At 48.2% G+C, this 230686-nt stretch carries 221 protein-coding genes, 1 pseudogene and 2 riboswitches (2 of these 224 running past the window's edge); of the genes and pseudogenes, 135 read left to right on the forward strand and 87 right to left on the reverse strand.

From position 1 onward, the window contains the following. Positions 1-140, forward strand: partial view of an NAD(P)/FAD-dependent oxidoreductase gene (locus DN730_RS05020; protein WP_115467019.1) — the 3' end only. Its footprint begins 1144 nt before the window's first position; only the last 140 of its 1284 coding nucleotides appear in the window; its start codon lies off the left edge, out of view; the stop codon is at positions 138-140. Between the two features lie 83 nt (positions 141-223). Here the strand turns inward: DN730_RS05020 and DN730_RS05025 are convergent, their stop codons facing one another. After that, positions 224-1039, reverse strand: coding sequence for a helix-turn-helix transcriptional regulator (locus tag DN730_RS05025; protein ID WP_115467020.1), 816 nt, complete (start codon positions 1037-1039; stop codon positions 224-226). A gap of 566 nt (positions 1040-1605) precedes the next feature. Here DN730_RS05025 and DN730_RS05030 point away from each other — a divergent pair. The 8 genes from DN730_RS05030 (at position 1606) to DN730_RS05065 (ending at position 8915) form a co-directional block, all read left to right on the forward strand. Beyond that, positions 1606-2940 carry a glutamine synthetase family protein gene (locus DN730_RS05030; RefSeq protein WP_115467021.1) on the forward strand — a complete coding sequence of 445 codons (1335 nt, stop codon included), beginning with the start codon at positions 1606-1608 and terminating at the stop codon, positions 2938-2940. A gap of 115 nt (positions 2941-3055) precedes the next feature. Next, complete coding sequence (locus DN730_RS05035) at positions 3056-4147, forward strand: polyamine ABC transporter substrate-binding protein (protein WP_115467022.1); 1092 nt, start codon at positions 3056-3058, stop codon at positions 4145-4147. Between the two features lie 70 nt (positions 4148-4217). Continuing rightward, positions 4218-5372, forward strand: coding sequence for an ABC transporter ATP-binding protein (locus DN730_RS05040; protein WP_115467023.1), 1155 nt, complete (start codon positions 4218-4220; stop codon positions 5370-5372). Further along, a complete protein-coding gene (locus DN730_RS05045) occupies positions 5372-6307 on the forward strand; it encodes an ABC transporter permease subunit (protein WP_115467484.1) in 936 nt (311 codons plus the stop codon). The genes DN730_RS05040 and DN730_RS05045 overlap by 1 nt, the downstream gene beginning before the upstream one ends. Then, the gene (locus DN730_RS05050; protein ID WP_115467024.1) at positions 6304-7116 is read left to right on the forward strand and encodes an ABC transporter permease subunit; all 813 of its coding nucleotides are present in this window, start codon (positions 6304-6306) and stop codon (positions 7114-7116) included. The genes DN730_RS05045 and DN730_RS05050 overlap by 4 nt, the downstream gene beginning before the upstream one ends. Before the next feature lie 28 nt (positions 7117-7144). Beyond that, entirely contained in the window at positions 7145-7855 is a 711-nt protein-coding gene (locus tag DN730_RS05055) for a glutamine amidotransferase-related protein (protein ID WP_115467025.1), read from the forward strand. 146 nt (positions 7856-8001) lie between these two features. Continuing rightward, a complete protein-coding gene (locus tag DN730_RS05060) occupies positions 8002-8439 on the forward strand; it encodes a helix-turn-helix domain-containing protein (protein ID WP_115467026.1) in 438 nt (145 codons plus the stop codon). A gap of 62 nt (positions 8440-8501) precedes the next feature. After that, a complete protein-coding gene (locus tag DN730_RS05065; protein WP_115467027.1) occupies positions 8502-8915 on the forward strand; it encodes a VOC family protein in 414 nt (137 codons plus the stop codon). Between the two features lie 135 nt (positions 8916-9050). On the opposite strand, the gene DN730_RS05070 is transcribed toward DN730_RS05065, so the two are convergent. After that, the gene (locus tag DN730_RS05070; RefSeq protein ID WP_115467028.1) at positions 9051-9653 is read right to left on the reverse strand and encodes a nitroreductase family protein; all 603 of its coding nucleotides are present in this window, start codon (positions 9651-9653) and stop codon (positions 9051-9053) included. A gap of 169 nt (positions 9654-9822) precedes the next feature. On the opposite strand from DN730_RS05070, the gene DN730_RS05075 reads away from it, so the two are divergent. The 3 genes from DN730_RS05075 (at position 9823) to DN730_RS05085 (ending at position 12933) form a co-directional block, all read left to right on the forward strand. After that, positions 9823-10713, forward strand: a complete 891-nt coding sequence (locus tag DN730_RS05075) for a LysR family transcriptional regulator (protein ID WP_115467029.1) — start codon at positions 9823-9825, stop codon at positions 10711-10713. 157 nt (positions 10714-10870) lie between these two features. Next, complete coding sequence (locus DN730_RS05080) at positions 10871-11947, forward strand: GGDEF domain-containing protein (RefSeq protein ID WP_115467030.1); 1077 nt, start codon at positions 10871-10873, stop codon at positions 11945-11947. Between the two features lie 230 nt (positions 11948-12177). Further along, positions 12178-12933 carry an SDR family NAD(P)-dependent oxidoreductase gene (locus tag DN730_RS05085; protein WP_115467031.1) on the forward strand — a complete coding sequence of 252 codons (756 nt, stop codon included), beginning with the start codon at positions 12178-12180 and terminating at the stop codon, positions 12931-12933. A 108-nt stretch (positions 12934-13041) separates the two neighbouring features. Here DN730_RS05085 and DN730_RS05090 read toward each other — a convergent pair whose 3' ends face one another. Next, positions 13042-15420 (reverse strand): aminotransferase class III-fold pyridoxal phosphate-dependent enzyme, encoded by a 2379-nt coding sequence (locus DN730_RS05090; protein WP_115467032.1) that lies wholly within the window; start codon positions 15418-15420, stop codon positions 13042-13044. 278 nt (positions 15421-15698) lie between these two features. On the opposite strand from DN730_RS05090, the gene DN730_RS05095 reads away from it, so the two are divergent. The 5 genes from DN730_RS05095 to DN730_RS05120 all read left to right on the forward strand — a co-directional run bounded on the left by DN730_RS05095 (position 15699) and on the right by DN730_RS05120 (position 19831). Then, a complete protein-coding gene (locus DN730_RS05095; RefSeq protein ID WP_115467033.1) occupies positions 15699-17207 on the forward strand; it encodes an aldehyde dehydrogenase family protein in 1509 nt (502 codons plus the stop codon). A gap of 75 nt (positions 17208-17282) precedes the next feature. Beyond that, the gene (locus tag DN730_RS05100) at positions 17283-18113 is read left to right on the forward strand and encodes a helix-turn-helix domain-containing protein (protein WP_115467034.1); all 831 of its coding nucleotides are present in this window, start codon (positions 17283-17285) and stop codon (positions 18111-18113) included. A gap of 307 nt (positions 18114-18420) precedes the next feature. Continuing rightward, on the forward strand, positions 18421-18678 hold the full coding sequence (locus DN730_RS05105; RefSeq protein ID WP_115467035.1) for a type II toxin-antitoxin system Phd/YefM family antitoxin: 258 nt from the start codon (positions 18421-18423) through the stop codon (positions 18676-18678). Further along, positions 18666-18968, forward strand: coding sequence for a type II toxin-antitoxin system RelE/ParE family toxin (locus DN730_RS05110; RefSeq protein WP_115467036.1), 303 nt, complete (start codon positions 18666-18668; stop codon positions 18966-18968). Before DN730_RS05105 ends, DN730_RS05110 begins: the two co-directional genes overlap by 13 nt. Positions 18969-19129: 161 nt before the next feature. Further along, entirely contained in the window at positions 19130-19831 is a 702-nt protein-coding gene (locus DN730_RS05120) for a helix-turn-helix transcriptional regulator (protein ID WP_115467037.1), read from the forward strand. On the opposite strand, the gene DN730_RS05125 is transcribed toward DN730_RS05120, so the two are convergent. Beyond that, complete coding sequence (locus DN730_RS05125; protein WP_115467038.1) at positions 19828-20232, reverse strand: VOC family protein; 405 nt, start codon at positions 20230-20232, stop codon at positions 19828-19830. The genes DN730_RS05120 and DN730_RS05125 overlap by 4 nt on opposite strands. Before the next feature lie 675 nt (positions 20233-20907). Between DN730_RS05125 and DN730_RS05135 the strand changes: the two genes are divergently transcribed. Beyond that, positions 20908-21567, forward strand: coding sequence for a hypothetical protein (locus DN730_RS05135; protein ID WP_115467040.1), 660 nt, complete (start codon positions 20908-20910; stop codon positions 21565-21567). A 33-nt stretch (positions 21568-21600) separates the two neighbouring features. After that, a complete protein-coding gene (locus DN730_RS05140; RefSeq protein WP_115467041.1) occupies positions 21601-22590 on the forward strand; it encodes a ParA family protein in 990 nt (329 codons plus the stop codon). A gap of 119 nt (positions 22591-22709) precedes the next feature. Here DN730_RS05140 and DN730_RS05145 read toward each other — a convergent pair whose 3' ends face one another. Together DN730_RS05145 and DN730_RS05150 are read right to left on the reverse strand one after the other, a co-directional pair. Next, complete coding sequence (locus DN730_RS05145; RefSeq protein ID WP_115467042.1) at positions 22710-22928, reverse strand: hypothetical protein; 219 nt, start codon at positions 22926-22928, stop codon at positions 22710-22712. Positions 22929-23003: 75 nt separating this feature from the next. After that, positions 23004-23372: a Rossmann-fold NAD(P)-binding domain-containing protein gene (locus DN730_RS05150; protein WP_245957892.1), complete on the reverse strand. Its 369-nt coding sequence runs from the start codon at positions 23370-23372 to the stop codon at positions 23004-23006. Between the two features lie 104 nt (positions 23373-23476). On the opposite strand from DN730_RS05150, the gene DN730_RS05155 reads away from it, so the two are divergent. Both DN730_RS05155 and DN730_RS05160 read left to right on the forward strand, forming a co-directional pair. After that, positions 23477-23722 carry a hypothetical protein gene (locus DN730_RS05155; RefSeq protein ID WP_115467043.1) on the forward strand — a complete coding sequence of 82 codons (246 nt, stop codon included), beginning with the start codon at positions 23477-23479 and terminating at the stop codon, positions 23720-23722. After that, positions 23719-24171: a GNAT family N-acetyltransferase gene (locus DN730_RS05160; protein WP_115467044.1), complete on the forward strand. Its 453-nt coding sequence runs from the start codon at positions 23719-23721 to the stop codon at positions 24169-24171. The genes DN730_RS05155 and DN730_RS05160 overlap by 4 nt, the downstream gene beginning before the upstream one ends. Positions 24172-24220: 49 nt before the next feature. On the opposite strand, the gene cynS is transcribed toward DN730_RS05160, so the two are convergent. Beyond that, on the reverse strand, positions 24221-24661 hold the full coding sequence (gene cynS, locus DN730_RS05165) for a cyanase (RefSeq protein WP_115467045.1): 441 nt from the start codon (positions 24659-24661) through the stop codon (positions 24221-24223). Positions 24662-24916: 255 nt separating this feature from the next. Here cynS and DN730_RS05170 point away from each other — a divergent pair, with 255 nt between their 5' ends. Next, entirely contained in the window at positions 24917-26773 is a 1857-nt protein-coding gene (locus DN730_RS05170) for a sigma 54-interacting transcriptional regulator (RefSeq protein ID WP_115467046.1), read from the forward strand. A 31-nt stretch (positions 26774-26804) separates the two neighbouring features. Here DN730_RS05170 and DN730_RS05175 read toward each other — a convergent pair whose 3' ends face one another. After that, positions 26805-27422, reverse strand: coding sequence for a TetR/AcrR family transcriptional regulator (locus DN730_RS05175; protein WP_245957893.1), 618 nt, complete (start codon positions 27420-27422; stop codon positions 26805-26807). Between the two features lie 49 nt (positions 27423-27471). Here DN730_RS05175 and DN730_RS05180 point away from each other — a divergent pair, with 49 nt between their 5' ends. The 5 genes from DN730_RS05180 to DN730_RS05200 all read left to right on the forward strand — a co-directional run bounded on the left by DN730_RS05180 (position 27472) and on the right by DN730_RS05200 (position 32038). Continuing rightward, positions 27472-27879 carry a GFA family protein gene (locus tag DN730_RS05180; RefSeq protein WP_158541178.1) on the forward strand — a complete coding sequence of 136 codons (408 nt, stop codon included), beginning with the start codon at positions 27472-27474 and terminating at the stop codon, positions 27877-27879. A 52-nt stretch (positions 27880-27931) separates the two neighbouring features. Next, entirely contained in the window at positions 27932-28321 is a 390-nt protein-coding gene (locus DN730_RS05185; RefSeq protein ID WP_115467049.1) for an MAPEG family protein, read from the forward strand. 213 nt (positions 28322-28534) lie between these two features. Then, positions 28535-28981, forward strand: a complete 447-nt coding sequence (locus tag DN730_RS05190) for a GNAT family N-acetyltransferase (RefSeq protein ID WP_115467050.1) — start codon at positions 28535-28537, stop codon at positions 28979-28981. 360 nt (positions 28982-29341) lie between these two features. Further along, positions 29342-30001 (forward strand): RDD family protein, encoded by a 660-nt coding sequence (locus DN730_RS05195; protein ID WP_115467051.1) that lies wholly within the window; start codon positions 29342-29344, stop codon positions 29999-30001. A gap of 213 nt (positions 30002-30214) precedes the next feature. Further along, positions 30215-32038, forward strand: coding sequence for an amidohydrolase (locus DN730_RS05200; RefSeq protein WP_115467052.1), 1824 nt, complete (start codon positions 30215-30217; stop codon positions 32036-32038). An 84-nt stretch (positions 32039-32122) separates the two neighbouring features. Here the strand turns inward: DN730_RS05200 and DN730_RS05205 are convergent, their stop codons facing one another. Next, entirely contained in the window at positions 32123-33034 is a 912-nt protein-coding gene (locus tag DN730_RS05205; RefSeq protein WP_115467053.1) for a LysR substrate-binding domain-containing protein, read from the reverse strand. 769 nt (positions 33035-33803) lie between these two features. Here DN730_RS05205 and DN730_RS05210 point away from each other — a divergent pair. From DN730_RS05210 to DN730_RS05235, 6 genes are all read left to right on the forward strand, one after another. Continuing rightward, positions 33804-34991: an aromatic ring-hydroxylating oxygenase subunit alpha gene (locus DN730_RS05210; RefSeq protein ID WP_115467054.1), complete on the forward strand. Its 1188-nt coding sequence runs from the start codon at positions 33804-33806 to the stop codon at positions 34989-34991. 65 nt (positions 34992-35056) lie between these two features. Further along, a complete protein-coding gene (locus tag DN730_RS05215; RefSeq protein WP_115467055.1) occupies positions 35057-36499 on the forward strand; it encodes an aldehyde dehydrogenase family protein in 1443 nt (480 codons plus the stop codon). 49 nt (positions 36500-36548) lie between these two features. Then, positions 36549-37928, forward strand: a complete 1380-nt coding sequence (locus DN730_RS05220; RefSeq protein ID WP_115467056.1) for an FAD-dependent oxidoreductase — start codon at positions 36549-36551, stop codon at positions 37926-37928. A 105-nt stretch (positions 37929-38033) separates the two neighbouring features. Next, positions 38034-39365: an NAD(P)/FAD-dependent oxidoreductase gene (locus DN730_RS05225; protein WP_115467057.1), complete on the forward strand. Its 1332-nt coding sequence runs from the start codon at positions 38034-38036 to the stop codon at positions 39363-39365. 44 nt (positions 39366-39409) lie between these two features. Further along, positions 39410-39760: an ethanolamine utilization protein EutQ gene (locus DN730_RS05230; protein WP_115467058.1), complete on the forward strand. Its 351-nt coding sequence runs from the start codon at positions 39410-39412 to the stop codon at positions 39758-39760. Positions 39761-39900: 140 nt separating this feature from the next. Further along, positions 39901-41529: a BCCT family transporter gene (locus DN730_RS05235; protein WP_115467059.1), complete on the forward strand. Its 1629-nt coding sequence runs from the start codon at positions 39901-39903 to the stop codon at positions 41527-41529. A gap of 140 nt (positions 41530-41669) precedes the next feature. Here the strand turns inward: DN730_RS05235 and DN730_RS05240 are convergent, their stop codons facing one another. Both DN730_RS05240 and DN730_RS05245 read right to left on the reverse strand, forming a co-directional pair. After that, on the reverse strand, positions 41670-42248 hold the full coding sequence (locus DN730_RS05240) for a dimethylsulfonioproprionate lyase family protein (RefSeq protein WP_115467060.1): 579 nt from the start codon (positions 42246-42248) through the stop codon (positions 41670-41672). A 168-nt stretch (positions 42249-42416) separates the two neighbouring features. Then, positions 42417-43904 (reverse strand): Na+/H+ antiporter NhaC family protein, encoded by a 1488-nt coding sequence (locus DN730_RS05245; protein ID WP_115467061.1) that lies wholly within the window; start codon positions 43902-43904, stop codon positions 42417-42419. A gap of 264 nt (positions 43905-44168) precedes the next feature. Here DN730_RS05245 and DN730_RS05250 point away from each other — a divergent pair, with 264 nt between their 5' ends. Further along, positions 44169-44387: a hypothetical protein gene (locus DN730_RS05250; protein WP_115467062.1), complete on the forward strand. Its 219-nt coding sequence runs from the start codon at positions 44169-44171 to the stop codon at positions 44385-44387. An 84-nt stretch (positions 44388-44471) separates the two neighbouring features. On the opposite strand, the gene DN730_RS05255 is transcribed toward DN730_RS05250, so the two are convergent. Both DN730_RS05255 and DN730_RS05260 read right to left on the reverse strand, forming a co-directional pair. After that, the gene (locus DN730_RS05255; protein ID WP_115467063.1) at positions 44472-45638 is read right to left on the reverse strand and encodes a DUF1501 domain-containing protein; all 1167 of its coding nucleotides are present in this window, start codon (positions 45636-45638) and stop codon (positions 44472-44474) included. Positions 45639-45644: 6 nt separating this feature from the next. Continuing rightward, on the reverse strand, positions 45645-46991 hold the full coding sequence (locus tag DN730_RS05260; protein WP_115467064.1) for a hypothetical protein: 1347 nt from the start codon (positions 46989-46991) through the stop codon (positions 45645-45647). A 512-nt stretch (positions 46992-47503) separates the two neighbouring features. Between DN730_RS05260 and DN730_RS05265 the strand changes: the two genes are divergently transcribed. Further along, complete coding sequence (locus DN730_RS05265; protein ID WP_115467065.1) at positions 47504-47767, forward strand: hypothetical protein; 264 nt, start codon at positions 47504-47506, stop codon at positions 47765-47767. A 595-nt stretch (positions 47768-48362) separates the two neighbouring features. After that, a complete protein-coding gene (locus DN730_RS05270; RefSeq protein ID WP_115467066.1) occupies positions 48363-48626 on the forward strand; it encodes a hypothetical protein in 264 nt (87 codons plus the stop codon). 219 nt (positions 48627-48845) lie between these two features. Here the strand turns inward: DN730_RS05270 and ilvY are convergent, their stop codons facing one another. Beyond that, positions 48846-49721, reverse strand: coding sequence for an HTH-type transcriptional activator IlvY (ilvY, locus tag DN730_RS05275; protein ID WP_115467067.1), 876 nt, complete (start codon positions 49719-49721; stop codon positions 48846-48848). A gap of 202 nt (positions 49722-49923) precedes the next feature. Between ilvY and ilvC the strand changes: the two genes are divergently transcribed. The 3 genes from ilvC (at position 49924) to DN730_RS05290 (ending at position 55072) form a co-directional block, all read left to right on the forward strand. Beyond that, complete coding sequence (gene ilvC, locus DN730_RS05280) at positions 49924-51396, forward strand: ketol-acid reductoisomerase (protein WP_115467068.1); 1473 nt, start codon at positions 49924-49926, stop codon at positions 51394-51396. A gap of 160 nt (positions 51397-51556) precedes the next feature. Further along, positions 51557-52999: a molybdate ABC transporter ATP-binding protein ModF gene (gene modF / locus DN730_RS05285; RefSeq protein ID WP_115467069.1), complete on the forward strand. Its 1443-nt coding sequence runs from the start codon at positions 51557-51559 to the stop codon at positions 52997-52999. A gap of 165 nt (positions 53000-53164) precedes the next feature. After that, entirely contained in the window at positions 53165-55072 is a 1908-nt protein-coding gene (locus DN730_RS05290; RefSeq protein ID WP_115467070.1) for a methyl-accepting chemotaxis protein, read from the forward strand. Between the two features lie 75 nt (positions 55073-55147). Here DN730_RS05290 and DN730_RS05295 read toward each other — a convergent pair whose 3' ends face one another. After that, positions 55148-55801 carry a TetR/AcrR family transcriptional regulator gene (locus DN730_RS05295; protein ID WP_115467071.1) on the reverse strand — a complete coding sequence of 218 codons (654 nt, stop codon included), beginning with the start codon at positions 55799-55801 and terminating at the stop codon, positions 55148-55150. Between the two features lie 108 nt (positions 55802-55909). Continuing rightward, positions 55910-57187, reverse strand: a complete 1278-nt coding sequence (locus DN730_RS05300; protein ID WP_115467072.1) for an NAD(P)/FAD-dependent oxidoreductase — start codon at positions 57185-57187, stop codon at positions 55910-55912. Between the two features lie 239 nt (positions 57188-57426). On the opposite strand from DN730_RS05300, the gene DN730_RS05305 reads away from it, so the two are divergent. The 5 genes from DN730_RS05305 to DN730_RS05335 all read left to right on the forward strand — a co-directional run bounded on the left by DN730_RS05305 (position 57427) and on the right by DN730_RS05335 (position 64188). Then, positions 57427-58770, forward strand: coding sequence for a glutamine synthetase family protein (locus DN730_RS05305; protein WP_115467073.1), 1344 nt, complete (start codon positions 57427-57429; stop codon positions 58768-58770). A gap of 46 nt (positions 58771-58816) precedes the next feature. Continuing rightward, positions 58817-59938 (forward strand): extracellular solute-binding protein, encoded by a 1122-nt coding sequence (locus tag DN730_RS05310; protein WP_115467074.1) that lies wholly within the window; start codon positions 58817-58819, stop codon positions 59936-59938. 786 nt (positions 59939-60724) lie between these two features. Then, on the forward strand, positions 60725-61234 hold the full coding sequence (locus tag DN730_RS05315) for a hypothetical protein (RefSeq protein ID WP_147290560.1): 510 nt from the start codon (positions 60725-60727) through the stop codon (positions 61232-61234). Between the two features lie 266 nt (positions 61235-61500). After that, on the forward strand, positions 61501-63126 hold the full coding sequence (locus DN730_RS05325; RefSeq protein ID WP_115467077.1) for a hypothetical protein: 1626 nt from the start codon (positions 61501-61503) through the stop codon (positions 63124-63126). 588 nt (positions 63127-63714) lie between these two features. Next, positions 63715-64188 (forward strand): DUF6998 domain-containing protein, encoded by a 474-nt coding sequence (locus DN730_RS05335; RefSeq protein WP_115467079.1) that lies wholly within the window; start codon positions 63715-63717, stop codon positions 64186-64188. 142 nt (positions 64189-64330) lie between these two features. On the opposite strand, the gene DN730_RS05340 is transcribed toward DN730_RS05335, so the two are convergent. Together DN730_RS05340 and DN730_RS05345 are read right to left on the reverse strand one after the other, a co-directional pair. Next, positions 64331-64867 carry an alanine:cation symporter family protein gene (locus DN730_RS05340; protein WP_245957894.1) on the reverse strand — a complete coding sequence of 179 codons (537 nt, stop codon included), beginning with the start codon at positions 64865-64867 and terminating at the stop codon, positions 64331-64333. A 72-nt stretch (positions 64868-64939) separates the two neighbouring features. Next, positions 64940-65209, reverse strand: a complete 270-nt coding sequence (locus DN730_RS05345) for a hypothetical protein (RefSeq protein WP_115467080.1) — start codon at positions 65207-65209, stop codon at positions 64940-64942. A 171-nt stretch (positions 65210-65380) separates the two neighbouring features. On the opposite strand from DN730_RS05345, the gene DN730_RS05350 reads away from it, so the two are divergent. Further along, positions 65381-65782, forward strand: a complete 402-nt coding sequence (locus DN730_RS05350) for a GFA family protein (protein ID WP_115467081.1) — start codon at positions 65381-65383, stop codon at positions 65780-65782. Positions 65783-65885: 103 nt separating this feature from the next. Beyond that, positions 65886-66818 carry an SEC-C metal-binding domain-containing protein gene (locus tag DN730_RS05355; protein ID WP_115467082.1) on the forward strand — a complete coding sequence of 311 codons (933 nt, stop codon included), beginning with the start codon at positions 65886-65888 and terminating at the stop codon, positions 66816-66818. A gap of 798 nt (positions 66819-67616) precedes the next feature. Here the strand turns inward: DN730_RS05355 and DN730_RS05370 are convergent. After that, complete coding sequence (locus DN730_RS05370; RefSeq protein ID WP_115467084.1) at positions 67617-69026, reverse strand: alanine/glycine:cation symporter family protein; 1410 nt, start codon at positions 69024-69026, stop codon at positions 67617-67619. A 204-nt stretch (positions 69027-69230) separates the two neighbouring features. Beyond that, entirely contained in the window at positions 69231-70964 is a 1734-nt protein-coding gene (locus DN730_RS05375; protein ID WP_115467085.1) for a potassium/proton antiporter, read from the reverse strand. Positions 70965-71267: 303 nt separating this feature from the next. On the opposite strand from DN730_RS05375, the gene DN730_RS05380 reads away from it, so the two are divergent. Continuing rightward, positions 71268-71804, forward strand: coding sequence for a DUF3237 family protein (locus DN730_RS05380; protein ID WP_115467086.1), 537 nt, complete (start codon positions 71268-71270; stop codon positions 71802-71804). Between the two features lie 65 nt (positions 71805-71869). Here DN730_RS05380 and DN730_RS05385 read toward each other — a convergent pair whose 3' ends face one another. The 3 genes from DN730_RS05385 to betC all read right to left on the reverse strand — a co-directional run bounded on the left by DN730_RS05385 (position 71870) and on the right by betC (position 75231). Next, positions 71870-72517 (reverse strand): pyridoxamine 5'-phosphate oxidase family protein, encoded by a 648-nt coding sequence (locus DN730_RS05385; RefSeq protein ID WP_115467087.1) that lies wholly within the window; start codon positions 72515-72517, stop codon positions 71870-71872. Between the two features lie 191 nt (positions 72518-72708). Then, entirely contained in the window at positions 72709-73647 is a 939-nt protein-coding gene (choX, locus tag DN730_RS05390; protein ID WP_115467088.1) for a choline ABC transporter substrate-binding protein, read from the reverse strand. A 57-nt stretch (positions 73648-73704) separates the two neighbouring features. Beyond that, entirely contained in the window at positions 73705-75231 is a 1527-nt protein-coding gene (gene betC, locus DN730_RS05395) for a choline-sulfatase (protein ID WP_115467089.1), read from the reverse strand. Positions 75232-75373: 142 nt separating this feature from the next. Here betC and DN730_RS05400 point away from each other — a divergent pair, with 142 nt between their 5' ends. The 7 genes from DN730_RS05400 (at position 75374) to DN730_RS05430 (ending at position 82209) form a co-directional block, all read left to right on the forward strand. Next, the gene (locus DN730_RS05400) at positions 75374-76273 is read left to right on the forward strand and encodes a choline sulfate utilization transcriptional regulator (protein ID WP_115467090.1); all 900 of its coding nucleotides are present in this window, start codon (positions 75374-75376) and stop codon (positions 76271-76273) included. Between the two features lie 17 nt (positions 76274-76290). Further along, on the forward strand, positions 76291-77715 hold the full coding sequence (pdxR, locus tag DN730_RS05405; protein ID WP_115467091.1) for a MocR-like pyridoxine biosynthesis transcription factor PdxR: 1425 nt from the start codon (positions 76291-76293) through the stop codon (positions 77713-77715). Positions 77716-77759: 44 nt separating this feature from the next. Then, positions 77760-78152 carry a hypothetical protein gene (locus tag DN730_RS05410; RefSeq protein ID WP_115467092.1) on the forward strand — a complete coding sequence of 131 codons (393 nt, stop codon included), beginning with the start codon at positions 77760-77762 and terminating at the stop codon, positions 78150-78152. A gap of 146 nt (positions 78153-78298) precedes the next feature. After that, the gene (locus DN730_RS05415; RefSeq protein ID WP_115467093.1) at positions 78299-78811 is read left to right on the forward strand and encodes a lipocalin family protein; all 513 of its coding nucleotides are present in this window, start codon (positions 78299-78301) and stop codon (positions 78809-78811) included. Between the two features lie 254 nt (positions 78812-79065). Next, on the forward strand, positions 79066-80316 hold the full coding sequence (locus DN730_RS05420) for a serine hydrolase domain-containing protein (protein WP_115467094.1): 1251 nt from the start codon (positions 79066-79068) through the stop codon (positions 80314-80316). Between the two features lie 29 nt (positions 80317-80345). After that, positions 80346-80897 carry a DUF3237 family protein gene (locus DN730_RS05425; RefSeq protein ID WP_115467095.1) on the forward strand — a complete coding sequence of 184 codons (552 nt, stop codon included), beginning with the start codon at positions 80346-80348 and terminating at the stop codon, positions 80895-80897. Between the two features lie 202 nt (positions 80898-81099). Continuing rightward, entirely contained in the window at positions 81100-82209 is a 1110-nt protein-coding gene (locus tag DN730_RS05430; RefSeq protein ID WP_115467096.1) for a helix-turn-helix domain-containing protein, read from the forward strand. Between the two features lie 46 nt (positions 82210-82255). Here DN730_RS05430 and DN730_RS05435 read toward each other — a convergent pair whose 3' ends face one another. Next, positions 82256-83689 (reverse strand): aminotransferase-like domain-containing protein, encoded by a 1434-nt coding sequence (locus tag DN730_RS05435; protein WP_115467097.1) that lies wholly within the window; start codon positions 83687-83689, stop codon positions 82256-82258. A 117-nt stretch (positions 83690-83806) separates the two neighbouring features. Here DN730_RS05435 and DN730_RS05440 point away from each other — a divergent pair, with 117 nt between their 5' ends. Beyond that, entirely contained in the window at positions 83807-84691 is an 885-nt protein-coding gene (locus DN730_RS05440; protein WP_115467098.1) for an EamA family transporter, read from the forward strand. An 80-nt stretch (positions 84692-84771) separates the two neighbouring features. Here DN730_RS05440 and DN730_RS05445 read toward each other — a convergent pair whose 3' ends face one another. Further along, positions 84772-85740, reverse strand: a complete 969-nt coding sequence (locus DN730_RS05445; protein WP_115467099.1) for a nucleotidyl transferase AbiEii/AbiGii toxin family protein — start codon at positions 85738-85740, stop codon at positions 84772-84774. After that, complete coding sequence (locus DN730_RS05450) at positions 85721-86125, reverse strand: DUF6088 family protein (RefSeq protein WP_115467100.1); 405 nt, start codon at positions 86123-86125, stop codon at positions 85721-85723. Before DN730_RS05450 ends, DN730_RS05445 begins: the two co-directional genes overlap by 20 nt. Positions 86126-86398: 273 nt before the next feature. Here DN730_RS05450 and DN730_RS05455 point away from each other — a divergent pair, with 273 nt between their 5' ends. Continuing rightward, positions 86399-86995 carry a hypothetical protein gene (locus DN730_RS05455; protein WP_115467101.1) on the forward strand — a complete coding sequence of 199 codons (597 nt, stop codon included), beginning with the start codon at positions 86399-86401 and terminating at the stop codon, positions 86993-86995. Between the two features lie 58 nt (positions 86996-87053). Here DN730_RS05455 and DN730_RS05460 read toward each other — a convergent pair whose 3' ends face one another. The 5 genes from DN730_RS05460 to DN730_RS05480 all read right to left on the reverse strand — a co-directional run bounded on the left by DN730_RS05460 (position 87054) and on the right by DN730_RS05480 (position 91618). After that, entirely contained in the window at positions 87054-88085 is a 1032-nt protein-coding gene (locus tag DN730_RS05460; protein ID WP_115467102.1) for a CobW family GTP-binding protein, read from the reverse strand. Positions 88086-88172: 87 nt separating this feature from the next. After that, positions 88173-88952, reverse strand: a complete 780-nt coding sequence (gene map / locus DN730_RS05465) for a type I methionyl aminopeptidase (RefSeq protein ID WP_115467103.1) — start codon at positions 88950-88952, stop codon at positions 88173-88175. Further along, positions 88949-89167 (reverse strand): ParD-like family protein, encoded by a 219-nt coding sequence (locus DN730_RS05470; RefSeq protein ID WP_115467104.1) that lies wholly within the window; start codon positions 89165-89167, stop codon positions 88949-88951. The genes map and DN730_RS05470 overlap by 4 nt, the downstream gene beginning before the upstream one ends. 103 nt (positions 89168-89270) lie before the next feature. Continuing rightward, positions 89271-89972, reverse strand: coding sequence for a response regulator (locus DN730_RS05475; protein ID WP_115467105.1), 702 nt, complete (start codon positions 89970-89972; stop codon positions 89271-89273). After that, positions 89969-91618: an ATP-binding protein gene (locus DN730_RS05480; RefSeq protein WP_115467106.1), complete on the reverse strand. Its 1650-nt coding sequence runs from the start codon at positions 91616-91618 to the stop codon at positions 89969-89971. Before DN730_RS05480 ends, DN730_RS05475 begins: the two co-directional genes overlap by 4 nt. Before the next feature lie 203 nt (positions 91619-91821). Here DN730_RS05480 and DN730_RS05485 point away from each other — a divergent pair, with 203 nt between their 5' ends. From DN730_RS05485 to DN730_RS05495, 3 genes are all read left to right on the forward strand, one after another. After that, positions 91822-92805 (forward strand): tripartite tricarboxylate transporter substrate binding protein, encoded by a 984-nt coding sequence (locus DN730_RS05485; RefSeq protein ID WP_115467107.1) that lies wholly within the window; start codon positions 91822-91824, stop codon positions 92803-92805. Positions 92806-92921: 116 nt separating this feature from the next. Continuing rightward, the gene (locus tag DN730_RS05490; RefSeq protein ID WP_115467108.1) at positions 92922-93395 is read left to right on the forward strand and encodes a tripartite tricarboxylate transporter TctB family protein; all 474 of its coding nucleotides are present in this window, start codon (positions 92922-92924) and stop codon (positions 93393-93395) included. Between the two features lie 4 nt (positions 93396-93399). Then, positions 93400-94941, forward strand: a complete 1542-nt coding sequence (locus tag DN730_RS05495) for a tripartite tricarboxylate transporter permease (protein ID WP_115467109.1) — start codon at positions 93400-93402, stop codon at positions 94939-94941. 101 nt (positions 94942-95042) lie between these two features. On the opposite strand, the gene DN730_RS05500 is transcribed toward DN730_RS05495, so the two are convergent. Next, positions 95043-95231: a hypothetical protein gene (locus DN730_RS05500; protein ID WP_115467110.1), complete on the reverse strand. Its 189-nt coding sequence runs from the start codon at positions 95229-95231 to the stop codon at positions 95043-95045. Between the two features lie 288 nt (positions 95232-95519). Next, the gene (gene thiD, locus DN730_RS05505) at positions 95520-96332 is read right to left on the reverse strand and encodes a bifunctional hydroxymethylpyrimidine kinase/phosphomethylpyrimidine kinase (RefSeq protein ID WP_115467486.1); all 813 of its coding nucleotides are present in this window, start codon (positions 96330-96332) and stop codon (positions 95520-95522) included. A 72-nt stretch (positions 96333-96404) separates the two neighbouring features. Further along, positions 96405-96503: riboswitch (TPP riboswitch) on the reverse strand. A 220-nt stretch (positions 96504-96723) separates the two neighbouring features. Here thiD and DN730_RS05510 point away from each other — a divergent pair. After that, the gene (locus DN730_RS05510; protein ID WP_115467111.1) at positions 96724-97695 is read left to right on the forward strand and encodes an NAD(P)-dependent alcohol dehydrogenase; all 972 of its coding nucleotides are present in this window, start codon (positions 96724-96726) and stop codon (positions 97693-97695) included. A gap of 45 nt (positions 97696-97740) precedes the next feature. Then, positions 97741-98379, forward strand: a complete 639-nt coding sequence (locus DN730_RS05515; RefSeq protein ID WP_115467112.1) for a hypothetical protein — start codon at positions 97741-97743, stop codon at positions 98377-98379. A 158-nt stretch (positions 98380-98537) separates the two neighbouring features. Here the strand turns inward: DN730_RS05515 and DN730_RS05520 are convergent, their stop codons facing one another. Together DN730_RS05520 and DN730_RS05525 are read right to left on the reverse strand one after the other, a co-directional pair. Then, positions 98538-99908, reverse strand: a complete 1371-nt coding sequence (locus DN730_RS05520; protein WP_115467113.1) for an MFS transporter — start codon at positions 99906-99908, stop codon at positions 98538-98540. Positions 99909-99972: 64 nt separating this feature from the next. Continuing rightward, a complete protein-coding gene (locus DN730_RS05525) occupies positions 99973-102237 on the reverse strand; it encodes a glycoside hydrolase family 3 C-terminal domain-containing protein (protein ID WP_115467114.1) in 2265 nt (754 codons plus the stop codon). A 233-nt stretch (positions 102238-102470) separates the two neighbouring features. On the opposite strand from DN730_RS05525, the gene DN730_RS05530 reads away from it, so the two are divergent. After that, positions 102471-103526 (forward strand): helix-turn-helix transcriptional regulator, encoded by a 1056-nt coding sequence (locus DN730_RS05530; RefSeq protein WP_115467115.1) that lies wholly within the window; start codon positions 102471-102473, stop codon positions 103524-103526. Positions 103527-103529: 3 nt separating this feature from the next. Here the strand turns inward: DN730_RS05530 and DN730_RS05535 are convergent, their stop codons facing one another. Next, entirely contained in the window at positions 103530-104570 is a 1041-nt protein-coding gene (locus tag DN730_RS05535; RefSeq protein WP_115467116.1) for a helix-turn-helix domain-containing protein, read from the reverse strand. A gap of 426 nt (positions 104571-104996) precedes the next feature. On the opposite strand from DN730_RS05535, the gene DN730_RS05540 reads away from it, so the two are divergent. Then, positions 104997-106034, forward strand: a complete 1038-nt coding sequence (locus DN730_RS05540; RefSeq protein WP_115467117.1) for a carbon-nitrogen hydrolase family protein — start codon at positions 104997-104999, stop codon at positions 106032-106034. Between the two features lie 79 nt (positions 106035-106113). On the opposite strand, the gene DN730_RS05545 is transcribed toward DN730_RS05540, so the two are convergent. From DN730_RS05545 to DN730_RS05580, 8 genes are read right to left on the reverse strand one after another with little or no spacing between them, the layout of a single operon-like run. Continuing rightward, positions 106114-107559: an aldehyde dehydrogenase gene (locus DN730_RS05545; protein WP_115467118.1), complete on the reverse strand. Its 1446-nt coding sequence runs from the start codon at positions 107557-107559 to the stop codon at positions 106114-106116. Positions 107560-107576: 17 nt separating this feature from the next. Beyond that, entirely contained in the window at positions 107577-108362 is a 786-nt protein-coding gene (locus tag DN730_RS05550; protein ID WP_115467119.1) for a coniferyl-alcohol dehydrogenase, read from the reverse strand. A 10-nt stretch (positions 108363-108372) separates the two neighbouring features. Continuing rightward, positions 108373-109374 (reverse strand): branched-chain amino acid ABC transporter permease, encoded by a 1002-nt coding sequence (locus DN730_RS05555; RefSeq protein WP_115467120.1) that lies wholly within the window; start codon positions 109372-109374, stop codon positions 108373-108375. Beyond that, positions 109371-110279, reverse strand: a complete 909-nt coding sequence (locus DN730_RS05560; RefSeq protein WP_245957895.1) for a branched-chain amino acid ABC transporter permease — start codon at positions 110277-110279, stop codon at positions 109371-109373. Before DN730_RS05560 ends, DN730_RS05555 begins: the two co-directional genes overlap by 4 nt. Beyond that, a complete protein-coding gene (locus DN730_RS05565) occupies positions 110276-110995 on the reverse strand; it encodes an ABC transporter ATP-binding protein (RefSeq protein WP_115467121.1) in 720 nt (239 codons plus the stop codon). The genes DN730_RS05560 and DN730_RS05565 overlap by 4 nt, the downstream gene beginning before the upstream one ends. Then, complete coding sequence (locus DN730_RS05570) at positions 110979-111722, reverse strand: ABC transporter ATP-binding protein (RefSeq protein WP_115467488.1); 744 nt, start codon at positions 111720-111722, stop codon at positions 110979-110981. The genes DN730_RS05565 and DN730_RS05570 overlap by 17 nt, the downstream gene beginning before the upstream one ends. A 16-nt stretch (positions 111723-111738) precedes the next feature. Beyond that, positions 111739-113031, reverse strand: a complete 1293-nt coding sequence (locus tag DN730_RS05575) for an ABC transporter substrate-binding protein (RefSeq protein ID WP_115467122.1) — start codon at positions 113029-113031, stop codon at positions 111739-111741. A 59-nt stretch (positions 113032-113090) separates the two neighbouring features. Further along, positions 113091-114554 carry an aldehyde dehydrogenase gene (locus DN730_RS05580; protein WP_211313831.1) on the reverse strand — a complete coding sequence of 488 codons (1464 nt, stop codon included), beginning with the start codon at positions 114552-114554 and terminating at the stop codon, positions 113091-113093. 147 nt (positions 114555-114701) lie between these two features. Here DN730_RS05580 and DN730_RS05585 point away from each other — a divergent pair, with 147 nt between their 5' ends. Beyond that, positions 114702-115592 (forward strand): AraC family transcriptional regulator, encoded by an 891-nt coding sequence (locus tag DN730_RS05585; protein WP_115467123.1) that lies wholly within the window; start codon positions 114702-114704, stop codon positions 115590-115592. A 9-nt stretch (positions 115593-115601) separates the two neighbouring features. On the opposite strand, the gene DN730_RS05590 is transcribed toward DN730_RS05585, so the two are convergent. Next, positions 115602-116498, reverse strand: a complete 897-nt coding sequence (locus DN730_RS05590; RefSeq protein ID WP_158541179.1) for a LysR family transcriptional regulator — start codon at positions 116496-116498, stop codon at positions 115602-115604. Between the two features lie 102 nt (positions 116499-116600). Here DN730_RS05590 and mdlC point away from each other — a divergent pair, with 102 nt between their 5' ends. The 17 genes from mdlC to DN730_RS05675 all read left to right on the forward strand — a co-directional run bounded on the left by mdlC (position 116601) and on the right by DN730_RS05675 (position 135641). After that, positions 116601-118187 carry a benzoylformate decarboxylase gene (mdlC, locus tag DN730_RS05595; RefSeq protein WP_115467125.1) on the forward strand — a complete coding sequence of 529 codons (1587 nt, stop codon included), beginning with the start codon at positions 116601-116603 and terminating at the stop codon, positions 118185-118187. Positions 118188-118260: 73 nt separating this feature from the next. Next, a complete protein-coding gene (locus tag DN730_RS05600) occupies positions 118261-119226 on the forward strand; it encodes a ketopantoate reductase family protein (RefSeq protein WP_115467126.1) in 966 nt (321 codons plus the stop codon). 269 nt (positions 119227-119495) lie between these two features. Next, positions 119496-120779, forward strand: coding sequence for an urea ABC transporter substrate-binding protein (gene urtA / locus DN730_RS05605; protein WP_115467490.1), 1284 nt, complete (start codon positions 119496-119498; stop codon positions 120777-120779). Positions 120780-120864: 85 nt separating this feature from the next. After that, on the forward strand, positions 120865-122466 hold the full coding sequence (gene urtB / locus DN730_RS05610; RefSeq protein WP_115467127.1) for an urea ABC transporter permease subunit UrtB: 1602 nt from the start codon (positions 120865-120867) through the stop codon (positions 122464-122466). Continuing rightward, positions 122463-123596 carry an urea ABC transporter permease subunit UrtC gene (urtC, locus tag DN730_RS05615; RefSeq protein WP_115467128.1) on the forward strand — a complete coding sequence of 378 codons (1134 nt, stop codon included), beginning with the start codon at positions 122463-122465 and terminating at the stop codon, positions 123594-123596. Before urtB ends, urtC begins: the two co-directional genes overlap by 4 nt. Next, positions 123593-124447 carry an urea ABC transporter ATP-binding protein UrtD gene (gene urtD, locus DN730_RS05620; RefSeq protein ID WP_211313832.1) on the forward strand — a complete coding sequence of 285 codons (855 nt, stop codon included), beginning with the start codon at positions 123593-123595 and terminating at the stop codon, positions 124445-124447. The genes urtC and urtD overlap by 4 nt, the downstream gene beginning before the upstream one ends. A 2-nt stretch (positions 124448-124449) precedes the next feature. Beyond that, positions 124450-125139 carry an urea ABC transporter ATP-binding subunit UrtE gene (urtE, locus tag DN730_RS05625; protein ID WP_115467129.1) on the forward strand — a complete coding sequence of 230 codons (690 nt, stop codon included), beginning with the start codon at positions 124450-124452 and terminating at the stop codon, positions 125137-125139. A gap of 24 nt (positions 125140-125163) precedes the next feature. Beyond that, on the forward strand, positions 125164-126042 hold the full coding sequence (locus DN730_RS05630) for an urease accessory protein UreD (RefSeq protein ID WP_115467130.1): 879 nt from the start codon (positions 125164-125166) through the stop codon (positions 126040-126042). A 57-nt stretch (positions 126043-126099) separates the two neighbouring features. Continuing rightward, positions 126100-126402 carry an urease subunit gamma gene (locus tag DN730_RS05635; protein WP_067220370.1) on the forward strand — a complete coding sequence of 101 codons (303 nt, stop codon included), beginning with the start codon at positions 126100-126102 and terminating at the stop codon, positions 126400-126402. A gap of 13 nt (positions 126403-126415) precedes the next feature. Further along, positions 126416-126736, forward strand: coding sequence for an urease subunit beta (locus tag DN730_RS05640; protein ID WP_067220374.1), 321 nt, complete (start codon positions 126416-126418; stop codon positions 126734-126736). Further along, a complete protein-coding gene (ureC, locus tag DN730_RS05645) occupies positions 126736-128442 on the forward strand; it encodes an urease subunit alpha (RefSeq protein WP_115467131.1) in 1707 nt (568 codons plus the stop codon). Before DN730_RS05640 ends, ureC begins: the two co-directional genes overlap by 1 nt. Before the next feature lie 32 nt (positions 128443-128474). Beyond that, the gene (locus DN730_RS05650) at positions 128475-128918 is read left to right on the forward strand and encodes an urease accessory protein UreE (protein ID WP_115467132.1); all 444 of its coding nucleotides are present in this window, start codon (positions 128475-128477) and stop codon (positions 128916-128918) included. Further along, positions 128899-129576 carry an urease accessory protein UreF gene (locus DN730_RS05655; RefSeq protein ID WP_115467133.1) on the forward strand — a complete coding sequence of 226 codons (678 nt, stop codon included), beginning with the start codon at positions 128899-128901 and terminating at the stop codon, positions 129574-129576. The genes DN730_RS05650 and DN730_RS05655 overlap by 20 nt, the downstream gene beginning before the upstream one ends. Positions 129577-129899: 323 nt before the next feature. Then, positions 129900-130547 (forward strand): urease accessory protein UreG, encoded by a 648-nt coding sequence (ureG, locus tag DN730_RS05660; protein WP_067035055.1) that lies wholly within the window; start codon positions 129900-129902, stop codon positions 130545-130547. A gap of 29 nt (positions 130548-130576) precedes the next feature. Then, positions 130577-131161, forward strand: a complete 585-nt coding sequence (locus tag DN730_RS05665) for a HupE/UreJ family protein (RefSeq protein WP_115467134.1) — start codon at positions 130577-130579, stop codon at positions 131159-131161. Positions 131162-131260: 99 nt separating this feature from the next. Beyond that, positions 131261-134725, forward strand: coding sequence for a hybrid sensor histidine kinase/response regulator (locus tag DN730_RS05670; RefSeq protein ID WP_115467135.1), 3465 nt, complete (start codon positions 131261-131263; stop codon positions 134723-134725). A 1-nt stretch (position 134726) separates the two neighbouring features. Further along, positions 134727-135641 (forward strand): response regulator, encoded by a 915-nt coding sequence (locus DN730_RS05675; protein WP_115467136.1) that lies wholly within the window; start codon positions 134727-134729, stop codon positions 135639-135641. Positions 135642-135654: 13 nt separating this feature from the next. On the opposite strand, the gene DN730_RS05680 is transcribed toward DN730_RS05675, so the two are convergent. After that, positions 135655-135972, reverse strand: coding sequence for a DUF2834 domain-containing protein (locus DN730_RS05680; protein WP_115467137.1), 318 nt, complete (start codon positions 135970-135972; stop codon positions 135655-135657). A 154-nt stretch (positions 135973-136126) separates the two neighbouring features. Here DN730_RS05680 and DN730_RS05685 point away from each other — a divergent pair, with 154 nt between their 5' ends. Further along, positions 136127-136462, forward strand: a complete 336-nt coding sequence (locus DN730_RS05685) for a zinc ribbon domain-containing protein YjdM (RefSeq protein WP_115467138.1) — start codon at positions 136127-136129, stop codon at positions 136460-136462. Between the two features lie 48 nt (positions 136463-136510). Here DN730_RS05685 and DN730_RS05690 read toward each other — a convergent pair whose 3' ends face one another. Continuing rightward, the gene (locus DN730_RS05690) at positions 136511-137866 is read right to left on the reverse strand and encodes an aminotransferase-like domain-containing protein (RefSeq protein WP_245957896.1); all 1356 of its coding nucleotides are present in this window, start codon (positions 137864-137866) and stop codon (positions 136511-136513) included. A 162-nt stretch (positions 137867-138028) separates the two neighbouring features. Here DN730_RS05690 and DN730_RS05695 point away from each other — a divergent pair, with 162 nt between their 5' ends. Then, positions 138029-138889, forward strand: coding sequence for a DMT family transporter (locus tag DN730_RS05695; protein ID WP_115467140.1), 861 nt, complete (start codon positions 138029-138031; stop codon positions 138887-138889). A gap of 238 nt (positions 138890-139127) precedes the next feature. Here DN730_RS05695 and DN730_RS05700 read toward each other — a convergent pair whose 3' ends face one another. The 5 genes from DN730_RS05700 to DN730_RS05720 form a co-directional block, all read right to left on the reverse strand. Then, on the reverse strand, positions 139128-139670 hold the full coding sequence (locus DN730_RS05700) for an NADPH-dependent FMN reductase (RefSeq protein WP_115467141.1): 543 nt from the start codon (positions 139668-139670) through the stop codon (positions 139128-139130). A gap of 13 nt (positions 139671-139683) precedes the next feature. After that, entirely contained in the window at positions 139684-140901 is a 1218-nt protein-coding gene (arsJ, locus tag DN730_RS05705; protein WP_115467142.1) for an organoarsenical effux MFS transporter ArsJ, read from the reverse strand. A 788-nt stretch (positions 140902-141689) separates the two neighbouring features. After that, a complete protein-coding gene (locus tag DN730_RS05710) occupies positions 141690-142700 on the reverse strand; it encodes an ArsJ-associated glyceraldehyde-3-phosphate dehydrogenase (protein ID WP_115467143.1) in 1011 nt (336 codons plus the stop codon). A gap of 39 nt (positions 142701-142739) precedes the next feature. After that, entirely contained in the window at positions 142740-143114 is a 375-nt protein-coding gene (locus tag DN730_RS05715) for a metalloregulator ArsR/SmtB family transcription factor (protein ID WP_115467144.1), read from the reverse strand. Between the two features lie 88 nt (positions 143115-143202). After that, the gene (locus DN730_RS05720; RefSeq protein WP_115467145.1) at positions 143203-144219 is read right to left on the reverse strand and encodes an aldose epimerase family protein; all 1017 of its coding nucleotides are present in this window, start codon (positions 144217-144219) and stop codon (positions 143203-143205) included. A gap of 145 nt (positions 144220-144364) precedes the next feature. On the opposite strand from DN730_RS05720, the gene DN730_RS05725 reads away from it, so the two are divergent. The 9 genes from DN730_RS05725 (at position 144365) to DN730_RS05765 (ending at position 155307) form a co-directional block, all read left to right on the forward strand. Further along, positions 144365-145297 carry a LysR family transcriptional regulator gene (locus DN730_RS05725; RefSeq protein ID WP_115467146.1) on the forward strand — a complete coding sequence of 311 codons (933 nt, stop codon included), beginning with the start codon at positions 144365-144367 and terminating at the stop codon, positions 145295-145297. 175 nt (positions 145298-145472) lie between these two features. Continuing rightward, positions 145473-146537, forward strand: coding sequence for a multiple monosaccharide ABC transporter substrate-binding protein (gene chvE, locus DN730_RS05730; protein ID WP_115467147.1), 1065 nt, complete (start codon positions 145473-145475; stop codon positions 146535-146537). Positions 146538-146601: 64 nt separating this feature from the next. Continuing rightward, positions 146602-148125, forward strand: a complete 1524-nt coding sequence (mmsA, locus tag DN730_RS05735; protein WP_115467148.1) for a multiple monosaccharide ABC transporter ATP-binding protein — start codon at positions 146602-146604, stop codon at positions 148123-148125. A gap of 12 nt (positions 148126-148137) precedes the next feature. Continuing rightward, the gene (gene mmsB, locus DN730_RS05740) at positions 148138-149349 is read left to right on the forward strand and encodes a multiple monosaccharide ABC transporter permease (protein ID WP_115467149.1); all 1212 of its coding nucleotides are present in this window, start codon (positions 148138-148140) and stop codon (positions 149347-149349) included. Between the two features lie 15 nt (positions 149350-149364). Beyond that, complete coding sequence (araD1, locus tag DN730_RS05745; RefSeq protein WP_115467150.1) at positions 149365-150330, forward strand: AraD1 family protein; 966 nt, start codon at positions 149365-149367, stop codon at positions 150328-150330. Then, on the forward strand, positions 150327-151091 hold the full coding sequence (locus tag DN730_RS05750) for an SDR family NAD(P)-dependent oxidoreductase (RefSeq protein WP_115467151.1): 765 nt from the start codon (positions 150327-150329) through the stop codon (positions 151089-151091). Before araD1 ends, DN730_RS05750 begins: the two co-directional genes overlap by 4 nt. Then, positions 151088-152833 (forward strand): L-arabinonate dehydratase, encoded by a 1746-nt coding sequence (gene araD / locus DN730_RS05755; RefSeq protein WP_115467152.1) that lies wholly within the window; start codon positions 151088-151090, stop codon positions 152831-152833. The genes DN730_RS05750 and araD overlap by 4 nt, the downstream gene beginning before the upstream one ends. 17 nt (positions 152834-152850) lie before the next feature. Further along, positions 152851-154365, forward strand: a complete 1515-nt coding sequence (locus DN730_RS05760) for an aldehyde dehydrogenase (NADP(+)) (RefSeq protein WP_115467153.1) — start codon at positions 152851-152853, stop codon at positions 154363-154365. A gap of 60 nt (positions 154366-154425) precedes the next feature. Beyond that, positions 154426-155307: an SMP-30/gluconolactonase/LRE family protein gene (locus DN730_RS05765; RefSeq protein WP_115467154.1), complete on the forward strand. Its 882-nt coding sequence runs from the start codon at positions 154426-154428 to the stop codon at positions 155305-155307. Positions 155308-155374: 67 nt separating this feature from the next. Here the strand turns inward: DN730_RS05765 and DN730_RS05770 are convergent, their stop codons facing one another. Both DN730_RS05770 and DN730_RS05775 read right to left on the reverse strand, forming a co-directional pair. Beyond that, a complete protein-coding gene (locus DN730_RS05770; protein WP_115467155.1) occupies positions 155375-155797 on the reverse strand; it encodes an organic hydroperoxide resistance protein in 423 nt (140 codons plus the stop codon). A gap of 122 nt (positions 155798-155919) precedes the next feature. Further along, the gene (locus DN730_RS05775; RefSeq protein ID WP_245957897.1) at positions 155920-156399 is read right to left on the reverse strand and encodes a MarR family winged helix-turn-helix transcriptional regulator; all 480 of its coding nucleotides are present in this window, start codon (positions 156397-156399) and stop codon (positions 155920-155922) included. A gap of 63 nt (positions 156400-156462) precedes the next feature. Between DN730_RS05775 and DN730_RS05780 the strand changes: the two genes are divergently transcribed. The 9 genes from DN730_RS05780 to cyoE all read left to right on the forward strand — a co-directional run bounded on the left by DN730_RS05780 (position 156463) and on the right by cyoE (position 163307). Beyond that, positions 156463-156795, forward strand: coding sequence for a DMT family transporter (locus DN730_RS05780; protein WP_115467156.1), 333 nt, complete (start codon positions 156463-156465; stop codon positions 156793-156795). An 81-nt stretch (positions 156796-156876) separates the two neighbouring features. Then, positions 156877-157221: a DUF6404 family protein gene (locus DN730_RS05785; RefSeq protein WP_115467157.1), complete on the forward strand. Its 345-nt coding sequence runs from the start codon at positions 156877-156879 to the stop codon at positions 157219-157221. Positions 157222-157240: 19 nt separating this feature from the next. Further along, positions 157241-157591, forward strand: coding sequence for a putative quinol monooxygenase (locus DN730_RS05790; protein WP_115467158.1), 351 nt, complete (start codon positions 157241-157243; stop codon positions 157589-157591). 346 nt (positions 157592-157937) lie between these two features. Beyond that, positions 157938-158327 (forward strand): hypothetical protein, encoded by a 390-nt coding sequence (locus DN730_RS05795; RefSeq protein ID WP_115467159.1) that lies wholly within the window; start codon positions 157938-157940, stop codon positions 158325-158327. A gap of 158 nt (positions 158328-158485) precedes the next feature. Then, a complete protein-coding gene (cyoA, locus tag DN730_RS05800) occupies positions 158486-159448 on the forward strand; it encodes a ubiquinol oxidase subunit II (RefSeq protein WP_170139008.1) in 963 nt (320 codons plus the stop codon). Further along, a complete protein-coding gene (gene cyoB / locus DN730_RS05805; protein ID WP_115467160.1) occupies positions 159448-161424 on the forward strand; it encodes a cytochrome o ubiquinol oxidase subunit I in 1977 nt (658 codons plus the stop codon). The genes cyoA and cyoB overlap by 1 nt, the downstream gene beginning before the upstream one ends. Positions 161425-161426: 2 nt before the next feature. After that, positions 161427-162035 (forward strand): cytochrome o ubiquinol oxidase subunit III, encoded by a 609-nt coding sequence (gene cyoC / locus DN730_RS05810; RefSeq protein ID WP_115467161.1) that lies wholly within the window; start codon positions 161427-161429, stop codon positions 162033-162035. Continuing rightward, positions 162036-162359 (forward strand): cytochrome o ubiquinol oxidase subunit IV, encoded by a 324-nt coding sequence (gene cyoD / locus DN730_RS05815; protein WP_115467162.1) that lies wholly within the window; start codon positions 162036-162038, stop codon positions 162357-162359. It abuts the gene before it with no gap. Between the two features lie 12 nt (positions 162360-162371). Beyond that, positions 162372-163307, forward strand: a complete 936-nt coding sequence (cyoE, locus tag DN730_RS05820; protein ID WP_115467163.1) for a heme o synthase — start codon at positions 162372-162374, stop codon at positions 163305-163307. A gap of 82 nt (positions 163308-163389) precedes the next feature. Here cyoE and DN730_RS05825 read toward each other — a convergent pair whose 3' ends face one another. Beyond that, complete coding sequence (locus DN730_RS05825; protein WP_115467164.1) at positions 163390-164382, reverse strand: NADP-dependent oxidoreductase; 993 nt, start codon at positions 164380-164382, stop codon at positions 163390-163392. A 202-nt stretch (positions 164383-164584) separates the two neighbouring features. Continuing rightward, the gene (locus DN730_RS05830) at positions 164585-166024 is read right to left on the reverse strand and encodes an NCS1 family nucleobase:cation symporter-1 (RefSeq protein ID WP_115467165.1); all 1440 of its coding nucleotides are present in this window, start codon (positions 166022-166024) and stop codon (positions 164585-164587) included. 276 nt (positions 166025-166300) lie between these two features. Here DN730_RS05830 and DN730_RS05835 point away from each other — a divergent pair, with 276 nt between their 5' ends. The 3 genes from DN730_RS05835 (at position 166301) to DN730_RS19155 (ending at position 169417) form a co-directional block, all read left to right on the forward strand. After that, entirely contained in the window at positions 166301-166966 is a 666-nt protein-coding gene (locus DN730_RS05835) for a GntR family transcriptional regulator (protein ID WP_115467166.1), read from the forward strand. 170 nt (positions 166967-167136) lie between these two features. Then, positions 167137-168072: an allantoinase PuuE gene (gene puuE / locus DN730_RS05840; protein WP_115467167.1), complete on the forward strand. Its 936-nt coding sequence runs from the start codon at positions 167137-167139 to the stop codon at positions 168070-168072. Between the two features lie 505 nt (positions 168073-168577). Beyond that, positions 168578-169417, forward strand: coding sequence for a methyl-accepting chemotaxis protein (locus tag DN730_RS19155; protein ID WP_245957920.1), 840 nt, complete (start codon positions 168578-168580; stop codon positions 169415-169417). Positions 169418-169541: 124 nt separating this feature from the next. On the opposite strand, the gene DN730_RS05850 is transcribed toward DN730_RS19155, so the two are convergent. After that, on the reverse strand, positions 169542-170375 hold the full coding sequence (locus DN730_RS05850; protein ID WP_115467169.1) for a helix-turn-helix domain-containing protein: 834 nt from the start codon (positions 170373-170375) through the stop codon (positions 169542-169544). A 174-nt stretch (positions 170376-170549) separates the two neighbouring features. Between DN730_RS05850 and DN730_RS05855 the strand changes: the two genes are divergently transcribed. Genes DN730_RS05855 through DN730_RS05870 form a run of 4 tightly spaced genes read left to right on the forward strand, consistent with a single transcriptional unit; the run spans position 170550 to position 174886 of the window. Further along, positions 170550-171689, forward strand: coding sequence for an ornithine cyclodeaminase family protein (locus tag DN730_RS05855; RefSeq protein ID WP_115467170.1), 1140 nt, complete (start codon positions 170550-170552; stop codon positions 171687-171689). 12 nt (positions 171690-171701) lie between these two features. Beyond that, positions 171702-172124 carry a Rid family hydrolase gene (locus DN730_RS05860; protein ID WP_115467171.1) on the forward strand — a complete coding sequence of 141 codons (423 nt, stop codon included), beginning with the start codon at positions 171702-171704 and terminating at the stop codon, positions 172122-172124. A gap of 18 nt (positions 172125-172142) precedes the next feature. After that, entirely contained in the window at positions 172143-173435 is a 1293-nt protein-coding gene (locus tag DN730_RS05865; RefSeq protein WP_115467172.1) for an NAD(P)/FAD-dependent oxidoreductase, read from the forward strand. A 56-nt stretch (positions 173436-173491) separates the two neighbouring features. After that, positions 173492-174886, forward strand: coding sequence for an APC family permease (locus tag DN730_RS05870; RefSeq protein ID WP_245957898.1), 1395 nt, complete (start codon positions 173492-173494; stop codon positions 174884-174886). Positions 174887-174973: 87 nt separating this feature from the next. Here the strand turns inward: DN730_RS05870 and DN730_RS05875 are convergent, their stop codons facing one another. Together DN730_RS05875 and DN730_RS05880 are read right to left on the reverse strand one after the other, a co-directional pair. Then, positions 174974-175468, reverse strand: a complete 495-nt coding sequence (locus DN730_RS05875; RefSeq protein WP_115467173.1) for a hypothetical protein — start codon at positions 175466-175468, stop codon at positions 174974-174976. After that, the gene (locus tag DN730_RS05880) at positions 175465-175794 is read right to left on the reverse strand and encodes a DUF805 domain-containing protein (protein ID WP_115467174.1); all 330 of its coding nucleotides are present in this window, start codon (positions 175792-175794) and stop codon (positions 175465-175467) included. Before DN730_RS05880 ends, DN730_RS05875 begins: the two co-directional genes overlap by 4 nt. A 142-nt stretch (positions 175795-175936) precedes the next feature. Between DN730_RS05880 and DN730_RS05885 the strand changes: the two genes are divergently transcribed. Next, positions 175937-176953 (forward strand): helix-turn-helix domain-containing protein, encoded by a 1017-nt coding sequence (locus DN730_RS05885; RefSeq protein WP_115467175.1) that lies wholly within the window; start codon positions 175937-175939, stop codon positions 176951-176953. A gap of 1 nt (position 176954) precedes the next feature. Here the strand turns inward: DN730_RS05885 and DN730_RS19415 are convergent, their stop codons facing one another. The 7 genes and pseudogenes from DN730_RS19415 to DN730_RS05915 all read right to left on the reverse strand — a co-directional run bounded on the left by DN730_RS19415 (position 176955) and on the right by DN730_RS05915 (position 184088). Continuing rightward, complete coding sequence (locus DN730_RS19415; protein WP_425452715.1) at positions 176955-177611, reverse strand: delta-60 repeat domain-containing protein; 657 nt, start codon at positions 177609-177611, stop codon at positions 176955-176957. A gap of 252 nt (positions 177612-177863) precedes the next feature. Next, positions 177864-178478: pseudogene (locus tag DN730_RS19420) on the reverse strand (NHL repeat-containing protein); the annotation flags it as partial. 63 nt (positions 178479-178541) lie between these two features. Further along, positions 178542-179558 carry a hypothetical protein gene (locus DN730_RS05895; RefSeq protein WP_115467177.1) on the reverse strand — a complete coding sequence of 339 codons (1017 nt, stop codon included), beginning with the start codon at positions 179556-179558 and terminating at the stop codon, positions 178542-178544. A gap of 64 nt (positions 179559-179622) precedes the next feature. After that, positions 179623-180273, reverse strand: a complete 651-nt coding sequence (locus tag DN730_RS05900; RefSeq protein WP_115467178.1) for a response regulator — start codon at positions 180271-180273, stop codon at positions 179623-179625. 65 nt (positions 180274-180338) lie between these two features. After that, positions 180339-182402: a sensor histidine kinase gene (locus tag DN730_RS05905; protein WP_115467179.1), complete on the reverse strand. Its 2064-nt coding sequence runs from the start codon at positions 182400-182402 to the stop codon at positions 180339-180341. 205 nt (positions 182403-182607) lie between these two features. After that, entirely contained in the window at positions 182608-183078 is a 471-nt protein-coding gene (locus DN730_RS05910) for a YehS family protein (protein WP_115467180.1), read from the reverse strand. A 125-nt stretch (positions 183079-183203) separates the two neighbouring features. After that, positions 183204-184088 (reverse strand): LysR family transcriptional regulator, encoded by an 885-nt coding sequence (locus tag DN730_RS05915; protein WP_115467181.1) that lies wholly within the window; start codon positions 184086-184088, stop codon positions 183204-183206. Between the two features lie 73 nt (positions 184089-184161). Here DN730_RS05915 and DN730_RS05920 point away from each other — a divergent pair, with 73 nt between their 5' ends. Continuing rightward, positions 184162-185424, forward strand: coding sequence for an MFS transporter (locus tag DN730_RS05920; protein WP_245957899.1), 1263 nt, complete (start codon positions 184162-184164; stop codon positions 185422-185424). A 91-nt stretch (positions 185425-185515) separates the two neighbouring features. Here the strand turns inward: DN730_RS05920 and DN730_RS05925 are convergent, their stop codons facing one another. Continuing rightward, positions 185516-185992 (reverse strand): anthrone oxygenase family protein, encoded by a 477-nt coding sequence (locus DN730_RS05925; RefSeq protein ID WP_115467183.1) that lies wholly within the window; start codon positions 185990-185992, stop codon positions 185516-185518. Positions 185993-186063: 71 nt separating this feature from the next. After that, positions 186064-186633 carry a Crp/Fnr family transcriptional regulator gene (locus tag DN730_RS05930; protein WP_115467184.1) on the reverse strand — a complete coding sequence of 190 codons (570 nt, stop codon included), beginning with the start codon at positions 186631-186633 and terminating at the stop codon, positions 186064-186066. Between the two features lie 449 nt (positions 186634-187082). On the opposite strand from DN730_RS05930, the gene DN730_RS05935 reads away from it, so the two are divergent. The 4 genes from DN730_RS05935 to DN730_RS05950 all read left to right on the forward strand — a co-directional run bounded on the left by DN730_RS05935 (position 187083) and on the right by DN730_RS05950 (position 191888). Continuing rightward, positions 187083-188216 (forward strand): ABC transporter ATP-binding protein, encoded by a 1134-nt coding sequence (locus tag DN730_RS05935; RefSeq protein ID WP_115467185.1) that lies wholly within the window; start codon positions 187083-187085, stop codon positions 188214-188216. A 91-nt stretch (positions 188217-188307) separates the two neighbouring features. After that, positions 188308-189402, forward strand: a complete 1095-nt coding sequence (locus DN730_RS05940) for an extracellular solute-binding protein (RefSeq protein WP_115467186.1) — start codon at positions 188308-188310, stop codon at positions 189400-189402. Between the two features lie 77 nt (positions 189403-189479). Beyond that, complete coding sequence (locus DN730_RS05945; RefSeq protein ID WP_115467187.1) at positions 189480-191036, forward strand: ABC transporter permease; 1557 nt, start codon at positions 189480-189482, stop codon at positions 191034-191036. 3 nt (positions 191037-191039) lie between these two features. Beyond that, positions 191040-191888, forward strand: a complete 849-nt coding sequence (locus tag DN730_RS05950) for an ABC transporter permease (protein WP_211313833.1) — start codon at positions 191040-191042, stop codon at positions 191886-191888. 274 nt (positions 191889-192162) lie between these two features. Here DN730_RS05950 and hepT read toward each other — a convergent pair whose 3' ends face one another. The 9 genes from hepT to uraD form a co-directional block, all read right to left on the reverse strand. After that, positions 192163-192585: a type VII toxin-antitoxin system HepT family RNase toxin gene (gene hepT / locus DN730_RS05955; RefSeq protein ID WP_115467188.1), complete on the reverse strand. Its 423-nt coding sequence runs from the start codon at positions 192583-192585 to the stop codon at positions 192163-192165. Between the two features lie 3 nt (positions 192586-192588). After that, positions 192589-192984 carry a type VII toxin-antitoxin system MntA family adenylyltransferase antitoxin gene (gene mntA / locus DN730_RS05960; protein ID WP_115467189.1) on the reverse strand — a complete coding sequence of 132 codons (396 nt, stop codon included), beginning with the start codon at positions 192982-192984 and terminating at the stop codon, positions 192589-192591. Positions 192985-193346: 362 nt separating this feature from the next. After that, positions 193347-193712, reverse strand: coding sequence for a cupin domain-containing protein (locus tag DN730_RS05965; protein WP_115467190.1), 366 nt, complete (start codon positions 193710-193712; stop codon positions 193347-193349). Positions 193713-193882: 170 nt separating this feature from the next. Then, complete coding sequence (locus DN730_RS05970; RefSeq protein WP_115467191.1) at positions 193883-195109, reverse strand: allantoate amidohydrolase; 1227 nt, start codon at positions 195107-195109, stop codon at positions 193883-193885. After that, positions 195106-196347: a pyridoxal-phosphate-dependent aminotransferase family protein gene (locus DN730_RS05975; RefSeq protein ID WP_115467192.1), complete on the reverse strand. Its 1242-nt coding sequence runs from the start codon at positions 196345-196347 to the stop codon at positions 195106-195108. The genes DN730_RS05970 and DN730_RS05975 overlap by 4 nt, the downstream gene beginning before the upstream one ends. 9 nt (positions 196348-196356) lie before the next feature. Then, positions 196357-197175 carry a sulfite exporter TauE/SafE family protein gene (locus DN730_RS05980; protein ID WP_115467193.1) on the reverse strand — a complete coding sequence of 273 codons (819 nt, stop codon included), beginning with the start codon at positions 197173-197175 and terminating at the stop codon, positions 196357-196359. 99 nt (positions 197176-197274) lie between these two features. Continuing rightward, complete coding sequence (locus DN730_RS05985; RefSeq protein WP_115467194.1) at positions 197275-198840, reverse strand: gamma-glutamyltransferase family protein; 1566 nt, start codon at positions 198838-198840, stop codon at positions 197275-197277. A 4-nt stretch (positions 198841-198844) separates the two neighbouring features. Beyond that, on the reverse strand, positions 198845-200032 hold the full coding sequence (locus DN730_RS05990; RefSeq protein WP_115467195.1) for an amidase: 1188 nt from the start codon (positions 200030-200032) through the stop codon (positions 198845-198847). Positions 200033-200127: 95 nt separating this feature from the next. Next, a complete protein-coding gene (uraD, locus tag DN730_RS05995; protein ID WP_115467196.1) occupies positions 200128-200670 on the reverse strand; it encodes a 2-oxo-4-hydroxy-4-carboxy-5-ureidoimidazoline decarboxylase in 543 nt (180 codons plus the stop codon). Between the two features lie 133 nt (positions 200671-200803). On the opposite strand from uraD, the gene uraH reads away from it, so the two are divergent. The 9 genes from uraH to DN730_RS06040 all read left to right on the forward strand — a co-directional run bounded on the left by uraH (position 200804) and on the right by DN730_RS06040 (position 208354). Further along, positions 200804-201160, forward strand: coding sequence for a hydroxyisourate hydrolase (uraH, locus tag DN730_RS06000; RefSeq protein WP_115467197.1), 357 nt, complete (start codon positions 200804-200806; stop codon positions 201158-201160). A gap of 35 nt (positions 201161-201195) precedes the next feature. Further along, complete coding sequence (locus DN730_RS06005) at positions 201196-201504, forward strand: hypothetical protein (RefSeq protein ID WP_245957901.1); 309 nt, start codon at positions 201196-201198, stop codon at positions 201502-201504. 13 nt (positions 201505-201517) lie between these two features. Beyond that, complete coding sequence (locus tag DN730_RS06010; protein WP_115467198.1) at positions 201518-201994, forward strand: nucleoside deaminase; 477 nt, start codon at positions 201518-201520, stop codon at positions 201992-201994. An 87-nt stretch (positions 201995-202081) separates the two neighbouring features. Continuing rightward, positions 202082-203074, forward strand: coding sequence for an isopenicillin N synthase family dioxygenase (locus tag DN730_RS06015; RefSeq protein ID WP_115467199.1), 993 nt, complete (start codon positions 202082-202084; stop codon positions 203072-203074). A gap of 78 nt (positions 203075-203152) precedes the next feature. After that, positions 203153-203352, forward strand: a riboswitch (cobalamin riboswitch). Positions 203353-203424: 72 nt separating this feature from the next. Then, a complete protein-coding gene (locus tag DN730_RS06020; RefSeq protein ID WP_115467200.1) occupies positions 203425-205251 on the forward strand; it encodes a TonB-dependent receptor domain-containing protein in 1827 nt (608 codons plus the stop codon). Positions 205252-205263: 12 nt separating this feature from the next. Beyond that, positions 205264-206151, forward strand: coding sequence for a cobalamin-binding protein (locus tag DN730_RS06025; protein ID WP_115467201.1), 888 nt, complete (start codon positions 205264-205266; stop codon positions 206149-206151). Positions 206152-206221: 70 nt separating this feature from the next. Beyond that, positions 206222-207139, forward strand: coding sequence for a FecCD family ABC transporter permease (locus DN730_RS06030; RefSeq protein ID WP_115467202.1), 918 nt, complete (start codon positions 206222-206224; stop codon positions 207137-207139). Further along, on the forward strand, positions 207136-207906 hold the full coding sequence (locus DN730_RS06035) for an ABC transporter ATP-binding protein (protein WP_115467203.1): 771 nt from the start codon (positions 207136-207138) through the stop codon (positions 207904-207906). Before DN730_RS06030 ends, DN730_RS06035 begins: the two co-directional genes overlap by 4 nt. A gap of 97 nt (positions 207907-208003) precedes the next feature. Further along, complete coding sequence (locus tag DN730_RS06040; RefSeq protein WP_115467204.1) at positions 208004-208354, forward strand: DOPA 4,5-dioxygenase family protein; 351 nt, start codon at positions 208004-208006, stop codon at positions 208352-208354. 12 nt (positions 208355-208366) lie between these two features. On the opposite strand, the gene DN730_RS06045 is transcribed toward DN730_RS06040, so the two are convergent. Further along, a complete protein-coding gene (locus DN730_RS06045) occupies positions 208367-209179 on the reverse strand; it encodes a MurR/RpiR family transcriptional regulator (RefSeq protein WP_115467205.1) in 813 nt (270 codons plus the stop codon). A gap of 238 nt (positions 209180-209417) precedes the next feature. Here DN730_RS06045 and DN730_RS06050 point away from each other — a divergent pair, with 238 nt between their 5' ends. The 5 genes from DN730_RS06050 (at position 209418) to DN730_RS06070 (ending at position 215215) form a co-directional block, all read left to right on the forward strand. Then, the gene (locus tag DN730_RS06050) at positions 209418-210257 is read left to right on the forward strand and encodes an ATP-binding cassette domain-containing protein (protein ID WP_115467206.1); all 840 of its coding nucleotides are present in this window, start codon (positions 209418-209420) and stop codon (positions 210255-210257) included. Then, positions 210254-211048: an ABC transporter ATP-binding protein gene (locus DN730_RS06055; RefSeq protein ID WP_115467207.1), complete on the forward strand. Its 795-nt coding sequence runs from the start codon at positions 210254-210256 to the stop codon at positions 211046-211048. The genes DN730_RS06050 and DN730_RS06055 overlap by 4 nt, the downstream gene beginning before the upstream one ends. Positions 211049-211068: 20 nt before the next feature. Beyond that, a complete protein-coding gene (locus DN730_RS06060) occupies positions 211069-212601 on the forward strand; it encodes an ABC transporter substrate-binding protein (RefSeq protein WP_245957902.1) in 1533 nt (510 codons plus the stop codon). Positions 212602-212616: 15 nt separating this feature from the next. After that, positions 212617-214389, forward strand: a complete 1773-nt coding sequence (locus DN730_RS06065; protein WP_115467208.1) for an ABC transporter permease subunit — start codon at positions 212617-212619, stop codon at positions 214387-214389. A gap of 97 nt (positions 214390-214486) precedes the next feature. Then, a complete protein-coding gene (locus DN730_RS06070; protein WP_115467209.1) occupies positions 214487-215215 on the forward strand; it encodes a spermidine synthase in 729 nt (242 codons plus the stop codon). Positions 215216-215326: 111 nt separating this feature from the next. Here DN730_RS06070 and DN730_RS06075 read toward each other — a convergent pair whose 3' ends face one another. Beyond that, positions 215327-215716, reverse strand: coding sequence for a tautomerase family protein (locus tag DN730_RS06075; RefSeq protein WP_115467210.1), 390 nt, complete (start codon positions 215714-215716; stop codon positions 215327-215329). 219 nt (positions 215717-215935) lie between these two features. On the opposite strand from DN730_RS06075, the gene DN730_RS06080 reads away from it, so the two are divergent. Further along, positions 215936-216340 (forward strand): DUF1801 domain-containing protein, encoded by a 405-nt coding sequence (locus DN730_RS06080; RefSeq protein WP_115467211.1) that lies wholly within the window; start codon positions 215936-215938, stop codon positions 216338-216340. Between the two features lie 68 nt (positions 216341-216408). Beyond that, positions 216409-216780, forward strand: coding sequence for a VOC family protein (locus DN730_RS06085; protein WP_115467212.1), 372 nt, complete (start codon positions 216409-216411; stop codon positions 216778-216780). A 75-nt stretch (positions 216781-216855) separates the two neighbouring features. On the opposite strand, the gene DN730_RS06090 is transcribed toward DN730_RS06085, so the two are convergent. After that, the gene (locus DN730_RS06090) at positions 216856-219324 is read right to left on the reverse strand and encodes an EAL domain-containing protein (RefSeq protein WP_158541180.1); all 2469 of its coding nucleotides are present in this window, start codon (positions 219322-219324) and stop codon (positions 216856-216858) included. Continuing rightward, positions 219321-220448, reverse strand: a complete 1128-nt coding sequence (locus DN730_RS06095) for a substrate-binding domain-containing protein (RefSeq protein WP_211313834.1) — start codon at positions 220446-220448, stop codon at positions 219321-219323. The genes DN730_RS06090 and DN730_RS06095 overlap by 4 nt, the downstream gene beginning before the upstream one ends. Positions 220449-220547: 99 nt before the next feature. On the opposite strand from DN730_RS06095, the gene DN730_RS06100 reads away from it, so the two are divergent. Next, a complete protein-coding gene (locus DN730_RS06100; protein ID WP_115467214.1) occupies positions 220548-221672 on the forward strand; it encodes a substrate-binding domain-containing protein in 1125 nt (374 codons plus the stop codon). Positions 221673-221726: 54 nt separating this feature from the next. On the opposite strand, the gene DN730_RS06105 is transcribed toward DN730_RS06100, so the two are convergent. The 5 genes from DN730_RS06105 to DN730_RS06125 all read right to left on the reverse strand — a co-directional run bounded on the left by DN730_RS06105 (position 221727) and on the right by DN730_RS06125 (position 226876). After that, complete coding sequence (locus tag DN730_RS06105; RefSeq protein ID WP_115467215.1) at positions 221727-223397, reverse strand: formate--tetrahydrofolate ligase; 1671 nt, start codon at positions 223395-223397, stop codon at positions 221727-221729. A gap of 150 nt (positions 223398-223547) precedes the next feature. Beyond that, entirely contained in the window at positions 223548-224009 is a 462-nt protein-coding gene (locus DN730_RS06110) for an NfeD family protein (RefSeq protein WP_115467216.1), read from the reverse strand. Further along, a complete protein-coding gene (locus DN730_RS06115) occupies positions 224009-224956 on the reverse strand; it encodes an SPFH domain-containing protein (RefSeq protein WP_115467217.1) in 948 nt (315 codons plus the stop codon). The genes DN730_RS06110 and DN730_RS06115 overlap by 1 nt, the downstream gene beginning before the upstream one ends. Before the next feature lie 144 nt (positions 224957-225100). Then, positions 225101-225943 carry a TauD/TfdA dioxygenase family protein gene (locus DN730_RS06120; protein WP_115467218.1) on the reverse strand — a complete coding sequence of 281 codons (843 nt, stop codon included), beginning with the start codon at positions 225941-225943 and terminating at the stop codon, positions 225101-225103. A gap of 36 nt (positions 225944-225979) precedes the next feature. Further along, entirely contained in the window at positions 225980-226876 is an 897-nt protein-coding gene (locus DN730_RS06125) for a pirin family protein (RefSeq protein WP_115467219.1), read from the reverse strand. A gap of 318 nt (positions 226877-227194) precedes the next feature. Here DN730_RS06125 and DN730_RS06130 point away from each other — a divergent pair, with 318 nt between their 5' ends. Genes DN730_RS06130 through DN730_RS06145 form a run of 4 tightly spaced genes read left to right on the forward strand, consistent with a single transcriptional unit; the run spans position 227195 to position 230024 of the window. Continuing rightward, positions 227195-227989 carry a transporter substrate-binding domain-containing protein gene (locus DN730_RS06130; RefSeq protein WP_115467498.1) on the forward strand — a complete coding sequence of 265 codons (795 nt, stop codon included), beginning with the start codon at positions 227195-227197 and terminating at the stop codon, positions 227987-227989. Positions 227990-227999: 10 nt separating this feature from the next. Further along, the gene (locus DN730_RS06135) at positions 228000-228662 is read left to right on the forward strand and encodes an amino acid ABC transporter permease (RefSeq protein ID WP_115467220.1); all 663 of its coding nucleotides are present in this window, start codon (positions 228000-228002) and stop codon (positions 228660-228662) included. Further along, entirely contained in the window at positions 228659-229309 is a 651-nt protein-coding gene (locus tag DN730_RS06140) for an amino acid ABC transporter permease (RefSeq protein ID WP_115467221.1), read from the forward strand. The genes DN730_RS06135 and DN730_RS06140 overlap by 4 nt, the downstream gene beginning before the upstream one ends. Next, the gene (locus DN730_RS06145) at positions 229296-230024 is read left to right on the forward strand and encodes an amino acid ABC transporter ATP-binding protein (protein WP_115467222.1); all 729 of its coding nucleotides are present in this window, start codon (positions 229296-229298) and stop codon (positions 230022-230024) included. Before DN730_RS06140 ends, DN730_RS06145 begins: the two co-directional genes overlap by 14 nt. A gap of 99 nt (positions 230025-230123) precedes the next feature. Here the strand turns inward: DN730_RS06145 and DN730_RS06150 are convergent, their stop codons facing one another. Beyond that, on the reverse strand, positions 230124-230686 hold the 3' portion of the coding sequence (locus tag DN730_RS06150; protein ID WP_115467223.1) for a LysE/ArgO family amino acid transporter. It continues 49 nt past the right edge of the window; only the last 563 of its 612 coding nucleotides appear in the window; its start codon lies beyond the right edge, outside the window — the gene reads right to left on this strand; its stop codon occupies positions 230124-230126.

Raw genomic sequence — 230686 nt, forward strand, 5'->3', positions numbered from 1 at the left:
CGATTGATGGTGATACCGAGCGCTTCGACGTGTTCGCTAGCATGCCGCAGTATCAGTTCCCTGGCGGCCGCTTGTTGCGCATCCCGTACACTGTCGCGGGTGCAGCGTACTACAACATGCGTGATCGTTTCGGTATCTAAGCGCCGAGAGTGTTTAGAGATGCTAAAAAGCCGCTTTCGAGCGGCTTTTTTGGTTGAGTACGATCAGTGTCTATACGTAGAGCTTAACTTGCCCTGTCCAGCGCGTCTAAGTGGCTGAGAAACAGCGTGAAGATCTCAGACTGGGTTGAGGTATCAAGTCGCGCATGGATGTTCTTACGATGCACCTTGACGGTCCCTGCACTGATGCCAAGCTCGTTGGCGATGGACTTCGAAGAGTGCCCCTTGAGTAATAAGCCCAGTATTTCCTGCTCGCGGGTGGTGAGCACGCCTTGAGCAAAGGTTTTGAGTGCGTGTTTCAACGGGCCTGTAGAGGGCGGGCGCTCAACAAACTCCCCTGCTTGCGCCATCCAAAATTGGCTGATCAAGGCCTCAATCATGGGAAACACCGTTCTCAGGTTGTTCAGCTCTGATCGACGTATCGAGCCAACGGCTTTCTTGCGCCCCAGAGACACCGCGCAGGTCGTGGTGGCGTCTAGGTCTACCAAAATATTGATCTCATCGACCAAGTCAAAGTTGCGATAGCAGGTTTGGTAATACTCGGTTTCTTCGAAGGAATCCGGGGCCATGTCCACTAACCGATACACGCCAGGAGTAATCCCCTGTTGAATGGAGTTAAACACGGGATCGAGTAAATACGCTTGATACAAATAGATGCGCAGCGTCTGGCTTTGCTCAGCGGGGTCAGTTGGGTGGATCAGAAGTGGTTTCAGCGCCTTTTTGTAGGTCACGATGAGAAGGGTGTCGAAGTAGCATAGGTTACGCAAAAAGCCTTCTAATACGCTTGGGAAGCTGGGCACTCGTACGTGGCAGGTCAAATTACTTAAATCTTTCATCAGCTCAGAAAGATCTAGCTGCCCTCGTAAGGTGTTTTTTTGCATGACGTTTACGCCTCTCTTTTTACTTTGAATCAATGACTGCGTGACAGCAAAACGCTGTTACCTAAAGATAGTAGCGGGGATAAAAGCAAATCTCGCGCCAACTATCTAGGGTTAGGCCTGTCACCATTAAGTCGATTTAAATGTCGGTTTTGGAAATCCCTTTGTAGCCGAAGGATTTCTTTGTCCTAGACAAAAATTTCATCGACTTCTTATCCCTCCTTGTAGTACTAATAAGCTCATAACCCGAATAATGTTTCGGCTTATGCTGTGCGAATCTATTTCCTTTAGGTGCGTGTTTCGCTAAAACGCCCGAATATCGGCCTTTTTAGCAAGGCACAGATAAATCAGTGTAATACCTCCAGTATAGTTTTTATACAAAGACGACCCTTCTTGCATATACCTAATCGGGGATAGTTACTCGCATCATTTGCTCGGGTTAAAGTGATTTATATCGAGAGAACCTGACCTGAATTAACATTCTTAATGCTTAACTCGAAATAAAGTTCGGCTATTCAGGCGCTAAGAGAGTCTCCCGCAGTAAGACTAATTTCATAAGAGTATTTTTTATGTCGGATATTTACGAAGGGAACAATGAGTTTGATCTGTTTATCACAGATTTAAACGGAAACTTACGCGGTAAGCGTATGCCCTCAAGTGGTTTAAAAAGCGTGATGAAGCAGGGTGTAAAATTGCCTCATTCCGTGATCGGCTTCGACCATTGGGGCGATGATGTGCTCGACAATGGCATGGTGTTCGAAACAGGTGATAGTGACGGTATTTGTCTACCCGTTCACGATGAACCGATTCCGGTACCATGGGCAGAGTCCGCTCGCGATCAGATTTTAGCCATGATGTACAATGCCGACGGCACACCTTTTTACCCAGACCCTCGCCAAATCCTGACGCGCATCGTGAAGCGCTTCAAAGATTTAGGGTATACCCCTGTCGTAGCGACGGAGCTGGAATTCTACCTATTGGACGGCACGTCTGAAGCGAAGCGCGTTCCGTCTCCGCCAGTGATTGTTGATGGTAATGGCTGTCGTTTAAGCAAAACCGATTGTTATTCCATTGAAGAAATGGATGGATTGGAAGGCTTCTTTGCAGAAGTACGTGCCGCGTGTGAAGCACAAGGCATCCCAGCCGACACCATTATTTCTGAATTAGGCCCTGGCCAGTTCGAAATTAATATGAAGCACACCGATGATGCGGTGCTCGCTGCGGATCATGCGATCATGTTCAAACGTTTGATCAAAGGCGTTGCGCGTCAGCATGACTTTGGTGCAACCTTTATGGCGAAACCTTACGCAGATAAAAGCGGTAACGGCTTCCACGTCCATTTCAGCTTGCTGGATGAAAAAGGTAACAACGTCTTTAACAATGGAACAGAGGAAGGTTCTGGCTTGCTTCAACAAGCGGTTGCTGGTTTGCTGAATCACATGTCGGACTCTATGCTGGTGTTTGCGCCGCATTTGAACTCTTACCGTCGCTTCCAAACGGGCGCTCACGCTCCGACGTTCGCGAGCTGGGGCTATGAAAACCGTACGGTGGCAGTCCGAATTCCAGAAAGTGAAAATATTGCTCGTCGTATTGAGCATCGCGTTGCGGGTGCCGATGCGAACCCTTACCTTGTCTTAGCGGCGGTGTTGGGTGCAGCGTTGCACGGCATCGAAGCGAAAATGTCGCCGCCAGAGCCAATTGAAGGCGATGCTTACGCGATGTCTGAGCGTTTTGAACCGCTGCCGAATCGTTGGGAGTTAGCGACCGAATCGTTTATGGACAGTGCTTTCTTGCGCGATTATCTCGGACCTGAATTTGTTCGAGTGTTTGGCTCTGCCAAAGAGCAAGAACAGCTAAAAATCTACGGCCGCATATCTAATGTGGAATATGAAGCGTACTTATAAGCGCGCTACCCTAGATGAACAATAAGAGAGTTAAGAAGAAGCTCCAAAGAACTGAGAAACAAACTAACAACTGGAACAGGCTAACGTGAGTTGGCCTACAATGGGAGAACCCAATATGAAACGTAACGCTTTAAATGTACTGATCGCAGGCGCAATCTCGACTTTTACCGCAAGCAGCTACGCGGAAGATGTCCTCAATATCTATAACTGGTCGGACTATATGGCGCCTGGCGCATTGGAACAGTTCTCCAAAGAGACGGGTATCAAAGTTAACTACGATGTGTACGACAGCAACGAAGTGCTTGAAGCTAAGTTAATGGCGGGTGGCTCTGGCTACGATGTCGTGATGCCTTCGAACTCGTTCTTCGAGCGTCAATTGCAAGCAGGCGTGTATCAAAAGATCGATAAAAGCAAGCTAAGCAACTACCCTAACCTCGATCAAACGTTGGCAAAAACCATTGAAAAACATGATGCGGGTAACCAATACAACATCCCTTACGCATGGGGAACCATTGGTATTGGCTACAACACTAAGATGATTGAAGAGCGTCTTGGTACCTCTGAGATTGATTCTTGGGACGTGCTATTTGACCCAGAGATCGCTGCGAAACTACAAGACTGTGGTATCTCAGTTCTCGACTCACCTGCTGAAATGATGTCTGTTGTGCATAATTACCGTGGCGTCGATCCGAACTCTGAAGACACAGGTGAGTTGGATGCGTCTAAGCAGCTGATGTCTGGTGTGCGTGATGACATTAAGTACTTCCATTCTAGTAAGTACATTTCTGACCTAGCGAACGGTGATATCTGTGTTGCTGTTGGTTACAACGGTGATGTTTTGCAATCGAAAAGCCGTGCTGACGAAGCAGGTCAAGGTGTAGACATCAAATTCGTGATTCCGAAAGAAGGCACAGTCGTTTGGTTTGACCTAATGGCGATTCCAGCGGATGCACCACATCCAGAAGCGGCGCATAAATTCATCGACTTCGTTCTACGTCCTGAAATTGCAGCGGCGATTTCTAACTACGTTTACTTCGCAGTGCCAAACACGGCTGCGGAACCGTTGCTAAATGATGATGTAGTAAACAATAAAGGCATCTACCCAACAGAAGCTGTAAAAGAGAAACTGTACGTACAAGTTGCCCATACAGCGCGCTTTGACCGTTCGTTGACTCGTGCTTGGACTAATATCAAGTTAGGTCGCTAAGCACTTGTGACGATGCTAGGCGATTCCCTAAATCGCCTAGCTTGCTTTCTTTCTTTGCTACAGGTGGGTTATGTCTGTTTCATCCGTAATGCCTCAAACAACGTCACAAGCTAAGCCTAGTTGGCGTCAAACCGATGCGGAGCCTTTTGTCCGAATCGAACAAATCACTAAACAGTTCGGCGATTTTACTGCCGTAAACAATGTGTCTCTCGACATTTACCAAAATGAGCTGTTTTGCCTGTTAGGTGGCTCAGGCTCTGGCAAAAGTACATTGCTACGTATGCTTGCTGGATTTGAAGCGCCGACCTCAGGCCGCATCATCATTGATGGTGTGGACATGTCTCATACGCCCCCTTGGGAGCGTCCTGTAAACATGATGTTTCAGTCCTACGCCTTGTTTCCACATCTGAGCGTCGAAGCCAATGTTGCCTTCGGTCTGAAACGTGAAGGGCTGCCAAATGCAGAAGTGAAGAAACGTGTGGCAGACATCCTCGACATGGTGCAACTGGGTCATTTAGCCCGTCGTAAACCGCACATGTTGTCAGGTGGTCAGCGTCAACGTGTCGCTTTAGCACGTTCATTAGTTAAGCAGCCGAAGCTGTTGCTACTGGATGAGCCGCTTGGCGCGCTGGATAAAAAGCTGCGTGAAGAAACCCAATTTGAGCTGATGCGCTTGCAAGAAGAGCTCGGCATCACCTTCATCGTGGTAACCCACGACCAAGAAGAAGCGATGACTTTAGCGACGCGCATTGGTGTCATGAATCACGGCGTGATCGTACAAACCGCCGAGCCTCATGACATGTATGAGTACCCGAGCAATCGGTTCGTGGCGGAGTTCATCGGTAACGTTAACATGTTCGAAGGTACGGTTGTCACCGATGAGCGCGACAGCGCAACCGTGCATTGCAACGATTTACAAGGTCTGGTGTATCTGGATCACGGCATTAGCTGTGCGTCGAATCAAAGTGTCAGCGTTGCGATTCGTCCTGAGAAATTACGCATCACACGCGATGCACCGAATACGCCACACAATCGCTGTGAAGGCGTGATTACAGAAGTGGCGTACATGGGCAGTCAGTCGATTTATAAGGTACGTTTAGCGTCTGGCTGTGAAGTCCGTGTGACACAACCCAACGCGCAGCGTGATTCGGGTGATCGTTTGACTTGGGATGACCATGTACACCTGTCATGGGATCCAGATAGCAGCGTGGTACTCACATCATGATGGCGACTTCAGCACCCTCCGACTCTACTCGCTTGAGTTTAATGCAGCGATTTCGCGCGCTTGGTTTAGGTCGCTGGCTCGTGATCATGATGCCGATGCTTTGGCTGGCAGCATTTTTCTTTATCCCTTTTTTAGTGGTGTTCAAGATCTCCCTTGCGGAGGCGATGATTTCGGTACCGCCCTACTCACCACTGATTGAATGGGATCCGAACAACGCTTACGCCACGCTCAAAGTGACGTTTGGCAACTACTTATTTTTGTTCGAATCGCGATTCTACCTTGATGCGTACCTAAGCTCGTTGCGTATTGCCGGGATCTCGACGTTTTTTGCTTTACTGATTGGCTTTCCGATTGCGTATTTGATCGCTCGCAGCGGCCCAACGGCGCGTACCGTGTTGCTGTCGCTGGTCATTTTACCGTTTTGGACGTCTTTCTTATTGCGTGTTTACGCGTGGATGGCGCTGCTGAAAAAGAATGGCTTGGTCAACGATGTCATGATGTCGATTGGCTTAATCGATCAGCCGTTGCAGATCCTGCAAACTGACTTCGCGGTATACCTCGGCATTGTTTACACCTATTTGCCGTTTATGATTTTACCGCTCTACACCACCTTGGAAAAAATGGACTTGAGCTTGATCGAAGCGGCGCAAGACCTAGGAGCTAAGCCTTGGCGTGCATTTTGTTTGGTGACCTTGCCTTTGGCGAAGCCAGGTATTATCGCGGGTTGTATGTTGGTGTTTATCCCTGCAGTGGGTGAATACGTTATCCCTGCTTTGTTAGGCGGTTCCGATACGCTCATGATTGGTCGTGTGTTGTGGGACGAATTCTTCCTCAACCGAGATTGGCCGCTTGCGTCAGCCGTCGCCATCGTCATGCTCATTGTGTTGGTTGGTCCAATTATGTTTATGCGTAATGGCAACAAGGAGGCATTATGATCAAGGGCAACTCTTGGGCACTGAAACTCAGTGCTGGCTTTGGTTTTGTGTTTCTTTATGCACCGATCATCGCGCTGATTCTGTACAGCTTCAACGAATCCAAACTGGTAACGGTTTGGGGCGGTTGGTCGCTGAAATGGTACGGTGAATTGTTCCGCAACGAACAAATCATGAATGCGGCGTGGATCAGCTTAAAGATCGCTCTTATCAGTGCCACCTTAGCGGCTGTGTTAGGCACGCTTGCAGGCTTTGTTTTGAGTCGTATGCGTAAGTTCCGTGGTAAGACTATTTTGTCGGGTTGGGTGACGGCACCTCTTGTGATGCCTGAAGTCATCACAGGTCTGTCGTTGCTACTGTTGTTCGTTGCTATGGAAAGTATGTTTGGTTGGCCGGCGGGTCGTGGTACCACCACGATCGTCATCGCTCACACGACGTTTTGTTTGGCGTACGTCGCGGTGGTGGTGCAATCCCGTTTGGCATCATTGGATGAAACGCTGGAAGAAGCAGCGATGGATTTGGGTGCTAAGCCTGTATCCTTGTTCTTCTTGATCACACTGCCATTAATTTCACCGGCGATCTTGTCTGGTTGGCTGTTGTCCTTTACGTTATCGCTGGATGACTTAGTGATCGCGAGCTTTGTTTCTGGGCCAGGTAACTCGACGTTACCGATGGTGATTTTCTCCAAAGTTCGTCTTGGGGTAACGCCAGAGATCAACGCCTTAGCAACCTTGATGATTCTCGCTGTATCTGTGGCAGTGGTAGCGGCCATTGTGATCATGCGTCGTCAAAATCGATTCCAAGGGCCTTAAGCGCTGTTTGTTAGAGGAAAAGTAGTACATGAAAATAGGTATTCTCGCAGCGGGCGTTACGCCCGATGTGTTGTTGTCTCAGTATCCGACGTATGCACAGATGTTTGCTCAGCAGCTCGAAGCGCATGAACCTGAGCTGACGTTTGAGATCTTCGACGTACGCTTAGATGAGTTCCCAGCGAGCACAGACTCGTGCGATGGCTGGCTGATCACGGGCTCTAAGTCGGATGCTTACGGCGACGATCCTTGGATCCTTCAGCTGTGTGAGTTTATCCGTGAGGTCGACGCAAAAGGCCAAGTATTGGTCGGCATTTGCTTTGGGCATCAAGTCATTGCGCGTGCGCTGGGTGGCCGTGTGGCGAAGTTTGATGGTGGTTGGGGTGTCGGCGTTCATCATTACCAAGTGGTTGATGGATTTGAGACTCCATTGGGCCAAAAGGACATCGCGTTCTGTGCCTTCCATCAAGACCAAGTGCTTGAAAAGCCAGAAAAAATGGCTACTTTTCTGACCAGCAATTTCTGTCAACATGCGGGGTTGATCTACCAAGATCGTATTTTGACTTTCCAAGGTCATCCAGAGTTTTCAAAGCAATATGAAAACGAACTGGTGGATATGTATGACGGCGTTACCCTCACCCCTGAGGTGGCTAACAAAGCCCGTCAGAGCATTGAGCAAGACGACATTCAAAACCACCAACTGATGGCTTGGATCGGACAATTCCTAAAAGCCAGAGCGTAAACTCAACGCCTACTCGCTACGTCGAGTAGGCGTTACCTCCCTGAAAATGACTCCCCCGCAGCGATTGACTCGGATCCAAAGGTCTAAAATTATTAGCTTTGTGGTAGCGTTAGTGACAACGTAAGCAAATATTATGTTGGATATGCATGACGGTTAACCACACGCAATATAAAAAAGTTTGCCTTGGTCGAGACTATCTCACCCAGCACTACGCGCTCGCTTTTGATCTAGCGGACGTCGCAACCTATTCGTGTATGTCTAAATATCACTTTTGCCGCGTCTTCTCTGAAGTGTTTGGAGAATCACCATACCAGTACATTTCGAAAATTAGGATTGAGCGAGCAAAGGAACTCTTGGTAACAAGTCAACGCAGCATCAATGACATTTGTGAGTTGGTTGGCTACACCAGTATTGGCAGCTTTTCTGCGTTATTTCGCAAAAAGACGGGGTTGTCGCCGACGCAATATCGCACAAAATTACAGGCGTTAGCGAGCGACCCGCTCACTCACCCCATTCAGTCCATTCCTATGTGTTACGCGCACCGTTTGTTTGGCGCCAAGCTTGAAAAGAGCAATATTGAATAAGGTATCTTCGCTTCCTTTGGCTATGATCAGTAGCTCTACTTACTTTGTTGCCGGAGATGCCAATGATTCAGTCAATCGCTCATGTTACCGTTTACGTTCTTAACCAAGATGAAGCGCTCGATTTCTACCAAAATAAGTTAGGTTTTGAGGTCGGAACCGACATGACCGTAGACGGAGGTTTCCGTTGGCTAACCGTCTTTGCAAAAGCGCAGCCAGATCTTGAGCTTGTCTTAGCCGAGCCAAAAGAAGGGCCAATGTTTACCAAGGATGCCGCAGACAAGATTCGAGCCCTCGTCGCAGATGGCGCGTTTGGTGCCGGGGTTTTCGAAACAGCGAACTGTCAAAAGACCTACGAAGAGCTTTTCGCGAAAGGCGTTGAGTTTATACAACCGCCTACCGAGCAGTTTTACGGGGTCGAAGCCTTAGGCGTCGATAACTCGGGAAATTGGTTCAGCCTAACGCAACGAGCGAAGTAACGACCTAACGCGTGTTCGATGGATCGTAAGATCGAAAATCTCCCCGATCAGGCCGCGAATTGAGCCAGATGAAAAGGCACCCTGCTTTTCACCTGGCTTTGGCTGATCTCAGCGAAACGCCGCCGTCACCGCTATTTAAAATGTATTCTCAATAACGATCTCCGACAGCGGTAGCTGGCCGCCCCGTGGGTAGGCTTGCGTGGTGCCTTTGCCAATGGCGATCATCATGACAATCACGTGGCTTTCGGGCAGGTTAATAATCTCGCCGACTTTATCGATATCAAAGCCGATCATGGGGCTGGTCTGGTAACCCAGTGCTTCGGCGCAGAGCATAATATTTTGTGCCGCCATGGCCCCAGAGCGGATGGCTTCGTCCCGTTGTAGCCATTCTCGGCCACGGTAAAAGTCCTGCAACATGTTGACCAAGGTTTCCTGAGTGGTTTGATCGACATTTTCCCAGTAGCGTTCTGGTGTTTCTTGCCATGATTGAGTATTCGCGGTAACCACCAGCAGAGTCGACGCATCGGTCACCTGTGTTTGATCCCATGCTGCGCTACGCAGCTGTTGGCGAATGTTCATGTCTTTGACATGGACAAAACGCCAATGTTGAATATTGAACGAGGTTGGCGCGAGGCTCGCGGCTTCGAGCAGGGTGTTTACATCCTCTTGAGGCATAACATGGTTAGGGTCGTATTGCTTAATGGAACGACGATGATGAATGGCTTCGATGGTGTTCATTTGGAGCTCCTATAAAGGGTCAGTGACGATAGAAACCATTGTGTTTTGATATGCTCTTTGCGTAAATTATTGATATCACCGTTTCGGTTTTGCGTACTATGCAAAAGTGAGTGCTTTACTTTGTGAGTGATGGTGGTATTTAGTTCAGGTTTGGCTAAGGGAGCAGAACATGCTTGAAGCGATGGAGCAGTTTGTCAAAGTGGTGGAGCTGGGTTCGTTCAGTGCCGCGGCGTCCGCATTAGGGAAAACGCCCAGTACCATTACGCGTCGGCTGGACCAATTGGAGCACGAGCTAGGGGTCAAATTACTGGTGCGCTCAACACGGCACCTAGAAGTAACGCCAGATGGAAAACAGTTCTACAGTCAGTGCCAAGAGGTTTTGCAGTCGGTTAACCAAATCAAAGAGAGCTTTGGCAAGCCAAGCGAGCGGGTAGAAGGGCTGATCCAGATAACGACTTTTGACACGATTGGACGGGAAACGTTGACACCGCTCGTGGCAGAGTTTCGTAAGCGATATCCAGACGCCCGCGTAGCAATTCATTTGACAAATCAACTGGTTAACCTCTATGACAGCCCTTTCGATTTAGCCATTCGCTATGGTCGCCCAGAAGACTCCAACTTGATTTATCGCCCATTACTGGATATGTCTGCGGTCTTGGTCGCGGGAGCAGACTATGTCGCCAAACACCCACCTTTAACCACCCCTGAGGATTTACACAAACATGCGTGTTTGACGTTTTTCCGACCCCGTCAATTTACTTGGTGGTATTTTCAAAAGGGCAACGACACTCGCAAAGTGCGCATTGATCCTGTGCTGGCGTCAGACGGTGGTGCGCCTTTGCTAATGTGGGCGCGCGCGAATCAAGGTGTCACATTGGTGAGCCGCACATTTGTTGAAGACGACTTGCGCTCTGGGCGCCTAGTAGAGTTATTACCAGACTGGCAACCCTCGTTAACTGAGAGTGGTGAGGCCATGATTTATCTTAATTGGAAAGCCAGCAGCGCTAAGCGCCCCGTTGTAAGAGCCATGGTCGATTTTCTCATTGAGCAGATTCGCTAGTGCCCCCCTTCATGCGCTGCGTTACCTCCCTAATATCGTCGCTATTAACTTAATCCATACAAAAGTTGTGACTATCGATACCGTTCTTTTCAATTTCGGGCTCGTTTGTACAAAGCGTAACCACTATGATAAGTAGGTGAAGATATGGATAGACACTATGCGCAAACGATACCGAGATACAACATTAGAGTGGTTGCTTGGCGATAAAGATAAGCCATTCGAATATACGCATCACGCAGTATTGCTGTTTACTGTGTTTCTCTATGTGTTAGCCGCATCCGTCAACTATTACTTCGACTTAGCCAACATATACAACATCGGCCTGCAGATGTTTATTTCGCTGATGGTAGTCGTTATTTGGTATCTATCACGCTGGAAAAACCAATTTCAAACAATGCGATTTCTGTTTATCTTAGTCATCGTATTGGTATCCATCCCTGCCAATTGGGTGGGTAATGGGGGCTCTGATGGCCCGACCTATCTGCTGATTTTTGGTTCACTCATCTACATTTCTGTCTCATTCAAAGATTTAGGGATATTCCGCCGCTTAGGGCAGCTCTTTTGTATCATTATTCCTATTCCACTGATGGTGCTGGAAAAACTGCATCCAGAGTTGATTTTCAAGTATGGGGATCCAGAGCTGAAACAGCTCGACTTGCTCATCACATTTATCATCATGGCTGTTTTTTCGATCGTGATGATGGGAAGTCTATCGACTCGATTTAAGCTAGAACGACACAAAGCCGAGAGACTGGCGGAAAAGCTACGGTCATTGTCGGAGAAAGATTATCTCACTGGGCTGTACAACCGCAGAATCCTAGATAAAGAATACATGGCCTGGACGCAGCAAAATCAGGTGTTTAGCTTAGCCTTGCTCGATTTAGACCACTTCAAACATCAAAATGATCAATGGGGTCATAACTATGGCGATGAGATTCTAAAAAGCTTCTCGGCGTTGTTACAAGAGACCGCGTCGCGTAATAAGGGCTTAGCGATCCGCCAAGGGGGAGAGGAGTTTGTACTCCTATTACCGTTGTCATTAGATGACACCTATCGAGAGTTGAAATACCTTGCAGAGTCATTTCGCACGACGGATTTGGCGCACGGCCCCGTCACGTTTAGCGCAGGTATTGCTGAAAATACCGCCACGGATAATCAAAATGACCTACTGAAACGTGCGGATAAATTAATGTATCAGGCGAAAGACGCAGGCCGAAACCGCATTTGTCGATAACACCTCTGTTGGTCAATGTGGCTCGAACGCTGGCCGTATCGCGAGTCAGAACGAAAAGCCCCGTCATGTTGATGGGGCTTTTTTTGTCGGTTTACAAAGGAGAACTACGCTCTGTTGGGTATTTTAGCGATGCTCGTAACTGACCTATGCTCAATGATCGATGCGCTAATGTGCGCGCTATCTACTCACCATAGGCACGTATGACGGTGCCATAAATCTCAGAGGTCTCTATGTTTTCTCTCGAAGGAATGAATGCACTTATTACGGGCGGTACGTCGGGTATTGGACTGGCAGCGGCCAGACGGTTTGCGGCTGCGGGGGCGCGGGTAGCGATTGTGGGTCGTCGGGATGCCACGAGTCTTGCAGAAGAGCTAAATGGAATATTTTTGCAGGCAGATGTGACCAATGAAGATCAGTTGCGCGCGTGTTTTGAGGAAGCCGAAGCGCGTCTAGGTAAGCTCGATATTATTATGAACAACGCGGGCATTGAGAATTCAGGGCCGACTATTGCCGAGCAAAGCGCGGATGAGTTTCAGCGTATTCTGGACATCAATGTTAAGGCGGTCTACAACGGCTTGCGCTTCGCGCCCCAGTATATGAACGACGGCGGCTCCATTATCAATACATCATCGGATGTATCAAAAGTCGGCTACCCGGGTTACGGTCAATACTCGGCCACCAAATCAGCGGTGTGCAGCCTAACACGCGTCGCGGCGATGGAGTTGGTACCCAGAAAGATTCGAGTCAACGCCATTTGCCCAGCGTCGGTATGGACTGAAATGTTGCCACCCGATCACCCGGAAGTGATTATGACCGAGCGCACTAGCCCGTTGGGGCGAGTGGGGCACCCAGAGGAAGTGGCGGCACTGTGCCATTTTCTCGCTGCGCCGGATTGCAGTTACCTGACAGGGCAATCCATCAGTGTGGACGGCGGATTGTCGGCGGGGATGGCGGAGCATACCTTTGAGCGACTCATAAAAGACTAGAAGCATTGAAGCTTATTAGTTATTGAGAGAAATATAAAAAGCCTGGCGAGTCGACCAGGCTTTTTTGTGAGCGTGACGTGTTGAATGAGGTCAACAGGGCGCTGGGTGTTAACCCAGCGCTGTGAGGCTTTCGTCCATCGCGTTGATGAAGAAGTCGACTTCTGCTTCGCCCCACGCCAACGAAGGGCGGATCTTGAGGGTGCCGGGGAGGGATTTGCCGATCATGACGTGGCGTTTAATCATTTCTGTGATCAACTGCTCGGTCTCGGCTTCTGCACGGGTGCGTTGCTCACGGCAATTCACCAGCTCGATGCCGACCAACATACCACGGCCGCGAACGTCCCCGATCAACGGGTGTTTCTCTGCCAACTGGCGCAGTCTTGCGCGGAGTAAGTCACCGATGTCGTTGGATTTTTTCACCAATTGCTCACGTTCGATGACATCCAACACCGCCATGCCCGCGGCGCAGGCAACGGTATTGCCGCCAAATGTACTGAACAGCAACGGATGGGTGCCACCAATAAACTGCTTCATCATCTTGCTAGAGAGAATCACCACACCTAGCGGATGACCGTTGGCAACGGGTTTACCCATGGTAACGAAATCAACTTTGTCTGGGTTGAGTCCTGCACCCATGAACCCCCAAAACGACCCCATGCGGCCAAGACCTGCTTGCACTTCATCGGCGATGACATAGCCGCCCGCCGCACGTGTTTTATCTGCGATCAGATCAAAGTAGTGGTCTGGCGGCGTGATCACACCATGAGCGCAGAGCGCGGTATCCAGCATCAGCGCAGCAGGCTTCATACCACGATGAGCCAAGGCGTCGATGGCGCGGTCTGCGTCTTCAGCGTAGCGGTCCGCCGCATCGGCGTGGCCCGCGTATGGGCCGTTGTACATATCCGGCTCGATCAGGCGCTCAATCTGCTTTGGATGCAACGCCTCAGGCAGGTGTTGCCACGATTCTGGCGAGTACTTGGTCGTGAGTTCGGTACAGCCGTGATAAGCGTTATGCAGCACCAAACCGCCTTGATGACCGCTTAACGATTGCGCGATCTGAACCGCCAAATCGTTGGCTTCACTGCCTGAGTTGACAAAAATGCAGGTGTCCAAATGGTCGGGGAGGTCTTTGGTCAATCGGGCTGCATAATCGGCAACGATGTCACACATATAGCGCGTGTTGGTATTCAAGGCTTCAGCCTGACGGGCGATGGCTTTAACAATGTGCGGGTGGCAATGGCCCATCTGAGGGACGTTGTTGTACGCGTCAAGGTAAGCCGTGCCATCTGCACTGTACATCCAGCCGCCTTGAGCACGAGTGATGTGCAAAGGCTGATCATAGAAGTGCCAAATCTTGCCAAGGTGCTGTTCACGGTGCTGCACCAATTCGTCTTGATCGGTGGCAAACGGCTGACCCTCGTTGTCAATGGGGCTGTAGACCGGGAAGCGTAACGCCTCGCGCAAGCGGCGAGTCACCGTCTCTTGGCCCATGTCGTTCAGCTTGAACAGCATCTTAGTAAAGAAGCGATCTTCTAAATGCGTACCAGCTTCGGGGTCGTTGAGCTTGCGGAAGTTGATAATAAGAGACGCCATCGCCAAGCGCAGACGCATGACATCAAACAGCAAATCGACTTCTTGCCCTGTCAATGGGTAAGCGCTGTCGAACCCTTGCGCCACATGCAGTAAAGGGCGGATTGGATCTTCTTCGCCTTCGCCGTAAGTCTCTGAAATAGTAACGATTTCTGCCAAAATACTGTTGAAACCCACATCACCAAAATCCAGAATCGCGGCGATTTCCGTCGGATCATCATGGCGCACCATCACATTGGCGTCGTTTGCGTCTTGGTGGACTAATTGGCAGCGCGTTTTCTTCAACGCGGGGAGGGTGTGCTGTTCTGCAAGCGTGAAAACAGAGGTCAACAAATCACGCAGTTCACCCTCAGGAATACCGGAAATCATGTCACGTAATTGCAGACAGTGGCCCAAGTCCCATAAGTGCTTGTTGCTGCCCGCATAAGGGTGGTAGAAGCTTTGCAACGCGGCGTTCATGCGCCCCATGGTCGCGCCAATATTGTAGTAGTACGCATCGCAATAGGCTTCGGGGGTGTCTTCCACCACGCGCCCATCCATAAACGCAATCAGGCGGATCATGTGGCGCTCACCACTGATATCAGACGTAATCCAGTCGTACGCTTTGCCTTGGCGAGTCGTGATGACAGGCGGAACCACTAGCGTGGGCTCCTGCTCTAAAATGTGGTCCACCGCCTTGATTTGCAGATCGACGATGCCTTCTGGCTCCTGCGCATTGGAGATTTTGATGACACCCTGTGGACCATCGTCATTACGAATCAACCAAGCTAAATCCCGTTCGCTGTTTAGGGCAGTAAAGCTACCTTCCAGACCATACAGTTCCTGCACCAATGATTTGATTTGGGACAGTTCAAACTGAGGCGGATTACGGTTAGCCAAAGATGAATGATTCGTCATGTTTTTATCCTTTCAAGAATAGAGAGTCGCTAAGTGTTTGGTTGGTATATGACCATGGAGCCTAGTGTGAGAGGCGTATCAAAAGAAGGCTATATCCCCTGTGGTGTAATTTGCGCAATGTTATCGGGAAAAATACCTTGCGCAGGGTATACCGCTTTGACACACGGCGATTCAGACTTTCTGAAGTGCATGGAAGGTTTGTGTTGAGTGGTGAGTTAAAACGCTCGTCCAACCGCCCCCTCCGTTTGATTTCCACCAAGACAATTACGAGATCTGTTATGAATAAGACGATTGAAGCAATGCTGGAAAAATACAATGTCACCCCCGAGACGCGTGCTTTCCTTGAAGCCGGCCATCAAAAAATGTTTATTGATGGACAGTTCGTTGACAGTGAGGGCGGGCAAACACTGAACATCGAAGACCCTTCCAACGGCGAACATTTACTGACTGTCCCGAGAGCAACCGTGGCTGATTTGGATAAAGCCGTCGCAGCGGCCAATCGTGCTTTTCGTAGTGGCCCTTGGGTAGACATGAAACCGAATGAGCGTCAGGCGCTACTATTCCGTATGGCCGATGTGATGGAAGAACACGCCCAGACATTGGCTGAGCTAGAAGCCATCGACGCCGGCAAAGCCATCAGCGGTTGCCAAGAAGTGGACATCGCAGGTTCCATCGACTTCTTGCGTTACATGGCCGGTTGGACCACGAAGCTGCAAGGCAACACGCGTAATGTCTCCTGCCCAGGGGAAGCGTTTGGTTTTACCTTGAAAGAGCCAATCGGCGTGGTAGGGGCGATTGTGCCTTGGAACTGGCCACTGAACATGGCAATGTGGAAAATGTGCGCGCCGCTTGTCGTCGGTTGTACGATTGTACTGAAACCCGCTGAAATCACGCCTATGAGCATGATTTATCTAATGAAAATCTGGCAAGAAGCGGGCCTACCAGACGGTGTCGTAAACATCGTGATCGGTACGGGTGTTGAGATTGGTAGCCCATTGGCAGGCCACCCTGGGATCGATAAGGTTTCCTTCACAGGTTCAACGCCGGTCGGTAAGCTCGTGGGTAAAGCCGCGATGGAAAACCTGAACCCCGCTACGCTAGAGCTAGGTGGCAAATCTGCGATGGTTGCGTTTGACGATGCCAAGCTGGATGACATCGTGACGGGTACACTGCAATCCGTCTTCTTTAACTCGGGCCAAACCTGTTCTGCTGGTTCGCGCTTGTATGTTCAGCGCGGCTTATACGAAAAAGCGGTAGACGCGGTGGCGAAAGCGGCCAACGAGATGGTAACAGGCGATCCGCTTGATCCGAGCATTACTCAGGGGCCACAGATTAGTCAAGCGCAACTGGACAAAATACTGAACTACATCGAATCGGGCAAAGCCGACGGTGCACGATTAGTGTGCGGTGGTACGCAGCCTGATCGCCCAGGGTACTACGTAGAGGCCACAGTATTTGCGGACTGTACCAATGATATGAAGATCGTTCGCGAAGAGATCTTTGGTCCTGTCTTGGCGGTGATCCCATTTGATACCGAAGAAGAAGCAGTACGTCTTGCTAACGACTCGGATTATGGCCTAACGGCGTCGATCTTCACCCAAGATGTCAGCCGCGCGCACCGATTGCTTAAAAAAATGGAAGCAGGTACTGTCTTTGTGAACACCCATGATGCGATGGATTCGTCGTTGCCATTCGGTGGTTACAAGCAGTCTGGTATCGGGCGCGATCTAGGCCCAGAGCAGTTAGATCACTTCCTACAAGTCAAAACGGTGATCATGCAGCTATAATGAAGAATTCGTTGCTAGGGGGAATGGTCTATATCCTGCAACAATTCGTCGCAGGTATATAACATTGAGGTACGTATGAGTCGAACAATATCTTCAACCGCCCTAGCAATGGTCGATCGGTTGTCAAAAGGCTTGGTTGATCTCGTCCCTCAAATCGGTAGCGAGGACTTTCCTCGCTTACTGGCTGAGGTGATCAAAGAGTTTGTGCCATCAGACGAGCTCACACTGATCCTGTTTGAAGATAAGCCCGTCTTTCTTGTGTCGGAAAAGACGGAGCTTATTGGCAGCCAGTCCGTTGATATGTATCTGGCAGGTGCTTACTTGCTGGATCCTTTCTACCGCGCCAGCGTTGACCTCAAGAAAAGCCAATTCTTTACCTACGATGAGCTGGTGCCAGATGGCTTTCGTCAGAGCGAATTCTACAAGCAATATCTGGTGAAAATCGGGCTCGAAGATGAATGTGGTTATTTGATTATCTTCCCCGGTGGGCAATTCTTGCACCTAAGTGTCGGTCATGGAAAGGGCAGCGAGGCTCGCTTAAACCCTTCCGAACTGCAACTGCTGGAATCCCTCACCCCGCTGATCGACATGCTGTGCCAACAACACTGGGGCGAACAACTCTCTAACCCATTGAATCGACAGCTAGACCAAGCCCTCGCCAACTTTGGCTCATCGAAACTGACCGAGCGCGAAGGCACCGTGATCCGCATGGTACTACAGGGGTATTCCACCTCCGCCATCGCCGACAAACTGTTCATCTCCCCCGGCACGGTGCGCGTGCACCTGCGTAACAGCTACAAAAAGCTCGATATTGGCTCCCAAGTAGACCTACACAACCTCTTCATGGGCGCGCTAATGCAGTTTGAAAACTACGAAGGCGGCGACCCACTAGAAGGCTTCTTCTAACCCGCCCCGACACCTCAGAAGATCAGCCTCCATGCAATTCAATTCACTTGCGCAACTTCTTCGCTTCGTTTCTCAGCTTCGAAACGTCAGCGCGAATTGAACGCATGGACGCCTATAAACGCCTCATTATTGTAGGTCGTGATTTATCGCGACAAGGAAGACGAGATCCCGCATACACTCCCTCCCTGACAGTACGGTTTATTGTGTAAACGAGCGTGCGCATTAACAAAATGTTAGCCGTCATGGAGCTTGTTATACTCAAAGTGATAGAATAGTATCACTTTAGTATTCCTCTGGAGCAGCTCGCATGAAAGTAGAACTCGTTACATCACTTAAACGTCAAGCAACTAAAATCCTCGCTGACCTCCACGAGACCAAAGAACCAGTGTTAATTACTGAGCATGGCAAGCCATCTGCCTATCTAGTTGACGTTGATGACTACGAATTTATACAAAATCGTTTAGCTATTCTTGAGGGTATAGCGCGTGGTGAGCGTGCGCTAGCTGACGGTAAAGTAGTAAGTCATGATGAAGCCAAGGACAAAATGTCAAAATGGCTGAAGTAATCTGGACCGACCCCGCGTTATCTGACCTGAATGATATCGCTGAATACATCGCACTTGAAAATATTGCAGCGGCAAAGCAGCTCGTGCAAACAATCTTCTCCAACGTCGAACGTCTACAAACTTTCCCAGAGTCAGGTCGTATTCCACCCGAACTAGAACATTTAAGTTATCGTGAAGTTGTCGTTAATCCATGTCGTGTTTTCTATAAACAAGACAGTGACAAAGTGTTTATTCTGTTTGTTATGCGTGTAGAGAGAGATTTGCGTAAGTTCTTGTTGAGTAAGCAATAGCCTTGGGAATGAGCGGCTAACAAACTGTTCAAGAGAGATTCGCAACGCGTGGCATTTTCACTATGCGTTGATTTTAGTGTTTAAGGTGGCTGCGGCGGCCTTGCGTAGTGCGTTGCTCACCCCTTAACAGGGCGTTAGGTAGCTTGCAGCACGGAGAGTTTATGGACTTGATGGTATGTACTTGGAGCGCAAAATTACCTGAAGGGCGTTTTGCTGTCTGGCCTGATGGTTGTCGTGACCTGATAGTGGTTGCTTCAAAAAATGATCCAGCCACCATTGTTTGCAGCGGCTTGGATGCTGGCCCTCGGCAAGTAGCCTGTGACGAAGGCACTTGTTTCGTTGGCGTCCGATTGGCAGTCGGGGTGACCTTTCCGTGGGAAAAGGAAAACCCGTGCTCAAAACGCGGTGACCAGATTCTTTCACAAGCTCCGCTTCTTGGTTGCCACGAATGGGGATCAGAAAATGATAGCGATGGAACGCTTGAAAAGCTGGTGAGTGTGGTCAATCACTTTGCGAGTCCCGCGCCTTCTTGGGTCTCGGAGTATCTTCAGGATGTACGGGATGGAGAAGTGCCACGGGCGATGCCGCTGAGTGAACGCAGTATAAGAAGAAAGCTCGCAGAGGCTAGCGGAGCGCCGCCAAGGTATTGGAAGTCTCTGGCTCGCGTTCGTCAGGCTGCGTTGGAAGTGGCGCGGTCAGAGGCGTCACTGGTATCAGTTGCGATGAAACATGGGTTTTCGGATCAGGCACATATGAGTCGTGAAATTCGGCGTTGGTTCGGAGTCACGCCCGCGACACTGCGAAACAATCGGAAGCAGTACATTGAGCGGTTATCTGCTCCCGATGCGTTCCTGAGTGTTTAGCTTTGTTCAATAATGTACTCTTCGAACCCGGCGCTCGGAGCAATAGGATGGTAGCAATAGACGATGACGCCAGAAGGATCCAGCAAACCGAATCCTCTATCGCCCCACGGGTGATCTTCCAGCGGCATCATCGGAGTGAGACCTGCTTCAGTTAGCTCAGAGTGAAGCTCATCGGCATCTTCCACAAGCAGGTTAAGAAAAGCGCCACCGGTGAACGCTTGCATGCCCTCTTGTGGGCTCATTAAACAAATTTCTGGCTCTTGATAAGGCGTGGTCAACCTAAGCACCACGTACCACCCGCAATCAAAAACGGGGCGCGCATTGAAGTGCTCTTCGTAGAACTTCCGAGTATCAGCGAGGTTTGGTGTAACGATGGTTAGGCTGGCAGATTTTATCGACATAAGTTTCTCCAAGCTATGTGGCGTGGTCGAAGGTGAATAAGAGCAATGAGCTTAACCAAGGTAGGTGGGCATTGTTTTGAATAAATCGGTCAAATTCGAGGTCATAATGCCCAAAGAATTCTTGCACCTGACTCTTCTCATCCCTGCTCCGCTTCCGGCCTGTAGGTCGGACTTTAGTCCGACAAAGCGCAACCAATCCGCTTCGATATTCGCTGGCTGGCGAATCCATGCCATTCAATTCGCTTGCGCCTGTCTCTTCTCGTCCCTCGAATCCGACGCGTCAGCGCGAATTTAATGCATGGAGTCTCTTAGTAAGGCTTTAGTCTGACAAAGCACAACACTACCACTCAGTCCCGACCCTGTTCGAATGAAAGAGCGCGTGAACTAAACGCATGGAAGCCTATAAACACCGCATTATTGTAGGTCGTGATTTATCGCGACAAGCCCAACAGCCCAGATGACAAAACGCAGGAACCCGTAAAATATCTGACCACTACAATTGGCACTCATTCGAAAATAGATTAGTGTGTCAACATGGCGTCAAGGAAGACGAGATCCCGCACACACTCTTCCTCCCTGACAGCACAGTTATTTAGAAGAACGCGCACACACGGTTTATTGCGTAAACGAGCGTGCGCATTGATAAAATGTTAGCCACCAAAAGGAGATCTTAAGTTGCCTCAAGAATTATACGTCGTTAGCCTGATTTTTTCTTGCTTGGCTTTGGTGGTATCAGGGATTACAGCGTGGTTAACGCTATTCCATAAAGGAAGTCTAAAAGCTACTCAGCCAACTACAATATTTTTTGGACCTGATGGGCCAAATTATGAAATACCCAGCAACAAGGTCTATTTGAGGACGCTTCTCTATAGTACAGCGAAGAAAGGACAGGTTTTAGAAAGTCTGTATGTATCACTAAAAAGAAATGAGTCAAATCAAAACTTTAGTATCTGGGTGTATGGGGACAAAAATGATTTAAAAAGAGGATCTGGACTTTTTATTCCACAGGATGGAGTTACTTTTGATCACCATTTTTTAATGCCGTCTGATGGTGCAGAGTTCAAATTCATTTCCGGTGATTATCAGCTCAAATTGTATGCTAGGTTGGTTGGTGAAAGAGAAGTACAGTTGCTTTACGAGGTTAACTTATACATAAGTGAACAGCAGGCTAAAGAGCTTTCTACTCCTAACACAGGCATTCATTTTGATTGGGGAGCAGATCAGAGAAAATATCACGCACATATTCGGAGCAATCCGGCCCAACAAACCGAATTAATCGCTGAGTTGTTGGCTAACAAGCTAATGCAGCCGACCGCTAAAGCGTCGGCTGATTAGAGCGTTATACGGCAAAGATGATACGGAGTAATCATGAAGATAATTAGTGTTTTTAATAATAAAGGTGGCGTGGGAAAGACAACCTACATGTATCACATTGCCCACCTGCTAGAAAAACAAGGAAAAACCGTTCTTCTTGTTGATCTCGATAGTCAATGTAATTTGTCGTCCTACTCACTGTCAGATAGCGAATTAAAGAGGAGCTGGAACACTGAACGAGGAAATAGTATCTGGAATGTTATTGAACCAGTATATGAAGGCTTGGGAGATGTTAGACAAAGGCAACCAACCTTAGTTAAAACAGATTATCCGAATCTTTACATTGTGCCGGGTGATGTTTTATTGAGCAACTTTGAAGATTCTTTGGGTGATACGTGGAGTAGCGCTAAGGGTGGTGCCACACCGGCGTTACGTGTTCAATCTGCTATATATCGTTATATCAAATGGGCTGCAGAGAAAGTCAATGCCGACGTAGTGATGTTGGATTTAGGGCCAAATCTTGGTGCGTTAAATCGATCAGTGTTAGCCGCAAGTGATTATTTTATTGTTCCAATGTCTCCTGATCTATTCTCTATTCGGGGCACTAGAAACCTGGGGGAAAAATTAGCTGTTTGGAGAAAAGACTGGGATCAATGTAATGGCGCATCGACATCCTCTATTGATCTTCCGAAAGGTTCCCCGACATTTCTTGGTTATGTTATGCAGCAGCATAATGTTCGTAGAAATTCAGAAGGGATGACAAGAGGTTGGTCTATTTTCGGAAGTCAAATAGAAAATGCAGTAAAAGAAAATATTATCGATGTTCTTGGGCCTCTAAAGCAGGTTCATGACTGGGGAGATAACAATTGGAACATTGGTCAAATTCCAAATTTACATAGCTTAGTACCATATTCTCTTGAAGCTAAAAAGCCAGTATTTGACTGTACATCGAAAGATGGCCTGAACGGGGCGCATATCACAACTGCAAGAAACTCGTCCCAGCATTTTCAGCCAATCGTGAATAAACTGATGAGCGTGATATAGCCGTATAACAATTGCATTCAGCCGACCCATTTCCGCGGCGTTTCGTTTGTGGCGAGTGCCACAAGCCTCACGCCGCTACAATGGTCGGCTGATGCTAGGCGTAAAAAAACATAACTAGGCTAAGCTAAATCAAATCTAACAAAACCTACGCCTGTTTCTTTCCCATACAGGCGTAGTTTAGGAAAGACACTTACTAATATCACAGCGAAGCAAAACGTCGAAAGGCCGATCAAGGAGCATTTTGGTTTGGCGCTGTGAGTGACGTTAGCCCCATCGTGTTTATCAATACGCCCGCTTGCCCAGTCTTGTGCGGTAATTGAGGCCGTCTCCTGACCCATTACCCCCTTTGCTCCTGTTCCTAACGCTTTGTCTGTCAATTGATGAAAGGAGTAGAGGGGGTAAGCCATATTCGTCTAGTTTGTGGTGGCAGCAGATGCCGCATAAGGTGGGGTTGCTTCACGATGTTGGAAGGACAAGATCAATGGGTTTTTAATAATTCCTTGATCAATATTGATGGCTCGACGAATGGTTTCGCTTTCCTGCCAATGGTCGCGTCCTCCTAGTACGTGTTCTAAATAGACGATCAAAGCCGCTGAAATAGACCTCGTTGCGCTCTCCCAAAGGTAACATGGCGTGTGATCAACGGCGTAATAATCGGTTGTATTGTACTGAAACATAGGTTTTTGAAAGCTGGTGGGTTTGGCGAAAAAGAACCCCATACCTTCGTCACAGCTCACATCAATAATTAGGCTGCCAGCGTTTTCTCTGAAAGCCTTTGGCATCGACTGATTGAGGCGTTATAAGTAAGCTAACTAGGTTCAGTAACGACAAACCTAACAAAACCTACCCCTGTTTATTCCCACGCAGGCGTAGTTAAGGAAAGAATGTGAGCAGTATCAAAGCGAAGCAAAGCGTCGAAAGGTCGATCAAGAAGCATTTTGGTCTGGCGCTGTTAGTGACGTTGACCCCCATCGTGTTTATCAAGGCGATCAGTTATTTTGCTCAAAGTGCGAGTTTAGACGCGTTGCTCATTGTCGTCGCGCCGCTTTCGGTATTGAGCGGTTGTGCTGTGCTACTTAAGCGCGTGTTAGAAGACCTGTACGATTCTGATGAGGCGAGGCCACCACGATGATTACTTGGCAGTTGAAGTCGTTTTCCCAGCTTACGACGAAGCAGTTGTATGCGTTGCTTAAGCTGCGGGTGGATGTGTTTGTGGTGGAGCAAAACTGCCCGTATCCAGAGTTGGATGATAAGGATCATCACGACGGGGTGTATCACTTATTGGGGTATCAAGGCAGTACGCTGGTTGCGTGCGCGCGGTTGTTACCGAAAGGCGTGAGCTACCCTTCGGTAAGTATTGGGCGTGTGGCGATTGCTGAGAACCATCGTGGCGGTGGCGCAGGGCATCAGTTGCTCGAAGAAGCGCTGAAGGTGTGTGAAGAGCGTTGGCCGAGTGAGTCGATCGAGATCGGTGCCCAACATCATTTGTCTGCTTTTTATCAACGCCACGGTTTTAGACCCTCTTCAGAGATGTATCTCGAAGACGGTATTCCGCACATCGATATGACGCTGGAAAAATAAAGGGGAGCGAACGCCGTTGTCCGCCCCCCTTCAAATCGAGTGGTAGTGGTTACCACGATTTATACGGTAGGAACTTCCCGTTTAAGGTCAAGATGACGCGATCCCCTTTAGGGTTTTCTTCTTTATCGACTTTCATTGAGAAGTCGATCGCACTCATGATGCCGTCACCGAATTTTTCTTGGATGACTTCTTTCAGCGTTGGGCCGTATACGCCAACCACTTCATACAAACGGTAAATCAATGGATCTTGTGGAATCGCTTCGTCCCAAGTTTTGGTTGGGTATTCCATCAGGACGGATTTAGCTTCAGCGGGTAAGCCCAAGAATGCAACGAGCTTGTCTGCAACCTCTTCGGTGCAGCTGTTCATGCCTAAGCATGCTGAGGTGACCCAAACATCGGTCATGCCAACGGCTTCGGCAATGGCTTCCCAAGTTAGGTTCTTCTCTTTCTTGATCGCAAAAATCGCTTCTGTCACATCAATCTTTTTCATGTGGATACCTCTTCACTCAATGCGGTGGTGTTCAAAATTGTCTGTGTCATACCTATAGCGATAAGCGTGCCAATACCATAAAAACTCTAAGTGTTTGATTTTAATGGTTTTAATTTTATATCTCGCTCAATGAAAACCACGATATCTCGTGATTAACGAAATATCGTGGCACCGATAACGATATTTCGTGGTTTGGCCTGAAAGATGCTTACTCAGTAGCGAATTCAAATTAAGTGAGAACGAAGGCGAGAAGTAATGCAGCAAGATTTATTTACCTATGCGCCGACGGCGATGCTGTTAATCGATCCTGTCGATAATAAAATTTTGCAGGCAAATCAATTAGCTGCGCGAATGTTTCAGTTTGATCGCGACGATTTATCTCGCTATACCGTGAGCCAGTTTTTCCCGACTTGTCTGGAAAAGCTCCACAATTTTACGCTGCAAGTGATGGAAGACGATCAAGCATGGTGCAGTGAGCTGTGTATTCAAGTAGGGCAGCAGACGGTTCATTTGGAGATCAACGCACGATATGTCGCGCCGCATATGTTGTTGAGTTGTGAAGACAGTAAAGTCGGCTTTGCACTGCGTCATAAGTCCGCGGCTGAACTGCATTATCAAGAAGGCTATTCAAAGTGGAACGATAAAGAGACCGTGTTTGAAGAGATGGAGCGGCACAATCAATTGCTGCTGTCGGCGGTTGGGGATGGCATCTATGGCGTTGATACCAATGGCTGTACGACGTTTTTTAATTCGGCGGCAGAGCAAATCTTAGGCTGGCAAAAAAGCGAGCTTACGGGGCTGAAGATACATGAAATCATCCATCATAAGCATGATGATGGGCGTGATTATCCTGACCACGAGTGCCCGATTTATGCGGCGTTCAATGATGGTGTGATTCACAGCGTGGACAATGAAGTCTTCTGGTCTAAAGATGGCCGTGCGATCCCTGTTGAATACACCAGTACGCCGATTACAGACGAAGGGCGGCTGGTGGGTGCGGTGGTGATTTTTAGGGACATTACCGAGCGAAAACGCACACAAGAAAAGCTGCTGAATGCGATGAATGAAGTGGCATCGTTAAAGCAGAAGTTGGAAATTGAAAACGCCTACTTACTGGAAGAACTCAACGCCGATTTTAACCATCATCAGATCATCGGCCAAAGTGCAGCGGTACAACGCTTGGTGAATCAAATCGATCTTGTTGGGCCGACCAATGCCAACGTGTTAATCATGGGAGAATCAGGAACGGGCAAAGAGCTGATTGCCAGAGCCATTCATGAAGTGAGTGAGCGTAAGTCACGCCCTTTGATTCGTGTGAACTGCGCTGCGATTCCTGCGGAATTATTCGAGAGTGAGTTCTTTGGTCATGTAAAAGGCGCCTTTTCGGGGGCCATCGCCGATCGAGTGGGGCGTTTTGAGTTGGCCGATGGCGGGACGTTGTTTCTCGATGAGATTGGAGAAATCCCCTTACATCTACAAGGCAAGCTGCTGCGTGTCTTACAAGAGCGGCAGTTTGAACGAGTGGGTGATTCCGCCACCCGCAAGGTGGATGTTCGCGTCATTGCGGCCACCAACCGCGATTTAACACAGTTAATCTTGGAACAAAAATTCCGCGAAGATCTGTATTTCCGCTTAAATGTCTTCCCGATTCACTCGCCGCCTTTGCGTGAGCGGTTGGACGATATTCCGCTGTTGCTGAATCATCTTATAACGAAGTTGTGCCAACGCTTTAACCAGCCAAAGCCGACGGTCTCGGTGCAACAAATTGAGCAGTTACAAGCGTATGATTGGCCTGGAAATATTCGCGAATTAGAGAACATCATCGAGCGGCAGGTGATCCTCGCAAAAGGCGGTAGATTGCAGTTTGAGTTAAAAGCCAATTCACCCGTCACAAGAGCGAATCCCATCACTCATCGCCCTAAGACCGCCGTGTTGACGCAGCACGAACAGCAAGAGTTGGACATTCGTAACATCCAACAAGCGCTCATGCAGTGTCAGGGTAAAATTTATGGCGAAGAGGGCGCAGCGAATTTATTGGGGTTAAAGCCCACGACCTTGGCCTCTCGGATCAAGAAGTACGGCATCGATAAATCCCATTTCGCTGGGGCGTAACAACTCGATTAGAGAAGGTTGGTAGTGACGCTTATATTCCTCCGAGTTTTAAACCGGCTTCTCGTCGACACGCGGTTAAAAGCGCCATGATGGACTCTTGATCTGGAAGGGTTCGGGCGATCGCCACTGCGCCGATAATCATGGTGGTGACGGATAAAATATCGTGCTGGTCGCAGTCGGTATAGCTGGTCGCATACTTCATAATGGTTGAATTCATGCCGTAGTAGACATCGCTGTACGCGGATTTGATCTCGTCATCTTGCATGTTGATGTCGGTGGCTAAGAAAGCCAATGGGCAGGTGATGGTGTGCTCGCCTCGTACGTGCTCCAAGCTCAGGTATTCATCGAGCAGTAACGCCAGCCATTTTTTACTGGGGATGTCCTCTGGCTTGAAACTCGCCAGCTTAGTGCCGCTCGCCGCGAACTTTAACGATTCGCTGTATAGCTCCGCTTTACTCGAAAAGTGGGCGTAGAATGCCCCTCGTGTCAGGCCACAGTTTTTCATCAGCTCGTTGACGGTGACGCCTTCAAAGCCTTTTAGCGCAAAGAGCTTGAAAGAGCTTTCAAGGATTTTTTCACGCGTTTTGTTTTTGTGGTCTTTGGTGTATGGCATGGTAACGGCTTCATTATTTAATATGATGTTTATCATATATTATATCTTGCTTAAGATGAAACTCTTCATCAACGGAGGGTTTTCTATGTCTCGTTATCAAACATCTTGTCTTTGTGGAAAGGTTCAGTGTTCTTTTACGTTGCCTGCGGCTGCGGTGGTGCAGTGCCATTGTGAGCATTGTCGAAGAATGCAGGGCAGTGATTACAGCACGTGGGTCGCGGTGAATGCGGATCAATTCTCGATCGATGCTGGGGCCGAGCACATTCGCGACTATCACTTCAACGATCGCTCAAGTAAGAGCTTTTGCTCCTGCTGCGGTACCAGTGTTTTCGGGGTCAACGGTAAACATTTTGCCCACCACAAGGTGCTGCCGTTAGGTGTCGTTAAAAACTATTCATCGGAGCTTAAACCGATGGTACAGGTCTATACAGAAGACAAGGCAGAGTGGGTTCACTTGCATGAAGACGTACCCATCTATAACCCTGAAAAGTGAATCGTTGGCTAAGCGTTATATTCTCGATCTTTGATATGAATGGGAGAAGTAAATGGAATATTTAGAATTAGTCGGCGCACTGGCGGTGCTGCAATTTGTCTTTTTTGGATTCCTGACTGGTCAAGCGCGAAAACGGTCAGGCTTGAAGGCACCTGCAGTGACGGGAGACGTAGGGTTTGAGTGTATTTATCGTGTGCAGATGAATACGCTAGAGACCTTGGTTGCGTTTTTACCGGGCTTGTTTATCGCAGGGCAGTACTGGTCGCCGGTGTGGGTTGCTTGCATTGGGGTGATCTACTTAGTCGGTCGTTTGATTTACTGGCGAGCGTATATGAATAACCCTGACACGCGGGCGTTTGGTTTCATTCTTTCTCTTTCCCCCACGCTGGTATTGGTTATTTTGGCGGTGATTGGTCCGTTTGTTCATATCATCCATTCATAGTTGATATAGAGACCTGTTGATCAGGAAATCGTCAACTGTTCACGAGGGCTGAGTTTTCCTTTCGATGCTGCTAGGCTAGTTATGGTTAGGAATATCTATCTCATGTAGGAAGGTAAGCAGCGAGTGCGAGTCACCCGCTGCTTACCAGCCTTTGCGAATGACGACATTCAAGTGCAATATAGGGTTAACTATGTCAATGAATTGGAGGAATAAATGGACGTTCGAGATGTGAAACGTGAAGAGATTCCGGTGTGGGCTGAGATGCGAACCGTACTTTGGCCGCAGTATGATGAAGATCACACGCCCGAGCTGGAGAAGTATTTTGCTGGGACATCGAACGATGTGGTGCAAACGTTTGTCGCCGAAGTGGAGGGAAGCATTGCTGGTTTCATTGAAATCAATATCAGAAACTTCGCGGAAGGTAGCGTAGAATCAGCCGTGCCGTTTGTCGAAGCATGGTTCGTAAAGCCAGAGTTTCGAGGTCGTGGTGTAGGCAGTGCCCTAATGAAAAGTGCCGAAGCGTGGGCTGTTGCGCAAGGGTATTCAGAGTTAGCCAGTGACGCCGATGAAACGAATTTAGACTCCATTGACCTGCATTACCGCTTAAACTTTAAAGAAACTGCTCGAGTGGTGTGCTTCCTTAAAAAGCTTAACACCTAGCGATGCGTCCTATATCGCCTGAATATCTCCTGCTTCGGCGACTGATATTCAGGCGATATACGATGCCCGTGTTGCCTACCCTCTCCATAGATTATATTGGTTTTGTAGGTCGTAATTCATTGCGACAAGGTGGTGAAAATACACATATCCTAGAGATGTTTAATAATAAACAGGAGAACGAAATGAAAAGGATTTTTATGGGTGTGCTGCTTATGTAACCAACTTCGGTCGGTTTTGAAGGGGTTATAATAGAAAATTTAAACGGATTTAAATCAGTTGGCTCGATTGAAGCAAATCTCAATCGAGCCAACTGCAACTCGACGCCTAGGTGGCGTCCTATACTCAAGGAGAGTCAGGAAAATGGAATTTAGCCCTAATTACGATCATTACAGATTGGAGGAGCTGTTAGAGGCTCGTGATCAGATAAACAAAGAGTTGTACCCTGAAAGAACGAAAGCAATAGAACTCGCTATTGCAAATAAAATGAACGATCCCGCCGTAAAAGAAGCGCTAAAAAAGCAACAAGAAGCTAAGAAATACTTAACATTCTGGCGTCGGTTTTGGGCTTTTATGATCGACTACATCGGCTTGTCAATCATATGGTATGTCGAAGACTTGCTCTTTGGTGTCGAGAGCGGCGATCAACATCTAATCGTTCAATTTCTAGTCGGATTTCAATTCATACTATACACCGTCGTTATGCATGGCTGTTTTGGTCAAACGCTTGGAAAGATGGTTATGGGGATTAAAGTCCTCAATCATGGCACGGAGACGACTATAAATGTTAAACAAGCTTCCCGTAGAGCATCAGTCATCATAGCGTTTAACATTGTGTGGTTTCTAATCCCCCTTGTCTCTGGGAGTTCATTGGGGACGCTTGACATTAATTCTATAGCTGTCCGCGTTCTCTTCATTTTATTGATGGTGTGGTGGGCTGTAGACATTATTACCATGCGATTTAACGACAAGCGTCGAGCAGCTCATGATTATATAGGGAAGACCGTCGTCGTTCGTCTATAACAAGTGATACAAGGGGGCCGGATGTCCGTCTCCCTTGTGTTTTAATCGTGCTGTCAGCAGAACCTCGCTCAAAGTTATGCCCCCTGCTTTTCTGATCGTCACCTCTGTCTTTTGGGTGACCATAGTTCCTTATACCCAAAGAGGGGTATTTATCTTGGATTTTTATTGTCTGTATTCTGAATAAGCATATAACGATACAAAAGGAACGAAAGAATGGCATTTGCTCTAAAAAAATTAGCGGCATCGGTCGCTGTTACGAGCAGTATCCTGTTGCTGGCAGGTTGTAGCTCGATGGGTCAGTCTGGTGCAAGCCAAACGGCGGATACGGTGTTTATGGGAGGCCCCATTTACACGCTCGATAGTACGAACCGCGTAGTCGAAGCGTTGGCCATTAAAAATGGTGCCATCATTGGCGTTGGCTCCGAACAAGATTTAGCCAAATTGATCGACTCTGAGACGAGTGTGGTCGATTTGGATGGCAAAACACTCATGCCTGGTTTAGTAGATGCGCACATGCACCCGATGGCGGGTGGCGAACAACTGAATACGTGTTCTTTGAATTATGCGCCACTGTCTGTCGATCAAGTCATCGCAAAAATCACCGCTTGTGTGGAAGAAAGCAATGAGCAAGATCCAACACGCTGGTTAAAAGTAGGGGGTTGGTATCGTCAAGCGATGACGCCTGCAGGTGCTGACTTAAATGCAGACATCCTTGATCGAATTCCAACAGATCGTCCGATCTATGTGTTCGGTAGTGATTTCCACTCATTGGTGACCAATACCGCGGCGCTGAAAGCCGCTGGGATTGATAGCGCGACGCCGTCTCCCGAAGGCGGTCTGATTGAGAAAGACGCTCAAGGCAACCCAACTGGTATCTTTTTAGACAGTGCCATGTGGGCGTTGACCGCTCATGTACCGCCACTGCCTGACGCCGAAGAAAAGCAGAAAAACCTGAACGACATGCACATGGCGGTCAATGCGATTTCGGCGCAAGGTGTCACCACCATTCTAGATGCTGCGGCGCGCGAAGCCACGGTTGAGGCGTTCAGTCAGTTGGCCGAGCAAGGTCAATTAACCGTCCGTGCGCACTTGGCTCCAAACTTTGGTCCTGAACGTTTAGACGACCCTGCTAGCATCATTGCAGAAGTGAAAGGCTTGGCAGATACATACAATTTGCAGAACACTGCCTCGCAGCCTGGTATTCAAGTGAATACGGTCAAAGTGTTTATGGACGGTGTGATTCAGGCACCGGCGCAAACCGCCGCAATGATGGCGCCTTACCTGCATAACACGGGAACCAGTGATCACCCAGAATGGAGTGACAGTGACAATCACGGCAAGCTGTATGTCAGCGAAGACACGCTGTCTAATGCCATGATGGCGTTCTCAGATGCGGGCTTCAATGTCCATATGCATACCGATGGTGATAGAGCTGTGCATACCGCTCTGAACTCGCTAGAAACGTTAAAAGCGAATCGCCCTGACTCAACGTTACGTCCAGCCTTGGCGCATTGTGAAGTGATGGTGCCAGAGGATTACGCACGTTTTGCTGAGCTAAACGCATTGCCTGTTATTTCGTTCCAGTGGGGTAAACCTGCGCAAGATACGATTGATACGGTAAAAGACTACATGGGCGAAGAGCGCTTTAACTACGTCGAAACAGCGGGTAAATTCGCCGAAGAAGATGTGAAAATCGTTTATGGCAGTGACTGGCCAGTGGACGCTCTGAATGAATGGTTTGCGATGGAAGTTGCGTTAACTCGTATGAATGAAAATGCGACAGAACCAAAATACCAAGGACGCCTTGGGGATGACCCAGGTCTTGATATCCAAACCGTGTTGCGTGCGTTTACCATCAATGCGGCTTATTCCTTGAATATGGACGATAAAGTGGGCTCGTTAGAAGTAGGCAAGTTTGCGGACATGATCATCATTGATAGAGATCTGTTGAACACGCCATCAGACCAAGTGAGCGAAACGAAAGTATTGAAAACTTACTTAGGTGGCCGTGAGGTGTATACCGCAGCGTCAATGTAATCGTAGAACATTGCATTACGATAATAAAAAACGCAGGCAGCCGCCTGCGTTTTTTTTGCCTTGTTCGCCTCCAAGCAGGGTCAATTACAGAGCTGGTATTTGTTCCGCATGGGACAGCAGCCAATGTCGCACATGTTGGACGGCAGACCTTTTTGGTTCCTGCTGTAGTGGCTCTAATAAATAGTATTGCGAGTTGGTCACTAACGCTTTATCGAGTGGTTTGACGAGTAAGCCGCTTTTCAAATATTCATCAACAAGGTTAGACCAGCCTAATGCGACGCCTTGATTATTTAATGCAGCCTGCATCAGCAGTAGGTAGCTGTTGATCTTAATCTGACGTGGGGTAGAGGGTTGTAGTGACAAACCCGAATCCAGCAGCCAATCTTCCCAGTTGAACCAATCTTCACTGACATCAAGGGACAATAAGGTATTGTTCAGAATGTCTTTTGGCTCGTTTATGGGGTTCTGCGCCAAATAGCTAGGGCTGCATACTGGGAATATCACTTCGTTAAACAGTGGGGTTGCCTGAAAGTCCTCTGGCGGATGACGACAGTAGAACAGGGCAATGTCGAACTCACTTTGATGCATCGCTTTAAGGGAGTCTACTGCGGTAATTCGTAAGTCGACGTAAGGGTAAAGGTGCTGAAATTCTCTAAAACGAGGCAGTAGCCAATAGGAGGCCATCGCATTACTGGTTGCAATCGTCACCTGAAAGTCATCTTCTTTCTGCAAGATTTCTTCGGTGGTTGTGGACAAGATAAGCAGTGATTTACGAACGTTATTGTAGAATTTTTCACCGACACTGGTGAGCCTGAGGGACCGCTTTTCTCTGATGAAGAGCTCTTTGCCTAAAAACTCTTCAAGCAGTCGAACTTGGCGACTGACCGCCCCTTGGGTAACAAACAGTTCTTCGGCGGTTCGAGTAAAGTTTAGATGGCGTGCGGCCGCTTCAAAGACGACTAAACTATGCAAGGGCGGCAAAGACTTAATAGACATTTTAATACACCACTGTAAGAGGGTTTCAGAAAAGTGCCGTACAGGCTCTGTGACAGATAGAATAAAGGGTTCATACCCATCTATACACAAAAAATTAACGAGCCTTTGTACAAAACTGAGCTCTATTCCTGGGTCTCAATTCAGTTTAGCATTACCAAGTTGACAACTTCTTACCTGAGTCGATCTGTTTTCAAAAATAAATCATCGAATAATAGCCGAAATCATTTTTAAGCAAGAAGATAAAAAGTACTTCACTATTATGGATCGATTTTATTGTGTCGTTCAGCGTCCTTTATAAAATTCAATAAATTCGGTTTTATCTACTATTTTAACTCATCTTGGTTTACTTCAAAAATTAATACATCTTCATCGATAATATATCAAACGATTTTTTTGGTGTAATAACGATGAGTTTTTGTAATGGTTAGTTTGATCAAGGTTTTAAATATACAAGCTATTGATTTTAAATAATATTTTAATTATTTCTTGGCAGTGCCCTGCTCACTATTTGTGTTTCAACCTCTTTTTTGAAGTGCTTTTCTATAAAAAATCGTTGACCGTTCTTGGTTTGATTTGAATCTTTTGCTGTTGTCTATATTCGGTTACAGAGATTAATTATGAGTTTTTGTCATGAACTTTGTCGATAATAAATCGTTATAAAAGTTTATTTTTAGGTTGTACCATTCTCTGAATATCTTGATGCAGATCATTATAAATAAGGTTGATTAATGGTTGTGCTTTTAATGACTGTTAGTAGGAGAAAATGTCAATGACAACAAAAATAGACACCCATCGTATTCCTCTTGTTGCACTAGATGCTGTCCGTCAGCCCATTGCGAACGCTAAAGGCATGCCGAATGCCGTTTATGAAGATCCTGAATTATTTGAATTTGAGCGTGATCACGTCATTGGTAAGTCTTGGGCAGGCTTGGCGTTTGACGGTGAATTACCCAAAAATGGTTTTGCAAAGCCTGTGGACTTTATGGGGCTGCCGTTGGCGATCATGCGTAATCGAGAGGGCGAAGTAAAAGTCTTCCATAATATTTGCAGCCATCGCGGCATGATATTGATCAGTGAAGAGGTTGAAGTAGAGGGAATGGTTCGCTGCCCATACCACTCGTGGACTTATGATCTCAACGGTAACCTAAAAGGTACGCCCCACATCGGCGGAATAGGCAAACATAAAACGGAAGGTTTCGCGTGCGAAGATCATGGGCTTAAGGAGATTCGTTCCGTCATTTGGATGGGGATTATTTTTATTAACCTGTCCGGTGATGCCGTCGATTTTGATCATTTCATTCAGCCACTGCTTGAGCGCTGGGAAGAGTTTACAGGTAAGGACGGTCTGGAGAAAGTTCGCCTTGCTCACAGTGGCAGCAGTGTGGAGCTGGACCTTAAGACGAACTGGAAGCTACCTGTGGAAAACTTTTGTGAGGCCTACCATTTACCGTGGGTTCACCCAGGCTTGAACAGTTATTCGCCGCTGGATCAGCACTATAACATTACCATTAATGAGTACATGTCAGGTCAGGGGAGTTACACCTATAACCTTGCTGATGTGGCCGGTATCAGCCTGCCGCAGTTTGCGGATTGGCCAGAAGATAAGATTCGCCAAGCAGAGTATGTTGCGATTTATCCTAACGTCATGGTGGGCGTTCAAGCCGATCACTTCTTTGCTTTTATTCTAATGCCGCAGGCCAGTGACAGAACCCTCGAGAAAATTCAGCTTACCTATGTCGGCGAAGAAGCCATTGGCGATAAGTACGAAGCCTGTCGTTCAGCGGTGGCGGATAGTTGGAAAGTCGTGTTTGGTGAAGATATTTTTGCGGTCGAAGGCATGCAGAAAGGCAGAAAATCACCAGCATTCGAAGGCGGCGTGTTTTCCCCAGTACACGATGAGCCATCCCATAACTTCCATCAATGGGTTGCGAACCAGTACGCCAAAGCCTTGGGTTAATTGACTCAAGCACTTTGGCGTTACCTTAGCCCTTTTTGGCTCAATTAAAATTATGGTGTGGAAATATGACGAATTCAACAAATCACTGGCTGAACTTTATTGACGGTCAATGGTGTGACGCGCAGCGTACCACTGATGTATATGACCCCGCGACGGGTGAAGTGTTCGCGACCATTGCATCCGCTAATGTAGACGATGTGAACACCGCAGTTACTGCGGCAAGAGCCTGTGTTAACTCTGGCGTAATGAGCGATTGTCGCCCCGCGAAGCGCGCGCAATTGTTGCAACGTATTTCACTTGAGATTCATAAGATCGTCGATGAGGCGGCTCCGCTGCTAAGCCGAGAAAATGGCAAGACGATCAATGAAGCGAAAGACGAATTTTTGATGGCGGCTCGATACTTCGAATACTACGCGGGCATCACCGACAAGATTGAAGGCCGATCGATTCCACTAGGTAAGGATTACGTGGATTTTACCTATTACGAACCAGTCGGCATTTCCGCTCAGATCGTGCCTTGGAATTTCCCCGTTGACATCTGTGCTCGCGCCCTTGCTCCAGCACTGGCGGCGGGCAATGCGGTGATTGTTAAATCGCCGGAAATTACGCCACTGGCGATGACTTGGCTGGCGACCGCTTGTCAGCGTGCGGGATTACCTAATGGTGCCTTAAGCATGTTGAACGGCCCCGGCAGAGAGATCGGCGCGGCATTAGCGTCCCATTCGGACATCGATCAGATTGTCTTTACGGGCTCTGTTGCGACAGGTCGGTCGATTTTGCACGCAGCGGCTGAGCGCGCGATTCCCAGTGTTATGGAGTTAGGTGGTAAATCCGCAGCCGTGGTCTTTTCTGATGCCGATATGGATCAGCTATTAAGCAGTGTTAGATACGGAATCTTCTTTAATGCTGGCCAAGTTTGCTCGGCCATGTCTCGTCTGTTGGTGCAACGAGACATCTACGATGACGTCGTCGAGCGTGTCTCGGCCTTAGCACAAGGTCTTCGAGTCGGTGCAGGAAAGGACGATGCGGACTTAACGCCCGTGGTGTCGCAGAAGCAACAACAGCAGGTTTTGCAAATGTGTGACCAAGCGGTTGCTCAAGGGGCGCGTCTGGTGACGGGAGGCAAAGCACCCGAGAACCAAGACGGCTATTTTGTCGAAGCGACCGTGTTTGCGGATGTCACGCCAGAGATGAGCTTATTTACGGATGAGGTGTTTGGTCCGGTACTGGCCATTACGCCGTTCGACAGTGAAGAAGAAGCTTGGACGTTAGCCAATGCTACCGATTTTGGCTTGGTGTCGGGTGTATTTACCCGCGATCTTGCACGAGCTATGCGAGCTTCTAAGGCGTTGAATGCGGGTCAGGTATTCGTCAATGAATGGTTTGCTGGTGGGGTCGAAACGCCATTTGGCGGTAATAAGCTGTCTGGGTTTGGCCGAGAAAGAGGTCAGGAAGCACTGTACAGCTATGTAAACACCAAGAATGTCGCGATTCGTGTCTCGCAATAACGATAAGAAAAGCAATGTGATCAGGCCTGCTGATTGAGAGAGGTATTCCATGAAAAAGTGGCTCTGCATTATATGTGGACTTATTTATGACGAAGCGAAAGGCTGGCCTGCCGATGGCATTCCGCCGGGGACTCGTTGGGAAGATGTGCCAGATGATTGGCTCTGTCCTGATTGCGGTGTGAGCAAAGCTGAATTTGAAATGATCGAGATGCCAGTCGCAGCGGCACCGACCAGTGCGGCTCAAGCGCAAGCTGAGCCGAAAGAAGAAGCGCCTATCGTCATTATTGGTAGTGGTTATGCGGGCTATAGCCTTGCTGAAGCATTACGCCAGCGCTCTGCCGATAAGAAAATTGTTTTGTTCACCGCGGACGATGGCGCGCATTATTCGAAGCCTGCGCTTTCTAACGCCTTGGCGAAAGATAAAGACGCTGATGGACTGATTACGGAAACGGTTCTGGAAATCGAGCAGCGACTGAATATCCGCATTCATGCCAGATGTCGCGTCAACAATATCGATGCCGAACAGCATTTATTGAGCACTGATTTAGGCCCTCAAGCTTACAGTAAGCTCATTCTCGCTTTAGGTGCCGAGCCTATTCGTCTGCCATTCAAGGGTGACGGCAGTGCCGATGTGTTAAGTGTGAATGACCTAAGTGATTATCGTGAGTTCCGCCGACGTTTACAGGCGAATCATCAGCAAGACAAACGCCATATTACGATTATAGGTAATGGCTTGATCGGTTGTGAATTTGCGAACGACCTTGCCCATAAGGGTTATCAAGTGTCGGTGGTTGGGTTAAGTGGCTGGGCAATGGATCGTTTGCTGCCGCAGGAAATTGGTGAGCGACTACAGGCCAATCTTTCCGATCAAGGTGTCTCTTGGTATTTGAACAATACCGTCGAGACGATTGAAACGCTTGATGGCGGTTATCGCCTAACGCTGGCCGACGGTCAGACCTTGCAAACGGATTTAATTCTGTCAGCAGTCGGTCTCAAACCTCGCACTGAACTCGCCGCACAAGCGGGTGTTCACTGTAACCGAGGCATTGTTGTGAATGGTGGTCTGCGAACCAATGTTCAGGATGTGTATGGCATTGGTGATTGCGTAGAGATTCAAGGGCAACTACTGCCCTATATCGCACCGATCAACTTCGGGATTCGAGCGTTGGCTGATTGCCTAATTGGTAAGCTGACTATGGCCCAGTATCCGTTGATGCCCGTCATGGTGAAAACCCCAGCGCTACCTTTGACGGTTTTGTCGCCCAAACCAGATCAGGAAGGTCAATGGCAAGTGGAGGCGACGGAAGCAGGAATGCGAGGGTTGTTTGTGGCTAACGATGGCCGTGTACTAGGGTTTGCTCTGGCGGGTGAGATGACCTCCGAACGTCAGCAGTGGACCGATAACGTTGCCGAAGGCACTACGCTTTAGATGACCTGATCGGTCTGTGCGGAGGGTTGGGTCGCAAAGGATAGCGCCCCGATCTAGCTCTCAACAGACAATAACAGAAACACAATAGGTGTTCGGACGCTAACTATGAACAATATAAAACTTCCTGCTGACGATAACAGCTGTGGCTGGTTCGAAATCTTATCGCCAGAATATCAGCAGCATATGTCTGAGCCCAATCCTATATCGGGTGTTGAAAAGACCGATTGGTTAGTGATTGGGGGTGGCTTTGTGGGGATGTCAGCGACTCACCGACTCGCTGAATTGAATCCCGAACAGCGAATCGTACTGGTCGATGCTCAGAAAATAGGTCACGGTACGTCAGGGCGTAATTCCGGCTTCGTCATCGATTTACCGCATAAATCGGATTTGGTAGGGGATGACATTGAACGTAAACGGAAAGTGATCGAGCTGAATCGCGCTGCCATTCAGTATTTGGAAGATAAGATTATGCGCCATGGCATCGAATGCCAATGGTCCCATGCTGGCAAATTACAGGGCGCCGTCAGTGAGCGAGGGGTCAAGTTTTTGGAACACTTTCAGAGGCTTCTGAAAGAGCTGGGTGAACCGCATGAAATGCTGGATCAAGCTAGCCTAAGGAAAGTCGTGGGCACCCAGTATTATCAACAGGCTTTATACACGCCGGGTTGCCCTTTAATGCAGCCAGCCGCATTAATTCGCGGACTACTTGCTCATGTACCGGAAAACGTATCGGTTTGGGAGGAGACCCCCATCCTTAACCTAGAGCGTCGTAATGGCACATGGGTCGCACAAACCGCCAATGGTCAGGTGCACGCAAAAAATGTCATTCTGGGTACCAATATTTATACCGAACAATTTGGGCATATGAAGTCGAGAATGCTACCAATCATGACGTTTGCGAGCATGACTCGCCCTTTAACGGATGAAGAATTCTCAGCGTATGGCGGTACGGCAGACTGGGGTCTGACCCCCGCGGACCATGCTGGCACCACACTGCGTATGACGCAGGACCGACGCTTGGTGGTTCGTAACCAATACCGTTTTGTTCCCAACTACAACAGTGATCTGGCTACGCGTGAGAAGATTCATGTTATGCATCGCGAATCACTGGAAGCACGTTATCCAATGCTTAAAGCGGTGACCTTTGAGCACACTTGGGGTGGCGTACTCTCTTTATCGAGTAACTCGCAAGCGTTCTTTGGGGAGCTTGAACCGGGCTTGTTTTCGTCTTGTTGTCATAACGGGGTGGGCGTTGCCCGCGGCACTATTTCTGGAAAATTGCTTGCCGAGATGGCGTCGGGAGGCGATTCAAAACTTCAGCAAAATATGCAAGCGGTGTCAGGCATGCCGGCACGCTTGCCACCAGAACCTTTCTTAGGGATAGGCGTGCGGGCTCGCATGGCGTTCGCAAAGTGGCAGAGTCGCAGCGAGGTTTGATGGCAACGATGTGGCTGTAAACATAGTTTGATAAAGAGGTCGTTATGAGTAAAGCACAATTAATTAAAGGCAGTGATATTACCTTCGCTCACCGTGGTGGGCCGCCGGGTCACGCAGAAGTAGGGCGTGCGGTAACCACTGAGACCAGTTCCACTATGGGGGCAGGGATTGCTCGTTTTGATAACTGTTCAGTCGCTTGGACGGTATTGTATGACGAAGTCCTTTATGTGATTGATGGTACGTTCCGTTTGGTGACCAATGACGGCGTCCTAGAAGGGCAAAGTGGTGATGTGATTTGGATACCAGAAGGCACGGAGCTGAAGTATGAAGGAGAGCAGGCGACGGTCTTTTATGCCTTATACCCCGGCAATTGGCGAGAGTTACTGAAAGACTGACGAGATTGCCAGTGATACGGCTCTGTTGAATCGGCTTTTAGCACGGTAATAGAAAAGAAAACATAGTTTAAACTCGGAGACGCTGCTTCCCAGTATTTCCAACAACGTTAAAACAATAATAATTACGAGAGGAAAACTCTATGAATATTGAACCACCATTAACAAACCTCGATATAGAAACAGCGGAGTCTGGCTTCTATAAGGGTTTCAACCATATCGTTACGATCATATCCAAGCTTGTCATTGCGCTTCTTGTGGTTTGGGCGGCAGTCTTTCCAAGTGATGCGGGCGAACTGCTCAGTCAGCTTCAAGGTTGGTCATTCGAGAACTTCGGGGCTTGGTATATCTATGTCATGGCCTTCTTTGTGCTGGTCTGTATCGTCTTAGCGGCCGTACCCAGTATTGGCCGAGTTAAACTGGGCGTAGAGGGAGATAAACCTGAGTTTTCTCGTTTCTCTTGGTTCTCTATGATGTTTGGAGCTGGTATTGGTATCGGCATGTTGACCTTCTCTACCGCAGAGCCGCTTTATCATTTTGCCAGTAATCCGGATACCATTATCGGTGCCGTGCCGGCTCAATCAGAAGAAACGCTTCGTTCCGTCTACAAGTGGTCTTTCTTGCATTGGGGGCTGAGTGCTTGGGGTTGTTATGCCTTGGTGGGCCTTGGTCTTGCCTTTTTCAGTTATACCCGCGGCTTGCCGTTGACAATACGTTCTGGACTGACGCCGTTATTCGGCAGAAAGCTGGAAGGTAATTTGGGCCATATCATTGATATCAGTGCCGTAGTTGCAACGATTTTAGGTGTTGCAGTGACCATCGGTTTTGGCGTTAGTCAGTTTGCTTCAGGCATTTATACCTTGTTTGGCGCTGATTGGATGATCCTTGAGGATGGCTCTCCTTCCCTGGCCGCGATGCTGGTCGCTTTGGGTTTTGTCATGGTAGCGTCTATCCTTTCGGCGATGTCGGGTGTGGGTAAAGGGATCAAATGGTTATCTAACCTGAATATGGGCTTGTCCTTCGGCTTGCTGCTATTCTTCCTTATATTTGGTGCAACAGGAGTAGCCTTTAAGTCTCTGTTCCTTGGGATTTGGGATTACCTACTTAATTTCCCTGTACAGGCTATGACGTACTGGTCGAACTCGGATGAAGAGCCTGCAGCGACCTTGTATAAGTGGCAGTCATTGTGGTGGACCGTCTTTTATTGGTCGTGGTGGATTGCTTTTGCACCGTTCGTGGGTCTTTTCCTCGCTCGTATCTCCAAAGGACGATCTATTCGTGAGTTCGTCTTCGGGGCGATGATTGTGCCTTCTTTGATGTGTTTTATTTGGTTCACCGTAGTGGGCGGCACAGCAATCGATCTTGAGCTTTCTGGCAGTGCTAATGGCGCCATTCTTGGAGCAGGTCAAGAGTCTCAGTTGTTTGCGACATTAGGCGTTATGCTGTCTTCGGGTTGGGCTAAGATCATGACGGCGATGGTTGTTATCCTACTGTTGACCTATCTCGTTACGTCCGCAGACTCCGCTGTGTTAATCATTAATACGATCAACTCGGGCGGCAATGAATCCAAAAAAACCAGTTCACATATTGTTATTTGGGGCGTCATTATCACCGTATTGATTGCTGTGCTTTTGGTCGCAGGTGGCTTGAATGCGATTAAGTCTGCCATGCTGGTGGGTGCATTACCGTTCTCGTTGGTCATGGCTTTGATCGGTGTGTCGTTGGTTACTGCCTTGATTCAGAATGTACGAAGAGAGAACCGTGGGCAATAACTGATTGAGACTTATTGAGTCAGTTAACATCAATAGCCCTGTCTTTATTACTAGATCAGACGGCTGATAAAGTCCTCACCTTTAGGTGGGGACTTTTTTTTAATTGTCTGATGCCAAAAGCCTCTTCATTTTTGCGGGTGTTATGTGAGTTTAAGACACCATAAAGCAAATAATGGTCGATCGACCGACTTCATCGCATGGATAATATCGGCCGGATTATAAACATATCCACCGGGACCTGGAGAATGCCACGGGCGGTCGTTTTGTCGCCAGAAGCCCTCGCTCAGCACAATGTAGATTTCTTCAGGGAGGTGGTGGTGATCGGGGTAGGTTAACTCTGGTTGCATTAGGGTAATCCCTACCTGTATATCGTCACGCACAACCAATCCCTTTGGGCCGATAATATCGGCGTTGGCATGACCTTGCATAAACTCAGGCAAAGGGGCCTGTCTTTTATACCAGATCAGGTAATCGGTAAGATCGAGGATGGTATTGACCAGAGGTTGCAATGCCTCAGGCAGGTCATCGACCGTGTCGGCGACTTGCTGTAAGGCATCGCTCAAAGGGTTGCTCTGCTTTGCTCGTGGCGACGCCCGTAGCTCTGACCCAAGCCTTTGTGCGATCACGTTAGCCGTCGCGATTCCTTGGTCGGGTAATCCTGTTGCATTGTTGAGTAACTCTTGTAGCTGCAATCGGAAATCATGAAGCACATTATCCATTCTATCACCTGCAAAATAAGCATCGATCTATCACTTCATGATGCCATAGATCGTCTTTTGCGACACTTGAATCAATGGCAGATAGCGTAAAAATCCCGCTCTTTTTCCATAAAAAAACCAGAGCGAATTGCTCTGGTTTTTCGTACGGTACTAGGCGGGAAACGTAGGTTAAACGGTGTAGCCAAGTACGATAAAGATAATGAAGCTTATAACGGCCCCGATGGACACATAGGGCAGTTGCGTCAAAGCGTGGGACATGGGTGAACAGCCAGCACCTTGCGCTGCCAGTACGGTTGAGTCACTGAAGAAACACGCGTGGCTACCGAATGATGAGGCAGACAGTAGAGCACCGATGACAAGTGCCATGTTGGCATCAACGCCTAAGGCAATCGGAACGACGATTGGAATCGCGATGATGAACGATCCCCAGCTTGAAGCAGTACCGAAGACCACGGCAGCCATGACCACAAATACCAGTGCTGGCATCAATTCGGCGGTCATCATCGGTGCCACAACACTCACGATGTAGCTGGTCATGCCTAATTCATCGTTGACGCTTTTAAGCATGAAGCCTGCGATCACGGTAGAAAGCGGGTAAAGCATGACTTTGAAGCCTTCAAAGATGCCTTTCATTTGGTCTTCTAGCGATAGCAGCCCTTGTAGATAGTACATCGCAACGGTGATGCCCAGTGTGACGATAACACCTTTTAGCAAGTCGATATCGTAGTAGATGGTGGCACCAATCAGGATCAACATGGGGACGATAAAGTTGAGCATGCCGATGAAGTTGCTGGTTTTTCGGTAAGTCGGCGCCGCCGCTTCCATCGAGTCACCAGTGTAATCATCAGGCAGTGGCTGGCCATTGAATGCGCGTTTTTCGGCTTTCTTCATTGCCCCGAAATTACCCAGCATACCGCTGGCGACGAGGAATACGACGAAAAGAGCAACCCAACCGTATACCATGTACGGGATGGCAGAGATGTAAACACTAAGCCCTTTACCCGATGTGGCTAAGTCGTTTTCCTCTAATAAACCTGAGAAGAACACGGCCCACGTTGATACCGGCACCAAAATACACATTGGCGCAGCGGTGGAGTCGATGATGTAGGCAAGCTTTTCGCGGGATACTTTGTAGTGATCGGTGACTTTTTTAACGGAAGATGAAACCGCCAAGCAATTTAAATAGTCATCGATGAAGACCACTAAACCAATGAAAAAAGTGGTTAACAGTGATTGGCGACGAGACTTTATACGTCCTTTTAGCCATTCGCTGAAGCTATTGAGACAACCACTTTTTTCCAGCAATACAATCAAGCCGCCCATCAAGCCACAGACCAACACGATCCAAATGATGGTGTCATTACCCATGACCGTTGACATGGTATCCGTCAGTGACGTGACAACGGTCGACGGGTTAATCATGATCAAGCCTGCAATAACGCCTACCAGAAGAGATTCGAAGGGCGCGCGTGATATGAGGGCAATGGCGAGGACAAACAATGTGGGTAAAAGAGATTTAAAGCCCCACCCTTCATCGGGTGAGTAGGTCGTTGAGAGCGACCAGAAGAACGCAACGGCGGCCAATGTGACCAAGATAGATATCAAAGGATGCCGTTTCGGATGAATGGCATACAATGCCTTTATAACTTGTTCCATAGGGTATTCCTACTCGAAGGGATAATTATTATGTAGCGGAAAACTACCTTGAAACACGTCCGACTACCTATATCCCCAAATAGGTAACCCTTTGGGGATATTGTAACAGGAAGCATTAACGCTTATGCAATAGATGAATATCGTGTCAACAGTGAACGGTATTGAGTTCCTTTTATGGGGTAGGCGATCGCCGCATAGATTGCGTTGATGCGTGACTGGCTCTATCATCACGCGCTACCTAAATGTGGTGTAGGACAGTGTAGAATGGTGCTATTTTTCCCTTCCCAACAAGCACTCGATTGTGTCAGTGATCGCGGTCATATTCTTGGCAAGATTGAGTTTGATGGCGCACAAGACTCGTATCGGTTTGTGCCAGATCAGGAGGCCTGTGAGCTGACTGAGGCGGAAAAAGTCAGTATTGCGAGGCGTGTGGCAAGCCTGATGGCGAGTCAGTCCACGATTCCGATGCAAGATGACGACTAATATTATATGTGCTGGTGATTGGTTTAACGAACCATGTCGTCTCATCTACATCGACATGGTTCGTTGAGGGAGTGATGGCCTTCCTTAGAGGGAGGCGTAAGCGTCTAGTTTTTGTTTAAGCGTGGTAGCGGCGATGTTCGCCGTGCCCTCGAAATCCAACGACCACAAATACGAGCTGTCTTTCACCTTCGTCACCGCGTCATTCAAACTCACTCCGAGCGTTTCCAACACAAAAGCACGCAGCTCGATTGGATCCAGCGTTTTATAGTTACCAGACGGCTTGGTGTATAAGCGCGTTGGGCTGTCCTTATTGATGGTGGATTCAAACGCCTTACCAAGATGGTTGATCGCCCCTTGACCGCCGACCAGCATAGCAATTTGATGATCGCCATGATCCCAACCATTGGAGTTGTTCACATAGTAATTACGACCAAAGTCGCCATGAACCACGATGACAATGGGTTTGTTTTGTTGCTCTATTTGAGTATTAGCCTGGACCAGCGCCGCTAAAAGACCGCTCATACGACTGGTATAGTTATTGAAGGCGTTGCTGTGCATATCCCAACCGCCGTATGGTATTGAAGCGTATACAGTTGAGCTTTCTGCCTGCATATAGGACAACGTCGAGGCGATTTGTTTACCGATGTCGGAGTCCCCGTAACCTGCAATGTACGTATCACGTATTGCCTTCGCCTTTTCTAAATTCGCGGCAGCCGTGAGTTGTTCTAGATGCGGCTTGCTTGATAGACCAGCATATAAGCTATTGATCTGTTTGGCTAAATCGCCTTTATCAAAAGGGTTGGAAAAATTTGCATCGGTTGAAATATAGCCTTTATGTCGGCCAACCAGTGCTTTGCCGCCGTTACCGATGGCAATCAAGTCGGTGTCTTGTTCCAACAAGTTTGCTTGTCCCAATATGCCGTAATCTTGGCAAAAACCATGTGCCTTCGAAGTGTGCCATGGCATTAAAGAGAACAGCGACAAGCGGTTATTGGTTAGCAGGGTTTCTAAATGGTCACCCCCCGCCTCTTGCCAGAAACCATTGGTCGTTAGAGTGACGTTGTTGTAGCCAGAAATGTTTTCATCTTTGAGTAACTTGGCTTCAGCCGCCGCGGATGAAGCGCCACCATAAAGGAAAATTTCTAATACGGAGACGTCGTTGCTGCTCAACTTGGACAAGGCGAAATTGGGCAGTAATGTGGTAGATAACCCGATACCAGAGCATTTTAAAAATGAGCGTCTTGAAATCATCTTGAATTACTCCGCACTGAATTGGTAATGGGTATAGTTCATCGCGGCAATACGCAGTGCCGCCGTTACTTTGTCTTTGGTCGAGTCTTGCTGTGCAATGAGCGTATGGAACGAGGCATCATAGGTAAAAGGCTCACGCCATAGGAGGCTGTGGGCTTTGGCGAGCAAATCCGCTGGCTGCTCCGCTAACTGAGACAGCGCTACATAGGTCGCTTGACCATAGCCATAGGTCCAGCTTGATGAGAAGTTGCCTGCTTCAGTACTAAACAAGGTTTCTAAAAAGCTGGAAAGGTTACCGATGTTTAGCGCATTCCAGTCCGGCTTTTGGCGCTCCAATTTCGAAAGCATCGGCTTGCTGCCGACTTGGTCCATTAAGTCTAAGAAGGTTGAGAAGCCGTCACGACGTAATACATACTGACCTGTTTGAATCACCGGCAGCAGAATTTCTTCGGGGTATTTCGGCCGCTGGATCTTCTCCATATTTGGGTGAAGTAACGCTTGTTTATATAACTCACGGAAGGAATCAATATTCTGGCGTTTCAAACTGGCGATGACTTCCACATCTGCCGCGCCGTATAGCTGAGTGACGACATGCGCATAAACATGCGGTAAAAAGTCTGGGTGGTTCACTACGTACTGGTACAGCTCTGTTGGGGTCGTGAGCCATTGCCCATCAATAAACTGCGGTTCGGTATTTTCATTCAGCCCTTTTTGTAGGCTGCCTGTGTTTTCGATAAACGCATAGTTCTGTAAGATTTTTGCGGCTTTGGGCACGAGGTCATCTTGGAACTTACCAAGATACACTTCCAGTACTTCACGGCCATTATCCTCTGGGCTTCTAAATCGCGCCCAAAACATCTCGGATAGGAAGTAACTCAGCATGAATGATTTGATGCTTTGATCTTTCGAGACGGCATTTCGAATTTCACTCACATGAGTCAACACAATACTGTTAGACACCGTCGATAGCTCGCTGCCGACCGCTAAGCTAAAAGTATTGGCGAGTTGATAGGTAATCCAGTTATCAAAGTACTCTTTGCAGAAATGGTTGCCATGACCGAGGTGAACCAAAAAATACTCAATGGCTCTGTCCGTTCGTTGGTAGCGCTCTAGATAGGGCACGAGCTCGTAATAGAAATTGCTATCTTTGGTATCGATATCGACGAGCAGTTGCTGTTTGGTCACGGTTTTGTTGTAGGGCAGGTATAAAGCGGCAGCGGCTTGAATACCAATATTTCCGTCGGTATTTGCTCCTTGCGTGGCAGTGCTGCTGGTCTCGGGCTCAGATTCGCTGTCACAAGCTTGCAAAGCGGCAACACTGGCCAATAGTAGGGCGCGGCGTGAAGCGTCCATGGAACCATCTCCTATCATGGTGTGATTGTTATTAATAGTACGCAATTCACACAACAGCGTCATGCACATTTGGGCTAATCGTGTAAACGAGCTGGCTTGATTGTCTGTGTTCACGAATTCATTCGGTTTTTTGATGAGTAACAATCGAACTTATCGATTTCAAATGTGGATGTGACAGGGTGATTTTTGGGTCACGAAAAGACGCTTCTGTTGATTTATTGAACGATTCAGGAGCAATGGGTTGCCCTTATACTGCTAATAGATAGCAAGATATGCCGAGTACTAAGCATGAGCGTGGTTATTGTTTGCAACAATTCAAGAAAAATGAGGTTTATAACGGATATGTGCGCATTTCGTGTGGATTTGGCCGTTAATGCACGACTTTGAGCGCTTAATGAAAGAATGTTGGAACGCCGTTTGGGATACTTTTTTTATCTGCGAAAGCCTCTACTATGAATGACATCGAAACGCGAAACATGTTTTTAATTACTCAAACCTTTAGGAGGTTTATTATGAAAAAGTTAACTGCAATCGCACTGTCTACACTAACTGTTGCTGGCCTATCTACTTCTGCATTTGCTGATACAGCTTACGACGATCTACGTGAATCACGAGCTGGCTATGACGCACTGTCTGCACAACTTGAAACAATGGGTTACCAAGCAGATGAAGTAACATTTGACCGCGCAATGACGTTCTCTCAGAAAGAAGCAATCTACAATGAGAAAACGAGTGAGTTGCAAGCTCAATTCGATCGCCTAGAATCTTCTAACTAATCATTAGAAGTAGTACAAAGAGGCGTCACCGTGTGGCGCCCTTTGAACAAGCTAGATGAAAGAAAACAAAAGCCCCCAATCGCTTGATTGGGGGCTTTTGTTTTGTCGTATGTCGGCCTGTCATCATCTCGTTATTACCGAGACATCATAATGATCCTCTCTAAATACTCATAAAGCATAAGACGATAATTAGGGGTGAATGGACTCATCGAGTTTTGCTACATAACGATCGAACGTATCGATTTCAAATGAGGAGGTAGCAGGCGAGTTTTCAATCAATTAGAACCTTTTCTGATGACTTCTTGAACGATTTTAGTGCGGTTGGTGCCTTTATAGTGCGAATAGATAGCAAGATATAACGAGTACTAAGCATGGGTGTAGTCATTGTTTGCAATTATTCAGTAAAAGTGAGCTTTATAACGGATATGTGCGCATTTCGTGTGGATTTGGCTGTTTATGCACGGTTTTGGCCGCTTAATGAAAGAATTTTGAAACGCCGTTCGGAACACTTTTTTTATCTGCGAAAGCCTCTACTATGAATGACATCGAAACGCGAAACATGTCTTTAATTATTCAAACCTTTAGGAGGTTTATTATGAAAAAGTTAACTGCAATCGCACTGTCTACACTAACTGTTGCTGGCCTATCTACTTCTGCATTTGCAGACACGGCATACGACGATCTGCGTGAATCACGAGCTAGCTACGAAGCATTGTCTGCTCAACTTGAAACTATGGGTTACCAAGCAGAGGAAGTAACGTTTGACCGCGCGATGACGATCCCGCAAAAAGAAGCGGTCTACAATGAAAAAGTAAGTGAGTTGCAAGCTGAATTCAATCGCCTGCATTCTTCTAACTAATCATTCGAAGTAGTACAAAGAGGCGTCACCGTGTGGCGCCCTTTGAACAAGCTAGATGAAAGAAAACAAAAGCCCTCAATCCTATGATTGGGGGCTTTTGCTTTTACAGCATTTCTGTTTATGCACGGCCCTATTGTTGTAGGTCGTGATTCATCGCGATAGTCCTGCAACCTCAACAAAACCAAGCCTCAAAATCCGAAAAGTTCCATGCAGTGTCGTCTACATCAGCTCCCAGAATGCTTCAACCAGCGGGTTTTTTAACGTCTTCTTCAAGGTAAACAAGCCAATATCATAAGGCTCAAGCTCTGGCTGCACGTTGAGTATCTGAACACGGTCGATCAATGGACTATTATCCAACACGATTTTAGGTACGACGCCAATACCAAACCCGAGGCTCACCATGCTGACGATGGCTTCGTTGCCTGCCACTTGGGCGTAAATGTTAGGGGTGACACCAATATCGCGAAACCAGTCATCCACTCGGTTACGAGACACCCCAGCTTCAGAGACGATCATCGGTACTTGACCCCATTCTTGGGGGGTTTGAGGCGAAGTCGTGGAGACATTCGGCTGCTGCTCCAGTGGCGCGATAAACACTAGCGGGGATTTGGTGATGGGTTTAAAGGCTAACCCTCGATTCATCGCGATGGGGCGTGCTGCGATGGTGATGTCCTCGTTGCTATCGAGAATGCGTGAAATGGCTTTGTCTGGATCGCCGGTGTGCAGTTTGATCTCAATGCGGGGATGGACTTGGCGAAAACGATTGAGCAATTCGAATAAAAAGCTGTAGCTGGCCGTCACCGAGCAATAGATGCTGATTTCACCGCTGAGTTGACCTGAGTTGTCGGTAAGCTCGTGGCGAATTAAGTTCCATTGGCTGCTGGTTTCGCGAGCGTACTGCAAAAAACGCTGGCCTTCGCGGGTCAATGTCACAGTACGATTGTCGCGATGAAACAGTGTCACGCCAAGTTCGTCTTCAAGGTGGCGAATGTTGCGAGACAAGGCTGAAATACTGATGTGGCAGTCATCGCTAGCGCGTCCAAAGTGCAACGTTTCGGCCAGAGCGAGGAAGTGTTTTAACGTTTTAATATTCATACTCGTAATGATAAACCTGTTTTGCAAAAAATGGGACGTTATATTGCAAATATATCAATTTACGAAAGGCAGGCACTGCTATACATTGACCACACTCGCAGCACAGCCTTGTTGGTTTGAGGCGTGTTTGTGTCACTCTTTTTTAATATCGACGTGCTTAGATGTCGGTACTTTAAACATAAAATTTTAGGATGTGTTTACCATGGCTAATTATTTCAATACCTTGCCGCTACGCGAGCAACTAGAACAACTAGCAAAATGTCGTTTTATGGACAGCTCTGAATTTGCTGATGGCGTAGAAGCGCTTAAAGGCAAAAAAATGGTTGTTATCGGTTGTGGTGCACAAGGTCTTAACCAAGGTCTAAACCTACGTGACTCTGGCCTAGACGTGTCTTACGCACTACGTCCAGAAGCGATTGAGCAGAAGCGTCAGTCTTGGAAAAACGCAACAGAAAACGGTTTCACTGTTGGCACTTACGAAGACCTAATCCCAACGGCAGACGTGGTTCTTAACCTAACACCTGATAAGCAACACACTTCTGTAGTAAAAGCTGTGATGCCGCTTATGAAAGAAGGCGCTTGCCTATCTTACTCTCACGGTTTCAACATCGTGGAAGAAGGCATGCAAATCCGTGACGACCTAACGGTTATCATGGTTGCACCTAAATGCCCTGGTTCTGAAGTACGTGCGGAATACGTTCGTGGCTTCGGTGTACCAACGCTTATCGCGGTTCACGAAGACAACGATCCTAAAGGCGAAGGTCTTGCACTAGCAAAAGCTTACGCAGTCGGTACTGGTGGTCACAAAGCAGGCGTTCTAATGTCTTCTTTCATCGCGGAAGTGAAATCTGACTTGATGGGTGAGCAAACGATTCTTTGTGGTATGTTGCAAACGGGTTCTATCCTTTGCTTCGACAAAATGGTTGAAGAAGGTATCGATCCTGGCTACGCGTCTAAGCTAATCCAATACGGTTGGGAAAACATCACAGAAGCCTTGAAATACGGCGGCGTGACTAACATGCTAGATCGTCTTTCTAACCCAGCTAAGATCAAAGCATTCGATCTTTCTGAAGAGCTAAAAGTGATCATGCGCCCGCTATACAACAAGCACCAAGATGACATCATCGACGGTACTTTCTCTCGCGTGATGATGGAAGACTGGGCAAACGACGATGCGAACCTTCTAAAATGGCGCGCAGAAACAGCTGAAACGAACTTCGAGAAAACACCAGCAGGTGACGTTGAAATCTCTGAGCAAGAGTTCTTCGACAAAGGTATCTTGATGGTAGCAATGGTGAAAGCAGGCGTTGAGCTAGCATTCGAAACCATGACAGCAGCAGGCATCATCGCAGAATCAGCTTACTACGAGTCTCTACACGAAACTCCGCTAATCGCGAACACCATCGCTCGTAAGAAACTTTACGAAATGAACGCGACCATCTCTGATACAGCGGAATACGGTTGTTACCTATACAACCACGCTTGTGTTCCACTATTGGCTGACTTCATGAAAGACATCAAAACTGACGTGATCGGTAAAGGTCTTTCTGACACTGACAATGGCGTAGACAACGCTCGTTTGATCGAAGTTAACACTGCGCTACGTTCTCACCCAGTTGAAGCAGTGGGTGCGGTTCTTCGTGGTCACATGGCTGACATGAAGAAAATCGTTTAAGACGATGACTGCGCTTACTAGGGCAGTGTTACAAATTGACTTGCCCTAGTATCGCTCGCAACATCGTCTCTGTAGAAAAGCCGAGTAACTCATTGAGTTCTCGGCTTTTTTATCGCCTCTTTTTCTATTTTTGCTTATTTAACGTGCTAAGGAATTGCTCATGGACTCCGCTATCCGCTTAGAGAATGTATGCGTTAACTTTGATGAACGCTTTTACCTCAATCAAATTAATTGGACGATAGAACCTAGTCAGCACTGGGTGATTACAGGGACCAACGGATCAGGCAAGTCCGCGCTAGCGGCTGTGTTGGCTGGCGTGGGGGACATTGAGCAAGGCACATTAACAGGGCTGCCCGGTCGTGTTGGCTTAGTCTCCTTCGAGGCGCAAGCGGAGCTAATTGCCAAAGAGCTAAAGAAAGATGACGCCGACATAATGGACGTGATTTCGGTAGGAACCCCCGTCCAAGAAATGATCTTTTCTGACTGTGCTGATCCGGAGCTGGCGAGCGAATTAGTCGAGAAGTTTGGATTGAGTCACTTATTGGATCGCGCATTTCGTAAGCTTTCAACTGGCGAAACACGCAAGGTCATGTTGGTTCGTGCGCTCTCCAGCAAGCCAGAATTACTGATTTTAGATGAACCCTTTGACGGTTTGGATGTGGATACCTTGGCGATGTTGCAACAGCATCTTGCATCCATCATTGAGACCACGCCGATGGTATTGGTGTTGAACCGTTTTGATGAAATGCCGGACTTTATCACCCATGTAGCGTACTTAGAAAAAGCCTCGGACGACTGCGGACAACTCACGTTTAAAGTAGATCGTCAGGATAACAGCGCCTTCTCTGAGCTGTACCAACTGCTGCATCTGAAAACCACCGATCTTCAAGTGCCAAAACCGGATCCCGCTGCACAGATCCCTGCACTCGACGCGAATCAACCATTGGTCAAGCTCACCAACGCGACGATTAAATATGGCGACACGGTAATCGTGGATAACCTCAATTGGACCATTGAACCAGGTAAGCATTGGCAGTTGAGCGGCCCCAATGGCAGCGGCAAAACGGGCGTCTTGTCGTTGATTACGGGTGATCATCCGCAATGTTATACCAATGATATTTTTGTATTTGGCTTCCAGCGCGGCAATGGCGAAAGCATTTGGCAGATTAAGCAATTCATCGGCTATGTGTCTACGGCATTGCAATGGGAATACCGCGTCAGTGTGAGCTGTAAAAATGTGATTATCTCTGGCTTCTACGACAGCATTGGCATGTACAGTAAATCCACTGATAACCAGAAGAAGATAGCCGATGAATGGCTGGCATTGTTGGGTATGAGCGATCGTGCCGATCAGCCATTTAATAAGTTGTCTTATGGTGATCAGCGACTATTACTGATTGCTCGCGCTATGGTTAAACATCCGCCGCTACTGATCCTAGACGAACCTTGCCTAGGTTTGGATGACATGAATCGCCAACTTGTCCTCGCTCTTATCGAGAAAATTTGTGAAGGCAATGAAACAACTGTGTTGTATGTCAATCATCATGCCGAAGATAAGATCGCAGGCATTGAGCAGTATCTAGCATTAGAGAAAAATGGGTAGCTGATTTTTCGTTGAGTGGTCTAGACTCCAGATTGCAGACGTAGAAAAAGATGACACAAAAGGCCTACGTAACATTACACGCCTTTTTATATTAGTTTTATATAATACAGTCTGCCAAATTACCGCTTCGTGAGTCAGCGACTCTAATTATAAGAAGGTTTTATTATGAAGCTCTCACTACAAACAAAAATCATGTTACAAGGTTTGATTGCCACCCTAGTTGTCGCTCTATCGATCGGTTGGTTGGCATTCATGAAGTTCAATGAAACCACCCAAGTGAGCATAAAGTCTGAGGCTTCATCGCAGGCATCTGCCATCAGTGTGTATTTATCTAATTGGTACGAAGACCGCGGACAGACGATTGCGACGGTTCGTAGTCGTCTGGAAAAGGTACTACAGCAGAATGGTGAGAATGAGGCAGACATTCTAGAAGTGCTGCAACAAGCTCAATCCAGCTTAAATTTTGGGATGACCTTTTTAGGGTTAGAGAACGGCCATATGTATCGCCATGATCCGAGTCTGAATAGCGCAGATTATGATCCGCGTGTTCGCTCTTGGTATAAGGATGCGAAGGCAAGCAAGCGAACGTACGTCACAGCCCCCTACATTTCAGCCTCGACGAAAAAACTATCGATGACGTTCGTTGAACCTGTGATCGTGAATGGTAAGTTCGTGGGTGCCATTGGCGGTTTGGTGTTCTTAGACGATTTGTTGGATCGTATTCTTGAATTAAACGTACTCGGTAATGGTGAGCTGCTGTTAACGGATCCATCGGGTGTGGTGTTAGCGCTTCAAAATAAGGACTTGATCCTAAAAAATGTTGATGAGATTGGATATGGGCTAACCAAGAACGACATAAAAAACGCTATGCAGGCGCCTCAATTCAAGGAAGTTCGCGTCGCAGGCGATGCTAAGTTCGCGTATTTGCAAGAGCTTCAAAAGACTGGATGGGTCGTCGCGTTAGTGATGGACAAAGAAATACTGATGGCTCCTATTTCCGCATTTGCTCAAACCGCTACCATTGCCGTGTCGGTACTACTTTTAATCGCAGCGATCATTATCTTCAAAGTGTCGCAATGGCTATTGAAAGATCTGCGTACCGTAACTGGGCGTCTGCAAGATATCGCGCATGGTGAAGGGGATTTGACGGTTCGTTTGGAAGTGAATAGCCGTGATGAAGTGGCTGACCTCGTGACCGCGTTCAACCAATTCGTCGAGCGCTTACAAGGTACCATCAATAGTGTCAAAGCCATCGGCGATCGCCTGACGATGCAAGCAAGCTCGATCAATAGCACCTCAGGTCACAGCTTAGAGCGGCTTAAAGCACAGCAAGAAAACATCGAAATGGTCGCGGCAGCCGTCCATGAGATGGCGCAAGCAACGCAAGAAATCGCAGGCAGAGCTCTCGATACGGCAAAAGACTCTGACAACGCGGTATCGACCAGTGAGTCCGGTCAAAAGCAAGTAGGCGTCAGCCAGCATAGTATCGAACAACTCGCGACGGAAGTGAGCTCGGTATCCTCCGTCATCCAGCAAGTGAGCCAAGATGCAGAGAACATTAACTCTATCCTCAATACGATCTCTGACATTGCTGAGCAAACCAACCTGTTGGCGCTCAATGCTGCGATCGAAGCGGCGCGTGCAGGCGAGCAAGGGCGTGGCTTTGCCGTGGTAGCGGATGAAGTGCGCGTATTAAGTCAGCGTACGTACAGCTCGATAGAAGAAATCCAAGGCATGATTGAAAACTTGCAAAGCAGCAGTGGCAACGCCGTTAAGCAAATTAAGCGCAGTCATGACCAAGTGGAAAAAAGTGTTGATGAGGTGCGCGTAGTACGAGAAAACTTTGATGCCATCAAACAGTTGATCACTGGCATTAGTGACCGAGCAACACAAATTGCCAGCGCGACCGAAGAGCAAACGAGTGTTACGCGTGATATCAGTATGAATACCGAAGAAGTGGATAATAATGCCAAAGAGATGGTGAGTTTAGCGTATGAAAACGCGGAAACGGCGACTCAATTAGAGCAGCTCACTAGCGAGCTAAAAGAAAACATGCACTATTTTAAAAGCTAACGACTCCGTCGTAAAAAAGCCCTTGAGTGTCCCACGACCTCAAGGGCTCTTTTGTGTACAGGGTTTTTAAAGTGCCTAATCCTCTCGGCTAAAGTGATGCGCCAATAAGCTCGTTAGCATTAACTTTAGATCCGCCAAGGTGCGCGCGGCACGGCGCTCATTTTGATTCACGGCGACTAAGTAGGTGCTGTGAGTCACTTCAAGATACAGGCGGGCGATTCGTTCTCGCTCTCGGATATGTTTTTTCAAACCGATGCGCTTAAACACTTTTGCCATTTGTGAGATCACCATGGCGTCGTGATGCTCGTCGAGTTCGCGTAATTCCGGCACCGAGAACATGGCCTGTACTAAGCGCAGTACGGCGCGTTGCTGGCGATAGGTGCGTAGGTTAATGTCGACGACGTGGTCGATGAATTCAGACAGGCTCAGCGCCTCCAAATCCCACTCTTGAATCTCTTTTAAGACGACTTCGATGCTATCCAACCAAGATTTGCCCATGGCATACAAAATGGCGTGCTTGTTGGGGAAATAGTGATAAAGCGAGCCTACCGAGATGCCGACTTCTTTCGCAATGATCGCGGTATTTAGGTCGTTCAGGCCAACGGTTTCAAGCAGTTCACTGGTGACTTCTAAGATCTGTTGGGTGCGCTTAATTGAACGAGACTGAACTGGCTCGCTGCGCGGAGAAACAGATTGCATGGTTTTCATCGTCTCGTGGGTTTTGGCCATGATGGGGGTGGCATCCTTTTAGCTATTGACGGTGAATCGAGTGTCTAAATTATACACACCCGATTTCACGCTGGGTATGCTTATGCGACGTCTACCTGCCTTCATTAGTTAGGGTAAACGATCGAGCATCGAGTAGTAGAGCATGCCGGCTACGAGGCCTGGCCAACGTAGTAACGTACCACCGGGGAAATCTCGCATCGGCAATCGTTCAAATGCATCGACCCCTTCCACCGACCCTTGCACGGCTTGAGCAAAAATAGCGCCCGCATAAGTGGCCAAGGCGACGCCGTGCCCAGAATACCCTTGGGCCACGAAGACGTTTTCTTGTTGGCGGGCAATATGTGGCATGCGGTTGAGGGTAATCGCTAACGTACCGCCCCACGCGTAATCAATGGCGTATTCGCTAAGCTCAGGGTAGGTGGCCAACATGTGTTTTTTAACAAAGCCTGCAATGTCTCTTGGGAAACGAGGGCTGTAGTTTTCCCCTCCGCCCCATAACATGCGTCGATCTTTGGAAAGACGATAGTAATTCACCACAAATTTGGAATCGGCAACGGCGATGCGATCAGGATTGATTCGATCCGCTATGGCGTCGGGTAAGGGCTCTGTGGCGATGATAAAGTTATTAATGGGCATGATCTTGCGGGCGGCAGGCCGGTTGAGGTGCCCCAAATAACCGTTGCAGGCAAATAACACATAACGGCATGTGACGCGCCCTTTTGCGGTTGAGATGACTGGACGAGGGCCGTCACGGTATTCGGTAACTTCGGAGTCTTCATACAGTTTGGCACCATGTGACTCCGCCGCACGGGCAAGCCCTAAAGCGAAGTTTAACGGATGGATGTGAGCGCCGTCTTTATACCATTCGCCACCGTGATAGCGATCTGTGCCGAGCTTCTCTGCGACGGTTTTGGCGTCAAGATACTCGACGCCGTCGTAGTTCAGCGTGGTGCGTTTGTAATCCACTGCCGCTTGGATATCACGGACGTGACTCGCTTTATTGGCAACATGCAGTACGCCTGGTGTGAGATCGCAATCGATTTGGTGAGTGTTGACTAAAGACTTGACCAGCTCTACGGAATCCACCGAGGTTTGCCATAATCTGTCTGCCACCTCTTTGCCGACCTGCTTTACCATGTCTGCGTGGCCCATATTGTGCCCCTGACAGATTTGCCCACCGTTACGGCCAGACGCTCCCCAACCAATTCTATTGGCCTCTAGGAGTGTGACACTGTAACCCGCTTGCGCTAAATGCAAGGCCGCAGAGGTCCCTGTGAACCCTCCACCAATGATGCAAATATCGCTTTCGTGGTCACCGATCAGTTGAGATCGGTCTTTATACGCTTTAGCGGTGGCCGCATAGTAAGACGCTTCATGTGTGCTCAAGAGGGCACTCCTATGACAACAATTAGAACTCAATAACCGAATGATTGATCGGCTTATGCTTAATGATTATTACAAAATCGCACCTATTTTTAACAAAGTGTTGATTTAATAATCAAACTAAAATATGTTTTAAACCGAATCATTATTCGGTTTATTGCAAAGCATAACCAAATATAAAAAGATCGCAATAGGAATTTACTGCCATGTTGATGAGCAAGGCAGACAACGTAAGGTGAGTTATGACAGAGCTTGAAGCTTTTTTAAAAGAGCATGCAATTACAGAGGTCGAATCAACCCTAGCCGATATGACAGGGAATGCGCGTGGGAAGTTTTATCCGACCTTCAAATTCTTGGCAGAAAAGACAGGGCGTATCCCTGAGACCGTGCTGGTGCAAAGTGTCACGGGCGATTGGGCGGATAATCATTATGACATCGTTGATGCCAGTGACCGAGACATGGTGTTGAAGCCAGACCCGAATACCATACGCATGGTGCCATGGGCGGATGAGCCTACGGCGCAGGTGATCAATGATTGCTATACCACCGATGGTAAATTGCACCCTCTGGCCAGCCGAACCATATTGCGCCACATCTTATCGTTGTATGAACGAGAAGGTTGGCAACCCGTGATTGCGCCGGAAGTAGAGTTTTATCTCATTCAACCCAATACCGACCCAGACTATGAGCTAAAGCCAGCAGCAGGTCGCTCGGGTAAACGTGAGACATCACGTCGCTCCTACAGCATCGATGCGGTCAATGAATTCAACACCATCATTGATACCCTATACAGCTATTGTGAAGCGCAAAACTTAGACGTAGATACCTTGATTCATGAATCAGGGGCCGCGCAGATGGAAATTAACTTTATCCACGGCAACCCATTGGATCTAGCGGATCAGGTGTTTGTGTTTAAACGAACCTTGCGCGAGGCCGCACTCAAGCACGGCGTGTACGCAACGTTTATGGCAAAACCGATGAAGAATGAGCCCGGCAGCTCCATGCACATCCACCAAAGCTTGGTAGACAGCCAGACGGGCAAAAACGTGTTTGATGACAACGGTCAGCCCAGCGAGCTGTTTTACAACTACTTAGGTGGGTTACAACAATACACCCCGAATGCCATCTCGTTTTTTGCCCCGAATGTGAATTCCTATCGTCGCTTCTCACCCGAGATGGCGGCACCGATCAACATGAATTGGGGATTTGATAATCGTACAGCAGGTTTGCGGATTCCTTATGCGCCGCCTCAGGCAACGCGCATCGAAAACCGATTCCCAGGCGCGGACTGTAACCCTTATCTTGCTATCGCCGCGACGCTGGCGTGTGGGTATCTTGGGATGAAGCAAAAGCTCAAACCAACCGACCCGGTGAAGGGGAATGAGCCACCGTTGGAATACCCAGAAGTTGAGATTGCACGTACCCTAGAAGAAGGGTTGCGCCTATTGGAAGAATGCGAACCGTTGTGCGAAATTCTAGGGCAAGACTTTGTCACCGCTTATATGGGGGTCAAACGCAGTGAGTTTGAAACGTTTAACCGAGTGATTAGCTCATGGGAGCGCGAGCACCTATTGTTAAACGTGTAATGACATACTGTTTCACTATCATACGCATCATAAAAGGAACCAAAACATGACACAAAAGAGTCGATTCACCCATCGTTTGTTACCCGTCGCTGGCGTGATCTGTGCGTTGGGGGTGAGTGCTACACCCGTGATGGCGCAGACACTGAAATTCTATAATTGGTCGGACTACATCGCCGAAGACACCATCCCCAATTATGAAGCCCAAACTGGGACGGAAGTGATTGAAGATGTCTTTGATAGTAACGAAGTGCTCGAAGCCAAGTTGCTGGCGGGGCACTCGGGGTATGACTTGGTCGTGCCGACGGCATCTTTTATGGGGCGTCAGATTCAAGCGGGTGTTTTTGACACGTTGGATAAGTCGAAGTTACCCAACTTACGACACATCGACCCTGAGTTATTGAGCTTTTTGGAAGCCGTGGATCCAGGGAATCAATACGGTGTGCCATACCTTTGGGGCACGACAGGGATCGGCTATAACGTCGACAAAGTCAAAGAAGTACTGGGCGATGATGCGCCGGTGAACAGCTGGGATCTTGTGTTCAAACCAGAAAACATGGAGAAGCTACAAGCGTGTGGCGTGATGTTCCTCGATTCGCCAGATGAACTGTATCCGTTAGTGCTAAATTACCTTGGCAAAGATCCGAATAGCCGTAACCCATCGGATTATGCGCTGGATAGTGAAGCGGTCGAGGTTCTAAAAAGCGTGCGCCCTTATGTGAACCAGTTCCATTCGTCGCAATACATCAGTGCGCTGGCGAATGGCGATGCCTGTGTCGCAATTGGCTGGTCTGGTGATGTGATCCAAGCGCAAGATCGCGCCATTGAAGCGGACAACGGCATCAACATCGAATACAGCATTCCAAAAGAAGGCACCCAAGTGTGGTTTGACATGCTGGCGATTCCAAAAGATGCGCAAAACAAAGACACGGCGCATGACTTCATCAATTACCTGCTACAGCCTGAAGTGATTGCGGATATCTCCAATTACGTGGCCTACGCCAACCCAAATTTGGACGCGATGGATCTGCAAGACGAAGAAGTTCGCACGAATGAGGGGATTTACCCACCGGCAGAAGTGAAAGCTAAGATGTTTGCGCAAAAAGTCCGCGGTATGCGTATCGAGCGATTGATGGTCCGCTTATGGAGCGATGTGAAAACGGGGCGTTAACGCTGCATTGATCCCTGTAACAACCATTTAAAAGCCGCCCACTTCGCCGAAGTCGGCGGCTTTTTAGTGTGTTATCAATAGACGCCAAACCCTCGAACTTCTGTAGGTTGGACTTCAGTCCGACAGTCGCGGATAAACGCAAATCCTCGAACTTCTGTAGGTCGGACTTTAGTCCGTCAACCACAAACCACCCCAACTCCTCAGACAACCTGCCTCCATACCATTCAATTCGCTTGCGCATTGTCTTGCTTCGTTCCTTAGCTTCGACCTTCCCCTTGTAAAGAGCACGCGAATCAAACGTATGGAGACTTAGAGGCCACCGTAAATACTCGAACTTCTGTAGGTCGGACTTTAGTCCGTCAACCACAAACCACCCCAACTCCTCAGACAACCTGCCTCCATGCCATTCAATTCGCTTGCGTCTGTCTTGCTTCGTTCCTCAGCTCCGACCTTGTCAGAATTAAAGAACGCGCGAATCAAACGCATGGAGACTCGTATCAAGATCAATATTATTGGAAATGTCGAAAGAATAGCTTAGTCTTAAACCACTGCAGTCATGGATGGCGAAAAGTCCGCCTTTACTTCCTCCCTGACACGCACGGTTATTTATCAAAACGAGCATGCGTGTTTCTACATGCCTAAAATGCTTTTTTAAAAATATATTCTTTAAAATCAACATCTTACGGTTTTTTTGGTAAGGGAAAAACTCATAATAACGCGCACGCACGGTTTATTGTATAAACGAGCATGCGCATTAATAAAATGTTAAATGTCCAAGAGAGTATCGTGCGTAGAAGAACAGTCATAATTACGATGTCAGTAATTTTCGCTTTGGTTGCGATACCAGCGGGACTTTACTATCTAGCTAAATATAGCCTGTTTGGCGGAGGTGGTCCTTCACCAAAACTGGTTCTTGTGGTCCCATCTAATGAATATGAAGTGAAAAGTGTACTAGATGCAATCGACAAAATTGATAGCACGCTAGGTCCAAGAGAAAACAGAAAAGACGCCTCCGAAGGAGATCGGTTCTTTTACTATAAACATGCTTACTGGTACCCGTCGAGTGGCTCTGATACCTATGGCATCGCTCTAATCGAGTGGAATACCACTACATGGGAAAATGACAAACAGCAAATGGGTGGCAGCTACTTTATCGATGTTTATTCCGAGAAAAAAGAATGTTCTCTATGTGATCAACTGAAGGTGGCTCTTTCGCAATCACAGGTAAAATTTAAATCACCATGTGAAACTCAGACTAATCTAACCGAATATGAGCGTATCAGGTGTGACATTTAACAAAACAATCAACCGGACTCCGCTAAGCGTGGTTCGCTTTGATCACAATACCACGCTTAGATCCGCTCGGTTATTGTGGCGTTATACCTAGGGAGGAAAAATGACCTTTTTTGAAATATTTGGAGTAATAGGGAGTATCTGCTCGATAACATCTTTTATAGTAAGCTTATTTATCGCTTCGAAAGTTGTAAAAATATCTAACAGCAAATCTGGTATTGCTAATGTTCGGGGCAATCAAAATGTTACCGCTGGTCGAGATATGACGAATGGACAAAATTAGTGTAAAGGGAAATCAAAATATCACTGTTGGTCGTGACCTAATCATTGATATAGATGAAATCAAACGATCCGATTTCAAGTTGTATAAAGTAATTGACAACAAACTTAATTCAATTGATGAGTTTGTAGGAAGGTATGTGACTGGAGTGCAGTCTCATACAAAAAAAGATCCTGAACCCTTCAGAAGTTCAATAATCATTGAATCAATGGGCAAGATCGGAATTCCAATTGGAGTCGCTATTCAGGCAGTTGGAGATGCCTCGAATAAAGTTGTCTCGCAAAAAAATGAACAAGAAACTGTGGTCAAATCTTCTTTCGTCAGAAAATGTGTTACTGAATCTCTTTATTCATTGGATGGCGACCGGTGGGAAGACTACGAAATTGAGGCTTGGGCCGAATCTTATATTCGCAGATATGGGACGGAAACAATTATAAAAGTTGTTGGCGACCCAGAAGGAAATGAACTCGTTGAAAAAGATCTTGCAATTTCGTATTTTTTGGATGTTGTAATACCTGACGTTTATCGTTTAATCATGAAAGATGCAGGCATTCAAATTTCATGCGCTCCACTTAAGAAGGTCGCTTCCAAAAGTATGCAGCGACGTATGGCAGAGAAGATAATCGATGCAGTTCATGCTTTAGATCTTTACAGAATCCATTATTCTGTATTGATTGCACTATCAAAAGAGATGGCACTGCAACCCCCTCACCCGTGGTTTTCTCCAACAGTCAGAGAGTTTCAAACAGTCAATTATCATTATGAGCGGTATAAGCTTAACAATAGAAAAGCTAAGGCCGCCCAAGAGGTTTCAGACTATGGGGCACTGTATTACTCAATTAAGGAAGTTGTAGAACACAGTTGTGCTGCTATCATGGGCTATTACTCCATTTATATGGGGTGTGGCCCATTGTCATCTTTTTATGTTCTCCAGTCTGTTGTCCGCGATATATGTCGAGGAGAGGAGTCTGATTCATGTATAATTTTTCGTCTTGAAGAATTAAAAGCAGACCTTAAAAGATCAGAAATTGAGGAAGAACAGTTTGCAGCGTTGCTGCGTAGGATTAGAAAACGAATAGAATCTACAAAGAAGAAAGAGGTGCTTGAATTAGAATCTCTCTATATAGACGCAGAAGAGCTTGCACATATAACTACTACCTTGATTGCGAGCTTTATTCGTGTTGAGAAAGAAAAAAAATTAAGAAAAGAAAGAAAGGATTTAACGCTTAGCGATATATTTCTAGGGTTTCCATTCCTTGAGTGGGAGTGGCATGTAAGCCAAGAGGCATTTTGGATAACGCATCATTACGACACGCCTTGTTTTTCTAATATCAAACCAAAAATTTTGATTGTTCCAATTGTCGACGATGAAGGCGTCAATCAAAAAATTAATGCATGGCTTACAGAGGCAGGAAAATTTAAAATTGCTTGCAACGCCATTTTTTTTATATCTAAAAATATAATAGATATAGAAAATAAATTAAATTCTACGAGTCATGAAATCAATCTAAATCTGGTTTCAATAACCGAAAACGAGTTATTGCAGGCGGCATTTATAAGCAATCCGTGGGATATATTAGAGAAGATTATATTTGAACGGTGTAGAACGGTATAACAATTCAAAGCACATGGACTTGATAAAGCTGTCACCTTTTTTTGTTCCAAAAAGCCGCTAACTTCACCAAGCCGATGTTTGAGGCTTTATAAACAAACCATGAAATCATCCTATAAAACTGTTTTCATAATCTTTGTCTCATTTATCATATCTGAGGTAGTAGACGAATACTTTCATATTACATGGGGCACTCAAGAGTTTACGCTCACTGCCCACATAATATTTCTCGATATTTGTCTGATCATATGGTGTAAACAGCATGGAAGAGAAAATGGGCACAGAGAGCTTAAAATGTACCCTATTCTCTGCGCTTTGATTGGATTCATCGGTGTCCCCGCCTATGCATACAGGTTTTATGGCTTTAACGGCGGGACAGTTCTTCTATTCAAAGCTATTGTTGTTTTAGTTGTTACTGACATATGTTCATTAGGTGCCGCGACTCTCTTTTCGACATTTTATGTATAACAAACGCATTAAATCGCTCGCAAGCTCGCGCCTATTACGTCAGCGTTACATTACCAGAGTAATCAGGGTCAGATGAAAATTCATCGGATTTTATCTGACCAAACAACTTAGAAGAGGACTCAAGTGCACCTCAAAGAAATGAAAGTTAAAGAGCTGCTACAGCTACAAGCTTCAATCACCGATGAGCTTAAAGACAGAGGTGTAGTGAGAACCCAGAATAATCCATTGGGTGATTACACAGAATGGCTTGTGGCAAATGCACTAGACCTTGAGCTTGAGGCTAACTCCAAGGCGGGATACGACGGAGTAAGTAAGGCTGGTGTTCGAGTTCAGATAAAGGGGCGAAGAGTTACTCCCAAAAACAACTCTAGGCAACTTAGTGCCATTCGAAAGTACGATGAAAAAGACTTCGATGAACTGGCGGCTGTGGTATACAACGAGAACTTTGATGTAATCGACGCATTGCTAATACCTTATGAGGTAGTTGGAGAGTATGCTTTGTATCGAGAGCATGTTAATGCTCATATTTTAATACTCAAAGGGCCAATTCTTTCTGACCCTAGAGTTAAGTGTATTAAACATGCTGTGTGTGGCTAACAATATTAGTAAGAGGGATACCAAACCTCTACTCCCATTTGACCTCAAGCGCGGCATTAACAATTACTCCACTAACCTATCTCCAAAAACAAAGCCCGCACAAGGCGGGCTTCATCACCAAATCTAATAGCTTATAACACCATCAATCCTGCTTTGGCTTTTCATTCCAAACGCTTAGATCGATGTCCTGTTGTACTTCTTGGAAATCATCTGGATTAAACACAGGCGTGTGGGTTTTGTTTTGGGTGAAGTAGTCTTTGGTCAGTTTTACGACTAGGCCAGAGAGCAAGACGATGGCGACTAGGTTGATGGTTGCCATTAAGCCCATCGCTGCATCGGCGGCGTTAAACACCATCGCGACACTTTCGTATGCGCCCCAAGGGATCATAGCCAGAGCAAGTACGCGTAAAACGAAGATGCCCGGTTCACTCGCCCATTTAAGGTAGGTGAGTGCGTTCTCTGCGTAGCTGTAGTTACCGATGATGGAGGTGAAGGCGAAGAAGAATATCGCAATCGCGACGAAGTATTGGCCAGTATCACCAATGTGATGAGACAGGGCAGTTTGCGTTAGTACGATGCCTGATTCGCCGTTGCCTAATACACCGGAGAGCAAAATCATGAGTGCCGTTGCGGTACAGATTAGTAGGGTATCAATGAAGACGCCGAGTGCTTGCACCATGCCTTGAGGTAATCGGGGTCAGATGAAAATTAACTCATAGACGCCAAATCCTCGAACTTCTGTAGGTCGACTTTAGTCCGTCAACCACAAACCACCCAACGCCTCAGACAACCAGCCTCCATGCAATTCAATTCGCTTGCGCATTGTCTTGCTTCGTTCCTTAGCTTCGACCTTCCCCTTGTAAAGAGCACGCGAATCAAAAGCATGGAGGCTCGTATCAAGGTCAATATTATTGGAAATGCTGGAAGAATAGCTTAGTCTGTAGTCAATGCAGTCATGGATGACGAAAAACCCGCCTTTACTTCCTCTCTGACACGCACGGTTATTTAGAAAAACGCGCACGCTTGCTCTAACAGCGAGAGAGCATATGAGAATTCTATTTAACCCTTTAATATCAAGCGTTTAGAGTTATAGGCCTTATAAAGACTAAACAGAATAACGCGCATGCACGGCTTATTGTATAAACGAGCATGCGCGTTAACAAAATGTTAGCTACCAAAAAGAGAGGGTGTCATGAGTTTGAAAGGAAGTTGTCTATGCGGTGGTATCCGTTACCAGATTGATGGTGAGCTTAGCCCTGCTATGTTTTGTCACTGCGGGAAATGCCGGAAGTCTAATGGTTCTGCTTTTGCTTTGAATGCTCCAGTTAAGTCGTCTGACTTCAAATTGTTGTCGGGAGAGAATCTTTTACGAAGTTATGCGTCTTCAGAGGACGCCAAGCGTTTCTTCTGTGAAAATTGTGGTTCCCCAATATACAGTAAGCGTATGTCGATGCCGGAAATTCTGCGGCTTCGAGTGGGGACCTTGGATGATGAGATCGCAATAGAAAAGGTGAGTCATATTTTTGTGGCGAGTAAAGCAGCATGGGACGACATTCAGGATGACTTACCTCAATTTGCAGAGCGCCCCGAGTGAAATAGCTAACAAGGCCAGTCACGGTGACGTCTACTCCATTGCGGCTTCGCCTTCATTTCGTAGCCGCGCGTGCTGGCGGCGTTAGCACCCGCAGGAGGATAATATGAGAGTTAATAAATATGAACTAACTGACACAATTGCTTCTCCAGTAAAAAGAGAAGTGCGCCAGCGTTGCGGTTTCGGTTGCGTAAACTGTGGTAATGCGGTTTATCAATATGAGCATTTAGAGCCTACTTTTGCTGAAGCGAAGGAACACAACCCGGATCACATAGTTTTATTGTGTGGTGGTTGTCACGATAGAGTCTCAAGAAAAATTTTATCAAAAGAAACAATAAAAGTTCGTTCTCAAAACCCAATCTGTAAGCAAAAGGGATTCTCATTCGGTCCATTTGATTTAGGGTTAGTTGAGCCAACAGTGAAAATCGGAACTTTAACCTGTAAAAATGTAGCGTCACTTATTCAAATAGATGGCGAGTCAATTTTTTCCATCAAAAAGCCAGAGTGTGAAGGTGCACCATTCCGTATTAATGCCTACCTCGCGGATCGCGATGGTGCTGAGGTTTTAAAAATAACAGATAATGAGTGGGTTACTTCAACGTCCAATTGGGATGTTGAAGTTGTAGGACCCAAAATAACAATTAGAAAAGCTCTTGGTGACATTACCTTAGTTTTACGCACTGAGGTTCCGCATAGCTTAATTGTTGAACGCCTAGAGATGGTTCATCGCGGTGTTAAAATTAGCTGTCGTGAAAGCAGTAACCTAGAAGTCATTACAAGAAGTGGGCAAGTCTTGAAGTCCACGTCAATGAATATCACAGGCTGCAAAGTTGGCTTTGATATATCAAACAACTCCTTAGCTATAGGTGTTGGTGGTGGTAGTGTTTACATTGGCAATATGACTATCGGGCAACAGCCTACTTGTCCTATCCCGTTTCCCTCAAACCCTAAAGTAATATCAAGGAAAGTTGGTAGGAATGAATCTTGCCCATGCCAAAGTGGGAAAAAATACAAAAAGTGTTGTGGTAGTCTGTGCTAACAAAGCATTGAAGGGTGATTCGCAATGCTTGGCGTTTCGGTTCGCTCAAGTATAGCCAAGCGCCGCTGACACACTAATGCGGCGTTATACACAAACCATGAAATCATCCTATAAAACTATTATCGTAATCTTTGTTTCATCTATCATATCTGAGGTAGTAGACGAATATTTTCATATTACACGGGGCACTCAAGAGTTTACGCTCATTGCCCACATAATATTTCTCGATATTTGTCTGTTCATATGGTGTAAACAGCATGGAAGAGAAAATGGGCACAGAGAGCTTAAAATGTACCCTATTCTCTGCGCTTTGATTGGTTTCATCGGTGTCCCCGCCTATGCATACAGGTTTTATGGCTTTAACGGCGGGACAGTTCTTCTATTCAAAGCTATTGTTGTTTTAGTTGTTACTGACATATGTTCATTAGGTGCCGCGACTCTCTTTTCGACATTTTATGTATAACAAACGCATTAAATCGCTCGCAAGTTCGCGCCTATTACGCCAGCGTTACATTACCCTGTAATATTGAGTCATGCTAAAGCTCAGCGAGCGGTATTAAGCCTTTCCGTATACAAGGAAAATCAGGCTAGTTATCGGTTCTATTTATCCCAAGGGTTTAAGGTGGTTAGTGAACAATTGGATGAGCACACTGGGCATCCAGAGTACACAATGAGTTTGGGCATATAACAAGCCATTTAAATGGCATGGTTTAGCATTCCGCATATTTCAAACACAACAAAGCCTGCACGAAGCAGGCTTTGTCAGCAGATCGAACGCTCAACAGCACTCAAACACTATCAATCCTGCTTTGGCTTTTCATTCCAAACACTTAGGTCGATGTCCTGTTGTACTTCTTGGAAATCATCTGGATTAAACACAGGCGTGTGGGTTTTGTTCTGCGTGAAGTAGTCTTTGGTCAGTTTTACGACTAGGCCAGAGAGCAAGACGATGGCGACTAGGTTGATGGTTGCCATTAAGCCCATCGCTGCATCGGCGGCGTTAAACACCATCGCGACACTTTCGTATGCGCCCCAAGGGATCATAGCCAGAGCAAGCACGCGTAAAGCGAAGATGCCCGGTTTACTCGCCCATTTAAGGTAGGTGAGTGCGTTCTCTGCGTAGCTGTAGTTACCAATGATGGAGGTGAAGGCGAAGAAGAATATCGCAATCGCAACGAAGTATTGGCCGGTATCACCAATGTGATGAGACAGGGCAGTTTGCGTTAGTACGATGCCTGATTCACCGTTGCCTAATACACCGGATAGCAAAATCATGAGTGCCGTTGCGGTGCAGATTAGTAGCGTATCAATGAATACGCCGAGTGCTTGCACCATGCCTTGAGAGGATGGGTGGTGAGGGTTAGGCGTGGCGACCGCGGCAATGTTGGGGGCTGAGCCCATACCCGCTTCGTTGGAGAACAAACCACGTTTCACGCCGTTTAACAGCGCCCCTGCAACACCGCCAGCGGCTTGCTCCAAGCCGAATGCGCTTTTGAAAATCAGTGCGAACATGGCTGGTACTTCGGTGATGTTCATCGCAATTACAAACAGTGCCAGTGCTAAATAAGCGATGGCCATGAATGGCACGACAACCTCTGCGATGCGTGCAATTTTTCGGATGCCACCGAAGATAACAATGGCGGCGAGCCCCATAATGAGTAGCCCTGTCGCCAGTTTAGGGATACCAAACGCACCTTCCATCGCACCAGCAATCGAGTTGGCTTGTACGGCGTTAAACACTAAGCCAAAGGCCAAAATCAGTGCCAGCGAAAAGATCGCTCCCGCCCAAGGGGCTTTTAACCCTTTACTGATATAAAACGCAGGGCCACCACGAAGTTGACCATGTTGGTCACGCACTTTGTATAGCTGGGCCAACGTGCTTTCTGCGTATGCGGTCGCCATGCCGATCAAGGCAACGACCCACATCCAGAATATGGCACCCGCGCCACCGAGGGCCAAGGCTACTGCTACGCCAGCGAGGTTTCCGGTGCCGACACGGGAGGCCAAACTGGTACACAGAGCCTGAAAAGGGGAGATCCCGCCACGATCCGCTTGGGGCGCTTTGAAGACCGTGCGAATGAATTCTGGGAAGTGACGAATTTGAATAAACCCTAAACGTAGGGTGAAATAGACCCCGACAGCCAGTAGGCCATATATCAGGATATATCCCCAAAAAAGGGTGTTTAGAGAATCAATAATCATTGCCATGAAGCACTCCCATCAGTCTTGTCATTATTTAATAGGGGGGGGATGGGCTCTGCTAGAGCCCAAGAGCTGCGACGCTTGTGGCGAGGCAACTCTAAAAAAGGGGCAAGACTAGCGATCTGAGAGAATTTGACAAGGGTGGCGGCGGGGAATTGTCCCTTGTTGAGGCACTTTTCTTAAAATAGCCTTTTTTCGCGGCGATATTGGCTATTTTGGCCGAATGATTTTCAGACCGAAGGTGGTGATTTCACCGTTTTCAATCTCTCGAACCGTCAGCTCTATTTCACCAAAACGGTAACGGTCACCGACCACAACTCGACCATGAAACTTATCCAAAAAGAAGGTTTTTACGGTGCAATCGAGGTAGCTCTCTTCCATTTTGAAGAAATAGTTGTACGCAAGGTCTCTCAACTTGGCATCACTGTTGACCACAAATTCACCATAGAACTGGCTCATATTGGTCTGCTGGGTCGCAAGACCCGGTGTGAAGATGCGATTGAGTTCACTGTCTTCTTCCACTTGGGAGAAAAACGCGGCTTTATCCAGTGCTTGGAGTGCTTGCCCAGGTTCATCCAGCAGTAAGTTACCTTGGCGCATGACGCCCATGGGACGCGAATAAATCGTAGAGGGTAACGAGTCGATATTGCAGCCGACGAGATCACTGTCTTCTGGGATTCGATAAATCAGTATGTGGCGACTGTGGAAATCGTCGAACGCCAAACTGAATGCGCTTGGTGTCGCTGCTTTGTCAGGTAATTCGACTTTCAACCAGCGCGCGACTTGCGGGATGGTCCAGCCTTGTAATATTAACGACATAATTACGATGACAAAGATCAAATTGAAGTAGATAGGCGTTTGTTCGACACCAGAAAGTGACGGGTACATGGCCAATATGATCGGCACGGCGCCGCGTAAACCACACCAACTGATAAACAATTGCTCACGCCAAGGGAAGTGAAACGGCAACAGCGACAGCAAGACTGCCACGGGGCGTGCGATGAAAATCAACACAGCACCGATGGCCAGTGCCGGCAAGATGACCGGTCCGATCTGGTTGGGAGACACCAGCAGGCCAAGCATCAAGAACATGCCGATCTGACTTAACCACGCGATGCCGTCATGAAAACGATGTATGTCTTTTTTGTAAGGCATATTGGTCGAGTTGCCCAAAATAACACCGACGATGTAAATCGCTAAAAAGCCACTGCCGCCCCAGACGTTGGTGATACCAAAGATACTCAACCCCGCGGTGGTCACCAATAACGGGTACAGTGAACTGGATAGATTAAGCTTAGGTAGGACCTTTCTCAGTAAGAATCCTCCAGCTAACCCAGCGAAGAGACCTAGCCCCATTTGTTGGATCAATTCGATTAGCAGGGATAAGCCGAGATTTGTTTGGGTCGTGCCGATCAGTTGCACCATGGTAATGGTTAAGAAGATGGCCATGGGGTCGTTCGCACCGGATTCGATTTCTAAGGTCGCTCCGGTTCGCTCCTTTAAGCGCAACCCTGCATTTCGAATCAAACCAAATACGGCCGCGGCATCGGTGGAGCCGATAATGGCGCCAATCAACAAGCTTTCTTGCCACGGAAACCCCAGTAAATAATAGACGGCTAAGGCGGTGATCCCTGCGGTGACTAATACACCCAGTGTGGCGAGCATAAACGCAGGCTTTAAACTGATGGCAAAGGTTTCTTTACGGGTACCGAGCCCACCATCTAGGAGGATAGCGGCCAGCGCCAGATTGCCGAATAGAAACGCTAGCCCAGAATTATCAAACTGGATACGCCCGATGCCATCTTCCCCTGCGAGCATCCCAATGACTAAAAATATCAATAGAAGTGGCGCGCCAAGTCGGCGAGATAACACGCTCGCTAAAATACTGATTAGCGCTAACGCACCCGCAAGAAAAATGTACTGACTGGTCAATTCTATCGTCATGACGGCGCTCTGATATTAAAAAATGTTGCAGGAATCGGTGTGGCAGGTGCCACAAAAAACGGCGAGATATTATTGATGTTATTAACACAGTTTATGAAATGTTAAGGGCGCTGCAAAGTCTGAAACGGCTAACTGTGCTGGATTTCCGTATTTTGCCGTGTGCAAAAGACGGCATTGTTTGCCGATTCAGGATACAGGGAAGTCTATTCGCTACGGTAAGTTATTACATTACCTGTCCCGCACTATTTGGCGACACCGTGTGGCAGTCATGTTTAATCATAAAAACAGTAGAGGAAAGTGCGCATGAAGAAGTTAACGTTGTTTCTAACGGCATTGCTTGCGATGACGAGTTTGAATGCCTTCAGTGCTGGGCAAGATCCGAACAGGGATAATCGATTTGATACGAAGTTTGTGTATGAGTCCCGAGTATCCATCGATATGGACCGAGCGACGGTTGGACAGAGTAAATATGGTGAGCGCGGTATTGTCTGGATCACGGGGGGCGATGTCAAAGGCCCGCGGATCAACGCCACCGTCATGCCAGGGGGCGGTGATTGGCAACTAGGGCGTCCTGATGGGGTGCGTGATTTAACCGCGCGTTACGCCATTAAAACCAATGACGGTCATGTCATTGTGATCACTAACAAAGCCATCATTGATCCTCGTCCGACGGCAGAAAACCCTAAAAACGATTATGTTCGCAGTGTCTTGAATTTTGAGGCTCCGATCGGTAGCCCGTACGAATGGATGAATAAATCGATATTCTTAGGCACGGTAGAGCTTGCGCCCGACTTTGAACAGGATCCGGCGGTGATTATCCGAGTGTGGGAGTTGTTGTAAGAGATCGCTGCACCTACCGCCAGCGCTTAAAGATAAGAGTTGGCGGTAGGCTCAAACGTTTACGCTTAAAATGCGTTAGGTGCTATGGGTTCAGGGTACGCCTCTGATTGCAGACTATCTTGCTGTGTGGGCTGCCAGTGCTTCGTGAGAGGCATCACGCCCGCCCAGACAGGCCAATCCATATCTTCTTCGTCATCATTAACCCCTTCCGCCCTTAACTTGATGCTGGCGTTATCGATTTTGATACGTACTAAGCTCGTTGCTTTGACTTCTTTATCCGTCACTGGGCGTAACGCGGACCACCGATCAGGAGAGACTTTGTTAATAAAAAGCTCGAAATGACGGACTTTTTCGTCGAAATCATCAATGTTTTCTGGTGTTCCGAATAATGTCACAGAGCGGTAATTAACCGAATGATGAAAGGCCGAGCGTGCCAGTACTAGCCCATCCAGCTCACAGATATTAATACACACCTGTTGGGCTTCCTTGGCGGCACCATGCGTATTACGAGCCTTCCCGTGACCATGCCAATACAGATAATCCCCTTCGCGCCAGTGACAAGTAGGCGTTACGAATACCTTTCCATTTACTTGTTGTCCAATATGACACAGTAGCGTTTCGTCGATGATTTTGTGGGCGGTATCGACGTCGTATAAGGCTCTATTGGGGCCTCTTTTAACGGTGCTAGTGGGGGTTTGTAATGAGGTGGACATCGGGGACTCCTTGTTTGCGTGAACCGTCTAGTGGATGAACACAGAGTAAAGAGATTTGGTGGTGTGATAAATGTCCAGATATTGGTTTTTTGACCAGTCCAGATTGTGTGGGAGCGTACCGACGTAAAGCGCCCACTTATCCTGATGGATCAGTGGGCGCTGCGGGGGTGTAAAGTGTTGCGTGCGTTACGTTATAGGTCTAATGCGCTTTTTACGGCATTGATGCCCGGTTGACCAGAAGTCGTGGTCACGCCATCAAGCCATGTATCCAATACCGCTGGGTTGCTTTTTAGCCAAGTACTGGCCGCCTCGTTTGCGGACATACCATCGCTGGTCATGGCGATGACGGTGTTTTCCATATCTAGGGTGAATTCCATGTTTTGCAGCAACTTCGCTACATTGCCACATTCGCTTGCATAGCCTTTGCGTGTCACGGTATGGATGGTGGCGCCGCCGTAGTTGGGGCCAAAATAGTCGTCCCCACCTGACAAGTATTTCAGATCGAAATTGACGTTCATCGGGTGTGGCTCCCAGGCTAGGAAGACAATGCCTTTTTCACGTTTTACCGCCCGTGAAACTTGCGCCAACATAGCTTGCTCGCCCGATTCGACAACGCGCCAATCGCCTAAATTGAAGTCGTTTTTATCGATCATGTTCATGAGGTTTTGGTTGGCAGGGGAACCTGCTCCGATGCCGTAAATGCGCTCTCCGAAGTCTCTGGCGTATTTATGAAGGTCTTTAAAGTCCTGCACCCCTTTGTCGTACATGTAAGCTGGTACGGCAAGCGTGAATTTGACGCCCGTTAAGTTCGTGCGAATCACATCTAAGTCGTCAGCGTATTTTTCGATAAACGTACTTTGAGCGGGCATCCAGTTCCCTAGAAAGACATCTATTTGATTGTTTTTGATACTTTCATAGCCAATCGGAACCGCTAACAATTTAATGTCTGTTTGATAGCCAAGTGCTTCCAGTACGGTGGTTGCCAACCCATTGGTTGCACCAATGTCGGTCCAACCTGGGTCGGTCATCGTGACCGTTTGGCATTGTTCCGGTACGGCTGCGAAAGCGCCACTTGCGGTCGCAGATACGAGTGCGGCGAGCAGTGTTTTGCGTAAGGTTATTTGGGTCATCAGTCGGTTCCTCTGTGAAATTATTATGTGTTAGTACGTCTTCATTGGGTATGCCATTTATACGACTTTTGGGTAGCGAGATTTCGCTTCCAAATCGTCTAAATCTATGTGATTACGCATGTACATTTCTGTCGCTGGGAAGTGAGGTTGATGATCCCATGCAATATTGCTATCGCCTTTGCTGACGGCCCGAACAATCAGGCGTCGACGACGCTGACTCATCTTAACCGCTTCGCTGATGGCGTGTGAGTCCCAGCGTTGTAGTGCCTCATCTCGAAACGCCTTGACGATATCAGCGTGCTCGGGGTCGTTGGCGAGATTGGTCAGTTCTAGCGGGTCACGCTCCAAATCATACAATTGATCGGGATCGATGCAGCAGTGGACGTATTTGTATTGTCCACGGCGGATCATAAACAAGGGTGCGATGGCGCCTTCGCCACAGTATTCACCGATGACTTCGTCGTGGCCGCCGGCTTTACCTTCAAGGTGAGGCATCAAGGTGCGCCCATCAATCGGCATAGCGAATTCGGTGCCTTGGTTATGGGTCGCTAAGTCAACAAAGGTTGGTAGCAAATCCATGGTTGAAACCGACGCCTTCACGCGCTTAGGTTGGAATCGGTCGGGAGCGCAGACAATTAATGGCACGCGAGCAGAGCCTTCAAAGTACGACATTTTGAACCACAAGTCGCGTTCGCCCAACATGTCACCGTGGTCGCCAGAGAACACAATGATGGTGTCATCTTCTAGGTTACAGTCTTTTAAGGCTTTTAGAACACGGCCGACTTGGTCATCAACATAGCTGCAAGCCCCATAATAGGCGTGACGGGCATTGCGAATATCGTCATCGGTGATGTCTTGATCATAGTAGGCAAAGACGTCTTGTAGTCGACGCGAGTGCGGGTCTTGCTCTGCTTCGGGAATGCGCACCGTGGGTAGATCAATGTCATCGAGGTCGTAGCGATCCCAGTACTCTTGTGTAATGGCATAAGGATCATGCGGATGCGTCATCGATACGGTGAGGCAAAATGGACGTTCTTGTTTGCCACGAGCATAGTCGTAAAGATAGCGCTCTGCGTGGAATACCACTTCGTCGTCAAAATCCAGTTGGTTGCTTCGAACACAGGTACCGGCGTCGGTGACTGATGACATATTGTGGTACCACGTAGGTCGGGTGTCGGGGTCGTCCCAGTTCGGGAACCAGCCATAATCAGCAGGGTAGATATCCGTGGTCAGGCGTTGTTCAAACCCATGCAGTTGATCAGGGCCACAGAAATGCATTTTTCCTGATAACGCCGTGTGATAGCCGCTTTCACGTAAATAGTAAGGGAATGTCGGAATGTCAGCCGGGAAGTCAGCGGCATTATCCCAAGCACCAATGCGAGTGGGTAATAAACCTGTCATAAGAACATAGCGTGATGGCGCGCACAGTGGGCTGTTGGTATACGCAGAATCAAACACAACACCGCGTTCGGCTAATGACGCGAGGTGAGGGACTTTTGCTGTTTTTCCGCCATAGAATGGCAATGCCGAAGCGGCCATCTGGTCGGCCATGATAAAGAGGATGTTGGGCTGCTTTTGCGTCATGAAAACCACTCCATAAGGGCGTATATCAAATAAGTGAAAGTAATGTCATTGCTGAAGCCAACTGCTAGCATTTGAATAGGTTGCACCTTATAAAATAGCTTGTAAACTGACTAAAATATTATGAATGGGATTAGCTGAACTTATGTTATCTGAAAGCGATATGCCGCCCCTGCACATGTTGGTCGTTTTTGAGTCGTCGGCTCGACATCTTAGTTTCACCGCTGCGGCGCGTGAATTAGGTACCACCCAACCTGCGATCAGCCAGCAGGTAAAGGCGTTAGAGGGGTTATTGAACACGCCTCTTTTTCGTCGTGTTTACCGTGGTGTGGAGTTAACCGATGAGGGCCATATATTACTGAAAACGACACAGTCGAGTTTCAGTGAGATTCGCAAAGTCATCAGCTATATTCGTAATCGAAATAAATCCCCGCGTATTAATGTCGCGACTGACTTTGCATTTGCCGCGTATTGGCTGATGCCGCGCTTGCCCGAGTTTCGCAAACAGCATCCTGATATCGAGATTCGTCTGCATACTGCCCAAAGTAATGTCGATGTTGGGATGCAAGATATTGATCTCGCCGTTGTGTTTAGTGATGGGTTACACAAGGGGTTTGTCACAGAAAAGTTGTTTGAAGAAGAGGTGTTTCCTGTTTGCAGTCCGAAATTGGTGGAGGAGTTCGGTACTCTACAAAAGCTTGAGGACATCAGTCGCGTACCCTTGCTAAAGCTGCATACCGAAGCCATTGAAAAATGGATGATATGGGAGCGCTTATTCGAGCAAAACAATGTGCTGTGGTCACCGTCGCAAACCGTGATGGAATTTGATAACTACACACTGCTGATGCAAGCGGCCATCGCAGGCCAAGGCATGGCGTTGGGCTGGGGGTCATTGGTTGATGACATGCTGGAGAAAAAGCTGCTGACGGCGTTTCGAGAGTTCACCACGCATTCGTCAAATGGCTATTTTACCGTGGTTTCGCCATCCAGAGTCGATGATCCGGTGGTGACCATATTTAAGGATTGGATTCATCAGAATCGCTAATAGATAAGGAAGGATGCATGATAGCCAGCCTATCGTTTAGCTTAGATCCCAATGGACCACCGCGTTATCTTCAGCTCCAACAGCAGTTGTTGGCGGCGATCGAACAAGGTCGTTTAGTCGTGGGGGATAAGCTGCCATCAAGCCGAATACTGGCCAACTCGCTGGGTGTGTCACGCAGTGTTGTGGTGCAAACCTATGACCAGCTAATCGCCGAAGGGGTGCTTATCAGTGAGCCGAAGCGCGGTGTGTTTGTGGCCGACATGCAACGCGTGGCGCCGACGTCCATGCCGAGCGTAGCGAGTGACGTCGTTCAACCTTATGAAGCCTTTGATTCGGGGATCGATGTCGCCGCCTTTCCCAGCAAAGAGTGGGCGGCAAGTATGCGTCGCGCGTGGTTAAACCCTGACGCAAACCTACTTACGGGGGGCTTTCGCTTTGGCTATCCGGCATTGCAGCGCGCCGTTGCCGCGTATTTATATGCCTTGCGAGGGTTAGAGTGTTTACCAGAGCAAATCATTATGACGGCAGGGAGCCGGGATGCGCTGGCATTGCTGTCGCATGTGCTTCGTAGCGATACGGAGCGATGGGCCTTAGAGTCCCCCACGTATCCGCCGATTCGTGCCAGTTTCAGCCATTTGCAGGTTTGCCATTTACCTGTGACTCAAGAAGGTTGTTTACCACCGAAAGATGCTCACTGGGCGGCCGTGCTGACACCGTGCCGCCAATACCCTTTGGGGATCAGCTACAGCTCGCCGGTACGAGAGCAATGGCTCGATGCGTTGGCGCAAGGGCGGGGCTATATTATTGAAGATGACTACGACAATGAGTTCCTGTATCAGGGCAAGATGCAAGTGCCCCTGATGCAATTGGCAAAGCGCCGTGGAGTCGCCAATGAGCGTGTATTCTACGTGGGGAGCTTTTCAAAAGTACTGTTCCGAGGTTTGCGCATGGGGTTCATTGTCGCGCCTTTGGCTCAGCTTGACCGAGTACTTCAAAGTCAGCAAAAATTAGGCTTATCGGCGTCGTTACCTATCCAGCCTGTGATCGCTGATTTTATGGAAAATGGCAGCTTTTACCGTCATTTAAACCGCATGAGGCGTCATTACCGCTACAAACGCGATTACCTAATCACCTTGCTCGAGCAGTATTTACAACCATGGTTTGAATGGGAAAAGCCATCTGGCGGGATGCACATCATCGCACGCGTCAGACCGCATTGGGTGGCTCAGGCTGGTTGGTGCGAGGCTCTGGAGCACGGCGCACGACAGCGCAATTTGAAACTGATGTGGTTACAACAGCATTACCCTAATGAAGACGTCGCTCCTGCAGGATTGGTGCTTGGCTTCTCCGGCCCCAGTGAGCAAGAGTTGGCGCGCTGGATAAGTGTGATCGCAACGGTTGCGAATACGATTTCTGATTCTTCACTAGACATTTGCAAATGATATTCATTATCATTAGTGAAAATCACGTTTAGGAAGGGCATTCTATGGAGCTTTGGAAGCAAGAGATCGCATTAGGGAATCAGGTATTTCAACAAGGTGATCATTTAACAGCACTGCAGCACTATCAAAATGCATCAGATCGAGCGCGACAATTATTAGATTGTTGGTTCGATACCGAAGCGGCGATTTCTGCCTTGGTAGTGAGCGGGTTGAATCATGCAGAAACTCAGTGTCGGCTTGGAGAATTCGAAGCCGCCATCGAGACCTATGCCACATTGAGCCTGGATCTACGGCGATTCCAAAACAGCTTCGCGCCCAGTAACCCGATCGTGATGCTGGTGTCGGAGTCACTTTTGCGTATTAAACGTGAGTTCCTCACACTGACACAAACTTACGCCTACGACATCTTAAAGCTTCGCTCAACCAAAGCACTGTGATGTGGTCTAGATGAAGTTGCATACTGCCTTAAACTTTTTTGTCACATAGATGCTGCATTGTTCATGACTGTTTGTGCTAGTTTGTTAAGTGAATGAGAAAGGCACTATGTCACGAGCAACGTCACAAAGCGGTTGAGGATTAAGTCATGCGTCGATTTGTATTGTATGTTTCTTTGTTGTTTGGCTTGAGCGCGTGTACCTCGACGCCAAAAGGCATTGAGCCGGTTGAAGATTTTGAGTTGTCCCAGTATTTGGGGACTTGGTACGAGATAGCGCGTTTGGATCACAGTTTCGAGCGTGGGTTGAGTCAAGTGACAGCGCAGTACAGCATGCGAGATGACGGTGGCGTGCGTGTTATCAATCGCGGCTATTCCAAAGAAGATCAAGCGTGGAGTGAAGCCGAAGGTAAAGCCTATTTCGTCGAAGATCCTCACACGGGCCATTTGAAGGTCAGTTTTTTCGGCCCGTTTTATGGTTCTTATGTTGTTTTTAATCTGGATGACGCTTATCAACAGGCCTTTGTATCCGGCCCAGATCGATCCTACTTATGGTTCCTATCTCGCACGCCAGAGGTGTCTGACGCCGATAAACAGCGTTTTCTAAAGGCCGCTAAAGACGCTGGTTTTGATACCAATGCGTTAGTTTTTGTTGAGCAATAACTCCTTTCTTATTTAGCCGTAGCAGTGGTCGATTTCATATTATCGAGCGCTGCTACCGAGCGCCATTTCTCCTGCCATACATTTACTCTTCTTTGAAAAATCCAATGATGGTTGTCGCCGTTTGGGCGGATTTGAGCGTTACCCCAAATGGGATATGACGGAGTTGTCATAAAGATCAAATATAAGAACCACTGAGTCAGCGTCTGTGGTGCTGACAAGTTGTAAATAACAAAAATGATCGAAGGAACTTTACAATGAAGACATTAAAAACCGTCAAAAGTATCTTTTTAATGAGCCTGATTCCATCCGCGATGATGTCAACGGCCGCTATGGCTGAAAACGTGGTCGATCCGATGGTGGCGAATGTTGGTCCTGCATCGGATGTTCAAGTTGGATTGCAGACACTGCGTTGGAACATGCTAGATCGTACTGTTAACTCGTTAACATTCCGCTCTATGGACACACTTTATAGTACTCGCCAAGTGGGGAGATCTGGTGATGTGTCCGAATTGGTTAAGACTGAAGTGCCATTAGATGTCAGCTACACCTACAACGGTGAAGTCTACACAATCGATGACTTTTTAGATCGCACTTACACCAATGCCATGCTGGTCATGAAAGATGGCAAAATCGTCTATGAAAACTACCTAAATAACATGCGTCCTGAAACGCGTCACATGGGTTGGTCCATGACGAAATCGATTGTTTCGATTTTAGTGGGTATCGCTCATGAAGAAGGTCGTATTAAGTCTCTGGATCAGCCTATTACTGATTATATTCCTGAGCTATCCGACAGTGGCTATGCAGGTGTGACGATTCGTCAAGTCCTAGAGATGACGACTGGTGTTGGATACGAAGAGCGTTATGACTTCGCTAACCCTGGTGTTGCAGCGCGTAACCACATCTTAGCGCTGGTTAAAGGTGTTGAGCGTTTTGCTGCAATGGCGACCGAGCTTGAACGTAAAGACGAGCCAGGCACAGTGTTCGAGTACAAAACCATTGATACAGCGGTATTGGGTTGGTTGTTAGAGCGCGTACTAGACGGTTCTAATGTCGCAAGTTACGCGGCTCAAAAAATCTGGGAGCCTCTAGGTGCTGAACAAAATGGTTTCTTCATCTTAGACGGTGAGCCAGGTGTCGGTCGTGAGTTTACGGGCGCGGGCTTCAACGCAACATTGCGTGACTGGGCGCGTGTTGGACAAATGGTAGCTAACGGTGGTGAGTTTAATGGTCATCGTTTTGTGAGCGAAGATTACATCAAAAAAGCGACTAACCCTGTATTGCCAGAAGATCCTCAAATGGGTGGATACGGCTACCAGTGGTGGACCATGCCAAACTCTAATGCGTTCTCAGCGATTGGTCTACAAGGTCAGTTCGTGTACATCGACCCAGACACAGATACTGTGATCGTTAAGCTTAGCTACTTCCCTCAAGAAGAGATGATGGACCTAGAGGTCGAAACGTTAACGTTCTTTGACCAAATCTCTAAATGGAACGCTAACTAAAATTTGAACCATAGAAAAAGGAGTTACTTATGATTCGATCAACGATCTTAGCGTTAGGGTGTTCCGTCTTTCTAACCAGTGCGTCTTATGCTGCGGAGATTGTTCGTCCAACACTTGACACTTTACCTGATGTGGACACTCCAGAATTGGAGTTGGTAATGGAAGGTATTGTTGACTTAGGTGAGTGGATAAAAGTAGGCGATACGCCGAAAGGAATGCGTGGCATTGCGCCTATTACGGGTGGTGAATTCCATGGTCGTAATGGCTTCAAAGCGAAAGTCGTACCCGGTGGTGCAGATTGGCAACTTGAACGCCCCGATGGCGTCTGGGAAATTTTTGCTCTGTATTCTATAACCACTGACGATGGGGTAAACATTGTCATCGACAACCGCGGCGTTGCGGTGAATAAGAGCGATGATCCTAAGCTACCTGTTGAGGACTGGTACATCGCGACCAATCCGACTTTCCAAGCACCAAATGGAAAATATGAGTGGCTCACTAAGACACAATTTGCCGGGACAGTCGTAGCTGCACCCGACGAGAGTTTTGTCGTTGTTCGCGTTTACGAAATACACCAGTAACCGTCCAATAACAAACTTTTCGCATCAAATGGCTTCTTTTTAGAAGCCATTTTTGTTTGCCTGTCATACAGCAATAAGGTTGCCATACTTTCAAAAACCGCTAAAGTTAAAGGAAATAAAAAGAAAAGATACCTTCAAATAGGTATTGGCTTTCATCCATCGAGCGATGCTTAATGGATGATGGTCAAGTAGCGGGGTAAGTATGCATAACGTAAAAGATCAACAATTGTTCGCTGATATGTATCAATGCGCTCTCAATACTTCGCATTGGATTTCAGTATTGGATCAAGTCAAAGCGCGTATGAATGTGGCCAGTGTGGTAGTGCAGGTTCTCAAACTGGGCACAACCGATTTGGAGTGGGAAGCGCGTGATAGCTTCTCTCTAGAGCACTCTGCGTTGCATGATAAGTGGGTGAATAACGCTGACAATCCACGGCTATGCATTGAATCACACCGGCCGCTACAAGTGATCCGTGATGACGATGTCTTCCCGGAAAACTGCCCCATCTTTCGAAAGTTTCTCAAGCGGCTTGCTCGTGCTGGTTTAGGTAAGGCGATCATGCTTGATATCACCATGCCGGACAGCACGTTACTGACCTTAGTGGCCCATCGTCATTGCGATGACACCCGACCTTATGATGCGGATACTGAGAATTTTTTATACGCGTTAGCGCCGCATTTGACGCAAGTATTTACCTTAACCGCTCAATTATCACATGTTATGCAGCATCAAGCGTTGCTCGAAAACGTGGTGGACCAGATGACAACGGGCATGATGATGCTCGATCGCAATGCAACGGTTGTGTGGGGTAATCGAGTAGCTAAAGATCTGGTGCATGACAGCTCTGGTATGACGTTACACAATCAGCAATTGCGCTTTATGAACAACGCGGTCCACCATTCTTTTAGAAATATACTGTCCCAAATACCACGCCAGCGTAGTGGCTTAGAGCGTCATATCCTTGTGGTGAAAGAAGAAGGGCAAAATGCGATTGAGATTATGTTCACGCCCTACATGAAGAATGGCATGCTGCAATATGTCTTGATGTATCTAAAAGATGTAGAAGCGACGACATTTGATGTGAAAGAAATACAAATGCTGTTTGAGCTGACGCCGGCTGAAGCGCATATCGCGGTAGCGATTGCAGAAGGGTTAACATTAACCGAGTACGCAGAGAAGAAAGGCGTCTCCATCGGGACGGCGCGTATTCAACTGAAAAGTGTGTTTTCTAAGATGTCTATCGGTCGCCAATCCGATTTAGTGAGAAAGCTCTGGCAGTCAGTATCGACCGAGTCATTAATCATTCAGTAGTCATTACTGATTCGATCGTCATTAAGTTGATGCCCCTTCCGAAACGTCAGCGTTGCGAGTTGCAGACCGAAGGGTGTTTTGCAATCAGATGACATATTTTCTCCAGTTGATGGCGCGCGTTGTCACCATTCACATCTTCATCTAACGGCCAACCGCAGTTTATGCGTAGGCAATCATCATAGGTCGCGTGAGTACTAAAACACGCGCCACTGCGTATATCCAAACCCTGTTCTGCGGCTTGTTGAGCCAGCGCTTGGCTGTCTAAGCCGGGGACACGTATCCACAACACTAATCCGCCATCGGGCGCACTGATCTGTGCGCCGCTGGGGAGTAATGCTTGTAAACAATGGCGATATTGAGCGACTTGCTGCTGTAATCTAGGGCGCATTTGGTTGATGTGAGTTCGGTAGTCACCGCTTTCGATGAACTCACTGATACAGGCTTGCGTGAGGCTATTAACGCCTAGGCTAGTTTGGCTATGGCGCTGATGAACCACTTTCAAATATCGCCCAGGTAAGCACCACCCCAGCCTTAATCCGGGTGCGAGTGTTTTGGAGATGGAGCTACACCACAGAATATAACCGGCTTTGTCCCAGTATTTAGCAGGCAACTGCTTATCCTTTTGGTGACTCAGTTCAAAGTAAATATCGTCTTCAATGATGGGTGTTTGATAGCGCTCAGCCAGCGCTGCAATCGCCTGCTTTTGATCGATTGAGAGCGTTATCCCAAGTGGGTTGATGTGAGTGGTACTGAGCAACGCCGCGGTGACTTTTTGATCTGCAAAGCACGTCTCCAGTGCGGCAAGATCTATTCCCTCTTGGCTAACTGGGATTTCGATGATCTTCCGCGAAAGTGTGGTTAAGAGATCTAATAATCCACTAAAACACGGCGAACAGACGGCCACCGTATCTCCTTCTTTGGTGATGCTTTCGAGGCACATTCTGACCGACTCCAAGCAAGAGTTGGTGATCAGGAGATCCTGTTCGGAAAACGCCAAATGGCTATCACGAAAGTGCTGTGACAAAGCGCGTCTTAAGCTTGGCAAGCCTTGGTTATCTGGGTAGTGAAACATGCTTTGTGCAGAGCGCTGGGTGATCCGCTTGATCGTACGTTGCAAAGCTTTTTCTGGCAGCAGCGAAGGAGCGAGCGTTGAAGTACCTAATGGGGCAAAGCCTGTCATCGAAGCATTGTACCCTTGTTTTGGCGCGTAGCGTTTAGGATCGCGAGGTGTGAGCGTGTCGTTGTGCAAACGTGGAAAGGAGGCACTCGTTGCTCGGCTCGCAACAAAATAACCCGCTTGCGGGCGCGCGTAAATCCACCCCCCTTCTTGTAAATAGTCGTAGGCGCTCGTCGCGGTACTCAGACTAATACCCTGTTGCTGCGCCAATGTACGAAGTGCGGGTAAACGGCTGCCTTCTGGTCGTCGCTGCGCAAGAATGTCGTCAATAAAGGTCTGAGCAAGCGTTTGATACAACGTCATATAAGGTTCCAAGAAACACCACTGTGATTAAATTGTACTCCTAATTTTATTAAAAATTGAATCTGTTATGTCATGTTTGTACTCGTCATACTTCTTAGATCGATAGGAGGGTGAGTGATGAGTCGCATAGATAGTGTTTTATTGGTGCTGTTAATGGCGTTGTGGGGGCTGAATTTCAGCGTGATCAAGTTAGGTGTGGATCACATTGATCCATTGATGCTGACGGCGTTGCGCTTCACCTTGGCGGTGATTCCGTTGTTGTTTTTTGTGCGTCGTCCTAATGTGCCTTGGCGCTATTTAATGGCGTACGGAGTCACCTTTGGTGTTGGCGTGTGGGGGTTAACGACGCTGTCTGTAGACGCGGGAGTGTCCGTGGGGCTTGCCTCGCTACTACTCGATATGAGTGTCATCAGCAGCTTGCTCGTCGGGCGCTTTTTGCTGAATGAAAAAGTGTCTCGAACTAAAGTAGGGGGATCATTGTTGGCGTTGGTCGGGCTGTTACTGATCATCAATCATCAAGGCGGTGCCGTGACACCGATTGGTTTGGCGTTGGTGCTTAGCGCCTCCGTCTTTTGGAGCATCAATGGCTTTATTCTTAAACGCTCAGGGACCAAAGCCGTCTTTGCATTCAACCTATGGGGCATGGCCTTTGCGCCCATTCCGCTGGTTTTGCTTGCCGTCGGCGTTCATGGGCCAGAAGCGATATTGTCGCTACCCGAGAAGTTGGATGGTTATGTCTTATTCTCCGCGGCCTTTCAAGCCTACCCAACCACTTTGTTAGGCTACTGGTTCTGGAACAAAATGATCGTTAAGTATTCGGTCTCCAGCGTTGCGCCCATGACCTTACTGGTGCCCGTTTTCGGATTACTCGGTGGCTACCTCTTCTACGGCGAAGTACTCGATAGCGTCCAAATCGCAGCGGCACTGATCATCTTACTGGGCGTGGCCGTAAGTGAAATCAAACTGTCAGCACGACGAGGGCTAGTCGGTAAAATAGGGTAGTCGTTGGGCAAGAGAAAAAAGAGAGGAGCTTCTTTTGGCGATTCATTCGATACTGAGTAAAGCGTTGAGGCTGCAGACTTTCAGTTTAATGTTTCTTCTAGTGTGTTGAGTACATCCGTTGTTAGCTTGCTAAAAACATCGATAGCGTCCTCCCAAGACACAGGTTGTTCAGCGTAAACCATCGGGCTGACATATTTTTCATAGCGCTCGGCATAAAGCTGATTACAGATAAGTTGTTTTAATCCGTAATTAAGCTCATCAAGTGGCGCGTCCACGAGCTGGGAATGCTGATTTCCGTATTGCTCAACATCTGCTTGGATCACTTTGCCTACCAGCGCAGCAAGTTTTGTTATGTCAGAAGGCTTGGCGGTTTGAATGTGGTAGGTGTCGTAAATGTGTCGGATGAGGGTTTCGTCATCAGATCGACTTGTATCTCGGTAAGTACTTGCTGTTCTGCGTAACATCGAGACTAATTTTTCTGCTTGTGTATCGAGGATGGCGGCGCATTCCATCTCAATCGTCTGATCCTGCTCGTTCAACACCTCTGCATAGATGGATTGAATATCCCGCTTTTCTGGAGGGCTGAGAGGTATAGATTCGATCAACTCAAGTTTAATGAAGGGTCTCAAGCAAGGCGCTTGTTGATAAGTCTGAGGGTACCTTACTTCGAAAGCAGAATAGCGGTACTCGTCTTGTACGGTGGGTGCGCTTTCTATAGAAAATAAGGTGCTTTGTTTAAGTATGGTTTCTACTCGCTGCTTGGCTTCCTTACGGGCATTTCTTTTCGAGTTTCGTGATACAAGGTCGGAGGAGTTTGGCTTTGGTATAAGCTTTAAATCAATGTCTTCGGACATTCTGTATGTTTTGATGGAAGACTTTGCTAATGCTGTCCCGCCTGAAAATACGATTTGATGGTAGTCCAGATGAATGGTGGATATGAGCTTTAGAAGTTGAACCACATAGTAATCTTTTTCAACAATAGCTGGGTTTCCAAGACCTATAGCATCGGCAATATCAACAAATAGAGAACTATCGAAGTTCGTTGACACTCTGACTTCCTACTTTGATTTTGCGCGTAAAGCGTGGACTTTTAGGTATCACTTTTACACGAGCAGGTATTTGTGTGCTGTTGCCTGAAAGGTTTAGTTGTGATGCCTCGTCGAATGAATAATCGACGTCGAGGCGTTCTAATGCCTCAATCATGACGCCATCAGAGCCTGCGACATTATCAGGCATGGGTTTGCCAGTGATGCGGTTAGTGCGCGCTCTGACGTATAAGCCGTAGCCGATTTTTAGGAGTAAGCCTTCTCGGATAAGTTGTTTTAAAGCACGTCCAACCTGATCGTAGTCTGCAATGTCTTTGAAGTCTGAGCGCATGAAAACAGAACGTTTTGAGCGCTTAACTCTGGTCTTTATTCTGCTTTGAATGGTCATATACGCCTCCGATTATTGCGTTTAAATAATAGACAAAAATACGACATTTATCAAAAGCAAAAATACGACATAAACAGTGAGGATGATACGAGTTCTACGTGGCTCACAGTGCAGTATTACCTTTCATCAGACTGCAGGGCGGTTATTGAAAATCAGAGTAGTGTTCTACTGGTTCCGTCATGGCATTTTGCTTTATTGCCGCTTTTAGATCAGCATAGGATCCCGTGTATCCGCTATGATGACGGGATGACAATAATAAGCTGAGAGGTCGCAATGGATAACTCAATAAAATTAGCGCTGAGTGGTGTGGCGATTGTGTTAGCGTTGGCTGGCTTCATTCCTTATTTCCTATTAATACTAAAAGAGCAGGTTAGACCCCATGTGTTTTCTTGGATGATTTGGGGGATCACTACGACGATCGTGTTTTTTGCTCAATTGGAAGCCGACGGTGGTGTGGGTGCTTGGCCGATTGGGTTGTCGGGCTTTGTGACGATTCTGATTGCTATATTGGCGTATATAAAACGAGGTGATAGTACCAACACACCTTCAGACTGGTGGTGTTTAATTGCGGCGTTGGCGTCATTGCCGCTGTGGTATGTTACGCAAGACCCGCTATGGACGGTCATTATTTTGACGACGATTGATATGCTGGGTTTTGGTCCAACGTTTCGTAAGGCGTATTATCGCCCCTATGAAGAAAGTCGCATGTTTTTTGTCATCATGGTGATCAGGAACGTCTGCTCAGTCCTCGCTCTTGAAGCGTACTCCGTGACAACCGTTTTGTTCCCTTTGTGTTTGGCGATCGGTTGTATCATTTTATTGATTATTCTTCAGTACCGCCGTGCGATTCTGACACGGTCTGCGATCTGATATAAAAAAGGGGCGGATTCGTTGGAATCCGCCCCTTTTTTATGTATTGGTGTATGGGTTACGACGTTAACAAGCAGGCCAGCATGTCTTGTTCAATTTGCTCCCAATCAAGCTCTCGCGAACTAATGATTTCGATGCGGCTATCGCGACGATAGGCGACTTTATCAAAGTCGTGCTCGTCTTTAACACGGTTGAAAAATACCCATGCATGGCCAATTCGAATGACGCCTTTGATGCGTTGAATATCTTCTAGGCCATTAAGAATGGCTTCCAGTGCCCAGAAATCGAAACAATCATCGCGGTGAAAAATCCAGCCGCAGCTGAACAAATCACTGCCGTGGCCTGTTTTGCGAATCGGCGCTCCTCGTTCTGCTAGGGCTGGCTGTGATGTGTTATGCGCGTGATCATGGTGAGAGTGGTCATGATTGTTGTCATGCTCATGTTTGTGTGCATCAGGAAATTGCGCACTCAGCTGTCCATTACGTACCAAATCTAACAGAGCAGGATCAATGTGCCCTTTGACGGTACGCGCAATATGCTGCTTAGGCGGGAACATATTGCCTAGGCTGGATTCTGCCAGCTCAATCAGCTCTGGATCGGCAATGTCACATTTGTTAATCATCACGACGTCAGCCAAGTTGAGTTGGTCGTGAAAAATTTCATTGTTGACGACTCCTTCTAACTCCAGCGAACGAGGGTCCAGTAGACAGACGGTGGCGCGTAGATCGAGCGTGTCTTTAAACGATGGCCCCATTAATGTGTCAATAATGCCTTCAGGATGACCGATCCCAGTGGGTTCGATGATCAGGCGGTCGGGATGCGCTTGCTCAATCAGTGCTTTTAAGGTGGGCGTTAGCGAAGCGCCCATTGCACAGCAGATACAACCTCCGGCTAGCTCTTTTACATGCAAGCCTTCTTGGTCGGGCATCATGTCTTGATCGATACCGACTTGACCAAACTCATTGACCAACACGGCCCAAGATTCACCTTCTGGTTTGCTGGCAAGAAGGGCATTGATGCTCGTGGTTTTCCCGACACCGAGAAATCCGGTGATGATGTTAGTGGGGATGGCTGTGGGTCGCTGGTTCATAATCGCTCTTTGCTGTTGGGGCCATTTGGGGGCGTTATGATCGTTTGTCTGCAGGGCGGGAGTCAATGACAGGACAAAAAATCCTACCTAAACGGTTCGTTCTTCGTCGCGCAAGGTTAATACTTCGTACCCTGTCGTAGTGACCAATATCGTATGTTCCCATTGGGCGGAGAGCTTTCGGTCCGCTGTGACGACGGTCCAGCCGTCTTTCTTGGTTTTGGTCTTGGCTCGACCTTGGTTGATCATCGGTTCGATGGTGAAGGTCATGCCGGGTTTGAGTGTGAGACCGTGACTAGGCTTGCCAACGTGGAGTACTTGTGGGCCTTCGTGCATGTCGCGGCCAATACCGTGGCCACAATATTCTTGCACCACACTGTAGCCTTGGGCTCGTGCGTAAGATTCAATGGCATGGCCGATGTCGCCCAGCGTGGCGCCTGGTTTTACTTGCCTGATGCCTTGCCACATGGCGTCGTATGTCGCTTTGACTAAACGGCGCGCTTCGGGGCCAGCGTTAGGCATAACGTACATTTTGCTGGAATCGGCAATAAAGCCATTTTTTTCCAAGGTGATGTCGAGGTTAATGATGTCACGTGGTCGTATGGCATAGTGTTCTTTGGGCATGCCGTGACATACCACTTCGTTGACGGAGGCATTCAGTACGTATGGGTAGTCGTATTGCCCTAGGCTCGCAGGGCGCGCGTTCAGTTCTTGGCGAATATAGCGATCCACTTCGCCGTTGATTGCCATAGTGGTGACGTCTTCTTTGACGAAATCATCTAAATGTTTAAAGACTTGCGCAAGCAGTTTGCCCGCTTCACGCATCAGCTCGATTTCGTCGGCGGATTTAATGTGTACGGTATCGCTCATGCTACCACCTGCTCGGCAGAGTCATGCGCTTCGGCCGCATCGGCTTTGTCCAGTTCCATTTGGATGATTTCGGAGAAGCTCATGGTCGGGTGGCGCTCTGCTAACCGACCTATTTTGATCCAAAACTCCGCCTGAGCGTTGATGGATCGTGACATAACTTGTGAAGCGCGGCGCACATCGTCATGTACGTCGTCAGAGATTTTGATAATACCCATGATATGAACCATATATAAAATGTATGTGTTTCATATCATAGATTGTTATCGTTACTCTGTAAATACACATTAAAAAAGCCCACCTAAGTGGGCTGTTTTATGGTTAGCGATGCTTGTTTTTCGTTAGATAGCGTCTCTCGGGTCGGCCTACGCTGCCATAGCTGACCTCTGCAACCAAGTCGCCGCGGCTGACGAGGTACTCAAGGTAGCGTCGGGCAGTGGTTCGACTGGCGTTGATGTGTTTGCCCATATCTTCTGCGTTAAGCGATTCATGGGTGTCGTTCACGACTTCAATGACTTTATTCAGCGTCAGTGAATCGATGCCTTTGGGAAGATGCTGGACAACAGGTTTTGGCGTCGCTTGGCCGTTGCGGGGAAGCAGCTCGTCCACGTCCACTTGCGCCAAGGTCTCCATGGCACGTAGCTTAGCGAGATGAGTCGCGTAATTGGAGAGTGCTTCCTTTAATCGCTCAAATACCAGTGGTTTGAGAATGTAATCAAAGATACCGCCGCGTAAGGCGGCTCTGAGCGTGTCGGTTTCGCGCGCCGCTGTGATTAAGATGACATCGGTTGAACTGTCTTCTGAGCGAATATGGCGCAAAAGATCCAAGCCCGTGCCCGTTGGGAAATGCACATCTAGCAACAAAAGCTCCGGCTTTAAGACGTCGACAAGGTCGCGCGCTTCGTCGAGACCGTGTGCGATGCCAACGAGCTCAAATCCTTCGATGCGTTCTAAAAAACGCTTTTGAATTTCTGCGATTTGTAAATCATCTTCCGCGATGACCACTCGTATGTTGGAACTCATGAACTCTCTCCCATCGTTTTTGCCGACTCGTTAGACGGTGCGTGTTTTGGAATGTACACCGTAAAGCGGCTGCCCCCTTGGTCGGCAGGGTCGATCGTGACGTACCCGCCAATCCGAGTAAGGAGGTTATAGACTAAATGTAGTCCAATTCCATGGCCGGATTCTCGTTTTGAAGAAACGCCCTTTTCAAAGATGCGCTCTTGTTCTGTCAGGGGGATTCCCGCCCCCTGGTCTTCGATTTCAAAGATGAGGTCGTTCCCTAAATCCGTCATGGTTAAGCTGATTTCGCCGCCTGCTCCGTGATGTTTTAAGGTTGCTTCAAATGCATTATCCAACAAGTTGCCGATGATGCTGACCAAATGCTCCCGTGGTATGCGTGGCGGAATATCGGTCATATGGCTGTCTGGGTCAATGCTTAAGGTTAGTCCCAGCTCATGAGCACGATTGTATTTGCCTAACAGACAGCCCGCTAAAATGGGGTCTGGCACAGCAGCGACTAATAACTTGATCAATGCTTGGTGATTGGCGGTTTCTTGACCGATAAGGTTCATCGCCTCTTTGGTTGCACCGATCTGGATTAATCCTGCGATGGTGTGCAGCTTATTCGAATATTCGTGTGTTTGGCTGCGTAAACTGTCCGCATATTGCTTGATACGGGTGAGTTTACGACTGACCATATCCAGCTCGTCTTTTGGCCTAAAGCTTGATACCACGCCGATGATCTTACCGTCTTGTTGCACCGGAAGTCGGTTGGTAATTAAGCATAAATCCCCCAGCCAAAACTCTTGGTCAAATTGCGGCTCACCGTCTTCTAAGACTTCGATGAGGTGGCTGTCAGGCAGCACTTCTTGAATCGGCTTACCCAGTAACAACGACTTGTTGGGCAAATTAAGAGTGTTGACCGCGGCTTGGTTAAAGGTGGTAATGAGCCCCTCCGCATTGATCGATATAACGCCCTCACGGATGGATTCTAAGGTCGCGTTGCGCTCCTCGAACAATAAGCCAATCTGCTCTGGTTCCAACCCAAAAATGGCGCGCTTGAAGTGATTGGAAAACCAGATAGCGATGAGGATACTGAATAGAAAAGCACAGAAGATAACGCCCCATAGTGTCGTGCGGTAGCGCGCGATGATGGTATCAACGGTGTCGAGCATAAATCCCACGGACACAATGCCGACCACCGTCTCTTCCTTTTGATCAAAAATAGGGGCTTTGCCTCGAATCGATGCGCCTAAGCTACCAGTGGCTTTGCGGACATATGGGCGGCCTTCTAACAAAGCGGGCTCATTAAAATCGCCTTCATCATCGTGCATGGGTTTGCCGATACGGGTGGGGGTAGGGTGGGCTAAACGAATGCCAAGGCGATCACCAATGACCACGAATCGTGCGTTGGTGGTCTCTGCCAGCTTTAAGCTGACGGGTTGCAAATAGCCGGTGTCACCGCGCTCAACCGCCTCAATGATTTCGGGCATGGCGGCGATGGTTTTGGCGACATTGAGTGCACGCTCAGCAACTTGTTCCTCAAGGGATTCACTAAGATAGTTCAGTGCAAAAACGCCCACGAACCCTGTTTGCAATAATGCAATCAGTCCAAGAATCAGGGTCATGCGGGTTTTGAGTTTTAAACCACGTAAACCTTTTGCCATATCAATGTTGCTCTTTTTTTTTATTCTATGATAACCAAGTTTGCTCTAAAGAGAACCCAGTTCACGCAAACGTCTCCCTGTGAACTTTATGAATAAAATGCACTTTAAGGACCATATAGCCTTTAAGTACACAATATTTTTTCCTGCGTAATTGGTGATTATATTTGACGCTCTCAATACAAATATAAGAATGAGGACACAATATGATCTCCAAGCTTTTAGCTCGTAAAAAATCTACTCTTTTGGCTGCAGCAATCGCTTCCACACTTTGCATGGGTAATGCTTATGCAGAAGTAGATGAAATTCACTTCCTTATCCCTGGCGGCGCCGGCGGCGGTTGGGACGGTACAGCTCGCGGTGTGGGCGAAGCCCTAACTAAGTCTGGTTTGATTGAAAGCGCCTCATACGAAAACCTATCTGGCGGCGGTGGCGGTAAAGCAATCGCAAGCCTAATTGAAAAAGCAGATCAAAGCCACGACACGCTTATGGTGAACTCAACGCCTATCGTGATTCGTTCTTTGACAAAAGTCTTCCCTCAGTCTTTCCGTGATCTAACGCCAGTTGCCGCGGTGATCGGTGATTACGGTGCATTTGTCGTACCGACAGACTCTCAATACCAAACTTTCAACGACGTTGTCGCTGACTTCCAAGACGACCCACGCTCGGTAGCGATTGCGGGCGGTTCTGCACGTGGCAGCATGGACCACTTAGTCGCTGCGATGGCATTTAAAGCAGCGGGTGGTGATGCACGTAAATTGAAATACGTTGCCTACGATGCGGGTGGTAAAGCGATGGCTGGCATTCTGTCTGGCGACGCACAAGTACTGTCCACTGGTTTCAGTGAAGCAATTGCCCTGGCGGATGCGGGTGAAGTTCGTATCCTAGCAATTACCGGTGACACTCGTTCCGCAACCGCTCCAGATGTTCCGACGCTAAAAGAGCTTGGTTACGATGCATCGTTCGTTAACTGGCGCGGATTCTTCGGTGCACCGGGTCTACCAGAGGCTGAAGCCGACGAATACGCTGCAACGCTAGAGAAAATGTACTCTACGGAAGAGTGGGCAACGGTTCGCGATCGTAACGGTTGGACTGAAATCTTCGTTCCACGTAAGGACTTTGTGTCTTTCCTAGAAGCACAAGAAGTTTCTGTGGGTAACCTAATGCGTGAGCTAGGTTTCCTAAGATAAGGATCGCACACTCGTCGCGGTTTTCTCGGAGCTTCAAACTTTATACCCCCGTTTGAAGCTCCTTATTTCCTAAGATACTAGATAGGCGGACATCTGGACCGTCGAAGGTGAACCCAATGATTATTACTAAGGATCATATTGGCGGTTTGGTATTTCTGTGCCTGTCTGCTGCCTATGGTTACTATACGGGCGACATTTCCATGTTACCCGGCGATGAATACGAGCCTTTCAATGCGCAAACGTTGCCAAACATATTGGCTTATTTAGGCGGTATTCTTTCGATTGCCTTGATTTTGACGGCGAGCCGAGATGCGGGTGATCGCCTTTCTTTAAAAGGCTATGACTTCCCGATTGTGGTCAAGCTATTGGTATTGGTTGTCCTGTTCAGTGTTGCGCTGGAGTGGGTCGGGTTTTTGTTATCAACCATTTTATTCTTGATTGGCGGTTATTGGCTGCTGGGTGAGCGTCGTGTGAAAACGTTGCTGATCGCTTCGGTTCCATTCGCCGTGTTTATTTGGTTTGCGCTGTCCCAGTTACTCGATATTTATCTGGCCCCTGGGCGTTTATTTACTACGTTGTTCGGAGGGTAAGACAATGTTAGAGGGTATCTTTACAGGTCTTGGCACTGCGTTAATGCCATTTAATATTTTGATGGTTGTGGTGGGCTGCTTTGCTGGCACATTCATCGGAATGCTGCCAGGACTCGGTCCGATTTCGGCGGTCGCATTAATGATTCCTATCACGTATGGCTTAGATCCTGCGTCCGGCATTATCTTGATGGCGGGTGTGTATTACGGCGCGGTATTCGGTGGTTCGACATCATCTATTTTGATCAACGCCCCCGGCTGTGCCAGTACCGTCGTGACGTCATTTGATGGGTACCCCTTGGCGCAACAAGGCCAAGCGGGTAAAGCGTTAGCCTTGGCGGCTTACTGTTCTTTCACTGGCGGTACCATAGGCGCGATCATTCTGCTGTTTGCTGCTCCCGCCCTTGCAAAAGTGTCATTGAGCTTCCAGTCAGGCGATTACTTTGCCTTGATGGTGCTGGGTTTGACTGCCGTGGCGGCGTTCTCTGGTAAAGGCCAAGTGATCAAGGCCATGATCATGACGGTCTTCGGTTTGATGATTTCGACGGTCGGTATCGACACCATGACGGGGGCTCCTCGTTTTACGTTCGGTACGATTGACCTGCTAGATGGTGTGAGCTTCTTGTTGTTGGCAATGGCGACCTTCGCGTTGACCGAAGTTGTGATGTCAATCATGAAACGTCAGCATCTTGAAGAAGAGCCTGAAATCGATATGGCTGCGTTAGGCAGCATGAAACTCAGCAAAGAGGAAGTGAAAGAAGTGGCCCCTACGGTCGCGCGCTCGTCTGTGTTTGGTTTCATTATCGGTGTGTTACCGGGTGCCGGTGCAACCATTGCGTCTTTCTTAGCGTATGGCATGGAGCGTAACTTTGCCTCTGCAAAAGAAAAACTGAAGTTTGGTAAAGGGGCGTTACGTGGTTTAGCTGCGCCAGAAACAGCCAACAATGCCGCGTCTACTGGGTCATTCGTTCCCTTGTTAACGTTGGGTATTCCGGGTTCTGGTACCACCGCCATTATGTTGGGGGCGTTAATCGCTGCGGGGGTTCAGCCTGGCCCGCGTTTGTTCGTCGATAACCCTGATGTGTTTTGGTCAGTGATCATCTCTATGTACTTTGGTAACTTGGTGCTGTTGATCCTGAACTTGCCATTGATCCCGTACATCTCACGATTGTTAGCGATCCCGCGTCCAATCTTGATTCCGCTGATCTTGTTTTTCTCGGTCACGGGCGTGTATTTGGTCAGTTTCAATACCTTCGATATTCAGATGATGGTGTTCATTACTGTGATTGCACTGTTTCTGAAATTGCTGGAATTCCCAATGGCACCGATGCTGTTGGGGTACATCCTTGGCGGTATTATGGAGCAAAATTTAAGCCGATCTTTGGTCATGTCTGATGGCAGCTTAGACTTCATCTGGGAACGCCCGCTGACGTTAACCATCATCGTCATTGCGTTCATCCTATTGTTTATGCCTTTAATCAGTAAATTATTTGAGTCGAGAAGCCAAAAAGGCATCGAGGCGAGCGTGAATAAAGGGGAAGGGGGCTAGTGTTTCTAGCACCTCATAAAAAAGCCAGCGTATGCTGGCTTTTTTTTTGACTAAAGATCTCGGCTAAGAGCTTGCTGCGTCGTGTAACCCATGCAGTTTTATCAGCTTGGTTCGGTGACCGCAGCAGGTTCTAATACGGAATGTTCGATGTAGCTTAAACCATAAAAGTTAGCAGCACCGATCAGATACGCTTTCAACGGCTCGCCCAGCAAACTGTCTGGAGCGTTAACCTCAATCTTAACGATTTTACTTTCTTTGTTTTTACAAACAAGTTGATAATGTTTGAGCATCGACTGCAAAACACTCTAGTTGTCTCAGCTGACGTTTGCCAACTTAAGAGTAATTTATATTCAGTTTAGCATTACCGCACGTGGTGGCAAGCCCCTTTCGGCAGTGCTTTAAGTACCAAGTTCAACACTGATACATACTACGTGACACTGATGTAAGTGGATCATCATACCACGATTGTGCATAAACTGCGTATGATGTTGGTCACCCCTTAGATGTGCAACATTTCCTCCGCGCGATAACGCTCGTAAAAAGACCTTGCGGAATACGCTATAGCGATGTTTTATCGCTTACAGCGTTGTTTGATAGAAGTGGTGTACCGGGCCATGGCCATGACCTATTTGTAATTCATCAGCGTGGGCAATGGCGTTGGCGATATAGTTCTTCGAACGTTTTACAGCGGTTTGCAGCGTTGCACCTTGGGCAAGGTAAGAGGCGATGGCCGACGATAACGTACAGCCGGTGCCATGAGTATTCTCTGTCGTAATCCGAGGTGTAGAAAAGGGCGTGATTTGTTCGTTGGCGAGTAGCCAATCGGTGCTGTGCTCGCTAGTCGTCAGATGCCCACCCTTTAACAAGATCGCAGCAGTGGGCAGACTCTGTAACGCGGGCATCATGGCCTGCACGTGTGCTTCCGTTTGTGGAACGGCTTGGCCGAGTAGCGCCGCCGCTTCAGGCAGATTGGGGGTAATGAGACTTACCAAAGGTAATAGCTCGTCTTTAAGGGTTTGGATGGCGTCTTGTTTCAGTAGTAAGTCGCCACTTGAGGCCACCATCACTGGGTCCAATACGATGTTCTTTGGTCCGTACTGACGTAATTTTTCTGCCACAGCACGAATAATATCCGCGTCGGCTAACATGCCAATCTTGACGGCTCGTACATCGAAATCACTAAATACCGCATCAAGCTGAGCATTTATATGCGCGATTGGAATCGGATGTACATCGCTAACGCCAAGCGTATTCTGAGCCGTAGTTGCGGTAATCACGGTGCAGGCATAACTGCCTGTCGCAGACATGGCTTTGATATCGGCTTGAATGCCTGCACCGCCGCCGCTGTCCGAGCCAGCAATACTGAGTGCAATAGGAGTAGGTGTTTGCATGAATGTTCCTTTAAGACGTAAAGGAACGGCTGCATCATCGATCTGTGGCTCCCAAGGGCTGAAGGGGATAAGTTGCGATGCGCGATAGTTCCCTACGTCAGTGTTAACTGAATCAGGTTCAACGGGTCTCGCTTGCGCGATCTCAGCATGTCTGCCCCCCGACTATAGAAAGTTGATGTTAACAGCTCTTGAGTAGCGGCACTAGATACCTCTTTGTTGGCTGCGACACTTGCACCCATTTCAAATTAGCATACTCTTTAATCACCGTGATCACGTGGTTGGAGCTGATTCGTTTGTCATTCGAGCGGTTAGGTTGTTTGACGATGTGCGCTTAATTGGTTGGGGTTACATACGAAGGGTTAGACTGTCTTAAATTCATAGAGGGATCAGTATGAAGGCAATGGTTTATCATCAATACGGTTCGCCCGATGTGTTGAAAATGGAACAGGTCGAAATGCCCGCACCAGACGATGATGAGGTCTTGGTGAAGATATATGCCGTATCCATTAACGCATGGGATTGGGATTACCTCACAGGAAAACCCCTAGAATATCGCTTGCTAAGCGGTCTGCTTAAGCCCAAAAGCTCGAAACTTCATGGCTGTGATATCGCAGGTAAGGTTGAAAAGGTTGGCAAAAATGTCACGCGTTTCCAAGTTGGCGATGACGTATTAGGTGATTTATCAGAAGGCGGCTGGGGAGCGTTTGCAGAGTATCGCTGTATTCATGAAAACGAACTGACTCCCAAGCCCGCGTCGATGACATTTGCTGACGCCGCGTGTCTCCCTCATGGGGGGAATCTTGCGGTGCAGGGACTAATTGATATTGGCAACATTAAGTCAGGGCAAAAAATCTTGATTATCGGCGGCGCAGGCAGCACGGGCACACTAGCGATCCAAATCGCGAAATTATTCGATACAGAGGTGACGGCAGTCGATCATACGGAGAAACTAGACTTTATGCGTGCACTCGGCGCAGACCATGTCTTGGATTACACCCAAGAAGATTTTACTCAAACTGGACGCCAGTACGATCTGATTTTTGACATGAAAACCAACCGCTCTATGTTCGAGTATCGGCGAGCGCTGCGACCCAATGGCGTGTATGTCACGGTTGGTGGGCAAACATCTCGACTACTTCAAATTGGACTGTTTGGCAGGCTAATGAGACAGTGCTCAATGCGCATCCTCGGCTATAAAGCGAATAAAGACACACGCTACCTCATTGAGCTGGTTGAGGCCGGTAAGCTCAAGCCCGTGGTCGATAAATGCTTTTCTTTAGCCGAAACAGCGGACGCATTTCGATATTTTGGAACAGGGCGCTATAAAGGCAAAATCGTCGTTAAGGTAGACCAACCTAACTAGACAGATTGAGTTAAAAACACAGCGTTAAGGAATGGGATCCCGACGATGAATTTAGAACTAGACCACGTATTTATTTTGACCGATCAACCTAAAGCGGCGGGAGATCTGCTGGTGTCTCTGGGGTTAGAAGAAGGTTTCAGTCGAGATCACAAAGGTCAGGGGACGTCGAACCGTCGCTTCGTATTTGCCAATGGTATGCTGGAGTTACTGTATTTACGCGATGTGGATGAATCGAACAATGGCCCCGCGAAGGGGTTGAGATTGCCAGAGCGAGTGCAAACGCCCAGCGCGTCGCCGTTCGGCGTTGTTTTGACTCGGACGAACGATTTTAGCGCAGGAATGCCGTTTTCTGGATGGTCTTACCAGCCTGATTATTTTGAGCCCCCGAATGCGTTTCACGTCGGAGAGAATTCGTCTTTACTGGGCGAGCCTTTGTGCATTTATGTGCCATTTATTGGACCTGTGACGAGACGCGAAGAAATTGGGACGTTTAAGTCGATAAGCAACGCGCGAATCTCTGTTCCTTTGGCGGGTCTATCTGACACGTTGAGCGCGTTACAGTCAGCAGATCGATTAGAGGTGGTGCTTGGGAACGACCATTTGCTTGAGCTAACGCTGGATAATGGGCGCAAAGGCTCGTTTAAAGACTTACGCCCCGTATTGCCTTTAATTCTCCATTGGTAAGTGACCGATGTGAGTGCGATGAGCAGGACGAAATCTCATTAGGTAGACTTAAGCATTGGCACACGTATTCCGTCGTAGCAGTTTAGTGAGTGCCAACAACCAACGGCGCATTCTAAATCTGCCTTTCGGTTGTTGGCGTAATAGCATCATTTAGCCCATTAATGGCTATCCGTTGCGCTATTATGTCGTCTTTTGAGTGCTAAGATAATGGCTGGTAACTGCTTATCTAGTGGGTACAGCATCATTAAGAGAAATAACACCGCACACAAACTACATGGGATAGTAACGAAGATACTAATGATGGCTTGCAGAGCCTCTGGCGTTTGCTCCGGCTGCCCTCCCGCATAGTTTCCCCAGCTGAGTACCCAACCGACAATGGCTGATCCTAAACCAATGCCAACTTTTGAGCCAAAGCTGCCAGCTGAATAAGTAAGACCTTCTGTTCGGATACCTGTCTTCCACTCGCCATAGTCAATGGTGTCTGCCAGCATCGCAAAGACACTACCAAAAATAGGTGCCAAGCCGATGCCTTTAACAGCGGTTGCGATCAGTGCTGTCGTGCTATCGTATGGATTGGTCAATAAGTATAGATAACTGCCGATCATAATGAGAGCGCCAGCTTTTACACAGGTTGTTTTGCCATAACGCTTTACTAACGCAGGCATAAAAAACAGTGCTGCCAGCTGTGGCGCTACGGATCCGAGGATCAGCATTCCAATAAGTGATGGGTCCTTCAAAATGTACTGTGCATAGTAAACGGGGGTGTTAAAACACAACGCGACAACCGTAAAAAAACACACAAAGAACACCAACACTAGCAGCCAATATCGGTTGGAAAACAATGCCTTGAGGCCTTGTTTTAAGGGTGCTTGGTGTGCTTTGGAATCACTGGCAATACGTTCCTTAGTGGTGAGGAAGGTAATCAAAAAGAGAATGGATGCGAGGAATCCCATGATTGCAAAAGCCATTTGCCAGCCATCTTTACCACCACCAAAAAATTGTACCAAGGGCATCACGATTTGGCTGACTGCGATCACACCAACGTTGGCCATAAATGTTCTGAAAATATTGAGCAGAGTACGTTGATGCGGATCTTTAGAAGACAACGCGTTCAAAACACCATAGGGGATATTGATGGCCGTGTAGACAAGGTTAAGAAGGTTGTAGGTCACCAGTATGAATACTACTTGCAGTGTTAACGTGTTGTCAGGCACGCTAAATGTTAAAAGGGTTGCCACGCCAAAAGGAAGACACATCCAAAGTAACCATGGACGAGCTTTGCCAAATCGTGTCTGGGTCTTGTCAACCAATACGCCCATACCGACGTCCGTCACACCATCGAACAGCCGTGAAACCAACATAATGGTCCCTACCACTGCAGCGGGGATACCGATAATGTCGGTATAGTAAAACGTTAAAAAAATGCTCATTGCAGTGAACACAAGATTGCTGGCTAGGTCACCTAGGCCATACCCGAACTTTTCTTGAAAGGGTAATTTCTCTTCTATTGAGTTTGTATGAGTTGCCATACGGTGTTCCTCTTAAGTATTTATTAGTCTTCTTGTTCGTCAGATTGATTTAGATTGCATTACGTTAAATCGCGTTGAGTTTTGCGATGATTTCGTTGAGTGCTTCATCGGTTGGTGCATCTGCACTGTAATTGGCTAAGCACCGTACTGGGAGCTGCATCGACATCTTCACCATCCATTCACTGCCCTCTGAGAAAATGTGATAAACACAGGCATCTTTGGGAATGGTCTGAATCCAATTAGTCATGAGCGCTTGTCGCTCCGCGTGCGCAAAGACTTCACCAATGGTGCTATTTCGATGGACTTTTTTCTGCAGGCTGTCTGTACTGTCAACGGTGATGGTCGTTGTGGCATGAATACGATTGGACGCGCTGCCAATCATGATTTGATAGCGTCCGCCTGCGATGCGCCACGTTTTGTGCTCCACACAATAATGAGAAAATGCACGCTCATTGAGCTGTAAATGAACGGTTACCGAATCGCCCGCTGCAATGTTTACTTTGTCGAATGCTTGTAGTGACTTACCTGCTGGTGCTGATGTTTGACCTTCAGGTAATACATATAGCTGTATGACTTCTTTACCAGCGCGATCACCGATATTCTGGATGGGAATAGAAATCGCTAAGGTATCACCCGCACAGAAATGATCTTGATTGGTGCTGATGTCTCCGTACTGGAATTTGGTGTAACTTAGGCCGTGACCAAAGGGAAAAAGTGGAGCGATTTTTTTCGCATCATAGTAGCGATAGCCCACATGAATACTTTCGGCGTAACGAATGGAATTTGAGTCGGTGACGAAGCTTAAATGGCTTGGCGTATGTTCGAGGCGCTCTGGAAACGTTTCGGCTAATTTGCCGCTTGGATTAGCATGACCAAGTAGTAGATCATAAACCGCTTTTGCTAGGGCCTGACCACCTAAATAGCACTCTAAAATGGCATTTGGGATATCAATCCAAGGCATTTCGATTGGAGCACCATTAAACAACACGACAACAATGTTGTTTTGAACGTTCGCTATATCTTGTAACAGCTGAACTTGATTAGGGGGAAGGTGCAAGTGAGTACGGTCTGCTCCTTCTACTTCGTAGCTCTCCGGAAGGCCAAGAAATATGACGGCAACATCCGCCTCCTGCGCGATTGCCTTAGCTTCTCTTGTAAGAGTCTCATTACAATCATCTGATTCGAGAGAATAGCCTTTACTGTACAGAAAACCAACATCACTCTTTGCGTTTAGAAATAGGTCTGTTATCCGATCAAGCTGCCACGGATTAACGTGGGAGCTGCCACCTCCTTGAATTCGTGGCTGTTCTGCAAGTGCGCCAATCAAGGCGACGGACTGCCCTGTTTTTAGTGGCAATTGCTGTTGCTCATTTTTTAGTAGAACGCTGGACTCTAGCGCTGCGCGGTAGGCAAGTTGATGGTGGGCAACCATATCGACATCTTGTGGGTTCTTCTTCCTGTCTGCTTCTAGAGCAAGTTTGACGACACGATAAGCGGTTTTATCAAGGTGGGTCTCGCTAAGATCACCACGTTTAATGTCAGTTATGAGCTTGTTATTCGTTCTGCCGTCATTCCCCGGCATCTCAATATCCAAACCAGCTTTTAAGGCAGCACTACGTTCATTTACGGCCCCCCAATCCGAGACCACCACTCCTTCAAAACCCCACTCATGACGAAGTGTATGAGTTAGCAACCAAGGGCTTTCGGAAGCAAAGTCGCCATTGATCTTGTTGTAGGCAGACATCACCCCCCAAGGTTTTGCCTTCTTAATAGCGGTTTCAAAGCTGGCGAGATAAATTTCATGTAAGGCTCGCTCATCGACATTTACATCTAAAGTCATACGGCGGCTTTCTTGGTTATTCACCGCGAAATGCTTTAAAACCGCTCCGACACCTTCAAGTTGAACTCCTTCGATATACGCCGCAGCAAGGTTTGATGATAGATAGGGATCTTCTGATAGGTATTCGAAATTGCGGCCACATAACGGAGTGCGCTTAATATTGACCCCTGGACCAAGGAGCAGCTGAATATCTTCTTTTTGACATTCTTTCCCCAGTGCTTGGCCTATTTTTTTGAGCAGAGCTCGATCCCAACTACTTCCTAAAGTAACAGCGGTTGGAAAACAGGTAGCTGGAATGCTTCTATTCAAACCTAAGTGATCGGCCGCTTCAGCTTGCTTTCTTAAACCGTGTGGACCATCAGCCATGCGAATAGAGGGAATATTGAGTCGCTTGATCGCTGGGGTGCACCAGAAATCTTGACCTGAACAAAGGCTGGTTTTTTCCTCAAGGGTCATTTTTGAAACCAGAGTGTTAATTGCATCTGTCATTTTGAGAGCTCTTGTTCAATTCGAAGCTCTAGATTATGTCGGTTTCAAGATGGCTGCTTCTCCTACCGTCTCATAAACATTGCATATGGTCTCAATTTTAAGAGGACGCGAGGGGTTATTGCAGGAAGGAAGTAATTGTTTGTTATCTCGGTGATATTCCATATAGGTCTTGGTGATCACCTTGGAGCTTTGATAAGTTGTCTTTGGTATCAGTTATCAGAGGCAGTGTCTCGATGCGACGATTGAAAAATGTGTCCAGCAAAATAGCGGCTCGATTACGGGTGGTTGCTACTGAACAAGGATATGACTTTGCAGACTTGCGACGCCATTATCAGCTGATGAACTTTGAGGTCATGGTGGCACAGAAGCGAGTTAATGAATTGGAGCATAGCAAGATACTGCAGTTGTATGAATTGCCCGCGATATTCAAATCAGTGCACAATCAAGTCGCTCAAGAAGGTCTTAGTTTTATATTTGATGACTTTGGGGACTATGTAGCCCTGTGTTCTACAAGTCCTACGCTGGCAACCGCTATCAGCCATTATGTTAATTGCCGAGTTTTGATGGGAACATGTGATGATGTTCGTTTGATTCGGGAAGGACATTCTATCTCTGTGATTTATGAATGTGGCTCAGCACAAAGTGAAGCGGCTGGGCAAGCTTGGATTTACCTCATCATGTTGGCCGATCTTGTCCAGAGTTTTTCTGTAGGTGAACCTTTTAAGATTTCAATTGGTCTCAAAAACGAAAATATAGACATCGTAGACGGTGCGGTGGTCGCTAATTTGGCGGATCTTACGCTTGGTAACACTGAGAATTCATTGTCCTTAACGACCTCTCGTTTGGATGAATACGAATGGTCACGTAATGATTTCTTGCATCAGTTGTATGCAAAGAAAGTTCACGCAGAGATGCGTGATTTAACAATTAGCCGAAGCTATAGTCAGCATGTGTCGGAGATGGTTTGTGAATACCTTTATCAAGGTGATAGGCCAGAAATACTATTGAGTGTGCTATGTCAGAGGCTACATGTATCTCGAGCCACGCTGCACCGAAAACTTGCCGAGGAAGCAACCAGTTATTCACAGATTCTGAGTTGTGTGCGTAAAAATGAAGCAACACGTTTACTCGGTAGTTCGCAGAAAAATATTATAGAAGTAAGCCAGTTGCTGGGTTTTTCTAATGTGTCTTCATTTAACCGCTTCATTAAAAAGCACTTTGATACGACGCCAAGCGCTTTCAAATCTCGTTTGCTTAGTGATTCACGAGACAACACATCGAAACACTGATTTTTACTGCCCATTTGCCGAGTTTCTATTTAAATAGTATGCGCGATACTCTGTTGGCGTCATGTCATAGTGCTTTTTGAACACCTTGCTGAAGTGAGCGATATCATTGAAACCGCATGAAAAAGCATAAGTAGATATATTGTTTTTGCAGTTCGAAGGGGTTTGCAAAAGCTTGGCAACTTTTTCTAATCGACATTTCCATATGTAACGGCTTAGTGATGTGCCGTCACTACTGAGTAGTTGGTTTATATAACGAGTAGACACATTCAGCGCATCAGAAACTTTCTGAGGGGAAAGCTCTGTATCGTGCAAATGATCGTTAATGTAAGCTTTAATGCGAAGAATTAGGGCAACCTTCCCATCAGAAATTACAGCATTTTCTCCATTCAACATTTCCGCAATTGATGTCGCCAGCAAATCGGTAAAATTATCAGCGAGTTTCATACCGATATCGGGAGCTAAGGTGGTTGGCATTGACAGAAGGTGTCCAATGTAACTGGTTACGATTGGATATACGGTGCTGTTAGACAGAAATTCTTTCGCGACTATCCGATTTAAACCTGATAAAGAATGCTCAATCTTTGCTCTAGGTATTTGCATAGATATGAGGCTAAAGGGCTCGTGAATACTGATTTCATATGGACGGGCGGCATCACAAAAAAAGGCCGAATGCTTAGTATTCTTACAAGCACTGATTAGCGAATTATTATTATTTTGTTCGACAGTACAGGCCCCTGCACGCAAGAAGTTAACGACTAAAAAGTCTTCGCCGGCGTGTCGAATATTTGCTGTTGTTCGAGTTGCTACATGAGGCGTTGCTACGATTTCAGAGATTTGAATATCACCGATTTGCGTCCACTGTAACGAAGCCTTTAATCCATCGCTATTGGCAATTCGAAAACTTAATGGAACCAATCTATCAGCGATGAGTTCTTGCCAATACTCGATACGCTCACGTTGAGGCACGTTTTCTGTTGAATAGGCACCTAAGCGGTAGCCGGTAGAAAATAGCTCGTTATTAAGCGAATTTTCTTGGTGAATCATAGGCGCTCCGGAGGCATGACTGATTTAGACTTATTATACGTCAGTGCAAGAAATGCACCGATTACGGTCTCTGGATGATTTTCAATATAGATGAAACGATCCGCAGTTGCATAGTTATTTCACATTTACAGCACACCAGTTCCTCCTCCGATAATAATTGCTTCCGGCTGAAACAAGTCCGCTAAGAAAGACAATGAAAAGCGCCAGAACAGACAAGAGATAAAAAAGGTTATCGCAGTAGTCTGTATGTGAGATTAGGCGTTGGCAAAAAAGCTTTCCAGTATAGATGAAAACAGTCATTTGGCGAGAATCTTCTCGGACTGATTCGAAACAGTGCACTGCGAATTCATAAGGCTTTCTTACCGTGCGATAGGTGCCGTTTAACACAGGCATTACATCAAAAATAGCTACAAAAGGAGCAATTCAATGGGATTGATTCATCCAAAATACAAAGTTGCAGCGGTGCAAGCTGCTCCCGCTTTTTTAGATCTTGATGCGTCTGTAGATAAGACCATAGCTTATATAAAAGAGGCCTCCGACGCTGGGGCAGAATTGGTGACTTTTCCAGAATTATGGATACCAGGTTACCCATGGTGGGTTTGGTTAGGGTCCACCGCTTGGGCGGTACAGCGCGGTTTCGTACAGCAGTATTTTGATAACGCATTGAGTTATGACAGCCCAGAAGCGGACCGTATTCGTGAGGCGGTTGCCAAGCATAAAATTACGGCGGTGATTGGGTTAGCCGAACGTAAAGGCGGTACGCTTTATATCGCACAATGGATTATTGGTCCCGAAGGTGAAACGATTGCTGAACGTCGAAAAGTCCGTCCAACTCACCAAGAACGTACTGTATTTGGAGAAGGGGACGGTAGCGATTTAGCCGTGCATGACACGTCGCTTGGTCGTGTGGGGGCACTCAATTGTTGGGAAAACGTGTTGTCACTTAATAAATACGCAATGTACTCTCAGCATGAGCAAGTGCACGTCGCGTCTTGGCCGAGCTTTTCAACATATCCGTTTGCCCACGCAATGGGATATGAGACTAACAATGCCGTTAGCAAGGTGTACGCCGTAGAAGGAAGTTGCTTTGTGATTGCACCCAGTGCCGTTTTCTCTAAAGAAATGCACGACCTGCTATGTGACACACCTGAGAAACACGAGTTGGTCAACATAGGAGGGGGCCATACGGTTATCTATGGGCCTGATGGCAGTCCTTTGTGTGAAAAAATTCCTGAAGATCAAGAAGGCATTCTTTATGCTGATATTGATCTAGGAGTGATTGGGGTAGCAAAAAGTACAATGGATCCAGTGGGGCATTATTCACGCCCTGACATTACACGTTTGTTGTTCAATAAACGCCCTAATCGTGTGGTAGAACACAAGCGAATGCCGATTGGTGTGGATGAGCTTGAAGAGACAGAAGGCTACGATATTAAAGAGGTCGAACAGCAAGGCCGTTATTGATAAGCCGATTAGCGTAATATGATCATAAGAAGGCCAGCTACGATAGCTGGCCTTCTTCGTAGGTTGGGACTAAAACGTATTAGAACGGGTAATGTTGATTAGGGTCTTCGACAGTAATCCAACGAAGATCGGTAAACTCTGCAATCGCTGCTTTGCCGCCGAAGCGGCCATAGCCGGAATCGCCAACCCCACCAAATGGCATTTGTGGTTCGTCCGCAACAGTTGGCCCATTAATATGACAAATACCACTTTCGATTGCATTGGCGCAGGCTAGGGCTCGGTTAATGTCTTGCGAGAATACGGCCGCAGATAAGCCGTATTCTGTATCATTTGCCATAGCAATGGCTTCCTCGTCGCCATTAACACGGATGATAGACTTCACTGGCCCGAAGCTTTCTTCATTAAAGATGCGCATCTCAGAGGTCACATTGTCCAGCAGTGTCGCAGAGAAGACAGAGCCTTCATTTTCGCCACCACACACCATACTAGCGCCTTTACTAACAGCATCATCGATTAGCTCGCGCATTTTATCAGACACCTCTGGGTTAACCAGTGAGCCAAGAACAACATGATCGCGTGGATTACCCCAAGGCAATTTAGACGCTCTGGCAACCAGTTTTTCAACAAATTCATCGGCGATGGAGTTATCCACAATCAGGCGCTCAGTAGACATACAGATTTGACCTTGATTCATGAATGCGCCGAAAATAGCGGCATTTACGGCACCGTCAATATCCGCATCAGCAAGTACCAAAAGTGGTGCTTTACCGCCCAATTCGAGTAGTGCAGGTTTAAGGTTCTCGCCAGCAAGACGACCGATGATACGGCCAACAGGACTAGAGCCCGTGAAGTTGACATGACGAACCTGTGGCGCTTCGATAAGGGCTTTTACAATCTCAGGGGCATCCTCGGGAGCGTTTGAAATAAAATTAACGACACCTTCTGGAATGCCAGCTTCGATAAAGCAGTCAATAATCAGTCGATGGGTGAGTGGGCAAAACTCAGAGCTTTTCAAAATTACAGTATTGCCGCATGCCAAGGGAGCAGCGATTGCACGCGCTCCCAAAATAACCGGAGCATTCCACGGGGCAATGGCTAAACACACACCTTTAGGTTTATTAATCCCCATTGCTAGGGTGCCCGGTTTGTTAGCAGGAATAACCTCGCCTCCAACTTGTGAGGTGAGCGCTGCGGCTTCGCGGATGTGGCCCGCTGCCAGCATAACGTTAAAGCCGGCCCAAGGACCGGTTGCCCCCGTTTCAGTAATCATGGCCGCGATGAACTCTTCGCTTTTTGATTCCATGATGTCGGCGGCTTTATTCAATACAGCACGGCGTTCGGCTGGGCCTGTATTGGCCCAATTAGAAAAGGCTGCATGAGCGGCTTTGGTGACGGCTGCAATGTCATCGAGCGTTGCGGCGGCGGACTGAGACGCCACCTCACTTGTTACAGGATCTAGACGCGAAAATGTTTGCTGATTGCTAGCGGGTTGGTCTTGACCTGCAATGCTTAGTAAAACTGTCATAGTATTTTTCCTTTTTGTTATAAGCCAAGTTCTTCAACGGTAACGGAGGCTTCTAGCCCTCCGTCGGTGGCGATGTTGTTTCCATTTACCCAGCGAGCGGCATCTGAGCACAAAAACAAAATAACAGGCGCAATGTCCGAGGGGGTGCCAGCGCGGCCAACGCGGTTGACGTCAGAGTTGACACGCTCATCACCTAGAACATTACGAAATTGGTTTAAAATAGGTGTTTCAACTGGCCCTGGTGATACCGCATTGACACGGATTCGACGGGATTTAAAGGTGTCTTGGTGGGCTGCCAGCATGGTCCAAACAAGCAGGATCTCTTTCGAGATTGGATAACCAAGTTCATTGGGAATGTCATGCTTGTTCATAACCTGATCAAGGTCTGGAAAGCCACTCATTTTAGCGATGGTGGACGCCCGCTTTGTATTTTGGCGCCAACCAAATCCCGCCATAGACGCCACGTTTACGATGCTACCGCCGGTTCGAATTTTATTGGCTAAGCCTTCGGATAGTGCTTTTAGGCCAAAAAAGTTGATCGCTAATGTGATGGCTGCCCCGCCCGTACCAGAAACACCTGCGACATTACATAAACCATCTATATCATTAGGAAGAGCCTGAATAATGGCGTCTACGCCTGCTTGAGTAGACAAGTCACCCTCTAAAAAAGCTCCGATGTTATGCTTAGGTTTGACCACATCAATACCTATAACGTTCGCGCCCATTTGCGCGGCTTGCTCAGCGGTGCGTTGACCGATGCCGCTTGATACGCCTGTAACGACAATGGTTTTACCAAATAACATATTGTTCTCCTTATTTATTTTTAAGTGTGTCAGTCGTTAGGCCAGTGACTTGATAGCCAACAGGAACCAAGGTGATACCTAATTTACTTTCAATGGCTCCCCAAATGCCTTTTGGTAAGAAAAGGGAGCACAACATAGCCACAGCACCTAAACCAACGAGGTACCAAACTCCGGCGGTTGCGAACCATGTTTCCACTGCGAAAAACAGCAAAGCGCCTAAGATTGCGCCTTCAAATCGTCCTAATCCTCCCACCAATACCATGAAGATCATGTAAGCAGTCCATTGCACTGAGAAGTAGGTTTTAGGTTGAAAAGAAGAGGCTTGCGCAAGCCATAGCGCGCCGGCCAATGCCGTGCCAAAAGCAGCGAAAATGAAGAACCACTTTTTAACCCTTTCAGGGTCAACACCAATGGAGTCGGCTGCTTCTTCATTGTCACGGATGGCTTGCATCGCGATACCAGCTCTGGAACGCAGTACATAGAACAGTCCCAGTAGTAAAGCGGACATACTGAGTAGAGCAGCTAAGTATATGAATAGGCGGCGGCTCTCGATTGAGTACTGGTTTAAGGCAATCAATGAGATGCCTGTTTCACCTTGTATTAATGGATCGAGGTTAACTAAAAGGTGGCCGATGGAGGCAAGTACCCACATACCAATGGCAAATTCCCCAGCTTTTAGTCTGAGCATAAAGGTTGAAATGGGCCAGCTGAGTAGTCCCACCAAGCAGGCCGCTAATACGATGGCGATAAAAGGAGAGATCCCCATATCTGTAATACGTATCGTCGTATACGCGCCCAATCCCAAAAATAGTTGTTGTCCGATGGAGACTAAGCCGCCAAATCCGGCGAGCGTGTTCCACATAGCTGCCATAATGATATAGATGAACAGCACGGTTAGACGCTCCATCACATCGTTAGAGGCAAATGAAGGCAATATAATGAGCGCAATAAACAGAGCGATGATGATAGAAAGCGTTACCTGTGAATAAGCGTTAGAGCGTTTTATGTTCATACAACGTTTTCCTCTTTGTTAAATTTAGATAGCCAGTGTTTCAGAGAAAAAACATCACGATGGAAGTAGATTCGAGCAAACAGAAAGATCAGAAACATAAGGTGTCCGCCCAGTAAAAAGCCCTGTGGATGGATGAGAGCACCAATGCTCTGGGCAATAGCGAGAATGATACCCCCCATGAACACCCCCCATAGCGAGCCGACACCGCCAATGATAGTGGCCTCAAACGCAAACAAGAGCTGTGGACCACCCGAGTAAGCATCAAAAGTGCCTCTTAGACCTAATGCTGTGCCAGAAATAGCGACCGTCATCATGGCAATAGCCGCTGAAATTCCTGCTATTTTTCGAGCGTCAATGCCAACCAATCCTGCTGTATCTGGGTCAAATGCAGTGGCTCTTATTTGGCGGCCAAGATGCGTGAAACGTAGAATGAGATCCAGTCCGCCGATCATGGCAATGGCGGTTATCAGGACAATAACGGGTAGCTTGCCAATCCATAAGTCGAATATTTCATAAGATTCCCAGCTTAAATCGCCTAGATATGGAGACAATGAGCGGGTATTTGCGCCAAATTGCTGGAACAGCAGATTATCTATAACAATGGCGAGACCAAATGTAGTGAGTACGGGTAACAACTCGCCACCCTTGGTCGTACGCTCTAAAATCACACGCTGTAGCAAAAGACCGATAATTGCCATGATTGGTAGAATCATTAGCACGCTTATAAAAGGAGAGAGGGCTAATGCGTCGGTGATTTCCCACACTAGATAGGCGCTCAAAATTGCTAGTGATCCATGTGCTAAATTGATGATACGCATCACTTGGAACATGAAGGCGAGCCCGCAGGCGATAAGCGCGTAGTAGCCGCCCAGTAGAATGGCTTGTACAAGACTATTAATAATCATGAAGCCTCCTGATTATTGGATTGATGAAGTCCGAAGTAAGCTTGAGTAATTTCTTCTTTGTTGGTGTCGCAGGTCGGCTTGTCGAGCACCACCTTTCCCTCTAGCATGCAAATCGCTCGCTGCGAAAAACTGATGGCACGTCCCAAATCTTGCTCCACTAGTAAAATGGTGGTGCCAGCGCCTTTCAGGCTGTTGATTGAGGCATAGACTTGATCAACGACGAGAGGCGACAGGCCAAGACTGACTTCATCTAAAATCAATAAGTCTGGGTTTGACATCAGTGCTCGGCCAATGGCAGTTGCTTGTTGTTCGCCACCTGAAAGATGACCTGTTTTTGAATGGCGGCGTTTGACTAAGTTTGGGAAGGTTTCAAAAATGCGGTCTATGTTCCAATCTCCAGAGCGTTTGACCGTCGTGCCGAGCAATAAGTTTTCTTCCACCGTCATGTCGGCAAATAAACGGCGCCCTTCTGGCACTAATGACAAGCCTTGCTTCACTCGTGTACTAGAGGGTGTCTGCGTCACATCTTGTTGTTTGAAACTGACACTTCCAGAATAGACAGGTAATGCACCTGCGATGGCTCTTAATAGTGTAGATTTACCTGCGCCATTAGCCCCGATGAGCGAGACAATATCGCCTTGAGCGATTTCCATAGACACATCTTGTACTGCGCGAAACTGGCCGTAGCGCACATCTAAATTACGCACCGAGAGCATGGTCTGTACCTCCCATATAGGCTTGCATGACTTGTTGATTCGACATCACGTCATTGGGATTGCCTTGGGCAATAATTTGGCCACTATCCATACAAATCAGAGTCTTAGCGACGCGCAGTAAGATATGAACAATATGTTCGATCCAGACAATGCCAATACCTCGCTCACGCAAGGTAAGAATCGTATCCACCAGTTGCAATGCCTCGGCGTCGGTCAAGCCTCCACCAATTTCATCAAGGAAAAGCAATTTGGGTTGTGTCGCTAATGCCCTCGCGAGTTCTAATCGTTTTCGGTCCAGCAAGCCTATACTGTCGGCCTCGCGGTTTGCTAAATGCAGCATTCCGCACAGTTTTATGGACTCGAGTGCAATGTCATATGCAGCTTCTCGATTACTGGTCGCAGAATGAATCGCGGCAACGAATACATTTTCGAATACGCTAATCCCTGAGAACGGCTTAGGTATTTGGTGTGTTCTAACGAGGCCTTGTTTTGCTCTTTCACGAGCAGGTAATTGCGTTATGTCTTTGTCATTAAGTGCAATCTGACCGCTCGTAGGAGCTTGTGCGCCAGATAAAACACTTAGAAGGGTGGATTTTCCCGCTCCGTTGGGACCGACGATGCCAATGGCATCGTCGGTATCCATATTAAAATCAATCCCATTCAGCACTTGCACACGACCGAAGGATTTATGAATCCCCGTCGCTTGTAATTGTGAATATGGCGTCATGATCACGTTGTCATTCCTATTTTTTATTATATTGAAGTAACTCATGAGTTACGGGGACATTCGGGTCTGTGACGTTTTCCGTGATCACATAATCTAATTTGTACTTGCCTGTTCCTTTCACCCACTGTGATCCGATAATGGGACCTGAGGCAACATTGGGAACAGGGCCAGAGGTGAAGTCCACTGGGCCGCCGATCGTCGTGATGTTCATATTTGCAATGGCGTCCCGCACGGCAGTACGTGATTTTGGATCGCTTGATTGCTTCAATGCTTCGGTTCCGGCATCTAGCAATGACAGCGTGGCCCCTAATTGTAGAGTCCATTGTTCGCCTGTTTTTGTTTCCCACATTTTCGCTAGCTGCTCGCCATTGAGCCCGGTCAGTGGTGACGTATAAGGGAACGTTTTATGCCAATATGCGGCGGACGCTATTTTGGGCCCTAGTGACCCAAGCACTTCTATGTCTGATGGGAATAAGCCTGTTTTAGCAATCTGAATGATTTTGACTTGACGGTGTAACCCTTGCTGCGCAGCCTGTCGCCAGAAAGCAGCAAAGTCGGGCGGAATAGGGAAGGTGTTAATAATTTCAACATCTTCCTTTTTAAACAGGGCGATTTGGCTGGAAAAATCGGACGTTCCTGTCTCATAGGCCCCTGGGTCAATAACGGTATATCCGGCTTGTTCAAGGCGTGGTGCGAGCACCGCTCGAATCGCGTTACCGTCAGCATCGTTCGGGTACATGACGCCTACTTTTTTGTTGGTCTCAATCAACGACCATTGAGATATGTAAGTGCGATAGATCTCATCGGTGCCAAAGCCAAAGTGATAGGTCCAATCAAATGGGCTGGCTTCGCCGGGTTTCGCGCCGCGACCAAAGTACCAGGCCTCCCATGGCATTACCGTGGAAATGAATGGGACCCCTGCTGCTTCACTAGCATCAGCCGCGGGGTTGATGACTTCAGGTGTCGACACGGCTAACATCAAATCGATACCTTGGTTAATCAACTCCTTTGTTAGTTGAGATGAACGTGCGGGATCCGATTGGCTGTCGCGGTCAATGATTTCAACTTGATAATGCTTACCTGCGATGGTCATACCCTCTGCCAACGCTGCACGGGCTTGATCTAAAATGAAACCATCAGTTTTACCAAAGTTGGCAAGCGGTCCAGTTCTTGGGCTGATGAAACCGATGCGAATCGTGTCATCGTCTGCGTAGACCTGAGCTGACAGGATTGCGCTGCCAGCAAGGGCTGAACACAGCACTAATTTAGCCAAATTTGGCGCGAGCGGGGCTAGTAAGCGTACTTTCATAAGAACCTCATTATTGTTTTGTGACGTTTGTAGGGGTAGTAAGTACTAAGGAGTATGTACTAAGGTGGAGCGACGGTTATCCAGCGAACTTCGGTAAACTCATCGACACAGGCTGCGCTTCCAAAGCGACCGTAGCCACTGGATTTGAGTCCACCAAAAGGCATAGATGGATCGTCTTTGACGGTGGCAGCATTGATATGACACATTCCCGATTCCAGTTGATTAGCTATACTTCTCGCTAAATTGAGGTCCCGAGAGAAAATGGCCGCTGCTAAGCCATATTCGCAATTATTGGCAACGGTAATGGCCTCTTCGGCCGAATCGACTCGATAAATTCCAGCGATTGGACCAAAACATTCTTCTGAATAGATACGCATCATAGGTGTAATATGATCTAACAACGTCGCGTCGATAAATTGCCCGCGGCGAGGTGTACCTGTTATTAGAGTTGCTCCTTTATCTAGAGCATCTTCAATGAGGGCGGATAAGCGTGACGCAATGGATGGGCTTGCTACGGGACCGAGTTTCACGTCTGGTTTTCTTGGATCTCCGGCGATTAATTTCTGCGTTTCGTTTTTTAAAAGTTCGATGAACTGATCGGCGATATCTGTTTCGACAATAATACGATCCGTCGCCATGCAGATTTGACCCTGATTTAAAAATGCGCCAAATAAGGCTTCTTTGGCGGCTAGTTTTAGATCGGCATCTTTAAGTACGATCATCGGTGATTTTCCACCGAGCTCTAATAAGCAGCGTTTTAAATGTTGGGCGGCTAGGGTTGCGATGATTTTGCCAATACGCGTTGAGCCAGTGAAATTAATGCGTCTTACTGAAGGGTGGGCAATTAAACTGGTGATGATTTCTTCTGAATGTTCAGGGGCGTTTGTCATAACGCCTAATACGCCATCGGGTAATCCCGCTTCCTGAAATACTTTCGCTAATAATGTATGGCAAGCGGGTGACAGTTCCGAAGCTTTAAATATCACCGTGTTACCAAAGGCTAGTGGAAAGGCTATGGCGCGTAATCCGAGGGCAATGGGAGCATTCCATGGTGCGATTGCCAGACAAACACCCGCCGGCTGGCGTATGATAAACGAGGAGCTACTATTGGTGTCGGTGGGCGTCGTAGCTTGGTAGCTCAATGCCAAGTTAACGGCGGCCTCAATGGCATCCATGCCAACCTCGATGTTGAAATCAACCCATTCTTGAGTCGCACCAATTTCACGCAGCATACGGTCTGCAAATTCATTTCGATAGGAAGGCATGAGGTCTTTGGCGCGCATAAGAACTTCCGCTCGTTGCTCCACCGTGAAACTAGACCAACTGCTGAAATGAGCGGTTGCCACGGCGGCCATGTGCTCGGCATCGACTTGGCGCCCGCAGGCGGCACGAGAGGCGATAAGACCCGTACTAGGGTCAAGGCGATCAAAATAATCACCGCTTTTAGCAGGCTTGAAACCTCCTTTGATAAAGAGGTCTGCTACTGGGGTATCGCAACCAATTATGCTGTCTGAAAGGGCCAATGTATCACCTATTATTTATTAGTATGGTGGTGCATGTGTTGTTTGTTTAATTAGATTAGCAGCTCAGTTGATGTTATAAATGTCAAAATCTAGGGCATTAATGACAATTTATGGCTAAATTCACGTATCATTATCGGTCAGGTGACTATGTTAACGAACATCCTTGGCTCAATGGTTCGCTTTGAGGAAATCAAACCGGGCCTTCAACCTCGCACTTTTAGCACGGGTTCTGATAGCTTTGAATCCTTTAATTTGATTGGCATTATTCAACGTGGTGATCTTTATTTAGAAATGGATAATGCGCGCCATGATCTTGAAGAATGGTCTTTGTTTTGTATACCTCACCAAAAAAAAGCCAAAGTTATTGTGCCTCCGGGAAGCCATGTATGGCTTCTCGGTTACCACTTTGAGATGACTTATGTGGTATTGGGAGCAGAGTCCGACAGTCAACGCTTAGACATTCTGATGCGCCAGCTAACTATCGCTGGATGCACCGAGCATGATTTAGAGGCGCGCTTTTTGCCTCTGTTGCGGCTTTTTCGTGACGAATTTGATCTGGCAAAACATCGTTCACGTTCCGTTATTTGTTCGATTATCCGTATTTTGCTAATCAGTCTTTATCGGTTTGTCGCTTTGGACTCGGTTACGCCTCAGGAAATACCGGATGACACTCTATTACAACGTTTTCGTCAGTGGGTAGAGCTTGAGTATCGCAATAGGCGGACTGTTTCCTATTACTGTGATGTGTTGAACATTACCTATGACCGGCTTCATGCCATCTGCCAACGTAATCTTGGCAAATCGCCGCTCCAACTGATCAACCATCGAATTCTAATGGAAGCTGTGGCACGCCTAACAAGTTCATCTGACTCCATTCAGACCATTGCAAATGGGTTAGGTTATAACGATGCTAGTCAGTTTAGTCACTTCTTTAAAAAGAATACGACGACCTCGCCGGCTCAATTTCGTAAACTACAGGCATTGCAGAGTGAGCACTCTGGAGCTAATGATAAACATGCATTTTCTGATTGGCCGTAAATGGTAGCACTAGTTTGAAGTTGAAATAGTGCTTAGAATAATTTCACGTAACCATTTGTTTGAGGGGGTTTTAGTAAGGCGTTTTGGCCAAAATAAGGAGACCTCAAAGTCCGCTATTTGGAAGGGGAGATCAAGGACTTTTAGTGGGTGCATGCGAGAGAATACCTCTCCGATTTGCATTGGTACGATGGCGAGTGCGTTCGCTTGTTGAAGTACCGATGGCAAGATAGAGAAATGTGACAGCTCCAAGCTTATTTTTCGGGTAATCCCCATTTTGCTAAGTACCTCTTCCGTGACGCCATGCCCAAGACTGGGTTTCACCAGTACGTGTTTGAAATCTAAAAAATCATCCATTGATAGAACGCTAATATGTGAATTTGCCAAGGTGTTGACGAGGCAAACATAGCGCTCTTTGAATAGGGCTTGTCCTTCAATACTGCTATCTCTTAAGGCGCGACTACAGACAGCCGCATCGATCTTTCCAGTTCCTAGCCATTCTCGAACATTGTGGATTTCCAGTGGCACCACATCGAGTTCGATGTTTGGTGCATGCTGTTGTATTTGTTCAAAAATTTTAGGCAGTAGTAGCATTTCGCCTAGATCCGTCATGGCGATTCGAAAGCGTTTACTCGATGTTATTGGGTCGAATTCACGGGTATTTTTGATGGTGTTCTGAATGGTACTAAGAGAAGGGCTCAGTTGCAGGTAGAGCTGATCCGCCATGGGCGTTGGCTCCATACTCGATTTTGTGCGAATAAATAAAGGATCTCGGAAGAGATTACGCAAACGTGATAAGGCATGACTGGCAGAAGGTTGGGTAATAAACATTTGCTCGGCTGCTTTGGTCACACTACGTGTTTCATACAAAACAATGAATGTCTGAATGAGGTTGAGATCCAGTTTCATAAAATAGTCCATATCTATATTTAACAAAGATACTATCGATTGGTTCGATAAAATAAAAGGCGTTATGGTTGTTTCATATTCACCGATATAGAGGAATAACGGATGCCAACTGTACGCTCCGCGACTTATGACCTATTGCGCGCCAACAAAATAACGAAAGTATTTGGTAACCCTGGCTCGAACGAATTGCCTTTTTTGAAAGACTTTCCACAAGACTTCGAATACATATTGGGTTTGCACGAGGGTGGAGTAGTCGGCATGGCCGATGGCTTTTCTTTGGTTAGCGGTTTACCTGGGTTAGTGAATTTGCACGCCGCTTCTGGTACTGGAAATGCTATGGGGGCGTTGACCAATGCTTGGTATTCTCATTCGCCATTAGTCGTTACTGCTGGGCAACAGGCGCGACCTCTTATGGGGGTGGAAGCTATGCTGTCAAATGTAGACGCTGCGCAGTTGCCTAAACCTTTGGTGAAGTGGAGCTATGAACCATCTTGGTCGGGTGATGTTCCGCGTGCGATCAGCCAAGCCATTCATATGGCAACTCAGCCTGCGAAGGGACCTGTTTATGTGTCCATTCCGCATGATGACTGGGCTCAGGAAGTAGATGAGGATGTGGCGTTATTGGCTCAGCGCTCCATATCGACTGCCGGGTGTGCAAGCCCTGAACAAATTCAGCAGTTGATTGATCGTATCGACCAAGCCAGTAGTCCAGTGCTCATTGTCGGTCCTGACGTGGATGCGTATCAAACCAATGAACAAGTGGTTGCTCTGGCAGAAAAGATTGCGGCACCTGCTTGGGTTGCCCCCTCTGCACCACGATGTCCTTTCCCTAATAGGCATTCTCATTTTCGTGGTGTACTGCCAGCAGCGATCGCTGGTATTACTCATAAGCTGTCCGAGCATGATTTAGTCATCGTCATTGGGGCTCCTGTATTTCGATACCATCAACATGCACCAGGCCGGTATCTTCCAGAAAATGCCAAGTTGGTGCATATCACCTGTGATCTGCAAGAAGCCGCTCGTGCGCCTATGGGCGATGCTCTGATTGGAGATATTAAGCGGATTGTTGACTCAATTTTACAGGGCGTTCAGAAAACAGATCGTCCGAGTCCCGCACCCTTAGCATGGCCCGATGTTTATCCTGCAACTACGTCGGGGCCTCTAGCACCAGAAGAAGTATTTGATGATTTAAATGAATTAGCGCCTAAGAATGCGATTTATGTAAAAGAGTCTACTTCGACCGTCACGGCTTTTTGGCAACGGGTTGAAATGTCGCATCCAAGTAGTTATTTCTTCCCTGCTTCCGGTGGCCTTGGCTTTGGAATGCCAGCGGCAGTGGGCGCGCAATTAGCGACTGATCGTCAGGTCATTGCAGTGATTGGTGATGGCTCAGCTAATTATTCCATCACCGCATTGTGGACGGCAGCGCAATACAAGATCCCAGTTATTTTTATTATTTTGAAAAATGGTACATACGGCGCGTTACGCTGGTTTTCAAAATTGTTGGAAGCAGAAACCTCACCTGGCCTCGACGTGCCAGGGTTAGATTTTAAATCCATTGCAAAAGGGTATGGTGTAGAGGCCGTTGTCACAAACACTCGAGCAGAATTCCGAGATACGTTTCAAGAGGCTTTAAAAGCCAAAGGTCCTATTTTGATCGAAGTACCGACGACAACCATTGAGCCATAGTTTCTCAGGTGTACACGGAAGTATCGGGTACTTTTGGGAAGCTGATTCACTAACAATAAAATACGGTAATTGTATGATGAAAACGCAAAATTTATCTGACACAAGGCTGCCAGAAACTCCGCATATTGTCGTCGTTGGGGCTGGTGCAATGGGGTGTATTTTCGGCGGTAAACTTAGCCAAGCTGGTAATCGTGTCACGCTTATTGATGTCAATCCAGAGCAAATCAAGATCATGAATGAGCGGGGATTAATGCTGGAAATGGATCACGGCACGATTTCTGTTCCTGCAACGGCAGCACTCGCCACGCAAGTCAAAGAGGTTGCCGATATCTTGATTCTGTTTACCAAGACATTGCACACGGAAGCGGCTTTGAATTCGGTTCAGCACTTAATTGGGGAATCGACCATTGTTGTGTCGTTGCAAAATGGTTTAGGTAACGCGGAAAAAATTAGTCGATATGTGCCGCAAGAGCGCATTGTGATAGGTACAACGCTCGTTCCTGCAGATTTAAAAGGTCCAGGGCATGTGGCGTCTCATGGTCCGTCCAGCTCTCAGTTTATGGATGTCGAGTTGAAGCATCCCCGATGGTTGGATGATTTGGTCGAACTGTTTAATCAGGCTGAGCTAAACGTTTCCTTAAACGATAGTATTATGAGTGTGATTTGGTCTAAGGTCGCATTTAACGCCGCGCTCAACGCGATATGTGCTGGTACTGGCGCAACCCCCGGAGTACTAGATGGCGACAAAGCGTTCCAAGCTCTCGCTCACGATGTCGTTCACGAGGCGGTTATCATTGGACAACTCAGCGGCGTAGAGTTGGATGAAGCGAAAATATGGGGGAACGTTCAGATGGCAATCGCAGAGCATGCCAATCATAAACCATCCATGCTGCAAGATATTGAAGCAGGACGAAAAACAGAAATCGCAGCAATCAACGGAGCGATTGTAACGGCAGCCGAAAAAGTAGGCAGCGAAGCGCCTGTTAATCGCACTTTAACGTACATCGTACAATTGAAAGAGCACCTCAACGGCCAGTAACGATGGCTCTTACTAAAAGGTTGTTGTGTGACACATTGCTTGCACAACAACTTTTGTTGTAACTGTAACCAACCACACCACATAAGAGTTTTCATCGAGTAAGTCGCGCTGTTATACGTCAAATGACGTATGCCTATAGTGTGTTTGGCGCATACCGTGCCGTGATTATTTTTTGGATACTGATTGCACTGATTAAGAGAAGCATGGCCGAAGAGCTGAGCGCTCTTGATCGGATAATCCAACAAACATCACAAAGGACGGCTCCAATCATGAAACTTAAGACGCTTGCTTCTGCGATTGCACTCTCTGGTGCAACGCTCATCGCGCTGCCTTCAATGGCGGCTGATACGATCAAAGTCGGTGTGCTGCACTCTTTGTCCGGCACCATGGCGATCTCTGAAACGACGCTGAAAGATACCGTACTGATGATGGTAGAAGAGCAAAACAAAAAAGGCGGTTTGCTCGGTAAAAAGCTAGAGGCAGTGGTGGTTGACCCTGCGTCAAACTGGCCTTTGTTTGCCGAAAAAGCGCGTGAGCTGATCACTGAAGAAGACGTTGATGTGATCTTCGGCTGTTGGACATCGGTTTCTCGTAAGTCGGTGTTACCTGTCATCGAAGAGTTAAACGGTCTGATGTTCTACCCTGTTCAGTACGAAGGCGAGGAGTCGTCTAAAAACGTTTTCTACACAGGCGCTGCGCCGAATCAACAAGCTATCCCAGCTGTTAATTACCTAAAAGACGAGTTAGGAGTTGAGCGTTGGGTTCTAGCAGGGACTGACTACGTCTACCCACGTACCACGAACAAAATCTTAGAAGCCTACCTAAAAGACATGGGTGTGGCAGAAGAAGACATCATGATCAACTACACGCCATTTGGTCACTCTGATTGGCAGTCGATCGTCTCTGACATCGCTAAATTTGGTAGCGCAGGTAAGAAAACGGCCGTGGTATCCACTATCAACGGTGACGCCAACGTTCCGTTCTACAAAGAGCTAGGTAACCAAGGTATTTCTTCAGAAGATATCCCAGTGGTCGCGTTCTCGGTTGGTGAAGAAGAATTGTCAGGTCTAGACACAGAACCATTGGTGGGTCACTTAGCGGCTTGGAACTACTTCCAAAGCGTTGAAACCGACGAAAACGAAGAGTTCATCACTCAGTGGCAAGCGTTCACTAACGATCCAGAGCGTGTAACCAATGACCCAATGGAAGCAACCTACATTGGCTTCAACATGTGGGCGAATGCGGTCACCGAAGCAGGTACAACGGATGTTGATGCAGTCGAACAGGCCATGATTGGCCAAGAAACGCCAAACCTAACAGGCGGTATTGCGGTGATGAATAAAAACCATCACTTGAGCAAGCCAGTACTGATTGGCGAAATTCAAGACGACGGTCAGTTTGAAACGGTTTGGGAAACCGATGGTGTTGTACCAGGTGATGCTTGGTCTGACTTCCTACCTGGTTCTAAAGATCTGATTGCTGACTGGACCGACCCACTTAAGTGTGGCAACTACAACACGAAAACGAAATCGTGTTCTGGTCAGAACTACTAAGTTGACCAAATCCCAGGGTTAAAACTTGGCTTCCAGAGGTGACTCTGGAAGCTCTTTCTAACGCCCCTCTGATCAATCCTGGAGAATGCCTGTGAAACTCTTTCTCTCTTTCTGTCTCTTTTTATCTGCCTATATAACGCCTGCATTGGCGGCGAGTGCAGAGACAGATGCGTTGTTACAGCAACTGACGCAAACCAAATTATCTAAGATGCCGGCGATGGTGCATCAGCTCGAAGCAACGGGGGATGAATCCCTGTTACCTGTGTTTCGTGCGTGGCTTGCCGGTGATCTGCATTACACCCGTGACGACAACATCCTAGTCGTTGAAGTCGACGTCAACGGTGTAGACACGTATCAAGACCCTTACACTCAAGCAACCGTTGCGGGATTAACCAGCAAGCAGGTGCGCAAAATTAAAGTGAATAACAAGCTACGTGGGTTGCTACGTGGCGTGATCGCGCGCATACAGCTGACGTCAAGCGATGCCGATGTTCGCGAAAGTGCAGTGCGTGCCTTGTTGGCAGACATTGACGACGAAACCTTTGCAACGTTGGAGCGCATTTACCCGACTGAGCCGAACAAAGATGTCAGAGAGATGATGCACACCGCGTTATCCATCTACACCGCACAGGATCAAAACAGCAGCCAGACCGTGCGCTTAGCCGCGATAGACGTGTTGGGCGACAGCTTAGAAAACGATGTACGCAATGTGCTGTTTAGTTTAGAGCGCAGCGACAATGAGGTGATTAGCAACGCCGCGACTCAAGCGTTAGTGAGCATTAACCGACAAGTAGAACGTTATGCGTTGGTGGATCAACTGTTTTTTGGTTTAAGCCTTGGCTCGGTGTTGCTGCTGGCCTCTATTGGTTTGGCGATCACCTTTGGTGTGATGGGCGTCATCAATATGGCCCATGGCGAGATGATCATGTTGGGTGCGTATACCACCTATGTGGTGCAACTGTTGATGCCGAACTACATCGATTATTCCATTTGGGTGGCGATTCCTGCTGCGTTTTTAGTCTCTGGTTTGATGGGCGTGGTGATTGAACGCTTAGTGATTTGTCGTTTGCATGGGCGACCGCTCGAAACCTTGCTGGCGACCTTCGGTATTAGTCTGATCTTACAGCAGCTCGTGCGTACAATTTTCTCTCCGTTGAATCGTCAAGTGTCCACGCCAAGCTGGATGAGTGGCTCGTGGGAGATCAACCCCGTTTTGTCCCTGACGCTGAACCGTTTATACATTTTAGCCTTCGCGCTGTTGGTCTTCTTTGCCTTAGTCATGATTTTGAAGAAAAGCTCATTGGGTCTCAACGTTCGTGCGGTGTCGCAAAACCGCAACATGGCAAAAGCGATGGGCGTGAGAACCGAGTGGGTTGATGCGATGACCTTTGGTTTAGGGTCTGGCATTGCAGGGATTGCTGGGGTGGCTTTATCACAGTTGACCAACGTGGGGCCAAACTTGGGCCAAGCGTACATCATTGATTCCTTCATGGTGGTGGTCTTCGGTGGTGTCGGTAACTTACTCGGCACGCTGGTCGCGGCGTTCACGCTGGGCATTGCCAACAAATTCCTTGAGCCTACGACGGGGGCGGTGTTAGCGGCCATCTTGGTCTTGGTGTTCATTATCCTATTTATTCAGAAGCGTCCTAAAGGACTGTTCCCACAAAAAGGGAGGGCAGCAGAATGAGCAAGCTGATCAATTGGTTTACCGAAGGACGCTCGTCTGGCAAATACACGCTGCCGTTTGTGGTTCTTCTGCTGGCCGTAACGGTGCTCGCCTCGGCGGCTAACTTGCTACTGCCTCAAGATTCGGCCCTATACGTCAGCACTTACAGCATTACCTTATTAGGTAAATACTTGTGTTACGCCATGTTGGCGTTGGCTGTGGATATTATCTGGGGTTACTGCGGTATTTTGAGTTTAGGTCATGGTGCCTTTTTCGCACTGGGTGGCTACGCCATGGGCATGTACTTGATGCGCCAGATCGGTGACCGCGGTGTCTATGGCCACCCAGAGTTGCCGGACTTTATGGTGTTTTTGGATTGGAAAGAGCTGCCTTGGTTCTGGCTCGGTATGGATCAATTCTGGTTCGCCATGATCATGGCCGTTGTCGTACCCGGTCTGTTGGCCTTTGTCTTTGGTTGGTTAGCATTCCGCTCTCGTGTGACGGGGGTGTACTTGTCGATCATGACTCAAGCCCTTACCTACGCGCTTTTGCTTGCATTCTTCCGCAACGAAATGGGCTTTGGTGGCAACAATGGCTTGACCGATTTTAAAGAAATTTTGGGCTTTGATTTGCAGTCTGATAGCACACGCGTGTCCCTGTTTATCATCACCGCATTGATTTTGGCATTGGTGCTGCTGGCGAGCCAACGCATTCTGTCCTCTCGCTTGGGCAAGGTGACATTGGCAGTACGTGATGCCGAGCCGCGTACACGCTTTATTGGCTATCGTACTGAGCGTTATAAGGTCTGGTTGTTTGTGTATTCGGCCGTGATCGCAGGTGTTGCGGGGGCGCTGTATGTACCGCAGGTTGGGATCATCAACCCAGGGGAATTCTCTCCGATTAACTCAATAGAGATCGTTATTTGGGTAGCCGTAGGCGGCCGTGGCACCTTGATTGGCGCGATCATTGGTGCATTGCTGGTGAACTACGCTAAGACCCGCTTCACTGCGATCATGCCAGACGGCTGGTTGTTTGCATTGGGCGCGTTGTTTGTCTTGGTGACGTTATTCTTACCAAAAGGCTTGATGGGGCTGTATGGCCAACTGCAATCCAAGCGTCGTCAAAACGCTGAACAGGAGGTGCAATCATGAGTGCGTTGGACAACTCTCTGCAGGGGTTACGTGAGACGTTTCGCCGCGATCAGGTCTGGCCTTTTCTAGCAGGCGAGCAAAACAAGGTCGATGTGTCGAATCAAATGATTCTGTATGTAGAAGGCTTAAATCTGAGTTTTGACGGGTTTAAAGCGCTAAATGACCTGAACTTGTATGTAAAAGACGGGGAACTGCGTTGTTTGATCGGTGCCAATGGTGCTGGCAAAACCACGCTGATGGATGTCATCACAGGTAAGACACAGTGTGACTCAGGCACCGTGTATTTTGGTCAAACCCACAACTTATTGACGAAAGACGAAGCCGACATTGCTCAGCTGGGTATTGGCCGTAAATTCCAAAAGCCGACCGTGTTTGAAGAGCAAACCGTGTTCGACAATTTGGAGTTGTCACTAAAAACCGACAAACGTGTGATTCAAACGTTATTCGCACGCTTGTCGCCCAGTGAAATTGATCGCATAGACGAAGTGCTGGCGATCATTGGCCTGAAAGAACTCCGCTTTATGAAGGCGGGGGCCTTGTCTCACGGACAAAAACAATGGCTCGAAATTGGCATGTTGTTGGTGTCCGATCCACGTTTGCTACTGATAGACGAACCCGTTGCGGGGATGACGGCACAAGAGACAGAGCGTACCGCCGAGCTACTGACGTCACTCGCGGGAGAGCGCACAGTGATCGTCGTCGAGCATGATATGGAGTTCGTACGCAGCATTGCGCGCACCGTGACGGTGCTTCACCAAGGCTCAGTACTGGCAGAAGGCACCATGGATCAGATTCAGAACAATAAAGATGTGATCGAGGTGTACCTCGGCGAAGAAGCGGCGGAGGCATAGTCATGATTTCGATTAACAAAGTCAGCCAGCTGTACGGCGGCACACAGATTCTGTGGGATTTGGACTTAGACATCGTGCCAGGCTCCATTACCTGCATTATGGGGCGCAACGGTGTCGGCAAAACCACCCTGATGAAAGCCATTATGGGGTTACTGCCGATTAAAAGTGGCGAGATCACCATGGGCGATGAAGCGCTGCATAAGCAAAGTGCGGAGCGTCGCGCCTACGCAGGCATTGGCTACGTTCCACAAGGGCGTGACATCTTTCCAATGCTCACCGTTGAAGAAAACTTGCGCATTGGCTTACCCGTTCGCAAAAGCAAAGAGATACCCGAAAAAATCTTTGAGTTGTTTCCTGTGTTGAAAGAAATGCTGCATCGCCGTGGCGGTGACCTGTCGGGTGGTCAACAGCAGCAATTGGCCATAGGTCGAGCGTTGGTATTAGAGCCCAAAGTCTTGATTCTGGATGAGCCCAACGAAGGCATTCAGCCGAACATCGTCAAACAGATTGGCGATGTCATCTTGAAGCTCAATGAAGAAGAGGGCCTCACGGTGATCCTAATTGAGCAAAAGCTAGGCTTTGCGCGCCGCGTCGGCAAAGAATTTCGCCTGATGGAGAAGGGGCGCATTGTGGCTGCAGACAAGATGGAAAACCTGAACGACGACTTGATCAAGCAATACCTCGCGGTGTAACCGCTAGGTCGTGTAAGGAGCAGTATGAGCCAAGTTCTAGACTCTCGTTTATATCAGCCAATCAAAGAAGCCAGCCAGTGGCAGGCTTATCTCAATCTCGGCTTTACCAAGAGTGAGCGCGGTACGGTGCTGAAAACCTGCGATCACAAGGGGCCTTTGTATGTGCAAAAGCCCTTTTATCCTGAGGGTAAAGAGACGGCTCATGTCTACCTATTGCACCCGCCGGGTGGCTTGGTGTCGGGAGATGAGCTGGTGATTTCATCGCGACAGGCCCCCGACACCCATGTGTTGATCACGACGCCAGGTGCGGGGCGTGTTTATAAGGCGCGACCAGACCGTACGCTGCAATGTCAGACGACGCATTTGCAAGTCCCTGCAGAAGCCATCATGGAGTGGCTGCCCCAAGAAACCATTTTGTATCCCGATGCCAACACGCGCCTGCGTAATCATGTTGAGTTACATGGCAATGCGCGATTTATCGGGTGGGAAATCACCTGCTTTGGCTTGCCCGCCAACCAACTCGACTTCGGTGTAGGAAGCGCTGATCAAAGCGTTCAGATTCGCAGCGACGGGCGCATCCGTTTGCGCGAGCGTTTATTGGTGGATGAGCACAGTCGCGATCTGATGGCTGGCAAAGCAGGGCTTCAAGGACAACCTGTTAATGGCTTGATGATTGCAGGCCCATTCCTTCAAGACACCGAAGCGCTAATCGATGCCCTGCGTGAATTGTGTCAAGCCGATGACAGCGTAGCGGGAGCAACCGTTGTCGATGAATTTATCTTAATCCGCAGCTTGGGCAACGACAGTGAAAAAATGAAGCGTTTGTTTACACACTGCTGGGGCGTCATTCGCCCCGCCTTAATTGGCAAGCCAGCTTGCGCACCACGAATCTGGGCGACTTAAGGATGGCGCGCAACGGCGTTAACCAAGCGAGATCGCAACAACTAAAGGGTTAGAACGATGGAATTACTACCAAGAGAAAAGGATAAGCTGCTGGTGTTTACCGCAGCATTGTTGGCCGAGCGACGCTTAAATCGCGGCCTCAAGTTGAATTATCCCGAAGCCATGGCGTTTATCACCATGGAGATCATCGAGGGGGCGCGTGATGGTAAAACCGTCGCCGAGCTGATGGCCTTTGGTAAGACGCTATTGAGCGCTGATCAGGTGATGGAAGGCGTGGCCGATTTAATCCACGAAGTACAAGTAGAAGCAACATTTCCAGACGGCACTAAATTGGTGACGGTGCATAACCCGATTAACTAACCACGGAGGCAGCATGATTCCAGGTGAAATTCAGGTCGCCGAAGGGGTGATCACATTAAACGAAGGCCGTAAAACGCTGACATTGCGCGTTGAAAACACCGGTGATCGTCCGGTTCAGATTGGCTCCCATTACCATTTTTACGAAGTGAACCCCGCATTGGTATTCGAACGCGAGCAAGCCAAGGGCTACCGCTTAAACATCGCTTCGGGCACGGCGGTGCGTTTCGAACCAGGCCAAGGCCGCGAGGTGGAATTAGTGGAATACGCGGGCACGAAAACCATTTATGGTTTCCGTGGCGAAGTCATGGGCACCTTAACAGAGGGAGCAAAATAATGGCGACGATGGACAGACACAGCTATGCACAGATGTTTGGCCCGACCACGGGTGATCGCGTCCGTTTAGGCGATACGGACTTATGGATTCAGGTCGAAAAGGATTTCACCACCTACGGCGATGAGGTCAAATTCGGCGGCGGTAAAGTGATTCGGGATGGCATGGGACAAAGTCAACTGACCAATGAGGTCGCCGTGGATCTAGTGATTACCAATGCGCTAGTGCTGGATCATTGGGGCATTGTCAAAGGTGATGTGGGCATCAAAGACGGCCGTATTTTTAAAGTGGGTAAAGCGGGCAACCCAGATGTGCAGGACAACGTTGATATCGTGGTGGGCCCTGGTACGGAAGTGATTGCAGGGGAAGGTTCTATTCTGACTGCGGGGGGCATCGACGCGCATATTCACTTTATCTGCCCACAGCAAATTGAAGAGGCGCTGACCTCTGGCGTCACCACCATGATCGGTGGCGGTACTGGCCCCGCAACGGGCACCAATGCGACCACCTGTACGTCTGGCCCTTGGTACCTTGGCAAGATGCTGCAAGCAACGGACAGCATGCCGATGAACTTAGGCTTTTTAGGCAAAGGTAATGCGAGTTTACCCGAAGCGCTGGAAGAGCAACTGGAAGCCGGTGCCTGTGGCTTGAAGTTGCATGAAGACTGGGGCACGACGCCAGCATCGATTGATTGCTGTCTTTCTGTGGCCGAGAAGTATGACGTACAAGTCGCGATTCACACCGATACTTTAAACGAGTCGGGCTTTGTGGACAGTACCTTGGATGCGTTTAAAGATCGAGTCATTCATACCTACCACACCGAAGGTGCTGGTGGTGGTCATGCGCCGGATATTATCCGTGCAGCGGGGCTGACCAATGTCTTGCCTTCGTCAACCAACCCAACCCGTCCGTATACCCATAATACGGTCGATGAGCATTTAGACATGCTGATGGTGTGTCATCACTTGGACAGCAATATTCCTGAAGACGTGGCGTTTGCCGATTCGCGTATTCGCAAAGAAACCATCGCTGCGGAAGACATCTTCCACGATCGTGGTGCGTTCTCCATGATTTCGTCGGATTCCCAAGCCATGGGGCGCGTCGGTGAAGTGGTCACGCGCACCTGGCAAACCGCCCATAAAATGAAGCAACAATTTGGTCTATTGCCTGAAGACTCTGATTTGGGAGCGGATAATTTCCGTGCCAAACGCTACATTGCTAAGTACACCATCAACCCTGCTATTGCCCATGGTATTAGTCACGAGGTGGGCTCGATTGAGCCGGGTAAATTGGCGGATTTGGTGTTGTGGAAACCTGCATTTTTCGCGGTTAAACCCTCATTGATTATCAAAGGTGGCATGATTGCCAGTGCACCAATGGGGGATCCGAACGCGTCGATTCCAACCCCTCAGCCAGTGCATTACCGCCCAATGTTTGGCTCGTTTGGTAAGGCCAGCGCAGCGACCTCTGTGACCTTTGTCTCGCAAGCCGCACTAGGCAATGACCTCAAACAAAATCTGGGATTGGAGCGTACCTTAGTCGCCTGTAAAAACACCCGCAATATTGGTAAGTCCGACATGGTTCACAATGCTTGGATGCCGAATATTACTGTCGATCCACAAACCTATGAGGTGCGTGCAGACGGCGAATTATTAACCTGTGAGCCAGCGGAAAGCTTGCCACTGTCGCAGCTTTATAACTTGTTTTAATGCGCGACGTTGACCGGATTAGGAGTTGTCCTATGTTAGACATTTACACTCGCCTCGGAACGCACTGTCACGATGAGGTGTACACCACGGTTATTTTGACCCATGAGCAGCGAGAGCGCGGCCGCTTAAAGCTTGTTGGTGAAAATGGCGAAGACATTCGCGTGTTTTTAGACCGCGGTAAACCGCTGTTAGTCGGCGAATACTTACTTGCTGAATGCGGTAAAACGATTCAGATTGTTGGTGCGGTTGAAGACATTGCCCATGCCAGTTGTGACGATTGGACGACCTTTGCGAAAGCTTGCTATCACCTTGGAAATCGCCACACCAAAGTCGAAGTAGGAGAGCGTTGGTTACGCATCAAGCCCGACCATGTATTGGAAGAAATGCTGCACTTACTAGGGTTAGTGGTGAGTCACGAACAGGGTGTGTTTAATCCAGAATCGGGGGCGTATAGCCATGGACATCACCACCACTGATCATGGACTGTTGCGCTTATTGCAACTGAGTAGCGTCAGCCTGCCAGTGGGGGGCTATGCGTTTTCCCAAGGCATGGAATACGCCATTGATCGTGGTTGGGTGACTAAGCAAACGCAGGTGGCTGATTGGACGCAGTTGCAGCTTTTGCAATCGTTAGCTCGGGTGGATTTGCCGATATTGCGTCTGGCAATGGCTGCTTGGGCGATGCGGGATGAAGTACGTCTTGTTGAGCTTAATGATCTAATCCTAGCCTGCCGTGAAACCAAAGAGCTGCGCCTTAATGATACGGCGATGGGCGAAGCCTTAGCGCGCTTGCTGCGTAGTTTAGAGATTGAGACGCCGTTTGTGCGTTTGGAGGACATCAGTTTTGTGGTGTTGTTCGCCATCGCTGCTAGCCATTGGCAGATTGAATTTGAGACCGCGGCTCTGGGGTTTTCCTGGTCGTGGTTGGAAAACCAAATTGCTGCTGCGACTAAGTTGGTGCCACTAGGACAAACCCAAGCGCAGTTATTGTTAGGTGAATTACAGCCAGTGTTATCCGATGCCATTGCTTTGGCGAAAACACTAGAGGAAGACGATATTGGTGCAGGCCTACCAGCAGTCGCCATCGCCAGTTGTTTACATGAGACCCAATATTCAAGGCTGTTTCGGTCTTAGCCTATTTGGGGCGAGGATTATGGAAATCACTGCGCTCAGACGCGCAGGCGCGAAACCGTTCGCGCACTGACTTCCATAATCCTCAGAGAGAATAGGTGAGATACAAACCATTGAGGTCTATTTGAGTTTGGTCTGGTGGGTGTGAGTTATGGAGATCACTGCGCTCAGACGCACAGGCGCGAAACCGTTCGCGCACTGACTTCCATAATCCTCAGAGAGAATAAGTGAGATATAAACCATTGAGGTCTATTTGAGTTTGGTCTGGTAGGTGTGAGTTATGGAGATCAGAAGTAGACATAGTGATATCGCAATAGGAGCGAGATATGAGTAAACCAAAACAAACCCTACGAGTCGGTGTAGGTGGCCCAGTCGGTTCGGGTAAGACGGCATTATTGCGCTCTTTGTGTTCGGCAATGCGCGAGCATTACAACATCGCGGTGGTGACCAATGATATTTACACCCAAGAAGACGCTAAGTTTTTGACACGTCACGAAGCATTGGAAGCGGATCGCATTATCGGTGTGGAGACAGGCGGTTGTCCTCATACGGCGATTCGTGAAGATGCGTCGATGAATTTGGCTGCCATAGACCAATTGCTGGAACGCCACGGGGAGTTAGATGTGGTGTTTGTCGAATCGGGGGGGGACAACCTCAGTGCGACGTTCAGTCCAGAGCTGTCCGACTTCACCATTTATGTTATCGACGTCTCCGCTGGGGATAAGATTCCGCGTAAAGGTGGGCCGGGCATTACGAAGTCGGATTTGTTGATCATTAATAAGATTGACCTTGCACCGCTGGTAGGCGCGTCGCTTGAAGTGATGGATGAAGACGCCAAAGCACAACGGGGTGAGCGTCCGTTTGTGTTTTCAAATTTAAAAGCGGCGCAAGGGTTGGATGAGATCATTCAGCTGATTGTGTCTGAAGGTATGTTGGAAGCGAAAGAGATCCCACCCGCTAAAGCGGTGGTGTAACGCGAAATCGGTGTGTTAAGGAGAAGAGTATGCAATCTGTAATGAAGAAAGTCGCACTGGCTGGTGCGTTAGCAATCGGCTCTAGTGCCGTATTAGCGCATTCTGGTCATGAGCACACGTCGAGCTTTATGTCTGGGGTGATGCATCCATTGGGTGGGTTAGATCATTTGTTGGCGATGGTCGCGGTGGGGTTATGGGCGGCGAGTCTAGGTGGCCGAGCATTATACGCTGTGCCCGTCGCATTTGTGGCTATGATGTTATTAGGGGGTGGCGCGGCAATGGCTGGGTTGAGTGTGCCGTTTGTTGAGCAAGGTATTCTACTGTCGGTCATCGTTCTCGGTGCTTTAGTGCTGGGCGCGAAGCGTTTGCCTGTCGTAGCGTGTGCGGCCATTGCTGGTGGCTTTGCAATCTTTCATGGGGTGGCGCACGGTATGGAAATGCCACTGAGTGCATCGGGTGCGCAATATGCACTGGGCTTTGCGTTAGCCACGGCTGCGTTGCATGGCGCGGGTGTAGGCTTTGGTCAGTGGATGGCGCGCATTGGCACACCTTTGGTGACTCGCGTCGGCGGATCGGTAATTGCCCTAGCAGGCATGGTGCTTGCCATCGCATAACCTATCGGTAGGTAGTTAATAAATATAGGCTTGATAAAGCCTATTATGTAAGCGCTGAGGATGCAAGACGTCCTCGGCGCTTTGCTGGTTTGAGGTGATATGACGGCTGCGCAAAAGATATTTAAAGTTCGACGCCATTACAATAAATGGGTGGCAGACCAAACCCTAGAAGACTACGCACTGCGTTATACCGCAAAGCAAGGTCACACCATGAGCATTGAGCGTGTTGGGCATACAGCGCTGGGTGCGGCAGCTTTTTTGGCGCTAGAAGGGTTGGCGGCCGTGATCACTCTGAGTTACGGCTTTACCAATGCGGTGGCGGCGATCTTGACGGTGCTGGCGGTTTTCTTCATCACGGGTTTCCCGATCGCTTATTATTCGGCTAAGCATGGCTTGGACATTGATTTGCTGACGCGCGGTGCCGGCTTTGGTTATCTCGGTTCGACGATCACGTCACTGATTTACGCCACGTTCACTTTTATTTTCTTTGCGATAGAAGCGGCGATTTTGGCTTCGGCGCTGGAGGTGTTGCTTGGCATCCCTTTGCCGATTGGCTATGCGTTGTCTGCGTTGTTTGTTATCCCCATCGTGACGCATGGAATTCGAGCCATCAGTCGATTCCAAAACGGTACGCAGTGGATCTGGCTGGTATTACAAGTGGCCGCCATTGGCGTGGTGGTAACGCAGGAGTACCAGCAATTTTATAATTGGTCCGAGTTTGTCCCAAGTCACTTGCCTCAAGATATGGGCTTTGATTGGATATTGTTCGGTGCGGCGGCGTCTGTGTTGTTTGCCTTGATGGCGCAGATCGGCGAACAAGTCGACTATTTACGCTTTTTTCCGACAAAAACCGAGCAAAATCGTAAACGCTGGTGGTTTTGGTTAATCCTAGCGGGCCCAGGCTGGGTGTTCATTGGCGCGATCAAAATGTTGCTCGGATCGTTCCTCGCGTACTTGGCGATATCCGATGGGGCAACCGCTTTGCAAGCCACCGATCCCACGTATCTTTACCAACGTATCTTTTTATTTTTAACCACATCCCCCACCACAGCATTAATTCTGGCGGCGGTGTTTGTGTTCATTTGTCAGATGAAAATCAATCTGACCAACGCCTACGCGGGTTCCATTGCGTGGTCGAATTTTTTCTCACGCTTAACGCACTCCCACCCAGGGCGTGTGGTATGGCTGGTGTTTAACGTGACCATCGCCTTGCTGCTGATGGAATTAGGCATCTATCAAGCGCTCGGTGCAGTATTAAGTGTGTTTGCGATCAGTGCGGTGAGTTGGTTGTCGAGCTTGTCGGCCGATCTGTTGATTAATAAGCCTTTAGGTCTGAGTCCCAATTATGTGGAATTCAAACGTGCGCATTTGTATGACATAAATCCTGTGGGGACGGGCTCCATGTTAATCGCCACGGCCTTGGGGTTGATCAGCTATCTCGGCTTATTTGGTGATGTGGCGAAGAGTCTGGCGCACTTTATTTCGATTGCCGCGTGTTTTGTCTGCGTGCCTTTGATTGCTTGGCTCACGAAAGGTAAATACTACATTGCTCGGCAAAGCCCCGAATTGCTGCCGTTGATTGATCTGGCTAGGCAAGCGAATCCTCATCCGCGCCACATCGTCACCTTGACGTGTGGAATTTGTGAAAACGAATTTGAAAGTGAGGATATGAGCTTTTGCTCTGCGTATCAGCAGCCGATTTGTTCGCTGTGTTGCTCGCTCGATGTACGATGTCTCGACAGCTGTAAGCCGCAAGCCAGCATTTCTCAGCAAAGCGATTACTTTCTTAAGCTATTTTTGCCAAAGCGGTTTGTCAGGGCGGTCAATTCTCGTCTTGGGCGTTTCGCCTCCATGTTGGTGGTGATTAATATCATTAATGCGGCCTTGATGATGTTGATTTACCGACAGATGGCCCCTCAAACGACGAATGAAGCCACGCTGTTGCAAGAAGCCATGTTTGCTTTGTTTTTTACATTGCTGATCGTCTCCGGTGTGTTGTCGTGGTTGTTTTTGCTGGCTCATGAGAGCCGTGTGGTGGCGCAAAAGGAGTCGAATCGTCAGACGCGAAAACTGACGCGAGAAATTGAAGCGCATAAAGAAACCGACTTGGCGCTGCAAGGCGCAAAAGAGCAGGCGGAGCACGCAAACGACGCGAAAAGTCGCTATCTTAGCGGTATTAGTCACGAATTACGCACGCCATTGCAGTCAATCATTGGCTACGCCCAGCTTCTATCCGAGAAAGAAAATACGCCCTCTGGGCATCAAAATGGCTTGGATATTATCCATCGTAGTGGTTTGTATTTAGCCGATTTGATCGAGGGGCTATTGGATATTTCGAAAATCGAGGCGGGCCGTTTTGATTTGTATCGTAATACGGTGGATCTGCCAAAGCTGATCGATCAGCTTAATAGCATGTTCGCGATGCAAGCGCGTGGTAAGGGCATTTCGTTTCAGGCCAAAATACTGGCGCCACTGCCAAACCATGTCATCACCGATGAGAAGCGCTTGCGACAAATATTGATTAACTTGTTGTCCAACGCCGTGAAGTACACGCCCAAAGGAAGCGTGGTATTTGAAGTGAATTACCGTAATCAGGTGGCAGAATTCGTCATCCGTGATACGGGACTGGGGATCAAAGAGGAGCATTTGCAACGTATCTTTGATCCATTTGAACGAGTGCGCGATGTGGCGACCGCCAATTTGCCAGGCACTGGGCTGGGATTGACGATTGTGAAGCTGCTGACCGAGATCATGGGGGGCGATTTGCAAGCTAAGTCGACGGTTGGCCAAGGCAGTGAGTTCAAAGTTAGCTTGATGCTGCCGTGGATTTCACAAGGTGAGGAGCTGACTCAGACATCGCGTAAAATCGTGAGTTATCGAGGCTATCAACGCACGGTGATGATTGTGGATGATGACCCTGTGGTAAGAGGCTTGTTTTCTGACATTCTCTCGCCTCTTGGCTTTAATGTGATCGAAGCCGCTGACGCTCAAGCGTGTTTAGCCGAGCTGAATGCGTGCTCCCCTGATTTGTTCATTTTAGATGTTTCGATGCCAGGAATGGATGGACTGACGCTGGCAAAAACGCTGCGAGAACAGCGCTACGATGTGCCCATTGTGATGCTGTCTGCGGATGCTCAGGAAAGTCAGCGTCACCCTGACGAGCAAGGTGCCTTCAATCAATATATAGTTAAGCCAGTCAAGAACAGTGCCTTATTTGATGCGATCCAGCATTGGCTCGACCTCGAATGGGTCTATCAAGACATGGACGATCTTGATCAAGGGATGGGGGCCTCTACGCCAGCGTTGGTGCAAGTGACTAATGGTGAAGGTGCGGATCTTGCCACCGAACAGGATTCCATCCCAGACCATGAGCTGATTCGCGAGCTCAAGGCGTTTGCGGAGATGGGGTACAAAAAAGGTGTGCGTGGTGTGTTGGACCAATTGGCCGATAGTGATCTGTTGGCGGAGGAGCATCGCACACAACTGGAAGCGCTTTATCAGCGTTTTCAGTTCGATGGAATGGCGCAATATCTGCAACAACATTCTTCTGAATCGGGTAATTGAAATGATAAATTCCACCACCAAACGTGACATTGTCTTAGTTGTTGACGACTCGCCGGATGCACTGAGTTTGATTCATGACACCCTTGAAACAGCAGACATGGATGTACTGGTCGCACTCGAAGGTCGCCAAGCGCTAACGATTGCCAAACGGATGCGGCCCGACATCATTTTATTGGATGCGATGATGCCGCACATGGATGGCTTTGAAACCTGCAAAGCGCTCAAGCATGATCTGAGCTTATCGAGTATCCCCGTCATCTTTATGACAGGCTTAAGTGACACGGATGACATTGTACGGGGGCTAGAAGCGGGCGGTGTCGATTATTTAACCAAGCCGATTCAGCCAAATGAACTGATTGCTCGGATGCGGGTGCATTTATCCAATGCTCGGCTCAGTAATAACGCTCAATCGGCCCTCGACAGTATGGGCCAATATTTGATGACGTTGAGTGAATTAGGCGGCGTCGCATGGGCGACGCCGCAAGCCTATGCGTTGATGGCGCGTGCCCGGCTGACACCCGCATGGCAGATTGAGCAGTTAGCGCCGCAAGTGCGTGACTGGCTTCGACATCAACCGGAAGAAGGCAATCGGCTGATGTTAAAGGGGTTGGATTATCCTTTAGCGCTGAAGTTTATTGGTCACACTGAGCAGCAGGAAGCCTTGGTGAGATTAGAGGATGGTAACTTGCCAACTGGCCCAGAGCGTCTAAAAGTTGAACTTGCTCTGACAGAGCGAGAGTCTCATGTGTTGCATTGGGTGGCTAATGGTAAAACCAATCGCGAAATCGCAGAGATACTAGAAATGAGCCCGCGAACCGTGAACAAACACTTAGAGCAGATCTTTCCAAAGCTTGGGGTTGAAAATCGAACCGCTGCCGCAGGCGTCGCGTTGAGAATTATGGCAGCAGCGGAATAGTGTGAAGGCAATGCTAGAGATTAGCGGTTTTGTGTCGTTCTTTAAGGTAAAGGTAGAGCGGCAGACCGCATGAGACGCCAATGGTAAGGGTCCCGACGATGGCGAACCCGCGATATGGCACTCGGTGGCGACCTCCATCAACGATGATAAAGCCAAGTAACGCTATGGCCGAAATGATGACATCCAGCCATGCGAACAGGCTGATAGGGTTGGCGATAGCGTGTTGGAGCAACAGTGGAATGTCAACGCCGTGTTGTATCAGCCAAGGGACAAACGCTGCATAGGGAACGGCAGTGCCTAAAATAGCCAGTACGAGATAAAATCCTTTCATAATTCGATCCTTTGATGAGGGCTAGGGTATCCAGATCATGGCAGTTGCGCAGCAAATTGCCAAGATTGGTTGATTATATTAGCTGATTACTTTTATCCCGCCAGTGCTATAATGCCCCCACATTTTCTCTGGTTTTTATATAAGGTTTAAAAGTATGAGTCTTCCAGCGTGCCCACAATGCAACTCTGAATATGTTTACGAAGATCAATCAATGTTGATCTGCCCAGAGTGTGCCCATGAGTGGAACCCGAACGAAGAAGTAGTGGATGAAGATGCGTTGATCTTAAAAGACGCAAACGGCAATCTACTGGCGGAAGGTGACAAAGTCACTTTGGCAAAAGATTTGAAAGTGAAAGGCTCTTCTCAAGTACTGAAAGTTGGGACGAAAGCGACCATCAAGCGCTTCGTAGACGGCGACCACGACATTGATTGCAAAGTGGATGGCGCGGGCGACATGATGCTGAAATCTAAGTTTGTGAAAAAAGCGTAATATAACGCTGATCGAACGTAAGAAGGCTCCTAGCAATAGGAGCCTTTTTTATATCTGCTGTTTTAATGCCCAAGCTAGCACCTCAAAAATCTTTGGCTCGGTGCACTGCGCCACGTTAAAGCGCAAGAAGTCATGGGCATTTTGAGACTGGCTGAACACATTTCCGGGGGCGAGCACCACGTCTTGGGTTAAACAGTCCCGCGCTAACTGTGTGGCGTTGACGCCGTCCGGTAATTGACACCATAAAAACATGCCATCTTTGGGTTGAATCCAAGGTTGAATGCCCAATCTCGTAAGCTTCTCAGTCGTTTGTCGTCGTTGTTTTGCAAGCCATGTTTGTAGCTTGTCCATATGTTTTCGGTAGCCACTGTCCGTGAGTGTCTGCAACACGATCTCACTGTCGAGGCGATTGCCGCTAAACGAGGTGGCAATCTTTAAATCCACCAACTGCTCTATCCATTCGAGTCTAGCGGCGATGTAGCCACAGCGGACGGATGCGGAGACGGTTTTAGAAAAACTGCCGATCTCAATGACCTGATCCAAACCATCGAAGGCGGCTAGGCGTGGTGAGCGGGTGGATTCTAAATCTGCAAAAATATCATCTTCGACGATCACCAGTTCCGACGCTTTAGCGAGCGTCAGTAGTTTATGCGCAACACTGGGAGTTAATTGTGCGCCCGTAGGGTTATGAATACCGGAATTGGTGAGGTAAAGCCGAGGGTTATGTGTTTCCAGCGCGTGAGCAAACTGCTCAAGATCAGGGCCATTGGGCGTGTAAGGAACGCCAACAATTTGGACTCGGTGTGCCTTCAATAAGGCATGAAAGTTAAAATAGCAGGGATCATCAACCAGCACGGTGTCACCGGGAGAAAGGAGAAAGCGGCCAATCAAATCAATGGCATGGGTGCCTGATTCCGTTAGCATGATCTGATCAGGCGTTACGTCAATCGTCTGATTCAGTAGTCGACGCTGGAGAAAATGTCGAAACGTCTGCGAGCCTTTGGGGCTGGCGTATTCGGTTAAATCCGGAGAGTCCGTTCTGGCAAGGCTGCGCAGCGCTCGTTTGATCCCAGTTTGATACAACCACTCTGACGGCAGCCAGCCACATCCCGGCATCAGTGCTCCAGCTCGCGCTTCCAATGATTCGCGGGATACCCACAGAGGATCAATTTCCCGAGCAACTTTAGGCCCTATTTGGTTTAGATTTAACGGGGCGATAGGACCAGAGGTATAAAAGCCGGCGCCTGGGCGAGACACAATACGGCCTTCCGCGACAAGGCGATCATAGGCTTCGACTACAGTCGAAATTGAGACGTTCATGGCTTTTGCTTGGGCGCGAACTGATGGCAAACGGGTGTTGGGCAAATAAGCGCGTGATGCGATCTTCGACTCAATATCGCTCATGACTGATTCTATTAATGTGCCTGCGCGCGCCATAATATTGCTTTCCTTGAAAATTGTACTGTCGAAATAACCATAACAGTTTTTATAAATTGTGTATGTCTGTATCTCTTCTTAGCGCCACATTTTCGGTTTCATAGGGAAGTGGATTGTTAGGAGAATCATATGAAACAGGCAACGCAAGGGTGGCTGAGTGGCTTTATCGGGATTACAACGTTTGCAGGGTCATTGCCTGCGACACGTATTGCACTTCAAGGCTTTGATCCAACCTTTTTGACGGTGGCGCGCGCCTCGATAGCGGGGGGCTTAGGGTTAGTATGTTTGGTGCTGTTAAAACAGCCGCGTCCCAATGCCGCGCAAATTTCAACGCTTTTGCTTAGTGCGTTAGGTGTGGTGGTGGGGTTTCCGCTGTTAACCGGATTTGCTCTGCAATACGTTACCTCATCACACGGGGCCGTATTTGTGGGTTTGCTACCGATCTGTACAGCGCTATTTGCGGTGCTAAGAGGCGGTGAGCGTCCTAGTCGCTTATTTTGGTTATTCTCTGTGTTAGGCGCGATTTGTGTCGCGGGTTATGCGGCATTAGGTGCGGGTGAGGTGTCGTTAATAGGTGATGGCTTAATGTTGGCGGCGATTGTGGCCTGCGGTATGGGCTACGCAGAAGGGGCTCGATTGTCGCGGGTTTTAGGCGGCTGGCAGGTGATTTGTTGGTCTTTAGTTGTGTCTTTGCCAGTGATGTTGCCCCTGCTGTATGTCCTATGGCCCAGCTCGTTCGCGTCGGTCACCACATCGGCTTGGCTGGGGCTTGGCTATGTGTCTTTGTTCAGTATGTTGTTTGGCTTTGTCTTTTGGTATCGAGGCTTAGCGCTAGGCGGCATTGCTGTTGTGAGTCAGATGCAGTTGATTCAACCTTTTATCGGGTTCGTTCTGGCCGCTTGGCTACTACAAGAAAGCATTAGCCTGACCATGCTGTGGGTGACGTTGGTAGCAGTATTGTGTGTGGCAGGAGCAAAGCGCTTCAATTAATTAACCTCGGAAAATACATAAGCGGACCAATCTACGGTCACAGCGCAATAAAGGGTCGCTGTTACGCGGCCTGGATATCACTACTGACATAAACTGACGCTCGTAGGCTCTATATTGTGGGAAATACATCTACAGGAGTGACATTTTGAAATCACGCTGGATGATCTGCGGTGTATTGCGAGTGGCATGGGCGTTACGTTAACCACAGCGTAGCGAGTAGGCTTCGGCTGGATGCGATTTAATCCGTACGCTCAATCGAGGTAATGGCAAGATAGAAAGCGTCTAGGCCGTCTTTTAGTGCGCGAACCAACTCGCCATCTTCGAGAATACCGTTAGCATCTAGATCACTTCCCAGCAGCGGAATAGACGTGTAAGCCTGATCTACTATCACACCTGACATGGTGGTTAATATTTCAACCAGAGAAGCTTGGGCGTGACTTGCTCGGGGAGACGTGTTGATCAACATGATCGGCTTGTAGGGGAACTCAAAACTACTCACCAACCAATCCAGTGCATTCTTCATAGGGCCGCTGACGCCATGAGCGTACTCGGGGCTGGCGATAATTAATCCATCAGAACGCTTGATGGCGTCTCGAAGGTTAACCAATGCCGGAATCGCCAGCTCGTCTAAATCTGGGTTGAACAGCGGCAGCTCGTTGATCGAACCAATTTGAATAGTGATGTGTGGCGGAGCAAGAGCTTTTAGTGCTTCAATCGCAGCGGTGTTATAGGACGTGCTACGCAAACTGCCTGAAAGAGCGAGTAGATTGATGGGGGCCATACGGAGTTATTCCTTACTTGGTCGCATGTCTTGGTAACCTTACCGAAATCAACGCAGTTAAAGCAATAAACCCTGTTGAAACCCAGAGACATACCGCGAGGCCATAGTCTTGGTATAACCAACCAGATAGAAGGGTGCCGATGAGGCGGCCCATGGCGTTGGCCATGTAGTAGAAGCCCACGTCGAGGGAGACGCCGTCTTTTCCAGCATAACTGACGATGAGGTAGCTGTGTAGGGAGGAGTTGATGGCAAACACGGCACCGAAGGCAAGCAAACCTGCGATGACGGCAAATTCAATCTGCCAGTCGAATGTGAGCGCTAACGCAATCGCCGCAGGGATCACACCGAGTGCCATCGCCCAGCCAAGGGCTTGGCGACCATCGGGGGCTTTGCCAGAAGCTTTTCCCGTGAAGCGTGGCGCAAAGCCTTGAATGACGCCATAGCCAATGATCCAAAGCGCTAAGAAACCGCCTACATACCAGTGATCCCAACCAAAGGTGCTGGCAAGGAAAACTGGCAGTGCCACAACGAACCACACGTCACGCGCACCGAATAAAAATAGGCGCGCCGCAGAAAGATAGTTTACGGCGGCACTTTTCGAGAAAATGTCACCAAATTTTGGTTTATTCTTCGCTTTTCCTAGGTCTTTCTTGAGTGAGATTAAGCTTGCGATCCAGACTAACGTCAACGCGACCGACATGCCTAAAATGGCCCCGTTGAAACCAAACAGACTGAGTAACGCACCGCCAAGGAAAAAGCCCACGCCTTTTAAAGCATTCTTAGAGCCTGTAAGTAACGCAACCCATTTGTAAAGTTGACCTTGAGCATCGCTGGGTACTAGCAGCTTAATCGAGCTTTTCGCGCTCATCTTGTTAAGGTCTTTGGCAATACCAGACAGCGCCTGCGCGCCCATGACCCAAGGGACGGTTAAGAAACTTGCGGGCACCAGTAGCATGCTTAACGCCAAAATCTGCAAAAACAGCCCGATATTCATGGTGCGATTTAAACCTAATCGCGCGCCGAGCCATCCGCCAACTAAGTTAGTGACTACACCAAAAATCTCGTAAAACAAAAACAACATGGCGATTTCGAGCGGGCTGTAACCCAATCCGTAGAAATACAGCACCACCAACATACGCAGCGCACCATCGGTTAAGGTAAACGCCCAATAATTTCCTGTGACCACCATATATTGGCGAATGGCGGGCGAAAGATTAGCGAGTGTCTTCATTGCTGGACCGACTCCTAAAAAAGCTCCTTCCCAGCCTACCTTTTAACAAGGCGACAGGCTGGAGGAGGGTAAAAGTTTGTGGTTAACCCCACCCTAACCCTCCCCTTAAACAAGGGGAGGGGACTTGAAAGACCTCAGTACAAGCACCTTGCTCTACCCTTAAGCAGGGGGAGGGAACTTGAAAGACCTCAGTACAAGCACCTTACTTTCCCCTAAAACAAGGAGAGGGGGCTTGAAAAACCTCAGTACAAGCACCTTGCTCTACCCTTAAGCAAAGGGAGGGAGCTTGAAAGACCTCAGTACAACCCCTTGCTCTACCCTTAAACAAGGGGAGGGGGCTTGGAACACCTCAGTACAAGCAACTTACTTTCCCCTAAAACAAGGAGAGGAGCTTGAAGCATTGCATTACTGAATGTCTTGCTCCTCCCCCTTTCTAAGGGGGAGGCTGGGAGGGGGTTAAAAAGTTTTTAGAACTGCAAAGTTTTTATTTATCCAAGCGGCTTAACCCCACCCTAACCCTCCCCTTAAACAAGGGGAGGGGACTTGAAAGACCTCAGTACAAGCACCTTACTTTCCCCTAAACCAAGGAGAGGGGGCTTGAAAGACCTCAGTACAAGCACCTTGCCCTCCCCTTAAATAAGGGGAGGGGACTCGAAACACCTCAGTAGAAGCAACTTACTTTCCCCTAAAACAAGGAGAGGAACTTGAAGCGTTGCATTGCTGATTATCTCGCTCCTCCCCCTTTCTAAGGGGGAGGCTGGGAGGGGGTTAAGCAATCGCAGTCTTGTTTAGTTCTGTTCCAAGCGACCAATCATACGCATCAGCTCTGCGGTACGGTTGGCGTAGCCCCATTCGTTGTCGTACCAAGCATACAGCTTCACTTGTGTACTATTGATGACCATGGTGGAAAGCGCATCTATCACGCTAGAGCGAGGGTCGGTTTTGTAATCCACCGAGACTAATGGACGCTCTTCGTAGCCTAAAATGTCTTTAAGCTCGCCCTCGGCCGCTTCTTGCAAGAAGCCGTTTACTTCTGCTGCCGTCGTTGGGCGGCTCACTTCAAATACGCAGTCTGTCAGTGACGCGTTCGCCAAGGGCACGCGCACCGCATGGCCGTTTAGCTTGCCTTTCAGCTCAGGGAAAATATGCGTGATTGCCGTTGCTGAGCCCGTGGTCGTTGGGATTAAGCTCGATCCGCAGGCGCGAGCACGGCGCAGGTCTTTGTGCGGTGCATCCAAGATGGTTTGTGTGTTGGTAATGTCATGAATCGTCGTCATGGAGCCGTGTTGGATACCTAGCTTCTCATGAATCACTTTCACCACTGGCGCGAGGCAGTTGGTAGTACAGGATGCCGCAGTCACAATAGGGTGCGCGGCAGGATCATACAGGTCTTGGTTGACACCCATGACCACATTTAGCACACCGTCCTCTTTGACTGGCGCTGTAACCACGACGCGTTTAACGCCTTGGTCTAAGTAGGCTTGCAGTAACGCCTTGGTTTTCATCACACCGCTGGCTTCGATAACAATGTCGCAGCCAGACCAATCGGTATCGCCGATGGCTTTGTTCTGAGTGCAAGGGATACGATGACCATTGATGATCATCTTATTGTCTTCAGAGGTGGCTTCGTGGTGCCAGCGGCCGTGAACAGAGTCGAATGTGATCAGATGTGCCAAGGTCGCTGCATCACCAGCAGGGTCGTTGATTTGGACAAACTCAACATCATCCCAGTCAAATGCGGCACGAAAAGACAGTCGCCCCATGCGACCAAAACCATTAATACCTACTTTAATCGTCATATTAACCTCTAAACTTTCGGTGAATTCTTTACGGGGTGATCAGTTACAGCAGTTCTCTGTTCGTTCTGGGCGGTCCCCCATTTGCGCCAGACGGCCTAGTTCTGCTGCGATGTGCTCTAGGTTTTCCGTAGCCGTAATTTGCAAGACCAGTTGTGCCCAGTCTGGGAGTAATTCATTGATACTGTAAAACACCCATTGCCCTTGGCGGCGATCGCTCAGAATGCCGCATTGACGCAGTTGCGCAAGGTGACGGGATGTTTTGGGTTGGCTTTCTTGCAAGGCTTCCATCAGCTCGCAGACGCACAGCTCGCCTTCCAACTGAATCAACATCAATGAACGTAAACGAGTATCGTCCGCAAGGCATTTGTAAAATTGGGTGGGGTGGATGTCGGTCTCAAGGACGTCATCAGACATAGATAGGTATCCTGCGCTAAAATCATATCTGGTTATTCATATATATGAAATTGATAATATATGAATAACCAGATATGTAAAGTGCGAACTAGTCGTTACGTGTCGTAAATACCATTCGAATGGTGTGATGGTATGGGGTGTCTGGACTGATGGCAGGGCTCGGAAAGTGATCAGTGTTGGCGCTATTTGGGTAGGTTTGAGGCTCTAGTGCAATGCCTGTGAACTTGCCGTAGATCTTATCGTTGCTGAGATAAGCGCCAGTATAGAGCTGTAATCCTGGTTCTGTTGTATATAAGGTGAGTTGTCGACCTGAGGCGGGGTCATAGAGTTGACATGCCATTTGCACTTGGTGGCGCGGGCCACGCAGACAGTAGTTCACATCATAACCTAGATTGGGCGCCGTAAACTGACTCGGATGATCTACTGAGCGCGGTGCAGTGAAGTCAAATGGGGTGTCTGTCACGGGTTGTAATATACCGGTCGGGATCAAAGTACCGTCGGTCGGTGTGATGTGGTCCGCAGCAATCCAAAGCTCATGTTCTAAGATGGTTTGGCTGAAATCCCCAGTGAGATTGTAGTAACTGTGGTCGGTCAGATTAATAATGGAAGCTTGGTCGCAAGTCGCATCAAAGGTCGTAATGATTTGGTTGTGATCCAGTTGAATAGTTGCCCGAACATCGCAATTACCTGGGTAGCCCATGTCTCCGTCAGGTGAATGCAGGGTAAAGGTAACACGGAGCGCGTCATGATCAATTTCGTATTGCCAGAGACGCTTGTCAAACCCTTCTGATCCGCCATGGAGATGGTGTTCGCCATCGTTCGCGTCTAATTCGTGGCACCCTGATAAATTGGTAAATCGGTGATTAGCCGTGCGGTTTGCTACGCGTCCGCAGGTGGCCCCTAAAAAAGATGTGTCTTTTAAGTAACCTTCCATATCTGGGTAATTCAATGCAATATTTTCACTTTTGCCGTCACGATCGGCGATTTTTAACTCTACAGTCCGCACACCATAATTTATTAGAGAAAGAGTGATATGTTCGTTGGATAAGGTTATTTTATCTACAGAGTGTTCGTTGGCGCGTCCAAACGGCTCGGTTTTAATCATGTCTTCTGTCCTTGTAATGGTTGGTTGATATGAAGAGTGGACGCTGTATTCGTGCAGCAATTTGCCACCTTTTTATAGTAAACACCGTAAATAAAAACAAATACAAGTGAGATTCGTTGATGGCGGTCGAGCTTTAGGGGGAACAATGGATATCGGGTTATCAAAGCACCTGAAGTTAACTCAGTTGCGGTTGATTGCAATCATTGCTGAATACGGACAGCTAAGTATCGCAGCCGATGAGCTTGCGATCACTCAGCCCGCCGCATCACGGATGTTGAGCGAAATTGAATCGGTGCTGGGGACGAAACTGTTCACTCGTCATGCCAAAGGGATGGAGCCAACGCTGGTAGGTCAGGCGATTTGTCGCCGCGCTCACAACTTAGTCGTGGAGCTACGAGATCTATCCCGTGAGGTGGAGGAGTTGAAGCAAGGTAACGGGGGTTCCACTGCAATTGGAGCCGTGACGGGCGCCGCCGTCGGTTTTGTGATCCCTGCTATTCAGCAGCTACGTGCCATCGCACCCCGAGCGGAGATCGATATTAATGTGGATACCAGTGAGGTACTGGTGCGTGATCTGATCGCTGGTAACAACGATTTTGTTGTGTCCCGACTTCCCAGTCACTACAACTCCGCGGATTTTGAAATACTGCCAGCCCGTACTGAGACAGTGAAACTCGTTGTACGCCAAGGTCACCCGTTGGACGGGGCAGAACATGTTACGTTACGAGATTTATCGAAATTTGAATGGGTGATGCAGTCTCATCGAGCGCCGATACGTGAGGCGGTGGAAGAGGCGTTTGTCAGCGAGAAGGCACAAATTCCGTCTGCTATTACCAACAGCACGTCTCTCTTGGCATTGATTTCAATTTTAGTGTCCTCCAATAGTGTTGCACCGTTGGCGAGTGAGGTGGCAGATTTGCTGATGAGTGAAGCAGTCGGCACCAAGCTGGTCACGTTAAAAATTCAACGACGCATTGAGCTTAGCCCGTATTTTTTGCTGAAGCTCAGGGGGCGTCATCTCTCTCCATTGGCTCATCAATTAGAGCGCCTCATTCAGGTTGAACTGGCGCGCCGCTAATTTTTTTCGAATAAGTTATACCAATTTTGATATGTCTTACGTCGTTTATTCTATTTGATTGGTATGGCTTTTATTTCTACTCTGGGTGCTAGGTTTATAACCTGATTGGCTAACAATAAAGATAAAAAATAAGTGTCCTGGCGCGATGCGACCACGGATGCTCTAGGAGAAGCTAATGAATTTTGTAAAAAGTGGTATTGCGACAGCAATTTTAGGGGCTGGCTTGGTGCTCAGTAATGGGGTAGCTGCTAGCGAAGGATTTGTGGGAATCGCGATGCCTACCAAGTCGTCTGCACGTTGGATCAGTGACGGTGAATCTATGGTTCAGTTGTTCCAAGACGCAGGCTATAAAGTAGACCTTCAGTATGCGGAAGACGAAATCCCTAACCAATTGGCCCAGATCGAAAACATGATCGTAAAAGGGGTCGATGTATTGGTTATTGCAGCGATTGATGGCACCACGCTTTCTAATGCGCTTGAAAATGCGGAAGCGTCCGGTATCGATGTGATCGCCTACGATCGCTTAATTAAAAACAGCCCCCATGTTGATTACTATGCCACCTTCGACAACTTCCAAGTTGGCGTGCAGCAAGCAAAATCCCTTGTTTCTGGTCTAGAAGAGCGCTTTGGTGATGGCCCTTACAATGTTGAGTTGTTCGGCGGTTCACCTGACGATAATAATGCCTACTTCTTCTACAATGGTGCGATGTCTGTCCTACAGCCTTTGATCGATTCCGGCAAACTTGATGTGGTTTCGGGTCAGCAAGGTATGGATAAAGTGGGTACGTTACGTTGGGATGGTTCTGTTGCACAAGCGCGCATGGATAACCTTCTATCGACTTACTACACGCAAAAACCAGTTCATGGTGTGCTGTCTCCTTATGATGGTCTGTCTATTGGTATCCTTTCGTCACTAAAAGGGGTCGGCTACGGCTCCGGTGGTATGGATATGCCCATTGTGACGGGTCAAGACGCTGAAATCCCCTCTATTAAATCTATCAAAGCTGGCGAGCAATACTCCACCATCTTCAAAGATACGCGTGTGTTAGCGCATGTCACGGTTGGTATGGTTGAGGCGCTGTTGAATGATGTGACGCCACAAATCAATGACACAACGACTTATGACAATGGTTATAAAGTTGTCCCTAGCTACCTATTGGAGCCTGTTGCTGTGGATGAAAGTAACTGGGAAGAGGTTCTCCTTGGTAGCGGTTATTACCAACGCGACCAATTGAACTAAATCCAATTGCAAATGTGAGTGTGTAACAGCGGGTGGCACGGTGCCACCTGCTCAGGGGATCGTCATGCAAAATGTAATCTTAGAAATGCGCGATATAACCAAAGAGTTTCCAGGTGTGAAAGCGCTGGATCGCGTAAATCTACAAGTCAAAAGTGGTGAAATCCATGCGTTAGTCGGTGAGAACGGCGCAGGGAAATCGACTCTGATGAAAGTGCTGAGTGGTGTGTACCCGCATGGCAGTTACAGTGGAGATATTCTCTTTGAAGGTAAGACAATGGCCTTCAACACCATTCGCGACAGTGAAGACCAAGGCATTATCATCATCCATCAAGAGCTCGCGCTCGTGCCGCTGCTTTCGATCGCTGAAAACCTTTTTTTGGGTAACGAAAATGTTGAGGGAGGCCGTATTAATTGGCCACATACCTTTTCTCGCACCCAAGAGTTATTGGCTAAGGTTGGCTTGAGTGAGTCCCCTTCTACTAAAGTGGGCAGCCTAGGTGTCGGCAAGCAACAGCTGATAGAGATCGCAAAAGCGTTAGCGAAAAAAGTCAAACTGCTCATTCTGGATGAACCGACGGCAGCGCTACAAGAAAACGACAGTGCCAAGTTATTAGATCTATTGTTGGAGTTTAAAGCTCAAGGCATCTCCTCAATCTTAATTACGCACAAGCTCAATGAAATCAGCCGAGTGGCGGATTCGATTACCGTCATTCGGGACGGCGCATCAGTTTCTACACTGGATTGTCGAGCGAATACCATCAGCGAAGCAGACATTATTCGAGACATGGTGGGACGAGACATGGCTAACCGCTACCCAAGTCGTGATGTGGCAATAGGGCAGCAGTTGATGTCGGTGTCTAACTGGAATGTTTGGCATCCCGTCAATAACGAGCGTCAGGTCGTTGAAAATATCCATTTTGATGTCTGCGCGGGAGAAGTCGTTGGCATTGCTGGCCTCATGGGGTCAGGTCGGACTGAGCTGGCGATGAGCATATTTGGCCAAAGCTACGGTAAAAATATTCAAGGTGAAGTCAAAATGCGTGGCGTGCCGATTGATGTATCGAGCGTTCCTAAGGCCATCAAAAGTGGTTTGGCGTATGTTACGGAAGACCGTAAAGAGCTTGGGCTTGTGCTGGATGAAAGCATAAAAATCAACACCACGATGGCAGCGCTAAACCGCGTGTCTGAGCGCGGTGTGATCAACAAATCGGAAGAGCATCAAGTCGCGGAAGAATATCGCAAAGCATTGCGTGTCCGCACGCCAAGCGTGTTGCAGACCGTCGGCAATTTGTCTGGCGGTAACCAACAAAAAGTGGTGTTGAGTAAATGGCTTTACTCGCAACCCGACGTATTGATTTTGGACGAGCCCACCCGCGGCATCGATGTCGGTGCCAAATTTGAAATCTACAGCATTATTAATGAGTTAGCGAAAGACGGTAAAGGCGTTTTGATGATTTCGTCAGAGATGCCGGAGTTGCTTGGCATGTGTGATCGCATTTACGTGATGAACGAAGGGCGATTCGAAGGCGTGTTGAATAAAGACGAAGCCAGCCAAGAAAAAATCATGTCAATGATCGTCAAGGCGTAACCGGAGAGAATCATGGAAACAACAAAAACAGAAAATCCAGCACAGAACGAGCCACCAAAAGCGCCGTCTTCAATGAGCTTTTTGAAAAACCACATGCGCGAATACGGCATGCTGTTGGCCTTGGTTGCCATCATGGCAATGTTCCAAATATTGACCGATGGCACGCTGATGCGCCCGGCAAACTTAACCAACCTATTTTTACAAAACAGCTACATCATTATCATGGCGATCGGCATGCTACTGGTGATTGTCGCTGGGCACATCGACTTATCGGTCGGCTCGGTGGTGGGCTTCATTGGCGCGTTAGCAGCGGTCATGTCGGTCAATTACGATTTACCTACCGTACTGGTCGTCCCTGTATGTCTATTGATGGGGCTACTCATTGGCGCAGCACAAGGCTACTGGGTGGCGTATTGGAAGATACCGTCTTTCATTGTGACATTGGCTGGCATGCTGATCTTTCGAGGTTTGACGCTGGCATTACTTGAAGGCCAGTCTGTCGGGCCATTCCCACGATCGTTCCAGCTATTAAGTACTGGCTTTATCCCCGATGTGTTTGGTGTCGGTCGTCCAAACATCACTGCGATGGTGTTGGGTATTTTTGCGGCTGTTGCCATCATCTTTTTGGCAGCACGTCAGCGAGCGCAAGCCTTGCGCTACGGTATTCAAGATGAACCCTTTGCGTTCTTCTTCGTTAAAAACGCGCTGGTTGCTGTGGCACTGATTTACATCTCCTACTTATTAGCGACATACCGCGGCCTACCAAACGTATTGATTACGATGGCGGTGCTGGTAGCGGTGTACACCTTTATCACCAACTCCACCACCATAGGTCGTCGCGTTTATGCGGTTGGGGGCAATGAAAAAGCGGCTAAATTATCCGGTATTAATACCGAGCGTTTAACCTTCTTTACCTTTGCCAACATGGGCATGCTGGCGGCGTTGGCAGGTCTTATCTTTGCTGCCCGATTAAATACAGCAACGCCGAAAGCAGGTTTTGCATTCGAGCTTGATGTCATCGCCGCCGTCTTTATCGGTGGTGCTTCCATGACCGGTGGTGTGGGTAAAGTCATCGGTGCTGTCGTGGGCGCATTGATTATGGGAGTTATGAACAACGGAATGTCGATTCTTGGTGTTGGGATTGATTGGCAACAAGTGATTAAGGGTGCCGTCCTACTCGCAGCCGTTATTTTCGACGTATACAACAAGCGTAAAGCGCGATAATTAGGAGTCATCATCATGCATTTATCTCAACATAAAAACGGTGGCGTGATTTGCCGCAACGATCAAACAGCTCAGTGGGTGAATAACGCGGAGACTGTTTATGGGCTCGCACTAGACGCTATTGAAAACGGAATGAGTCTGGCTCAGCTAATTGAGCAGAAAGGGTTGGGCGAAGAAGTCGACCTAGCAGGTCTGTATGCAAACGGCGAGCTGGATTGTCCGGTACGACATCCTGATCCAGCCCATACATATTTAACCGGTACAGGGCTGACGCACCTAGGTTCTGCATCAACGCGCAATGCGATGCACGGTAACAGTGATGATCTGACTGACTCAATGAAAATCTTCCAAATGGGGGTTGAACATGGCAAGCCAGCAGACGGTGAAGAGGGTGTGCAGCCAGAATGGTTCTACAAGGGCAGTGGCGCGGGAATCGTGCCTCCAGGAGAAGCGCTGCCTTCCCCAGCATTTGCTCTAGATGGCGGTGAAGAGCCAGAAATCGCGGGCTTCTATTTGATTGGTAAAGATGGGCAAGTGCATCGCATTGGCTACACCTTAGCGAATGAATTTTCAGATCATATTACCGAGAAGCAAAACTATTTGTATCTAGCGCATTCGAAGTTGCGTCCAGCGTCCTTTGGCCCTGAATTGTTAGTTGGTGAATTACCTGCTCACATTGAAGGTCACTCCAAGATTGAGCGCGACGGTGCGGCTTTATGGGGCAAAGACTTTTTATCTGGCGAAGATAACATGTCTCACAGCTTCCGCAATTTAGAACACCATCATTTTAAGTACGGATTGTTCCGTCAGCCGGGCGACCTTCATGTCCATATGTTCGGGACTGCGACCTTGTCCTTCGCCGATCAGATCAGTGCACAAGCTGGAGATGTATTTGAAATTTCATCGCCAACGTTCGGATTGCCGTTGCGCAATGCTCTCGCGGTAGAAGAGGCACTGGACACCAAAGTGAGCGTGTTATGAGCCAAGCAGCGGTGTATCCAGACCTGAATGGACGTACGGTGTTTATTTCCGGTGGTGCGACGGGCATCGGGGAAGCGATTGTTACGGCGTTTGCGCAGCAAGGTGCCAATACGGCCTTTATTGATTTAGATCGCGAAGCAGGAGAAGCGCTTGCGGGTGCTTTGCGGGAACAAGGTCACAATGTGTGGTTTCGCGCCTGTGATGTCACCGATACCAGCGCTTACCAAGCAGTGATCCATGATGCAGCGAAAGAGCTAGGGCTGATTTCTGTATTACTGAATAACGCCGCAAACGATGTGCGCCATTCGCTGGATTCGCTTTCCGAAGACCGCTTTGACAGCTTAGTCGGAGTTAATCTTAAACACGCTATGTTTGCCGCCCAAGCGGTCACTCCGATGATGAAAGAGCTGGGCGGCGGATCGATTGTTAATTTTGGCTCTGTTGGTTGGATGATGGCGTCTGCAGGTTATCCCACGTATGCCGCCTGCAAGGCAGCAATGCATGGACTAACCCGAGGGTTGGCGAGGGATCTAGGCAGTGATCACATACGAGTGAACACCTTGGTGCCGGGTTGGGTCATGACTGAGAAACAGCTCAAGCTATGGGTCGATGACGCCGCCAAAGAAAAAATCAAGCAGAGTCAGTGTCTTGCAGGTTCTGTACTTCCTGAACACATTGCCAATATGGCTCTATTTCTCGGGTCTGATGCATCACGTATGTGTTCGGCTCAAAACTTTATTGTTGATGGAGGTTGGGTATGAGCCAATTTACACCGAAACCTTGGCCCCGCAAGTTACGTTCCACGGAATGGTTTGGCGGTACCTCACGAGATCATATTTATCACCGCAGCTGGATGAAAAACCAAGGTCTGCCTGCGGATCTGTTCGATGGCCGCCCTGTGATCGGCATCTGTAACACTTGGTCGCAACTGACGCCTTGTAATGCACATTTGCGAGACCTTGCGGATCGAGTTAAGCATGGTATTTATGAAGCGGGCGGGTTACCGCTGGAGTTCCCCGTGTTTTCTGTGGGTGAAAGCTCACTTCGCCCGACGGCGATGATGTATCGCAACATGGCGGCGATGGATGTAGAAGAAGCATTACGTGCTAATCCATTGGATGGCGTTGTGCTCTTAGCTGGCTGTGATAAAACGACACCTGCGCTGATTATGGGGGCATGCAGCGTCGATATTCCTTCAATTGTCGTCTCTGGTGGCCCAATGCTTAACGGCTATTTCCGCGGTGAGCGGGTGGGGTCAGGCACTGCGCTTTGGCAAATGTCGGAAGACATAAAAGCAGGCAAAATGACTCAAGAAGACTTCCTCGAAGCGGAACAGTCGATGTCACGTTCGCCAGGCTCCTGTAACACCATGGGAACGGCGTCATCGATGGCGTCTATGGCGGAAGCATTAGGCATGGCGCTATCAGGTAATGCGGCCATTCCAGCGGTGGACAGTCGCCGTCGAGTTATGGCGCATCTGACTGGCCGTCGTATCGTCGATATGGTGAAAGATGATTTAAAACCGTCTGACATATTGACCCGCGAGGCATTTGAAAATGCGATTCGCGTGAATGGTGCGATCGGTGGTTCGACCAATGCGGTGATCCATTTATTAGCGATTGCAGGACGCGTTGGCGTGGACCTCACACTCGACGATTGGGATAAGCTGGGCCAAGAAATTGCCACCATCGTGAACCTGATGCCATCGGGTAAGTACTTGATGGAAGAGTTCTTTTACGCTGGCGGCCTACCTGTGGTTATTAAACAATTGGCCGAAGCCGGTAAACTGCACAAAGATGTGATAACGGTATCAGGGACCAGTGTGTGGGACGAAGTTAAAGATGTGCGTAACAGCAATCCTGATGTGATTTTGCCAGTGGAAAAAGCACTAACCCAGCAAGGCGGCATTGCCGTGTTGAAAGGAAATTTGGCTCCACAAGGCGCGGTGTTAAAGCCTTCCGCAGCGTCTGAACACCTACTTCAGCATCGCGGTCGAGCAGTGGTCTTTGAAGATATCGATGATTATAAAGCGAAGATCAATGACGAAGCACTCGACATCGACGAGCATTGCATCATGGTGTTGAAAAACTGTGGTCCGAAAGGCTATCCAGGTATGGCTGAAGTGGGCAATATGGGGTTACCACCTAAAGTGTTGCGCAAAGGCATTAAAGACATGGTGCGTATCTCGGACGCACGCATGTCGGGTACGGCTTACGGCACGGTTGTGTTGCATACGACGCCAGAGGCCGCTGCTGGTGGGCCGCTCGCAGTGGTACAAAATGGCGATATGATTGAGCTGGATGTTGCGGGGCGTCGTTTGCATCTTGATATTCCCGAGGCAGAGCTAGAAGCGCGTTTGGCTGCATGGAAATCCAGCATAGAAGCGCCAAAAGCAGGTTACATCAAACTGTTCCATGATCATGTCCAAGGCGCTGATACGGGCGCGGATTTTGATTTCCTAAAAGGGTGCCGTGGCGCGGCGGTACCGAAAGACAGTCATTAATACATTGAGGAGTCTATATGTTAACGGGAAAACACCTGATCGCAGGACAATGGATCGAAGCGGATAAAACATTTCGTTCAGCCACAATTAATCAAACCGATGCTGATTTCGCCGTTGGCCGAGTCAGTGATGTTGCCAATGCGGTGACGGCAGCGGAGCAGGCGTTTGAGACCTATGGCTATACCTCACGCACAGTGCGCGCTGAATTTTTAAACAAAATCGCCGACGAAATTGATGTCTTGGGTGATGAAATAACCGCAGTAGGGTGTGCTGAGACAGGCTTGCCAGAAGCGCGTTTGGTCGGTGAACGTGGTCGCACAACTGGGCAACTGCGTCTGTTTGCACAGCACATTTTAGACGGTGAGTATTTAGATCGTCGTCATGATGGCGCACTACCCGATCGTCAGCCTCTGCCGCGTGCGGATTTGCGAATGATTCAGCGCCCTATTGGCCCAGTTGCTGTATTTGGCGCATCTAACTTTCCATTAGCATTTTCAACTGCGGGTGGCGATACCGCAGCGGCCCTTGCAGCAGGTTGTCCTGTGGTTGTGAAAGGCCACTCTGCCCATCCAGGGACCGGTGAGCTGGTTGCACAAGCCATAGATAAAGCCATCATAGCCTGCGGTTTACCAGCAGGTGTATTCTCTCTGATTCAAGGTGGTAATCGTGATGTCGGGACAGCGCTCGTACAGCACCCTTTGATTAAAGCGGTAGGTTTTACGGGCAGCTTGGGCGGCGGCCGTGCCTTGTTTGATTTGTGTGCTGCTCGTCCTGAGCCGATTCCATTCTTCGGCGAGCTGGGGTCTGTGAATCCGATGTTTGTGATGCCGAATAAACTGGCAGCAGACACCGAGACGCTGGGTGCTGGTTGGGCCCAGTCGTTGACGATGGGGGCGGGTCAATTCTGTACCAATCCAGGGATCGCAGTGACTGTCGCTGGGGCAAGCAGTGCAGCTTTTATTGAACAAGCGTCCAAAGCGCTATCGGATGTGCAAGCGCAAGCGATGTTAACTGACGGTATTGCCGATGCCTATCGAAGTGGTATTGCAACATTCGATGCCACACAGGCGGACCGAGTATTGCGTACAAAAGATGCGAGTGGCCGCAGCGCGTTACCGAATTTGTATCGTGTGTCTGCGCAAGATTGGTTGCAGAACCCTGCATTGCATCAAGAAGTCTTTGGCCCACTTGGTTTGGTCGTGGAAGCCGAAAGTGTGGAGCAAATGGTTGAGTTGGCACGTCATCTTGAGGGTCAATTAACGTGCACCGTGCATCTAAATGAAGACGATTACGATGCCGCCAAAGCCTTGTTGCCGGTACTTGAACGTAAAGCTGGACGCGTCCTGGCCAACTCATTCCCAACTGGTGTAGAAGTCTGTGACAGTATGGTTCATGGAGGCCCCTACCCAGCATCGACAAACTTTGGTGCGACCTCCGTTGGAACCTTGTCGATTCGTCGCTTCTTACGCCCCGTCTGTTACCAAGGGATTCCTGAAGCATTGTTGCCCGCGGATTTAATGGATCTTTCTTAATAGACCTGTCGCCTCAGAACACCTTAGATTTATGTGTTGTGAGGCGTACTGGAGGGAAATATGGCGTTTCAATCGATTAGTCCAGAGCGACATCAGCTTGCTGAGGGGCCTTTTTGGTGTGATCGAAGTCGAACTTTGTATTGGGTCGATATTCCCGCACACAAAATATGGTCTTGGCGTTATGGCACCGATCGTTACGAGCAATGGCGTATGCCGGAGAAAGTATCCGCAGTTTTTACCACCGACATTGCTGACACGTTAGTCGTGGTGTTGGCGAGTCGTGTTGCACGGTTTGATACGGTGACTGAAACGTTAACTGATGTGTGCATGTTAGACGAAGATCGACCTAACAATAGAGGAAATGACGCAAAAGTTGCGCCAGATGGCTCGTTGTGGGTTGGCACGATGGATGACAAGGAAGAGCAAGCCTGTGGTCGCTTGTGGCGCATCACAGCCGATGGCAAGAAAACCATGTTGCTGGATAACGTTGGTATTGCAAACACCTTTGCATGGGATGAAGATCGTCAATGCATGTACTTTGCAGATTCTATGAAAGGGCAAATACACCGTTATCCATATCCTCTATTTAAAGACGTGCGTGACCAAGCTCCCTTTGCCGTTGCACAGCAAGGCAGTGGACCCGATGGTTCAGCGTTGGATGATGACAAGGCGTTGTGGAATGCGCAGTGGGATGGGCAACGAATTGTTCGATATCTTTCAGATGGAACGATTGAAAGAGTGCTTGAACTGCCGTTTAAGCGGCCAACCAGCTGTACCTTTGGTGGGCCTAATCGCAAGACGTTGTTCATTACATCGGCCAGTGTGGGACTCGAATCGCAGCTAGCAGAGCAGCCACTGGCTGGGCACGTTGTAGCGATTGAGACAGATGTCTCTGGGCCGCCAAGTCAGCCTTTTCGATTGACCAATAAAACCGGTCAATGAACAAGCCCCCAATAATTGGACATAGCAATTATTGGGGGCTTTTTAACGATCAAACCTTGATGAAGGATTAAGAAACGTTAAGACCGACACGGATGTTGCCACGTGTTGCGTTTGAATAAGGGCAGACTTCGTGCGCCTTTTCAACTAACGGTTGTAACACGTCTTTTTCAATGCCTTCTACGCTAACATCCAAATCGACGTCGATGGCGAACCCTGCACCGTTAGGGTTTGGGCCAATACCCACTTTTGCAGTGATGCTCGGATCATTAGGAAATTTTACTTTCTCTTGAGAGGCGACAAGCTTAAGTGCACCGATGAAGCACGCTGAGTACCCCGCTGCAAACAGTTGCTCTGGGTTAGTACCGTCACCGCCAGCACCACCAAGCTCTTTTGGTGTGCTCAGTTTTAAATCAAGTGTGTTGTCAGAGGTAACGGAGCGACCATCTCGGCCACCTGTTGAGGTTGCTTGTGCGGTGTATAGGATTTCCATAAAAGCTCCTTCAATATTTGTGTTGATATATAGTTATCGCAATAACTGTATAATTAAAAATAAAGGCCTGATGGCCTTGTGTCGTTATTAAAGTTAGCGCAATAACTATATTTGCGCAAGGGCTAGTCGGTATTTGCGTGGAGATTCTTCCGCAATGTATCGAGTTTTTCTTTGAGTTCGATGAGTTCTGTGATGTCGATAGCGCAGGCCTCGAGCAGGCATTGCTGTATTTCTAAACCTTGCTCACGTAGCATATTGCCTGCAGGCGTCAGTTGGATTGACAGTGCACGTATATCAGAGCTATCACGTACTCGTTGCACTCGACCTTCCGCCTCTAGGCGTTTAATGACGGGCGTTAGAGCACCAGATTTCTGACCGAGTCGACGTCCTATTTCTTGTAGTTGTAAGCCGTCTTGTTCCCATAAAATCAACATGACCAAATATTGGGGATAGGTCAATCCAAGTGGATCGAGTAGGGGCTTGTAGGTTTGTGTCATAGCTAAAGAGGCTGAGTAAAGAGAGAAACACAGCTGATTATCTAGCGCGAGAGGATTTTGGTTGGCCATAGCGGTCCCAAGGTTGGTGTATCTAATTAAAAGCATACCGCAAAGCCCTTTGACGCCAAAGGGCAGAGTAACGACTATCGACTTCAGAGGGTGAATTTTATGAAAACATGGATCATTTTGTTTGTGGCAATTCTTTCTGAAGTCATTGCGACGTCCGCTCTCAAAGCAAGTGATGGATTTACGAAATTGGGGCCAAGTGTATTGGTGGTCATTGGCTATGCTTTGGCATTCTATTTTTTGTCGCTCGCGTTAAAGGTTATGCCTGTCGGCATTGCCTACGCCATTTGGGCGGGATTAGGGATTGTTCTGACCGCCATTATTGGTTGGATAATGTTTGGGCAAAAGCTTGATTTAGCAGCTTTTTTGGGCATTGCTTTGATTCTATTAGGTGTCTTGGTAATCAATGTCTTTTCCGGTACCAACACCCTTTAATGTGAGGCTGTTATCACGACCGTTTTAAAGTAGGATATTGGAACAATATTCAGCCCTTTCTTGTTATTGAGGAGTGTTATCGTGTCTTTCGAAGAGCGCCTAGAAAAAGCGCATGCAGAGTTGCAAGCGCACAATGTGTGGCTGTCCAATTATAAGCCGCCAGCTTTCAGTTTATTGCGCTTGGTTGGTGTCAAAGTGCCACCGCCTTACTATATTGGATTTCACCTTAACGCGATCATCGCGTTTTGGTATTTTGCGATCATCATTTTTTTAGTGATGTATTTTGGTCTGTTGGGCAGTAATGATTCGCTTAGTTCTGCAATGGATAAAGCAGCCGTTTGGGGAGTGATATACGGCTTAGGCATGGCAATATTTTACGCAGTTCGCCGCAAAAAATTGAAGTTAAGTGATTGGCACTCATTGTAAATTAATCTAGGAGATTAGCATGTCGAGCAAAGTTTACTGTGTGGCGCAGTTTTTACCCAAAGAAGGGCAAGAAAAGGCGTTGTTTCGTGTTTTGCAAAGTCTTGAGCCGAATACTCTTCGCGAAGATGGGTGTATCGCGTATCGCGTGACCCGCCATATCAGCAGCCCATTTGCTGAAGGGACGAGTTTCCCCATTGCATTTATGGAAACTTGGGCGGATATGGCATCGTTTGAAGCGCACTGCAAGCGTCAGCAGATAACGGAATTTTTTCAGACCTACTGCCAAGCAGAAGATGGCCTCGCAGCGGACTGGAACGTGTGCATATATACTGATGAACCGGAAGATTTTGATGCTCCCATGTTTGAATAACCGCCTCTAGGTGACCTTCTTTCGCACCGATATTGGAAGCTAATATTAAATAGAAAATACTTCTTAGCGACAGTGGATAACAGAGAGATCTTGGGTACTTGGCTAAAAAAAGCGGTATATGTAGATGAAACTTTTTCACGTTTTTCAGTAATGAGCTCTGAGAAATGTGCGATAAACGACGCTTTTAATGAAAATGTGGCAGGTTGGGCGTCTTTACCTTAAAATTTAGGTGGAGAGATTATGAATCTATGTGTACAATTTTCGGTCGAAATTCTGATTTAAGTCAAGATTGTTCATTTTGTGATCGATCTGAGTTTATCGTAGGTCAAAAAGTAGGTATCCGACTGTGAAAGTAGGGCACAACCACATCAACATGCTAGATGGCTTTGGCGAGCTAAGACAGCCTCTTCAGACGATGAAGTGGGTTGCTCGTTTGTACGCTTTTGTCTTCGCTGTTGTAATGGTAAACCTAATTATCTTTCCTTTGGGCGGTGCTTACGACCCAAGTGATTTCTTCCACACGGTCTTCAAAGACCTGCCGCTTGTCTCTATCTATGCCTTTTTCGGCATCATCAGCCTGTTTATGTTTGTTTACTGGATGCTTTGTTCGTCCAGTGAGCCATTCGTGTGGCCAACTTTGCGCCGCACTTACGCTAGACCGCCGCGTCAGTCGGTCCTTCGTCAAGCCTTGTACAGCACTGTTCTGGCTTGCCGTGCGCCCCCAGTTTCAGCTTAAAGAGTTTTGTAGATATATTTTAGCATTCTTACGAGTGTCGATTTATATCTCGTGCTCTGTGAGCGCGCAAAACTCCTCCGTTGGAAAACTTCCGGCTTAGCCGGCTTGAATCCTGTCATCGTTTTTGATGTCAGCCTACGTCAATCTAGGGTTAGAGGATGAATCTCTTGTTAACTCGTAACTTAAGTAAAGTCGCATTGGCAGCACTAGTAGCATTACTAGCTGGTTGTCAGGGTGGTGTGCTTGACCCGAAAGGACAAATTGGTGTGATGGAGAAGGAGCTGATTATTACAGCGACTGTCCTAATGCTGCTTGTCGTGGTTCCGGTTATTATCATGACACTTTACTTCGCATGGAAGTATCGCGAAGGTCGTGGTGAAGCTTACGAACCAAAATGGTCACACTCCACTAAAATTGAAACCGTGGTATGGGCGATTCCAATTATCATCATCGTGATTCTTGGTGTTATTACCTACAAATCAACGCATGCGTTGAACCCATACAAGCCAATTGAATCTGAAGAAGAGCCAATTACTGTCGAAGTGGTGTCTCTAAACTGGAAGTGGTTGTTTATTTACCCAGATCTTGGTATCGCAACGGTGAACGAGTTAGCGTTCCCAGCGAACGTTCCTTTGAACTTCAAGATTACGTCTGCCGGTACAATGAACTCATTCTTCATTCCACAGTTGGGATCTCAGATTTACTCAATGGCTGGCATGGAAACGAAACTTCACTTGATTGCCGATGAGCCAGGTACGTTTAAAGGTATTTCTGCAAACTACTCAGGCCATGGTTTTACAGGCATGAAGTTTGAAGCGATTGCTACGCCAACTCGCGAAGACTTCCAAGAGTGGGTTGAAATGGTTAAAGCTTCTGGCGAAGCGCTAACAACAGAGCGCTACGAAGAGCTTGTTGAACCGACTGAATACCACCCAGTAGAGTACTTCGGTACTGTGAAAGATGGTTTGTACTTCGACATCATCTGGGAATACATGGGAGATATGGGGCGTATCGATTTCTACGGTAAGCCTGAATACGGTGCGCAGCTACCTGAGGGTGTCATTCTTCCCCAGCGTGAGCCAAAAAGCACTTCCCATGAAGCTGAGGAGGCCTCTCACTAATGAATCTTCTAGGTAAATTGTCTTGGGACGCGATCCCATATGACCCGATAGTCCTAGGTACCCTTGCTGTTGTAGCAGTTGGTGGCGCGGCATTGTTCGTGTTCATGACGCTGGCTAAAAAGTGGGGCTGGCTATGGCGTGAATGGTTAACGTCTGTTGACCATAAACGCTTGGGTATTATGTACATCATCCTAGCATTCGTAATGTTGATCCGTGGTTTTGCGGACGCCATTATGATGCGGACGCAACTTGCGGTGGCGACAAATGGCTCGGAAGGGTACCTCCCTCCGCACCATTATGACCAAATCTTCACGGCACACGGTGTCATCATGATCATCTTTATGGCGATGCCATTTATGATTGGTTTGATGAACATTATTTTGCCTCTGCAGATTGGTGCTCGCGACGTTGCATTTCCATTCCTGAACAACCTATCTTTCTGGTTGGCTGTGTCGGGTGCCTTGCTAGTAAACATCTCTCTAGGTCTTGGTGAATTCGCGATGACAGGTTGGGTAGCTTATCCGCCATTGTCGGGACTTGAATTCAGTCCAGGGGTGGGTGTCGACTACTATATATGGGCGCTGCAGATATCCGGTATTGGTACAACGCTAACAGGCGTTAACTTCTTAGTGACAGTACTTAAGATGCGTGCGCCAGGTATGAAGTTGATGGACATGCCTATCTTTACTTGGACCTGTACTTGGGCCAACGTATTGATCGTTGCATCGTTCCCGATTCTGACTGCTGCGCTAGCCATGCTAACGCTTGACCGCTACTTGGATTTCCATTTCTTCACGAACGATGCCGGCGGGAACTCGATGATGTACATCAACTTGTTCTGGGCTTGGGGTCACCCTGAAGTATATATCCTTGTATTGCCTGCATTCGGTATCTTCTCTGAGATCGTTTCGACGTTCACTGGTAAGCGCTTGTTTGGTTACAAGTCGATGGTTTACGCATCGGGTGCGATTTCCATCCTTGGTTTCATCGTATGGTTGCACCACTTCTTTACGATGGGCTCGAGTGCAAGCGTCAACGCGTTCTTTGGTATCATGACGATGATCATCGCGATCCCGACGGGTGTGAAGCTATTCAACTGGTTATTCACCATGTACAAAGGGCGTATCCGCCTTGAAGTGCCTATGTTGTGGACCATTGGCTTCATTATCCTGTTCTCGATCGGTGGTATGACGGGCGTTCTTTTGGCTGTACCAGGTGCGGACTACGTGCTGCATAACAGCTTGTTCTTGATTGCTCACTTCCATAACACGATCATCGCAGGTGCGGTATTCGGTTACCTTGCAGGCTTTACTTTCTGGTTCCCGAAAGCAATGGGCTTCCATCTAGATCCTAAGTACGGAAAGATATCTTTCTGGTGCTGGTCTGTTGGTTTCTTGTTAGCGTTTATGCCACTTTATGTTCTTGGTTTCCTAGGTATGACTCGTCGTCTAAACCACACGGATAACCCAGACTGGAACATCTGGTTGTACATCGCAGCAGTCGGTGCGTTCGTTATTGCAATTGGTATCGCAGCTCAGTTTGTTCAACTGTTCCTTGGCTTTAAGAACAAAGACAAGAACTTGGACAAAACAGGTGACCCATGGAATGGTCACACTCTTGAATGGTCATTGGCATCTCCTCCACAGTTCTACAACTTTGCGAAGATTCCGCATGTTGAAGACATTGATGCGTTCACTGACATGAAAGAGAAAGGCACTGCGTACCAGCGTCACGCGAGCTACGAGCCTATCCACATGCCAAGCAACACCAATGCAGGTCCAATCATGGGTCTATTAGCGACAGCTTTAGGCTTTGCTTTGATCTGGCATATCTGGTGGTTAGCGGGTGCAAGCTTCATCGGCTTGATCGTTGCCTTTATCTGTCGTGCGTACGCAAGTAATACTGATTACTACGTACAGCCTGATGAAGTAGCACGTATCGAGAATGAACACTTAGATAACGTGGCGAAGGGGTAATCATGAGTACTTCTGCAACAGCGCATCACGATGCGCACCATGACGAACACCACGATACCGGACGTAATACTACGTTAGGTTTCTGGATCTACCTGATGACTGACTGTATTTTGTTCTCGTGTTTCTTCGCGACCTATGCAGTCTTGTTCATGAACACGGCAGGTGGTGTTTCTGGTAAAGATATTTTTGATCTAGATCTGATCGCAGGCGGTACTGCTGCATTATTGTTGAGCTCGATTACTTTCGGCTTCGCAATGATCAGCGCGTACAAGCAAAACAAAGGTGGCGTGCTATTTTGGTTGGCTGTGACCTTCTTGTTTGGCGCAACCTTTATCGCGATTGAGCTTTATGAGTTCAACCACTTGATCCATGCAGGTCACGGTCCAAGTGCTAGTGCTTTCTTAACAGCGTTCTTCTCGCTGGTTGGTTTGCACGGTTTACACGTAACTGCGGGTCTACTTTGGATTACAGTTATGTTTATCGATGTTGCTAAGCGCGGTCTTCCTGACCGCACTGTGACTCGCTTAGGTTGCCTAAGCTTGTTCTGGCACTTCTTAGACGTAATCTGGATCTGTGTATTCTCTTTCGTCTACCTAATGGGAGCTATGTAAATGAGTCAACATGATCAAGATGCGCATTCTCACGGTAGCGTAAGCTCTTACGTAGTCGGCTTTGTATTGTCTGTTATCCTGACTGTTATTCCATTTTGGGCAGTGATGACAAGTGCTTTTGACCGTGCCACGTTGTTTGCGGTTATCGTTGTAACCGCAGTGGTTCAGATCATTGTGCACTTAAAGTACTTCTTGCACCTAAACTTCACTAAAGAAGGCAAGATCGATACATTGTCGTTTATCTTTACAGCCATCGTTATCGTAATGGTCGTAGGTCTATCTATATGGATTATCTACGAATCTGTTCTGATGATGATGTACTAGGCGAAGAAGCGTATGTTTAAGCGGATCTCATCGTCGCAAAAGCCAGAGCAACATAGTGTGTTTGACCGTTACGTAAAGGTAACTAAGCCGGGCATCATTATGGGGAATTTGATCTCCGTGGCGGGGGGGTATTTCCTCGCCGCTCGCGGTGACATCGATTGGGTGCTGATGCTGGTGACTATCATTGGATTGTCATTGGTTGTCGCCTCTGGTTGTGCGATCAACAACTGCATCGATCGTGATATTGATGCGAAGATGCAACGTACTCGTAACCGCGTAACAGTTACTGGTGAAATGTCGCTTAAAGCGGCGTTGGCACACGGACTGGTACTAGGCGTGGTTGGGTTTGGTTTACTTGCGTACTTCACGAATGAAGTGGCTGTGTTCTTTGCAGCATTTGGCTATTTCGTGTACGTAGGTCTTTACAGCCTGTACTTTAAACGCAATTCGGTTTACGGCACGTTGATCGGTAGTTTGTCTGGCGCAGTACCACCAGTGGTGGGTTACTGTGCCGTGACAGGCCAGTTTGATGCAGGTGCGGCGATTTTGTTGGTAATGTTTAGTATTTGGCAAATGCCTCATTCTTATGCCATTGCCATTTTCCGCTACAAAGACTACGCGGCGGCAGGTATTCCTGTGCTGCCAGTGGCTGAAGGCATTCAAAAAGCGAAACACCACATAGTATTGTGGATCGCTGTGTTTGCTATTGCAGCAGCAATGCTGCCACTTACTGGTTACGTCGGTGTTGGGTTTATGGTTGTTGCGGCGTCTACTAGTCTTTGGTGGCTAGGTATGGCGTTGAAAGGGTATCGTCAAGGTGTTGATGTGAATCGTTGGGCGCGTCAAGTGTTCTTCTTCTCCATCATTACGGTGACGGCACTAAGCATTACCATGGCCCTCGACTTTCGTGCAGTAGGGCCTGATTATTTGGTCATGCTGTCGCACTAAGCTGACTGCCGTTCGCTCAGAACAAAAATGCCCCGCTGGGAAACCAGCGGGGCATTTTTTATATGAAAACTAAGAAGCCGCCCTACAGTTCAACGATCAGTTTGCCTTGGTTTTCACCTTTGAATAGCAAGTTGATGCCTTCGGGCGCAGAGTCTAATCCTTTTAAAATGTGTGCACGGTAAGTTAATTCGCCTTTGGCAAGCATGCCACCTAGTGCTTGGCCGTATTCGCTAATACGATGGAAGTGGTCGGGCATAGTAAAGCCTTGAATCATCAGACGTTTTTTAATGATATTGATCCAGCTCGGGCCTGGTGCAGGTTCTGTTTTATTGTATTCTGCGATCATACCGCATACGGCGATGCGCCCATGCGCATTCATTGCGTTGTAGATTGGTGCTTGAGCAATACCACCTGTGTTTTCAAAGAAAAGGTCGATTCCCTCGTTAGCAACCGCCGCAAGTTGCTGCTCAAAATCAGCATCTTTGTAATTTAATGCATGATCAAATTTGAGTTCATCTTTTAGCCATGTGCATTTTTCTTCTGAACCAGCAATGCCAATGACTGTCAGGCCTTTGTTTTTCGCCATTTGGCCGACCAGTGAACCAACCGAGCCAGCGGCGGCGGTGATGGCGATGGTTTGTCCCGCTTCTGGTTTCAACACTTCAAACAAACCGTGGTAGGCGGTAATGCCTGGCAGTGCGATCACACTTAATACTGCCTCTGCGGGTATATCATCGGGCAACTTATTCAGCCCTTGACCATTTGATACGGCGTATTCGGTTAACCCCATCAGGCCTATGACACGAGTACCTTCTGGGAAGTCGTCATTGTTTGACTGGACAACATAGCCTATACCGCTGGCTCGCATTGTCGCACCAATATCGACGGGGGGGATGTAGCTGTTTGGGTCTGCACTCATCCAGCCTCTCATGGCAGGGTCAAGTGACACGTGAGAAAGCTTGACGAGTACTTCTCCTGCCGAGATGGTGGGAATGTCCTCTCGCACGCTTGTGAATAAATCAGGTGTAATGTCGGTCTCAGGACGACCAGCTAATAGTATCTTTTGATAGGTCATTTGGATTGCTCGAATGATGTATGTGGCAGAGATCATAATTCAAAGCTGACTGTTTGGTTAGTATTTGAAAGCAGCTTGACTTGCATTTGCAGATTTAATGCATGGAGCTCGTTTTTCAACGAGACATTAAAAAGCCCGCCTAAGGCTATTAGGCGGGAAAACAGTTGAACAGCAGGTGTTAGGGATACCTGCTGGAGGAGGATTAGTTTTGCTCAGCCAGATCTAGGTTATGCAAAGCTAGACGCTCAGGTTCCATCAAATAACGGTATAGGAAAGCCGCAGTTAGGCCACCAATAAACAGCGCATAGTTTGCAAGCGCCGTAAATACGAAGCTACAGAATATGGCTACGAGCCCCGCGATGACCAACGCATAAACACTTTTTTTATTGACGCCATTGTCGTACCAGTAAAGACCTTGTTTAGACTCGGTATACAGTGATTCGATATCGATCTTGCCTTTCTTAATGAAAAAATAATCGGCAATAATGATGCCGTACAATGGACCAATCATCGCGGCTAGTACGTCGACGGTATAGTGGATCACTTCGGGGTTATTAAATAAGTTCCATGGCATAAGCAATACTGAGCCAAATGCAGCAATAAAACCGCCGGTTTTGAAGCTGATCTTTTGCGGAGATACGTTGGAGAAATCAAACGCGGGGGCAACAAAGTTGGCCACGATGTTGATGCCAACCGTTGCAAAGATAAAGGTCATTGCACCTAATACGGTAATCATGCCTGAATCAAGACGTTTAACTGTTTCCACTGGATCTGTGATCATCTCGCCAAATACTGGTATCGAAGCCGACACAATGACAACACTGAAAACAGAGAAAAGAATGAAGTTAAATGGAAGACCCAGAAGGTTACCGAATTTGAGTTGTTTGTAGCTGCTGCAGTATCGAGAAAAGTCGCTAAAGTTTAAGGTAGGGCCAGCAAAGTAGCCTGCTACCAAAGCAATCGCGATGAGCATTTGGGTTAGGGCATCCATACCAGAAAGGCTCGCATCACCCAGTGTGAAGCTAATATTGTCCCAACCAGCGAGATTAACCATATATATACACAGCGCAAACATGGCAACGTAAATCAGTGGGCCAGACCAATCGATAACTTTACGAATCATATCCATACCGAACATGAAGACAACGCCTTGAATGATCCACATCGCCGAGAAACCAATCCAGCCTAGGTAAGACAGTCCTAAGAAGCTATCGTCAGCTAAGGTTTCCATATTTGGGAAAAAGTAGAGGAGAAGAATAATAAATGAGCTGGAAGCAAGAAAGGTTTGGATGCCGTACCACACGACAGCAATCAAACCACGAATCACGGCGGGTATATTGGCTCCAAATACACCAAATGACATCCGTGCTATAACAGGAAACGGAGCGCCTGCTTTTTGACCAGGTTTGCCCATTAAGTTAGCAAATAATAACACAATGGTAATACCGAGCAGTAAGCTGATAAACACTTGTATGCCGTTTAAGCCTAGGGCAAATAAGCTGGCTGCAAACACATAGCCACCGACACTGTGTACATCCGACATCCAGAACGCAAAAATACTATACCACCCCCACTTTTGCTCTTTATCGGGTTGTAGATCTGCATTACTGAGTCGAGGGCTGACGGGTAATTGAGGTTTCATTGTGCTGTCCCTTTATTGGTTGTATACAATAATTGAATACAAAAGGTGTGCCAATAATGGAAACGATGGTTTCGTTGTTTTGAGGTGTGAAACATTTGATTCTAAGGGCGCGTACGCACTAATAGATGGCACTGAATGTTAAATATGTTCTTTGATTGTGCACAAAACCCAAGGGGATTTTATTGGATGTCTAAATAAAGCAGTCATGTTATATTTGAAGTTATGTATACGAATGCATCGGAATAATTGTATACGATTTTGAAAGGCAGAATTGATATGTCGAATGACGAAAAAATTTATCAAAAAATATTGAAAGCTATTGTCGAGCATCAATTACCACCAGGTGCTCGGTTGCCTGAAGATCGGCTGTCAGAAGCATTTGGCGTAAGTCGAACTGGCATTCGTAAGGTTCTACAGCGGCTAGCCCTTGAGCACTTTGTTGTGATCGCACGTAATAAAGGTGCGCAAGTGAACCACCCCAGTGAGGACGAAGCACTGGAAGTTCTAGACAGCCGGATTTTGATTGAGCCGCAATTGATCGCAAGCTTACAGCGTCATTGGAATAAAGAGTACTCAGAATACTTTCGAGACTTAGTAGAAGACGAACACCAAGCCGAACATGATGGAGACATGGCGACACAAATCCAAGCCACAGCGCGCTTTCACTATGAGCTCGCCAAAATAGCGGGCAATGGAGTTTTGGCAGCGTTTGTTGAGCAATTGTGTTACCGCTCATCGTTGGTCATTGCCGCCTACGGGACACGCAGTAGCGTGAGTTGTGATTGTGGCGATCATGCTCAGCTCATTGAGCTTCTAGACCAAAACGATACACAAAAAGCGCAACAATGGATGGCCGATCACCTACAAACCATCAAACACTCTCTTGTGTTGGAAAGTCAGGAAGAGCAGTTGATTGATTTTCAAAGGCTGTTTTCAGAATAGGAACGATTCATGCTAGTGCAGCTATAAACCCAATCATTGAGGGTGTCGTGGCAGCGGCTTTGCACTCGCTAGACCTAAAGACCTCTAAGGTGGGTCAGTAAGCGTGCCAATGGACAAGTCATTTGTAGGCCGTTCTGAGCATTGGAATCGTTAGTTAAGGGATCTTTTAAATGAAGCATTATTTAGAACGAGATTATGCCGGATACGGCCGAACTCAAGTGCCAGTGGTTGAGTGGCCTAATAACGCGCGTATCGCACTGCAATTTGTACTGAATTTTGAAGAAGGTGGCGAAAATTGCGTGTTGCATGGAGATGAGCATGCAGAAACGTTTTTGTCAGAAATCTTTGGCGCGCAGCCGTTTAAAGATCGTCATATGAGTATGGAGTCGCTTTATGAATATGGCTCGCGAAACGGCGTATGGCGCATCCTAAATGAATTTGAACGACGCGGATTACCGCTTTCTGTGTTCGCAATCGCCACTGCGTTACAGCGCAATCCAGAGGTTGCCAAGGCATTTGTCGACGGAGGGCATGAGCTCGTTTGTCATGGCCTAAAATGGATTCATTATCAAGAAATGCCAATCGAAGAAGAGCGCGAGCATATGCGAGAAGCGCTACGAATTATCGAAGAGGTGACTGGTGTTGCGCCGATGGGCTGGTACACAGGGCGAGACTCGCCCAATACGCGTACTTTGGTGGCGGAGCAGCCGCAGCTGAAATACGATTCGGATAATTACGGGGATGATTTGCCCTATTGGGTTGAGGTGCCGCATCACGATGATCCAAGCACAACCAAACCTCATTTGATTGTTCCTTACACCTTGGATTGTAATGACATGCGATTTGCATCGCCTTATGGTTTCAGTCATGGCGATGAGTTTTTTCAATATCTAAGAGATAACTTTGATTGTTTGTATGAGGAAGGGGCTACTACGCCCAAGATGATGTCTATTGGGATGCATTGCCGAACACTAGGTAAACCCGCTCGATTTACCGCGCTCAAACGCTTTCTTGATTACGTGCAATCGCATGAGGGTGTTTGGATCGCACGACGGGGTGATATTGCTCAACATTGGATCGATAATCATCCACCCGAGGGCTATTAGCGTAATCGAGTGTCGGTTGGCTGTAGTAAAAAATTCTAAAATTGTCGCAAATCTTCTATACAAAAAATGTTGTTAATGCGAATACTCAATACTTATGATGGAATAGTTTCATTTTTTGGATGTCGGAACACTGCTTCTGTGGCGAGCGTTTGAACAGTGTCGCTGCTTAGAGGTTCGCGTTCGGTTGTTTTTGGGCGGGGCAATGACAAACAGCTGCTGTGACATCAAGATAACAATATTGGTAATACATAGAGGTGATTAGATGTTTGGACAGAAAAAAATTCGCGCTCTGGAACAAGAGCTGGAAAAAGCGCGCTTAGAAAACCAAGCATTGACTGCGCAAGTGGATGATCTTACTGCACAGGTTGCGCAAGCAGTGCAAGACACGCCTGTTGACGTTCGCCCAGAACCCTTAATGACAAGTCAGCTAGTGCACACCCAGACGGCCGCCATGGAGACAGGCTTGGAGTTTATGGGCAAAGTGTTAGAGCAGCTATTTGAGCCGATGAGTGCATCAGAAGGGGCGAATGAAGAGATCGAGCAAAATAAGAAAGACATATCCATCCTGACCGAAAATATGTCCGCCATTGCGAATCAAAGCTCTGAAAGCTTAGAGAATGTTAATGCGTTACAAGAGATTTCGTCTGAGATTCGTGGGTTTACCGATACCATTCAAAGTATTTCTGAACAAACCAACTTATTGGCGTTGAATGCCGCGATTGAGGCAGCACGAGCAGGAGAGCAGGGTCGTGGGTTTGCAGTGGTGGCGGATGAAGTCCGTACTCTAGCAACCAAGGCAAAAGAGTCGAGCGATCAAATCTCGAATTTAGTACTACGCATTGATGAGCGCACGCAAAAAGTCGCCCAGCAAATCAGTGGGTTGAATACGTCTGCAACACAAGTTAAAGAATCAACATTATCGCTCGAAAGCTCATTTGACCGAACTGCTAAAAATAGCGCTGAGTTAACCACAGCAAGCTATTTGTCTATGACTTATGCTCACGCTGCAGCGTCCGCACTTGAGCTGCATAAATGGCGTTCACAAGTTATCACTGCGATTATCGACGCGTCGGCAGAGCAACCCACTGATATTATGCAAACCGGCTTTGCGCAGTGGTATTACCACGATACGGATAATGATTTTAACTTCCGTGAGCAAAAAGCATTCATTGCTATTGATAGTGAAATGAAACAGCTTGCGCAGCTATCAGGTCAAGCGAGCGAACTGGATGGCAGTGATGAGTCAGGCGTACTTTCTTTCAATAATCAGATTATGCAGACCATTCGATCAATTGACACTCAAATGGCGTCTTTGCTTGCCTACTTACATCAACATGCTTCTTAAGTTTTAACTAGGGCGATGCAAGCTTAGCTTGTTAAGCTTGCTTACTATTCGCTTGAAGTCGAGGCAAACGTAAACCCTGATCTATATTGGTGCCGTCAGAGGTGGTTGTGCGCCAAAATAACCCTTAGAAAAACTGAATGCGGTCAAGGTAAGACTGTTGCTTAACTTGTTTCTGATAAGCCATAGGGGTTACTTGGACGCATTTTTTGAATTCTCTTAAGAAGTGAGACTGATCACTGTAGCCTAGTGTGCAGGCCATATCTAAGAAGTCGACGTCGTCGCAATGATTGATGCAATAGACCGCTGACTGGCAGCGGACAATTCGACTGAATGCCTTGGGCGACATACCGATGTCAGCACGAAACTGGCGTTGTAAGGTGCGGGTGGTATATCCAGTAGCCAATGCTAATTCATCAATGCGTACATTGCCTTTACGCGCAACGATGATGCTCACCATGGACTGAGTTAATTGTGATAAAGGTCGCGCAGTAGTTTTATCAAAAAAACGTTTAAAACAGGCGACTTGGTCACAGAAGTCGTTCGAGTTGATAATGCTTTCAACTAATTGATGTGCATGAGGAACCACATCGACAAAGTTAAATTGATGATTAACGATCTCTTCAGCGGACGCTTGCATACAAGCAGGAATAGCGCCCGACACAAAGCGCACCCCAAAATACCGATGACCACTCTGAATACCGGTATCCATCGCCGACATAGGTGTGCCATAAACTTTGGCGCTGGCGTCAGAATTTCCGCAATCAAAGAGGACTTCTACACACCCATCCGGGATGGCGATGGTTGGTGCCTCTGAGTCGCTTGCTTCAAAACTGTAACAATGCGAAATCGTAGGATTCTCTGGGCATGCCAAAGAGAATGTGTTCGCAGCACCTAAAACCAGCCAAGGTTGCTTAAAGCGAATCGTTTCAAGACGGTTTGCGATATGGTGGGCGGTCATAGTTACACCTGATGCTATTTAGTTTTTGTTTTTTAGCATTTGCAAACAAGATGCCAGCTTTTCACTTCATATACAAGCATGTTGATCATGTCGCAAATATTCAATACAGGGTGAAAATGCCTGACTAAGATCAAATGAAAGTTATCTATCCCGATCATTTGTTGAGGTCACGATATGTCTGAGAACACAAAAATTGATTTTATTTACTTGTCCGAAGAGGACATGATTAAAGCTGGCGTGACAGATATGCCTGCATGTGTTGATGCAATGGAAGAGATGTTTTCATTGTTGTACCACGGCGATTATCGCATGGCCGGACCAAACAGTGATTCGCATGGCGCGATGATCACCTTCCCTGAAGAATCGCCTTTTCCAACGATGCCAAAACCAACGCCTGATCGCCGTTTAATGGCGATGCCAGCCTATCTTGGCGGGGATTATCAAACCTGCGGTGTGAAATGGTATGGCTCTAATATAGCAAACCGTGACAAAGGTCTGCCGCGCTCAATCTTAATGATGATTTTGAACGACATTGATACGGGAGCACCGTTGGCGTACATGTCGGCAAACTTGTTATCTGCGTATCGTACAGGCGCAGTACCTGGTGTCGGTGCTCGCTACCTAGCTCGTAAAGATTCTAAGGTTATTGGCGTGCTTGGTCCAGGCGTGATGGGGCGTACTTCTATTGCAGCGTTTGTTGCGGCTTGTCCTGAGATCGACACGGTGAAAATCAAAGGCCGTGGTCAAAAGAGCTTAGATGAATTTATGGATTGGATGAGCGCAAATTATCCTCAAATTAAGAACATTCAGGTGGTCGATTCACTGGAGGCTTTGGTTCGTGACTCCGACATCATTACCTACTGTAACTCTGGTGCAACAGGCGATCCTTCTACTTACCCATTGGTGAAACGTGAGTGGGTGAAGCCAGGGGCTTATTTATCTATGCCGGGTTACTGCCAATTAGACAGCGCAATGGAACAAGATGATGTGCGCAAGGTGCTCGATAACACAGGCCTTTATGAGGCATGGTTTGAAGAAGTGCCAAAACCTGCTCATAACCACATTCCAATGCCGGGCGTGCGCTTCATGGACATGATCGATGAGGGCTTGATTACCGCTGATCACTTAGAAGATTTAGGCAAAATTGTTGCCGGGGAGAGTGTCGGCCGTCAAAACGATGAAGAAATCATCATCCTTTCTGTAGGCGGTATGCCAGTGGAAGACGTTGCTTGGGCCACTAAGATTTATCGCAATGCGATTGAGAAAGGCATTGGCGTAAAACTGAACCTTTGGGATACACCCGCGTTACGCTAATAGGAAGCCGATATGACACAGGTAACAAAAGTAAAAACGGGCTCTCACCTCGAAGAGTTGGCAAGCTATTCGCGAGCAGTGGCGGTTGATAACTGGGTATTTGTTTCCAACACCGCAGGTCGCAACCCAGAGACGAAAGAGCTGGCTGACGATGTTATGGCGCAAGCAGAACAAGTCTTCATCAATGTGGAGCGAGCGCTCGCCGCGCTTGGCGCATCGTTGGCAGACGTTGTGATGTCTCGGGTTTTTATACAAGACCCAAACGATACCAATAACGTGATGACGTTTGTCGGCGAGAAGTTCCGTGGTGTGGATCCCGCTACCACAGTCACTTCTCCGCCGCTGGCTTCAACAGTTTACAAAGTTGAACTTGAGGTAACCGCATTTATTGGTGCTTCAAAAGCGAACGTGACCACGATTTCGTTAGCGCAGTAGTGGTCAGAGGTTATTGATATGACAAAGACACTCGTAAAAGTAAACACGACAGATGAGCTACCGACGTCCACGTCGGTAGTCATCATCGGTGGCGGTATCGTTGGTATTTCAGCAGCATTGACGCTGGCCGAGCGTAATATTCCAGTGGTATTGCTCGAGAAAGGGCATATTGCCGGTGAGCAATCTTCGCGTAACTTAGGCTGGATCCGAAAAACGAGTCGCCATCATGCGGATGTGCCACTCGCCGCGGCAGCTGACAAGCTTTGGTCTGCGATGCCTCAGCGCATTGGGGCAGATGTAGGCTACCAACAAGCTGGAATCATGTTTCTCGGTAAAACAGATGCACAAATGGCGATGCATGAAAGCTGGTTAAAATCTGTTGAGTCACTGGATTTGGATTCACGACTTCTGAGCGCCGCTGAGGTATCCAAGCTAGTGCCACATGGCACAGGGCAATGGAAAGGTGGGATTTATACTCCTTCTGACGGTCGTGCTGAGCCAGATGTTGCCACAACAATGATGGCTCAAGCAGCGATACAGCAAGGTGCGAAAATTGTTCAAAACTGTGCGGTGAGAACCTTAACGACGCAAGCCGGAAAAGTGTCAGGCGTGGTGACCGATCAAGGCGAGATTCGATGTGATCAGGTGCTGCTCTGTGGTGGGGCTTGGTCGCGCCGTTTTCTTGGGAATTTAGGCGTTTCACTGCCGACTCTACCACTGATTTGTTCGGTGTTGCGCACTAAACCTATGGAAGGGCCGACAGACATTGCTGTGGGTGGTCCAGACTTCTCATTTCGTAAACATCGTGATGGCGGTTACATCATCACCCAGCGTGGCAAGCTCGATGCACCTCTCACCCTAGATCATTTGAAAGTAGGCCTAAAATTTGCTGACCAACTCAAAGCGTCCCGTGACTTTTTGAAAGTTGGATTCGGTAAGTTCTTCTTTGAAGATTTGTCCTTGCCGCGCCATTGGCGAGGCGATCAAAAGACACCTTTTGAGCGTATTCGCGTACGCGACCCTGATGTGAATCATGGCCTCAATCAAGATGCCATGAACAACCTTATCAATGCTTGGCCAGCCTTTGAAAACGCCGAAATAGAAGAGTCGTGGGCGGGCCTAATTGATGTGACACCGGATTCAACGCCGGTCATCGATCGTATACAGACGATCCCAGGACTAACCATAGCGACGGGCTTTTCGGGCCATGGCTTTGGAACTGGGCCCGCTGCGGGGCAGTTAGCCGCAGATATCGTAACGAGCGAAAAACCAATGATTGACCCTGCACCTTATCGCTTTGACCGCTTTTAGGCCAAACGTGGATTGCATAAGTTCGGGTTAGTTGCGTTATTCATAAGAGGAACAAAATGATGAGCGATATCTCAACAACAGAAAAAATGACGATGGCGGGAAACACCGCTGCGAAAAAGAAATTAGGTTTAATAACGATGATGGCCATCTGTATTGGTATGGTTATCGTCCAGGGCGCCATGATTTCAGCTACCCAAGGTATTGGCTTGGGCGGCATGGCGTTTATTTTTGCTATGCTAGCGGCGCTGGTAATCGCTCAGTTTAATGCCATGAGCTTTGCCGAACTGTCGTTAATGTTTCCTGAGCAGGGAACGCTAGCGACGTATACACAAAAAGCGATTGGGCATTTCCCTGCGATCGTATCTGTGTTTTCGGGTTATGTTGTCGTCGCCATGCTGGCATTGCCGGTGGAGTTTTTCTTGGTCGATGCCATGATTGGACAATTGCTACCAGGCATGTTCCCAGAGAAACTGATTCCCTTGCTGATTATTGTGGCTCTGGCCATCACGAATATTGTTGGCGCGGACGTGTTTGCGAAGGTGCAAAACTTATTGGCGTTTGTCATGGTCAGCGCGATCGTACTCACGGGTTTAGTGGCTATTTTTGGTATTAGCCAGCCACACCCAGAGTTGACGGGCACGCCGGTTGACTGGAGCTTTGGTGGAGTGATGGACGGCAGTTTTGTTGGTCTGATTGCGCTTGCTATGTGGCTTTTTGTTGGGGCTGAGTATATTTGTCCGATGATCAAGGAAGTGAAAAACCCAACTAAAAACATTCCTCGCGCTATGCACTGGTCATTGTTCGCGATCTTTTTGATTTTCGCTGCGTTTGCAGTGGGCGCTTCCATGTATTTGGATGTTGAGTCTTTACTTGGTTCTCCGATCCCTTACTTAGATTATGCCAACGCTGTATTCGGTACTGCCGGTTTGACCATCGCGACCGTTATGGCATTGACTGCAACATGTAGTTCGGTAAATACTATTTTTGCTGCGTTACCACGTATGTTGCAAGGCATGGCGGAAAACAAGCAGGCGTTTCCGATACTGAAGACGACCAACAAATTTAATACGCCTTGGGTGGGTATCGTGATGATGGCAGTATTGTCGGCCATTCCATTCTTATTGTTGGGTATTGATTCTTTGATCATGCTGGTTATCGCCGCAACGACCAGTTATCTATTGGCCTACATTGTGGCTCATATTAACGTCATTGTGTTGCGCAAACGTATGCCTAATCACCCTCGTCCTTATCGCACTATGCTCTATCCATTGCCGCAAATATTAGGGATTGTCGCGATGATTTATGTTGCGCTGAATAATTCGCCAGCTCCAGAGATGACGCAAATGGTGTATAGCATTGCAGGTGGGATGTTACTCGTCGTAAGTGTGATTGGTGCACTCTGGGTGAAGCTTTACATGAAACGCGGACTGTTTGAGCCTGATGCATCGTGATCTAGGATTCATGACATCATGTGTTTGAACAGTAATAGAGGGCGCGCTGCTACAGCGCGCCCTCTAATGATAGCCCCTCATATTCGTTTAGATGGGCGTACAGTGCAACGGGCGTTCATCAAAATGCCACCAAGATGACCAAAATGAACGAGGATGCAGGATAAAACCTTCGTTTAACGTCAGCCCAGTTTCCAGTACCACATCGCTGTCGGGCGTACGCATTAGCGCTACCTGATAATCTTCACTGGTGACTTCTTTGTGATTCATCAAGTGGTCGGCGACGCTTTTTGAGTAGACCGACATCACGATGTCTGCGGTGTTTTCAATGCCGATCCTGTCGCCACTAAACCCTCCGGCTAAAAATTCTATCGGCGACACTTCGCATAACGCACCTTGACCATCGTAGGTAACATAGCGTGCCGTTCCTTTCATGCCTTTTAACATGACCAGCGAACCGATTTTAACCTGCTCCACTTGGACTACACCTAATGCGTCACTAGGGATCTTTGGCACAATGGGATCACTGAGCGCATAAGAGCTTGTCATGAGCCCCATGATGAGTAGTCTATTGATCGTTTTCATAATGTTAACTCCGACTGAGAAACCGTACTAGGCAACGCCATTAAGAACACTAAAACGGCAACGCCCCCTGGAACGAGCACGATCAAGAACCACCACATCGAGAGTCCGGTATCTCGCAGACGACGGGTGAGCATTGATAGCATTGGCAGTAGGGTGATGGCACTGTAGACCAGATCAATCCAACCAAGATTGTCTGTAGCCACCTCCACATAGATAACGCCAGCACTGGCGATAAGATGAATCAGCATGAATTCCCAAAAGAGACGACGCTGAGTGCGCCCCGAAAAGTGCAGTGCATGTTTAAAGGCATAAAGGTATCCGTTCATATAAATCTCCAAAGCGTGATGAAACCAATGTAAGCGTCGCGCTTTTGCGTAGTATTTGCGTCCTAAAACGGGATTTAGGACGTTTTAAAAAGCGTTTTAGGTCATACTTGGCCTGATTCGATAGGGAAGTGGAGAGTAGTCAATGTTGTCGATTCCGTTACCGTTTGTGGTGTCAATGATGCTATTGGTCTTGGCGGGGAGTTTAATGATGCGCCGCGCAGAGCGTATGCCACTAGCGGCGTATTTTTTGATGATGTGTGCTGCCACGACGGCCATCGTGGGGTTACGCTGGCTGTTGGACTGGGCAATCTTAAGGACGCTACAACCGATTTTTGCGTGCGCGATTCCTGTATTGGCTTGGTATGTATTTGCCCGAGCACAGCATGGGCAAAGGTTGGCGTGGTGGCACGTGATCGCGCCGAGTTTGATCGTGGTCAGCTCATTGACGTACCGCTGGTGGTCGCCCCCTCTAGATCTCATGCTGACGAGTATGTACGTCGTCTATGGCGTAGCCTTGTGGTATACCGCGCGCTATCGGCATGCCATCCCCGAGAATGTGCCGTTATCGGATGTCCCTAATGCTGCCATTGCAACCCGCATGGGGGGCAGTATGTTGCTATTCTCAGCTCTTATAGATGGCGCGTTATCACTTGATTTTATGTTTTGGGAAGGGGCGCATGCGACGTTAATCCTCACGATTGGACACGCTCTATTACTACCGATTTTAGCGCTGGTGGTCATTTGGATGAGTCTGCATACGCAGGAACCCGCTCAATCCCATCCCTCGCAAACGACGGCAGAGCCGCCGATTGAAACGATAGAAGACCATGCCCCAGTGATGGCGACGGTGCAAGAGGTGATTCAAACACAGCAGCTGTATCTTGACCCTGACTTAACCTTGGCAAAGCTGGCGCGTAAGGCAGGGATCCCGACACGCATCATTTCTAACGCTGTGAATCAAACTCATCATATGAATGTGTCACAATGGGTAAACCGCTATCGCATTGACCATGCCAGGCAGTTGCTGCGGGAAACTGATCAACCGATTACAGAAGTGTATTTAGCGTCAGGCTTTCAAACCAAATCGAACTTTCATCGAGCGTTTTCCCAGCAAGTTGGAAAAACGCCCTCTGATTATCGCAAGAACCCTGAGGTGTGAATTAATCCCACCATTGAACTCGTAGCGGAGTCGTTGTGTTTATATTGCCGTATTTATCGGTGATAACACCATAACCGACAAGACGCCCTTGTTGGTTATCCAGAATGACACTTTGGATATTTGCGCTTGAGGTGATGTTGCTGAAGTAAATCTTAGATGAGTGCCGGTCGACTTTCGTACGGTTAGCTCCTATCTCAAAGTTAGGATCAATGGTGCCGTCTTCCAATAATCTAACCATTGATAAGGTGCGATCCGTTGAGCGAGTAACGCTACCTGACTGCCCAGTTATAATGAGTTTTGTGCCTTCTTCGAATACAGCCGTGGCGCTGTCATTGATCTGGTGTGTTTGTGAAGAATTAAACCCAAAATTGATAGTGGTCATGCCATCACTACTGAAACTGGTGTCTGCGGAACCGTCTGCCAAATATCGATAAACAGCGAACGCCATGCCCGCGTTGTTTACGTTCACTCGGCCAGTGTCTAGGACACTGCCAACGGCGACAATGCGACCTTTACTGTCTACCAGTAGATCGTTGATTACTGCATCTTTACTTTCTACGACTTCGACGAATCCATTCGTGCCAAAATTGGTATCTGCTGAAAAATCGGCTTTGTTTAAGCGACCAATGGCGAACCCGTTGCTACCTGTTGTGCCCATTAAGTAGAGATATTGGCTGGTTTCGACCACTTTACGAAGCTCTGAGAACTTGGTCGGGTTAGGCTGGCTAACTACGAAGTAGCCGTCTTGAGGGAGCGCACTGTCTTTGACCCCAGCCTCTGTAAGCAATGTAAACGCCCATTGGGAAGCAAAGCTAAGATTGTTAGTTGGCGCAGTATAATGCCCGCCAATGAGGATGCGGCCGTCTTGTAGCGTTAGTAAATTAGTGGGGTCGGTAACTGGTGGATAGGTAAGAGTACCGCCAGTTGCAAATGTGGTATCGAGGGTACCATCTGCGTTGTAGCGGCTTAGTCTTTGTACGTTCCAATAGTCTTTGGTCAGTACCAAAATTCGCTGTTTATCATCGACTTCCCAGCCATATTGAGGCACGTTACTAATTCCGTTAACGCTTAACACGCCATTGGCGGCGAAGCTTGTGTCAACGGTCTTACCATCGCTATTTAAGCGTACGATGTTCCAGTTTTTGTCCTTCGTTGCCACGACCATCGTTTTCTTATCCGCGATGATTTCGCCACCGCGCACGACGAAACAATTGCCAGAGCAACTGCTGATCGCCATCCCCGAAATATCAACAAAGTACCCATCGGTTGTGGAATAAGATCGCTTGCCTTGGAAACCAGTGGGTGTCGTTGTACTACCCCCTGTCCCTGTGTTGCCCGTATCACCTTTATCGACAGTTTCGTTTGATGTGCCAGAAGTGTTGCCGCTTGACCCTGTTGAGCCAGTGTTTTGAGTATTGGTATTGCTGCTTTGTTGCGTGTCGTCGGAAGCGCTACCGCCACCGCCACAACCTGTGAGTACGGATATTACCAACAGGCTTGATAGAATTTGGGTGAAGAAAGTCATCGATAAACTCCAAAATAGGCCCTCTATCTATGAGGGGAATCATAGATAGAGGGCAAGGTAAGACTATTTTTTGGGTTGAAGCTCATGGGCAATACGGTTGTTTGCTTCGTCAATCGCTTTCAAAGCACCGTATTGATAGTACTCAGGGTTCGCGACCACGGAAATTTCAGTGGTCTTGCTAGACTTCCCTGAGAAGAAACCCAGTGCCGAGCTCAGGGCATTCGCCGCTTTCTGAGAGTCTGAGGTAGTATCTTCATTGCGACCGTAGGCACCGCCAACGATGACTGGGCTTGTTAATTGGACGTAACCGTTGTCACTAAAGGTGCCTGTTGGGCCAACCAAAAACTGGGCGATGGCGCCAGAAATAACTTGAATGCCTTGACCAAGCGTGACGGATGCTGAAAGCGTTGTACTGGCACCGCCACCTTGAGGCACTTCCTCCACATAATTCACTGTGTAATCCGTATCCGAATCAAAATAGGCGAAGTGGACGGCGTAATTGACTGCTAGGACTGGCTTGCCTACCGATTCCGATAGGTCGGCTAGCTGATACGGAAGTGGGGTAATCTGCCCTGGCTGCTGGGGTGTCGCAAACAATGTTGTTGGGCCACCCGCAAATGTCAGGGTCTCTTGACTGCTGGTGCTCATGAGGTTCGACAAACCTGATGGTGTGTAAGGTGTCGCCAAAGGTTCAAGCTCATTCCATTCGGAGACTTTCTTGAGATCATTCGAATCCCCCACAGTATAGCCTTTGGCCTCTAGGTCAGCGACGAAGTCCCGATAAGCCTGGTCTGCGATTGCTTGAAAGGTGCTGTTCGGAATACCTTTTAGATTAGCGACTAAAACACTCTGAGCATATTCAGAGCCTCCGCCACGGATCATTGGGCTTTGCGAAGTCGCTGAGCCTTTGTCCTTCGTCACGAATGTGACAGCAAATTGACCAATATAGACTTCGTTTTTGTCTTCGAGGCTTTTAATGTTGCTCGTTGAAACATCATTACCGCTACTAGAACCAGTTGCCGCACAACCAGTGAGTAAGACCGTTAGCCCAATGACGGGATATACAATGAAAGGGTTCATCGCCAGCTCCTTTTTGATTTATCGACTTAGGGTAGGCGATGCGTAGAGAATTTTGCCCCCTAGTTTAAGGGGGGGAGCTGGTGGTGATCATGCCCATCTCGATGGCTTTGATGGTCGCTTCAGCACGGTTATTGACCTGTAGTTTCTGGTAGACCGCCTTTAGATAGCCCGCGGCCGTATGGTACGTCACGCCAAGGGACTGGGCGGCGTCTTTGCAGCTGTACCCTTTTGCAATCAGTACCAGTATGTCTCTTTCTCTTGGTGTGAGACCATATTCAGTGTCTGAACGTGGTTGGCGAAAAGACGATAGGATTTTCAGAGCGATGGAGCTGGAAAGCGGAGGGCGTCCAGCCAAAATGCCGCTTAGACTTGTGCAAAATTCTGCTTCGGTTTCGTCTTTTAGCAAATACCCATCAGCGCCGGCTGCCAGCGCTGGGAAGACGTGTTCGGCATCATCAAATATTGTCGTGATGACGCAGTGGGCATTGGGGTTATGTTGCTTAAATGGTCGAATGAAGTCAGTGCCGTCGCCATCCGGTAGACCGAGATCGAGTAATACCAGCCCCCAAGGCTGTTTCGTTAGGGCTTGATTCGCTTGTGCCAAATTACACACGGTGGTGATCGCTTCATGGGGGAGCGACTGGGCAATGCATTGCTGCATCCAAGTGGCGACCTCCGGTAGATCTTCGACAATGAGTATGTGTCCTATTCCCATCTACAGTGCCTTTTTTCGTCTGATATACCGTAAGGGTAATCAAGGATCTAAGATAATGCTGCCCCTTATGTTAGGGGGAACGAAACGGTCACGGTCCAAGTGTCTTGAGTGGAGGACTGCAACGCCTCTCCATTTAATAACTCCGCTCGTAAACGCAGATTTTCCAATCCCGACCCAGAGTGCTCTGGTCTGTGTCCATGATGGGTGTTATTGGTAATGGTCATCGTGTAATGACCGTCGGAGGCAGCCCCCGTTACGTCTATCCAAGTCGTACCGTCATGACGTAGCGCATTGGAGAGTGCTTCACGGAGCATATGCCCAAGGTGCTCGTGCTGCATTGGCGTAAACGTAATATCCTTCGCGGGGGTATTCCAAGATAGCGAGACTCCCGGTAGAGAGCAGCGTTCACTGGCTTCTTTTTGCCACACCGAAAAGCAACGCTCGGCATTGCCCTCGAAGAACTGCTGTCCATTAATCAAATGTCTAAGATCACGAATGGATTCTCGAACTAACGATTGCGTATCACCGGTTGAGAGGTGTAGTAGCCGCAATAGCTTAGCGCCCAAATCATCATGTAGGTCGCGACGAATTCGATTACGCTCGGCCAGCGCGCCCGCTTGCTTCGCCTCGGCGATGTCAGTGATTAATGTACTGAGTGCAATAATAAGGTTCGCTTTTTCCATATCGTTTCGATTGAAAATGCGTCGCCCACCGTCAGCATGTTGCAGACAAACACTTTCACCGTGAGGCATGGCGACCCAGAGGTTTTCGCCATTATTGGAGATATGTGTCTCCTTTGCCGTATCGTGGAGGGTGTAATGCAACGGTTTGAATACCGCGTGGAATGCTTTTATTAGGCGCGTACTGTCTTCCGTTGATTCTTCAGTAAGCAGTGTGGGTAATGTTTGCCTGAGCCAGTCATCAAGACCTTTTTGATCGCTATTAAACACGCGTCGCCACAGCCATTGGCGTGCGGGAAAATACAACCAACCGACGAGAGCCAGTGAGATGGCTAAGCTTGTGCTGCTTGTAAGTGTCAGCGCGGAAATGAGTACGAAATCGCACACCAATACGGCAATCCCGCCCAAGATCCATGACCAGATTGAAAATGACCAGCGTTGAATGTCAAACAAACGATATCTGAGTACCGCCAGCATCATACCGAAGTACATAAATAGGAAGGTTGCCAGTAACAAAGCCTGATCCGAGGGCTCGGCAACTCGCAGCAAAACAGGAATGATCATACCGCCGGTGAAAAACAGCGTGCCGGACAAAATCGAAAGGAGAACCCAATTTAAGGCGACTCGTTCCGCTGGTTTCCCTGCCGTCTTTCGCCATTGCACGGCCGACCCTACTAGCCCCCAAAGAAAGAGCACCATCACCCAGCTGTACATCCCTTCCGCAGGTGATTTGAAATACTCCAGATGGTGTAGGGGTTGCTGTATTGCAAAGGCTCCGAGGTAAAGCACCAGTATTGTTTTTCTAGGCTTTGAATTTGGGTAGTGCCAAAGAAAGATACCTAAGAAGGTCACAAAGCACATGGTGCCAAAGCCGTTGAGGTTGGACAGAGCGTGAAACAATTGACCATCGATGAATACGTCTCGAGTGCTGTAGATTGCCGCGTTGGCAGCGGAGCATACATAGCCAACACCTGTCAGGCAAAACGCAACGACCGCAATGTTTTTTTGACTCGGAATCCATACCAGTAAACAGATAACCGATGCGGCGAAAGCACACAGGGCCTGCAGCCAAAATAACCAAGGAAGATCTTGGATCGAGCGTTCGGAAAAGGTAATCGGGATTTGCTCACCCGTATCGCCGACAAGGGCTAACTGGTTGTTTTGGGCTGCGTCAAATAAGGCACTATGGGCGTTAAACAGAGTCGTCATATCCTCATAGCGCGGCAACACATCGGGCTCTTCAAAGAGAAGGTGAGGATTGGGTGGGAGGGCCTCATTACCGAGCTTGAAGTGGCTGACAACAACCGAATGATCCTGATCTGTGTAGATTAGATCGTCATTAACCTGCTGAAAGTGCCCATGGATATTGGGTAACGATAAAGCGCTGTATACCAGTGCTGTAAAGAGCAAGAAAAGCAATGAAATGCCAATCACTACTGAACGATACATGAAAAAATCCGACAGAAAAAGAGAAATAGGGTTCGAACTGAAATCGTCAAGAATTGTTCAAGAATCTATCATCGCCCCATGCAATGCAATAGATTTCTCGCTTTTTTGAAGCAGTTAAAGAGGTAGGGTATGTGGCAATGGGGGAGATATATAAGTAGGGGCTCTCATTGTCTCTGAAGAACCCCTATCTTTTTAATGCAATGCTTTAAGCGCCGCTAGATGGACGCTGCTGGCGCTGAACGCCCTGTAAGAAGTAGCGCAATATTTGGTCTTTGCATTCGCGGTAATGGCGATTATCAGGCTTACGGAAAAAGGCACTTAGTTCGTGCTTGCTTAAGTTAAACTCGGCTAAGCGCATGATGTTTAAAATATCGTCAGATTTTAAGTTCAGAGCAATACGCAGTTTTTGAAAGATCATGTTGTTGTTTAGGCGAGTTTCTGGAGCGGGTTGCTCCCCATCGCGCTTGCCGCGTTTAAGGTTGATAAAACCATTAAGAAAAGCAGCGAGCTCCACATCAAGCATGGGTTTTAACGCAGGGTCATCGTCTTTTTTTAGCCAGCTTGCAACGAGCGCTTCCGTAACACTTTGATCAGCAAGAGCAAAGATCTCTACCATCGTGTTGTTTTTTAAATCAAAGGTGTAGCGCACCCGACGCATAATGTCATTATTGGTCAAAATAGGTCCTAGTCTTAGGTGAATCCAGTCGTATCAGTAGGAGAACTGGCAGCGGCTGATCATACCATTCAATGCAAACGGCTGGGGAATTTCTAGTAAGAATCTACTCTAACGAGATCGTTCATTTACGTGGCTTCACTTGGTGGTGGCTGGGTTGTCAGGTTGAACACTGGGCTATCAACAATAATCCCCGCCAAGCGTTTGGTGGCTTCGTTTGTTTTCTTCGCTCTAAACAAGGTGACATCCATTTGTGGGAGTTCGGGGAGGTCCCAGTGAACCACTAAGTCGTCATTATTATCGAGTGTATTGTCAGGGATGATAGCAATCCCAATCCCTGCGCGTACCGCGGCGAGTAGCCCAGTACGGCTCTGGCTAGTAAACGCGATTCGATAAGGGATTCCTCCCGCTTCCAGCGCCTCACAGCCGAGCTTGCGCTGCTTACAACCTTCGTCAAATACCACTAAAGGTAAGACAGCTTGGGTGTGCACAAAATGGTCTTTGGCGCTGATCCAAATAAGTTGATCACGACGCAAACGCTCGCCACCTGTTGTATCGGCATACATTTCTACAAGTGCTAGATCGAGCTTGCCTCGTTCGAGGCGATCGATTAGGTGGTCTGGGCGATAATCGCAAAATGCCTCCAGTTGCGCCTCGGGATAGCTCAAGATGAATTCCTGCAAAATAGGTGCAAGTATGCCACTGGCGTATTGGTCATGAGTGCCGATTCGTACCACACCACTAATGTCCATATTTTGAAAGGCACCCACGATCTGATCGTGCAAATTTAGTAACTGCTGCGCATGGTCCTTTAATTGATTACCCGCGGGGGTTAATCGCACGCCATATTGGCCCCGTTCCATTAAAGGGTTCGCTACTAAGTCCTCTAAACGGTTGAGCTGCATGCTCACTGTCGAAGGCGCCTTATGCAGTAACCGCGCGGCTTCCGTTAGGTTTAAGGTATCCGCTACAACCATGAATGTGCGCAACAATGAGATCGGTAAATCATGCATAAATCAGACTTCAATAAATTTGAACGTAGATATTAATATTTATCGATATGCTGAATTAATGCAAGGATATATTATGCGCGAATTGCTTCTTGAGAGAAGTTTTTTCCCAACTTACAGCATCGAGAGGTGTGTTATGCGCATGGCCGTCACATTTGGATTTAATCAGGTTATTAGCCATGGTTTTGGCTTATTTTTATTTGCCGCACTGATGCCATTAATGCAAGCCAATATTCAGATTGATAGTTGGTATTTGGCGATTGCTGGCGCGCTGACGCAGATTGCCTATCTAGCGGGCGCAATGTTGTTGGGCGTTATTGGACCGCGCGTGGATTCATGCCGATTATTGCTGGTTTGCGGTGGTATCACGACAGTGCTTCTAGCGACGATGGCGTGGCTCAGTAACCCTTTCATCATGCTGGGTGTGTTAGCGATTATGGCCTCCAGTGCGGCGATGAGTTGGGGCGGAATTGTTGAGCTTGTAACGCGTCATGGTCGTGCCGACCGAACAGCAACAAACTTATCAATCGTCTCTAGTGGCACTGCTTGGGGTTACGGTTTTAACGGCTTGATCATTTTGTTAGTAGTGCCGATGTTAGGCTGGCGCAGCGGTTGGATGGTTGCAGCGGCAGTCGGGTTACTGACTTGGATTGCAACGTACCGTTTGGTCAAGCGTTTACGCGTTGACCGCGATACGCAAGACGTAGACGTGACCTTTGCTATGGGCACAAAAGAGCTATTTAAAACAGTTTTACGCGAGCGTACGGCGTTTTTGTCTTGCTTCACATTATTGCTGGTCGGTATGACAACCATTACATTTTCGACTTGGTTGAACACCTACCTTGCGGAGCTTGAATTGCCTTCTGCGTTGGGTGGATATACTTGGGGCGTCATCGGCGCAACGGGTATGATCGCGGGTTTCGCTGCGGGTAAAATCTCTGATCGATACGGGCATGCGATCGCTCTGCTGATGATCTTTAGTGCCTTCGCTGCCAGTGTTATCGCGTTTATGTACGACCCAGCACGATTCGTTATGGTGGCAGGGTTTGGCTACGGTCTAATGTACTTCCCTATTTGGGGCATCATAGCGGGTTGGGTGAGCAAGCAGTACAGCTCAAAAGCGACAATGCAAATAAACGGCATTGGAATGGTTGCCTTCGGTACAGGTGGCGCATTGGGTAACTTATTGGCTGGTGCACTTCAAGGTTCGACTGGCTCGCTGACCCTGACATATGGCGTGATTGTGGCAATCTCAATCGGCCTAGCGTTACTCGCAGGTTACATTTACGTCTCTGAACGTAAGGTGAAAAAAACTTGGGTGGGTGGCGCTGCCGCTTAATCCATTAGAGTTAATAAACGCCCAGCTTCCGAACGGTTTGCTGGGCGATTTTGTTTTAAGCAGGTACCGTGTAGGCAGACAACCTTTCGTTTTATCGTCGTGTTAACAAAATGGTCGCAATCATAAATAAGATGCCGCAAAGCCATGTACGGAAAAGGTTGGCTTGATTCCATTGATCTCTGACCGTCTGCCAGTCGGTGGGCAAATTGAGTGGGTCCCAAGATTCCGTGTAATAGTTGAGGGGCAGATTGACCCATTTAGTAAACATAATAATGCCCAGTACATATGCAATGCCGATTGCCAACCAAAACCAACCAATGGTGGCTCGTTTTATGAGCAGCGTCGCCGCTGTGATGATAGTCGCTACGCCCGCCCCAAAAAAGCAAAAGAAAAAGCCCACATGGCGCACATTGTAATTAAACAACGATTGCACGGTGGCGTACATTTCCCCATTTAGCGCAAGCGTGGCGTCGTTGACATTAAACGAATACGTTGCAAAAAAGCCCGCCATCAAACCGAGTAGCAATACGCTGACGATCTGTGACAGTTGAGTAAATAGCGTAGACATAAGCCTTCTCCTAACTGTTTTTGGCAGTATGTCCTAGCGTATCCAAAAGATCCTTATCAAATGATAATGAATTAGCTGTTTTTTATACGTGATAGTGAAACCGGAGTGATGCCAAGATAGCTAGCAATATGATGCGCCGGAACCTGATCGATCAGGTTGGGAGCCTCGTCGCAGAGTTTTTGGTACCGCTCTGCAGCACTTAGATGCAACCAATCACGCTCGCGCGCCAGCTTGGAGTCGGTCAATCGCTCTAGCCATAGGTGGCTAAAAATAAGCCAATCTGTGCTCTCGGCAAAGGCACTGCGAAAGGCGGAGTACTCCCATCGATCGCAGTGAATGTCGCTGAGTGCTTGTATGTAAAAGCCTGCTTCTTGGGTTCTTAGTCCTGTCGTCACGGGCCAAAAAAAGTCGTTTGCCAAGAAAAAACGTTTGTTGTGTTCCCGTCCATAAGTATCCAAATAATACATACGCACCACACCGGAATGAAGCCAATAAACATGACGCCAAGGCTCTGATGCATCGAGTAAAGAATGTCCTTTTGGCGCTGTGAACGTTTGTCGATGAGTGAAAATCGCGTGCTGAATCGACGGCGATAAATCACTGAGAGGGCTGTTTGGCAAAGGTGTTTTATCAATGCTCATCGTCGTCCTTAATAGGTTCTAAACAGCTTAAACTTATCACTAAAAGGGAGTGGGTCACCAATGCTTATTGCGCCCAATTGGAGGTGTAATAAATCACCCTATCTTGCTATCAATTTACTGTGGAAAACCTTGTTGTGCAGCTTTGTCTCCGGCAAGCATTCAGAAGTGCTACGAATGGTCAGGAACTCCTTGATCTGCAATAAGTTTGTGCACAAAGGATTGTCTTTACGCGTGGTGAATTTTTTTTGCCTTATTTTTTCCATATTTTACACTGTGCAAACAAAAAGTAGATCTTCTTGATGCCTTGTATGGCGCGGCTTATAGGGTGATTGACGTAAATGGTCACCTTCGTAGGCATGAAAAATGCACCCTAATTTTTCAGTAATCATTACTTGAAAGTTTGATCCAAATGATCAATCTTAGTATGGAAATTAGAGTTCTAATCAATAATGATTTCAAATTTGGCGAAAAGAGGGAAGGTTTTGGATTCCAATAAAGACACAGGTTTTGTTGTTTTTGACCAAGTTCAGAAAAGTTACGACGGCGTTACGCTTGTTGTTAAAAACTTAAATCTTTCAATTGCCAAAGGCGAATTTGTCACCATGCTTGGCCCCTCAGGTTCGGGTAAAACCACGTGCCTGATGATGCTAGCAGGCTTTGAAACAGCGACCCACGGTGACATCTTGCTAGACGGCCAACCCATCAACGACATTCCGCCCCACAAACGTGGTATCGGTATGGTGTTTCAAAACTACGCGCTGTTCCCACATATGACGGTTGCCGAGAACTTGGCATTCCCTCTTCAGGTGCGCAACATCAGTAAATCGGAGCAACAAGAAAAGGTACGTCGAGCACTGGATATGGTGCAAATGTCTAAATTTGCTAACCGACGCCCTGTGCAGCTGTCTGGTGGTCAGCAACAGCGTATCGCGCTGGCTCGTGCATTGGTATTTGAGCCAGAGCTAGTGCTGATGGACGAACCATTAGGTGCATTGGATAAGCAACTGCGTGAGCACATGCAGCTCGAAATCAAACGCTTGCATGAGCGCTTGGGGATCTCTGTTGTGTATGTGACCCATGACCAATCGGAAGCGCTGACGATGTCCGACCGTGTTGCGGTGTTCAACGATGGCGTAATCAAACAATTAGCTCCACCAGAAGAGCTGTACGACAAACCTGATAATGCGTTTGTGGCGCAATTCATCGGTGAGAACAACCGTTTGATCGGTACTGTGGAATCGGTGGATGGAGACTACGCTGGCGTGCGTTTGGCATCAGGAGATCTTTGTCAGGCACTCGCGGTTAATTGTGGTGCGGTCGGTGAAAAAACTACGTTATCCATTCGACCTGAACGTGTTTTGATCGGCGAGGCTGCAACGAGCAACACCGTTGAAGCGAAAGTACTAGAACAAATTTACTTAGGTGACCATGTGCGTTGCCGTATGTCTGTCCATGGCGATGAAGAGTTCATTGTGAAGGTGCCTAATGCACCAGGCTTTAGTCATCTTGAAGTTGGCCAAACTGCTCAAATTGGTTGGTCCGCCGATGATTGTCGAGCATTGGATATGGACATCGTTCGCTAAGTGTCCAAACACTAATAGGATTAGGTGTTTCCGCTCTTCCCCGTCGTGGGAGCACTGCATTAAAACTCGGGGTGAACTACGGAGAGAAGTAATGAAGAGATCAACTAAACTGCTCGTAACGGGCATAAGTGCCTCCATATCACTAACCGTAGCGGCCAAGGATTTGACGGTCGTGTCATGGGGTGGCGCATATTCTGATTCACAATTGAAGGCCTACAGCGAGCCTTACATGAAGATGAATCCTGATATCAACATCATCAATGATGAAAGTTCAGCTGAAGCGGTTGCCAAATTAAGAGCCATGAACGAGGCCAATAATGTCACATGGGATGTCGTGGACGTAGTTGCCTCTGATGCGATTCGTTTGTGTGATGAAGGTCTAGCGATGGAAATCGATCATGATGACATGCTAGCACCTGGCGTTGATGGCTCCTCACCAGAAGATGACTTCGGTGATCTAATCGTTTCTGAATGTTTCATTCCTCAGATCGTATATTCTACGACATTTGGTTACCGTACTGATAAAGTAGGCGATACGCCTCCGACAAGCGTTTGTGATGTATTCGATACAGAAACTTACCCAGGCAAGCGTTCACTAGAAAAACGTCCAATCAACAACATGGAATGGGCACTTATCTGTGATGGCGTTGCGAAAGACGACGTATACGATGTGCTTGAAACACCAGAAGGACAAGAACGTGCCCTAGCGAAACTTGGCACAATTAAAGACGATGTTATTTGGTGGTCTGCGGGTGCGGATACGCCGCAATTGTTGGCTGACGGTGAAATCGTGATGGGCTCAACGTATAACGGTCGTTTGTTCTCTTTGATTGAAGAGAAAAAACAACCTGTTGCGATGTTGTGGGACGCACAAGTATTCGACTTAGATGGTTGGATTATTCCAGCTGGCTTACCTGAAGATCGTAAACAAGCCGCTTTGGATTATGTGTACTTTGCAACCGATTCACAGCGCTTAGCCGATCAAGCGAAATACATCTCTTACGGTCCTGCGCGTCTATCTTCTGCGCCATTGGTTGGCAAACATGCCACGCTAGGTATCGACATGGCACCACATATGCCGACAGATCCTAAAAACGCAACCAACACGTTCTTGTACAACTACGAGTTCTGGGCGGACTATCGTGATGATATCGATGCGAAGTTCCAAGCTTGGTTAGCACGCTAATCGTTCGCAGTAAGGCGAATCCATACTTACCTTTCCACACGGGAAGGTAAGTCTCACCCTGATACGACTGATGGCCTATGACTGATAAAGTTTCCAATCAGCCACTGCTCGCTGCAGATGGCACTCCTTTGAAGACCAGCCTGAATCGCGCGTTGCGGATGCAGAAGCTGCGAGCATTTATGCTCATCGCTCCCTTGCTGATCTTTGTCTTAATTACTTTTATTTTCCCCATCTCGGATATGCTGTTCCGCTCCGTGGAGAATGACATTGTGTCAGACACCTTGCCGCGTACGGTGGTGGCACTGGAAAGCTGGTCAGCAGAGAGCCAAGAAGCGCCGGATGAAGACGTATTTGCTGCGTTTTATACAGATCTGTACTTGGCGCAAGAGTACAAAACTCACACCCGATTGGGATCGCGGCTAAATTATCAACAGACGGGTATTTCGTCCATGTTTCGAAAGACTGGCCGCCGGGTCAAACGCTTCGATACCGATGTATATACCGATCAATTTGAAGAGCTGGATGCGAAATGGGCGGACCCATCTTATTGGGCGAGCTTGATGAATAATGAGCGCGTCCAAAAGCAATTACCCGAGACCGCCTCAAGCTACACCGCTTGGCGTGAGCTGATGGTTGAAGAAGGTGACAATCCAGACGCTGAAACGCCTGAAGACTTTGTGTATACGTCACTTTACCGCGACTTGATGCACTTATCTGAAAACGGTGCGTCGGTGCGTAATGCCGATGTACGTACGGCCATGAATGCCGTCAGTGGTTTTGAAAGTGTCAGTCTTAAAGAGCAATTTATTGATGCAGAAGATGACTGGGCTGATCCCAAATATTGGGCCACGATCAAATTATATTCTGGCAACTACACACCTGGGTATTTCCTAAACGCCGTCGATATGGAACAAACCATCAATGGCGCAGAAGTTAAGCCTGAAAATGAACGCCTCTACGGCACGCTGTTTGCGCGTACCATCTACATGTCCTTGTTCATCATGGGATGTACGATTCTGCTTGGGTACCCTGTTGCGTTCCTACTGGCGAATATTTCCCGCCGCTCAGCAAACATGCTATTGATTTTGGTACTGTTGCCGTTTTGGACATCCTTGTTGGTGCGAACTTCTGCATGGAAAGTGCTACTGCAACAACAAGGTGTCATCAATGACATATTGGTGTGGAGTGGTCTTATTGATGAAGCAGGCCGCTTGATCATGATTAACAACCAAATGGGTACGATCATCGCGATGACCCATATCCTACTGCCATTTATGATCTTACCGTTGTACTCCGTCATGCAGACGATTCCGCCAAGCTATGTTCGGGCGGCAAAATCATTGGGTGCCAATGATTGGACAGCGTTCCGCAGGGTCTACTTCCCGCAGTCCATACCGGGTATCGGTGCCGGCTCGATTCTGGTCTTCATTATGTCGATTGGTTACTACATTACTCCGGAAATTGTGGGTGGTACGCAAGGTGTATTCATCTCGAATCGGATCGCCTATCACATCTCCAGCTCTTTGAACTGGGGCTTAGCATCCGCATTGGGCGCCATCTTGTTAGCGGTCGTACTGATACTGTACTGGCTGTATGACAGGTTTGTCGGCATTGATAACATGAAACTGGGGTAGCTTATGATTCATTTACCTAATTACGCATCACCGCTACAAAAGTTTTGGTTCTATGCTTTTCGCGTGATTTGTGGCTTGGTGTTTTTCTTTCTGATTGCGCCCATCGTTGTCGTGATTCCGCTGTCGTTCAACGCGGAGGATTTCTTTACCTTCACTAAAGAGATGCTCGCGTTTGATCCTGCGGGCTACTCTTTGCGGCATTATGAAGACTTCTTCACTAATCCAGATTGGACCGGTGCACTGTATAACTCCATTCGAATAGCGCCGGTGGCGACGTTACTCTCTGTGGGGTTCGGTACACTCGCAGCGATCGGCTTGAGCCAATCTCACGTGCCGTTTAAGCGCGCCATCATGGCGATCTTGATCTCACCGATGATTGTGCCTTTGGTGATCTCGGCGGCTGGCATGTACTTCTTCTACAGCCGTATTGGTTTACAAGGGACCTATTGGGGTGTGGTTATGGCCCATGCCGTGCTGGGGATACCGTTTGTGATCATTACCGTGACTGCAACGCTAGTCGGCTTTGACCGCTCATTAACACGAGCCGCTGCCAATCTAGGCGCCAACCCCGTCACAACCTTCTTCCGTATCCAGATGCCGCTGATTTTGCCTGGGATCATTTCGGGTGGGTTGTTTGCGTTCATCACATCGTTTGACGAAGTGGTAGTGGTCTTGTTTGTCGGCTCCGCAGGCCAGAAAACACTACCATGGCAGATGTTCACCGGCTTGCGTGAACAGATCAGCCCAACGATCTTAGCTGTCGCCTCCATCATGGTGCTGTTGTCAATTATGCTGCTGGCACTTGTGGAAATATTACGTCGTCGCTCTGAGCGTATCCGCGGCGTGTCCTAGTGTGATTGCGTTGTATGCGCGAGCAAACAAAAAGCCGCTGTTGTAGCGGCTTTTTTGTGTCTGATTGATCCTAAAAAACACAGTGTGAGGAGAAATGCTCTATCTAAATTCATTGCTCCTAGGAGGCTTGGGTTTACAGCTCTACCTCTTCTGGCAACGTGACGAAGATCGAGTGGCGGATTTCGTTGTTGAGGGCTTTGGAGTAGTGGCATTCGCCTTCAGAAAGGAACTGATAATTAAGAATCAAGTCAGTGCAGTCTCCCTTGTCTATTACCTACACAGACTCTAAAGCCCTTGTTCCTTGCGTGATAAAGTCGAAGATTTGCTGGTAATAGTTCTGCGCAATGATTGAGCGGACAATATTAGGATCGATGTTCAAATAGTCATGTACTAATGCATTGCGTAAACCAATGACTTTACGCCAATTAGTAAGTTGCTCTAGGTTTAGGTGCTGGTGCTGTGAAATGACTTCAAATGCCTGATACGCTTCGCTTGGACTCATACCTGACAGAGATTTTGCCCAGTGTTTTGCGACACCAATAGCGGTTTCGATACTGACTTGTAGAGCGCGCTCTGCAGCACGATATTCAAACGTCGATAAATTACGCTGAGCTAAAATATCATGCAATTCGTTTAGTTCAGACTGGTACGTTTTTGCATTTAAACGGATCGCGGAAAGGTAGTAAGAATCGGGCATCGGTTAGAATCCAAAGTGCTTCAGATGATACTGATAGTCTAACTCAGCTTTTGACATAATGATCCCCTCAGCACTTAAGCGCGCATCATCATCACCACAATAGAGTAACTTGCCAGAGATGGTATTCATCGCCAGCGGAATGGGTGCATTCTGAATATCAACGATGCTTAGTTTGTCTTCGGTGAGGCCTAGTTTCTTAGACCAGTTCATTGCTAACAGTTCAGGGCGAAGTCGACGATCCAGCGGGTCTTCAACCCAATCAGTAAACAGTACTGCCAAGTCATAGTCACTGTCTGGTCGGTGATTGCCTTTAGCCCGTGAGCCGTAGAGCCATAGAGCCGAGATGTTTTTAGTCTCAGAGGCTAAAGTAACTAACTTGTCAGTGATACTGCTGTTCAAATTGATTCCTTTAGGTCTTGGGCAATCGACTGGAAAGGCATTTTTGTTGATATTTCATTCTATTTTGAATGAACGACGGCCATGTTGGTAATTCATGTTACTAATGCATGGGCCTTTTTTATAGCATCGCCAGAGTCAATATCGTCAGCTCTGCGTTTTACTTCGTTTAGCCAGTCAGATTACAGCTCGTCATCTAACGGGGAATCCAACCTCTACATTCACTATTGGCTAAGTTTGGCACTAAGGCATCGGCTGTGCAAATAGGTTTGTATTGAGGTGAGTCGAAATAAGAGCGAAAGGAAAGTGCTATTCCTTATCCCTGACGAAGTCAGATCGCACAGGGGTATGACTTGATAAGGGGGCTAAAGCACAGTGCCCTCTGGCAGCGTGACGAAGATCGAGTGGCGGATTTCGTTGTTGAGGGCTTTGGAGCAGTGACCCTCGCCTTCCGTGTCTTCTAACAACAGCACATCGCCGCCTGCGAATTCGCGGGTTTCACCCGAAGAAACGGTGAACTGGCAGCGGCCTTTGATGATGAACAAGAGTTGGCGTTGAGGGGCTGGGTGCCATTTGAAGTCATAGTCTGCTGGAGTCTCACGAAAAATCATCTGACCCGCATCAAAGCGCTCGGACAACATGCCGATTGGCCCGCCGTCACGCACTTTGATGTGTACTTCGCCAAAGTGGCTTTTGCCCTGATCGTCGTTATAAATTCGCGTAAATTTCATAAAAATCCTCACTAGATAAAACTGGGGCTCATTCGCAACCGTCTATGGGTTTAATTGGCACAGACGTGGTCGAGGAGCGAGCATTGCGCAAGCCAATTGAATTGCATTGACGGATGTATCAACGAGGTACGAAACTCCGCCCCAGTGATTTGAATGCGTATCTGCAGGGCTTATTTCAGGCTCTGCAGCGTATGGCTTAGCACGGCTAAGGTTGCACTCACGTCTTCGGTCGTGATGGCTTCTGCGGGGTGATGGCTGATGCCTTTATCACAGCGCATAAACAGCATAGCGACCGGGCAAATATCTGCAATCGCCATGGCATCATGGCCTGCTCCTGAAAACAGCGTATGCACATCGATGTGTTGGGCGGCGATGGCATCCCGCAATACTCCTTGTAAGTCGTCATCGCAATGCACGGCATTGGCCGCGTGCGTGCGTTGGTGAGATAAAGTGACATTGCGCTTAGTGGCGATGTTCTCTAACCGATCCATGATGTCTGCGAGCGCGTCGTCTCGTTGGTTGTCGTGCTCACTGCGAATGTCCAATGAGAAGGTGGTGAACCCCGAGATCACATTGACGCCATTCGGTCGGTTACTGATCTGACCAACTGTGGCGACCACACCGTGTTCTTTTGCAACGGTTTCGATGGCGAGAATCATCTCGCTGGTGGCCGCGAGCGCATCCCGTCGCATTGGCATGGGAACGGTGCCAGCGTGGCCAGCCATGCCGGTTACGCTAAATTCGAAGCGCTTAGCGCCCGCGATGGCACTGACGACACCAACCGGGAGGTTTTTTTCTTCCAGTACAGGGCCTTGCTCGATGTGTAACTCAAGATAGCCTTTTAAGTCATGAGTAGCGATTTTGGCATCCGCCACCGCTTCAAAACTGCTGCCGAAGTTTTGTAATGCTTGGGCGAGGCTAATTCCTTGGTCATCCTTTAAGTCTGCCCAGTTTGCGGGCCATTGCCCTGTCAATGCGCGGCTTCCAAGTAAGGTAGACCCAAAGCGTGTTCCTTCCTCATCGCCAAACCCTACGATATCCAAATGAAAGGGCAGCGTTATGCCTGTGTCTTGCAGGGCTTTGACTAGGGTGACAGGCGCGATCACGCCTAACATGCCATCGTACTTGCCGCCATTTGGCACGGTATCCAAATGGCTACCCATGGTAAAGCGCGGAGCGTCTTCGTGACTGGCTTCCCAGCGTCCCCATAGATTACCTGCGGCATCTTGCCAAGTGCGCATGCCTGCGTCTGACATCCAGCTACCTACCAGTTGATTGGCTTGCTTATGCTCCTCTGTAAGGTAGCGGCGATCCAAGCATTTACTCGATTGGCTGATTTGGCCAAGTTCTTCACAGCGGCTCATGACCTGCTGGGCAAGCTGGTGATAGTCGATCATAGGCTTCCCTTACCGTTGGCGGCGGCATTGGCGTACACCGCCATTGCTGCGTCAACACCCGCGCCTGCAGACAGTTTGCAGCCGCTGCGGCGCAATACCGTTTCCAGTGATTGCAACGTATGTAGCACAGCATCTTGGCGCGCGTTGTAGCCCATCGTGCCGATACGCCAGATTTTCCCCTTGAGGGGGCCGAAGCTGGTGCCGATTTCGATGTTAAAAATGTTCAGTAAGTCATGGCGGATTTGCTCACCATCGACTTCATCAGGAATATAGACGCCGACCACGTTGCTCATCTTGTGTTGCAAATCGCCGAACGGTTTGAGCCCCATGGCTTGAATGCCTTTCAGCATGGCTTGACCAGCGTTCTGGTGGCGTTGCAGCACCGCGTCTTGACCTTCTGTTAACAAGGCGACGGCGCACTCACGTGAACCAAAGAGCATGGTGGCGGCTTCGGTGTGGTGATTGAGGCGTTCGTCTCCCCAATAATCCATGATCATCGCCAGATCAAAGTAATTAGAGCGAATGCGGGCGCCTTTAGCGTCAGTATGATGGGCGTCGCGGATGCCCGCTTCTACGTGCTGGCGCTGACGTACCACATCGACAAAGCGGTCACTCATAGTGATCGGCGCGCTGCCTGATGGCCCACCCAGACATTTCTGTAAACCAACGGTCACCGCGTCGAGTTGCCATACATCGGTTTCAAACGGATTGCCGGCAATCGAAGCCGTCGCGTCAGAGTAAAACAGCACATCGTGGGCACGGCAAATGGCGCCCAATTCTTCTAATGGCTGCAACATGGTGGTCGATGTATCGCCTTGCACCACCGCTAATAACTTCGGCTGAACCTGTTTGATGGCGTCTTCGATTTGTTGGGGGTCAAAGACCTCACCCCACGGAGCTTCAATGGTGTGTACGTCCGCCCCGGCGCGCTCGGCGATCTCGGTAAGCAGATGACCGAAGCGACCAAATACAGGCACCAACACTTTGTCGCCTGGCTCCAACACAGAGACCAACGCGGCTTCGATCCCAGCGCGCGAGGTGCCGTCAATCAAGAATGTTTGCTGGTTTTGCGTGTTGAATACTTGACGGTACAGCGCCATGGTTTCGTTCATGTAGCCTGTCATCGCCGGATCGTATTGACCTACCAGTTGCGTCGACATTGCCTGCAATACGCGTGGGTAGCAGTTAATCGGGCCAGGGCCCATTAACAATCTCGGAGGTAAAGATAGAGGTTGCATGATGAACTCCTAGGCTAAAACTTGATACAGCATTCGTACGCCGGTAAAGATCAGTACGATTGCGAAGACTTTTTTGAGAGCGGCAGCATTCAATCGGTTTGCAAGTCCTGCACCTACCGGAGCGAATAAAACGGTTAGCGGAATAATGCAGGCTGCGCCGACAAGGTTAACCAACCCTATTGTGCCAAACGGCGAATCTATGGGTGTTTGACCCATCACCAGCATCGTCGCCGCAGCGGGTAGTGAGATAATCAAACCTACCGCTGCCGCTGTTCCGACAGCGCGGTGCGCTGGGTAGTTACAGAACGTCAAGGTAGGGACTGTCAGGGTACCGCCACCGATGCCAACCATTGAGCTAAAGAAACCAATACAAGTGGCAATCACACTTTGTCCTGCTTTACCCGGTAAGGATTGGAAGACAGCGTCTTTCTTACCTAACAGCATGTTGATCGCCGACAGTGTGGCAATCACACCAAATAATAGCGTTAGCCACTGGCCATTCACGATCGTAACGACATAGCTACCGATGAGAACGCCCGCAAAGATGAACACACCCCATTGTTTAAGTAGCACAAAGTCAACATTGCCTTTGGCGTTGTGTGCGCGGATTGAGCTGATAGACGTTGGGATGATCGTCGCAAGAGACGTGGCCGTCGCAACCAGCATCGCAGTGTCGGCACTCACGCCCAGTCCTTGGTAAAGGAAGAACAAGACAGGCACGATGACGATGCCGCCTCCTACGCCCAATAGCCCTGCTAAGATCCCACCGACCACACCGGTCGCCATCATGGCGAGAATCATGGAATAGTTTTCCATTATGAATGACATGTTACTGTTAACTCCTGATTGAAAAGGGCTCTAAACGAGCGGCTTTGAATAATGGTTGTATTAATGTCGTGACACTTAAACATGCTTGCTGATCAGTGCCTATGAGCATAACGCAGCGCCGTCGCTTCGTGGGTCGGTGGCGGCATCAACCTCACCATCTTGGTGTTGTACGACTGCGCCAGCATGTCCCATAAGTTCATTACAGGCATCGACAATCACCAAGTCGTGCCCACGCTGAGTGAAGATTGACTCTGCCTGTTGGGCAAAGTCGGCTTCAATTTTGAGGTTATGGCTGACGTCTCCCCATGTGCGACCCAGCAGCCAGCGCCCTTCGCTGATGGCTTTTTCTAACGGCAATTTATGATACACATAGCGACTGAATAGCGCGGCTTGGGTTTGCGGCTGGCCTTCACCCCCCATGGTGCCATAGCTAATACGGCGTCCGTCAGAAAGCTCTGCAAAAGCGGGGTTCAATGTATGAAAAGGCGTTAAATGTGGCTTAAGTTCCTGTAAGTGCCCTGCTTCTAAACTGAAAGAGGAGCCGCGGTTACTCCACACAATGCCCGTGCTTGGGCTCACCACACCGCTACCAAACTCCCAATAAAGACTCTGGATATAACTGACTATACGGCCTTCGCTGTCGCACGCGCCCATCCAGATGGTGTCGCCATGTTTGGCTGGGTGTGGCCAAGGCTGCGCAGTATCAGCTTTGATGGCTTTGGTCATCTTGGCCAAATTCACGTCGCTGAGCAGTTCCTGCAAATCAGTGGTGAGTCGAGAGGGGTCGGTGACGTATTCGTTGCGTGCGATAAAGGCTTGTTTTGTAGCTTCAATGAGCAAGTGAGCCATGTCCACATCACTGCCATTTCCTAGCGGATGAATACGGTCATACAAGGCTAAGATAATCAGCGAGGCGATTCCCTGTGTCGGAGCAGGGAGGTTGTACAGTGTGCCAACACTGGTCTTAACGCTAAGTGGAGTGACGGCTTCAGCACGATAATTGTGAAAATCTTCGAGTCGGATGGGCGATCCTGCCGCTTCTAGATCGGCCGCAAGACGTTCACTGATTTCACCATGATAAAAGTCATCCAGACCGCTCGTTGCCAAACGTTTTAGGGTATTGGCTAACCTTGGTAGCGTTAGTGTTTTGCCTTGAGTAAGTGTCTCACCTTGGTCTAAAAACTGGCTAAAATTCGCTAACGTCGCCAAATCTGCATGTACTTTGCGGCTTGCTGATTGCAGACTTTTTGTTACTGTAATGCCGTTCTGGGCGTGATTAATTGCGTTGTCGAGCAATTCACAAAGCGTTTTTGGCGCTTGCCACGTGGCGCTGATATCCAGCGCTTTTTGCCATCCAGCGACGGCTCCTGCCATGGTGAGAGCGGCTTGACCACCACGTGTCGGTATGACGTCTTGCCCGTGGTAGAACTCTCGTGTTGCAGCTTGAGCGGCCGTACCCGAAGCATCGATTCCAATAGGGGCCTTGCCGGGTTCACTGATTAACCAAAATCCATCTCCACCAAGCCCATTCATATGGGGGTAAACCACAGCGATTGTTGCGGCAGCAGCGACCATGGCTTCGATCGCGGTGCCACCTTGCTCAAGTATCGTTTGGCCCGCTTTTGCGGCTTCGTGGTGCGGTGCGGTAAACGCAATATTCGACATAAATTTACTCCATTAAATGTTGCGCAAACGCAATCAATTCAAGGTCACTATTCCGAGGGCCAATCAAAGAGACGCCGCAGGGTGCACCATCAATCTGGCAAACCGGAAGATGCAATTGGGGCAGGCCACATAGGCCTGCGATGGCCGTTAGTTCTAATAATTGGTTGCGGTAATCTGCCAAGCTTTCGTCAGGCGTATTCAACAACGGTGCTCGTCCAGGTGTGGTGGGCAGTATCAAGATCGATCCCGCTAGGGTTTTGTCCATCCATGCGCGAAACTCGGCTTGCTGCGCAATGGCTTGGTTGATCTCATCATGGGTAATGGATTCGGTCCAGCGAAAGCGGCTATCGATATCGGGTGCAAAATCGGGTGAATTCAATGTTATCCATTTGCCATGCTCCTGCCATATCTGAGCCCCTTGTAATGTCCGAAAGGTTGCGCCCGTTTTCCAAGTTGCAGCGTTGATTTCCAAAGGTTGCGGAGAGTTTAGCTTGCCTTCAGACACCCAGATCGAAAGTTGCTCGTTAAGGTGTTTTGCATGCTCTACTTGATCAATTAATGAATGAGCAATCAGTATGTTAGGTTGTGTTAGTGACGTATTGGTTATGGCATCAGGTAGCAGTACACGAGCGCATTGTTCAAGCTCGTCTAGTGAGCGCGTCATGACACCAATGGTGTCAAAATCGGGAGCTAATCCCACTAATTGGTCCGTCACAATGACACCGTGAGTCGGTCGCAATCCGAACAGGCCATTGTAGCTGGACGGCACACGTATTGATCCGCCCGTATCGGTACCCAAACCAATGTCCGCTAAGTGTGCTGCGACGGCAACAGCGGAACCCGACGAAGAGCCTCCCGGCAGACGCTCAGGCGTAATCGGATTTTGTGGGGTGCCGTAATGAATATTTTGCCCATTGAGACTGTAGGCCAACTCATCGGTGATGGTTTTACCAACAAATTCAGCGCCAGCATTCAGCAGCGCCAACACACTTGATGCGGTTTGAGTCGGGATATCATGGGTGGCTAGCCACGTTGGATTTCCTGCCGTCGTCGGAAGTCCTGCGATATGAAACAAATCTTTCACTGCTAACCGCAGGCCTTGCAATGGCTGGTCATCGCTAGGGTTGGGTGCGCAGATTGGGCTGCTTGGTGGCAGTGATAAAAACGGTTGCTGGACGGTGAAATGTTTCATAGGCACTCCTGTTCTATTACGTATGAAACATTTGTTTCTAAAAATTGTCAACTGAAACAAACTTCACAGTACGATAAATTTTGCTCAGCGTCGGTTTAGCGCTGCCAAAAATGGTCGGGAAATTCGTTCAAACGAAAGCCTGCAATTTTATGAACTTCGGCTAACGCTCGTTCGAATTCTGTGTCTCGGTCATTGGGTAAACGTGATCTAAACCCTGCCAAGATCTGCTCTTTCGTCGCACCTTTGACCGCCATGATGAATGGGAAGCCAAACTTGGCTCGGTATTGATCGTTGAGTTGTGTGAATTCCGCCAGCTCTTGCTCAGAGCACTGATCCAAGCCCGCTCCAGCTTGCTCATTGGTGCTGGCGTGGGTGAGTTCTCCAGCGAGCGCAGCTTTGCCTGCAAGATCTGGGTGGGCCTGCAAGAGTGCCAATTTCGTTTCGTCTGACGCCGCATTGACGATGTGCTGCATGGTGTTTTGGATGAGATCGTGCAATGGTGTGGTATCGGCCTTGAGCGATTCTTTCTGTATAAACAGCGCTTCGGCAACCCATTGCGAGTGTTCGTAGATGTCTTGCAAGCTTTTGATGAAGTGCTCTTTTTCTAAGTAAAGTAGGGGTTTTGTAGCCGTATTCATTGTTCAACTCCTAGTGATAATAGCCATCCGTATGGCATGTTTCTTGTTTTGGCCTTGATCATGGTCGTGTTGATGAAGTGCTTTGTTTATTCGTACGGCCGTATTCATTCACTGTAAAACGTTAGGATCCAGCATGGGAAATTTAACGACACATATTCTCGATACGACACGTGGTTTAGCTGCCGCTGGCGTCTCCATTCAGTTGACTCGCGTCCATGCTGATGGCTCGCGGTCGCTGCTGCACACGACAGTCTCCAATGAGGATGGTCGATGTGATGCGCCGCTGCTATCAGGAGCAGACTTCATTGCAGGTCAATATGAACTTGAGTTCGCCGTTGGCGATTACTTCGCTGCAAACGGCGTTCCGTTATCCGAGCCGCGCTTTTTAGACGTTGTGGTTCTGCGCTTTGGCATCGCCGACGAAGGTAGCCACTATCATGTACCGCTACTGGTGACGCCCTATTCTTACAGTACTTATCGCGGTAGCTAATTTAAACGCGTCATTGTTGTGCTGATTGCGTTTTTTTGGTGCGTTGGCAGGGCACGTCATGGCGGTGGTTACCTCGGCAAGTCGCTGAAGGCATTGTTTCACATGGAAATCTCAAGAAACAATTGTTTTTCACGCTTGCCATTATCGGTGCGGTGGTGGCTGAGTTTGTCGCAGCGGAAGAAGGGTTAGGCTACTTCATTCAATTTTCGACGTCTTTCTTTAAAATTCCGCAAGCGTTTGCAGGGTTGATCTTTTTGGCGGCGATTAGTTTGCTGTTGTTCAAATCCGTGCAATGGGTACAGGCGTGGTGGTTCCCTTGGAGCCTGCCGAAGAAGAAACATTAATAAGAGACATGACATGAGCTTAGATGAAAACGACACGGCTTTGTTGCGCCAAAGCTTTGCTCTAGCAGATGAGGCGAAACAACAAGGTATCCATCCGTTTGCGGCGATGCTTGTGGATGCAGAAGGGCAATGCTTAATGTCTCAAGTAAATGGCTATTTGCCTGATTTGGATATGACGGGTCACGCCGAACGCAAGCTGATGACACGCGCCAGCAAAGCATATCGACCAGAGTTTCTGGCAACCTGCACTATGTACGTCTCAGCAGAGCCTTGTGCCATGTGCGCGGGCGCTGCGTATTGGGCGGGTCTCGGTCGTGTTGTATATGGTCTGAGCGAAGCGCGCTTAAAAACCATTACCGGTAATCACCCAGAAAACCCCACGCTTGATTTGCCCTGTCGCGCAGTGTTTGATGCAGGGCAGCGAAAAGTAGAGGTGGTCGGCCCCTGTTTAGAAGACGAGGCCGCCGCGCTACATGAAGGTGTTTGGTAAGCCCCACACCGTTTATTTTGAACCGAAGGAGTAGAAGCAGTCAGGCGCTTAGCCAGGTCATTGCTCCAGAAACTTTAGGAGATTGCTATGACTCAATCCTATTCTCTGGAAGAGCTACAACGTGAAACAACCTTTGGCGGCGCGGGTGTTGACGCGGATGATCGCCAAGTTCCGATCATTGACTTAACTAACTTTGAACAACGGCGTGAGGAAATCGCCGATGAGTTGTGGTGTGCTGCGACCGAGATCGGCTTTTTTCAGTTGAAAAATCACGGTATTCCCCAGTCGGAAGTCGATGCGGCGTTTAAAGAAGCTAATCGATTTTTTACATTGCCGAACGACGTGAAAGCCCAATATCCACGGCCAAAAGGCGTGAATGCAGGGTGGGAATCACGCAGTCAAATCCGCCCTTCTACGGGCACAGCCGATGAGAAAGAGTCCTACCAAATTACGCAGTATCATATGGATGACCTATGGCCGAGCGAAGCTGAGCTGCCTGATTTCCAAGCCAATGTGATGCGTTTTGAACAGCAATGTTGGGAAGTCGGGATGAAGGTGTTGTCCTGTTTCGCAGACAAGCTTGGGTTTGAGCGAGACTTCTTTACTAAAGCACACGACCCCAAACAGAGCGATTACCAATCTACGTTACGCTTACTGCACTATTTCCCAACCCAAGGCGTGACGGAGCAAGGCGACATTTGGCGTGCGGGCGCGCATACCGATTTTGATTGTTTAACCTTGTTGTTACAGCACGCTGGGCATGGTGGTTTACAGGTGTGTCCTGGGAAGGAAGCGGACACGAAACGTTGGACAAATATCCCGCCGCTTGCGGACGTCATTACGTGTAATATCGGTGATATGTTGATGCGATGGAGCGACGATCAGCTGAACTCTAATCTGCACCGCGTGCGGTTGCCTAGAGTAGACGAATACTGTGGTAGTCGATATTCGGTGGCGTTCTTTTGCCAAGCCAACAAAACACAAATCATCCAAGGGCCGAACAAACGCTACCAGCCCATCTCTGCGCAAGATTTTTTGAATCAGCGGATACAAGCGAACTTTGCGAAAGCAGATCGTTAGTAAGGGATGCGTTGCGAAATGCATATTTTACGCCTTTTGATGAGTCCCTTTCATTAATAAGCATGATGGTTTGTGGTAAGGTACACCGCAATTATAGGTTGCCGAGGTACGCCTCGGCATGAAAAAGGGAAGCTTGTGAAAATCGAGCGCTGCCCCCGCAACGGTTATCAAGTTAAGCACTATCGTTTACCACTGTGTCCAGATGTGTCATGGGAAGGTGATAGTGTGAGCATATGCTGCTTGTCAGTCCGGAGACCTGCCTATAGTTAGGGGCTTTTCCGTCGACGAAGACGGTCTAAGCGAGTATCCATCACTGTGCGGGCGTGCGCAGTGTTAATGCAGAACACATCATGACTCAATCACTCAATGCACTTCCAGCGTTTGCCAAATCGGCGATAACGCTCAGTATTCTTTCGTCCATTGCTAGCATCGCTTACGCTGATGACAATGAGACGTCTTCAACCACCAGTTTTGTTTTACCGATCGTCGTCACGGGCACCTCTACGCCGGTAGCGGCTTCTGATTCGCTAGCGTCAACAACCGTCATTGATGCTGAAGAGATCGAAAAGCAGCAACCTCAAGAATTAACCGAGTTACTCGCAGGGCAACCGGGGATCGATCTCGCCACAAACGGCGGCTACGGCAAAACTACCAGCGTCTACGTCCGTGGTAATGACAACGAATCCACATTGCTGATGATCGACGGTATTCCTTTGTATTCGGCGTCCAGTGGTGGCGCATCATGGGGGGTTGTGTCGCCCTCTTTGCTAAATCGTATTGAAATCCTGCGTGGCCCGCGTGCGACCCTTTATGGCGCTGGCGTATCTGGCGGTGTTGTACAGGCATTTTCTGAAGACCGTTACGGTGATCCGCGCGTTGTATTGGAAGCGGGCGGTGGCTCGTTTAATACACAAATATTAGGCGTAACGGTAGACGGCGGTGCAAACGGCACATCTTATGTTTTGGCTCTTGATGCGCTTAAAACAGATGGCGTAGAGATTAAGCCTGATGACGGTAACAAAGGACTAGAGCGCCAGAGCTTGCTCGCAAAGCTTAAGCATGAATTTGACAGCGGTGCTTATGTGTCAGGTGTTATCGCGAACAGTACTGGCCACACTGAATATGTGGGTGATGAAGGCGACTTTCGCGTCGGGGTCGTGGGCGCGACATTAGGCGTTCCATTGGCCGACTTGGGCGAGACAAAACTTACGTTAAGTGAGGCGCGTGATGAATCGGATGCGGACGTCCGTGGTTCCCATTACAACACCAAAATTCAGCGCGCACGATGGGAAAACATTTTTTGGGCTGGTGATCATGAATACATTCTTGGTGCTGAAATCTCAGATACATCGCTAGATGGTTACACGGGATCCGCAGTGTATGACGTCGCTGATCAGCGTAATACAGCGGGCTTTGCACAAGCGTTATTCGATTTCTATCCTTTTAGTGCGCAGTTGAATATTCGTCAAGACGATCATGAACGCTATGGTTCGAGTACCACGGGTGGAATCGCGTTAGGGTATGCGTTGGATGAGGCACACCAGCTTCGCGCCAGCTACGGCACGGCATTCCGTGTGCCCAGCTTCAACGATCTCTATTGGCCTGGCTTTGGTAATGAAAACCTGAAACCGGGTGAGTCGGAAACGGTCGAGTTAGGCATTAATGCTACCTACTCTCAGTTTTTCTGGGATGCCGCCGTGTATCAGACAGAATACAAAAACCTAATTGATGCCTCGTCGACCTCCGTGAGCAATGTCGCAGTAGCGCGCATGCAAGGGGTGGAGTTAAGTTCTGGCTTCGATTGGGATCAATGGCGCGTACAAACCGCTTTGTCTTTCTTGGATGCGAAGGATCTGGATTCTGGTAAGCGTTTACGCCGCCGTGCAGAGAAAAGCGCTCGAATTGATGTGGACCGTGCTATCGAGAATGGCGGTTTAGGCTTCTCTGTGATTGGCTATGGCGAACGTTACGATGATAAAGCCAATACTCGCCGTTTACCGGGCTATGCGTTACTTAACCTGCGTGCTCATTATGAGTTTGCCGAAGATTGGGAAGCTAAGTTCACCGTGAAAAATGCGTTGGATAAAGACTATGTCACGACTCGAAATTTCAGTGGCTGGTATTACCAAAACCCGGGTGTTGGCGCGTTCTTAACGATCCAATACACAGCGCTTTAAGGAATCAACACGATGCGCACGGCTTTGAAAACGCTCTTGTTGACGACACTGACGCTCTGCTCTGCTAAGTCAGTGATGGCGCAGCAATGTGTGGTGGATGATCGACAGCGAACGGTTTGCATGGATAAGCCTGCGCAGCGTATTGCGACGTTATCGCCTGGCGCAACGGAGTTAGCTTTTGCCGCAGGCGCAGGCAGCAAAGTCGTCGCGGTTGTGTCGTACAGTGATTATCCGCCGCAAGCGAAGCAGATCACCTCAGTGGGCAGCCATACCCGTATTGATATGGAGCGTCTTGTCAGCTTACAGCCAGATTTAGTTCTGGCATGGCGCACGGGCAATCCACCTGAGCAAATTGATCTGTTGGAGAAAATGGGGCAGACGGTGTTTATCATTGAGCCACATGAGTTTGATGAGATCGCTACCGCAGTGAAGCGCATAGGTACGCTTGCTGGCACAGAAGTAGTGGCAGATGACGTCGCTGATACGTTTCTGGCGGGTATTGAGCAATTACGTGAACGTTATCAAAATGCGCCGAAAGTACGCACCTTTTATCAAGTGTGGGATGAGCCGTTGATGAGTATGAGTGGGAAACATTACATCAGTAAGGTTGTTGCCTTATGTGGTGGTGTGAATGTCTTTGCCGACTCGTCGCGGATGATTCCTCGTTTGAACGTCGAATCGGTCTTATTGCAAAACCCAGAAGCGATTATTGCAGGGGGCATGGGTGAAGAAAATTCGAGTTGGCTACAGGCGTGGCGCGCATTTCCTGAAATGCGTGCCACGGCACAGGGTAACTTGTTCTTTGTGCCGCCTTCGTTGATCCAACGACCTACCCCCCGTGTGCTCGAGGGTGCGCGCATTCTTTGTGACAAACTGGATATCGCCCGTGCTCGCCGCTAGCGTCTCTCGGTCTTTGCCGTCATCTAAGCGGTTTTCACTGAGTGTGTTGGTGTGCGCTTCTATCGTCATCATGTTGTTTGCCCTGACGCAAGGCAGCGCTTCGCTCTCTATTCGAGAAGTATGGCTGGCGCTAACGGGCGAGGGGACGCCTCTGGCCACCACCTTAGTCATGGAGCTGCGATTACCACGCATCTTAGCAGCCTATGCAACAGGAGGCTTGCTCGCCGTTGCTGGGGCATTGATGCAGATTTTGCTACGTAACCCTTTAGCTGAGCCCTATGTATTGGGCATTTCTGGTGGCGCTTCGGTGGCCGCCTTAGTGTCCATTTTACTTGGCATCTCTGGGGTGTTGCTGTCAGGGGCGGCGTTTTTGGGGGCAATGGTATCAACGGTGCTGGTATTTGGTATCAGCCAAGCAGGGCGCACCAGTTCTTCTTTGCGACTGTTATTAACGGGTGTTGTCATCGCTGCGGGTTGGGGCGCGTTGATTACCCTGATTTTAGCGCTTGCGCCACCGCATAAGCTCCCTGGCATGTTGTATTGGCTGATGGGCGACTTATCCTACGCCGGATCCCCCATTTTGCCTTGGTGTATGCTGATTGCGGTGTGTGTGGTTATCGTGCCACTGGGTCGTAGTCTAAATGTATTGGCACGTGGCGCATTGCAAGCCGCATCATTGGGTGTGGATGTGAAGCGATTAGAGCGTCTTGTGTTTGTATTGGCAAGCCTGCTGACCGCTGTTGCGGTGACGACCGCAGGCAGCGTTGGGTTTGTCGGACTGGTCGTTCCACATTTGCTGCGCATGGTATTGGGCAATGATCAGCGCGTTACGTTACCTGCGTGTGCGTTGGCGGGTGGTTGTCTATTAACCTTAGCCGACACGCTCGCGCGCGTGGTGATTGCCCCAGAACAGTTACCCGTGGGCGTGATTACTGCGCTATTGGGCGTCCCGACATTTTTACTCTTATTACGTAAGGGGCGACTATGACGCAGTTAGTCCTTGATCGTATGGTGGTGGATATTCCCCAGCAAGGTGCGATGTCGCCGTTGACCATGAGTTTATCCAGTGGGCAGTTATGGGGAGTGCTTGGGCCAAATGGGGTGGGAAAAACCACGTTACTGCATACCTTGGCGGGTATTCTTGCTCCGCGTTCGGGCAGGATTGAACTGGACGCGACGCCCTTAGCAAAGCTCGCTCGACCCATGCTTGCCCAGTGTATTGGGGTGATGTTTCAAGATCATCAAGACGGTTTTCCCGCGACGGTGTATGAAACCGTATTGCTTGGGCGTCACCCACATTTGGGTGTTTGGCAGAAGGAAAGCGATCAGGATCACGCTATTGTCCTTAATGCCCTGAAGAGTTTGGACCTGCTGGCGTTGCAAAACCGTTTAATCACGGAGTTATCAGGCGGGGAGCGCCAACGTGTGGCGTTAGCCATGCTCAAAGCGCAGCAGCCGAAGGTTTGGCTCGTTGATGAGCCGACCAACCACCTCGACTTAAATCACCAAGTGCGAGCAATGGAGATTCTTGCCGAGCAGTCCTTACAAGGTGATTGTGTGGTGGCCTCTTTGCATGACGTGAATCTCGCCGCGCGTTGGTGCACGCATGTGTTGCTCCTGTATCCAGACCGTCCACCTCTCTGGGGTGAGTCGGCTTCTTTATTAACCACCGATCATCTAGAGCCACTTTATCGCCAGCCATTGGCGGTGACAGAGCTTGAAGGGCGTTCTGTGTTTGTGCCGCGGAGCACGTAATCACGACTAAAGGACGACCGAGCGCCGTTGAATGCATAGACCCGTATCGTGAAACGTATTAGGCTTAGCGCCCATCATTCGATAGTCGGAGTGTGTGATGAACGAACCGAAAAGACCCATCAATGTACATAAGGCCTATCATGCCCATGTATATTTTGACGCGAGTACAGTCGAATTTGCGACCCAGCTTTGTAATGAGGCCGGTGCAAAATTCGGGTTACGTGTAGGGCGCGTCCATCAGAAATTAGTCGGCCCTCATACACGTTGGAGTTGTCAGCTTGTCTTTAGCCAGCAATCTTTTGATGACGTGGTGCCATGGCTTGATGAGCACCGCAACGGTCTATCAATACTGATACATGGTGTTACGGGCGATGACTACAAAGACCACACTGATCATGCCTATTGGTTGGGTGATGAAGCGGACTTATATCTAGGAAACTTCTTATAGTGCCGAGTCGGTCTACGGCTCTAATTCATCCAGCTCTTCATAAAGCCCAGAGATTGCTTGTGTGCGACGTTGAGCTTGTTTGCCAATATGGCGATACACTCGGTTAGACAGCATTGAAACCAGACTCATGGGGGCTGCGTAACTGTCGAACGGGCTGTCATTGCCGAGATGACACACCAACACATTATTGACTTGTTGATTGTAGACTTGGCCTGTTGGATCCGTGATCAAAATGGTATTGCGGCCTTTAAGTGTCTCCACGATTTTCTTAAAGGCTCGTGTACGGCGACGAAATCCAAGTAGCACGATGACTTCGCCATCAATGATGTCGTGCAAGTCTTCCCCGAGTGTCTGCCCAGGCTGCGGTAATAAGCGAATTGAAGCGCGTACTTGCTGCAATTGTTGGCGAAAATGAAGTGCAATGGGGTAGGCATTACGAAACCCAATAAGCGTAACGCGGCTGGCTTCGGCAAGCTGTTTGCTGATGTCGTTAAGGACCTCCGGCCGCAGGCCTTCAAAGGTACGCGAAAGGTTATTTAGCTCCTCGGCGGTTTGATCGATGGTGCTGCCTTGAGTCAAAACAGGCACTCCACTCTCTCTTAAAGCTAACTGCGCTTGTTTGGCATCCTGTTGCGACTCAAACCCTATTTGGCGAAAGAAGCGGCTCACTGTGGCCTTAGAGGTATTGGTATGCTCCGCGATTTCAGCAGATGTTTGGCTAACGATGGCTAAAGGATGTTGCTGTAAATAGTTGGCGATGGTGCGTGCCGAGGGTGACAGCGACGGATAGTTTTGCTCGATTAGCGATAGGACATCTTGTTTCACGGTGTGGTTACAGCCTTATTCAATCAGTGTATGAGTATAAGGTAATCGAAAGCGAACAGTGTGCCAACTGAGATTATTTCTCATGGTACGTTTGTTTCAGTGGTATCTAAGCTTGGAGGGAGCAGCCATTGTCCTAGTGGCCGCATTGTAATGCACATATTTGATGCATTTTATGCTTTCTAAACTCGATCTATTTTGTTATGTTATAACATAATTCAAATGCAAGCTGATTGATAGTATGTCCTCCGTTATCCCAGCCTCAAAATGCGTACTAGAAGTGCGTAATCTAGCCCTGTCTTTAGACCAGAAAACGCTGGTCGATAACATCAGCTTTTCGTTGTACGAAGGAGAGCGGGTGTGTCTGATTGGCGCGTCAGGGTCGGGGAAATCTCTGACGGCCCGTGCAATCAATGGCACGGTCGCACCCTACATCAAGGTGGCGGGTGACATTCTTGTGAATGGGATCTCAGTGGCGCAACAGCCGGTCTTGGCACGACGAGCACACGCCCGTGTGGCAACGGTGTTCCAAGATACGTTCAGTGCGCTGAACCCATTGATGAGTGTGGGTAAGCAATTGTCGCTGAGTACCAATATTCAATCGCGCGACGAGTTATTAGCGCTGTTACAGCAAATGCAGTTGAAAGACGCTGAGTCCTTACTCGCACGTTTGCCCTCTGAATTGTCGGGTGGCCAGCGGCAGCGTTTGTGCATCGCTTTTGCACTGCTTAGTGGCTCAAACTTATTGGTTGCCGATGAACCGACCACCGCACTGGATGTGCTGAGTCAGCAGCAAGTCATTAAAGTTTTGCGTCAATGTTGTGATGATCATGTGTGCACCCACTCTGAAGACTTACACGGTAGCCCATTGTCGTTGCTGTTTATCACCCATGACATCAGTGTCGCTGCACAGTTGTGTGACCGTGCCATCGTGATGCAGAACGGAAAGATCGTAGAGCAAGGTGCATTAGCGCAGTTATTGAGTGCGCCACAACATCCCTATACCCAAAGCTTGATCGCGGCGGCTCAACAAGTCTTTTCGGACATGGCCCTACCGTCAAAAAAGGTTGTTAACGCATGAGTCAGGTGCCTTTTTTACAGTTGGAAACACTGCGCTATGGTCGTGATCGTGCATCCGATATCATTCCTTCATTGAGCTTGAACATCGGTCAGAAGGAACGCATCGGTTTAGTCGGCGAGTCCGGCTGTGGTAAATCTACGTTACTCAAATTGATACTTGGTGTGATTCAAGCTCAGTCAGGTCAGATTCATTGCGAAGGCGAGCCGATACGCATCACACCGTGGCGCCCGATGAATCATTATCGCAAGTTAGTGCAGTACATTCCGCAAGATCCGCATACGGCCTTACCGCCACACCAAACTGTCGCCACTTTACTGTCTGAACCCATCAAGCGGCTTAAGCTGGGCACCCCTGATGTGGCCATGTTGCAGCGCGCGATAGAGCAAGTGGAGTTGCCACATTCAGTACTGGCCCAAAAAGCCAGTGAGCTGTCGGGGGGGCAAGCCCAGCGTGTTGCGTTAGCCCGTGCTCTGATTATCAAACCTAAATTTCTTCTGGCGGATGAACCCACCAGTGGCCTGGATCTCCCTTTACGTGAGCAAGTCAAGGCTCTGCTTTCGCAGGTATGTGATGAGAATCAAATGGGGCTGTTGGTAGTCACCCATGATATTTCCATGGTGTCAGGGTTGTGTGACCGCATGCTCGTCATGCAGCAAGGGCGCATCATCGAAGACCAGCCCACCGCCGATGCCTTGCGAGCACCGAACAATATTTATACCCAACGCCTTCTTGAGGCGGTGCCAACCGTTCATGCCAATGCATGGCAACCTTCTTCTTTATTATCGAACTAACTTAAACAAAGGAAATTCTCATGAAGCCGAAGAAAACTTGGTCGTGGATGGCGCTTGCGTTGTCTATCACAGCATTAACGGGCTGTTTTGACGGAAGTGAAGACGTGACACAGAGCGCCGATGCCACGGCTCAAACTCAAGACGACCGTTTGAAGCTGGCGATGTTGTTGACGCCTCGTACAGGCCTGTCGCCATTGAGTGATGATGCCTTTAAATTCTCCCGTTGGAGCGTTGGTGAGACCTTAGTATTTTTAAATGCCGAAGGCACGTTAGAACCTAAACTGGCGACCGAGTGGGAACAGATCACTCCGAATGATTGGCGCATTACGTTACGAGAAGGCGTTATGTTCCACGATGGCACGAAAATGGATGCAAGCGCCGTGGCCAATGCGCTCGATAAGGCGGCGAACGCTGCGCCTAAACCGCGCATTCTAGACGGTGTGGATTGGACCGTTAAAACCGATGGTGACAACGCGGTCATCGTCAGCAGTAAAGAGCCAGACCCGCTGTTGGCGCAACGTTTAAGCAGCCCACAGCTCACCATTTTAGCGCCAAGCGCTTACGGCGAAAACGGGGCGATCAACCCAGAAAGTACCGCAACAGGCCCGTTTCGTCTGGTGAAATTAAATGGCTCAAGTACCGCCACGGTCGATCGATTTGATGGCTATTGGGGCGAACCCGCCAAACTGGCGGGCATTGACGTAAGCTTCGTGCCAGATGGTATCGCGCGTGCATCGGCGCTGCGCACTGGGGAAGCCGATGTGGTTGAGGCGATTCCAGTGTCGCAAGCTCCGCTGCTGGATCCGTCTATGATTCGTGAAGTTGCGATGCCGCGTACCAATACGCTGTATGCGAATATGAACAGCAGTGTTATGAAGGATGCGGGCATGCGCGCCGCGGTGCGTGAAGCACTTGACCGTCAGCAGTTGATCGACAACGTTTACGAGTCTCGTGCAGACATCGGTGTGGGCTTGCTTGGTCCAGCGCTACCTTGGGCGGCAAAACTGCGTCAACCCGTGGCAGCGCCGGTTGCCCCTTCTGATCCCCAGGGCGTGGAGATTGTATTGGGTACCTATACCGACCGAACTGAACTCCCTGAAGTGGCGGTGTATTTGGCTCAGCAATTGACTGAAGCGGGCTTTACCGTCAAGCAAGATGTGCGCGAATACTCGCAAATTGAACAGGATGCATTGGCAGGTAAATTTGACTTGTTTATCTTGTCGCGTGCCACCATGTTGGATCTCGGTGACCCCGTTGCTTACATGTCGAGCGACTTCACCTGTGAAGGTTCTTATAACCTAGCACAGTTGTGTGATCCGGCGATCGATGACGCCATTGAGGCGGCGTCTGTGTTACCCGCTGGTGAAGCGCGTCAAAAAGCCATCATGAAAGCGGAACGTTTGATCTTGGCAAGCGATGCGGCCATTCCCCTATTACACGAGCGCGTGATTCAAGGCGAATCAAAGCGTGTTAGAGAGGCCATTGCGGATCCCCGCGAGCGTTTGATTATTTCAACGCAAACTCATCTTGTGTCTTCTGACTCAGCGAAATAAGCGTTTAGCACTTCTATGAAAGCTCGACTACAAACGACGTTACAAGCTGCGGTTAAGACCTTTCCTCTTGACCGATCTTGGGCCTTTACTCTGTCTTCACGATTACTGTCCCTTATGGGGATAGTCATCGTGGTGGCAATGCTACCTTGGCTGTCAGGCCAAGACCCCGCATTGGCATTATTGCGGGCGCGCTATTCAGAGCAAAACCCGACCCCCGAGACATTAAACGCGATTCGCGAGTCCTTAGGCTTAGACCAAGGTCCGATGGCGCTAATGTTGTCTTGGCTTAAGGGGCTACTGCATGGCGATGCGGGAATATCTTGGGTCTCAGGAAAACCCATATTAGGCGATATGTTGAACGCGGCAGGGGTGTCTCTAACGCTGATGGGGTTTACCTTAGGCGTGTCGTTTGTACTGGCTTTGTTACTGTGTATCCCAACCATTCGACGCGGCCTGCGAGGTCAGGCCTATCGTAGCAGTGGCGCGTTTGCGGTGCTGTTGACGGCCTTACCCGAATTTGTCTTGGCTTCGATGTTGTTATTGGTCGGCTCGGTGTGGCTAGGATGGCTGCCGACGTATGGTTGGAAAGGCATTTCGTATGTGGTTTTACCAGCGCTAGCGTTAGCGATTCCCACCGCGGGTTACCTAGGGCGGCTATTGTCCGACAATATCGCACAAGTCTTCACCGAGGCATGGGTCGCCACGTGGAGTGTCGCCGGCGTGAGTCGTTGGCACATCGTTTTAGCGGTGCTTCGCCGGGCTCTGACCACGGTATTGCCTATGATCGGCCTGACCATTGTGGCACTGACGGGCAGTGTGGTGGCCATTGAGAAAATTTTCGCCATCCCTGGCATTGGTCGTGCCACGCTTGGGGCGGCGGTGTCGAAAGACGTGCCATCCTTGCAACTGGGTGTGTTGTTCATGCTCGTGTTTGCCTTCTTTATTGGTATGCTGGTGAATGTCTTAAAGGCGATGATTCTCGGTCAAGCATTGCGTCAGGGGGCGATGCCGATTCCAAAAGAAGCGGATGTCATTCTGGCTAAAAGTACACGTCTGATTCCCGTGATGTGTTTACTGTTATTGGTCGTTATGACCTGCGCTGGCATCACACGTGATCCTTATTCAGTGGAATTTATGCGCTTACAAGCGCCGTCGTTGGCGCTACCGTTTGGTGCCGATGCGATGGGGCGTGATTTGTTAGCACGCTTAGCTCACGGCAGTTTCTACACCTGTGTGTTAGCGATCGTCGTGGCGTTGGTGTCTTTGCTTTTGGGCTTTGTTATAGGGCAGTTCCCTCGCTTGATGGCAGGGCCCATTGAAGTCGCGAACGCATTGCCACCGATTTTGAGTGGATTATTGGTCGCGGCGGTCTATGGCCCCGGGCTGGTGGGGGCCTCCATTGCTGTGATTTTGGTCAGTTGGGCACCGTTGGCCGCCCATGCTTCAGCACTCACCGCTGAAGTGAAAGCGCGCCCATATGTTCAAATGCTGCCATTAATCGGCGTGGGAGTGATACGTCGCAATGTCTTTTACGTGTTTCCTGCGGTGATTAAACCACTGTTACGCCATGCGATGTTACGCGTTCCGGGGATCGCTTTGACGTTGGCATCGTTAGGGTTCTTAGGCTTAGGTGCGATGCCTCCAAGCCCAGAGTGGGGCCGTATCTTAGCCGAAGGCTTGCCCTATATTGAACGCAGCTATTGGGTCGTTATAGCGCCTGTTTCAGCGTTAGGCCTTCTGTCTGTACTGGCGGTGAGTACGGCTAGCGCCTTTGGTAACCGCCGTTAGCTCGATAATTGGATCTATGACGTCGGCTGCCAGATGAGCGAAAAGGTAATATTGCGCGTATACTTGTCGGCCATTTACCCGTTTTAGGATCACATGTATGTCGCTTCTGTTTGAAGAGCTGGATAGCCAAGACTCGCCTTTAGGTGAGATTTCCCTTCGTAAGCGACGCATCCCTGCTTTGGGGGATCGTGATATCTACGAAGTAAAGCTGGGCGATGAGTTTTTGATGTCGAGTATGTTCGTTGACGCCGAAGAAGCGCTCTCAACCTTAGGGCTGGCGCAGGTAGAAGGTGACAAGCTAAATGTTGTCGTCGGTGGTTTAGGACTTGGCTACACTGCGGTTGCAGCCTTGGCCGATGAACGCATTGCCGAGCTGCTAGTAGTGGACGCGATAGAAACCGTGATTCATTGGCATCAACAAGAAATGGTGCCCCTTGGTAAAGTACTCAACGCGGACCCTCGTAATCGCTATGTGCTGGGTAGCTTCTTTGACTTAGCAACGGCCCCAGAGACAGGCTTTGACCCGCAACATGCGGGTAAAAAGTTTGATGCGATTTTGTTAGACATTGACCACTCGCCAACGGAATACCTCAACCCTGCTAACGCTGGGTTCTACACCACTGCGAACTTGACTCTGATGGCAGAGCAACTGGTTGAAGACGGCGTATTTGCCATGTGGTCGCAGAACCCACCGGAAGACGACTTCTCTGCCTTGCTGAGCACGGTTTTTGATACAGTCGAATCTCATTTGATAAGTTTCGACAACCCCTTCCAAGGCGGTGTCGCGACTAATTCCGTGTATGTTTGCAAGCGTCCCATCCGCTAGGGGCAGTGGTGAGGTCGCGGGCATCGATCTCTATATCGCTAAATCTGATGTTGCGGAATGACTAGCGAGTGCTGAATCCGATGATGGTGGATCGCGCCAAAGCATCAGAGTTTATAACTTACCATTCAAGTACTGGATCTCTCCGAACCCAAAACTCCAATCAACATCCGTATTAGTCATAATGGAGATCATCAGGTCCTTTGGATCTAGGTCGCATTGAGCGGTTAGCTTACTTGCCATTAACTCGTAAAAGTCTTGTTTCATAACGGTCGCGCGTGCACTGGTAAAGACTTGTACGGCAATGGCCTTGTCCGTGCGCTCGAAACCGAGTCCTGTGTCTTGAAGTATCATACGACCAGGCTTATGTTCGGTGACAATCTGATAGCGATCTCGTTTAGGGACTTTAAAAGCGCTCAATACACATTCATGTATCGTGTCCATTAAGATTTTGAGGTCTTCATCGCTACGACCTTCCGTGACATCTATACGTACTAATGGCATGTTTGTCTCCTGATTTATAACGAGCTTTAGGTATAACAATGTGCGAATGTGGGATCAATTGATTGTCAAAATGTGACCTGTTTTGTCTTTGTTGTGACACAAATGCCCCGAGCGTCGGCGACTAATGTGTGTTGTTTAACGCCAGAGTGATCGGATCAAGATTATCGTTGTGAATATTATTTCTTACGTTTGATGTATTTATTAGCCATGGAGATTGCAGTGAAACAATCAGTTAAAGAGCGGTTTGCGGAGTATCCAGAGGACGCTCGGAGTCGATTGGAAGCATTACGCAATATGGTCTTTCAGTTAGCAGAAGGATTGGCGTTAGGTGAGGTGGACGAATCTTTGAAATGGTGCGAACCAAGCTATCGTGTGAAGACGGGGAGTCCGATTCGAATGGATTGGAAGGCAAAAACGCCAAATCACTGTTATGTGTTTTTTCATTGCCAATCTAAACTAGTGGATACCTTTCGTGCGTTGTACGGCCAAGAATTAGTGTTTGAAGGAAATCGTGCCCTCGTGCTAGATCTCAGTCAGCCTATGCCTGAATTCGCCATCAAGCACTGCCTAGAGTTGGCGTTAACGTACCATCAGCGCAAGCATTTGCCTCTTTTGGGCGCGTAAATAGGGATTAGATTTTGTCTAAGTAATAGGACTGGATAACTTTTTTAGCGAGATCTCAGGAGCCGTGTATGAATTTAGGTTGTTTCTCAATAAGTTTAGCCGTTAAAGATCTGGCCATATCAAAAGCTTTTTATGAAAAGATTGGTTTTGAGGTGTTTGCTGGAGATGAGTCCCATGGTTTTCTTATCATGAAAAATGGGGAGACCAATATTGGTTTATTCCAAGGGATGTTTGATAAAAACATACTCACTTTCAATCCGGGGTGGAATCAAAACGCGGAAGATGTGGAGCCGTTCGATGATGTGCGCCAGTTGCAAAAGCACTTTGAATCCCAGGGTATAGACATCGTTGTCAATTCCATTGCTGGGGACGAAGGGCCATCGAGCTTTTCTGTTATTGATCCGGATGGCAACCCGATACTCATTGACCAACACGTTTAAAAATACGATCAGGTGTTGGTTAGAGGACGTTCTAGTCTAGTGTCATTCGTACAAGACCTAACCTCGCACTTCGACCTAGTCTGAAGGCGATTTCTCGGCAATGATTGTTTTGAGTTCATTGAGGGAGATTGGATAAGACAAATAATAGCCCTGTGCAATTTCGCACCCAAGGGTTTTCAACACTTCGAGTTGTTGCGACGTCTCCACGCCCTCTGCAATAGCGCTTAACTGCAAACCTCGTGCAATCGTTAAAATTGAGTCAACGATGACGTAGTCCGCCGTATTAAAGCCTAAACCGCTAATAAAGCTTCGATCTAGCTTTAGGATATCGACGGGGAGGTGCTTCAAAATAGCCAATGAAGAATACCCTGTGCCAAAGTCGTCAACGGCTACCTTAAACCCAAATTGTTTGATTTGATTAATGAAGCCTTCACATTGATCGAGTTTAGTGAGCATATCGCGCTCTGTGAGCTCCAATATAATGCTCGAAGCAACCTCAGGGGCTTGATCGTGACATTTCTTTAGGTGATCCAATAGGTTCTCTGAGAGGAGCTTGCGCCCAGAAAAATTAACTGACAAAGAGAAGTTACTGGGAACCAAGTTTTGTGAGTGCAATGATATTAAGTCATTGAATACAATATCAAAAACATAATTATCTATGTCGACGATTGCACCGGTCTGCTCGGCGACATCCAAAAACTCTCCCGGTAACAAGACCCCTTTCTCGGGATGGTTCCAGCGCACCAGAGCTTCTGCGCCGTAGATTTCACCAGTGAAGCTGTCGTACTGTGGTTGATATTGTACAAACAGTTCTTGGTTGCGGAGCGCCTTTTTTAATCCTGAGCTTTTCGACATCAAATTGTGGGCTTCGAATGTCATGGAGTCATGGTAAAGTCGATGATGGTCCCGACCAAAGCGTTTGGCATGATACATCGCCGTATCTGCATTTCGGATCAAGGTCTCGGAGTCCTCGCCATGTTCAGGGTACAAACATACGCCGACACTGCCGCCAACAAAGACGGTTTGGTTGTCGATTGTGAACGGCTGTCCAAGCTCCTCATTAATTTGTTTCGCAAGCATGTTGGCCTGTTCCGTCGTCTTAATTGAACGCGCCAAGACCATGAACTCGTCGCCACCCAGTCGAGAGACGGTGTCCGTTTTACCGACAAGATTGCATAATTTCTGCGACACTTCCTGCAGCAATTTGTCTCCGGCACTGTGCCCCATTGAGTCGTTAATGGTTTTAAAGTGATCGATGTCCAAATAGAGCAGGGCAAAACGGTGATTGAATTGCTCTGCGGTGGCAATGGCGGTATCGATGTTTTTATGGATCAGTAAGCGGTTAGCTAAGCCAGTGAGTGGATCGTGATGAGCCAGTTTGTGGAGCTTGGAGCGTTCATTATCCAGGTCGTGATAGGTTTTCTTGAGGCGACTGGCCATCCGATTGAAGGCATTTTCAATCACGTTCCATTCGTCTGATCTATTCAACTCTACAGGATGGTCAAAGTTATAACCCTCAATTTCTTTAAAGCTTCGCTGTAGCCTAGCCAGAGGCTTAGTGATGTTTTGTCGTACCATGAATAAGATCAGTAAAATGCCGACGATCAACGAGATCACGCCCGTTGCAAGCATCCATATACGCATATCGTTTAGATCTTCTCGAAGATCTGTTGATAGGCGCATGGCGCTACTTTGAACGTTTGCCTCAGTGCTCTCTACATAACCGATCAGCGAACTTTGTGTACTCACCAGTGCCGACATAACTAGCCAGCGTTGATTGAGATTCGCGGTCATCTTACGCAGGCTAATTCGATAGCGCTTAATAGTATTTAGTATGGCGTTGCTGGATTGTTCGACTGCCGCTGAGAGCTTCGGCATATTGTTCAAGTGCATTTCAAGGATATTAAGCTCTTTCAATACTTTGATAATGACCACTTGTTCCGTATCTGGGGTAATACTACTGCGAACCGATGCCGCCATTTTGCCTACGCTTAAATACGACTCGCGAATTTGGTGCATGATTTCTAAGTCATTTCTGAAATCTGAGTCAGGATTGGCAACCAGTTGTGTCACCGAGGTTGAGGCTAAGGCAAAATCTAGCTGATCAATTTCATTGCCAAGCCGTTTATCGATCTGAGACAACTCCTTTAGGATTCGATTCAGCGTAACGGAGTTACCTAAAAAACGATGGAAGTCGACGATGAAGTTGTTCATTTTGAGTAGGAAGCTATCGTCATCGGAAAGAGAGCGAATGCGTTGTAATTGTTCGTCGATGTTAAAGCTTTCTTCTGACAGAATTTCCTCATCGTATAAAAACTTTTGCTCAAGCAGTTGTACCCGAGATGACAACAGAAAAATTTCTCGGCTAATCGCTGAGCTACTACTCAGTTCTTGGATGTGACGCGCTGATTCCTGCTCCAGCAGCAACTCAACATTGGTGAGAGAGCGAATGAGTAGCGCAATACCCAAGCCGAAAGCGCCTAGCAGAACGGTAATGGATATGGCAAATCGAACGCTTAAGTTCATTTTTTTGAATAAGTTCATTGCCATATCTTCCTATAAGCCATGCGGTAGTCGTTATCGGGATCGTAGACGCCGACGTTTAGGACGATATTCTCTAAGTTATTTCTAGTGATTAAATGAACAGGTGCAAGAAACCCACTATGAGACTCCCCCTGAAAAGCACGATTGAACTCATCGATAATTTGCCAGCCTTGCATGAATAGGGGTTCTGGAACGGTTGCAAGCTGATGTTTACCTGAACGAATACGGCGATACGCTTCATGGCTACCGTCGCCCGCCGAAATACTTTTAGGAAGATCTTCAGCAGCGATACCTGACGCTGTCAAAGATGGGACGGCAAAGTCGATGTAGAGGTCATTGATAACGAGAAAGTGTGTAATTTGATTAGGGAACTGGTTAAGCAGTTTAGCAATCGCGGTAGGCATTTCTGCAGCTATGTTATCAAGCGGAATATCCTCAATGGCAAGTAAACGACAATCCGAGCATGCTTGAATACGGGAGGCCATGCGATTGGCTTTCTGCATTGCAATGCTGTAATTCGAATCGGTAAAAATGACGACCTGCGCCTTATAGCCTGAGTTGACGATGGCGAATAAGGCAGCAATGTCACCCACTTCTTCTGCATCAGTCGTGATATTTGTATATAAGCCTAACTCGGGATTCGGACCAGCTTCGTTAGCCGCATGCCAACCAATTACTTTTATACCAAAGTGTTGGGCGGTTTTTATGGTGTCTTCGTGAAATTTTGCGTCAATTCCGCCCAAAACGATACCATCGGGTTTGAGCATAATGGCCCGATTCAATGCGGCGGACTGACGTAGTTTAGACCCCTTGCCATCAAGTAAGTAAAGGTTCCAATCGAGACCTTCCATCGATTCGGTCATACCTTTCACAACACTGTTGACGCCGTCATTGCGTAAATCTGACGCGACAAATACAAGGTGTTTTTTCGGAGCGATGGTCGGGCCAAGCACAGGGCCTTGCCAAAGGCTATCGACCTCAATCGCATTTTGTACTCGTTGCTCAATACTTAAACGATCTTCAATGGCATACTGATACCCTGATAATGTCATTAGAAAAATGGATATCAGTGTCTTAATGACGGTATATTGGCGGCGCGTTGAGCTGTTCACGGTTACAAACATTTACCTTTATTCTGGTCACGTTTAGTGGGGAATCCGTCTAGGATAAGTAAGAATTGTATGCTAACCCCTCCACTTATTATGTTTTTAAAGGATTGATAAATGTCTTTATTTGTAAAAGGCTTATTAACGGCTCTATTGCTGCCCACAGTAGCGTTTGCAGTTGATAGCTCCAGCTCTAATCAAGAGTCTTCGAAGTTAGAGTACTGGTTGGCAAATGAAGTCAATGATGCGGACATCGCTGCGCGCTTTCAGGACGTTGTCAGCTCTAGTCCGGTTAAGATATCTAATACGGGAGTAACTGTTACTCGGATTGCTTTAATTTACCCAAGTGCGGATCTGTCAGACTTTTGGGTACGTAATTACAAAGCACTTACGAAGCGTCTAGATGCTATTGGTGTTGACTATACCATCGATGAATTTAGCTCGCGACAAATTGAGCACGCTTTACAGACTCGCTATATCGATCAGGTGTTAGCGAATCCCGAACAGTACGACTACGTTATTTACGGCCCTTCTGAATTATATGTTCAAGCAGACAATATCCAGCGTCTGGCGCAATCTGATCAATTTAAGTCCTATATTTGGGCGTTTCATACCCCAATGAAACGCTGGCAATATCAGCCCGATGCTTGGTTTGATTTCTCAAGCTCGGTTGGCGCTAAAGCTTTGTGTAAATTTATCGTTCAACGACTCGGCAATGAAGTTTTTTTTGCTATGAACCGAGGCATCCCAGGGATTACCGATGAGCAACGATCAGGGGATTTTAAATCGTGTGTAAAAGAAAAGGGCGATTGGGAAAATCTCTATGAACATTTTGGCCAATACCAAGCCGGTGGTGGACGCGATGGCGCGATCTTGATTACACAGAGTTTTCCTGAGGTATCGATGCTGCATAATGCCAATACCGCGATGACGCTTGGGGCATTAGAATATCTAGAAGAGGCATCCCTAACCGATCAGCTGTATGTGACGGGCTGGGGCGGAACCGCAGCAGAAATAGAGCAAATCAAGCAAGGCAACCTTAATGCGACACTCATGCGTATGGGCGACGATGTAGGGGTTGCGACGGCAGAAGCCATTAAATTCTCATTAGAAGGGCGCCGCTCTGAGATTCCTAAAATCTACCTTGGGCGCATTGAAGTCGTGGATGATCAGATGTCTATCGAAGAGATTGACGAGCGCACCAGAGAAGCTTTCCGCTATTCTGGCGTAGACAGTGATTGAACGACTAAAATGACGATGGCATTTGAGCCCAAATTTGTTTGGCCTGTACGAAGGTCAAAATAGACCTTCGACGTTACCTTGGTCATTCAGACGAATACGGTTGGCAGCAGGATCTCGGGGTAGACCGGGCATGGTCATGATGTCGCCGCAAACCACAACGACAAAGCCAGCGCCCGCAGATAAGTGAACCTCCCGAATCGGAATGGTATGGCCGCTAGGAGCGCCTTTTAGAGTTGGATCGGTCGAGAAACTGTACTGTGTTTTGGCGATGCAGACTGGCAAATTTCCATAACCTGTTTCTTCTAACATAGTGAGGTGGTTGCGAATCTTTTGATCGGCAGTGATGTCTGCCGCGCCATACAATCGCGTAGCGAGAGTGCGAACTTTATCCCACAAGCTTTCACTGTTGTCGTACAGTGCGTGGCATGATGTCGACGTCTCGGATTGGGTAAGTTCCAACACTTGCAGGGCAAGCGCTTCGGTCCCTGCCCCGCCATCCGACCAATGGGAACAGAGTTCGGCGCGCACGCCAGAGGATTCACTGATCTCACGAATGACCGCGAGCTCAGCTTCTGAATCGGTCACAAACTGGTTGATGGCGACCAGTACAGGGACGCCAAATTGCTTCATGTTATCAATGTGTCGAACTAAATTATCGCAACCCGCACGTACCGCTTCGATGTTTTCTGTATCAAGCGCCTCCTTCGCCACACCACCATGCATTTTTAGTGCTCTAACCGTGGCCACAATGACGGCTACATCCGGGCTTAATCCAGCGCTGCGACATTTGATGTCGATGAATTTTTCGGCACCGAGGTCGGCACCGAAACCTGCTTCCGTTACAACATAGTCGGACAGTTTCAGTGCGGTTCGTGTGGCAATGACAGAGTTGCATCCGTGGGCAATGTTGGCGAACGGTCCACCATGTACAAAAGCAGGGTTGTGTTCGAGCGTTTGCACTAAGTTGGGGGCCAGTGCTTCTTTAAGCAAAACAGACATTGGGCCCGGAGCGTTAAGTTGCTTGGCTGTGATCGGTGTGTTGTCGCGACGGTAGCCGACCACGATGTTGCCAAGCCGATGCTCTAAGTCTTTGATGTCTCGAGCGAGGCAGAAAATCGCCATCACTTCTGAGGCGACGGTGATGTCGAAACCATCTTGGCGCGGGAAACCGTTGTTAGGGCCTCCTAGAGCGCACGTAATTTGTCGTAATGCGCGATCATTCATGTCCATCACGCGTCGCCATACGATTCGCCGCTGATCGAATTCTAGCTCGTTTCCCCAGTGAATATGATTGTCTATTAGAGCTGACAGTAAGTTGTGTGCGGTGCTGATCGCATGGAAGTCACCGGTAAAATGAAGATTGATGTCTTCCATTGGAACCACTTGCGCGTAGCCTCCCCCAGCGGCACCGCCTTTCATGCCAAAACAGGGGCCAAGGCTGGGTTCGCGCAAGCATGCGGACGTTGCATGGCCGAGTCGATTGAGGGCGTCGGTTAGTCCGACCGTCGTCGTTGTTTTGCCTTCCCCTGCGGGCGTGGGGGTTATTCCGGTTACTAAGACAAGTTTGCCGTCTGATTTGTGCTCAAGTGTTTTGAGATAGGTGAGATCGACTTTTGCTTTATGACAACCAAAGGGGTGGAGTGCATCGTCGGGTAAGCCCAGCTTGTCTGCAATGTGCTGGATCGGCTTTAAGGTCGCCTGTTGGGCGATGTCGATGTCTTTCATGGTGCACACCTCTACTACTACGTCAGCTGGACAATAAAAGTTTTAGTGTAGTGCACTGAAATGAAGCTTGCCTAATCCGTTGACCAAGGAGAGTGTATTGCGGGCAGTGGACTCAATAAAAGGAGCATGTCGCTCCTTTGTATCTAGGCTCTACGGTGTCTCTTTTGCTTGTATAAAAAGCTCGCCGACCTGCAAGTTAACGACTTCGACCTGAGTACTTTTGGCGATGGGCTCGCTGCTTATTAAACGCCATTCAATGCCCGAGAAGCGATAGGTCACTTGTTTGTCAGGAGCGACGTCTTCAGGTAGGACAAAAGTGTGGCCGATAAGGTCGCTATTAACGGTTTTATGCTCGGATGTTTGCTGTGCACGTTTCATGATCGGCCACAGAACGATGCTTGTCAGCAGCGTGAAAATGGTGGTGGCGATTAACGCCCATTGCCACGTCGTGGGAATCCATTCCATGTACATGGACAAAGATGTGAGCAGCAATCCGAGCCCTGCAAACAGCAGCACAAAGGTGCTGATGCCCAATACTAAGACTTCGATGGCGAGCAGCACCAGCCCGAGTATGGCGAGTGCTTCAACGAGGTAAGTGGCTATAAAGTTCATTACGCGCGCTTATTCAGTTGATTGATGATGGATGTGGCTTGAGCGACGAGTGAGCTGGCATCCGTAGCATTATCCGGCAAAATGACCAATGACGACTCTTTAGCAATGGCGTGTTTGGCTTCAATCGCTTTAGTGGCCAGATCTAATTGAATCGCTTTTTGACCGTTTTCGGTATTTGCGGATTCACCTACGGTACGGAGCGCTTCTGCTTGGGCGTCTGCAACGGCGATGATGGCTTTGGCCTCACCTTCCGCTCGCAGCACTTGTTCTGCTTTATCCGCTTCCGCCGATAGGACAACCGATTGTTTTTGGCCTTCGGCGCGGTTGATGGCTGCTTGACGATCACCTTCGGATTCTAATATTTGCGCACGTTTGACTCGCTCGGCTTTCATCTGCGCTTCCATGGCTTCCATGACCGATTGCGGCGGGATGATGTCTTTGATTTCGTAGCGCAGTACTTGAATACCCCAAGGTCCAGCCGCTTCGTTAATGGCAGACACAATGTTTGTGTTCAGAGCATCACGTTCTTCGAAGGTTTTATCTAATTCCATCTTACCTAATTCAGAGCGCATTGTTGTTTGTGATAATTGCGTCACGGCAAAGACATAATCGTCCACGCCGTATGTCGCTTTGTAAGGGTCTAGTACGCGGAAATACAACACGCCATCTACGTGTAGGGAAATATTGTCTTTGGTGATTGCTCCTTGCTTGGGCACGTCAACGGCTTGTTCTTTGAGAGATCGGTCTGCTCCGACGCGATCAATAAACGGAATTAGAAAGTTTAAGCCCGCTTCTTTTGTTGAACGGTATTTGCCAAAGCGCTCGATCAAATAGGCGCGGTTTTGCGGCACAAAAATGATCGATGATTTAAGTAAAATGATGGCGAAAATTAACAGTGCGACAGGCACGGTAAGAACGTTATTAAGTATTAGTGAGACGATATCCATAGCGTTTATTCTATCCTAGTTTGATGTTTGACCAATCGAAGTGTACTGCGCTTGTTGTTGCAATGATAGCGCTCCCTTGTCTGATGGTGCATCTTCCACATTACCCTTTCAAAGGTCTTTATTGGAGTGGTGGAAAAGGGCGTTTTAACTCGCTGTAACCGCTAATGTGCGTTGTCCTTGCACGGTGACACGATGCAGCTTTCTAGGCGCATCTCCGTAATCGGTGACCGCGTAGTGCTGAGTGATGCGATTGTCCCATATGACGATGTCACCCACTTGCCAAGTGTGGCGCATTTGAAACTCGGGTTGTCTTGCCAGCTGAAATAACTCATCAAGTAACGCTTGGCTATCGGTGTCACTGAGACCGTCAATATGCCGAGTGAATTGCTCATTGATGAAGAGTGAGTGTTCTCCCGTTTCAGGGTGTTGTGCAATTAAAGGGTGATGTACAGGAGGGAAGTCTCGGCTTTTTTGCGTGACCACACTCTCGCCTTCAGGAGTCGTATGATCGTAGCGACTGCCCGCAAAAGCATGTAGCTGGTGGCACGCCTGCTGCCCAGTTAATTGCTCGCGTAGTGAGCTGGGCAAGCTTTCTAATACCGCGCCCATATTGCACCATAAGGTATCTCCACCTTGATCGGGTAAATGCTGGGCGTGCAGAATCGAGCATTTTGGCGGAGCCGACTGAAAGGTCATATCCGTATGCCAGAAGCTTTCTCCCGGGGGATTGCCTGGTGCTGTCTCAATCACCACAATTTGAGGGTAACCCACGACGTGAGGGAAGAAGGGATGTGGGGGCTCTAACTCGCCAAACCGTTTTCCAAATTTCAAGTGTTCTGCGGGCGTGAGTTGTTGCTTTGGCACGACCAAGACTTTGTATTCCAAAAACGCCTGATACAGTTGCGTAAATTCATCATCTGTGAGGGCATTTAACGAAAGGCCATCTAGGCGCGCACCGATATGAGGGCTTAACGGAGTGAGAGTCATAACGATCCCTTCTAAGTATCCATTGAATTTGCAGTGTTAGTTAGGCAGTGGAATGTAGTCATGCTCATCGCCTGGTACGATGGGGAAATTGCCTTGTTGCCAATTTTGTTTTGCTTGCTCTATTAAGGACTTGTTGCTGGCGACAAAGTTCCAGTCCATATAGCGGGTACCAAGCGTTTCTCCGCCGACTAAGACAATAACGCTGTCTTCCCGTGCCGTTACTTCAATGTCAGGTTGATCAGTCAGAATGACCATGGTCTGGGCGTCAATAGGATCTCCCATTAATTCAAGCTGTCCATTGACGAGATACAGACCACGCTCTGCAGCATGAGGCAGGGTCAATGTTTGGCCTGCTTTGAGCTTCGCTTCACAATAGAGTGTCGGTGAGTAGGTTTTAACGGGTGAGACCACATCATACGCTTCGCCCATCATCACGCGAACAGGGACACCCTGCACTTCGGTGCGTGGTAGTTGGCGTTGTTCATATGAATAAAACTCTGGGTCGATTTGTTCTTGAGCTTGAGGCAAAGCGAGCCATAGCTGTAAACCATGAACATGATTGTTGGCTGCTTTTGTTTCAGGGCGTTGGCGCTCGGAATGCGTGATGCCTTTACCGGAGACCATCAGATTAATATCACCCGGTACGATACGCGCCGTGTTGCCGAGCGAATCACGATGGAGCATTTCTCCTTCGAATAGATAGGTCACGGTAGCTAAGCCAATATGGGGGTGGGGGGGTACGTCTACGCCGTCGCCGGGAGAAAACGAGGCAGGGCCGATATGATCAAAAAAGACCCAAGGTCCAACGCTACGACACTTACGAGTGGGTAGCGAGCGTTTGACGGTAAATCCACCCAGATCTTTTTCTTTTGGCGTTAACACAATTTTGATGGCGGCATAGGGGGAAGAGATTGGTGTCATTTCGTGATTCATCTAAAGGCTCCTTTTAGAGTGAAACTGCAGTGGCTCTGAATGTGATACTGCTAAAACGGGTATTGCCTGTCCAGTAGCGTTTGGAATGTGCAGTTTTGGTGCATCATTAAGTGCTCATGCTTTACGAGTAGGCGCATAGAAAATTGACTTATTGGTCAAATACTTAGCGTCTTTATCAGCGTAGTTTAGGGAAAAAGCTATAGAGGATTGGTACTTACGTCTCAGTCTAAGAGATATTAGAAACTAACGTTTCATTTTGGCATGGGTGTTGCAAATATCGTTTCACAGTTGACCAAAAATGAAACGAGGAACCCAATAATGAAAGCGATTAAAAAACTGCTAACGAAAACTTTGCTAGCGACCGCATGTGTGACGGCTGCCATGACTGCTACAGCGGATGTATTGAGTGATATTAAATCACGCGATGAAATACGTATTGCGGTGCCACAAGACTTTCCTCCGTTCGGCTCTGTGGGTGCCGATTTGAAACCTCAAGGTATCGATGTGGATATGGCGAACTACATTGCCGACCAAATGGGAGTGGATTTAACGATTGTCCCTGTCACCAGTGCAAACCGTATTCCTTACCTTCAGACCAAAAAAGTAGACTTGGTGATTTCCAGCTTGGGTAAAAATCCAGAGCGTCAAAAGGCAATCGACTTTTCAACGCCTTACGCACCTTTCTTTTTAGGTGTCTTCGGGGAGAAGAGTGTCCAAGCACCTAACTTGGCTGCTTTATCAGGTAAAACCGTAGGCGTTACGCGTGGTTCGGTGGAAGACTTAGAGCTTGAGCGAAATGCTCCTAGCGATATCAATATTCAACGATTTGAAGACAACAATACAACGCTAACCGCGTACTTAACTGGCCAAGTTAATTTGATTGCGACCGGTAACTTAGTGGCGACTGAGATTGCGAAGCGTAAACCTGCTCGTGCACCAGAAGCGAAATTCATGCTGAAAGACTCTCCTTGTTACATCGGCATGGCGAAAGGTGAAGCTGCGCTACAAGCTGAAGTGAATGCGATCATTGCTAAAGCCTTGGCAGAAGGTAAGTTGAACGATATTTCGATGAAATGGTTAAAAGCTCCTTTACCACAAGGTTTCGGTGCCTAAGGCGTAGCATATGCTGAATTTTTCAGACCTTCTACCTTATACCGATGTGTTTCTGGGTGGTCTTGCGACCACCCTGCAACTCACGTTGTTGACGACGGTATTAGGCGTAATCGTAGGTACGCTATGCGCGTCGATACGACAGTACGGTAATAAACCCAGTCAACGCGCTGTGGCAGCGTATGTCGAGTTAATTCGCAACACACCGTTTATCGTACAGTTGTTCTTTATTTTCTTTGGCTTACCATCCATTGGTTTGTTGTTAACACCGTGGCAAGCCAGTGTGATTGCATTGACCATTAACTTAGGGGCGTACAGCACAGAAATCATTCGTGCGGGATTGAGCAATATTCCTAAGGGTCAATGGGAAGCAGCTAAAGTACTCGGTATGAACTTTCGCCAGACGTTAGTGCGAGTTGTATTTACACCAGCGTTTGAGAAGATTTATCCCGCTTTGACCAGTCAATGCATCATTGTGATGTTGGGGTCTGCGGTGCTGTCTCAGATCTCAGTGCAAGACCTCACCTACGCTGCCAACCTAGTGCAATCGCGTAATTTCCGTGCCTTTGAGAGCTATGTCGTCACAGCTCTGATGTATTTAGGGCTGGCGATGTTAATGCGCTATATCTTTGGCCTAATTGGTAAGCGCGTCTTCGCCTTTCGGGAGGCTTCATGATTGAGTTTTCGAACTGGGACATTCTGCGTAACCTGTTGTTTGCGATGCAGTGGACCATTTTATTGTCATTGATCGCGTTTATCAGTGGCACGAGTGTCGCGCTCGGATTGACGGCCGTGCGCTTGACACGCAACCCTGTGATGACGCGCTTTGTTAAAGTCTACGTGGAGTTGTTTCAAGGTACGCCGCTGTTAATGCAGATGTTTTTGTGCTTCTTCGGCTTATCCATGATTGGTTATGAAATCTCTGCTTGGGGAGCGGCAATCTTGTCGCTGACTCTGTTTACCAGTGCATTTTTGGTAGAGATCTGGCGTGGTTGTATCGATACGCTACCAAAAGGTCAATGGGAGGCGAGTCGCGTATTGGGGTTGAGTTTTTTACAGACTCTGCGTCATGTGATCTTGCCTCAAGCCACACGGGTGGCGTTTGCGCCAACGGTGGGCTTTTCCGTGCAAGTAGTAAAAGGTACGGCCTTGGCTTCAGTCATTGGTTTTGTCGAGTTGACCAAAGCCGGCACTATGCTAAACAACGCTACGTTTGAACCGTTTAAAGTATTTGCTTTTGTTGCATTACTCTATTTCGCCTTGTGTTACCCGCTGTCCCTATGCAGCAAGTATTTGGAGAAGAAATACCATGTCGCTCGTTAAACTTGATCAAGTCCACAAATATTATGGCGACTTTCATGTGCTTAAAGGTATCGATCTGGATATTAAAGCGGGGGAAGTGGTATCAATTATTGGTAAAAGTGGCTCAGGTAAAAGTACGTTATTACGCTGCATTAACGGCCTTGAGGAATACCAGCAAGGCGGCATTAGTGTGGACGATAAGGAAGTGACATCCGAAGACATTCAAGTGCGTCGATTGGCATTAAGTGTCGGGATGATCTTTCAAAATTTTAACCTTTTCCCGCATTTAACAGTGGGAGAAAACATCATGTTGGCACCTACCATAGTGTTGAAAAAGTCCAAGGCTGAGGCGCAAACCATTGCCAAGGCCATGTTGGAAAAGGTTGGGCTTGGGGATAAGTTCGGCAGTTATCCAGAGAAACTGTCCGGTGGTCAACAGCAACGTGTTGCGATTGCGCGTGCGCTGGCCATGAATCCTAAGGTGTTGTTGTGTGATGAGATTACTTCAGCGTTGGACCCAGAATTGGTTGGTGATGTACTAAAAGTACTTGAGCAACTTGCGAAAGAAGGGATGACACTGGTGCTTGTGACCCATGAAATGAATTTCGCACGTGATGTCGGTGACCGTGTGGTTTTCATGCATCAAGGCAAGGTTTGGGAAGAGGGGAACTCGAAAAAACTATTGTCTGATCCGGAAACTGAAGAACTGAAACAATTTATCGGTGCGGTACTGTAGATAAACGTACTTTGTTTGAGTTTTATAAAAAGCGGCTTCTTATACAAGAGCCGCTTTTTTCATGTTGGTGCTTGCTTACCCATAGGCCAGCTAGGAGCGCTAGTTGATGAGCATCAGTGCACTTAACGTCAGCATAAAGACCGCAATGATGGCATCTAACACGCGCCAAGCATTGGGGTTATTAAACACAGGACGAAGCAATCGAGCGCCATAGCCTAACGCAACAAACCAAGCGATGCTGGCGAAACAGGCGCCGATGGCAAATACGAATTGTCCAGCACCAGGATAATGCGTAGATAAGCTGCCCAGTAGCACCATGGTGTCGAGGTAGACATGGGGGTTTAAGAAAGTGAACGCCAAGCAAGTCAGAACAGCGGCTTTGAGCGAAGCGCCAGCACCGGACTGGCTGGCTTGGAGGGCCCCAGAGCCTGACCATGCTCGATAAGCGGCTTGAAGCCCATAAACCGCCAAAAAGGCTGCTCCACCGAGCTGAAGTAAATAGATGGCGCTCGGCCATTCCGTGACGATGAACCCGATGCCAGCCACGCCTGCACTGATAAGGAGGATATCGCTTAATGAGGTGATCGCAACGATCGCGCCGACGTGATTGCGCAGCAGCCCTTGACGTAAGACAAACGCATTTTGCGAACCGATGGCAATGA

The organism is Marinomonas piezotolerans, from assembly GCF_003362755.1.
GTDB lineage: Bacteria > Pseudomonadota > Gammaproteobacteria > Pseudomonadales > Marinomonadaceae > Marinomonas > Marinomonas piezotolerans.

What these genes read in the sequence shown, in the direction of transcription:
- DN730_RS05025 (WP_115467020.1), bottom strand. Translation starts at nt 1,039, where the DNA reads ATGCAAAAAAACACCTTACGAGGGCAGCTAGATCTTTCTGAGCTGATG.
- DN730_RS05030 (WP_115467021.1), top strand. Translation starts at nt 1,606, where the DNA reads ATGTCGGATATTTACGAAGGGAACAATGAGTTTGATCTGTTTATCACA.
- DN730_RS05035 (WP_115467022.1), top strand. Translation starts at nt 3,056, where the DNA reads ATGAAACGTAACGCTTTAAATGTACTGATCGCAGGCGCAATCTCGACT.
- DN730_RS05040 (WP_115467023.1), top strand. Translation starts at nt 4,218, where the DNA reads ATGTCTGTTTCATCCGTAATGCCTCAAACAACGTCACAAGCTAAGCCT.
- DN730_RS05045 (WP_115467484.1), top strand. Translation starts at nt 5,372, where the DNA reads ATGGCGACTTCAGCACCCTCCGACTCTACTCGCTTGAGTTTAATGCAG.
- DN730_RS05050 (WP_115467024.1), top strand. Translation starts at nt 6,304, where the DNA reads ATGATCAAGGGCAACTCTTGGGCACTGAAACTCAGTGCTGGCTTTGGT.
- DN730_RS05055 (WP_115467025.1), top strand. Translation starts at nt 7,145, where the DNA reads ATGAAAATAGGTATTCTCGCAGCGGGCGTTACGCCCGATGTGTTGTTG.
- DN730_RS05060 (WP_115467026.1), top strand. Translation starts at nt 8,002, where the DNA reads ATGACGGTTAACCACACGCAATATAAAAAAGTTTGCCTTGGTCGAGAC.
- DN730_RS05065 (WP_115467027.1), top strand. Translation starts at nt 8,502, where the DNA reads ATGATTCAGTCAATCGCTCATGTTACCGTTTACGTTCTTAACCAAGAT.
- DN730_RS05070 (WP_115467028.1), bottom strand. Translation starts at nt 9,653, where the DNA reads ATGAACACCATCGAAGCCATTCATCATCGTCGTTCCATTAAGCAATAC.
- DN730_RS05075 (WP_115467029.1), top strand. Translation starts at nt 9,823, where the DNA reads ATGCTTGAAGCGATGGAGCAGTTTGTCAAAGTGGTGGAGCTGGGTTCG.
- DN730_RS05080 (WP_115467030.1), top strand. Translation starts at nt 10,871, where the DNA reads ATGCGCAAACGATACCGAGATACAACATTAGAGTGGTTGCTTGGCGAT.
- DN730_RS05085 (WP_115467031.1), top strand. Translation starts at nt 12,178, where the DNA reads ATGTTTTCTCTCGAAGGAATGAATGCACTTATTACGGGCGGTACGTCG.
- DN730_RS05090 (WP_115467032.1), bottom strand. Translation starts at nt 15,420, where the DNA reads ATGACGAATCATTCATCTTTGGCTAACCGTAATCCGCCTCAGTTTGAA.
- DN730_RS05095 (WP_115467033.1), top strand. Translation starts at nt 15,699, where the DNA reads ATGAATAAGACGATTGAAGCAATGCTGGAAAAATACAATGTCACCCCC.
- DN730_RS05100 (WP_115467034.1), top strand. Translation starts at nt 17,283, where the DNA reads ATGAGTCGAACAATATCTTCAACCGCCCTAGCAATGGTCGATCGGTTG.
- DN730_RS05105 (WP_115467035.1), top strand. Translation starts at nt 18,421, where the DNA reads ATGAAAGTAGAACTCGTTACATCACTTAAACGTCAAGCAACTAAAATC.
- DN730_RS05110 (WP_115467036.1), top strand. Translation starts at nt 18,666, where the DNA reads ATGGCTGAAGTAATCTGGACCGACCCCGCGTTATCTGACCTGAATGAT.
- DN730_RS05120 (WP_115467037.1), top strand. Translation starts at nt 19,130, where the DNA reads ATGGACTTGATGGTATGTACTTGGAGCGCAAAATTACCTGAAGGGCGT.
- DN730_RS05125 (WP_115467038.1), bottom strand. Translation starts at nt 20,232, where the DNA reads ATGTCGATAAAATCTGCCAGCCTAACCATCGTTACACCAAACCTCGCT.
- DN730_RS05140 (WP_115467041.1), top strand. Translation starts at nt 21,601, where the DNA reads ATGAAGATAATTAGTGTTTTTAATAATAAAGGTGGCGTGGGAAAGACA.
- DN730_RS05145 (WP_115467042.1), bottom strand. Translation starts at nt 22,928, where the DNA reads ATGGGTCAGGAGACGGCCTCAATTACCGCACAAGACTGGGCAAGCGGG.
- DN730_RS05150 (WP_245957892.1), bottom strand. Translation starts at nt 23,372, where the DNA reads ATGCCAAAGGCTTTCAGAGAAAACGCTGGCAGCCTAATTATTGATGTG.
- DN730_RS05160 (WP_115467044.1), top strand. Translation starts at nt 23,719, where the DNA reads ATGATTACTTGGCAGTTGAAGTCGTTTTCCCAGCTTACGACGAAGCAG.
- cynS (WP_115467045.1), bottom strand. Translation starts at nt 24,661, where the DNA reads ATGAAAAAGATTGATGTGACAGAAGCGATTTTTGCGATCAAGAAAGAG.
- DN730_RS05170 (WP_115467046.1), top strand. Translation starts at nt 24,917, where the DNA reads ATGCAGCAAGATTTATTTACCTATGCGCCGACGGCGATGCTGTTAATC.
- DN730_RS05175 (WP_245957893.1), bottom strand. Translation starts at nt 27,422, where the DNA reads ATGATAAACATCATATTAAATAATGAAGCCGTTACCATGCCATACACC.
- DN730_RS05180 (WP_158541178.1), top strand. Translation starts at nt 27,472, where the DNA reads ATGTCTCGTTATCAAACATCTTGTCTTTGTGGAAAGGTTCAGTGTTCT.
- DN730_RS05185 (WP_115467049.1), top strand. Translation starts at nt 27,932, where the DNA reads ATGGAATATTTAGAATTAGTCGGCGCACTGGCGGTGCTGCAATTTGTC.
- DN730_RS05190 (WP_115467050.1), top strand. Translation starts at nt 28,535, where the DNA reads ATGGACGTTCGAGATGTGAAACGTGAAGAGATTCCGGTGTGGGCTGAG.
- DN730_RS05195 (WP_115467051.1), top strand. Translation starts at nt 29,342, where the DNA reads ATGGAATTTAGCCCTAATTACGATCATTACAGATTGGAGGAGCTGTTA.
- DN730_RS05200 (WP_115467052.1), top strand. Translation starts at nt 30,215, where the DNA reads ATGGCATTTGCTCTAAAAAAATTAGCGGCATCGGTCGCTGTTACGAGC.
- DN730_RS05205 (WP_115467053.1), bottom strand. Translation starts at nt 33,034, where the DNA reads ATGTCTATTAAGTCTTTGCCGCCCTTGCATAGTTTAGTCGTCTTTGAA.
- DN730_RS05210 (WP_115467054.1), top strand. Translation starts at nt 33,804, where the DNA reads ATGACAACAAAAATAGACACCCATCGTATTCCTCTTGTTGCACTAGAT.
- DN730_RS05215 (WP_115467055.1), top strand. Translation starts at nt 35,057, where the DNA reads ATGACGAATTCAACAAATCACTGGCTGAACTTTATTGACGGTCAATGG.
- DN730_RS05220 (WP_115467056.1), top strand. Translation starts at nt 36,549, where the DNA reads ATGAAAAAGTGGCTCTGCATTATATGTGGACTTATTTATGACGAAGCG.
- DN730_RS05225 (WP_115467057.1), top strand. Translation starts at nt 38,034, where the DNA reads ATGAACAATATAAAACTTCCTGCTGACGATAACAGCTGTGGCTGGTTC.
- DN730_RS05230 (WP_115467058.1), top strand. Translation starts at nt 39,410, where the DNA reads ATGAGTAAAGCACAATTAATTAAAGGCAGTGATATTACCTTCGCTCAC.
- DN730_RS05235 (WP_115467059.1), top strand. Translation starts at nt 39,901, where the DNA reads ATGAATATTGAACCACCATTAACAAACCTCGATATAGAAACAGCGGAG.
- DN730_RS05240 (WP_115467060.1), bottom strand. Translation starts at nt 42,248, where the DNA reads ATGGATAATGTGCTTCATGATTTCCGATTGCAGCTACAAGAGTTACTC.
- DN730_RS05245 (WP_115467061.1), bottom strand. Translation starts at nt 43,904, where the DNA reads ATGGAACAAGTTATAAAGGCATTGTATGCCATTCATCCGAAACGGCAT.
- DN730_RS05250 (WP_115467062.1), top strand. Translation starts at nt 44,169, where the DNA reads ATGGTGCTATTTTTCCCTTCCCAACAAGCACTCGATTGTGTCAGTGAT.
- DN730_RS05255 (WP_115467063.1), bottom strand. Translation starts at nt 45,638, where the DNA reads ATGATTTCAAGACGCTCATTTTTAAAATGCTCTGGTATCGGGTTATCT.
- DN730_RS05260 (WP_115467064.1), bottom strand. Translation starts at nt 46,991, where the DNA reads ATGGACGCTTCACGCCGCGCCCTACTATTGGCCAGTGTTGCCGCTTTG.
- DN730_RS05265 (WP_115467065.1), top strand. Translation starts at nt 47,504, where the DNA reads ATGAAAAAGTTAACTGCAATCGCACTGTCTACACTAACTGTTGCTGGC.
- DN730_RS05270 (WP_115467066.1), top strand. Translation starts at nt 48,363, where the DNA reads ATGAAAAAGTTAACTGCAATCGCACTGTCTACACTAACTGTTGCTGGC.
- ilvY (WP_115467067.1), bottom strand. Translation starts at nt 49,721, where the DNA reads ATGAATATTAAAACGTTAAAACACTTCCTCGCTCTGGCCGAAACGTTG.
- ilvC (WP_115467068.1), top strand. Translation starts at nt 49,924, where the DNA reads ATGGCTAATTATTTCAATACCTTGCCGCTACGCGAGCAACTAGAACAA.
- modF (WP_115467069.1), top strand. Translation starts at nt 51,557, where the DNA reads ATGGACTCCGCTATCCGCTTAGAGAATGTATGCGTTAACTTTGATGAA.
- DN730_RS05290 (WP_115467070.1), top strand. Translation starts at nt 53,165, where the DNA reads ATGAAGCTCTCACTACAAACAAAAATCATGTTACAAGGTTTGATTGCC.
- DN730_RS05295 (WP_115467071.1), bottom strand. Translation starts at nt 55,801, where the DNA reads ATGGCCAAAACCCACGAGACGATGAAAACCATGCAATCTGTTTCTCCG.
- DN730_RS05305 (WP_115467073.1), top strand. Translation starts at nt 57,427, where the DNA reads ATGACAGAGCTTGAAGCTTTTTTAAAAGAGCATGCAATTACAGAGGTC.
- DN730_RS05310 (WP_115467074.1), top strand. Translation starts at nt 58,817, where the DNA reads ATGACACAAAAGAGTCGATTCACCCATCGTTTGTTACCCGTCGCTGGC.
- DN730_RS05325 (WP_115467077.1), top strand. Translation starts at nt 61,501, where the DNA reads ATGGACAAAATTAGTGTAAAGGGAAATCAAAATATCACTGTTGGTCGT.
- DN730_RS05340 (WP_245957894.1), bottom strand. Translation starts at nt 64,867, where the DNA reads ATGGTGCAAGCACTCGGCGTCTTCATTGATACCCTACTAATCTGTACC.
- DN730_RS05350 (WP_115467081.1), top strand. Translation starts at nt 65,381, where the DNA reads ATGAGTTTGAAAGGAAGTTGTCTATGCGGTGGTATCCGTTACCAGATT.
- DN730_RS05355 (WP_115467082.1), top strand. Translation starts at nt 65,886, where the DNA reads ATGAGAGTTAATAAATATGAACTAACTGACACAATTGCTTCTCCAGTA.
- DN730_RS05370 (WP_115467084.1), bottom strand. Translation starts at nt 69,026, where the DNA reads ATGGCAATGATTATTGATTCTCTAAACACCCTTTTTTGGGGATATATC.
- DN730_RS05375 (WP_115467085.1), bottom strand. Translation starts at nt 70,964, where the DNA reads ATGACGATAGAATTGACCAGTCAGTACATTTTTCTTGCGGGTGCGTTA.
- DN730_RS05380 (WP_115467086.1), top strand. Translation starts at nt 71,268, where the DNA reads ATGAAGAAGTTAACGTTGTTTCTAACGGCATTGCTTGCGATGACGAGT.
- DN730_RS05385 (WP_115467087.1), bottom strand. Translation starts at nt 72,517, where the DNA reads ATGTCCACCTCATTACAAACCCCCACTAGCACCGTTAAAAGAGGCCCC.
- choX (WP_115467088.1), bottom strand. Translation starts at nt 73,647, where the DNA reads ATGACCCAAATAACCTTACGCAAAACACTGCTCGCCGCACTCGTATCT.
- betC (WP_115467089.1), bottom strand. Translation starts at nt 75,231, where the DNA reads ATGACGCAAAAGCAGCCCAACATCCTCTTTATCATGGCCGACCAGATG.
- DN730_RS05400 (WP_115467090.1), top strand. Translation starts at nt 75,374, where the DNA reads ATGTTATCTGAAAGCGATATGCCGCCCCTGCACATGTTGGTCGTTTTT.
- pdxR (WP_115467091.1), top strand. Translation starts at nt 76,291, where the DNA reads ATGATAGCCAGCCTATCGTTTAGCTTAGATCCCAATGGACCACCGCGT.
- DN730_RS05410 (WP_115467092.1), top strand. Translation starts at nt 77,760, where the DNA reads ATGGAGCTTTGGAAGCAAGAGATCGCATTAGGGAATCAGGTATTTCAA.
- DN730_RS05415 (WP_115467093.1), top strand. Translation starts at nt 78,299, where the DNA reads ATGCGTCGATTTGTATTGTATGTTTCTTTGTTGTTTGGCTTGAGCGCG.
- DN730_RS05420 (WP_115467094.1), top strand. Translation starts at nt 79,066, where the DNA reads ATGAAGACATTAAAAACCGTCAAAAGTATCTTTTTAATGAGCCTGATT.
- DN730_RS05425 (WP_115467095.1), top strand. Translation starts at nt 80,346, where the DNA reads ATGATTCGATCAACGATCTTAGCGTTAGGGTGTTCCGTCTTTCTAACC.
- DN730_RS05430 (WP_115467096.1), top strand. Translation starts at nt 81,100, where the DNA reads ATGCATAACGTAAAAGATCAACAATTGTTCGCTGATATGTATCAATGC.
- DN730_RS05435 (WP_115467097.1), bottom strand. Translation starts at nt 83,689, where the DNA reads ATGACGTTGTATCAAACGCTTGCTCAGACCTTTATTGACGACATTCTT.
- DN730_RS05440 (WP_115467098.1), top strand. Translation starts at nt 83,807, where the DNA reads ATGAGTCGCATAGATAGTGTTTTATTGGTGCTGTTAATGGCGTTGTGG.
- DN730_RS05450 (WP_115467100.1), bottom strand. Translation starts at nt 86,125, where the DNA reads ATGACCATTCAAAGCAGAATAAAGACCAGAGTTAAGCGCTCAAAACGT.
- DN730_RS05455 (WP_115467101.1), top strand. Translation starts at nt 86,399, where the DNA reads ATGGATAACTCAATAAAATTAGCGCTGAGTGGTGTGGCGATTGTGTTA.
- DN730_RS05460 (WP_115467102.1), bottom strand. Translation starts at nt 88,085, where the DNA reads ATGAACCAGCGACCCACAGCCATCCCCACTAACATCATCACCGGATTT.
- map (WP_115467103.1), bottom strand. Translation starts at nt 88,952, where the DNA reads ATGAGCGATACCGTACACATTAAATCCGCCGACGAAATCGAGCTGATG.
- DN730_RS05470 (WP_115467104.1), bottom strand. Translation starts at nt 89,167, where the DNA reads ATGGGTATTATCAAAATCTCTGACGACGTACATGACGATGTGCGCCGC.
- DN730_RS05475 (WP_115467105.1), bottom strand. Translation starts at nt 89,972, where the DNA reads ATGAGTTCCAACATACGAGTGGTCATCGCGGAAGATGATTTACAAATC.
- DN730_RS05480 (WP_115467106.1), bottom strand. Translation starts at nt 91,618, where the DNA reads ATGGCAAAAGGTTTACGTGGTTTAAAACTCAAAACCCGCATGACCCTG.
- DN730_RS05485 (WP_115467107.1), top strand. Translation starts at nt 91,822, where the DNA reads ATGATCTCCAAGCTTTTAGCTCGTAAAAAATCTACTCTTTTGGCTGCA.
- DN730_RS05490 (WP_115467108.1), top strand. Translation starts at nt 92,922, where the DNA reads ATGATTATTACTAAGGATCATATTGGCGGTTTGGTATTTCTGTGCCTG.
- DN730_RS05495 (WP_115467109.1), top strand. Translation starts at nt 93,400, where the DNA reads ATGTTAGAGGGTATCTTTACAGGTCTTGGCACTGCGTTAATGCCATTT.
- DN730_RS05500 (WP_115467110.1), bottom strand. Translation starts at nt 95,231, where the DNA reads ATGCTCAAACATTATCAACTTGTTTGTAAAAACAAAGAAAGTAAAATC.
- thiD (WP_115467486.1), bottom strand. Translation starts at nt 96,332, where the DNA reads ATGCAAACACCTACTCCTATTGCACTCAGTATTGCTGGCTCGGACAGC.
- DN730_RS05510 (WP_115467111.1), top strand. Translation starts at nt 96,724, where the DNA reads ATGAAGGCAATGGTTTATCATCAATACGGTTCGCCCGATGTGTTGAAA.
- DN730_RS05515 (WP_115467112.1), top strand. Translation starts at nt 97,741, where the DNA reads ATGAATTTAGAACTAGACCACGTATTTATTTTGACCGATCAACCTAAA.
- DN730_RS05520 (WP_115467113.1), bottom strand. Translation starts at nt 99,908, where the DNA reads ATGGCAACTCATACAAACTCAATAGAAGAGAAATTACCCTTTCAAGAA.
- DN730_RS05525 (WP_115467114.1), bottom strand. Translation starts at nt 102,237, where the DNA reads ATGACAGATGCAATTAACACTCTGGTTTCAAAAATGACCCTTGAGGAA.
- DN730_RS05530 (WP_115467115.1), top strand. Translation starts at nt 102,471, where the DNA reads ATGCGACGATTGAAAAATGTGTCCAGCAAAATAGCGGCTCGATTACGG.
- DN730_RS05535 (WP_115467116.1), bottom strand. Translation starts at nt 104,570, where the DNA reads ATGATTCACCAAGAAAATTCGCTTAATAACGAGCTATTTTCTACCGGC.
- DN730_RS05540 (WP_115467117.1), top strand. Translation starts at nt 104,997, where the DNA reads ATGGGATTGATTCATCCAAAATACAAAGTTGCAGCGGTGCAAGCTGCT.
- DN730_RS05545 (WP_115467118.1), bottom strand. Translation starts at nt 107,559, where the DNA reads ATGACAGTTTTACTAAGCATTGCAGGTCAAGACCAACCCGCTAGCAAT.
- DN730_RS05550 (WP_115467119.1), bottom strand. Translation starts at nt 108,362, where the DNA reads ATGTTATTTGGTAAAACCATTGTCGTTACAGGCGTATCAAGCGGCATC.
- DN730_RS05555 (WP_115467120.1), bottom strand. Translation starts at nt 109,374, where the DNA reads ATGAACATAAAACGCTCTAACGCTTATTCACAGGTAACGCTTTCTATC.
- DN730_RS05560 (WP_245957895.1), bottom strand. Translation starts at nt 110,279, where the DNA reads ATGATTATTAATAGTCTTGTACAAGCCATTCTACTGGGCGGCTACTAC.
- DN730_RS05565 (WP_115467121.1), bottom strand. Translation starts at nt 110,995, where the DNA reads ATGCTCTCGGTGCGTAATTTAGATGTGCGCTACGGCCAGTTTCGCGCA.
- DN730_RS05570 (WP_115467488.1), bottom strand. Translation starts at nt 111,722, where the DNA reads ATGACGCCATATTCACAATTACAAGCGACGGGGATTCATAAATCCTTC.
- DN730_RS05575 (WP_115467122.1), bottom strand. Translation starts at nt 113,031, where the DNA reads ATGAAAGTACGCTTACTAGCCCCGCTCGCGCCAAATTTGGCTAAATTA.
- DN730_RS05585 (WP_115467123.1), top strand. Translation starts at nt 114,702, where the DNA reads ATGTTAACGAACATCCTTGGCTCAATGGTTCGCTTTGAGGAAATCAAA.
- DN730_RS05590 (WP_158541179.1), bottom strand. Translation starts at nt 116,498, where the DNA reads ATGAAACTGGATCTCAACCTCATTCAGACATTCATTGTTTTGTATGAA.
- mdlC (WP_115467125.1), top strand. Translation starts at nt 116,601, where the DNA reads ATGCCAACTGTACGCTCCGCGACTTATGACCTATTGCGCGCCAACAAA.
- DN730_RS05600 (WP_115467126.1), top strand. Translation starts at nt 118,261, where the DNA reads ATGATGAAAACGCAAAATTTATCTGACACAAGGCTGCCAGAAACTCCG.
- urtA (WP_115467490.1), top strand. Translation starts at nt 119,496, where the DNA reads ATGAAACTTAAGACGCTTGCTTCTGCGATTGCACTCTCTGGTGCAACG.
- urtB (WP_115467127.1), top strand. Translation starts at nt 120,865, where the DNA reads ATGCCTGTGAAACTCTTTCTCTCTTTCTGTCTCTTTTTATCTGCCTAT.
- urtC (WP_115467128.1), top strand. Translation starts at nt 122,463, where the DNA reads ATGAGCAAGCTGATCAATTGGTTTACCGAAGGACGCTCGTCTGGCAAA.
- urtD (WP_211313832.1), top strand. Translation starts at nt 123,593, where the DNA reads ATGAGTGCGTTGGACAACTCTCTGCAGGGGTTACGTGAGACGTTTCGC.
- urtE (WP_115467129.1), top strand. Translation starts at nt 124,450, where the DNA reads ATGATTTCGATTAACAAAGTCAGCCAGCTGTACGGCGGCACACAGATT.
- DN730_RS05630 (WP_115467130.1), top strand. Translation starts at nt 125,164, where the DNA reads ATGAGCCAAGTTCTAGACTCTCGTTTATATCAGCCAATCAAAGAAGCC.
- DN730_RS05635 (WP_067220370.1), top strand. Translation starts at nt 126,100, where the DNA reads ATGGAATTACTACCAAGAGAAAAGGATAAGCTGCTGGTGTTTACCGCA.
- DN730_RS05640 (WP_067220374.1), top strand. Translation starts at nt 126,416, where the DNA reads ATGATTCCAGGTGAAATTCAGGTCGCCGAAGGGGTGATCACATTAAAC.
- ureC (WP_115467131.1), top strand. Translation starts at nt 126,736, where the DNA reads ATGGCGACGATGGACAGACACAGCTATGCACAGATGTTTGGCCCGACC.
- DN730_RS05650 (WP_115467132.1), top strand. Translation starts at nt 128,475, where the DNA reads ATGTTAGACATTTACACTCGCCTCGGAACGCACTGTCACGATGAGGTG.
- DN730_RS05655 (WP_115467133.1), top strand. Translation starts at nt 128,899, where the DNA reads ATGGACATCACCACCACTGATCATGGACTGTTGCGCTTATTGCAACTG.
- ureG (WP_067035055.1), top strand. Translation starts at nt 129,900, where the DNA reads ATGAGTAAACCAAAACAAACCCTACGAGTCGGTGTAGGTGGCCCAGTC.
- DN730_RS05665 (WP_115467134.1), top strand. Translation starts at nt 130,577, where the DNA reads ATGCAATCTGTAATGAAGAAAGTCGCACTGGCTGGTGCGTTAGCAATC.
- DN730_RS05670 (WP_115467135.1), top strand. Translation starts at nt 131,261, where the DNA reads ATGACGGCTGCGCAAAAGATATTTAAAGTTCGACGCCATTACAATAAA.
- DN730_RS05675 (WP_115467136.1), top strand. Translation starts at nt 134,727, where the DNA reads ATGATAAATTCCACCACCAAACGTGACATTGTCTTAGTTGTTGACGAC.
- DN730_RS05680 (WP_115467137.1), bottom strand. Translation starts at nt 135,972, where the DNA reads ATGAAAGGATTTTATCTCGTACTGGCTATTTTAGGCACTGCCGTTCCC.
- DN730_RS05685 (WP_115467138.1), top strand. Translation starts at nt 136,127, where the DNA reads ATGAGTCTTCCAGCGTGCCCACAATGCAACTCTGAATATGTTTACGAA.
- DN730_RS05690 (WP_245957896.1), bottom strand. Translation starts at nt 137,866, where the DNA reads ATGAGCGATATTGAGTCGAAGATCGCATCACGCGCTTATTTGCCCAAC.
- DN730_RS05695 (WP_115467140.1), top strand. Translation starts at nt 138,029, where the DNA reads ATGAAACAGGCAACGCAAGGGTGGCTGAGTGGCTTTATCGGGATTACA.
- DN730_RS05700 (WP_115467141.1), bottom strand. Translation starts at nt 139,670, where the DNA reads ATGGCCCCCATCAATCTACTCGCTCTTTCAGGCAGTTTGCGTAGCACG.
- arsJ (WP_115467142.1), bottom strand. Translation starts at nt 140,901, where the DNA reads ATGAAGACACTCGCTAATCTTTCGCCCGCCATTCGCCAATATATGGTG.
- DN730_RS05710 (WP_115467143.1), bottom strand. Translation starts at nt 142,700, where the DNA reads ATGACGATTAAAGTAGGTATTAATGGTTTTGGTCGCATGGGGCGACTG.
- DN730_RS05715 (WP_115467144.1), bottom strand. Translation starts at nt 143,114, where the DNA reads ATGTCTGATGACGTCCTTGAGACCGACATCCACCCCACCCAATTTTAC.
- DN730_RS05720 (WP_115467145.1), bottom strand. Translation starts at nt 144,219, where the DNA reads ATGATTAAAACCGAGCCGTTTGGACGCGCCAACGAACACTCTGTAGAT.
- DN730_RS05725 (WP_115467146.1), top strand. Translation starts at nt 144,365, where the DNA reads ATGGATATCGGGTTATCAAAGCACCTGAAGTTAACTCAGTTGCGGTTG.
- chvE (WP_115467147.1), top strand. Translation starts at nt 145,473, where the DNA reads ATGAATTTTGTAAAAAGTGGTATTGCGACAGCAATTTTAGGGGCTGGC.
- mmsA (WP_115467148.1), top strand. Translation starts at nt 146,602, where the DNA reads ATGCAAAATGTAATCTTAGAAATGCGCGATATAACCAAAGAGTTTCCA.
- mmsB (WP_115467149.1), top strand. Translation starts at nt 148,138, where the DNA reads ATGGAAACAACAAAAACAGAAAATCCAGCACAGAACGAGCCACCAAAA.
- araD1 (WP_115467150.1), top strand. Translation starts at nt 149,365, where the DNA reads ATGCATTTATCTCAACATAAAAACGGTGGCGTGATTTGCCGCAACGAT.
- DN730_RS05750 (WP_115467151.1), top strand. Translation starts at nt 150,327, where the DNA reads ATGAGCCAAGCAGCGGTGTATCCAGACCTGAATGGACGTACGGTGTTT.
- araD (WP_115467152.1), top strand. Translation starts at nt 151,088, where the DNA reads ATGAGCCAATTTACACCGAAACCTTGGCCCCGCAAGTTACGTTCCACG.
- DN730_RS05760 (WP_115467153.1), top strand. Translation starts at nt 152,851, where the DNA reads ATGTTAACGGGAAAACACCTGATCGCAGGACAATGGATCGAAGCGGAT.
- DN730_RS05765 (WP_115467154.1), top strand. Translation starts at nt 154,426, where the DNA reads ATGGCGTTTCAATCGATTAGTCCAGAGCGACATCAGCTTGCTGAGGGG.
- DN730_RS05770 (WP_115467155.1), bottom strand. Translation starts at nt 155,797, where the DNA reads ATGGAAATCCTATACACCGCACAAGCAACCTCAACAGGTGGCCGAGAT.
- DN730_RS05775 (WP_245957897.1), bottom strand. Translation starts at nt 156,399, where the DNA reads ATGCTTTTAATTAGATACACCAACCTTGGGACCGCTATGGCCAACCAA.
- DN730_RS05780 (WP_115467156.1), top strand. Translation starts at nt 156,463, where the DNA reads ATGAAAACATGGATCATTTTGTTTGTGGCAATTCTTTCTGAAGTCATT.
- DN730_RS05790 (WP_115467158.1), top strand. Translation starts at nt 157,241, where the DNA reads ATGTCGAGCAAAGTTTACTGTGTGGCGCAGTTTTTACCCAAAGAAGGG.
- cyoA (WP_170139008.1), top strand. Translation starts at nt 158,486, where the DNA reads ATGAATCTCTTGTTAACTCGTAACTTAAGTAAAGTCGCATTGGCAGCA.
- cyoB (WP_115467160.1), top strand. Translation starts at nt 159,448, where the DNA reads ATGAATCTTCTAGGTAAATTGTCTTGGGACGCGATCCCATATGACCCG.
- cyoC (WP_115467161.1), top strand. Translation starts at nt 161,427, where the DNA reads ATGAGTACTTCTGCAACAGCGCATCACGATGCGCACCATGACGAACAC.
- cyoD (WP_115467162.1), top strand. Translation starts at nt 162,036, where the DNA reads ATGAGTCAACATGATCAAGATGCGCATTCTCACGGTAGCGTAAGCTCT.
- cyoE (WP_115467163.1), top strand. Translation starts at nt 162,372, where the DNA reads ATGTTTAAGCGGATCTCATCGTCGCAAAAGCCAGAGCAACATAGTGTG.
- DN730_RS05825 (WP_115467164.1), bottom strand. Translation starts at nt 164,382, where the DNA reads ATGACCTATCAAAAGATACTATTAGCTGGTCGTCCTGAGACCGACATT.
- DN730_RS05830 (WP_115467165.1), bottom strand. Translation starts at nt 166,024, where the DNA reads ATGAAACCTCAATTACCCGTCAGCCCTCGACTCAGTAATGCAGATCTA.
- DN730_RS05835 (WP_115467166.1), top strand. Translation starts at nt 166,301, where the DNA reads ATGTCGAATGACGAAAAAATTTATCAAAAAATATTGAAAGCTATTGTC.
- puuE (WP_115467167.1), top strand. Translation starts at nt 167,137, where the DNA reads ATGAAGCATTATTTAGAACGAGATTATGCCGGATACGGCCGAACTCAA.
- DN730_RS19155 (WP_245957920.1), top strand. Translation starts at nt 168,578, where the DNA reads ATGAGTGCATCAGAAGGGGCGAATGAAGAGATCGAGCAAAATAAGAAA.
- DN730_RS05850 (WP_115467169.1), bottom strand. Translation starts at nt 170,375, where the DNA reads ATGACCGCCCACCATATCGCAAACCGTCTTGAAACGATTCGCTTTAAG.
- DN730_RS05855 (WP_115467170.1), top strand. Translation starts at nt 170,550, where the DNA reads ATGTCTGAGAACACAAAAATTGATTTTATTTACTTGTCCGAAGAGGAC.
- DN730_RS05860 (WP_115467171.1), top strand. Translation starts at nt 171,702, where the DNA reads ATGACACAGGTAACAAAAGTAAAAACGGGCTCTCACCTCGAAGAGTTG.
- DN730_RS05865 (WP_115467172.1), top strand. Translation starts at nt 172,143, where the DNA reads ATGACAAAGACACTCGTAAAAGTAAACACGACAGATGAGCTACCGACG.
- DN730_RS05870 (WP_245957898.1), top strand. Translation starts at nt 173,492, where the DNA reads ATGATGAGCGATATCTCAACAACAGAAAAAATGACGATGGCGGGAAAC.
- DN730_RS05875 (WP_115467173.1), bottom strand. Translation starts at nt 175,468, where the DNA reads ATGAAAACGATCAATAGACTACTCATCATGGGGCTCATGACAAGCTCT.
- DN730_RS05880 (WP_115467174.1), bottom strand. Translation starts at nt 175,794, where the DNA reads ATGAACGGATACCTTTATGCCTTTAAACATGCACTGCACTTTTCGGGG.
- DN730_RS05885 (WP_115467175.1), top strand. Translation starts at nt 175,937, where the DNA reads ATGTTGTCGATTCCGTTACCGTTTGTGGTGTCAATGATGCTATTGGTC.
- DN730_RS19415 (WP_425452715.1), bottom strand. Translation starts at nt 177,611, where the DNA reads ATGGGCACAACAGGTAGCAACGGGTTCGCCATTGGTCGCTTAAACAAA.
- DN730_RS05895 (WP_115467177.1), bottom strand. Translation starts at nt 179,558, where the DNA reads ATGAACCCTTTCATTGTATATCCCGTCATTGGGCTAACGGTCTTACTC.
- DN730_RS05900 (WP_115467178.1), bottom strand. Translation starts at nt 180,273, where the DNA reads ATGGGAATAGGACACATACTCATTGTCGAAGATCTACCGGAGGTCGCC.
- DN730_RS05905 (WP_115467179.1), bottom strand. Translation starts at nt 182,402, where the DNA reads ATGTATCGTTCAGTAGTGATTGGCATTTCATTGCTTTTCTTGCTCTTT.
- DN730_RS05915 (WP_115467181.1), bottom strand. Translation starts at nt 184,088, where the DNA reads ATGCATGATTTACCGATCTCATTGTTGCGCACATTCATGGTTGTAGCG.
- DN730_RS05920 (WP_245957899.1), top strand. Translation starts at nt 184,162, where the DNA reads ATGCGCGAATTGCTTCTTGAGAGAAGTTTTTTCCCAACTTACAGCATC.
- DN730_RS05925 (WP_115467183.1), bottom strand. Translation starts at nt 185,992, where the DNA reads ATGTCTACGCTATTTACTCAACTGTCACAGATCGTCAGCGTATTGCTA.
- DN730_RS05930 (WP_115467184.1), bottom strand. Translation starts at nt 186,633, where the DNA reads ATGAGCATTGATAAAACACCTTTGCCAAACAGCCCTCTCAGTGATTTA.
- DN730_RS05935 (WP_115467185.1), top strand. Translation starts at nt 187,083, where the DNA reads ATGATTTCAAATTTGGCGAAAAGAGGGAAGGTTTTGGATTCCAATAAA.
- DN730_RS05940 (WP_115467186.1), top strand. Translation starts at nt 188,308, where the DNA reads ATGAAGAGATCAACTAAACTGCTCGTAACGGGCATAAGTGCCTCCATA.
- DN730_RS05945 (WP_115467187.1), top strand. Translation starts at nt 189,480, where the DNA reads ATGACTGATAAAGTTTCCAATCAGCCACTGCTCGCTGCAGATGGCACT.
- DN730_RS05950 (WP_211313833.1), top strand. Translation starts at nt 191,040, where the DNA reads ATGATTCATTTACCTAATTACGCATCACCGCTACAAAAGTTTTGGTTC.
- hepT (WP_115467188.1), bottom strand. Translation starts at nt 192,585, where the DNA reads ATGCCCGATTCTTACTACCTTTCCGCGATCCGTTTAAATGCAAAAACG.
- DN730_RS05965 (WP_115467190.1), bottom strand. Translation starts at nt 193,712, where the DNA reads ATGAAATTTACGCGAATTTATAACGACGATCAGGGCAAAAGCCACTTT.
- DN730_RS05970 (WP_115467191.1), bottom strand. Translation starts at nt 195,109, where the DNA reads ATGATCGACTATCACCAGCTTGCCCAGCAGGTCATGAGCCGCTGTGAA.
- DN730_RS05975 (WP_115467192.1), bottom strand. Translation starts at nt 196,347, where the DNA reads ATGCAACCTCTATCTTTACCTCCGAGATTGTTAATGGGCCCTGGCCCG.
- DN730_RS05980 (WP_115467193.1), bottom strand. Translation starts at nt 197,175, where the DNA reads ATGTCATTCATAATGGAAAACTATTCCATGATTCTCGCCATGATGGCG.
- DN730_RS05985 (WP_115467194.1), bottom strand. Translation starts at nt 198,840, where the DNA reads ATGTCGAATATTGCGTTTACCGCACCGCACCACGAAGCCGCAAAAGCG.
- DN730_RS05990 (WP_115467195.1), bottom strand. Translation starts at nt 200,032, where the DNA reads ATGAAACATTTCACCGTCCAGCAACCGTTTTTATCACTGCCACCAAGC.
- uraD (WP_115467196.1), bottom strand. Translation starts at nt 200,670, where the DNA reads ATGAATACGGCTACAAAACCCCTACTTTACTTAGAAAAAGAGCACTTC.
- uraH (WP_115467197.1), top strand. Translation starts at nt 200,804, where the DNA reads ATGGGAAATTTAACGACACATATTCTCGATACGACACGTGGTTTAGCT.
- DN730_RS06010 (WP_115467198.1), top strand. Translation starts at nt 201,518, where the DNA reads ATGAGCTTAGATGAAAACGACACGGCTTTGTTGCGCCAAAGCTTTGCT.
- DN730_RS06015 (WP_115467199.1), top strand. Translation starts at nt 202,082, where the DNA reads ATGACTCAATCCTATTCTCTGGAAGAGCTACAACGTGAAACAACCTTT.
- DN730_RS06020 (WP_115467200.1), top strand. Translation starts at nt 203,425, where the DNA reads ATGACTCAATCACTCAATGCACTTCCAGCGTTTGCCAAATCGGCGATA.
- DN730_RS06025 (WP_115467201.1), top strand. Translation starts at nt 205,264, where the DNA reads ATGCGCACGGCTTTGAAAACGCTCTTGTTGACGACACTGACGCTCTGC.
- DN730_RS06030 (WP_115467202.1), top strand. Translation starts at nt 206,222, where the DNA reads ATGTTGTTTGCCCTGACGCAAGGCAGCGCTTCGCTCTCTATTCGAGAA.
- DN730_RS06035 (WP_115467203.1), top strand. Translation starts at nt 207,136, where the DNA reads ATGACGCAGTTAGTCCTTGATCGTATGGTGGTGGATATTCCCCAGCAA.
- DN730_RS06040 (WP_115467204.1), top strand. Translation starts at nt 208,004, where the DNA reads ATGAACGAACCGAAAAGACCCATCAATGTACATAAGGCCTATCATGCC.
- DN730_RS06050 (WP_115467206.1), top strand. Translation starts at nt 209,418, where the DNA reads ATGTCCTCCGTTATCCCAGCCTCAAAATGCGTACTAGAAGTGCGTAAT.
- DN730_RS06055 (WP_115467207.1), top strand. Translation starts at nt 210,254, where the DNA reads ATGAGTCAGGTGCCTTTTTTACAGTTGGAAACACTGCGCTATGGTCGT.
- DN730_RS06060 (WP_245957902.1), top strand. Translation starts at nt 211,069, where the DNA reads ATGAAGCCGAAGAAAACTTGGTCGTGGATGGCGCTTGCGTTGTCTATC.
- DN730_RS06065 (WP_115467208.1), top strand. Translation starts at nt 212,617, where the DNA reads ATGAAAGCTCGACTACAAACGACGTTACAAGCTGCGGTTAAGACCTTT.
- DN730_RS06070 (WP_115467209.1), top strand. Translation starts at nt 214,487, where the DNA reads ATGTCGCTTCTGTTTGAAGAGCTGGATAGCCAAGACTCGCCTTTAGGT.
- DN730_RS06075 (WP_115467210.1), bottom strand. Translation starts at nt 215,716, where the DNA reads ATGCCATTAGTACGTATAGATGTCACGGAAGGTCGTAGCGATGAAGAC.
- DN730_RS06085 (WP_115467212.1), top strand. Translation starts at nt 216,409, where the DNA reads ATGAATTTAGGTTGTTTCTCAATAAGTTTAGCCGTTAAAGATCTGGCC.
- DN730_RS06090 (WP_158541180.1), bottom strand. Translation starts at nt 219,324, where the DNA reads ATGAACTTATTCAAAAAAATGAACTTAAGCGTTCGATTTGCCATATCC.
- DN730_RS06095 (WP_211313834.1), bottom strand. Translation starts at nt 220,448, where the DNA reads ATGTTTGTAACCGTGAACAGCTCAACGCGCCGCCAATATACCGTCATT.
- DN730_RS06100 (WP_115467214.1), top strand. Translation starts at nt 220,548, where the DNA reads ATGTCTTTATTTGTAAAAGGCTTATTAACGGCTCTATTGCTGCCCACA.
- DN730_RS06105 (WP_115467215.1), bottom strand. Translation starts at nt 223,397, where the DNA reads ATGAAAGACATCGACATCGCCCAACAGGCGACCTTAAAGCCGATCCAG.
- DN730_RS06110 (WP_115467216.1), bottom strand. Translation starts at nt 224,009, where the DNA reads ATGAACTTTATAGCCACTTACCTCGTTGAAGCACTCGCCATACTCGGG.
- DN730_RS06115 (WP_115467217.1), bottom strand. Translation starts at nt 224,956, where the DNA reads ATGGATATCGTCTCACTAATACTTAATAACGTTCTTACCGTGCCTGTC.
- DN730_RS06120 (WP_115467218.1), bottom strand. Translation starts at nt 225,943, where the DNA reads ATGACTCTCACTCCGTTAAGCCCTCATATCGGTGCGCGCCTAGATGGC.
- DN730_RS06125 (WP_115467219.1), bottom strand. Translation starts at nt 226,876, where the DNA reads ATGAATCACGAAATGACACCAATCTCTTCCCCCTATGCCGCCATCAAA.
- DN730_RS06130 (WP_115467498.1), top strand. Translation starts at nt 227,195, where the DNA reads ATGAAAGCGATTAAAAAACTGCTAACGAAAACTTTGCTAGCGACCGCA.
- DN730_RS06135 (WP_115467220.1), top strand. Translation starts at nt 228,000, where the DNA reads ATGCTGAATTTTTCAGACCTTCTACCTTATACCGATGTGTTTCTGGGT.
- DN730_RS06140 (WP_115467221.1), top strand. Translation starts at nt 228,659, where the DNA reads ATGATTGAGTTTTCGAACTGGGACATTCTGCGTAACCTGTTGTTTGCG.
- DN730_RS06145 (WP_115467222.1), top strand. Translation starts at nt 229,296, where the DNA reads ATGTCGCTCGTTAAACTTGATCAAGTCCACAAATATTATGGCGACTTT.